Annotated in this window: 136 protein-coding genes, 2 tRNA genes, 9 pseudogenes and 1 riboswitch; of the genes and pseudogenes, 85 read left to right on the top strand and 62 right to left on the bottom strand. The window is 70.8% G+C overall.

The window, feature by feature from the left end; all coding sequences use genetic code 11:
* A pseudogene (locus C3488_RS02200) lies at positions 1-315 on the top strand (hypothetical protein); the annotation flags it as partial.
* On the opposite strand, the gene C3488_RS02205 reads toward C3488_RS02200, so the two are convergent.
* Positions 302-895: a dihydrofolate reductase family protein gene (locus C3488_RS02205; protein ID WP_103837577.1), complete on the bottom strand. Its 594-nt coding sequence runs from the start codon at positions 893-895 to the stop codon at positions 302-304. The pseudogene C3488_RS02200 and the gene C3488_RS02205 overlap by 14 nt on opposite strands.
* 69 nt (positions 896-964) lie before the next feature.
* Between C3488_RS02205 and C3488_RS02210 the strand changes: the two genes are divergently transcribed.
* The gene (locus C3488_RS02210) at positions 965-1,543 is read left to right on the top strand and encodes a TetR/AcrR family transcriptional regulator (protein ID WP_103837578.1); all 579 of its coding nucleotides are present in this window, start codon (positions 965-967) and stop codon (positions 1,541-1,543) included.
* 224 nt (positions 1,544-1,767) lie between these two features.
* Here C3488_RS02210 and C3488_RS02215 read toward each other — a convergent pair whose 3' ends face one another.
* Positions 1,768-3,507 carry a dolichyl-phosphate-mannose--protein mannosyltransferase gene (locus C3488_RS02215; RefSeq protein ID WP_103837579.1) on the bottom strand — a complete coding sequence of 580 codons (1,740 nt, stop codon included), beginning with the start codon at positions 3,505-3,507 and terminating at the stop codon, positions 1,768-1,770.
* Positions 3,508-3,753: 246 nt separating this feature from the next.
* Here C3488_RS02215 and rsmI point away from each other — a divergent pair, with 246 nt between their 5' ends.
* The 6 genes from rsmI to C3488_RS02245 all read left to right on the top strand — a co-directional run bounded on the left by rsmI (position 3,754) and on the right by C3488_RS02245 (position 9,673).
* A complete protein-coding gene (rsmI, locus tag C3488_RS02220) occupies positions 3,754-4,629 on the top strand; it encodes a 16S rRNA (cytidine(1402)-2'-O)-methyltransferase (protein ID WP_103837580.1) in 876 nt (291 codons plus the stop codon).
* Positions 4,630-5,012: 383 nt separating this feature from the next.
* Positions 5,013-5,468, top strand: coding sequence for a hypothetical protein (locus C3488_RS02225; protein ID WP_258053255.1), 456 nt, complete (start codon positions 5,013-5,015; stop codon positions 5,466-5,468).
* Positions 5,469-5,525: 57 nt separating this feature from the next.
* Positions 5,526-6,416 (top strand): TatD family hydrolase, encoded by an 891-nt coding sequence (locus C3488_RS02230; RefSeq protein ID WP_103837581.1) that lies wholly within the window; start codon positions 5,526-5,528, stop codon positions 6,414-6,416.
* 129 nt (positions 6,417-6,545) lie between these two features.
* Positions 6,546-7,865 (top strand): ubiquitin-like domain-containing protein, encoded by a 1,320-nt coding sequence (locus C3488_RS02235; RefSeq protein ID WP_308460651.1) that lies wholly within the window; start codon positions 6,546-6,548, stop codon positions 7,863-7,865.
* A gap of 47 nt (positions 7,866-7,912) precedes the next feature.
* A complete protein-coding gene (rsmA, locus tag C3488_RS02240; protein WP_103837583.1) occupies positions 7,913-8,779 on the top strand; it encodes a 16S rRNA (adenine(1518)-N(6)/adenine(1519)-N(6))-dimethyltransferase RsmA in 867 nt (288 codons plus the stop codon).
* A complete protein-coding gene (locus tag C3488_RS02245; protein ID WP_103837584.1) occupies positions 8,780-9,673 on the top strand; it encodes a 4-(cytidine 5'-diphospho)-2-C-methyl-D-erythritol kinase in 894 nt (297 codons plus the stop codon).
* A gap of 9 nt (positions 9,674-9,682) precedes the next feature.
* Here C3488_RS02245 and C3488_RS02250 read toward each other — a convergent pair whose 3' ends face one another.
* Entirely contained in the window at positions 9,683-10,276 is a 594-nt protein-coding gene (locus tag C3488_RS02250) for a Uma2 family endonuclease (protein WP_103837585.1), read from the bottom strand.
* A 157-nt stretch (positions 10,277-10,433) separates the two neighbouring features.
* Between C3488_RS02250 and C3488_RS02255 the strand changes: the two genes are divergently transcribed.
* The 4 genes from C3488_RS02255 to C3488_RS02270 all read left to right on the top strand — a co-directional run bounded on the left by C3488_RS02255 (position 10,434) and on the right by C3488_RS02270 (position 17,033).
* Complete coding sequence (locus C3488_RS02255) at positions 10,434-12,239, top strand: ABC-F family ATP-binding cassette domain-containing protein (RefSeq protein WP_103837586.1); 1,806 nt, start codon at positions 10,434-10,436, stop codon at positions 12,237-12,239.
* 224 nt (positions 12,240-12,463) lie between these two features.
* Positions 12,464-14,278, top strand: coding sequence for a PQQ-binding-like beta-propeller repeat protein (locus C3488_RS02260; protein WP_103837587.1), 1,815 nt, complete (start codon positions 12,464-12,466; stop codon positions 14,276-14,278).
* A gap of 61 nt (positions 14,279-14,339) precedes the next feature.
* Positions 14,340-16,097 carry a PQQ-binding-like beta-propeller repeat protein gene (locus C3488_RS02265; RefSeq protein ID WP_103837588.1) on the top strand — a complete coding sequence of 586 codons (1,758 nt, stop codon included), beginning with the start codon at positions 14,340-14,342 and terminating at the stop codon, positions 16,095-16,097.
* Positions 16,098-16,349: 252 nt separating this feature from the next.
* Positions 16,350-17,033 carry a response regulator transcription factor gene (locus C3488_RS02270; RefSeq protein WP_103837589.1) on the top strand — a complete coding sequence of 228 codons (684 nt, stop codon included), beginning with the start codon at positions 16,350-16,352 and terminating at the stop codon, positions 17,031-17,033.
* 110 nt (positions 17,034-17,143) lie between these two features.
* Here the strand turns inward: C3488_RS02270 and C3488_RS02275 are convergent, their stop codons facing one another.
* Positions 17,144-17,452 carry a hypothetical protein gene (locus C3488_RS02275; protein WP_103837590.1) on the bottom strand — a complete coding sequence of 103 codons (309 nt, stop codon included), beginning with the start codon at positions 17,450-17,452 and terminating at the stop codon, positions 17,144-17,146.
* A 20-nt stretch (positions 17,453-17,472) separates the two neighbouring features.
* Complete coding sequence (locus C3488_RS02280) at positions 17,473-19,152, bottom strand: sodium:solute symporter family protein (protein WP_103837694.1); 1,680 nt, start codon at positions 19,150-19,152, stop codon at positions 17,473-17,475.
* A 176-nt stretch (positions 19,153-19,328) separates the two neighbouring features.
* Here C3488_RS02280 and galT point away from each other — a divergent pair, with 176 nt between their 5' ends.
* Genes galT through galK form a run of 3 tightly spaced genes read left to right on the top strand, consistent with a single transcriptional unit; the run spans position 19,329 to position 22,498 of the window.
* Positions 19,329-20,390 carry a galactose-1-phosphate uridylyltransferase gene (gene galT, locus C3488_RS02285; RefSeq protein ID WP_103837591.1) on the top strand — a complete coding sequence of 354 codons (1,062 nt, stop codon included), beginning with the start codon at positions 19,329-19,331 and terminating at the stop codon, positions 20,388-20,390.
* Complete coding sequence (galE, locus tag C3488_RS02290) at positions 20,387-21,355, top strand: UDP-glucose 4-epimerase GalE (RefSeq protein WP_103837592.1); 969 nt, start codon at positions 20,387-20,389, stop codon at positions 21,353-21,355. Before galT ends, galE begins: the two co-directional genes overlap by 4 nt.
* Positions 21,356-22,498, top strand: coding sequence for a galactokinase (gene galK / locus C3488_RS02295; protein ID WP_103837593.1), 1,143 nt, complete (start codon positions 21,356-21,358; stop codon positions 22,496-22,498). It abuts the gene before it with no gap.
* On the opposite strand, the gene C3488_RS02300 is transcribed toward galK, so the two are convergent.
* Positions 22,499-22,966 (bottom strand): N-acetyltransferase, encoded by a 468-nt coding sequence (locus C3488_RS02300; RefSeq protein ID WP_181138857.1) that lies wholly within the window; start codon positions 22,964-22,966, stop codon positions 22,499-22,501.
* A 251-nt stretch (positions 22,967-23,217) separates the two neighbouring features.
* On the opposite strand from C3488_RS02300, the gene C3488_RS02305 reads away from it, so the two are divergent.
* Positions 23,218-23,985 carry a response regulator transcription factor gene (locus C3488_RS02305; protein ID WP_103837594.1) on the top strand — a complete coding sequence of 256 codons (768 nt, stop codon included), beginning with the start codon at positions 23,218-23,220 and terminating at the stop codon, positions 23,983-23,985.
* Here the strand turns inward: C3488_RS02305 and tamR are convergent.
* On the bottom strand, positions 23,944-24,441 hold the full coding sequence (tamR, locus tag C3488_RS02310) for a MarR family transcriptional regulator TamR (RefSeq protein ID WP_103837595.1): 498 nt from the start codon (positions 24,439-24,441) through the stop codon (positions 23,944-23,946). The genes C3488_RS02305 and tamR overlap by 42 nt on opposite strands.
* 209 nt (positions 24,442-24,650) lie before the next feature.
* On the opposite strand from tamR, the gene C3488_RS02315 reads away from it, so the two are divergent.
* On the top strand, positions 24,651-25,457 hold the full coding sequence (locus C3488_RS02315; protein WP_103837596.1) for a trans-aconitate 2-methyltransferase: 807 nt from the start codon (positions 24,651-24,653) through the stop codon (positions 25,455-25,457).
* Positions 25,458-25,460: 3 nt separating this feature from the next.
* Entirely contained in the window at positions 25,461-25,847 is a 387-nt protein-coding gene (locus tag C3488_RS02320; protein ID WP_103837597.1) for a VOC family protein, read from the top strand.
* Here C3488_RS02320 and C3488_RS02325 read toward each other — a convergent pair.
* The 3 genes from C3488_RS02325 to C3488_RS02335 form a co-directional block, all read right to left on the bottom strand.
* Entirely contained in the window at positions 25,819-26,436 is a 618-nt protein-coding gene (locus tag C3488_RS02325) for a Uma2 family endonuclease (protein ID WP_103837598.1), read from the bottom strand. The genes C3488_RS02320 and C3488_RS02325 overlap by 29 nt on opposite strands.
* A 111-nt stretch (positions 26,437-26,547) precedes the next feature.
* Positions 26,548-27,222 carry a TetR/AcrR family transcriptional regulator gene (locus C3488_RS02330; RefSeq protein WP_103837599.1) on the bottom strand — a complete coding sequence of 225 codons (675 nt, stop codon included), beginning with the start codon at positions 27,220-27,222 and terminating at the stop codon, positions 26,548-26,550.
* Positions 27,219-28,229, bottom strand: coding sequence for a fatty acid desaturase (locus C3488_RS02335; RefSeq protein ID WP_103837600.1), 1,011 nt, complete (start codon positions 28,227-28,229; stop codon positions 27,219-27,221). The genes C3488_RS02330 and C3488_RS02335 overlap by 4 nt, the downstream gene beginning before the upstream one ends.
* 308 nt (positions 28,230-28,537) lie before the next feature.
* Between C3488_RS02335 and ppc the strand changes: the two genes are divergently transcribed.
* The gene (gene ppc / locus C3488_RS02340; RefSeq protein ID WP_103837601.1) at positions 28,538-31,270 is read left to right on the top strand and encodes a phosphoenolpyruvate carboxylase; all 2,733 of its coding nucleotides are present in this window, start codon (positions 28,538-28,540) and stop codon (positions 31,268-31,270) included.
* Positions 31,271-31,340: 70 nt separating this feature from the next.
* On the opposite strand, the gene C3488_RS02345 is transcribed toward ppc, so the two are convergent.
* From C3488_RS02345 to C3488_RS02380, 8 genes and pseudogenes are all read right to left on the bottom strand, one after another.
* A complete protein-coding gene (locus C3488_RS02345; protein ID WP_103837602.1) occupies positions 31,341-32,054 on the bottom strand; it encodes an LPXTG cell wall anchor domain-containing protein in 714 nt (237 codons plus the stop codon).
* Between the two features lie 135 nt (positions 32,055-32,189).
* Positions 32,190-32,693, bottom strand: a complete 504-nt coding sequence (locus tag C3488_RS02350) for a hypothetical protein (RefSeq protein WP_103837603.1) — start codon at positions 32,691-32,693, stop codon at positions 32,190-32,192.
* 42 nt (positions 32,694-32,735) lie between these two features.
* Positions 32,736-33,338, bottom strand: coding sequence for an aminoacyl-tRNA hydrolase (pth, locus tag C3488_RS02355; RefSeq protein ID WP_103837604.1), 603 nt, complete (start codon positions 33,336-33,338; stop codon positions 32,736-32,738).
* A 69-nt stretch (positions 33,339-33,407) separates the two neighbouring features.
* Positions 33,408-34,004: a 50S ribosomal protein L25/general stress protein Ctc gene (locus tag C3488_RS02360; protein ID WP_103837605.1), complete on the bottom strand. Its 597-nt coding sequence runs from the start codon at positions 34,002-34,004 to the stop codon at positions 33,408-33,410.
* Between the two features lie 201 nt (positions 34,005-34,205).
* A complete protein-coding gene (locus tag C3488_RS02365; RefSeq protein WP_103837606.1) occupies positions 34,206-35,186 on the bottom strand; it encodes a ribose-phosphate diphosphokinase in 981 nt (326 codons plus the stop codon).
* Between the two features lie 146 nt (positions 35,187-35,332).
* Positions 35,333-36,778: a bifunctional UDP-N-acetylglucosamine diphosphorylase/glucosamine-1-phosphate N-acetyltransferase GlmU gene (glmU, locus tag C3488_RS02370; RefSeq protein ID WP_103837696.1), complete on the bottom strand. Its 1,446-nt coding sequence runs from the start codon at positions 36,776-36,778 to the stop codon at positions 35,333-35,335.
* A gap of 123 nt (positions 36,779-36,901) precedes the next feature.
* Positions 36,902-36,975: transfer RNA gene (locus C3488_RS02375), tRNA-Gln, on the bottom strand.
* Between the two features lie 11 nt (positions 36,976-36,986).
* Positions 36,987-37,858: pseudogene (locus tag C3488_RS02380) on the bottom strand (helix-turn-helix domain-containing protein).
* A gap of 167 nt (positions 37,859-38,025) precedes the next feature.
* On the opposite strand from C3488_RS02380, the gene C3488_RS02385 reads away from it, so the two are divergent.
* Positions 38,026-39,345 carry a sensor histidine kinase gene (locus tag C3488_RS02385; RefSeq protein WP_103837607.1) on the top strand — a complete coding sequence of 440 codons (1,320 nt, stop codon included), beginning with the start codon at positions 38,026-38,028 and terminating at the stop codon, positions 39,343-39,345.
* A gap of 18 nt (positions 39,346-39,363) precedes the next feature.
* Here the strand turns inward: C3488_RS02385 and C3488_RS02390 are convergent, their stop codons facing one another.
* Positions 39,364-39,858: an SUKH-3 domain-containing protein gene (locus tag C3488_RS02390; RefSeq protein WP_103837608.1), complete on the bottom strand. Its 495-nt coding sequence runs from the start codon at positions 39,856-39,858 to the stop codon at positions 39,364-39,366.
* A gap of 25 nt (positions 39,859-39,883) precedes the next feature.
* Positions 39,884-40,383 (bottom strand): annotated as a pseudogene (locus tag C3488_RS02395) (YwqJ-related putative deaminase).
* Between the two features lie 263 nt (positions 40,384-40,646).
* On the opposite strand from C3488_RS02395, the gene C3488_RS02400 reads away from it, so the two are divergent.
* The 3 genes from C3488_RS02400 (at position 40,647) to C3488_RS39905 (ending at position 45,449) form a co-directional block, all read left to right on the top strand.
* Positions 40,647-41,684 carry an SMI1/KNR4 family protein gene (locus C3488_RS02400; protein ID WP_181138849.1) on the top strand — a complete coding sequence of 346 codons (1,038 nt, stop codon included), beginning with the start codon at positions 40,647-40,649 and terminating at the stop codon, positions 41,682-41,684.
* A 9-nt stretch (positions 41,685-41,693) separates the two neighbouring features.
* On the top strand, positions 41,694-44,360 hold the full coding sequence (locus tag C3488_RS02405; RefSeq protein ID WP_103837609.1) for an SUKH-4 family immunity protein: 2,667 nt from the start codon (positions 41,694-41,696) through the stop codon (positions 44,358-44,360).
* Positions 44,361-44,564: 204 nt separating this feature from the next.
* Positions 44,565-45,449 carry a DivIVA domain-containing protein gene (locus C3488_RS39905; RefSeq protein ID WP_107528737.1) on the top strand — a complete coding sequence of 295 codons (885 nt, stop codon included), beginning with the start codon at positions 44,565-44,567 and terminating at the stop codon, positions 45,447-45,449.
* A 37-nt stretch (positions 45,450-45,486) separates the two neighbouring features.
* On the opposite strand, the gene C3488_RS02415 is transcribed toward C3488_RS39905, so the two are convergent.
* Positions 45,487-47,124 carry a cation acetate symporter gene (locus tag C3488_RS02415; protein WP_103837610.1) on the bottom strand — a complete coding sequence of 546 codons (1,638 nt, stop codon included), beginning with the start codon at positions 47,122-47,124 and terminating at the stop codon, positions 45,487-45,489.
* Complete coding sequence (locus tag C3488_RS02420; RefSeq protein WP_103837611.1) at positions 47,121-47,573, bottom strand: DUF485 domain-containing protein; 453 nt, start codon at positions 47,571-47,573, stop codon at positions 47,121-47,123. Before C3488_RS02420 ends, C3488_RS02415 begins: the two co-directional genes overlap by 4 nt.
* A gap of 214 nt (positions 47,574-47,787) precedes the next feature.
* Between C3488_RS02420 and C3488_RS02425 the strand changes: the two genes are divergently transcribed.
* A complete protein-coding gene (locus C3488_RS02425; protein ID WP_103837612.1) occupies positions 47,788-48,087 on the top strand; it encodes a YciI family protein in 300 nt (99 codons plus the stop codon).
* A 215-nt stretch (positions 48,088-48,302) separates the two neighbouring features.
* Here the strand turns inward: C3488_RS02425 and C3488_RS02430 are convergent, their stop codons facing one another.
* From C3488_RS02430 to C3488_RS02440, 3 genes and pseudogenes are all read right to left on the bottom strand, one after another.
* Positions 48,303-50,261, bottom strand: coding sequence for a ricin-type beta-trefoil lectin domain protein (locus C3488_RS02430; protein ID WP_103837613.1), 1,959 nt, complete (start codon positions 50,259-50,261; stop codon positions 48,303-48,305).
* A 96-nt stretch (positions 50,262-50,357) separates the two neighbouring features.
* A pseudogene (locus C3488_RS02435) lies at positions 50,358-50,922 on the bottom strand (GNAT family N-acetyltransferase).
* A 19-nt stretch (positions 50,923-50,941) separates the two neighbouring features.
* The gene (locus C3488_RS02440) at positions 50,942-52,444 is read right to left on the bottom strand and encodes an MFS transporter (RefSeq protein WP_374955392.1); all 1,503 of its coding nucleotides are present in this window, start codon (positions 52,442-52,444) and stop codon (positions 50,942-50,944) included.
* A 465-nt stretch (positions 52,445-52,909) separates the two neighbouring features.
* On the opposite strand from C3488_RS02440, the gene C3488_RS02445 reads away from it, so the two are divergent.
* The 12 genes from C3488_RS02445 to C3488_RS02490 all read left to right on the top strand — a co-directional run bounded on the left by C3488_RS02445 (position 52,910) and on the right by C3488_RS02490 (position 78,640).
* Entirely contained in the window at positions 52,910-53,698 is a 789-nt protein-coding gene (locus C3488_RS02445; protein ID WP_103837614.1) for an ABC transporter ATP-binding protein, read from the top strand.
* Complete coding sequence (locus tag C3488_RS02450) at positions 53,695-56,265, top strand: ABC transporter permease (protein WP_103837615.1); 2,571 nt, start codon at positions 53,695-53,697, stop codon at positions 56,263-56,265. The genes C3488_RS02445 and C3488_RS02450 overlap by 4 nt, the downstream gene beginning before the upstream one ends.
* A 534-nt stretch (positions 56,266-56,799) precedes the next feature.
* Positions 56,800-60,357: a transcription-repair coupling factor gene (gene mfd / locus C3488_RS02455; RefSeq protein ID WP_103837616.1), complete on the top strand. Its 3,558-nt coding sequence runs from the start codon at positions 56,800-56,802 to the stop codon at positions 60,355-60,357.
* Positions 60,358-60,595: 238 nt separating this feature from the next.
* Positions 60,596-61,396, top strand: coding sequence for an HNH endonuclease family protein (locus C3488_RS02460; protein WP_103837617.1), 801 nt, complete (start codon positions 60,596-60,598; stop codon positions 61,394-61,396).
* A 323-nt stretch (positions 61,397-61,719) separates the two neighbouring features.
* Positions 61,720-61,872, top strand: a complete 153-nt coding sequence (locus tag C3488_RS40350; RefSeq protein WP_181138850.1) for a hypothetical protein — start codon at positions 61,720-61,722, stop codon at positions 61,870-61,872.
* Positions 61,873-61,881: 9 nt separating this feature from the next.
* Positions 61,882-62,196 carry a hypothetical protein gene (locus C3488_RS02465; RefSeq protein ID WP_103837618.1) on the top strand — a complete coding sequence of 105 codons (315 nt, stop codon included), beginning with the start codon at positions 61,882-61,884 and terminating at the stop codon, positions 62,194-62,196.
* A 229-nt stretch (positions 62,197-62,425) separates the two neighbouring features.
* Positions 62,426-73,006, top strand: a complete 10,581-nt coding sequence (locus C3488_RS02470; RefSeq protein ID WP_258053256.1) for a LamG-like jellyroll fold domain-containing protein — start codon at positions 62,426-62,428, stop codon at positions 73,004-73,006.
* 9 nt (positions 73,007-73,015) lie between these two features.
* Positions 73,016-73,408 carry a hypothetical protein gene (locus C3488_RS40030; RefSeq protein WP_146067823.1) on the top strand — a complete coding sequence of 131 codons (393 nt, stop codon included), beginning with the start codon at positions 73,016-73,018 and terminating at the stop codon, positions 73,406-73,408.
* A 232-nt stretch (positions 73,409-73,640) separates the two neighbouring features.
* Complete coding sequence (locus C3488_RS02475; RefSeq protein WP_146067824.1) at positions 73,641-74,747, top strand: hypothetical protein; 1,107 nt, start codon at positions 73,641-73,643, stop codon at positions 74,745-74,747.
* 152 nt (positions 74,748-74,899) lie between these two features.
* Positions 74,900-75,286, top strand: coding sequence for a hypothetical protein (locus C3488_RS02480; RefSeq protein WP_103837621.1), 387 nt, complete (start codon positions 74,900-74,902; stop codon positions 75,284-75,286).
* Between the two features lie 617 nt (positions 75,287-75,903).
* Complete coding sequence (locus tag C3488_RS02485) at positions 75,904-76,860, top strand: hypothetical protein (protein ID WP_103837622.1); 957 nt, start codon at positions 75,904-75,906, stop codon at positions 76,858-76,860.
* A gap of 40 nt (positions 76,861-76,900) precedes the next feature.
* On the top strand, positions 76,901-78,640 hold the full coding sequence (locus C3488_RS02490; protein ID WP_103837623.1) for an insulinase family protein: 1,740 nt from the start codon (positions 76,901-76,903) through the stop codon (positions 78,638-78,640).
* 55 nt (positions 78,641-78,695) lie between these two features.
* Here C3488_RS02490 and C3488_RS41235 read toward each other — a convergent pair whose 3' ends face one another.
* Positions 78,696-78,893 carry a hypothetical protein gene (locus C3488_RS41235; protein WP_258053257.1) on the bottom strand — a complete coding sequence of 66 codons (198 nt, stop codon included), beginning with the start codon at positions 78,891-78,893 and terminating at the stop codon, positions 78,696-78,698.
* 278 nt (positions 78,894-79,171) lie between these two features.
* Positions 79,172-79,912: a hypothetical protein gene (locus tag C3488_RS02500; RefSeq protein WP_103837624.1), complete on the bottom strand. Its 741-nt coding sequence runs from the start codon at positions 79,910-79,912 to the stop codon at positions 79,172-79,174.
* 422 nt (positions 79,913-80,334) lie between these two features.
* Between C3488_RS02500 and C3488_RS02505 the strand changes: the two genes are divergently transcribed.
* The 14 genes from C3488_RS02505 to C3488_RS02570 all read left to right on the top strand — a co-directional run bounded on the left by C3488_RS02505 (position 80,335) and on the right by C3488_RS02570 (position 95,255).
* On the top strand, positions 80,335-81,162 hold the full coding sequence (locus C3488_RS02505) for a glycoside hydrolase domain-containing protein (RefSeq protein WP_103837625.1): 828 nt from the start codon (positions 80,335-80,337) through the stop codon (positions 81,160-81,162).
* Positions 81,163-81,196: 34 nt separating this feature from the next.
* Complete coding sequence (locus C3488_RS02510; RefSeq protein WP_181138851.1) at positions 81,197-81,514, top strand: hypothetical protein; 318 nt, start codon at positions 81,197-81,199, stop codon at positions 81,512-81,514.
* Positions 81,515-81,562: 48 nt separating this feature from the next.
* Positions 81,563-82,195 (top strand): hypothetical protein, encoded by a 633-nt coding sequence (locus C3488_RS02515; protein WP_103837626.1) that lies wholly within the window; start codon positions 81,563-81,565, stop codon positions 82,193-82,195.
* Positions 82,196-82,345: 150 nt separating this feature from the next.
* Positions 82,346-82,999 carry a SurA N-terminal domain-containing protein gene (locus C3488_RS02520; protein WP_103837627.1) on the top strand — a complete coding sequence of 218 codons (654 nt, stop codon included), beginning with the start codon at positions 82,346-82,348 and terminating at the stop codon, positions 82,997-82,999.
* A gap of 116 nt (positions 83,000-83,115) precedes the next feature.
* Entirely contained in the window at positions 83,116-84,123 is a 1,008-nt protein-coding gene (locus tag C3488_RS02525; RefSeq protein ID WP_103837628.1) for a nucleoside triphosphate pyrophosphohydrolase, read from the top strand.
* A complete protein-coding gene (locus C3488_RS02530) occupies positions 84,120-85,421 on the top strand; it encodes a cytochrome P450 (RefSeq protein WP_103837629.1) in 1,302 nt (433 codons plus the stop codon). Before C3488_RS02525 ends, C3488_RS02530 begins: the two co-directional genes overlap by 4 nt.
* 182 nt (positions 85,422-85,603) lie before the next feature.
* The gene (locus tag C3488_RS02535; protein ID WP_103837630.1) at positions 85,604-86,626 is read left to right on the top strand and encodes a transglycosylase family protein; all 1,023 of its coding nucleotides are present in this window, start codon (positions 85,604-85,606) and stop codon (positions 86,624-86,626) included.
* Between the two features lie 198 nt (positions 86,627-86,824).
* Positions 86,825-86,991, top strand: a riboswitch (cyclic di-AMP (ydaO/yuaA leader).
* 4 nt (positions 86,992-86,995) lie between these two features.
* Positions 86,996-87,691: a transglycosylase family protein gene (locus tag C3488_RS02540; RefSeq protein ID WP_103837631.1), complete on the top strand. Its 696-nt coding sequence runs from the start codon at positions 86,996-86,998 to the stop codon at positions 87,689-87,691.
* A gap of 415 nt (positions 87,692-88,106) precedes the next feature.
* Entirely contained in the window at positions 88,107-89,393 is a 1,287-nt protein-coding gene (gene eno, locus C3488_RS02545; protein ID WP_103837632.1) for a phosphopyruvate hydratase, read from the top strand.
* 119 nt (positions 89,394-89,512) lie between these two features.
* Positions 89,513-90,022 (top strand): septum formation initiator family protein, encoded by a 510-nt coding sequence (locus C3488_RS02550; RefSeq protein WP_181138852.1) that lies wholly within the window; start codon positions 89,513-89,515, stop codon positions 90,020-90,022.
* Between the two features lie 65 nt (positions 90,023-90,087).
* Positions 90,088-90,627: a DUF501 domain-containing protein gene (locus tag C3488_RS02555; RefSeq protein WP_103837634.1), complete on the top strand. Its 540-nt coding sequence runs from the start codon at positions 90,088-90,090 to the stop codon at positions 90,625-90,627.
* Positions 90,624-91,589, top strand: a complete 966-nt coding sequence (locus C3488_RS02560) for a Ppx/GppA phosphatase family protein (protein ID WP_103837635.1) — start codon at positions 90,624-90,626, stop codon at positions 91,587-91,589. The genes C3488_RS02555 and C3488_RS02560 overlap by 4 nt, the downstream gene beginning before the upstream one ends.
* A 783-nt stretch (positions 91,590-92,372) precedes the next feature.
* Positions 92,373-93,755, top strand: a complete 1,383-nt coding sequence (locus C3488_RS02565; RefSeq protein ID WP_103837636.1) for an NAD(P)/FAD-dependent oxidoreductase — start codon at positions 92,373-92,375, stop codon at positions 93,753-93,755.
* Between the two features lie 204 nt (positions 93,756-93,959).
* The gene (locus C3488_RS02570) at positions 93,960-95,255 is read left to right on the top strand and encodes a cyclopropane-fatty-acyl-phospholipid synthase family protein (RefSeq protein ID WP_103837637.1); all 1,296 of its coding nucleotides are present in this window, start codon (positions 93,960-93,962) and stop codon (positions 95,253-95,255) included.
* Between the two features lie 63 nt (positions 95,256-95,318).
* Here the strand turns inward: C3488_RS02570 and C3488_RS02575 are convergent, their stop codons facing one another.
* Positions 95,319-97,850 (bottom strand): ABC transporter permease, encoded by a 2,532-nt coding sequence (locus tag C3488_RS02575; RefSeq protein WP_103837638.1) that lies wholly within the window; start codon positions 97,848-97,850, stop codon positions 95,319-95,321.
* Between the two features lie 164 nt (positions 97,851-98,014).
* Positions 98,015-98,833, bottom strand: coding sequence for an ABC transporter ATP-binding protein (locus C3488_RS02580; protein WP_374955393.1), 819 nt, complete (start codon positions 98,831-98,833; stop codon positions 98,015-98,017).
* Between the two features lie 366 nt (positions 98,834-99,199).
* Between C3488_RS02580 and C3488_RS02585 the strand changes: the two genes are divergently transcribed.
* A tRNA-Leu gene (locus C3488_RS02585) sits at positions 99,200-99,283 on the top strand.
* Positions 99,284-99,383: 100 nt separating this feature from the next.
* On the opposite strand, the gene C3488_RS02590 is transcribed toward C3488_RS02585, so the two are convergent.
* The gene (locus C3488_RS02590) at positions 99,384-99,866 is read right to left on the bottom strand and encodes a hypothetical protein (protein WP_103837640.1); all 483 of its coding nucleotides are present in this window, start codon (positions 99,864-99,866) and stop codon (positions 99,384-99,386) included.
* Positions 99,867-100,216: 350 nt separating this feature from the next.
* Between C3488_RS02590 and C3488_RS02595 the strand changes: the two genes are divergently transcribed.
* The gene (locus tag C3488_RS02595) at positions 100,217-101,392 is read left to right on the top strand and encodes a 4-hydroxybenzoate 3-monooxygenase (protein ID WP_103837641.1); all 1,176 of its coding nucleotides are present in this window, start codon (positions 100,217-100,219) and stop codon (positions 101,390-101,392) included.
* 285 nt (positions 101,393-101,677) lie between these two features.
* A pseudogene (locus tag C3488_RS02600) lies at positions 101,678-102,581 on the top strand (Bax inhibitor-1/YccA family protein).
* 97 nt (positions 102,582-102,678) lie between these two features.
* Here C3488_RS02600 and C3488_RS02605 read toward each other — a convergent pair.
* Positions 102,679-102,906, bottom strand: a complete 228-nt coding sequence (locus C3488_RS02605) for a DUF4287 domain-containing protein (RefSeq protein ID WP_103837699.1) — start codon at positions 102,904-102,906, stop codon at positions 102,679-102,681.
* A gap of 101 nt (positions 102,907-103,007) precedes the next feature.
* On the opposite strand from C3488_RS02605, the gene C3488_RS02610 reads away from it, so the two are divergent.
* Positions 103,008-103,319: a hypothetical protein gene (locus C3488_RS02610; RefSeq protein ID WP_181138853.1), complete on the top strand. Its 312-nt coding sequence runs from the start codon at positions 103,008-103,010 to the stop codon at positions 103,317-103,319.
* 123 nt (positions 103,320-103,442) lie between these two features.
* On the opposite strand, the gene C3488_RS02615 is transcribed toward C3488_RS02610, so the two are convergent.
* The 3 genes from C3488_RS02615 to C3488_RS02625 all read right to left on the bottom strand — a co-directional run bounded on the left by C3488_RS02615 (position 103,443) and on the right by C3488_RS02625 (position 107,168).
* A complete protein-coding gene (locus C3488_RS02615) occupies positions 103,443-104,240 on the bottom strand; it encodes a hypothetical protein (protein ID WP_103837642.1) in 798 nt (265 codons plus the stop codon).
* 266 nt (positions 104,241-104,506) lie between these two features.
* Positions 104,507-105,727 carry an acetyl-CoA C-acetyltransferase gene (locus C3488_RS02620; RefSeq protein ID WP_103837643.1) on the bottom strand — a complete coding sequence of 407 codons (1,221 nt, stop codon included), beginning with the start codon at positions 105,725-105,727 and terminating at the stop codon, positions 104,507-104,509.
* Positions 105,728-106,133: 406 nt separating this feature from the next.
* Positions 106,134-107,168: an SGNH/GDSL hydrolase family protein gene (locus C3488_RS02625; protein WP_103837644.1), complete on the bottom strand. Its 1,035-nt coding sequence runs from the start codon at positions 107,166-107,168 to the stop codon at positions 106,134-106,136.
* A 198-nt stretch (positions 107,169-107,366) separates the two neighbouring features.
* Between C3488_RS02625 and C3488_RS02630 the strand changes: the two genes are divergently transcribed.
* Complete coding sequence (locus C3488_RS02630) at positions 107,367-108,755, top strand: cystathionine beta-synthase (RefSeq protein ID WP_103837645.1); 1,389 nt, start codon at positions 107,367-107,369, stop codon at positions 108,753-108,755.
* A gap of 525 nt (positions 108,756-109,280) precedes the next feature.
* On the opposite strand, the pseudogene C3488_RS02635 reads toward C3488_RS02630, so the two are convergent.
* From C3488_RS02635 to C3488_RS02650, 4 genes and pseudogenes are all read right to left on the bottom strand, one after another.
* Positions 109,281-109,653 (bottom strand): annotated as a pseudogene (locus C3488_RS02635) (hypothetical protein).
* Positions 109,654-109,831: 178 nt separating this feature from the next.
* Positions 109,832-110,650 carry an ABC transporter permease gene (locus C3488_RS02640; protein ID WP_103837646.1) on the bottom strand — a complete coding sequence of 273 codons (819 nt, stop codon included), beginning with the start codon at positions 110,648-110,650 and terminating at the stop codon, positions 109,832-109,834.
* Entirely contained in the window at positions 110,647-111,603 is a 957-nt protein-coding gene (locus C3488_RS02645; protein WP_103837647.1) for an ATP-binding cassette domain-containing protein, read from the bottom strand. The genes C3488_RS02640 and C3488_RS02645 overlap by 4 nt, the downstream gene beginning before the upstream one ends.
* Positions 111,604-111,633: 30 nt before the next feature.
* Positions 111,634-112,299, bottom strand: a complete 666-nt coding sequence (locus C3488_RS02650; RefSeq protein ID WP_103837648.1) for a DUF4097 family beta strand repeat-containing protein — start codon at positions 112,297-112,299, stop codon at positions 111,634-111,636.
* Positions 112,300-112,519: 220 nt separating this feature from the next.
* On the opposite strand from C3488_RS02650, the gene C3488_RS02655 reads away from it, so the two are divergent.
* The 3 genes from C3488_RS02655 (at position 112,520) to C3488_RS02665 (ending at position 115,014) form a co-directional block, all read left to right on the top strand.
* Positions 112,520-113,275, top strand: a complete 756-nt coding sequence (locus C3488_RS02655; RefSeq protein ID WP_103837649.1) for a helix-turn-helix domain-containing protein — start codon at positions 112,520-112,522, stop codon at positions 113,273-113,275.
* Positions 113,276-113,483: 208 nt separating this feature from the next.
* A complete protein-coding gene (locus tag C3488_RS02660; protein WP_103837701.1) occupies positions 113,484-114,326 on the top strand; it encodes a MurR/RpiR family transcriptional regulator in 843 nt (280 codons plus the stop codon).
* Between the two features lie 103 nt (positions 114,327-114,429).
* Complete coding sequence (locus tag C3488_RS02665; protein ID WP_103837650.1) at positions 114,430-115,014, top strand: hypothetical protein; 585 nt, start codon at positions 114,430-114,432, stop codon at positions 115,012-115,014.
* Between the two features lie 43 nt (positions 115,015-115,057).
* Here the strand turns inward: C3488_RS02665 and C3488_RS02670 are convergent, their stop codons facing one another.
* From C3488_RS02670 to C3488_RS02690, 5 genes are all read right to left on the bottom strand, one after another.
* Positions 115,058-115,432: a hypothetical protein gene (locus C3488_RS02670; protein ID WP_103837651.1), complete on the bottom strand. Its 375-nt coding sequence runs from the start codon at positions 115,430-115,432 to the stop codon at positions 115,058-115,060.
* Between the two features lie 16 nt (positions 115,433-115,448).
* Entirely contained in the window at positions 115,449-115,970 is a 522-nt protein-coding gene (locus tag C3488_RS02675) for a roadblock/LC7 domain-containing protein (protein ID WP_103837652.1), read from the bottom strand.
* A 43-nt stretch (positions 115,971-116,013) separates the two neighbouring features.
* Positions 116,014-116,862, bottom strand: coding sequence for a hypothetical protein (locus C3488_RS02680; RefSeq protein ID WP_103837653.1), 849 nt, complete (start codon positions 116,860-116,862; stop codon positions 116,014-116,016).
* A complete protein-coding gene (locus tag C3488_RS02685; RefSeq protein ID WP_103837654.1) occupies positions 116,859-117,257 on the bottom strand; it encodes a hypothetical protein in 399 nt (132 codons plus the stop codon). The genes C3488_RS02680 and C3488_RS02685 overlap by 4 nt, the downstream gene beginning before the upstream one ends.
* A 235-nt stretch (positions 117,258-117,492) precedes the next feature.
* The gene (locus C3488_RS02690) at positions 117,493-118,854 is read right to left on the bottom strand and encodes a diaminopimelate decarboxylase (protein WP_103837702.1); all 1,362 of its coding nucleotides are present in this window, start codon (positions 118,852-118,854) and stop codon (positions 117,493-117,495) included.
* A gap of 184 nt (positions 118,855-119,038) precedes the next feature.
* On the opposite strand from C3488_RS02690, the gene hutU reads away from it, so the two are divergent.
* From hutU to hutI, 4 genes are all read left to right on the top strand, one after another.
* A complete protein-coding gene (hutU, locus tag C3488_RS02695; protein WP_103837655.1) occupies positions 119,039-120,703 on the top strand; it encodes a urocanate hydratase in 1,665 nt (554 codons plus the stop codon).
* The gene (locus tag C3488_RS02700) at positions 120,700-121,917 is read left to right on the top strand and encodes an allantoate amidohydrolase (protein WP_103837656.1); all 1,218 of its coding nucleotides are present in this window, start codon (positions 120,700-120,702) and stop codon (positions 121,915-121,917) included. The genes hutU and C3488_RS02700 overlap by 4 nt, the downstream gene beginning before the upstream one ends.
* Positions 121,908-123,248 (top strand): formimidoylglutamate deiminase, encoded by a 1,341-nt coding sequence (locus C3488_RS02705; protein WP_103837657.1) that lies wholly within the window; start codon positions 121,908-121,910, stop codon positions 123,246-123,248. The genes C3488_RS02700 and C3488_RS02705 overlap by 10 nt, the downstream gene beginning before the upstream one ends.
* 62 nt (positions 123,249-123,310) lie before the next feature.
* The gene (gene hutI / locus C3488_RS02710; RefSeq protein WP_103837658.1) at positions 123,311-124,483 is read left to right on the top strand and encodes an imidazolonepropionase; all 1,173 of its coding nucleotides are present in this window, start codon (positions 123,311-123,313) and stop codon (positions 124,481-124,483) included.
* 24 nt (positions 124,484-124,507) lie between these two features.
* Here hutI and C3488_RS02715 read toward each other — a convergent pair whose 3' ends face one another.
* Both C3488_RS02715 and C3488_RS02720 read right to left on the bottom strand, forming a co-directional pair.
* The gene (locus tag C3488_RS02715; RefSeq protein WP_103837659.1) at positions 124,508-126,067 is read right to left on the bottom strand and encodes an RICIN domain-containing protein; all 1,560 of its coding nucleotides are present in this window, start codon (positions 126,065-126,067) and stop codon (positions 124,508-124,510) included.
* A gap of 327 nt (positions 126,068-126,394) precedes the next feature.
* Complete coding sequence (locus C3488_RS02720) at positions 126,395-127,315, bottom strand: RNA polymerase sigma factor SigF (RefSeq protein ID WP_103837660.1); 921 nt, start codon at positions 127,313-127,315, stop codon at positions 126,395-126,397.
* Positions 127,316-127,566: 251 nt separating this feature from the next.
* Between C3488_RS02720 and C3488_RS02725 the strand changes: the two genes are divergently transcribed.
* The 4 genes and pseudogenes from C3488_RS02725 to C3488_RS02740 all read left to right on the top strand — a co-directional run.
* Positions 127,567-127,935, top strand: a complete 369-nt coding sequence (locus tag C3488_RS02725; RefSeq protein WP_103837661.1) for an STAS domain-containing protein — start codon at positions 127,567-127,569, stop codon at positions 127,933-127,935.
* A 254-nt stretch (positions 127,936-128,189) separates the two neighbouring features.
* Positions 128,190-128,732, top strand: coding sequence for an ATP-binding protein (locus C3488_RS02730; RefSeq protein WP_103837662.1), 543 nt, complete (start codon positions 128,190-128,192; stop codon positions 128,730-128,732).
* Between the two features lie 204 nt (positions 128,733-128,936).
* A pseudogene (locus tag C3488_RS41240) lies at positions 128,937-129,095 on the top strand (peptidase); the annotation flags it as partial.
* Positions 129,022-129,882 (top strand): annotated as a pseudogene (locus C3488_RS02740) (hypothetical protein); the annotation flags it as partial. The pseudogenes C3488_RS41240 and C3488_RS02740, both read left to right, overlap by 74 nt.
* 70 nt (positions 129,883-129,952) lie before the next feature.
* Here the strand turns inward: C3488_RS02740 and C3488_RS02745 are convergent.
* Positions 129,953-131,449 carry an oligopeptide:H+ symporter gene (locus C3488_RS02745; protein ID WP_103837663.1) on the bottom strand — a complete coding sequence of 499 codons (1,497 nt, stop codon included), beginning with the start codon at positions 131,447-131,449 and terminating at the stop codon, positions 129,953-129,955.
* A 534-nt stretch (positions 131,450-131,983) separates the two neighbouring features.
* On the opposite strand from C3488_RS02745, the gene C3488_RS02750 reads away from it, so the two are divergent.
* Both C3488_RS02750 and C3488_RS02755 read left to right on the top strand, forming a co-directional pair.
* A complete protein-coding gene (locus tag C3488_RS02750; RefSeq protein WP_103837664.1) occupies positions 131,984-132,661 on the top strand; it encodes a response regulator transcription factor in 678 nt (225 codons plus the stop codon).
* A gap of 193 nt (positions 132,662-132,854) precedes the next feature.
* Positions 132,855-134,132, top strand: coding sequence for an ATP-binding protein (locus C3488_RS02755; protein WP_103837665.1), 1,278 nt, complete (start codon positions 132,855-132,857; stop codon positions 134,130-134,132).
* A gap of 102 nt (positions 134,133-134,234) precedes the next feature.
* On the opposite strand, the gene C3488_RS02760 is transcribed toward C3488_RS02755, so the two are convergent.
* Positions 134,235-134,774: a GtrA family protein gene (locus tag C3488_RS02760; RefSeq protein ID WP_103837666.1), complete on the bottom strand. Its 540-nt coding sequence runs from the start codon at positions 134,772-134,774 to the stop codon at positions 134,235-134,237.
* 312 nt (positions 134,775-135,086) lie between these two features.
* Between C3488_RS02760 and C3488_RS02765 the strand changes: the two genes are divergently transcribed.
* Positions 135,087-136,226: a 5-(carboxyamino)imidazole ribonucleotide synthase gene (locus C3488_RS02765; RefSeq protein ID WP_103837667.1), complete on the top strand. Its 1,140-nt coding sequence runs from the start codon at positions 135,087-135,089 to the stop codon at positions 136,224-136,226.
* A gap of 20 nt (positions 136,227-136,246) precedes the next feature.
* Positions 136,247-137,791: a 5-(carboxyamino)imidazole ribonucleotide mutase gene (gene purE / locus C3488_RS02770; protein WP_103837668.1), complete on the top strand. Its 1,545-nt coding sequence runs from the start codon at positions 136,247-136,249 to the stop codon at positions 137,789-137,791.
* A 94-nt stretch (positions 137,792-137,885) separates the two neighbouring features.
* Here the strand turns inward: purE and C3488_RS02775 are convergent, their stop codons facing one another.
* A complete protein-coding gene (locus C3488_RS02775) occupies positions 137,886-138,278 on the bottom strand; it encodes a VOC family protein (RefSeq protein WP_103837669.1) in 393 nt (130 codons plus the stop codon).
* A gap of 17 nt (positions 138,279-138,295) precedes the next feature.
* Positions 138,296-138,655: a VOC family protein gene (locus tag C3488_RS02780; RefSeq protein ID WP_103837670.1), complete on the bottom strand. Its 360-nt coding sequence runs from the start codon at positions 138,653-138,655 to the stop codon at positions 138,296-138,298.
* A gap of 166 nt (positions 138,656-138,821) precedes the next feature.
* Between C3488_RS02780 and C3488_RS02785 the strand changes: the two genes are divergently transcribed.
* On the top strand, positions 138,822-139,325 hold the full coding sequence (locus C3488_RS02785) for a CGNR zinc finger domain-containing protein (protein ID WP_103837671.1): 504 nt from the start codon (positions 138,822-138,824) through the stop codon (positions 139,323-139,325).
* Positions 139,326-139,428: 103 nt separating this feature from the next.
* On the opposite strand, the gene C3488_RS02790 is transcribed toward C3488_RS02785, so the two are convergent.
* Positions 139,429-140,772, bottom strand: a complete 1,344-nt coding sequence (locus tag C3488_RS02790) for a UDP-glucose/GDP-mannose dehydrogenase family protein (RefSeq protein ID WP_103837672.1) — start codon at positions 140,770-140,772, stop codon at positions 139,429-139,431.
* Between the two features lie 180 nt (positions 140,773-140,952).
* Between C3488_RS02790 and C3488_RS02795 the strand changes: the two genes are divergently transcribed.
* A complete protein-coding gene (locus C3488_RS02795; protein WP_103837673.1) occupies positions 140,953-142,110 on the top strand; it encodes an acyl-CoA dehydrogenase in 1,158 nt (385 codons plus the stop codon).
* A gap of 227 nt (positions 142,111-142,337) precedes the next feature.
* Positions 142,338-143,129: an Fpg/Nei family DNA glycosylase gene (locus C3488_RS02800; RefSeq protein ID WP_103837674.1), complete on the top strand. Its 792-nt coding sequence runs from the start codon at positions 142,338-142,340 to the stop codon at positions 143,127-143,129.
* A gap of 97 nt (positions 143,130-143,226) precedes the next feature.
* Here the strand turns inward: C3488_RS02800 and C3488_RS02805 are convergent, their stop codons facing one another.
* Positions 143,227-144,516 carry an LCP family protein gene (locus C3488_RS02805; protein ID WP_103837675.1) on the bottom strand — a complete coding sequence of 430 codons (1,290 nt, stop codon included), beginning with the start codon at positions 144,514-144,516 and terminating at the stop codon, positions 143,227-143,229.
* A gap of 119 nt (positions 144,517-144,635) precedes the next feature.
* Here C3488_RS02805 and C3488_RS02810 point away from each other — a divergent pair, with 119 nt between their 5' ends.
* A complete protein-coding gene (locus C3488_RS02810) occupies positions 144,636-145,208 on the top strand; it encodes an acyl-CoA thioesterase (RefSeq protein ID WP_181138855.1) in 573 nt (190 codons plus the stop codon).
* A gap of 34 nt (positions 145,209-145,242) precedes the next feature.
* Here C3488_RS02810 and C3488_RS02815 read toward each other — a convergent pair whose 3' ends face one another.
* A complete protein-coding gene (locus tag C3488_RS02815; RefSeq protein WP_103837676.1) occupies positions 145,243-146,784 on the bottom strand; it encodes an LCP family protein in 1,542 nt (513 codons plus the stop codon).
* 98 nt (positions 146,785-146,882) lie between these two features.
* Between C3488_RS02815 and C3488_RS02820 the strand changes: the two genes are divergently transcribed.
* Complete coding sequence (locus C3488_RS02820; RefSeq protein ID WP_103837677.1) at positions 146,883-147,911, top strand: glycosyltransferase family 2 protein; 1,029 nt, start codon at positions 146,883-146,885, stop codon at positions 147,909-147,911.
* Between the two features lie 85 nt (positions 147,912-147,996).
* On the opposite strand, the gene C3488_RS02825 is transcribed toward C3488_RS02820, so the two are convergent.
* Positions 147,997-148,425 (bottom strand): hypothetical protein, encoded by a 429-nt coding sequence (locus tag C3488_RS02825; RefSeq protein ID WP_146067825.1) that lies wholly within the window; start codon positions 148,423-148,425, stop codon positions 147,997-147,999.
* Positions 148,426-148,672: 247 nt separating this feature from the next.
* On the opposite strand from C3488_RS02825, the gene C3488_RS02830 reads away from it, so the two are divergent.
* Positions 148,673-149,143, top strand: a complete 471-nt coding sequence (locus tag C3488_RS02830; protein ID WP_103837679.1) for a DUF2690 domain-containing protein — start codon at positions 148,673-148,675, stop codon at positions 149,141-149,143.
* Positions 149,144-149,401: 258 nt separating this feature from the next.
* On the opposite strand, the gene C3488_RS02835 is transcribed toward C3488_RS02830, so the two are convergent.
* From C3488_RS02835 to C3488_RS02850, 4 genes are all read right to left on the bottom strand, one after another.
* Complete coding sequence (locus tag C3488_RS02835; protein ID WP_103837680.1) at positions 149,402-151,006, bottom strand: LCP family protein; 1,605 nt, start codon at positions 151,004-151,006, stop codon at positions 149,402-149,404.
* A gap of 138 nt (positions 151,007-151,144) precedes the next feature.
* Positions 151,145-152,878, bottom strand: a complete 1,734-nt coding sequence (locus C3488_RS02840) for an LCP family protein (protein WP_103837681.1) — start codon at positions 152,876-152,878, stop codon at positions 151,145-151,147.
* Positions 152,879-153,117: 239 nt separating this feature from the next.
* Positions 153,118-154,263, bottom strand: coding sequence for an LCP family protein (locus tag C3488_RS02845; RefSeq protein WP_258053259.1), 1,146 nt, complete (start codon positions 154,261-154,263; stop codon positions 153,118-153,120).
* 213 nt (positions 154,264-154,476) lie between these two features.
* Positions 154,477-155,235 carry a TIGR03089 family protein gene (locus C3488_RS02850; RefSeq protein ID WP_103837683.1) on the bottom strand — a complete coding sequence of 253 codons (759 nt, stop codon included), beginning with the start codon at positions 155,233-155,235 and terminating at the stop codon, positions 154,477-154,479.
* Between the two features lie 137 nt (positions 155,236-155,372).
* Between C3488_RS02850 and C3488_RS02855 the strand changes: the two genes are divergently transcribed.
* Positions 155,373-156,872 (top strand): N-acetylmuramoyl-L-alanine amidase, encoded by a 1,500-nt coding sequence (locus C3488_RS02855; RefSeq protein WP_103837704.1) that lies wholly within the window; start codon positions 155,373-155,375, stop codon positions 156,870-156,872.
* A 150-nt stretch (positions 156,873-157,022) separates the two neighbouring features.
* Positions 157,023-158,105 carry an NDP-sugar synthase gene (locus C3488_RS02860; protein WP_103837684.1) on the top strand — a complete coding sequence of 361 codons (1,083 nt, stop codon included), beginning with the start codon at positions 157,023-157,025 and terminating at the stop codon, positions 158,103-158,105.
* Between the two features lie 55 nt (positions 158,106-158,160).
* Here C3488_RS02860 and C3488_RS02865 read toward each other — a convergent pair whose 3' ends face one another.
* The 4 genes from C3488_RS02865 to C3488_RS02880 all read right to left on the bottom strand — a co-directional run bounded on the left by C3488_RS02865 (position 158,161) and on the right by C3488_RS02880 (position 162,231).
* Positions 158,161-159,162, bottom strand: a complete 1,002-nt coding sequence (locus tag C3488_RS02865) for a DNA-3-methyladenine glycosylase (protein WP_103837685.1) — start codon at positions 159,160-159,162, stop codon at positions 158,161-158,163.
* A 97-nt stretch (positions 159,163-159,259) separates the two neighbouring features.
* Positions 159,260-160,609: a coenzyme F420-0:L-glutamate ligase gene (locus C3488_RS02870; protein ID WP_103837686.1), complete on the bottom strand. Its 1,350-nt coding sequence runs from the start codon at positions 160,607-160,609 to the stop codon at positions 159,260-159,262.
* On the bottom strand, positions 160,606-161,589 hold the full coding sequence (gene cofD / locus C3488_RS02875; RefSeq protein ID WP_103837687.1) for a 2-phospho-L-lactate transferase: 984 nt from the start codon (positions 161,587-161,589) through the stop codon (positions 160,606-160,608). The genes C3488_RS02870 and cofD overlap by 4 nt, the downstream gene beginning before the upstream one ends.
* Positions 161,590-161,724: 135 nt before the next feature.
* On the bottom strand, positions 161,725-162,231 hold the full coding sequence (locus tag C3488_RS02880) for a cysteine dioxygenase family protein (RefSeq protein WP_103837688.1): 507 nt from the start codon (positions 162,229-162,231) through the stop codon (positions 161,725-161,727).
* A 703-nt stretch (positions 162,232-162,934) separates the two neighbouring features.
* Between C3488_RS02880 and C3488_RS02890 the strand changes: the two genes are divergently transcribed.
* The 3 genes from C3488_RS02890 (at position 162,935) to C3488_RS02900 (ending at position 168,592) form a co-directional block, all read left to right on the top strand.
* Positions 162,935-163,198, top strand: a complete 264-nt coding sequence (locus tag C3488_RS02890) for a WhiB family transcriptional regulator (RefSeq protein WP_003975777.1) — start codon at positions 162,935-162,937, stop codon at positions 163,196-163,198.
* 271 nt (positions 163,199-163,469) lie between these two features.
* Positions 163,470-167,078: a glycosyltransferase family 2 protein gene (locus C3488_RS02895; protein WP_103837689.1), complete on the top strand. Its 3,609-nt coding sequence runs from the start codon at positions 163,470-163,472 to the stop codon at positions 167,076-167,078.
* Entirely contained in the window at positions 167,075-168,592 is a 1,518-nt protein-coding gene (locus tag C3488_RS02900; protein WP_103837690.1) for a DUF5719 family protein, read from the top strand. Before C3488_RS02895 ends, C3488_RS02900 begins: the two co-directional genes overlap by 4 nt.
* 66 nt (positions 168,593-168,658) lie before the next feature.
* Here the strand turns inward: C3488_RS02900 and C3488_RS02905 are convergent, their stop codons facing one another.
* Positions 168,659-169,108: a metallopeptidase family protein gene (locus C3488_RS02905; RefSeq protein WP_103837691.1), complete on the bottom strand. Its 450-nt coding sequence runs from the start codon at positions 169,106-169,108 to the stop codon at positions 168,659-168,661.
* A gap of 404 nt (positions 169,109-169,512) precedes the next feature.
* Here C3488_RS02905 and C3488_RS02910 point away from each other — a divergent pair, with 404 nt between their 5' ends.
* The 4 genes and pseudogenes from C3488_RS02910 to C3488_RS41245 form a co-directional block, all read left to right on the top strand.
* On the top strand, positions 169,513-169,890 hold the full coding sequence (locus C3488_RS02910) for a DUF3499 domain-containing protein (protein ID WP_374955394.1): 378 nt from the start codon (positions 169,513-169,515) through the stop codon (positions 169,888-169,890).
* Positions 169,891-170,092: 202 nt separating this feature from the next.
* Positions 170,093-171,457, top strand: coding sequence for a phosphomannomutase/phosphoglucomutase (locus C3488_RS02915; RefSeq protein ID WP_103837692.1), 1,365 nt, complete (start codon positions 170,093-170,095; stop codon positions 171,455-171,457).
* 127 nt (positions 171,458-171,584) lie between these two features.
* Positions 171,585-171,755, top strand: coding sequence for a Trm112 family protein (locus tag C3488_RS02920; RefSeq protein ID WP_079050632.1), 171 nt, complete (start codon positions 171,585-171,587; stop codon positions 171,753-171,755).
* Between the two features lie 28 nt (positions 171,756-171,783).
* Positions 171,784-171,956 (top strand): annotated as a pseudogene (locus C3488_RS41245) (mannose-6-phosphate isomerase); the annotation flags it as partial.

Below are 171,956 nucleotides of genomic sequence, written 5' to 3' on the forward strand. Positions count from 1 at the left end.
AATGGCGACTGGCGGAATGGGGGCCGCCCTTTGCCTGCCGCCTGGAAATGGCAGAGGGAGGCTGTCAGTGGGGGTGATCAGGGTCGCGGCATGACGCCGAGCGTTGATCTTGTGCCGGGCCTGATCACGACGCGCGACGCGATCGCGGCGGCCTACGGCTGTGGGACGTTCCAGAGCGTCGAACCTGCCGACAAGGCGGGCAAAGGTGTTCGTGTCCGGCGGCAAAACACGGCGACCATCTACCTGGCCGGACTCCATATGCGGGCATCTTCCTCTGGTTCGCCCGCTGATTCGAAACCGCCTAGCGGCGGGTGAGGCGGGTGAGAGTGACCCCGTTGGGGAAGGCGGTGCGCTCGGCGACATTGAAGACGGTGGGGTCGAAGGTACCGTCGACTACCGGGATTCCGGTACCGGCAACGACCGGATAGGTCTTGATCAGCAGCTCGTCAATCTCGGGCAACAGGGTGCCCGCGAGCCGGCCGCCCCCGCAGAGCCAGATGTCCAGGCCGGAGTCCACCTCGCCCTTGAGCTCGCGGACGAGGGCGAGCGGGTCGCTCGGCACGACGGTGACGGCTGGGTCGATGTCCGGCTTGAGGGTGCTGGACACCACGTACTGGCGCAGGTGCGCATACGGGGTGGTGATCCCGGTGTCGAGGGCCGGGCGGTAGGTACCGAGGCCCATGACGACGGTGTCGAAACGTCGGTTGGGCGCGTCGGTGACGCCGACGGCCGCGCGGTAAGCGGTCGGGACGGTCTCCGGGTACAGCGCGTTCATCCAGGTCGAGTAGGCGGCGGCCTGTTGCTCCTCGCCCAGCGGAAAGAAGTCGAACTCGCCGCCGGGGCCGGCGATGCGGCCGTCGAGTGAGACGCCGACGTAGTACACGAGCTTTCGCAAAGTGATCCCCCACGCGTAGTACTCTAGCTGAAGTGGTTTGAGCGTAGTACTACATATGGAGTGGTGTCAATGGTGAGACGGAACGACCAGCGGCGCGCAGCCCTCGTTGACGCGGCGATCGAGGTGCTGGCCCGGGAAGGTGCACGTGGCCTGACTTTCCGGGCCGTGGATGCCGAGGCCGCCGTTCCCGCCGGCACGGCGTCCAACTACTTCGCCAGCCGTGACGATCTGCTCACACAGGCCGGCGCCCGGGTTTACGAGCGACTTCAGCCGGACGAGGCCACGATCGCCCGCCAGCGGGCGGCCGACCGCGACCGGGAAACCTACGTCGAACTGATGCGCGAACTCGTCGGCCGCATCGCTTCCTTCCGCACCGGTTACCTCGCGCTGCTTGAACTCCGCCTTGAGGCCACCCGCCGCCCCGAACTGCGCAAGGTTCTCACTGAGCGAGTCAGAGCAGACGTCGACGCCAATGTCGCCTATCACGAGGCTTCCGGCTTCCCGGGCGACGCCACGGCCGTCAAGCTGCTCATACTGACGCTGAACTGGCTGATCGTTGAGCAGCTCACCCTGCCGGACGTCTTCACGGCGGAAGAGCGTGAACAACTGGTGACGGCCGCAGTGGAACGCATCGTGGCGGCGGAGTAGAGGGCTCGGCCCCGGAGATCGCCGCCCGGTTGCAGAAGCAGACCGGACCGGCCTCGGCATGTGCCCGCCCTTGCTTCCCTCCGCTGATCCGAAAAAACGGCCTAGTCGTACGGCGACTGGGCCGTCTCTGGGCCGTCTTGGGGCAGCCGACGACAACCGCTAACGACCGGAAACGACCACGAGGGCGCGGCCGACCGCGGCGCCCTCGTGGTGTGTCCGCCCGGCTAGACCCAGGTGTCCAGCCACATCCGCGCCCGCCACGAGTCCATCGGGATCGCCGTGCCCGTGTACAGGGGCCAGAAGTAGATGAAGTTCCACGCGATCAGGAGGACCAGGACGCCCGCGCCCGCCGCTCCCGCGATCCGGCGGCGTTCGTCAGCGCCGGGTGGGCCGAGGAGGGCGCCGATCATCATCGCGACCGCAAGGCACAGGAACGGCACGAAGACGACCGCGTAGAAGTAGAAGATCGTGCGCTCCTGGTACAGGAACCAGGGCAGGTAGCCGGCCGCGACGCCGCACGCGATGGCACCCGCCCGCCAGTCGCGGCGGAACGCCCAGCGCCACAGCACGTACACGAGCGCGAAGCAGGCCGCCCACCACAGCAGCGGGGTGCCGAGTGCGAGGACCTCGCGGGCGCACTTGCCGCCCGCGTCCGTGGGGCAGCCCGCCTCACCCGGGTTCGGGGACTCGTAGAAGTACGAGACCGGGCGGCCCACCACGATCCAGCTCCACGGGTTCGACTGGTACGTGTGCGGCGAGGTGAGGCCGACGTGGAACAGATAGACCTCGTGCTCGTAGTGCCACAGGCTGCGCAGCCAGTCGGGCAGGAAGGTCCAGTGGCCGCCCTTGCCGTCGGTGGCCGCCCAGTTGCGGAAGTAGCCGCCGGAGCCGTTGGACGGGGACAGGATCCAGCCGGTCCAGGAGGCCAGGTACACCATGAGCGCGACCGGGACCGTCGCCAGGAAGGTCAGGCCCGTGTCCCGCTTGAGGACCGTGACGTACGGGCGGCGGGCGCCCGCGACCCGGCGTGCGCCCACGTCCCACAGCAGGGCCATCACACAGAAGGCGGCCAGGAAGTACAGGCCGTTCCACTTCGTGCCGATCGCGAGGCCGAGCATCAGGCCCGCCAGCCAGCGCCACGGGCGCCACCCGAGGCGGGTGGTCCCGGCGGTGTGCGGGTCCGGGCGCACCCGGCCGTCGGCGTCCACCGGGAGGGCCGCCGCCAGCTTGGCGCGCGCTCTGTCCCGGTCGACGAGCAGGCAGCCGAAGGCCGCGAGCACGAAGAACTCCAGCACGCCGTCGAGCAGCGAGGTGCGGCTCATCACGAACTGCAGCCCGTCCACCGCAAGCAGCCCTCCCGCCAGACAGCCCAGGAAGGTGGACCGGAACAGGCGGCGGCCGATACGGCACAGCAGCAGCACCGCCAGCGTGCCGAGCAGAGCGGTCATGAAGCGCCAGCCGAACGGGTTGAAGCCGAAGATCAGCTCGCCCAGGCCGATGACGTACTTGCCGACCGGCGGATGCACGACGTACGCGGCGTCCGTGGGAACCGGCACATGGCCGCCCCGCTGAAGGATGAGGTCGTTGGCGTCCTTGGCCCAGTTCGCCTCGTACCCGTTGTGGACGAGCGCCCACGCGTCCTTCGCGTAGTAGGTCTCGTCGAATATCACCGCCCTGGGACTGCCCAGGTTCCAGAACCGCATCAGCCCCGCGATCAGCGTCACGAGCAGCGGGCCGCCCCACGCCGACCAGCGCGCGATCCGGTCGGCGACGTCCTTACGCAGGCCGATCGATGCCCAGATGCGCGGGCTGGGCCGGTTGTACGGCGGCACAAGCCGGTCGCGGACGTCGCTTCTCGGGCGCGCCGCGTAACCGAAACGGCGCAGCCGCTGCTGCCACGACGGCCGCGGCTCTGCGGCGGCCTGGCCCTGCCGGGTGTCCGTGGAGGACGCGGTACTGGTCACCGCGCCATCGTAGGGAACACGTCTGTGTGAGTCGCGCGCTTGGGCCCTACCCGATCGGCCGTGCCGGGATTCCGACGCGTCACCGGCGCGGCGGCCGCGGGCGCCGGAGGTGCGGCGCCTCGCCGCGTCGTCGCCGGGCTCCTAGTGACGCACCGCACCAGACGCCGCCCGCCCCGCGGCGGAAGCCGCTGACGTCGGCGTCGTACCGGCCGATCGGGTGGGGCCCGCGCCTGCGAGGATGGAGACGTGACAGTTGCGCCTGGGACTACGACCGGAACCCTGGTCCTCGCCGGAACCCCCATCGGGGACATCGCCGACGCGCCGCCGCGGCTCGCCGAGGAGCTGGCCACCGCCGATGTGATCGCCGCCGAGGACACCCGTCGGCTGCGCCGGCTCACCCAGGCGCTGGACGTCCAGCCTGCCGGGCGTGTCGTGTCGTACTTCGAGGGCAACGAGTCTGCCCGGACACCCGAGCTGGTCGAGGCCCTGGCGGGCGGGGCGCGGGTGCTGCTCGTCACCGACGCGGGGATGCCGTCCGTGTCGGACCCCGGGTACCGGCTGGTGGCCGCCGCCGTGGAGAAGGACATCCGGGTGACCGCCGTGCCGGGGCCGTCCGCCGTGCTCACCGCGCTGGCGCTGTCCGGGCTGCCGGTGGACCGGTTCTGCTTCGAGGGGTTCCTGCCGCGCAAGGCGGGGGAGCGGCTGTCGCGGCTGCGGGAGGTCGCCGAGGAGCGGCGCACGCTGGTGTACTTCGAGGCCCCGCACCGGCTCGACGACACGCTCGCCGCGATGGCGGAGGTGTTCGGGGGCGAGCGGCGGGCCGCGGTGTGCCGCGAGCTGACCAAGACGTACGAGGAGGTCAGGCGCGGCTCGCTCGGGGAGCTGGCGGCATGGGCCGCCGACGGCGTACGGGGCGAGATCACGGTCGTGGTGGAGGGCGCCGGCGAGAAGGCCCCCGAGGAGCTGGACGCGGCCGAGCTGGTGCGCCGGGTGCGCGTCCGCGAGGAGGCCGGGGAGCGCCGCAAGGAGGCCATCGCGGCGGTCGCGGCGGAGGCGGGCCTGCCGAAGCGGGAGGTCTTCGACGCGGTGGTGGCGGCGAAGAACGCGGACGCGGCGGGCTGAACCCCGGCGCTTCCCGCACCGGGCCGGCGGCTGTGCCTGCCCCTCGGCGCGGCGCCCTGGCGATGCGCCGCCGTGATCGCCGACAGCCCTGTGAGGGGGCTCAAACCCTCTCTGAGCAGGGCGCATCTCTCCTGAGCGTGCGCCCCATAGGGGGGCAAAGGGCTGTCGTCGAAGGCAAAGCCGGAGCGGGGCGATCGGGTGATTTCGGCAAGCGATGTCCAAATCGCCCCCAACACTCGACAGGTCCGCTCCCGCTCCCCCTCGTGAAGGCGTCCACTGGGGGACAGGGACGCACCCGTCCCTCGCCACCGTGGGACCGCGCGGGGTTCCGGGGGGAAGCCCGCACCGCGGGGGCGCTTGTCCAGCGGACAAGAGGAGCTGGAATGAGTGAGATATCAGGGCGGACCGGCCAGGCCACGGCGGCCGGCCAGGTCACAGGGCGGCCCGACCGCAGCGCGGCGACCGCCGTCGTCCACGAGTCCTATTCCTTCGCGTGCATGCGTTGCGGGCACGGCTGGGAGCAGTCGTACGAGATAGAGCACCACCTCGACGCGGACGGCAACGAGTTCGTGATGTACGTGACGAACGGCCACGTCGTCCCCTCGCCGCTGAGCCGCCCGTCCTGCCACAACTGCGACAGCCACGTGGTGCGCATCATGCGTCCGGGCCAGGTGTCCTCCGTGCAGAACTCCCTGCACCGGCACCACGCCCCGGTCCCGCAGGCCGACGGCGAGGACCGTGAGGCGCCGCGCACGAAGCCGGAGCCCACCGACGGCCACCACCACTGGCACCTGTCGGACCTGCTCCACCCGTTCCAGAACCACCGCAAGGCGGGCTGACGGCCCCTGCCGCAAGGCAGGGCCAGGCGCGGCATGCCCCTTTCGTAGGATCGGGGCATGCCTTCCCGAGCGTCCGACCAGTCCGCCAAGAACGCGCCGCCGCCGCTTCCCGCGCCCCTCGGCGTGCCCGTCGCCGACTCGCACACCCACCTCGACATGCAGTCCGGCACGGTGGAGGAGGGCCTCGCCAAGGCCGCGTCGGTCGGCGTGACGACGGTCGTGCAGGTCGGTTGCGATGTGCGCGGCTCGCGCTGGGCCGCCGAGACCGCCGCGGCGCACGACTCCGTGCACGCGGCGGTGGCCCTGCACCCGAACGAGGCGCCGCGCATCGTCCACGGGGACCCCGACGGCTGGTCCCGGCAGGGCGCCCGGGAGCCGGGCGGGGACGCGGCGCTGGACGAGGCGCTCGCGGAGATCGACCGTCTCGCCGCCCTGCCGCAGGTCAAGGGCGTGGGCGAGACCGGGCTCGACTACTTCCGCACCGGGCCCGAGGGCAAGGCCGCCCAGGAGCGCTCCTTCCGCGCCCACATCGAGATCGCCAAGCGGCACGGCAAGGCCCTGGTGATCCACGACCGCGAGGCCCACGCCGACGTGCTGCGCATCCTCAAGGAGGAGGGCGCCCCGGAGCGGACCGTGTTCCACTGCTACTCGGGTGACGCCGAGATGGCCGAGGTCTGTGCGCGGAACGGGTACTTCATGTCGTTCGCCGGCAACGTGACCTTCAAGAACGCCCAGCCGCTGCGCGACGCCCTCGCCGTGGCGCCCCTCGACCTCGTCCTGGTGGAGACCGACGCGCCGTTCCTGACGCCCGCGCCGTACCGCGGACGGCCGAACGCGCCCTATCTCATTCCGGTCACGGTCCGCGCCATGGCCGCGGTGAAGGGCGTCGAGGAGGACGCGCTGGCCGCGGCCGTCGCGCGCAACACGGCCCGCGCTTTCGCGTACTGACCGGCCCGCCCGGCCGGGTCCTGACCGGGGGCCCGTGTCGCGACACCGAGTAACGGCGTTGCTTTGGAGAGTGACGACCAGCCGCTAGGTTCTGGTCGCCGTGTCGGAACCTCTCTGGAGCGTGTCGTCGTGAGCAACCGGCAGTACTCGCCGTACGGGGCGTACGAGGACCGTGAGGCCCCCTGTCGCGCCCACCCGGACACGTACCGTCCCGCGTACGAGGCGCGCGCCCGCGCGGCCGCGCGCGCCACGGCGATAGCGGCCCGCCCGCCCCGCCGTCAGCCGGAGGCCACCCCGCGCCCCTCAGGGCGCGCCCAGGCCCGGCACGCGGCGCGCGGCAGAAAGGGAGGCGCACGCCCCGACTCCATGCGCCGTCTGATCCCGCAGGCGCTCGTCGTCGCGTTCCTCGCCGGCGGTACCACCGCGTTCGTCGCCAACGACAAGGCCGTCGAGCTGACCGTGGACGGCCGCACCCGCACCCTGCACACCTTCGCCTCCGACGTCGGCGAGCTGCTCGCCCAGCAGGGCGTGAAGGTAGGCGATCACGACCTCGTCGCCCCCGCGCCCGGAACGCCGCTCGCGAGCGGCGACGAGGTAGCGGTCCGCTACGGCCGCCCCGTGCGGCTCACCATCGACGGCGTCCAGCGCGAGGTGTGGACGACGGCGCCCACGGTGGAGGCCGCGCTCCGGCAGCTCGGGGTGCGCGCGGAGGGCGCCTACGTATCGACCTCGCGCTCCCAGGGGATCGGCCGCGACGGGCTCGGGCTGGACGTCCGCACCGAGCGCACGGTGACGGTCCTCGCGGACGGGCAGGCCCGCACCATCCGGACCAACGCGGCGACCGTCCGCGAGGCCGTCGCCCAGGCCGGGGTCGTGCTCTACCGGCAGGACACGACGTCCGTGGCACCGGACAGCTTCCCCCGCGACGGGCAGACGGTGACCGTGCTGCGGGTGATGGGCTCCCAGGAGGTCCGCGAGGAGCCGATCCCGTTCGACGTGCGGCGCACCAAGGACCCGAACCTGCTCAAGGGCACGGAGGTGGTCGCGCGCCCCGGGCAGGCGGGCGCGCGCCGGGTCACGTACGCCCTGCGCACCGTCAACGGCGTGAAGGAGAGGCCCCGCCGGATCAGTGACGAGGTGGTGCGGCAGCCACAGGCCCAGCTCGTCCGGATCGGCACCAAGCCGCGCCCGGACCTGGTGGAGGGCGCGGAGCACCTGAACTGGAAGGGGCTCGCGGCCTGCGAGTCCGGTGGTCGCGCACGCGCGGTGGACCCGTCGGGCACGTACGGCGGCCTCTACCAGTTCGACCGGCGCACCTGGCGCAGCCTCGGCGGCTCGGGCCGTCCGCAGGACGCGCCCGCGGAGGAGCAGACGTACCGGGCGAAGAAGCTGTTCGTGCGGCAGGGGACCAGCCCGTGGCCGCACTGCGGGTCACGGCTGTACCGGTGACGGTGCCACCGGCCGGGGCTCCGGACGCCGCCCCGTAGGCTTGCCCCGTGAGCAGCCCCACCCCCGACGCCCTGCTGGGCCCCGCCGACGTCCGTGAGCTGGCGGCGGCCCTCGGCGTACGCCCCACCAAACAGCGCGGCCAGAACTTCGTCATCGACGCCAACACCGTGCGGCGCATCGTCCGCACCGCCGAAGTGCGGCCCGACGACGTCGTCGTGGAGGTGGGACCCGGGCTCGGCTCGCTGACGCTCGCGCTCCTCGAGGTCGCCGAGCGCGTCACCGCCGTCGAGATCGACGACGTGCTGGCGGCGGCGCTGCCGGCCACCATCGCGGCGCGCATGCCGCAGCGGGCCGAGCGGTTCGCGCTGGTGCACTCCGACGCGCTGCACGTCCGTGAGCTGCCGGGCCCCGCACCCACCGCGCTGGTCGCGAACCTGCCCTACAACGTCGCCGTCCCCGTCCTGCTCCACATGCTCGACACCTTTCCGAGCATCGAGCGGACGCTGGTGATGGTGCAGTCCGAGGTCGCCGACCGGCTCGCCGCCGCGCCCGGGTCCAAGGTCTACGGGGTGCCGTCCGTCAAGGCCAACTGGTACGCCGAGGTCAAGCGCGCCGGGGCCATCGGGCGCAACGTCTTCTGGCCCGCCCCCAACGTCGACAGCGGGCTGGTCTCGCTCGTGCGGCGCGCCGAGCCGCTGAAGACCGCCGCGTCGAAGGACGAGGTGTTCGCGGTCGTGGACGCGGCGTTCGCCCAGCGGCGCAAGACGCTGCGTGCCGCGCTCGCCGGATGGGCGGGGTCGGCCGCGGCGGCCGAGGCCGCGCTCGTGGCCGCCGGTATCTCACCGCAGGCGAGGGGCGAGTCGCTGACGGTGGAGGAGTTCGCGCGTATCGCGGAGCACAGGGAGTCCGAGTAAGTGAGTGTCAGGGTTCGCGTCCCGGCCAAGGTGAACGTGCAGCTCGGGGTGGGCGGCGCCCGCCCCGACGGCTTCCACGACCTGGCGAACGTCTTCCTCGCCGTCGGCCTGTACGACGAGATCACGGTGACCCCGGCCGACGAGCTGCGGGTGACCTGCTCGGGGCCGTACGCCGCGGAGGTGCCGCTCGACCGTACGAACCTGGCGGCACGGGCGGCGCTGACGCTCGCCGGGCGCCGCGGCCTTGATCCGGCCGTGCACATCCACATCGCCAAGGACATCCCGGTCGCCGGGGGCATGGCGGGCGGCAGCGCGGACGGGGCGGGCGCCCTGCTGGCGTGCGACGCGCTGTGGGGTACGGGAGCCTCGCGCGAGGAACTGCTGGAGATCTGCGCCGAGCTGGGCAGCGATGTGCCGTTCAGCCTGGTGGGCGGGGCGGCGCTGGGCACCGGGCGGGGCGAGAGGCTGGCGGCGCTGGAGGTCGGGGGCACGTTCCACTGGGTGTTCGCGATGGCCGAGGGGGGCCTGTCGACCCCGGCGGTCTTCCGGGAGTTCGACCGGATGGCGCAGGGGCGGGAGGTTCCGGAGCCGGTGGCTTCGGCGGAGCTGCTGGAGGCGCTGGCCAAGGGCGACGTGGACGCGCTGGCCGTTGCGGTCTCCAACGACCTTCAGCCGGCGGCGCTGTCCCTGTATCCGGAACTGGCTCAGACGCTGGAGGCGGGGCGGGAGGCCGGTGCGCTGGCCGAGCTGGTCTCCGGCTCCGGGCCTACCACGGCGTTCCTCGCGCGTGATGCCGAGGCGGCGGAGAAGGTGGCCCATGCGCTGCGGGCGTCCGGGACGTGCAGGGCGGTGCGGGTGGCGGCGGGGCCGGTGCCGGGGGCGACGGTCGTCTGAGGGCAGGACTCAGAGATTGTCGATGGCGGTCAGGTCAATGTCGATGTCGTAGGGCACGCTGACCTTGACGTGGTCGTGGTAGATGCCGGTCAGCGCATAGGTGCCGGTGGCCTCACCGCGTTCGTAGACCTGGACCACAGGGTGGTCGTCCTGGCCCGCCATCTCGACCAGCCAGAAGTGGGGAATGCCTGCGGCGGCGTACTTGTGCGGCTTGTAGTCGCGGTCGCGGGCCTCGGAGTCCGGTGACACCACCTCGATGGCGAGCAGGACGTCCGACGCGTTGAAGTGGGTCTGACGCCTGTCGGTGACCGCTTCGGCACGGACTACGGAGATGTCCGGTTCTGGGCCGTTGCGCCGATCCAATACCACCGTCATCTCCCGCTCAACACTGAACTCGGAGGTGAGGCAACTGCGCAACCCATTGACCAGCAGGTCGATCGCAAGGAAGTGGAAGCGGCGCTGCGGACTCACGAAAACCAGGCTCCCGTCGATCAGCTCGGTGTGCGGCGGGAGATCCGGCAGTGTGAACAGGTCGTCCACGGTGTAGCCGTCCGGGGGCGGCACCGGCCAGTGGTGGCGGTGCTCTGCGGACTCGGCAGTCATGGTTCCTCCCATGGACGGGATCCTGCGGCCTGCCTTCCCACCGTAGCCGTCGATCACCGACCACGTCACCACAAAGAGTGACGATCACCTCGCGCCCCGCCCCCTCCCCCGGAGGCCCTACGCTTGAAGGCTGATCCATCCCCGCGTCAGGAGTGAAATGGCCGTCAACCTGGTCAATGTCGAGAACGTCAGCAAGGTGTACGGCACCCGTGCCCTCCTCGACGGCGTCTCGCTCGGCGTGTCCGAAGGGGACCGGATCGGGGTCGTCGGGCGCAACGGCGACGGCAAGACCACCCTGATCCGGATGCTCGCCAAGCTGGAGGAGGCCGACACCGGCCGCGTCACCCACTCCGGCGGGCTGCGCCTCGGCGTGCTCACCCAGCACGACTCCCTCGACCCGGCCGCCACCGTCCGCCACGAGGTCATCCGGGACATGGCCGACCACGAGTGGGCGGGCAACGCCAAGATCCGCGACGTGCTCACCGGCCTGTTCGGCGGGCTCGACCTGCCCGGGTTCCCCCAGGGGCTCGACACCGTCATCGGTCCCCTCTCCGGCGGCGAGCGGCGCCGTATCGCGCTCGCCAAGCTGCTGATCGCCGAGCAGGACCTGATCGTCCTCGACGAGCCCACCAACCACCTCGACGTCGAGGGCATCGCCTGGCTCGCGGGCCACCTGCGCGAGCGCCGCTCCGCGCTCGTGTGCGTCACCCACGACCGCTGGTTCCTCGACCAGGTGTGCACCCGCATGTGGGACGTGCAGCGCGGCGAGGTCTTCGAGTACGAGGGCGGCTACTCCGACTACGTCTTCGCCCGCGCCGAGCGGGAGCGCATCGCCGCCTCCGAGGAGGCCAAGCGGCAGAACCTGGTCCGCAAGGAGCTGGCGTGGCTGCGGCGCGGTGCCCCCGCCCGTACCTCCAAGCCCCGCTTCCGTGTCGAGGCCGCCAACGAACTGATCAAGGACGTGCCGCCGCCCCGCGACAGCAGCGAGCTGATGAAGTTCGCCTCCTCACGGCTCGGCAAGACGGTCTTCGACCTGGAGGACGTCACCGTCCAGGCCGGCCCGAAGGTGCTGCTCAAGCACGTCACCTGGCAGCTCGGCCCCGGCGACCGCATCGGCCTCGTCGGGGTCAACGGCGCCGGCAAGACCTCCCTGCTGCGCGCCATGGCCGACGCCGCGCGCAGCGAGGGCGAGCAGCAGCCCGCGGGCGGCCGGATCGCCGTCGGCAGGACCGTCAAACTCGCCTATCTCTCCCAGGAGGTCGCCGAACTCGACCCCACCTGGCGGGTCCTCGAAGCCGTGCAGCGGGTCCGCGAACGCGTCGACCTCGGCAAGGGGCGCGAGATGACCGCCGGGCAGCTGTGCGAGACGTTCGGCTTCAACAAGGAGAAGCAGTGGACGCCGGTCGGCGACCTGTCCGGCGGTGAGCGGCGGCGGCTGCAGCTGCTGCGCCTCCTCATGGACGAGCCCAACGTCCTCTTCCTCGACGAGCCCACCAACGACCTCGACATCGAGACCCTCACCCAGCTCGAGGACGTCCTCGACGGCTGGCCCGGCTCGATGATCGTGATCTCCCACGACCGCTTCTTCGTCGAGCGCACCACCGACAAGGTCTACGCCCTCCTCGGCGACGCCACGCTGCGGATGCTGCCCCGCGGCATCGACGAGTACCTGGAGCGGCGCCACCGCATGGAGGAGGCCGCCGCGGCCGCCGCGGCACCGGCACCCGCCGCCGCCAAGCCCACCGCCTCCGCCGCCGACGCCCGCGCCGCGAAGAAGGAACTCCAGCGGATCGAGCGCCAGTTGGACAAGATCGCCGAGCGGGAGGGCAAGCTGCACCAGCAAATCGCCGATAACGCCACGGACTTCGAGAAGGTGGCCGGACTCGACGCCGAGCTGCGGGAGTTGGCGGGGCAGCGTGAGGAACTGGAGCTGCGCTGGCTCGAACTCGCCGAGGACGCATAAGCGTTGGGCGGGAGCCCGGCACATGCGGTGCACGGCACCTGAAGGCGCGTAACGAGGCCGTCACGGGCCGGTCCTCCCTTGGGAACAGGGGCAGGACCGGCCCGTGTTCGAGGACGCCCCGGTGATAGAAAGGTCCGTCTGAGAACAGCCTGAGTACCACCGGCGTGGCGGAAGACAAGCACCACGGGCGTGGGGACGCATCAGTACAGAGGGGGAACGCGCTGATGACTCAGCCGCCCGACCAGCCGCCGCAGGGCGGCGGTTTCGGCGCACCGTGGAATCCGCCGCCGCAGGGTGGTTTCGGCCCCCCACACGATCCCCGGCAGGCGACTCCGCCGCCACCCGCCCAGCCCCCGGCGGCCTCGTCCCAGCCGGGGTACGGCTACCCGCAGCCGCCGCCCTCCGGCCCGTACCCGCAGCCGGGCGCGTACCCGCAGCCGGGTCCGTACGGCGGGCCGGGTCCGTACGGAACTCAGCCCGGCCCCTACACCCAGCAGCCCGGCCCGTACGCCCAGCAGCCCGGCCCCTACGCCGCTCCCCACCCCGGCTACGGCTATCCGCAGCAGCCGCCCCAGTTCCCCGGCGCGCCCGTTCCGCCCCCCGGCGGCGGCTCCAGGAACCCTTTCAAGGGCAGGCCGGCGCTGGTCGTGGGCGCCGCCGTCGCCGCGCTGCTCCTCATAGGCGGCACCGTGTACGCGGTCAGCAGCGGCGGGGACAAGAATCCCACCGCCGACAAGAACCAGAGCCCCGCGGCGTCCTCCACCGCCTCCGCCCCGGCCGACGCGGGCGGTGGCACGGGCGGAGGCGGCGCGGACCCGGAGAACCTCGACCAGGACCGCAAGCCGGGCGAGGACAGGGTCCTCTGGTACCAGCAGGCGCCCGACGCGCCCGGTCACGGCGCCGACGCCCCCGGCATGTGGATCACCGGCAGGTCGGCGGTGAAGGCCGCGTACAAGCAGGTCTTCGCCTACGACGTCGCGAGCGGCAGGCCCACCTGGAACCCGATCTCCTTCCCGCAGAAGATCTGCGCGGTCACTCCGCGGCAGACGGCGGACGACAAGGTCGTGGTCGCCTACATGAGCGGCGTGAGCGACAGCGCCAAGTGCAACCACATCCAGGAGATAGACCTCGACACCGGCAAGAAGGGCTGGAGCGCGCAGATCGCCGACGGTGCCCTCTTCGACAGCGCGCTCGCCGTCGACCTGACCATCACGGGCAGGACCCTGCTGGTCGCCCGCGCACAGTCCGGCCTGGCGTACGACGTGGCCACCGGCAAGAAGCTGTGGGAGAAGCAGCGGTACGGCGCGGCCTGCTTCCCGACCGCGTTCGCGGGCGGCACCAAGCTCCTGTCGGTCGCCTCCTGCGGCGCGGGCGGCTCGGACGCGCACGACGAGGTGCAGGAGCTCGACCCCTCGACCGGGAGGGCCAGGTGGACCAAGCAGATCCCCAAGGGCTGGACGATCGCGCGCCTCTACTCGGTCGACCCGGTCGTCCTCTACCTCACCAACGAGGACAAGACGCGGTGGAACGTCTCCACCCTGAAGAGCGACGGCAGCCTGCGCTCCCAGCTCGACGTCAACGGGTCCTTCGCACCCCGGTGCGGCTGGGCCATCCTCAACCGTGACCTGCAGGGCTGCACGGGTGCCGTGGCCGACGCGAGCACCCTGTACCTGCCGACCGACGCGAAGAGCGGCCCGAACGAGATCGTCGCGATCAGCCTGGACACCGGCAAGGAGAAGTGGCGGGTGAAGTCCCCGGCGGACGAGTCGATGCTCCCGCTCAAGATGGACGGCACCCATCTGATCGCGTATGTCGAGGCGTCGTACGACACCGGCGGCCAGGTCGTCTCCATCGCGACGACCGGCGGGAGCCACACCGCGGCGAAGCTGCTGCAGAACCCGGCGGGCGCCGCGCAGGTCGAGAGCGGCTTCTTCTCCAAGGCGATCGCCTACGTGGACGGGCGCCTGTACCTCTCCACGACCCGGCTGACGGGCGGTACCCGGTCCAAGGAGAAGCTGATGCTGGCCTACGGCAGGTGAGCGGTCCGCCGACCCGTTCCTCCCCGCCCACTGTTCCTGTGTCCTTCGAGGTCCTCACGCCATGAGCCAGCCGCCGCCCCCTCCCCACCAGCCGCCCCCGCCGCCCCACCAGCCGCCGCCCGGCGGTGGTTTCGGCGCCCCGCAGCCCCCGCCGCCGGGCGGCTTCGGCGGCTTCGGCGCGCCCCAGCCGCCGCCCCAGGCGCCCCCACCGCCCGCCCAGGGACCGGCCTACGGCTACCCGCAGCCGCCGGCCCCGCCCCAGCCGGGATACGGGTATGTCCAGCAGCCCGGTCACGGCTTCCCGAACCAGCACCCCGGATACGGCTACCAGCAGCCGCCGATGGTGCCCGTACCGCCGCAAGGCACCCCGGGCGGCGGCCGCAAGGGGCCGGGCGCCACGGCGTGGATCGTCGTCGCGGCGGTCGCGGCCATCGCGCTGATCGTCGGCGCCGGGGCCTGGTACGCGAACAGTTCCTCCGGCAGCGACACAAGCGGAGGTTCCGCGTCCGGTGCGGACGGCGGACGGGGCGGCCAGGGGAGCGGCACCGGCGGCTCCGGTTCCGGCAAGGAGAAGGCGCCGGCCGACCCCAGCGCCAAGGTCCTCTTCCAGATCCCGGCGCCGCGGATCACGGACAGACAGGAGCTCGACAACGTCGCGGGCTCCTGGCTCACCGACTCCGTGTACGCCAAGGCCGGCATCAACAAGATCGTGGGCTACGACCCGGACACCGGCGCGACCAGGTGGACGCTGCCGCTGAACGGCCAGACCTGCGCGGGCTCACCCGAGATCAGCTCCTCGGGGATCGCCGCGGTGGTCTCCGAGTCGGGCAAGCGGGCGAACGCGCGGGACCGCAAACCGTGCAGCGACGTCACCGCGTTCGAGGTCGCCACCGGGAAGAAGCTGTGGACCACATCGGTCAGCACCGGTGGCGCAGCGGTCGCGTTCGGCGAGGTGTCGATCAGCGGTACGACGGTCGCCGCCGGCGCCGGCCTCTACGGCGGCGCCGCCTTCGACCTGACCACCGGCAAGGTGCTCTGGCAGCACGCGAGGGGCTCCTGCACGGACGTCGGCTACGCGGGTGGCGAGCAGCTCGTCGCGGTGCGCAAGTGCGGCCCCTTCGGGGGCGAGTTGTACGAGGTGCGGCTGCTCGACCCGAGGACGGGTGGCGCCGAATGGAGCTACAAGCTCCCCCAGGGCATCGACAACGCCAAGGTGATCTCCACCAAGCCGGTCGTGTTCGGCGTGGACTCGGGCGGCATCACCGCCTCCGGTGCCACGGACGTCTTCTCGCTGGACGACACCGGCAGGCTGCGGACGAAGATCGCGCTGGAGGACGGCAAGTACGAGCACCACTGCGGCGTCGGCAAGGTGCACGACTGCCAGGCGATCACGGTGGGCAACGACAAGCTGTACGTGCCGACCAACGACCACGACGGCTCGGCCCAGGGCTCCAGGACCAACGAGATCATCGCGTTCTCGCTGGCCACCGGGAAGACCACCGGCGACCGGATCGACGCCGGCGACGGCTACGACATCTTCCCGATCCGCATGGACGGCGGGAACGTGCTGGCGTACAAGAGCGGCCCGTACAACAAGGGCGCCCAGGTGGTCTCGGTCGACGGCGGGTCCCTGAAGCAGACGAGACTGCTGGAGACCCCTGCCTCCCGGGAGGTGCTGCGCGCGATCATGAGCATGGTGCCGAAGACGTCCGAGCTGCTGTACACCGACGGCCGGCTCTTCCTCGGCAAGGACCTGGTCAGCAAGCCGTTCACGGCCGACCAGCAGTCGTACACCGCGCTCGGCTTCGGCGCGAAGTAGCGCGGGCGCGGCGCACGGCGAGGGCCTCGCTCCTGTTCGGGGGCAGGGCCTTTCACGTACCCGTCATCACGCGCCATTGGGCGGGATTTCGGTAATCCGGGGCACTTCTGGCCGGTTGGGGAAGCGCGATGTCGAACAAGCGTGTAGCTTCCGGGGGCATGAAGGGCGGGGGGTGCGCCGGGGGGCTTCTGTCCATGCGGGCCAGTGGGCATCCATAGTGGGCATCCACGGGGGGGACTGGGGGGTTGCTCGATGGGAGTGCGGCTCATGGTGGTCGACGACCACCGATTGCTCGCCGAGGCGCTGGCCTCGGCTCTGAAGTTGAGGGGACACCGGGTGCTCGCCGCGGCGGCGCCCGCCGCGGGGGCGGCGGACCTGGTGATCAGCAGGGCGCCCGAGGTGTGCCTGCTGGGCACTGCGGCACCCGCGGAGCCGGGTGCCTTCGACCCGGTGGTGCGCATCAAGCAGGAGCGCCCGCAGGTGGCCGTGCTGGTGCTCGGCCCGGTGCCGAGCCCGCGCGGGATAGCGGCCGCGTTCGCCGCCGGCGCCTCGGGCTACGTACGGCACGACGAGCGCATCGAGGGCGTCGAGCGGGCCATCATGAAGGCACGGGCGGGCGAGGCGGCCGTGGCGCCGCAGCTGTTGCAGGGCGCGTTCAACGAACTGCTCAACCCGGCGGCGCAGCCGGACGACGAGGGCCAGCGCCTGTTGCAGATGCTGACCCCGAGGGAGGTCGAGGTCCTGGTCCGGGTGGCGGACGGTGAGGACACCCGCCTGATCGCGGCGGGCATGGGCATCGCGCCGTCCACCGCCCGCACCCACGTCCAGCGCGTCCTGATGAAACTGGGGGTGGGTTCCCGCCTGGAGGCTGCCGCCCTGGCAGCGCGGACGGGCCTCTTGGACCGGGCGGGTCCCGTCAACCCCGCAAGCGGGTAACCGAACGGGCTCCCCACAGGGGGGCGGGGAACTGCACGGGGCCGGCCACGGACCACCCGCGGCCGACGTACGACGCGCAGTTCCCCCGGCGCTCGACGAGGCGTGGCCGCCTACTCGGGCCTCTCCTTGGACCCCGCGTCGACGGACGGCGGAGCTATCGGCCTCAGCTTCAGCCACAGCAGGAACAGCAGGCCCAGGATCAGCATCCCCAGGCCGGTCCACAGGTTGATGTTGACGCCCTCCGCCTTGCGGATCGCCGCGTCGGAGGCCGTGAAGCCCGCGATCATCACGATGACGCCGTAGATCACGAACAGGCCGCCGATGATGCGGCGGAGGTCGAAGATGCGTGCGGCGGTGGCGGACTTGCCTTGCAGCTCGCTGACTTCACGCTGGACGTCGTGTTCGGAGTACTCGGACATGGTCGGTCAATCCTCCGCGGTCAGAACGAGAACGGGATGTAGCAGGCGGCGGCGAGGACGACCGCGCCCCAGCCGAGCAGGGCGGGCCTGCGGTACCAGGCGTCGTCGCCCGCGGAGGGCGGCTCGGCCATGCCGGGCGAGCGGGTGCCGTAGACGAGGCCCTGGAGCTGGTCCTCCGGCTTGGGCCTGGTGAACAGCGAGACCGCGACCATCACGACCGCGCCGGCCACGAAACCGGCGATCGCGGAGACGAAGTTGGCGCCCTGGTCGGAGGGGATGGAGATGATGCCGTGCTTGTAGACGACGAAGTAGTTCACCATCGCGGTCACCGTGCCCGCGAGCAGGCCCCAGAAGCCGGACTTCGCGGACGCGCGCTTCCAGAACATGCCGACGATGAACACCACGAACATCGGCACGTTGAAGAAGGAGAACAGCGTCTGCAGGTAGCTCATGATGTTGGAGAACGACGACGCCAGGAACGCCGTGCCGATCGACGCCAGCACGCCGATCGCGGTGATGAGGCGGCCGAAGCGGACGTAGTACGCGTCCTCGCGGCCCTTGACGATGTACCGCGCCCAGATGTCGTTGGTGAACACGGTGTTGAAGGACGAGACGTTGGCCGCCATGCCCGCCATGAAGGCCGCCAGCAGACCGGTCACCGCGATGCCGAGGACACCGTTGGGCAGCAGTTCCTGCATCAGGTACGGGATCGCGTCGTTGTACTGCAGGGACGAGCCCGGCGTGCCGATCTTCGGGACCAGGACGGCGGCCACCAGGCCCGGGATCATCACCAGGAACACGATGAAGATCTTCGGGAACGCGGCGATCAGCGGGGTGCGCTGGGCCGCGGAGAGGTTCTTCGCGGACAGGGCGCGCTGCACCTCGGCGAAGTTGGTGGTCCAGTAGCCGAAGGACAGCACGAAGCCGAGGCCGAGGACGATCGTCAGCCAGTTCGCACCGAGGGGGTTGGCGTGGCCGATCCCGGTGCCGCCCCAGGCGGTGACGAAGTCGTGGCCGTGGGTCTGGGTGAGCTTGTCGGTCAGGCCGCCCCAGCCGCCGACCTTCTTCAGGCCGAGCACGGTGATCGGGATGAGGGCCGCGAGGATCACGAAGAACTGCAGCACCTCGTTGTAGATCGCCGACGACAGGCCGCCGAGGGTGATGTACGCGAGCACGAAGAAGCCGGCGACCACGATCGCCACCCACTGCGGCCAGCCCAGCAACGCCTCCACCACGATCGCGAGGGCGTAGAGGTTCACGCCCGCGATGAGGATCGCGGCGAACGCGAACAGGATCGAGCTCAGCAGGTGCGCCCCCCTGTCGAAGCGCAGCAGCAGGAACTCGGGCACCGAGCGGACCTTGGAGCCGTAGTAGAACGGCATCATCACCAGGCCGAGGAAGACCATGGCGGGGATGGCGCCGATCCAGTACCAGTGCACGGTGTAGGCGCCGTACTGGGCGCTGTTGGCGGCCATGCCGAGGATCTCGGTGGCGGCCAGGTTGGCGGAGATGAACGCGAGGCCGGTGATCCAGGCGGGCAGGGAGCGCCCGGACAGGAAGAAGTCGAGGCTGGTCTTCACCGAGCGTCGGGCCGCGAACCCGATGCCCAGAACGACCGCGAAATAGATTCCGAGGATCGCGTAGTCGAGCCCGTTTGTGGGGAGTCGTAGCTCGGCTGCCAGATATGTGGGGGTTTGCATGACCACTCGCTTCGTTGCGTGAACCAATCAGTTCGGAACCTACGTCGCCGCGTTCGTTATTTGAACACTTCTGATGGTGGTCTTTGTTGGATTGTGACGTTGACGACGGTGGTGAGTTGTGTTTTGGTGTGTTGGGTTATGTTTGAAGGGTGAGTGGCTCGAATGGAGAGTCGAACGTGAAGAAGACCTCGACCCGGCTGGCCGACGGTCGTGAGCTCATCTACTACGACCTGCGCGACGACGTCGTGCGGGACGCGGTCGACCGTCGGCCGCTGGAGCGGACCGTCACGACCTCCGAGATCCGCCAGGACGTGCTGCTCGGCGACTCGGTCGCCGTCGCCTCGCACCGGCAGGGCCGCACCTACCACCCGCCCGCCGACGAGTGCCCGCTGTGCCCCTCCCGGGACGGCAGGCTGAGCGAGATCCCCGACTCGTCCTACGACGTCGTCGTCTTCGAGAACCGTTTCCCCTCGCTCGCCGGCGACTCCGGACGCTGCGAGGTCGTCTGCTTCACCTCCGACCACAACGCCTCCTTCGCCGACCTGACCGAGGAGCAGGCGGGCCTGGTCCTGGACGCCTGGACCGACCGCACCGCCGAGCTGTCCCACCTGCCGGCCGTCGAGCAGGTCTTCTGCTTCGAGAACCGCGGCGCGGAGATCGGCGTGACCCTCGGCCACCCGCACGGGCAGATCTACGCGTACCCCTTCACCACCCCCCGCACCGCCCTGATGCTCCGTTCGCTGGCCGCCCACAAGGAGGCGACCGGCGGGGAGAACCTGTTCGACGCCGTACTGGAGCGCGAACTCGCCGACGAGCGCATCGTCCTGCAGAGCGAGCACTGGGTGGCGTTCGTGCCGTACGCCGCGCACTGGCCCTACGAGGTCCACCTCTACCCCCGCCGCCGCGTCCCCGACCTGCTCGGGCTCGACGAGGCGGCACGCACAGAGTTTCCCAAGGTCTACCTGGAACTCTTGAAGCGCTTCGACCGGATCTTCGGCGAGGGTGAGCCTCCGACGCCGTACATCGCCGCCTGGCACCAGGCGCCGTTCGGCACACTGGACGAGTTCGACGGCGTGACCAGGGACGACTTCGCGCTCCACCTCGAGCTTTTCACCATTCGCCGCACTTCCGGCAAGCTGAAGTTCCTCGCGGGTTCCGAGTCCGGCATGAACGTGTTCATCAACGACGTGCCGCCGGAGGCCGCGGCCCGGCGACTGCGAGAGGTAGCGAGTTCATGAGTGGGAAGTACCTGGTCACCGGTGGCGCCGGCTATGTGGGCAGCGTGGTCGCGCAGCACCTGCTGGAGGCCGGCCACGAGGTCGTCGTCCTCGACAACCTCTCCACCGGCCTGCGCGAGGGCGTTCCGGCCGGCGCTTCCTTCATCGAGGGAGACATCCGCGACGCCGCCAAGTGGCTCGACGCCTCCTTCGACGCGGTCCTGCACTTCGCCGCGTTCTCGCAGGTCGGCGAGTCGGTGGTGAAGCCGGAGAAGTACTGGGACAACAACGTCGGCGGCACCATGGCCCTGCTCGGCGCCATGCGCGAGGCCGGCGTGCGCAAGCTCGTCTTCTCCTCCACGGCGGCCACCTACGGCGAGCCGGTGAACACCCCGATCACCGAGACCGACCCGACCGCGCCGACCTCCCCCTACGGCGCCTCCAAGCTCGCCGTCGACCACATGATCACCGGTGAGGCGGCCGCGCACGGCCTGGGAGCCGTCTCCCTGCGCTACTTCAACGTCGCCGGCGCCTACGGCCCCTACGGCGAGCGCCACGACCCCGAGTCCCACCTCATCCCGCTCGTCCTCCAGGTCGCGCAGGGCAGGCGCGAGGCCATCTCGATCTTCGGCGACGACTACCCGACGCCGGACGGCACCTGCATCCGCGACTACATCCACGTCGCCGACCTCGCCGAGGCCCACCTGCTCGCCCTGGACGCCGCCACCCCCGGCGAACACCTGATCTGCAACCTCGGCAACGGCAACGGCTTCTCGGTGCGCGAGGTCATCGAGACGGTGCGCCAGGTCACCGGCCACCCGATCCCCGAGGTCGTGGCACCGCGCCGGGGCGGCGACCCGGCGGTCCTGGTCGCCTCCGCGGCCACGGCCCGCGAGAAGCTCGGCTGGAACCCGTCCCGCGCGGACCTCGCGGGGATCGTCGCGGACGCGTGGCAGTTCGCACAGAACATCGCAAGGGAGCAGTAGGTGGGCGTACGCGAGGGCTTCGGGGAGATCTACGGGACGGCTCCCGAGGGCGTCTGGGCGGCACCGGGCCGGGTCAACCTGATCGGCGAGTACACGGACTTCAACGAGGGCTTCGTGATGCCGCTCGCGCTGCCGCACACGGCGGTCGCGGCGGTCTCGCGGCGCACCGACGGGGTGCTTCGGCTGCACTCGGCGGACATCGAGGGCCCGGTCGTCGAACTGCACGTCGACGAACTGCAGCCGCTGACCAACACCAGCTGGGCCGCCTACCCGGCGGGTGTGGTCTGGGTGCTGCGCGAGGCCGGCCACCCGATCAGCGGCGCGGACGTCCACCTGTCCTCGACGGTGCCGACCGGCGCGGGACTGTCGTCGTCGGCGGCGCTGGAGGTGGTCATCGCCCTCGCGCTCAACGATCTGTACGAGCTGGGCCTGACCGGCCCCGAGCTGGCCAGGCTCGCCCAGCGCGCGGAGAACGACTTCGTGGGCGTGCCCTGCGGGATCATGGACCAGATGGCGTCGGCGTGCGCCACGGACGGCTACGCGCTGCACCTGGACTGCCGTGACCTGTCCGTCCGGCAGATCCCCTTCGACCTGGCCTCCCAGGGCATGGCGCTGCTGGTCGTCGACACCCGCGTGAAGCACGCGCTGGGCGACGGGGCGTACGCCGAGCGGCGCGAGGGCTGCGAGGAAGGCGCACGGCAGCTCGGGGTCTCGCATCTGCGGGACGTGGCGTACGAGGAGCTCGACGCCGCGCTCGCGCGCCTGTCGGACGAGCGTGTGCGCCGCTATGTGCGCCATGTCGTCTCGGACGACCACCGGGTCGACCAGGTGGTCCGGCTGCTGGACGCGGGCGAGGTCCGGGCGATCGGCCCCGTGCTGACCGAGGGCCATGTCTCCCTCCGCGACGACCTGCGGATCTCCTGCCCGGAACTGGACCTGGTGGTGGACACGGCGAACGCCGCGGGCGCCCTGGGGGCCCGGATGACGGGCGGCGGCTTCGGCGGCTCGGCCATCGTCCTGGTGGAGGCGTCGGACACGGACACGATCACCAAGGCGATCGAGGAGGCGTTCGCCGCCGCCGGCTTCACGGCACCTCGGGTGTTCCCGGCGGTGCCGTCGGCCGGGGCGCGCCGCCTGAGCTGATCACGCCCCGCCTCGGCCCAGCCGTTTCGTCAACGTGTACTCCGTGATCCCCGGCGGATAGTCGGGGATCACGCACACCACCTCGTAGCCCTGCTGCCGGTAGAAATCCGGGGCCTGGAAGTCCCACGTCTCCAGGCGGCACGCCGTGCAGCCGCGGTCCTCGTGGGCGATCCGCTCCGCCTGCGCCAGCAGCCGCGTGCCGAGGCCCGCGCCGCGGTGCCGGTCGTCCACCCACAGGTACGCGACGTGCAGCCACGTCGTCCAGGTGTGCCCGACCAGCCCGCCCGCCAGTCCCCCCGCCGCGTCCAACGCCCACACATGGAGCGGAACATCGCGCTCCGCCGGTGTTCCGCGCAGGGCGCGCAGCACCGGGGACGCCGCCGTGTTCGTCTCGCGCAGCCGAGCCCGGAGCAAGTCCCGCCGCTCGTTGTCGACTTCTGTCTCGATACGAAACATGCGGCTCACCATAAACGCGTCGGCCGACCAGTTCTGCAAATCTCCTTCCGCTCCAGGCCGGCGGCCCTACCCTGTGAAACAGCACCGGTGGGGGCCGGTGCTGATCAGGGGGCGAGACAGTCGGGTACGGCGCCCGGAGCGGGGGTAGCAGTTCCGGCACGGCGGCGGCCGTGCCGCTGCGTTACCCGTCCCAGATGAAAATCCGGGGAGCGCTCCGGGCGCCGTGTCCGCGCCGGGCCGTCCCCCGAACAGTGGGGGTATCAGTGGTTCGCATCCGAGTTCTGGTCGTCGACGATCACCGCATCTTCGCCGAGTCCCTCGCCGCCGCCCTGGCGGCCGAACCGGACGTCGACGTGTCCGCGGCCGGCAGCGGACCGGCCGCGCTGCGCTGCCTGGAGCGGGCGGCCGCGGAGGGCCGCAGATTCGACGTGATGCTCGTCGACGCCGACCTCGGGGGAAACGTCCTGGGCTCACGCCCGGCGGTCCCCGTGCAGGACGGCGACGAGGACGGCCTCGTCGACGGCATCTCCCTCGTCGCCGGCGTCCGCTCCGGTCAGCCCAGCGTGCGGACCGTCGTCCTCGCCGAGAAGGACGACCCGCGCCGCGCCGCCCTCGCCCTGCAGGCCGGCGCCTCCGGCTGGGTCGCCAAGGACTGCTCGCTGCAGCGACTGCTCGCGGTCATCCGGGGCGTCCTGCGGGACGAGACGCACCTGCCGCCCGCCCTGCTCACCGGGGTGTTGCGCGAGCTGACCGCGGCCCGCAAGCACCGCACCGAGAGCGAGCGGCTGGTGGAGTCCCTCACGCCCAGGGAGCGGGAGGTGCTGCGGTGCATGGTCGCCGGACTCGGCCGCAAGGCCGTCGCCGAGCGGCTGTTCCTGTCCCCGCACACCGTCCGCACGCACATGCAGAACGTGCTGGGGAAGCTCGGCGTCCACTCCACGCTCGCCGCCGTCGCCCTCGCCCGCCGGGCCGGAGTCGGGCCGGCGGACCTAGCCGGGGATGTTGTCGAACGGGGCGGTCAGCTGGCGTAGCAGCGCGGCCAGCTCACCGCGCTGGGCCGAGCTCAGCTCGGAGAGGATCGCGCGCTCCTGGTCGAGGAGTCCGGCGAGAGCCTGGTCGGCCCGGTCCCGGCCCTCGTCCGTGAGCCGCACCAGCACGCCCCGGCGGTCGCTGGGGTCGGGCAGCCGTTCGACCAGGCCCTTCTTCGCCAGCCGGTCGATGCGGTTGGTCATCGTGCCGGAGGTGACCAGCGTCTGGGTGAGCAACTGGCCGGGGGAGAGCTGGTAGGGGCTGCCGGCCCGGCGGAGCGCGGTGAGGACGTCGAACTCCCAGGGCTCCAGGCCGTGCTCCGAGAACGCCAGCCGGCGTGCGCGGTCCAGATGCCGGGCCAGTCTGCTGACCCGGCTGAGCACCTCGAGCGGTTCCACGTCGAGGTCCGGGCGTTCCCTGCGCCACGCCGCGACCAGCCGATCGACCTCGTCCTCCATGCGATCAGTGTAGTGGTTGTGTCGATGTGAAGTCTCTTGATGCAAGACATCTTGATGTTGAGTCTCTTGACGTCGAGAGACCTGGGGGACGAGGATGGCGAGCCGTACGGAGGCGGCGTCGAACGGGGGCGACGCCTCCGTGCGACGGCGCGCGTCCGCGCCGCGGCGCCCGCCCGCCGTCCGCCCGCCCGCTCCGAGGAGGCCCCGCCATGCCCACCACCGGCCCCACCTGGGACCCCGCCCAGTACCTCCGCCACGCGGACCACCGCGCCCGTCCCTTCACCGACCTGCTCGCCCGCGTGCCCGAACTCCCCGGCGACCCGCCCCGCATTGCCGACCTGGGCTGCGGACCGGGCAACGTCACCGTCCTGCTCGCCCAGCGCTGGCCCACCGCGCACATCACCGGATACGACAACTCCCCGGAGATGCTCGCGAAGACCGGCGCCCACGCGGGCCCCACGGCCGGCGGCGGCCGACTGGACTTCGCACACGCCGACGCCCGCACCTGGACGCCGAAGGAGCCCTACGGCCTGATCATCAGCAACGCCACCTTCCAGTGGGTACCCGGACACGCCGGGCGTTTCGCCGAGTGGGTGACGGCACTCGAGCCGGGCGGCACCTTCGCCTTCCAGGTCCCCGGCAACTTCGCCTCCCCCAGCCACCGGCTGATGCGCGAACTCGCCCACTCCGCCCGCTGGAAGAACCGCCTCGCCGAAACCCTGCGCCACGACGACGCGGTCCTCACCCCCGAGGCGTACCTCCACCACCTCACCGCGCTCGGCTGCGCGGCGGACGTGTGGGAGACGACCTATCTGCATCTGCTGCAGGGCGAGGACCCGGTCCTCGACTGGGTCAAGGGCACCGGACTGCGGCCCATCCTCACCGCGCTGGGGGAGGAGGCGGAGGAGTTCGTCGCCGACTACCGGGTGGCGCTGCGCGAGGCGTACCCGGCCACCGAGCACGGCACGGTGTTCCCGTTCCGCCGCATCTTCGCCGTCGCGACGAAAGGGGCCTGACCGATGCTGACCGCCGTGGACCACGTCCAGCTCGCCGCCCCGCCCGGCTCCGAGGACCTGCTGCGCGCCTACTACGTCGACGTCCTCGGCATGACGGAGGTCCCCAAGCCGCCCGTGCTCGCCGCGCGCGGGGGCTGCTGGTTCCAGGCGGGGGCGGTACAGCTGCATCTGGGAGTCGAGGACGATTTCCGCCCCGCGAAGAAGGCCCACCCGGGGCTGCGGGTCACGGGGATCGAAGCGTACGCGGCGCGGCTCGCCGCGCGCGGGGCACCGGTCATCTGGGACGACAACCTGCCGGGGCACCGGCGCTTCTACTCGGAGGATCCGGTGGGGAACCGGCTGGAGTTCCTGGAACCGCTGGTCACAGCTCGTCGAGCGCGGCAGAGGTGATGTCGATGTCGATTTCGAACGGCTCCGCGAGTTCCAGCTTGTCGTGGTGGATGCCGGTGAGTGTGTAGCCGTTGCCGACGACCGGATCCAGCTCGTAGGTCCGGACCACCGGGTGCTGGTTTCCCTCTGCCATCTCGACCAGCCAGAAGTGCGGGATGCCGGCGGCTGCGTACTTCAAAGGCTTGGTGTCCCGATCGCGGGCCTCGGAGTCGGGGGAGACGACCTCAATGGCGAGTACGAGGTCCTCGGCGTGGTACCGGGTCTGCTCGCGTCCCGTGAACGCATCCGCACGGACGACGCTGACGTCGGGTTCAGGGGCGTTTCGCCGGTCGATGACGACTGTCATCTCTCGACGCGCCTTCAGCCGACTGGGCAGCGTACGGCGCAGGCCAGTCACCAGCAGGTCGATCACGACGCTGTGGAAATCACGCTGCGGACTCACGAAGACCAAACTCCCGTCGATCAACTCGGTGTGCGGCGGGAGGTCCGGCAGGGTGAACAGGTCGTCGACCGTGAAACCCTCGGGGGGCGGCACAGGCAGGTGGATGCCGGGCTCGGAGTCGTGGGCGGCGCTCGGCTCGGCAGTCATGGTGATTCCTCCCATGAGCGGGATTCAACGGCCTGGGTACCCACGCTAGCCGCCGGAACCGACAAAGGTCATCACATCGTGTGATCGACACCCGGGTCGGCCGATCCGTCGCTAGCTCTTGCGGTGACCTATCAGCCGCGGCTTCGGCTCGAGCCCGTCCAGCCCGTGCCACGCCAGGTTCACCAGATGTGCCGCCACCTCGGCCTTCTTCGGGCGGCGCACGTCCAGCCACCACTGGCCCGTCAGCGCGACCATCCCGACCAGCGCCTGCGCGTACAGCGGGGCCAGCTTCGGGTCGAAGCCGCGGCTCTTGAACTCTCGGCCGAGAATGTCCTCCACCTGCGTCGCGATGTCCGAGATCAACGACGCGAAGGAGCCCGTCGACTGCGGGATGGGGGAGTCCCGGACCAGGATCCGGAACCCGTCCGTGTACTCCTCGATGTAGTCCAGCAGCGCGAACGCGGCCTGCTCGCACAGTTCACGCGGGTGCCCGGCCGTCAGGGAGCTGGTCACCATGTCCAGCAGGCGCCGCATCTCGCGGTCCACCACCACCGCGTACAACCCCTCCTTGCCGCCGAAGTGCTCGTACACCACCGGCTTGGACACCCCGGCCTTCGCCGCGATCTCCTCCACCGACGTGCCCTCGAAGCCCTTCGCGGCGAACAGCGTGCGACCGATCTCCAGCAGTTGCTGGCGGCGCTCCGCACCGGTCATCCGGGTACGGCGCGGGCGCCGCGGCTTGTCGCTGCTGGGGGTGCTGGAGTCGGTCGCCACACCCGCCATCATGCCGTGCCGGCGGTCACCTTCCCGCGCCGGGAGTCACTCCCGTCACCGCTGCGCCGCGAATCGATACGCGAGCGTGACGGCCAGCGCACGTCGTACGCCCACCCCAGCTGCTCGAACCAGCGGATGATCCGCGCCGAGGAGTCCAGCTGGCCCCGCTCCACACCGTGCCGCGCCGACGTCGGATCCGCGTGGTGCAGGTTGTGCCACGACTCGCCGCACGACAGGATCGCCAGCCACCACACGTTGCCCGAACGGTCGCGCGACTTGAACGGCCGCTTGCCCACCGCGTGGCAGATCGAGTTGATCGACCACGTCACGTGGTGCAGCAGAGCCACCCGAACGAGCGACCCCCAGAAGAAAGCGGTGAACGCTCCCCACCAGGACATCGTGACCAGCCCGCCGATCAGCGCGGGCAGCGCCAGCGACACGGTCGTCCACAGCACGAACTGGCGGGAGATCGCCCGCATCGCCGGGTCCTTGATCAGGTCCGGGGCGTACTTGTCCTGCGGCGTCTGCTCCTCGTCGAACATCCAGCCGACATGGGCCCACCACAGGCCCTTCATCAGCGCGGGGACCGTCTCCCCGTACCGCCACGGGGAGTGCGGGTCGCCCTCCGCGTCGGAGAACTTGTGGTGCTTGCGGTGATCGGCCACCCAGCGCACCAGCGGCCCCTCCACGGCCATCGACCCCGCGATCGCCAGCGCGATCTTCAGGGGCCGCTTCGCCTTGAACGAACCGTGCGTGAAGTGACGGTGGAAACCGATCGTGATGCCGTGGCAGCCCAGGTAGTAGAAGAAGACCAGCAGGCCCATATCGAGCCAGCTCACGCCCCATCCCCACGCCAGCGGCACCGCCGCGACAAGCGCCAGGAACGGGACGGTGATGAACAGCAGCAGCGTGATCTGCTCGATCGAGCGCTTCTGCTCGCCACCCAGCGTCGCCGAGGGCAGCGAAGAGTCGTCGTTCGCCTCCGGGGCGTCTTCGATCACATCGGAGCTCGTGGTCATGGGGCGTCCCCTGTGGGGTCGAGGGTCGAGGCAAGTGCCCGGCTACGGCACCCGGCGTGATCCCGGCAACTGACGGGACACCTACGGTTCCGTAACCTACGGCGTCGTAAGTATGGCAGTGCGTCGCCCGGCGGCAAGAGCCCGAAAGCCTGCGCGTCCGCATCGCCACCTATCCTTGGAGTCGGTCGGACAGCGCGGTCCGCTCTGATTTCTTCCCGGATGCCCGGACCGTATGCGGCACCCGCCGCGCACGGCACCCATCCGGGTCCCCTCCCAGACGAGCTTCAACACTGCAAGGAGCCGCACCTGTGAGCAGTGCCGACGACCAGACGACGACGACCAGCAGCGAACTGCGCGCCGACATCCGCCGACTGGGCGACCTGCTCGGCGAGACCCTCGTCCGCCAGGAAGGCCCCGAGCTCCTCGAACTGGTCGAGAAGGTCCGCCGGCTGACCCGCGAGGACGGTGACGCCGCCGCCGAACTGCTGCGCGGAACCGAACTGGAGACCGCCGCCAAGCTGGTACGCGCCTTCTCCACCTACTTCCACCTGGCGAACGTCACCGAGCAGGTGCACCGCGGCCGCGAACTGCGCGCCAAGCGGGCCGCCGAGGGCGGCCTGCTCTCCCGCACCGCCGACCGCCTCAAGGACGCCGACCCCGACCACCTGCGCGACACCGTCCGCAACCTCAACGTGCGCCCCGTCTTCACGGCGCACCCCACCGAGGCCGCGCGCCGGTCCGTCCTCAACAAGCTCCGGCGCATCGCAGCACTCCTGGAAACCCCCGTCATCGAGACCGACCGCCGCCGCCTCGACACCCGGCTCGCGGAGAACATCGACCTCGTCTGGCAGACCGACGAGCTCCGCGTCGTGCGCCCCGAACCCGCCGACGAGGCCCGTAACGCCATCTACTACCTCGACGAACTCCACGCCGGCGCCGTCGGCGACGTCCTCGAGGACCTCACCGCGGAACTCGAACGCGTCGGCGTCAAGCTCCCCGACGAGACCCGCCCCGTCACCTTCGGCACCTGGATCGGCGGCGACCGCGACGGCAACCCCAACGTCACACCCCAGGTCACCTGGGACGTCCTCATCCTCCAGCACGAGCACGGCATCAACGACGCCCTGGAGATGATCGACGAGCTGCGCGGCTTCCTGTCCAACTCCATCCGCTACACCGGCGCCACTGAGGAACTCATGGAGTCCCTCAAGACCGACCTGGACCTCCTGCCCGAGATCAGCCCCCGCTACAAGCGCCTCAACGCCGAGGAGCCCTACCGGCTCAAGGCCACCTGCATCCGCCAGAAGCTCGTCAACACCAAGCAGCGCCTCGCCAAGGGCACCCAGCACCAGCCCGGCCGCGACTACCTCGGCACCAGCGAACTCCTGCACGACCTCAGAGTCATCCAGACCTCCCTGCGCGCCCACCGCGGCGGCCTCTTCGCCGACGGCCGCCTCGCCCGCACCATCCGCACCCTGGCCGCCTTCGGGCTCCAGCTCGCCACCATGGACGTCCGCGAACACGCCGACGCCCACCACCACGCCCTCGGCCAGCTCTTCGACCGGCTCGGCGAGGAATCCTGGCGCTACGAGGACATGCCCCGCGAGTACCGCCACAAGCTGCTCGCCAAGGAACTCCGCTCCCGCCGCCCCCTCGCCCCCACCCCGGCACCGCTCGACGCGGAAGGCGCCAAGACCCTTGGCACCTTCGAGACCATCAAGCGCGCCCTGAAGGTGTTCGGCCCCGAAGTCATCGAGTCCTACATCATCTCCATGTGCCAGGGCGCCGACGACGTCTTCGCCGCCGCCGTCCTCGCCCGCGAAGCGGGCCTCCTCGACCTCCACGCGGGCTGGGCCAAGATCGGCATCGTCCCCCTCCTGGAGACCACCGACGAGCTCAAGGCCGCCGACACCATCCTCGAGGACATGCTCGCCGACCCCTCCTACCGGCGCCTGGTCGCGCTGCGCGGAGACGTCCAGGAGGTCATGCTCGGCTACAGCGACTCCTCCAAGTTCGGCGGCATCACCACCTCCCAGTGGGAGATCCACCGCGCCCAGCGCCGCCTGCGCGACGTCGCCCACCGCTACGGCGTGCGCCTGCGCCTCTTCCACGGCCGCGGCGGCACCGTCGGCCGCGGCGGCGGCCCCACCCACGACGCGATCCTCGCCCAGCCCTGGGGCACCCTCGAAGGCGAGATCAAGGTCACCGAACAGGGCGAGGTCATCTCCGACAAGTACCTCATCCCGTCCCTCGCCCGCGAGAACCTCGAACTGACGGTCGCGGCCACCCTGCAGGCCTCCGCCCTGCACACCGCGCCCCGCCAGTCCGGCGAGGCCCTCGCCCGCTGGGACGCCGCCATGGACGTCGTCTCCGACGCCGCCCACGCCGCCTACCGCAGGCTCGTCGAGGACCCCGACCTGCCGACGTACTTCCTCGCCTCCACGCCGGTCGACCAGCTCGCCGACCTGCACCTGGGCTCGCGGCCCTCCCGCCGCCCCGGCTCGGGCGTCTCACTCGACGGCCTGCGCGCCATCCCCTGGGTGTTCGGCTGGACCCAGTCCCGGCAGATCGTCCCCGGATGGTTCGGCGTCGGCTCCGGCCTCAAGGCCCTGCGCGAGTCCGGCCTCGACACCGTGCTCGCCGAGATGCACGAACAGTGGCACTTCTTCCGCAACTTCATCTCCAACGTCGAGATGACCCTCGCCAAGACCGACCTGCGGATCGCCCAGCACTACGTCGACACACTCGTCCCCGACAACCTCAAGCACATCTTCGACACCATCCGCGCCGAACACGAACTCACCGTGCGCGAGGTACTCCGCGTCACCGGAGAACAGGAACTGCTCGACGCCCAGCCGGTACTGAAGCAGACCTTCGCCATCCGCGACGCCTACCTCGACCCCATCTCCTACCTCCAGGTCGCCCTCCTCAAGCGTCAGCGCGACGCGGCCGCCGCAGGCGAGGAACCCGACCCGCTGCTCTCCCGCGCCCTGCTCCTCACCGTCAACGGCGTCGCAGCCGGCCTGCGCAACACCGGCTGACACCGCCCCGGACACGACAGTGCCCCCGAGCCCGCACAAGGCTCGGGGGCACCGTCACATCCCGCGAACCTCAGCCCCGGGCGGCCCTGCGGCGCCACAGCACCAGACCACCACCGGCGGCCACCAGCACGGCCGCCGCACCGGACAGCAGCCCCACCGGAGCACCACTGCCCGTCTCGGCCAGGTCACCGCCGCCCTGCGCCGAGGGCGACGCGGACACGGAAGCCGACGGGGCCGCCCCCGCACCGGACGACGACGCACTCGGCGAGGCACTGGCCCCGGCCGAGCCCGACGGGGAGGCGGACGCGGAGGCCGACGGCGAGCCGGACGGGGAGCCCGACGGCGTGGAGCCGCCGCCCTGCTCCTTGGAACAGTCGGTCCAGAAGACCTTCGGCTTGACCTCGCCGTTCTCGCCGTCGAAGTTCCAGAACAGCTTGTAGTGCCCGTCCGGCAGCGTCATGTCCGCCGTACGGCCATGACCACGGGCGTCCAGGGTGACATGACCCGTCTTCACCGTCTTGCCCTTGGGCTTGCCGGTCGGGGCCCACACCTCGATGTGCCAGCTCACCTGCTGCAGGCCGTCGAAGTTGAAGGCGTCCAGGTAGAACGAGCACACGTGCGGCTCGTTGCGCTGGTCGTACTCGTCCGTGGCGGACTTGTGGATCTTCACGTCGCCGTTGTCGCCGCGAGCCGAGGCATGGGCGGACGCATGGGCGGACGGAGCGGTCAGCAACGCTGCTGAGGCGACGGCGACGAAAGCACCGGCGCGCATGAGGGTACGCATGGGCAGTCCATCTTCGAGAAAACGGAACGGAAGATGTGGAGGGGGCGGCTCAGCATCAGGCCCACACAGACCACAGGTCAATCACGAAGCAGCAACAGCCACTTCAACCACAAGCGCCAGGCGAGTCGACACCGGTCACAGCGCCACAAACGCAGCCGTCAGCAGCGCCACTCCCGACCCCGCCAGCACCCACCCCGTCCGCCTCAGCCGCAGCCCGCCCGCCACCACCACGGACGCCATCAACAACGCCCCGGCCAGCGGAAGCCACGCGTACAGGACCCCGGCAGGACCCGAACGGACCACGTCGTCCGTACCCGGCCTCACCACCACGTCGTACGTCCGCCCCCGCCGCACCGCCACCGTCTGCTCGATCGTCACACGGTCACGCGCCGCCGCCCCCGCCGACAACGGCCTGAACGGACCACTGCACACATCCGCCCCACACCGCGTCACCTCGATCGTGCCGCGCTCACGACCCTTGGTCAGCATCACGAACTGCGCCGTACCCCACGACCCCCACACCCCGCCCACCAGGATCAGCGCGGCGACCGCACCCGTCACCACCACCCGCAACGACCGGAGCGCGGCGTACGAGGCCCGGCGAGAACGGGCGGCGGTGGCAGACATGGCGGGGATCATGGGACATCCCCGCACACCCGGTCAACCCCGCAGGGCGACACATCACGAGTTGTACGTACTCTGCGCCCGCTCCAGCCCATCGATCACCAGGCACTCCACCGCATCCGCCGCCCGGTCCACGAAGTAGTCCAGCTCCTTGCGCTCCGCGGAGGAGAAATCCTTCAACACGAAGTCCGCCACCTGCATACGCCCCGGCGGACGCCCGATCCCGAACCGCGCCCGGTGATAGTCCGACCCCAGCGCCTTCGTGATCGACTTCAACCCGTTGTGACCGTTGTCGCCACCACCGAGCTTCAACCGCAGCGTCCCGTAATCGATGTCCAGCTCGTCGTGCACCGCCACGACATTCCCCACCGGCACCTTGTAGAAGTCCCGCAGCGCGTTCACCGGGCCACCCGACAGGTTCATGAACGACATTGGCTTCACCAGGACCACCCGACGGCTCCCCGGACCAGGCGGCCCGATCCGCCCCTCCACCACCTGCGCCTGAGCCTTCCCCGCCCGCTTGAACTTCCCCCCGACCCGCCCCGCCAGCAGATCCACCACCATGAACCCCACGTTGTGCCGGTTCATGGCGTACTCGGGCCCCGGATTACCGAGCCCCACGATGAGCCAGGGCGCGCCTGGATCGGTCGTCACGTCCACGTCTCCTCTATACGCGCCAGCCGCCACTCCCGAAGGAGCAGCGGCTGACGAAACGGTGTCGGTGAGGGATCAGGCCTCGGCAGCGGCCTCTTCGCCCTCGGCCTCGCCCTCAGCGGCCTCCTCGGCCTGCGCGGACAGCACCTGCAGGACCACCGCGTCCTCGTCCACAGCCAGCGTCACACCCTTCGGCAGCGCGATGTCCTTCGCGAGGACCGACGCACCGGCCTCCAGGCCCTCGATCGAGACGGTCAGCGCCTCGGGGATGTGCGTGGCCTCCGCCTCCACCGGCAGCGCGTTCAGCACGTGCTCCAGCAGGTTGCCACCCGGGGCCAGCTCGCCCTCGGCGTGCACCGGAATCTCGACCGTGACCTGCTCGCCGCGCTTCACCAACTGCAGGTCCACGTGCTCCAGGAAACCCTTCAGCGGGTCACGCTGCACGGCCTTCGGGATCGCCAGCTCGTTCGACTTGCCGTCGATGTCCAGCGAGATCAGAACGTTCGGCGTACGCAGCGCCAGCAGCAGGTCGTGACCCGGGAACGTCAGGTGCAGCGGCTCGGAACCGTGCCCGTACAGCACGCCCGGAACCTTGCTGTCACGGCGGATACGACGCGCGGCACCCTTGCCGAACTCGGTGCGCGTCTCAGCGGAGATCTTCACCTCGGACATCTCTCACTCCTCGTAGTAGTACGTAGGACAAACGGTCGGGGTCACCCGGCCACGAACGGCCTGCTACGAAGAGCGCGTCGATAACGGACCGCCGCAATCGAAAAACGAGTGCGGCCTCCCTCGCCGAGCAACTGCAGCAGTTTACTCGCACAAGGAGGCCGCACCCAAAACGATCACCACCAGCCCCAAGGCCGGCAGCTCCTACTGCTCGTCGAACAGGCTCGTCACCGAACCGTCCTCGAACACCTCACGCACCGCACTCGCGATCGTCGGAGCGATCGACAACACCGTGATCTTGTCCAGGTCCCGGCCCAGCTCACCCGGCGTCGGCAGCGTGTCCGTGAAAACGAACTCACTCACCCGCGAGTTCTTCAGACGGTCCGCCGCAGGACCCGACAGCACACCGTGCGTCGCCGTCACGATGACATCCTCCGCACCGTGCGCGAACAACGCGTCCGCCGCCGCACAGATCGTGCCACCCGTGTCGATCATGTCGTCGACCAGGACACACACCCGGCCCTCGACCTCACCCACGACCTCGTGCACCGTCACCTGGTTCGCGACATCCTTGTCCCGCCGCTTGTGCACGATCGCCAGCGGCGCACCCAGCCGGTCGCACCAGCGGTCCGCGACCCGCACCCGGCCGGCATCCGGCGACACCACGGTCAGCTTGTCCCGGTCCACCTTCCCGCCCACGTAGTCCGCCAGCAGCGGCAGCGCGAACAGGTGATCCACCGGACCGTCGAAGAAACCCTGGATCTGGTCCGTGTGCAGGTCCACCGTCAGGATCCGGTCCGCACCCGCCGTCTTCATCAGATCAGCGATCAGACGCGCCGAAATCGGTTCACGCCCCCGGTGCTTCTTGTCCTGCCGCGCGTAACCGTAGAAAGGCACGATCACGGTGATGGAACGCGCCGACGCACGCTTCAGCGCGTCGATCATGATCAACTGCTCCATGATCCACTTGTTGATCGGAGCCGTATGGCTCTGGATCAGGAAGCAGTCGGCACCCCGCGCCGACTCCTGATAACGCACATAGATCTCACCGTTCGCGAAGTCGAAGGCCTTCGTCGGGACAACCCCGACACCCAGCTGCTGGGCGACCTCCTCGGCAAGCTCGGGGTGGGCGCGGCCGGAGAAGAACATCAACTTCTTCAGGCCGGTCGTCTTGATCCCGGTCACGACACTGTCTCCTCAGAGGTCATAACTCAGCTGGGCATCCAGAAGCCGCCACAGCCACAACGGCTGGAAACGGACGACCGTCTCAGCTGGTGGGGTGCGGGTGTGCACTTATCACGGTACGCCGTCACAGACGCACCTGATTCCGGTCAGCCCTCACCATCCGACTCCCGGGAAGCCGCCTCAGCCGCCTTCGCAGCCGCACTCCCCGGACGCTTACGAGCCACCCAACCCTCGATATTCCGCTGCTGACCACGGGCCACAGCCAGCGAACCGGGCGGCACATCCTTCGTGATCACAGAACCGGCCGCGGTGTACGCGCCGTCCCCGACCGTGACAGGAGCCACAAACATGTTGTCCGAACCGGTACGGCAATGGGACCCCACCGTCGTGTGGTGTTTGTCCTGTCCGTCATAGTTCACGAAGACACTCGCGGCACCGATGTTCGTGTACTCACCGATCGTCGCATCACCGACATACGACAGATGCGGAACCTTCGTCCCCTCACCGATCGACGCGTTCTTCGTCTCCACGTACGTACCGACCTTCGACTTCAGCCCAAGACGCGTGCCCGGGCGAAGGTAGGCGTACGGACCGACGGAAGCCTGCGGCCCGACCACCGCGCCGTCGGACACCGTGTTGTCCACCCGCGCCCCCGCACCGACCTCCGTGTCCCGCAACCGCGCGTTCGGGCCGACCTCCGCACCCTCACCGACGTGCGTCGAACCCAGAAGCTGCGTACCCGGGTGCACGACGGCGTCCTGCCCGAAAGTCACGGTGACGTCGACCCAGGTCGTCGCCGGATCGACCACAGTCACCCCCGACAGCATCGCAGCCGTCAGCAGCCGGTCGTTGAGGATCCGGCGCGCCTCGGAGAGCTGCACCCGGTTGTTGATGCCGGCGATCTCACGATCATCGGCGGCAACACACGCCCCCACCCGATGCCCGGCCCCCCGCAGAATCCCCAGCACATCCGTCAGGTACTCCTCACCCTGACTGTTGTCCGTCCGGACCTGCTTCAGCGCCTCGGCCAGCAACCGGCCGTCGAAAGCGAACACACCCGAGTTGATCTCACGAATCGCCCGCTGCGTGTCACTCGCGTCCTTGTGCTCGACGATCGCGGTGACGGCACCCGAGTCGTCCCGCACGATCCGGCCGTAGCCCGTCGCATCCGGGACCTCGGCCGTCAGCACGGTGACGGCGTTGCCGTCCTCACCATGGGTCGCGGCCAGCCGCCGCAGCGTCTCACCGGTCAGCAGCGGCGTGTCACCGCACACGACCACCACGGTCCCCTCGACGGACCCGCCCAGCTCCTCAAGAGCCATCCGCACGGCGTGCCCCGTACCGTTCTGCTCGGCCTGCACGGCCGTACGGACATCCGGGTCGATCTCGGCCAGGTGCGCGGAGACCTGCTCCCGGGCATGGCCCACGACGACGACGAGATTCTCGGGCTTCAACTCGCGCGCGGAGGCGAGCACATGCCCGACGAGGGAACGACCGCAGATCTCGTGCAGGACCTTGGGTGTGGCCGACTTCATACGGGTGCCCTCACCCGCTGCAAGAACAACGACGGCGGCCGGGCGGTTGGCGCTCACGGGGATGCCCTTCGGCTTCAAGGGTGGGGTGGACATCCGCAGGATACCGGGGCGTTTCTCGGGGGACATGCGAGCGGGCCCTGACTGGGGCAGTCAGGGCCCGAACCGAGGTCTTGTGTGCTGTGGCTCCCGGAGAAGGATTCGAACCCTCATTCAACGGACCAAAACCGTTTGTCCTACCCTTAGACGATCCGGGATAGTTTGCACGCTATGTCCGATTTTGCTGATCGGCGTCGCGTGCGGACTCCACTATGCCGTACCAGGAGCCTTCGATGCGACGGTACAAGTCGGCGCCCTTCAGGACTTTGATCACTAGGCAACCTCGGTAGTTGTCGCCGGTGTTCTTGCGCATCGTCTTGGGGTTGTGCTTCTGAGGGTTGTCTTGTTAAAGGCGGAGCGGTCGGCACCCACGAGGTCGGCCCAGTAGGTCTCGGCGCCTGAGACGTCAGCGCTCTCGTGGATCATCACGGTGTACCGCAGGCGCTCGCGCTCGACTCCGAGCAGGTCGAGCCAGGCGAGGAAGACCTTGATCATGCCCGGATCGCTGTTCACGAAGGTGACTTGCTCGCGGCGGTCGTACGGCTTGTCCTTGCCGCCCTCGGCCCAATAGAGGCTCACGCCCACCAGGAACAGCTCCCGGGCCGACAGGCTGCCGATCGCCTGCTTGGCCGCATCCTTGGTTCGCTGCCGTTCCTCGTCGCGAATACGGAGCTTCGCCTCCCAGCCGCGCCGGGCGATTGCGGCGGCCTGTTCGGGGCTGCGCCTGCGCTCCGGCCTCGGCAGATCTCGCACCCAAAGCGACACCGAGCTCCGAGAGCACCCCAGCTCCGCCTCGATCTGGTCGTACGTCCAGCCCTGGAGCCGTAGCTCTCGCGCCCTCGCGCGCAGGTCGTCCTTGGCGCGGGGGCGCTTCGTCCATTCCGGTGGTGGCTCTCCCTTCACCAGCTGGTTGAGGATGTCGTTGTTGAAGATCTTCAGCTCGTCGCGGATCTGCCGGAGGCTGTAGCCGCCGCGCCGTAGCGCCACCGCCCGCTCCCGTAGCCCCTCGAAGTCCGCGTACTTGCCGTGTGTGTGTGCCATGGGCATAACCTCTGGGCGGAATCCGTCCTTCCGGGGTCGAACGGTGTGCGAATCAGCAGTTCGAGGGATTCCGGGGCGTTTCGCTTCTGTTCGGTTACGGAGTGTGGTGTGGCGCAGTCGTGGAAACTCGCCGGAAAAGGCGTGCGGGGCGCCCGTAGGCTGGGGCCATGACCACGTCGGGGGAAGTGCACAGCGCGGCCGGGGGGCCGTGGTGGTGGGTGCGGTGGCGTAGTGCCGTGCTCGATGTCGGGCTCGCGGTGGTGTCCGCCGTGGAGTGTGCGGTGGAGGGGCTTCAGTTCTCGCGCGATGCCGGGTTGCCGGCGCCGGTGGGGATGGTGTTCGGGCTGTTCGCGGGGCTGACGCTGTTGTTGCGGCGGCGGTGGCCCGTTGCCGTCGTGCTGGTGAGCATCGCCGTCACGCCGGCGCAGATGGGGTTCCTGATGGGGCTCGTCGGGTTGTACACCCTTGCGGCTTCGGAGTTGCCTCGGCGGATCATCGGTGCGTTGGCGGGGATGTCGTTCGTGGGGATGTTCGTCGTCACGTATGTGCGGGCGCATCAGGGGATGGTTCGGGGGGATCTGTCCATCGCTGGTGGGTTCATCCCGTTTCTGTCGGTCACGACCGCACTCGGTATGACCGCCCCTCCGGTGCTTCTCGGTCTGTATGTCGGTGCCCGGCGGCGGCTGATGGAGAGCTTGCGGGAGCGGGCGGATTCGCTGGAGCGGGAGCTGATGCTGCTCGCGGAGCGGGCGGAGGAGCGGGCGGAGTGGGCGCGGAGCGAGGAGCGGACGCGGATCGCGCGGGAGATGCATGACGTCGTCGCGCATCGGGTGAGTCTGATGGTGGTGCATGCGGCGGCGCTTCAGGCTGTGGCGCGCAAGGATCCGGAGAAGGCGGTGAGGAACGCCGCCCTGGTCGGGGACATGGGGCGGCAGGCGCTGACGGAGTTGCGGCAGATGCTGGGTGTGCTGCGGAGCGGGGACGGGGCTGTGGCGCGGCCTGCTCGGGCTGCTGTGTCTCTTGCGGCGGTGGGGGTGGCGGCTGCCGCCGCGGCGTCTCCGGTGGCTGAGCCGGAGTCCTCCGAGGGGCCGTGTCTCGCCGAGTTGGAGGAGTTGATCGGGCAGTCCGCCGCGGCCGGCATGGTGGTGGATCTGTCGGTGGAGGGGGAGGTGCGGTCGTATGCGCCGGAGGTGGAGCAGACGGCGTACCGGGTGGTGCAGGAGGCGTTGACGAACGTCCACAAGCATGCGGCGGGGGCGAAGACGCATGTGCGGTTGGCGCATCGCAGTGCGGAGATCGCGATGCAGGTGGAGAACGAGCCGCCGCCGGAGCCGGGTGCGGTGGGGGCGGCGCGGTTGCCGAGTGGGGGCAATGGTCTGCTGGGGATGAAGGAGCGGGTCGGTGCGCTGGGTGGGGTGTTCGTGTCGGGGCCGACGGATGCCGGTGGGTTCCGGGTGTCGGCGGTGATTCCGGCGGAGGTGGCGTGACCTGGTCGTTGCTCTCTGTCACCCGGCGGTGAGTCGTACGGGTTCGATTCCTGTCAGCAGGCTGGTGAGGCCGTGGTCGATGTCGGGGCCGAGGTACCAGTCGCCGGTGTGGTCGAGGGCGTAGACGCGGCCTTCGGTGTCGATGGCGATGAGGGTGTGGCTGTCGGTTTCCTCGCCGAGGGGGCTGACTTCGGTGTCGAGGGCGCGGCCGAGGTCGCCGAGGGTGCGGGCCATGTGGAGGCCGTGCAGGGGGTCGAGGTGGAGGGCGGCGGGGGCGAGTTGGCGGCCGGGGCCGTGGGGGGTGATGTGGAGGCCGCCGAATTCGGCCCAGGCTTCGACGGCGGCGGGGAAGACGGCGTGCCGGTGGCCTGCGGGTGAGGTGTGGCTGCGGAGGGTGTCGGCCCAGATTTCCGCTTGCTTTATGTCCCAGCGGCCTGGTTGCCAGCCTGCGGCGCGTAGTGCGGCGTCGACGGGGACGGAGAAGCGGGTGGTGGAGGTGCGGTCGGCGTGCATCTGTTCTTCGTTCGTCGGTGGGGTGTCAGTCCTGCGTGGTGGGGTCGATGATGCGGACGCCGAAGTGGGCGCTGAGTGCGGTGCAGGTGCGGCAGGGTGGGGCGAAGCTGCCGTGGAGGGGGTCGCCGTCCTCGCGGATGCGGCGGGCGGTGAGTTTGGCGTGTTTGAGGGCTTTGCGGGCTTCGCCGTTGGTCATGGGTTTGCGGGCGGCGCGTTTGCTGCGGGCGGCGTCGGCGGCGGTGATGTGGCGGGAGATGAGGATGGTTTCGGCGCAGCGTCCGGTGTAGCGGTCGCGTTGGCTGCTGGTGAGGGCGTCGAGGAAGTCCTGGACGAGGGGGTGCAGGGCGGGGGGTTGGTCGCCGCGGGCGGCGGTGCCGGTGAGGGTGGCGCCGCGGACGGAGAGGGCGGCGGCGACGGTGGGGAGGATGCCGTCGCGGCGGTGGCGGAGGGTGGGGCGGGGGGCGTGTCGGTGGTGCTCCAGCCGATGCGCGGGTCGCCGGACGTGTCTGTCGGTGCCGTGTTCATGATCGTCTTTCCCCTCCGTGCATCCCCCCGGTGGGGACACAGACTGCCAAATGCCGTGGCGGGTGCGGAAGCTGGGGCGCTGTGACACGCCCGGGTCGGGTCGTTCGGTGACGGTGGGGTGACGGCTGGTCATGTGGGGGGTGGCGGGCGGGCGGTGGGGGAGCGGTGGGCCGGTGACCGGTGTCGTCGTACCGCATAGGCTGTCGGGGTCCGCCGATCCGTATCGCCGTACAGGCCAGATGAGAAAGCCGCAGGGGGCAACCGTGACGACAGGTCGGCTCGGGCTGGGGGCACCGCCCAGCCGCCAGGCTGGGGGACAGGCCGCGCCGCCGAACGCGGCGTACGCCGGTCAGGTCGTGCACTTTCCGGACCCGGTGAGGGCGGCTCGGCATCCGAGGGGGGTGCGGGTCGACGAGTACGGTTATCCGGATTTCTCGCCGTATGCCCGTGCGGCCGCTGAGATCGCGGATCCGCCGGAGGGTTTCGGTGTCGATGAGTTGCGGCTGACGGACTATGTGTCGGCGAACGCGGCGTTGGCGGCGTCGGGGCACGAGTTGTGGGACACGGTCGCGTCGGTGGCGACGCCGCACGGTTGGACGTGGCATCACGTGCGCGGTTCGCGGCGGCTGGAGTTGGTTCCGGTCGAGGTGAAGGCGCTGCTGCGGCACCACGGGGGGATCGCGACGGCGAGGGTGGATCAGGGCAAGCGGGGGACGCGGCCGTTGCAGGAGACGCGGCCGGCGCATTTCGGGTTGCCGAAGTCGTCGGTGGCGGTGACGGAGTCGCAGGTGCAGGGGGTCGAGGAGGACCTGGGGTATCGGCTGCCGGGTGCGTATCGGTCGTTCCTGAAGGCGGCGGGTGGTTGTGCGCCGGTGGGTGCGGCGCTGGACGCGGGTCTGGGGCTGCTGGTGGACCAGCCGTTCTTCACGGTGCGGGACGAGGCGGCGGTCAATGACCTGGTGTATGTGAACAAGTGTCTGCGTGACCATCTGACGAAGGACTATCTGGGCGTCGCTTTCGTGCAGGGCGGGTTGCTGGCCGTGAAGGTGAAGGGTGACCGGATCGGTTCGGTGTGGTTCTGCGCGTACGACGACGCGCGGGATGTGGACTCGTCGTGGACGCCTGCGGAGCGGGTGGAGCGGTTGTTGCTGCCGTGCGGTGACGACTTCGACCAGTTCCTGGGGCGGCTCGCGGGTGATCCGCCGGAGTTGGAGACCGTGGCGAATCTGATGGTGGACGGTGGGTTCGCGCGTGCGGTGCCGGTGTCGTCGGCGCCGTCGGCGTCTTCGGTGGGGGAGTGAGTTCGGGCGATGGTGACGTTCGCGCAGGCGCAGGAGCGCGCGGAAGAGTGGATCAACGGGGATGTTCCGGCGTATCTGCATCGTGAGGTGCGGGTGCGGGAGTTCGAGCTCGGGTTCGTGGTGTGGGCGGAGGACCGGGAAGGGGGGCCGCGTTCGGACGGGGGCGCTCAGCGGCTGGTGATCGCCCGGGACAGCGGTGAGGCGACGTTGTGGCCGGGGCTGCCGGTGGGTGAGGTGATCCGCCGGTACGAGGAGGAGTACGGGACGCGGGACGCGGAGGTGCCCGCGGCCGCGGCGCCTGGGGCCCGGGTGGATCTGAACCAGACGTCGTTCCTGTTGACGCCGCCGGAGTGGCTCCAGGAGGCGGCGGACAGGAGGGCGGTTCCGGAGGGCCGGACGTCCGGTGACGGTGCGTCGGACGGGGCGGGTTCGCGTCCGGCCGCTGCGGCTTCTTCGGGTGCGTCGGGTACGGCGTGGCCTGCGGCCGGTGGTGGCGGGGAGGTGCGGGGTGCGTCCGCGGGGGATACGCCGTGGGCGGGGACCGACACGAACGCGGAGGCGGGCGAGGACCGTTCGGTGCCGCTGCCGGAGACGGTGTTCGCGCCGCCGTTGAGCGACTCGGACGAAGGGGCCGCGCCGCCGGACGTGAAGGCGGCGACGGTGTCGGGCGGTGCGCCGCAGGATGCTCCGCAGGTTCCGGGTGCGTCGGGTGCACCGGCGGGTGCTTCTGGGGCACCGGCGTACGGCTACCCGCAGCCTTCCGGTGGTGTGCCGGGTACTTCGCGGGCGCCGGGCGTTCCGTCGTACGGCTATCCGCAGGCTCCGGGCACGCCTGCGCCGGGCGCGCCTGAGGCTCCCGCGCCGAACGCCGCGGACATCGCGGACGCCGCGACCAGCAAGGCGGCGCCTCCTCGGACTGTGCGGGCCGGTGGTCCGCCCCATCCGCCGGGCGCGCCCGGGGTTCCGGGTGCGCGGCCGGGCGCCACGCCTGCGCCGCCTCCCCCGCCGCCGCCCGCACCGGGCGCTTCGGCGGGCGGGTATGTGCCGACGCAGCTCGTCTCGCAGCTCGGCCCGGACGGGCCCGGGGGCGCGGCGGGTCCCGGCATGCCTCCGCCGCCTCCGCCGGGAACCCCGCCGCAGGGCGGCCCCCAGGCGCCGGGTGTGCCGAACCCTCCGGGGGTGCCGAGTGCTCCTGGAACGCCGACTCCTGCGGGTCCGCCCCCGGGCGGTGTGCACCACGCGGCCACCATGCTCGCGGACCCGCACCGGCCCGGCCCCGGTGCTCCGGACGTCCCCAATCCCTCGGGCGTGCCGAGCCCTTCGGCTCTGCCCGCGGCTCCGGGGCAGCCCGGTGCTCCGGTACAGCCGGCGGCTGCCGGACGGCCCGGTGTCCCCGGCGCGCCGAACCCGCCGGGTGCTTCGCAGCCGCCGGGCGTCCCCGGTGCCGTTCATCACGCCGAGACCATGCTGGCCGGGCCGCCGGCCGCAGTCCCCGGTGCGCCCCCGCCGCCGCCCCCGGGTGTCCCCGGCATGCCTCCGGGTGCCCCGCAGCCTCCGGGACAGCCGGTGCCCGGACCGCCTGTGCCCGGACCGCCTGTGCCCGGACCGCCTGTGCCCGGACCGCCGGTGCCGGGGCAGCAGCCGCCGCCTGGGCAGCCCACCCCCGGTGCGCAGCCGTCGTACGGTTATCCGCCGCAGGGCCCGCCGACCGTCGGCCCCGGCTACCAGGCCGTGCTGCGCTACCGCGCGCAGGACGGTTCCGAGCAGCAGCTGATCCGGCGTTCGGCGCCGGGCATGCCGCACCCGGAGTGGCAGATCTTCCATGAGCTGCGTGCCATGAACGTGCCGCCGGACCAGGTGCTGGAGCTGCACACGGAGCTGGAGTCGTGCGAGCTGCCGGGTGCGTACTGTGCGCGGATGATCCGGGAGAACTGGCCGCAGGCGCGGATCACCAGCATCGCCCCGTACGGCACCGATCACGCCTCCCGCCAGCAGGGCATGCGGCAACTGCTGGCGCACCAGGGCGAGTTGCACCAGGTGGCGGACGGTCCGGCGCGTCCGGGGCCGGTGCGTGCGCCGCTGCCCGCGGTGCAGCCCGCGCCGCCTCTCCCGCCGGAGGGCGTCGCGCAGGAGCTGGCGGGTTCCTTCGGTCCGGGGATCTTCCGGTTCGAGCAGGCCGCGGTGTCCCGGCAGGGGGTGCCGCCGATCGTGGCGCACACCCTGGTGGTGGCGGGACTGCCGTTCGACATGGGCCCGTTCTTCTGGGCGCAGGCCCAGCCCGGCCGTCCGGTGCCGACGCTGGCGGAGCTGGCGCAGGAGCGCGGGGTGCAGCCGGCCCCGGACGCGGGCTCGTACCTGGTCATGGGCAGCGACTTCGGCAAGGCGATCTGTGTGCAGTACGGGACGGCGAACATCGTCGCGGTGCCCGTGGAGGCGGGGCCGGGCGGTGCTTCCGTGCCGCCGCAGTTCGTGAACACGGGCCTGCCCGAGTTCGTTCGGGCGCTGGCCCTGCTCGGCCGGATGTGGCGGCTGCGCTACGGCCTCAACCAGGAGCAGGCGGGCCGCTGGACGGTGGACTTCCAGGCGCAGCTGGCGTCGCTGGACCCGGCGGCGCTGGCTTCGCCGGAGAGCTGGTGGTCGGTGTTGCTGGAGCAGATGTGGGACGGGTTGCTGTGAGGTCGTCTCGAACAACCCTTTGCTGACGCTCCATCAGGTTTGGGCCCGCTCGTACGGACGACCGGGCCCGGCCGCTTTTTCGGGTGGTCTTCGGGGCGATCCGTTGCTTGTGCGTGGAGTGTCGCGTTATGAACACTTCTGACTGATCCATCAAGATGTGCGCAAAATCATCGATTCGTGGGTCAGCTGGAGAGGGGTTCCACGATGAGCAGCGCATCGAGGTCGCCGTACGGCTTCGTGTCCGTGCGGCGCGGCTACCGTCCCGACCAGGTCGACGCCTACACCTCGGCCCTCTCACGGGAACGGGACGCAGCCTGGGAGCGGGCCGCCAGGCTGACGGTGCTGGCCAAGGAGATGGAGGCCGGCCTGCTGCGGCTGCGGGAGAGGGTGGCGCAGCTTCCCGCGCAGACCTATGAGGGCCTGGGCGATCGGGCCGGCCGGCTGTTCGACCTGGCGCGGGAGGAGGCCGAGGTCCTGCGGGAGGAGGCACGGCAGGACGCCGGGCGTGTGCTCGCGCAGGCGGAGCAGGAGGCGCGGCGGGTGCGGGACGAGGCGCAGGCGTACGCGGACGAGGTGCGCGGTGAGGCCGAGGAGCGGGTCCGCATCCGGTTGCTGGCGGCGAGGGCCGAGGCCGACGACGTACGGATCACGGCGCGGCGTGAGGTGAAGCAGGGGCGCGGGGAGGCGTTGGCCGCGCTGCGTGAGGTGCGGCAGCGCACGGCGGCGCTGCTCGCCGAGCAGGAGCGGGAGCACGCCGAGCGCTGCGCGGACGAGGAGCGGGTGGCGGCCGAGCGGGTCGCGGAGGCCGAGGCGTGGGAGGCGGAGCGGGTGGCGCGCGCGGAGGCCGCGCTGGCGGAGGCGCAGCGGGCGCTGGCGGAGGCCGAGGAGTCGGCCCGGCAGGTGCAGCGGGACGCCCAGGCGCGCGCGGCCGAGCTGGTCGCGGAGGCGCGGCTGCGGGAGGACCGTATCGCCCGGGAGACGGAACGGGTGCTGCGGGAGCACGGCGAGGTCTGGGACTGTGTGCAGGCCCAGATGGACCATGTGCGCAACAGCCTGGCCATGCTGACGGGCCGGGCTCCCGCGGAGTAGACGGCCCCTGCGGCCTCCGTGCGCGCCCGGCCGTTCGTCAGCCGCTCCTGCGGGTGGCCCCCGCCAGGATCCAGCCTTCGACCGCCTCGTACTGCCGGCGCTGCTCGGCGGCCTGACCGCGGCCGGAGGCGAGCGTGCCCAGCCAGCCGTAGGCGAAGCCGAGCGGGATGGAGAGGAGGCCGGTAGTGGTGAACGGGAACCAGTTGAAGTCGGCCTCGGGGAAGGCCGCGGCGGGGGAGCCGGAGACGAGGCTGGTGCCGGTCATGAGCACGAGCGTGGTCAGGGTGCCGCCGATCAGCGTCCACAGCAGGCCGGTTCGGGTGTAGCGGCGCCAAAAGAGGCTGTACACCAGGGCCGGTGCGATCGAGGACGCGCCGATGCAGAAAGAGAGCGTGGCCAGCGGCTGCAGGCTGCGGTGCTGTACGAGGGTGGCGAGCAGGATCGCCACCGCGCCCACCGCCATCGCCGACAGGCGTGCCGTGGTCATCTCGCGTCGCGGGGGCGTCTCGTGCCTCAAGGCGGCGAAGACGTCGTGGGCGAGGGAGTTGGCGCAGGCGAGGATCATTCCGGCCACGGAGGCGAGGAGGGTCAGGAAGATCGCCGCGGTGACCGCGGTGAACAGCAGTGTCGCTACGGTCGACACGTCCGTCCCGAACGCGGCCCGGGAGCCCAGCAGATAGGCCGTACGGCCCTGGGGGTCGGCCGCCGCGATGGTGGCGCGTCCGATCAGGGCGGTCGCGCCGAACCCGACGACCGTGATGACGGGCACGAACAGGGCCACCGACGGCACCGCCCAGGACATCGAGCGACGTACCTGCCGGGCACTGTTCGCCGTGTACATCCGCATGGTGATGTGCGGCAGGCAGGCGCCGCCGAGCACCACTGTGAGCTCAGAGCTGATCATGTCGAGGCGGGGTGCCGGGCCGCCCGCGAACTCCAGGCCCGAGTGGAGGAAGGCGGGGCCGACGCCGCTGTTCTTCGCGGCTGCTGCGAACAGCGCGCCCGGGTCCCAGTCGAAGCGGTGCAGGATGAGCCCGGCGACGACCAGTCCGGAGCCGAGCAGCATCACGATCTTCAGTATCTGGATAAGGGCCGTGCCCTTCATCCCGCCGATCGCCGCATAACTGATCATCAGCGCGCCGATTCCGATGATGCAGCCCGTCTTCAGGGCGTCGCTGGAGAAGCCGAGGATGAAGGCCAGCAGGTCGCCGGTCCCGGCGAGTTGTACGAGCATCAGCGGCAGCAGCGCGGCGATGGTCACGGCGCAGGCCGTGATGCGCACCGCCCGCCCGGGCATCCGCCGTGCCAGCACGTCACCCATGGTGAACCGGCCCGCGTTGCGCAGGGGCTCGGCCAGCAGGAACATCAGCAGCATCAGCGACAGTGCCGTGCTCAGTGCGAGGACGACACCGTCGTATCCGGTGAGGGCGATGATCCCGCCTGTGCTGAGTACGGTGGCGGCGGAGATGTAGTCGCCCGCGATGGCGAGGCCGTTGCGCATCGGGGACAGGGAGTTGTAGCCGGTGTAGAACTCGACGAGGTCGTCTCGGTCGGGTCCGGTCATCACGCACAGCAGGAGCGTGATCGTGGCGACCGTGGTGAACGCCACGAGTGACATGGCCTGTGCGGAGCTGCTGAATCCGGTGATGCCTCCCGGCAGGCTCGCCGCGGTCATCGTGCCGCCCCCCGCCCGGTGTCCGGTTCGGCCTGTCTGCGGATGCGGTCGGCGATCGGGTCGACGCCGTGGCGTGCCGTGTACTCGTACACGGCGATCGCGACGCAGGTGACGGGGAGTTGGAGCAGTCCGAGCAGCAGGCCCATGGTGAGGCCGCCGGAGACCGTGGCTGTCATGAAGGAGGGCGCGAACGCGGACAGCAGCAGGAACAGCACGAAGTAGCCGAGGGCGGTCAGGGTGGCCACGCGCCGCTGCCACCGGTAGGCGGTGCGCAGCAGACGCAGGTCGCTGTGGTGTCCGAGCGGCGGATGGGACGGCGTCCGTGGCCGGGCCGGTGGGGCGGGAGGCTGCTGCCAGGGGTACGTCGGATAGGTCGGGTACGAGGGTGGCGAGTGGTGCGGTGCTGAGTATTCGGGGGACGAGTGCCGCGGTATGAACGCGTCGGACATCCCGGTTCTCCTTGCGTGGCTCGGGTCCGGTGCGGCGGACCGCAGGGAGCGGGGGGTGAGCGACGCACGCTACTCGTGGGTTCCGGGCGGCGTGGGCTTTTCGGCAAACTGGCCGGTCGGTATGCGCTTACTACACCGACCTGTGACGTTACCCACGGTTACTTCAAGAGAGGTCGCCGCGGCAGGCCGGTGGGTGGCGGATAGGCTGGCGGGCGTGTTCGTACTGGAACTGACCTACACCGCCCCGCTCGAAGCGGTCGACGCCGTCATTCCGGCGCATGTGACCTGGCTGGACGAGCAGTACGCCGCAGGTGTCTTCCTCGCCTCCGGCCGCAAGGTCCCGCGTGACGGCGGGGTCATCCTCGCCGCCGGCGAGGACCGCGAGGAGATCGAGCGCCTGACGGCGACCGACCCGTTCGTGGCGGCGGGCGTGTGCGCGTACCGGATCACCGAGTTCCTGGCGACCAAGACGGCGCCCGCGCTGGCCGCGTACCGGCAGCGGCTGCCCTCCTGAGGCGCGATGCGCGGCGCCTGACGCACGTGGGCTACACTTGATCATGTACTGGCCGCCGGAACTCCCGGTGCCCGGTGGTGCGTTGGTGGTCCAAGGAAAGACGCCCCGCTTCCTGCGGGGAGATGCAGGTGCAAGGCCTGCCCGGCGCTCTGATGCGAACCCCCACTCCGCGGACTGCGGGGTGGGGGTTCGTCCTTCCTGTGCGTGGGCCCTCGTTACGCCGGGGTCCACTTCTGGTTGTCGCCGCCGTTGCAGGACCACAGGACGAGGTTCGTGCCGTTGGACGTGGCCGCGTTGTAGGCGTCCAGGCACAGGCCCGCGTTGACGTTCGTGATCGTGCCGTCCGAGTTGACGTTCCACTTCTGGTTGGTCTGGCCGTTGCAGTCCCAGATGACGGCCTTGGTGCCGTTGGAGGTGCCGGAGTTGTAGGCGTCCAGGCACTTGTTGCCGTACACGACCAGCTCCTTGCGGGAGGTGTACGTCCAGGACTGGTTCTGGCCGCCGTTGCAGTCCCACAGCTGGGCCTGGGTGCCGTTGGTGATGGTGTTGTTGTCGATGTCCAGGCAGCGGCCGGACTGCTTGCCGATGTACAGGGCGCCGTTCGCGCCGGGCAGCGGCCGGACCGTGATCGAGTCGAGGGTCGGAGCGCCGGAGAAGGCGAGGGTGTTGGCGGAGCCCTTCGACAAGGAGACGGCGACCGAGATCGTGCCGGGGCCGGCGCCGGTCGGCGGGAAGGAGACCGTCGTGGCGTTCTGGCCGTTGACCTGGAGCGTGGCCTTGCGGGCGGTCGAGGTGCTGTTGGTGTAGGAGACGTCGACGGTCTGCAGGCCGGTGCTCGCTGCGGCCACGCCGCTGAAGCCCGACGTGCCGGTGTAGGTGCTGCTCGCGGCCTCCGTGCCGCCGGTGACCGTGAGCATCACCGAGCCGCCGGCCGGAACGCTGGTGGTGTAACTCGTGCCGTACGAGCCGACGTTCTGCCGCGCCCACAGGTCACGGACGGTAGCGCTCGCGTTGGTCAGGCCGAGGTCGGACCAGCGGACGGTCATGTTCTGCGCGGTGGACGTGCGGTTGAGGAGGACGACGGCGCGGTTGCCGGTGCCGGACAGGACCTTGCCGTACACCTGGAGCCCGGTGGTGTCCTCGGCGACCTTGACGCCCTGGAGGCCGCGCGTGTCCTGGTCGACGGCGATGACCTCTGGGTTCTTGAGGATGTCGGCCGTCTCGGTGGTCATGGTCGCGAGGTTGTTGCCGGCGAGCAGCGGGGCGCCGGAGATGGCCCACAGGTTCATGTGGGTGCGGTTCTGGGCGGCGTTGAAGCCGTTCATGCCGACGATCAGCATGTCGGCGTCGTTGTAGTAGCCGGTGTGCTGGGCGGTGGGGTGCAGGTTCCTGTCGTAGTTGGTCAGGAGTCTGCTCATGGACGCCTGCTCGCCGTAGAAGATGATGTCGTCGTTGGTCCGCCACATCGCGCCCTGGCCCGGGGCCCAGTTCCACGTGTTCTGCCGGCCCCAGTTGCACAGCGACAGGGTCATCGGGCGGCCGGTGGTGGCCGTGGCCCTGCCGATCGCGTCGCTGATGGCCTGGTACGTCGACTTCGCGTCGAGTCCCTCCCTCTCACCGCCGCACCAGTCGACCTTGACGAAGTCGAAGCCCCACTTGGAGAACTGGAGGAAGTCCTGGTCGTAGTGGCCCTCGCTGCCGGAGCCGGGCGCGGCGGGGCGGCCGGTCGGGTAGTAATAGCCGCAGCCGTCCTTGCCGGCGTCGGTGTAGATGCCCGCCTTCAGGCCCTTGCTGTGAATGTAGTCGGCGATGGCCTTCATGCCGCCCGGCCACTCCGTCTCGTCGACGGTGATGGTGCCGGCGCTGTCGCGGGTGCCCTGCCACCAGCCCTCGTCGATGTTGATGTACTGGTAACCGGCCGCCGGCAGGCCCGCGGCGACGAACGCGTCGACCTGCTGCTTGATGACGTTGTAGTCGATCTTCGCGGCGAAGCTGTTCCAGGAGGCCCAGCCCATGGGGGCGGTGGGCACGGGGATCTGGCGGGGTGCGGTGGCCGCCGCGGCGGACGTGGGCTCGGCGAAGAGGAGGGCGGCCGTCGCGGTGAGGGCGAGGGCGAGGAGGCGTGCGGCGCGGGTTCTGGAGCGGTGGAGGAGGTGCCGTGGTGGGGGGAACATGCGGCTCCTAGCGTGATCGATGCGTCGAAATATCGAACGAGGATCGACAAACCGAACGTGATGGCGCGCCGAACGTAGAGCCGGGGGAGGAGGAAGTCAACGGGTGCGGCAGGAGCGGGACTTGTCGGTGGCTCCGGTTTCCTCCGTTCCGGTGCCGCCGGTGCCGCCGGTGCCGTGAGGAGCAGTAAGCGGGCGTCGGTAGCGGATGCCGGGGCGGCCGGCCACAACGGTGTCCCCGACCGCGGTGAAGCCGTTGCGTTCGAGGACGGTTCGGGACGCCGCGTTGTCGCAGGTGGTGACCGCGGCGAGGGCGGTGAGTCCGTACGCCGAGGCGGCCAGCCGGCACACTCCGCGACCGCGGCGCCGGCCGCACCCCGGCCGGCGGCGCGTTCGCCGATGCGGTAGGCGAGTTCGGCGCATCCGTCCTCGACGTCGACGAGGTTGACCCGGCCGATCAGGGACCCCTGCTCGTCCGTCACGACGTGGAAGTGGCACATACCGGCGTCCTGTTCGGCGAGGAGCGACCGGTGGCGGACGGCGAACTCGGCGAAGTACGCATCCCACGGTCCGACACGGTGCGGGTGAAGTACGCCCGGTTCTCCCGCTCGAAGGCCAGCAGGGCATCGGCGTGGTCGGCCCGCAGCCGCTCCGGCTTCACCATGGCCACACGGTGGGGCCGCTCAGTCCTTGAGCACGGGGAATTTCCGCGGGGCCACGAACAGCAGCACCAGGAACGCCGCCGCGGCCGCGCACGAAGCGCCCAGGTACACGGCGTGCACCGCGTCCGCGATCGCCCGGCGGGTCGCCTCCGGTGTGGTGCCCGCGTTCAGGCCACGCGTCACCGCGTCCAGATGGCCCGACCCGCCCAGGCGGGAGGCCAGGACCCCGTTGGCGACCGCGCCGAACACCGACGCCCCGATCGTCTGGCCGGTCTGACGGCAGAACAGGACGGACGCCGTCGTCGTCCCCCGCTCCGCCCAGCCGACCGTCGACTGCACACCCACGATCAGCGGCAGCTGGAACAGGCCCAGCGCGCCGCCCAGCAGGAGCATCAGGAGGGCCGGCTGCCAGGGCGAGCCGGGGTACGGCAGGAACGGGAACGCCAGCAGGAGCAGCGCGGCCAGGCCGATGCCCAGGATCGCCGTGTCGCGGAAGCCGATGCGCCGGTACACGTGCTGGCTGAGCGCTGCCGACACCGGCCAGCTGAGCGTCCACACGGAGAGGACGAACCCGGCCGCCACCGGGGCGAGACCGAGCACCGCCTGCGCGTACGTCGGCAGGAAGACCGACGGGGCCACCATCAGCAGCCCCAGCGCGCCGAGCGCCAGATTGACCGCGGCGATCGTACGGCGCCGCCACACCCACCCCGAGATGATCGGCTCGGCCGCCCGGCGCTCCACCGCCACCACCAGCGCGACCAGCGCGAGCCCCGTCCCGAACAGCGCCAGCGACGGCGCCGACAGCCACGGCCAGGCCACCCCGCCCTGCACCAGCGCCGTCAGCAGCACGCCCCCGCACGCGAACACCGCGAGGGCGCCCGCCCAGTCGATGCGGGGGCGCGGGCGCGACTCCCTGTTCGGCTCGTGCAGACGGCGGACGATCAGCCACAGCGCGACCATCCCGATCGGCAGGTTGAGCAGGAAGATCCACCGCCAGTCCGCGTAGGCGGCGAGCACCCCGCCGAGCCCCGGGCCCGCCACCGCGGACACGGCCCACACCGTGGACAGCTTCGCCTGGATCTTCGGGCGCTCCTTCAGCGGATACAGGTCGGCTGCGAGCGTCTGCACCGTGCCCTGCAGGGCGCCGCCGCCCAGGCCCTGCACGATGCGGAACGCGATCAGCGCGCCCATGCTCCAGGCGAGCGCGCACAACAGCGAGCCCAGCAGGAAGACGGAGGCGCCCGCGATCAGCACCGGCTTGCGGCCGAAGGTGTCGGACAGCTTGCCGTAGACGGGCAGCGTCACCGTCACGGCCAGCAGATAGCCGGAGAACAGCCACGAGAAGACGGAGAATCCGCCGAGGTCGCCCACGATCTGCGGTACGGCCGTCGAGACGATGGTCGCGTCCAGCGCGGCCAGCGCCATCGTCAGCATCAGCGCGGCGACGACGGCCCCGCGGTGCCGTGTCGCGTCCTGGGTGCGGCCGCCCGCGGCGGCCCGTATGTCCGTCTCCCCCTGGTCCACAGGAATCCTCTCCCGGTCGTTTCCCTGTGCACGTATCTGCCGTACGACACCCTCTCACTCGTGGCGCCCGCCTGGGGAGAGTTGACCCTCACGCGACGTCAGGGTGGACAGTGGGTGGGCCGACGGGTGGAGGCAAGCCCCGAGGCCGGTCCACCTCGAGGTGGAGGACCCCTAGGGGTTCCTCCGTATCGGGGCCCGGGGAGGGCTCGTCCCACCGGAGGACGAGAGGGACCGGGCCCGTTCCTTAGCCTGGCTTTACGCCGCTGGGGAGCGGTCGGGGCGCACGGGGGTCGCGCCGGCCGCACCAGAGGGGGTGGGGTTTTCCCCAGCGGAAGACGGGGCCGGGCACCAGCGCGCCGGCCCCTGGGCCGGCACCAGACTGACCGGCGTACTCATCACACCGATCGACACCGATCAGCGCACTCACGCGCATGTCATTCACTGATGGACAAAAGGGGATCAACCATGACATCGGCCGTGACCATTCCCAGGCACGGGGGCACTGGAGGGCGTACGGCCGTTGCCGCGCGGGCTCGGCAGGTCGTGAAGGCGTACGGGGCGGGGGAGACCCGGGTGGTCGCCCTCGACCACGTCGACGTGGACATCGCCCGCGGCCAGTTCACCGCCATCATGGGCCCCTCGGGGTCCGGCAAGTCCACGCTGATGCACTGCCTCGCCGGGCTCGACACCGTGACGAGCGGCCAGATCCACCTCGACGAGACCGAGATCACCGGCCTGAAGGACAAGAAGCTCACCCAGCTGCGCCGGGACCGCATCGGGTTCATCTTCCAGGCGTTCAACCTGCTGCCCACCCTGAACGCGATCGAGAACATCACGCTGCCCATGGACATCGCCGGCCGCAAGCCGGACAAGGCGTGGCTGGACCGGGTCGTGGAGACCGTCGGGCTCGCCGGGCGGCTCAAGCACCGGCCCGGCCAGCTCTCCGGCGGACAGCAGCAGCGCGTGGCCGTCGCCCGCGCCCTGGCCGCCCGCCCCGAGATCATCTTCGGTGACGAGCCGACCGGAAACCTCGACTCCCGCGCGGGTGCCGAGGTGCTGGGCTTCCTGCGCCGGTCCGTGGACGAGCTCGGCCAGACCATCGTCATGGTCACGCACGACCCGGTCGCCGCCTCCTACGCCGACCGCGTGCTGTACCTGGCGGACGGCCGGATCGTCGACGAGATGCTCAAGCCGACCGCGGACACCGTCCTGGACCGCATGAAGGACTTCGACGCCCGGGGGCGCACGTCATGACCGTCCTGAAGACCTCGCTGCGCAACTTCTTCGCGCACAAGGGGCGCATGGCGCTGTCGGCCGTCGCGGTCCTGCTGTCGGTGGCGTTCGTGTGCGGCACGCTCGTGTTCACCGACACGATGAACACGACGTTCGACAAGCTGTTCGCGGTGACGGCGTCCGACGTGACCGTCTCGCCGAAGGTCGCCAAGAGCGACGAGACCCCGCAGAGCGGCGTGCCCGAGTCGCTGCCGGCCTCGGTGCTGGACAAGGCCCGGCAGGCCGAGGGCGTCAAGTCGGTCGAGGGCGGCGTCAGTTCGATGAACGTGACCGTCGTCGACAGCGACAACGAGAACATGGGCTCCTCCACCGGCGCCCCGACGATCGCCGGCAACTGGACGAGCAACGACCTGCGGTCGATGGACATCACGTCCGGTCACGCCCCGCGCGGGCCGACCGAGATGATGGTCGACGCCGACACCGCCGACAAGCACCACCTCAAGCTGGGCGACGAGCTGCGCACCATCGCGCAGACAGGTGACTTCCGGGCGCGGATCGTCGGCATCGCCACCTTCAAGGTGACCAACCCCGGTGCCGCGGTGGTCTACTTCGACACCGCCACCGCGCAGCGCGAACTGCTCGGGACGACCGGCCGGTTCACGAACATCAACGTCACCGCGGCGTCCGGTGTGTCGGACGAGCAGCTGAAGCAGAACGTCACGCGGACACTTTCCGGGGCCGGGTCCTTCAAGGTCCAGACCGCCAAGGAGAACGCCGACGAGAACCGCCAGGACGTCGGTCAGTTCATGAACGTCATCAAGTACGCCATGCTCGGCTTCGCCGGGATCGCGTTCCTGGTCGGCATCTTCCTGATCATCAACACCTTCTCGATGCTGGTCGCCCAGCGGACGCGGGAGATCGGCCTGATGCGGGCGATCGGCTCCTCCCGCCGGCAGGTCAACCGGTCCGTCCTGGTCGAGGCGCTGCTGCTGGGCGTCCTCGGGTCGGTCCTCGGCGTGGGCGCGGGTGTCGGTATCGCGATCGGCCTGATGAAGGTCATGGGCTCGATGGGCATGGACCTGTCGACGCGGGACCTGACGGTCAAGGCGACCACACCGGTGGCCGGCCTGGTCCTGGGCGTCGTCGTCACCGTCCTGGCCGCCTACCTGCCGGCCCGCCGCGCCGGCAAGGTCTCCCCGATGGCCGCCCTGCGGGACGCCGGCACGCCGGCCGACGGCAAGGCGGGCCGGGTGCGCGCCCTGATCGGCCTCGTCCTCACCGGCGCCGGTGGCGCCGCCCTGTACGCGGCGGCCAGTGCCGACAAGGCGAGCGACGGCTCGCTCGTCCTCGGCGTCGGCGTGGTCCTGACCCTGATCGGTTTCGTGGTCATCGGCCCACTGCTGGCGGGCGGAGTGGTCCGGGTGATCAGCGCGGTGCTGCTGCGGGCCTTCGGCCCGGTGGGCCGCATGGCCGAGCGCAACGCCCTGCGCAACCCGCGCCGCACCGGCGCCACCGGCGCGGCCCTGATGATCGGCCTCGCACTGGTCGCCTGCCTCTCGGTGGTCGGCTCCTCGATGGTGGCCTCGGCCACCGGCGAGCTGGACAAGTCGGTCGGCGCGGACTTCATCGTCCAGGGCAACCAGCGCATCGTGCCGCAGGCGGAGAAGGCCATGCAGCACAGTCCGCATCTGGCGCACGTCACCCGCTATAAGATGCTCGACGCCACCCTCACCTCGCCGGACGGCAAGGCCGACGACACCGGGATCACGGCCGCGGACCCCTCGTACGCGGACGACCTGCGCCGCACGACCACCCAGGGCACCCTGTCCGCCGCCTACGGCGACGACGCGATGTCGGTCGGCTCCGACTACGCCAAGAAGCACGGCGTGCACGTCGGCGACACCATCACCGTCGCGTTCAAGGGCGGCCGGACGGCGAAGCTCAAGGTCGCGGCGATCACCAGCGACGACACCGCCCTCGACCAGGGCGCCCGCTACATGAGCATCGCCACCATGGAGAAGTACGTACCGAAGGACAGGATCCCGCCGAACCAGATCATGTTCGCCAAGGCCGAGAAGGGCCAGGAGAAGCAGGCGTACGCGGCGCTGAAGCAGTCGATGAAGCCGTACCCGCAGTACCAGGTGCGCGACCAGACCGACTACAAGAAGGAGCTGAAGGACCAGGTCGGCCAGCTGCTCAACATGGTCTACGGCCTGCTCGCCCTCGCGATCATCGTCGCGGTCCTGGGCGTGGTGAACACGCTGGCCCTGTCGGTGGTGGAGCGGACGAGGGAGATCGGCCTGCTCAGGGCGATCGGTCTCTCCCGCCGCCAGCTGCGCCGCATGATCCGCCTGGAGTCGGTGGTGATCGCCCTCTTCGGCGCCCTGCTGGGACTCGGCCTGGGCATGGGCTGGGGCGCCACGGCCCAGAAGCTGCTCGCCCTGGAGGGCCTGAACGTCCTCCAGATCCCGTGGGGCACGATCACCGGCGTCTTCATCGCCTCGGCCTTCGTGGGCCTGTTCGCAGCCCTGATCCCGGCGTTCCGGGCGGGCCGGATGAACGTACTGAACGCCATCGCCACGGAGTAGCCCCCGAGACGGGGAGCACGCTGACTCCCGAAACGGGGAGCACGGGCGAACCGGGCGGAGCCCGGCGCCGGGGAGCACACGCTCTTCGACGCCGGGCTTCTCCTGCGCCGCCCGGTCCGGCCTGAGAGTTTTCTCGCCCGCCGCCCCTGCCCTTCCCGTCCCTGGGGGCTGCGCTGCCAGGGCCCCGCGACGGCCTTGTCCTCAAACTCCCCCAAGCTCTTCGAGCAGGGAGGACCCCCGGAGGGGCTGGAATTCAGCCCCTCCGGCGTTTGAGGAGCGGGGGTCCGGGGGCCGGCCCCCGGATGGGGTCTGGGGCGGAGCCCCTGGTGGGGTTGAAGGGGCGGAGCCCCTGAGGACGGGAAGGGTAGCGGCGGCGGGGGCGAATACCATCCGACGCCCGCACCCAGCGACCGGCCGGACGTTGTCCACAGCCCCGACGGTCACCCGCCCGGCGTCGTAGGCTGGACAACCCCGGCCCCAGAAAATCTCGCGGCCGGGTGTTCGTGTTGCCCACCCCGGGACGGATGCCCCTCCATGAGCCTGCACGGTCTGCTCGACGCCGTCGTCAAGGACGCCGCACTCGCGGAAGCGGTCAAGGCCGCGACCGACGGCAACCGTATGCACGTCGACCTCGTCGGCCCCCCGGCGGCACGCCCCTTCACCGTGGCCGCACTCGCCCGGGAGGCGGGCAGGCCCGTCCTCGCCGTGACCGCGACCGGCCGTGAGGCCGAGGACCTCGCCGCCGCGCTGCGCTCCCTGCTGCCACCCGACGGCGTCGTGGAGTACCCGTCCTGGGAGACCCTCCCGCACGAGCGCCTCAGCCCTCGCAGCGACACCGTCGGCCGCCGCCTCGCCGTCCTGAGGCGGCTCGCCCACCCGAGCTCCGACGACCCCGAGACCGGCCCGGTCTCCGTCGTCGTCGCCCCCGTGCGTTCCGTGCTCCAGCCCCAGGTCAAGGGTCTCGGCGACCTGGAACCGGTGTCGCTGAGAACCGGCCGGAGCGCCGACCTGAACGACGTCGTGGACGCCCTCGCCGCCGCCGCGTACTCCCGCGTGGAGCTGGTGGAGAAGCGCGGTGAGTTCGCCGTGCGAGGCGGCATCCTGGACGTCTTCCCGCCCACCGAGGAACACCCCCTGCGCATCGAGTTCTGGGGCGACGACGTCGAGGAGATCCGCTACTTCAAGGTCGCCGACCAGCGCTCCCTGGAGGTCGCCGAGCACGGCCTGTGGGCACCGCCCTGTCGCGAGCTGCTGCTCACCGACGACGTGCGGCAGCGCGCCGCCGCCCTCGCCGAGGACCACCCGGAGCTGGGTGAACTGCTCGGCAAGATCGCCGAGGGGATCGCCGTGGAGGGCATGGAGTCCCTCGCGCCCGTCCTCGTCGACGACATGGAGCTGCTGCTCGACGTCCTGCCCGCGGGCGCCATGGCCGTCGTGTGCGACCCGGAGCGGGTGCGCACGCGCGCCGCGGACCTGGTGGCCACCAGCCAGGAGTTCCTGCAGGCCTCCTGGGCGGCGACGGCCGGCGGCGGCGAGGCTCCCATCGACGTCGGCGCCGCCTCCCTGTGGTCCCTCGCGGACGTCCGGGACCGGGCCGGAGAGCTGGGCATGATGTGGTGGTCGGTGTCCCCGTTCGCCGCGGACGCCGACCTCACGGTGACATATGCCGCTGACGCGGCGGGCGACACCCTCACACTCGGCATGCACGCGCCCGAGACCTACCGGGGCGACACCGCGAAGGCGCTCGCCGACACCAAGGGCTGGCTCGCCGACGGCTGGCGCACCGTGTTCGTCACCGAGGGCCACGGCCCGGCGTCCCGCACGGTCGAGGTGCTGGGCAACGAGGGCATCGCGGCCCGCCTCGACGCCGACCTCCAGGCGCTGTCCCCGTCGGTCGTGCACGTGGCGTGCGGCTCGATCGAGTACGGCTTCGTCGACCCGGCCCTCAAGCTGGCCGTCCTCACGGAGATGGACCTGTCCGGCCAACGGGCGGCAGGCCGCGACGGCGCCCGTATGCCGGCCCGCCGCCGCAAGACGATCGACCCGCTGACCCTGGAGTCCGGCGACTACATCGTCCACGAGCAGCACGGCGTCGGCCGCTACATCGAGATGGTGCAGCGCACGGTCCAGGGCGCCACCCGCGAGTACCTGGTGGTGGAGTACGCCCCGGCCAAGCGCGGCCAGCCCGGCGACCGCCTCTACATCCCCACCGACCAGCTGGAGCAGATCACCAAGTACGTCGGCGGCGAGGCCCCGACCCTGCACCGCCTGGGCGGCGCCGACTGGACCAAGACGAAGGCGCGCGCGAAGAAGGCCGTCAAGGAGATCGCCGCCGATCTCATCAAGCTGTACTCCGCGCGCATGGCGGCCCCCGGCCACGCCTTCGGCGGGGACACCCCCTGGCAGCGGGAGCTGGAGGACGCGTTCCCGTACGCGGAGACCCCGGACCAGCTGACCACGATCGCCGAGGTCAAGGAGGACATGGAGAAGTCGGTCCCGATGGACCGCCTGATCTGCGGCGACGTCGGCTACGGCAAGACGGAGATCGCGGTGCGGGCCGCGTTCAAGGCGGTCCAGGACGGCAAGCAGGTCGCCGTCCTCGTACCGACGACGCTGCTGGTGCAGCAGCACTTCGGCACGTTCTCCGACCGCTACTCCCAGTTCCCGGTGAACGTCAGGGCGCTGTCCCGTTTCCAGACGGACACGGAGGCCAAGGCGGTCCTGGAAGGGCTTCGCGAGGGCGCGGTGGACGTCGTCATCGGCACGCACCGCCTGTTCTCGTCGGAAACCAGGTTCAAGGACCTCGGTCTGGTCATCGTCGACGAGGAGCAGCGCTTCGGCGTCGAGCACAAGGAGCAGCTGAAGAAGCTGCGCGCCAACGTCGACGTGCTGACGATGTCCGCGACCCCGATCCCCAGGACCCTCGAGATGGCGGTGACGGGCATCCGCGAGATGTCCACGATCACCACCCCGCCGGAGGAGCGGCACCCGGTGCTGACCTTCGTCGGGCCGTACGAGGAGAAGCAGATCGGTGCCGCGATCCGTCGTGAGCTGCTGCGCGAGGGCCAGGTCTTCTACATCCACAACCGGGTGGAGTCGATCGACCGGGCGGCGGCTCGGCTGCGCGAGATCGTCCCCGAGGCGCGGATCGCCACGGCCCACGGCCAGATGTCGGAGCAGGCGCTGGAGCAGGTCGTCGTCGACTTCTGGGAGAAGAAGTTCGACGTGCTGGTCTCCACGACGATCGTCGAGTCGGGCATCGACATCTCCAACGCGAACACGCTGATCGTGGAACGTGGCGACACCTTCGGCCTGTCCCAGCTGCACCAGCTGCGCGGCCGCGTCGGCCGTGGCCGGGAGCGCGGCTACGCGTACTTCCTCTACCCGCCGGAGAAGCCGCTGACGGAGACCGCCCACGAGCGGCTTGCGACCATCGCCCAGCACACGGAGATGGGCGCGGGCATGTACGTGGCGATGAAGGACCTGGAGATCCGCGGCGCGGGCAACCTGCTCGGCGGCGAGCAGTCCGGTCACATCGCGGGCGTCGGCTTCGACCTGTACGTGCGGATGGTCGGCGAGGCGGTCGCGGACTACCGGCGCCAGCTGGAGACCGGCGAGATCGAAGAAGAGGCGCCGCTCGAGGTCAAGATCGAGCTGCCCGTCGACGCCCACGTCCCGCACGACTACGCGCCCGGCGAGCGGCTGCGCCTGCAGGCCTACCGCGCGATCGCCTCCGTGAACTCGGAGGAGGACATCAAGGCCGTCCGCGAGGAACTCGTCGACCGCTACGGCAAGCTGCCCGAGCCGGTGGAGAACCTCCTGCTGGTGGCGGGCCTGCGGATGCTCGCCCGCGCCTGCGGTGTCGGCGAGATCGTCCTGCAGGGCACCAACATCCGCTTCGCCCCGGTGGAGTTGAGGGAGTCGCAGGAGCTGCGGCTCAAGCGCCTCTACCCCGGCAGCATCGTCAAGCCGGCCGTCCACCAGGTCCTGGTGCCCCGTCCCAAGACGGCGAAAGTCGGCGGAAAACCGCTGGTCGGGCGGGAGTTGCTGGGCTGGGTCGGGGAGTTCCTGACGTCGATCCTGGGATCGTAGCGGCCCGGATCGGGTCCTGGCGGGCCGGCTGGCCGGATCGGGTCCGGCGGGTCCTGGCGGTCCGGCGGCCCGGATCGACCGGTCGTAAGCGGTCGTATCGGGTCCGCAGCGCGTGAGCGGGACGGTTCTCGTAGGCATGACGAAGGCGATGTGAGGGACACAACCCTTTGACGGCTACCGTGAGACCGGGAGAACGCGCCCGGCGTGGGCGGTACAGGCAAGGGGAGGGCGTCGCGCGATGCGTACTGAGCGGCACGTCGGGCACCGTGGCGGGAGGCGGCGTGTCCTGCTGGCAGCCGCCGCGCTGCTGGCCACCGGATTGACGGTCACCGGGTGCGAGGGCCTCGCCCCGCCCGTGGACGGCGGACCCTCCGGTTCCGCCGTCCCGACGGCCGCCGACGGCCATGCGGTGAACCCCCTGGACAACCCCGACGGGACGAAGCCGGGGCTGGCAGCCATCACTTCGAGCGCGGACAGGGCGAAGGCCCGGTCGCTGATCGAGAAGGTGGTGACGAAGGGCCGCGGACCCAAGACGGGGTACGAGCGGGACAAGTTCGGCTATGCCTGGACCGACTCGGCCCCGGGCGGCATCCCCTTCTCCCACAACGGGTGCGACTCGCGAAACGATCTCCTGAAACGCGATGGTGAGAAGGTCCGCTTCCGGACGGGCTCGGACTGCGTCGTCACCTCCATGACGCTGCACGACCCGTACACCGGGAAGACGATCGAGTGGACCAAGTCCCATGCGGCGACGGTGCAGATAGACCACGTCATGCCGCTGTCGTACGACTGGCAGATGGGTGCCTCGCGCTGGACGAAGGGCAAGCGGGAGGACATCGCCAACGACCCTCTCAACCTGATCCCGGTGGACGGCCCGGCCAATGGTGCGAAGGGCGACTCCGGCCCGGCGACCTGGCTGCCCCCGAACACACAGATCCGCTGCGCCTACTCGGTGCGCTTCGCCCAGGTGTCACTCAAGTACGACCTTCCCGTGACGACGGCCGACAAGCAGATGATGCTGCGGCAGTGCGGCGGCTGAGGCGGCGGCCTCGCGGACGACTTCCGCTGTGGGCGTCGTCCGGCCGGGAGGTACCGTACGGCGTTCCGTCCGTATTCGTATACATGTACGGACCTCTGCGTAGACGCTCCTGAAAGGCGGAGGTGAACGGCCGTGAAGCACGACGTGGTGGCCGCGCGGGCGACTGGAGCGGTGACAGGCACCGTGCCCGGGCTGCCGCCCCGGGTGGCACTGGCGGTCGTACCCCTGTTGAGTCTGGGAATGCTGGGTGCCGTGCCGTCGCTCGTCCCGGCCTTCCGGCGGAGTACCACGCCGACTGGCCGGCGGCGGTGGTCCTCGGCGCGGTGAACGTGGCGTGGCTGCTCGAGGCCATGCTCACGCCGGAGGACACCCACGGCCTGCAGTACGCCGCCGACGTCCTGCTGCTCTTCGCCTCCACCCTCGCAGCGTCGCTGCACTGTCTGTTCGTCAAGCCGTCGGGAACAGAGGCCAGATGAAGACCCGGCGTGGCCGGCGTGTCGGCAACAGGCCGCGATCCACGCGCGGGGCGCCGGTCGTCCGCGCCATCGCAGTGGTGGCCGTTCTTCGACAGCTTGATGCAGCGTCAGTGCGATGTCGCGGTGGCGGTCGGCGCGCCGCAGGTCCAGGTCACGCGGGCTGCCGCCGGGAGGAACGCCGGGGTGCGGTTCGTACTAGCCGCCGACGCGCCGGCGGCGAACGCGGAAGCGGCCGGGAATGTGACCGGCGCCAAGCCTGACGAAGGCCTCAAGGCGGCGGTGGTGCAGGCGATCAGACAGGCCGTGAGGACCTGTAACGCGTGAACTGCGGCCAGGGTTCCGGGTCTTTGGTAAAGATCGGCTAACGTTGTCGATCTCGTGTGGAGTCTTTGCACGTTCTTGGGGCAAACTTGCGAAGCTTTTGTCGGCTCGTGAGTAAAGGCTGCCCATGCGTGTGCGCTGGGTCCGCAGCCCTCGCATGTTCCCGCCGGGTGGCACCGGTCGGCGCAGAGCGAGGGTTACGGCACTTTCTGTTCTCGTCTCCCTCTCGTTCATGCTCACCACCGAGACGGCGGAAGCCACCGGTGCCACGCTGTCTCCGCTGAGCATGCCCGAGTGGTCCCTGTCCGGACTGTGGAAGTGGGCCACCGAGTCTCCGCTGGACACCCCGGACCAGGAAGGTGGCACCGCCCGCGGCAAGAGCCACCGCGCCTCGACCGCGGCGACCAGCGCCGACCGAGGTGTCGGCCACAAGCCCGGCAAGGGCAAGGGGGAGCTCGATCCGTACAAGCGGCCCGCCGACCCGGCCGAGACGGCCACGACCGGCCCGGCCGCGGGCACGGCGAAGAGCTTCGACCTCCGCACCAGCAAGCGCAACGCCAAGAAGTCCACGGCCACCTCGGACTACTACGTCAACGCCGACGGCTCCGTCACGATCCGCCACTACAGCGGCCGTTCCAACTACAAGGCGGACGACGGCAGCTGGAAGCCGATCGACACCGACCTGGTCAAGGGCGAGGACGGCCGGTTCGAGCAGAAGGCCAACTCCCTCGACGTCGCGTTCGCCCCGAACGCCGCCGACGAGCAGCTGGCCTCCGTCGACTTCGGCGCCGGCCGGTCCCTGGCGTACGCGCTGCGCGGCGCCCACAAGGCGGCGGCGACCGAGGACGAGGGCGGCAGGGTCGTCTACAACGACGTGCTGCCCGAGACGGACGTCCAGCTCGTCCCGATCGCCGACGGCTTCAAGGAGAACCTGGTCCTGCGCTCCCGCGACGCGGCCGGCTCCTGGGTCTTCCCGCTGGACGCCAAGGGCCTCACCCCGCGTCTCGCCGAGGACGGCGACGTGGAGTTCACCGACGCCGACGGCAAGGTGACCGCCACCATCCCGCACGCCTACATGGAGGACTCCCGGATCGACCGGCACTCCGGCGAGGGCACCCGCTCCGGGAAGGTCTCCTACGAGCTGACCACCGTGGACGGCGAACCGGCGCTGCGGATGACCGCCGACCGGGCCTGGCTGGACGATCCGAAGCGGGTCTACCCGGTCACCGTCGACCCGACGACGGTCCTCGCGAGCGAGACGACGTACGTCCAGAACGACTACAGCGCCAACCGCTCCGCCGAGAACCAGATCAAGGTCGGTTCGTACGACGCGGGCACCACGAAGGCCAACTCCTTCCTGCAGTTCTCGTCGCTGGGCTCCACGCTCGCCGGCCAGAAGGTCTCCGCGGCGACCCTCAACGTCTGGGCGCTGTGGTCCTCGACGTGCCAGCCCGAGTCCTTCTCCGTGTACCCGGTGACCCAGTCGTGGTCGCCGACGACGACCACCACGTACCCCGGTCCGTCGTACGGCTCCGCCATCGGCACCGCCACCCCCGACCCGGGTGCCTCCTGCACCAACAACACCGGCAGCGCCGGCGTCGGCGTGAAGATGCCGGTGACGCTGTCGACCTCGTGGTTCACCCAGGTCGCCACCGGCGGCGCCAACTACGGCCTGGCCATGGCCGCTCCGACCGGCGACAACCTGCACTGGAAGAAGTTCCACTCCGACGAGTCGGCCACGGCGAGCTGGCGCCCGTCGCTGGACCTGACCTACGCGCCGAACACCAAGCCGCAGGTCAACGCCCAGTACCCGCCGGAGAACTTCCAGGCCAACACCCTCCAGCCGGAGCTGCTGGTCTACGCGAGCGACGCGGACAAGTGGCCGAACGCGGCCCTGACGTACACCTTCGAGGTCTACGACGCCGACTCCACCAGCACCACCCCGGTGGCCACCTCCGGCGCCGTCTCCAAGAGCAGCTGGAAGATTCCCGCCGGCAAGCTCACCTGGTCCAAGAACTACGTCTGGTACGTGGGGGTGAGCGACGGTTACGACGAGGTGACGTACTCCAGCCGCTTCGCCACCGCCGTGCCGCAGCCGCCGGTGACCTCGGGCCTGGCCCAGAACACCGACGGACACGACTTCGACCCGTCCGAGGCGAACTACACCACCGACGACAGTGACGCGGACGTGGAGGTGGTCGGCCCCTCGCTGGAGATCGACCGCTCGTACAACAGCATCGACCCGCGGATCGACAGCGCCTTCGGCGCCGGCTGGTCGACGGTCGTCGACATGAAGGCGGCCGAGGTCAAGGACCCGTCGGGCACGGTCACCAGCGTCGTCGTCACCTACCCGGGCGGTGAGCAGGTCGCCTTCGGCCGCAACAGCGACGGAACGTTTCAGCCCCCGCTGGGCCGTTACGCCCGCCTGCAGTCGGTGACCGGCGGCTACACGCTGACGGACAAGGACTTCACCGAGTACGCCTTCAAGCAGCCCACCGCCAAGGCCGGCACCTACGCGATATCCGGCATCAAGGACTACGCCGGCCGCACGGAGACGTTCCAGTACAACGCGTCCAAGCAGCTGACGAAGATCACCAACGAGACGTCCAAGCGGTCACTGGGCCTGACCTGGTCGACGCCGGCCGGAGCCACCGCCGCGCATGTCGAGACGGTCTTCACCGACCCGTCCACGGCCGGTGACTCGAACACCGTGCAGACCTGGCAGTACGGCTACTCGGGCGATCAGCTGACCAAGGTCTGCCCCCCGGCCGACTCGGCGCACTGCACCACCTACACCTACGCCACCGGCAACCACTACCGCACCACGGTCCTGGACGCCGACCCGTACGCGTACTGGCGGCTCGGTGAGGCGGCCGGTGCGACCGTCGCCAACGACACGGTCGACACCAACCAGGGCCGGTACAACGGCCTCTACCACAACGTGACCCTGGGCAGCTCGTCGCTGCTCGCGGGCTCCACCCAGAAGACCGCCACCTTCAACGGCACCACGTCGTACGTGGAGATGCCGGCCGCGCCCGGCGCCACGCCCTCGTACATGACGGTCTCACTGTGGTTCAAGACCACCACGGCCGGCGGCGTGCTGTTCTACTACGGCGACAAGCCGCTGAGCGACACCGACCCGGTGAACAACACGACGAAGAACACCCCCGCGGTATACGTCGGCACCGACGGCAAGCTGCGCGGCTGCCTGGCCATGTCGCCCAGCTGCAGCCCCAACATCGTCTCCGGCGCCACCGTCACCGACGGACAGTGGCACAACGCGGTCCTCACCGGTCAGGCCACCAGCCAGACCCTCTACCTCGACGGCGTGGCCCAGGGCTCCCTCTCCGGCACCATCAACGACTGGAACCAGCCCTACATCTCGCTCGGGGCGGGCGTGAACACCCAGGGCTGGCCGGCGATGAACCCGAACGACCGGCTCGGGCACTACACCGGTCAGATGGCGGAGGTCGCCATCTACTCCGAGCCCCTCGACCCGTCGGTGATCACCGCGCAGTACCAGGCCGCCAAACGGTCCGCGGGTCTGCTCAGCAAGATCACCACGCCCGGTCTGAAGACCCAGTCCCAGGTGGTCTACAGCACCACCGACGACCTGGTCACGCAGGCCACGGACGGCGACGGCGGCACCTGGAAGCTCAACCCGCCGACCGTCACCGGTTCCTCGCAGGTCTACCGCTCCGCCGTGATGGGCTCCGCGCCCAGCGGCTACTGGCGGCTGGCCGACACGCAGGGCGCGCCGCAGGCCGCCAACGAGATCCACACCGGTTTCGGCACGTACAACACCGTCACCCAGGGGGTGACGGGCCCGTTCGGCACGGGTGACGTCACCGCCGCGTCCTTCAACGGCACCTCGTCGTACGCCGAGATCCCGTTCACGCCGTGGCACGGTTCCGCCAGCCGCGCGGTCGAGCTGTGGTTCAAGACCGCGAAGCCCGGTGTGATCCTGTCCGACCAGTCGCAGGCGCCGACCGGCACGACCCCGAGCGGCACCTGGAACCCGCTGCTGTACGTGGGCGCCGACAACAAGCTGCACGGCCACTGGTGGAGCACCGCGGGCACCGGCGGCACGGCCTTCGGGACAACGGGCACCGTCACCGACAACCAGTGGCACCACGCGGTCCTGTCCGCCTCGGGCACGACCCAGACCATGTACCTCGACGGCGCCAAGGTGGCCGACTTCAGCGGCCAGACCGCCGACCAGTCGAACACCCGCACGTTCGTCGGTGCGGGTTACGCCAAGAGCTGGTACCAGTCGCCCGGTGACGCCAGCTTCTTCACCGGCTCCATCGCGGAGGTCGCGGCCTACGACCACGCCGTGGGCGAGGACGAGGTGGAGCGGCACTGGTCGGCCTACAAGGCGTCCTCCGGCGTCGCACCGGTGCGCACGGTGACGCTCACCGACCCGACCGACAAGACGCTGACGTACGTGTACGACGCGGAGATGGGCAACCGTCAGCTGGCCGTGATCGACACGGAGGGCAAGCGGACGACGTACGGCTACGACACGGGCGGCTTCCTGCGCACCGTGACGGACGCCAACGGAAACCGCAGCATCACCGGTCACGACGTCCGCGGCAACACGGTCTCCCAGACCGACTGCCAGGACACCACCGCGAACAAGTGCGCCACGGAGTACTACACGTACTACCCGGACGCGACCACCGCGTTCCCGCCGATGGACCCCCGCAACGACCTGCTCCTGACCGAGCGGGACGCGCGTTCCGCGTCCGCGACGGACAACACGTACCTGACCAGCTACACCTATGACACCGGCGGCAACCTGCTGTCGGTGACCGGTCCGCCGGTGGCCGGGCATCCGAACGGGCGCACCGCCACCACCACCTACACCACCTCCTCGACCCCGGCGGCCGAGGGCGGTACGGCGGTGGCGCCCGCGGGCCTGGTCGACACGGTGACGACGCCGGGCGGCAAGACGACCAAGCACGTCTACTACGCCGACGGCGACCTGGCCTCGGTCACCGACGCCAACGGCGCCAAGGTCACGTACACGTACGACAACCTGGGCCGGAAGATCTCGCAGAAGGAGATATCCGACGCCAACCCCGGCGGCCTGACCACCTCCTGGACGTACGACAAGAACGACCAGGTGGTCACCGAGACCGCCCCCGCGGTCACCAACCGCGTCACCGGCGCGGTGCACCAGGCGAAGACCACCACGGTCTACGACTACGACGGCAACGTCACCTCGCAGACCGTCGCCGACGTCTCCGGCGGCGACGCCTCGCGGACGACGTCGATGACGTACGACGCCTACAACCGTCTCGCCACACGCACGGACCCGGGCGGCGACGTGACGTCGTTCGAGTACGACGTCTACGGCAACAAGGTGAAGGAGACCGACCCCGACGGGAACGTCAACACCTACACCTACGACGGTGAGGGCAGGCCGCTGACGACCAGTCTGCTCGACTACACCGGCGACCCGAACAACCCCTCGGCTCCGACCACCCTGGTCCAGGAGTCGCGGGCGTACGACCCGGCGGGCCGGCTCGCGTCGATCACCGACGCCATGGGCTGGGTGACCGAGTACACCTACACCGACGACGGCCTGGCGGCCACGGTCACCCGCAAGGACCCGGCGAACGGCAAGCAGTTCGTCGAGGAGTCCAACACCTACGACATGGCCGGGAACCTGATCAAGCAGGTGACCAACGACGGCCGGACCACGACCACCTTCACGGTGGACGCGGACGACCGCGTCACGTCGTCGGTGCTCGACCCGACCGGGGTCAACCGCTCCACGAAGGTCTCCTACGACCCGGACGACAATGTCGTCAGCGAGACGGAGACCGACCCGGCGACCGGCGACGTCAACACCACGGACACGCTCTACGACAACCTGGGCAACGTCACCCGGACCGTCGAGCACGACGGGAGCACCGCGCCCGTGGCGCGCTGGAAGCTGTCGGAGACCAGCGGCCTCGCGGCCGACGACTCCTCCGGCGGCAACCGCAAGGTGACGCTGGGCAGCGCCGTGACCCGCTCCACCGAGAAGGGCGGCTCGGCGGTCTTCAACGGCACCGCCAACGCCTACGGCCAGGCGGACGGCCCGGCGGTGAACACCAGCGGCAGCTTCACCGTCTCGGCCTGGGTCAAGCTCGGCTCGACGGGCGCGAACAGCACCTTCCTCGCGCAGGACGGCAAGGTGGCCAGCGGCTTCCAGCTGTACTACTCCACGGCGTACGGCTGGACCTTCAACCGCCACGGCTCGGACACCAGCGGCGCGTCGACCATCCGGACCTACTCCGGCACCTCGGCGGTGACGAGCGGTACCTGGACCCACCTCACCGGTGTCTACGACCAGGCCACCGCGTCGCTGAAGCTGTACGTCAACGGTTCCCAGTCCGGGACCACGACCGCCTTCACCTCTCCCTGGGAGGCCACCGGCCCGCTGCAGATCGGACGACGGCTCTACAACGGGACGTACGCCGAGAACGCCAACGGCTCGATCGCCGACGTCCAGGTCTACGGTGAGGCACTGACCGCCTCCCAGGTGTCGTCGCTCTACAACGGCACCCTGCCCGCGGCCGGCAGCTCGATCCGTTCCACCACCTGGAAGCTGGACCAGCGCGGTCTGCCCACGTCGATGACCGACCCCAACGGCAACACCACCGACTACGGGTACGACGAGGCCGCGCAGCAGACCACCGTCACCGAGCCGGTCGTCAACGCCGAGACGAACGGGGGCGCGGCCACGGCCGTCCGCCCGATCTCGATGACGGGGTACAACACGTTCGGTGAGGTGACCGAGACCTCCGACCCGAACGGCAACGTCACGGTCACCGCCTACGACGCCGAGGGCCAGGAGACCTCGACCAGGCTGCCCGACTACACACCGCCGGGGTCCACGACTCCGATCACGGCTACGTCCTGGAACGAGTACAACGACCTCGGCCAGGTCACGGCGGAGGTCGACGCGCTGGGCAACCGGACGACGTACACCTACACGCAGCTCGGCGACCTGGCCTCCGTCACGGAGCCGGGCGGCGACAAGACGACGTTCGTGTACGACACCAACGGCGACCTGCTGTCCACCACCCGCCCGAACGGCGCCCGTGAGGAGTCCACCTGGGACTACCTCGGCAACGAGCTGACCAGCACGGAGATCGTGCGCCAGCCGACGCAGCGGGCCTACACGGCGATCAACGAGTACGACGCGCCCGGCGGCGACCTGTCCCGGCGGGTCAGCCCGACAGGGGTGTCGGAGTCGTACAAGTACAACGCTCTCGGCGAGGTCACCGAGGTGACCGACCCCGCGGGCAACGTGTCGACGTTCACCTACGACATGGACGGCCAGGTTCTCACCGCGAAGGACCCCGACGGCACGAGCACCAAGAACACGTACGACGGTTTCGGCCGGCTGGTCACCACCCAGGACCTGGACGCACTCGGCGGGGTGCTGCGCACCAGCCGCTCCACGTACGACCGGGCGGGCAACCCGCTGTCGGTGACCGACTATCGGGGCCACACCACCACGTTCACCGTGGACCCCACCGGCCTGGTCACCAAGGCGGTGGAGCCGGTCTCCGCGACCGAGTCCATCACCACGACCTACGGCTACGACGCGGCGGGCAACCGCACGCGCTTCACCGACGGCCGTGGCAACCCGTTCATCACCACCTACAACACCTGGGGACTGCCCGAGTCGCTGATCGAGCCGTCCACCCCGGCCCACCCGGACCTCGCGGACCGCACCTTCGCCACGGTGTACGACGCGAACGGCCGGGTGAAGGAGCAGCGCTCCCCGGGCGGCGTGGTCGTCACCAACGAGTACGACGCCAAGAGCCGGCTGACGAAGACCACCGGCACGGGTGCGGAGGCCGCCACGGTCGACCACACCTACGCGTACGACTCCGACGACCGTGTCACGGCCGTCGCCGGTGCGGGTACGGATCTGAACACCTTCACCTACGACGACCGCGGTCTGCTGCTGTCGGCGTCCGGCCCGTCGGGCAGCTCGTCCTTCGCCTACAACGGCGACGGGGCGATGACCTCCCGCACGGACGCGTCCGGTACGACGACCTACGGGTACGACACGGCCGGCCGGCTGAAGACGGTCGACGACGGGGCCACCGGCTCCAAGCTGACCTACACCTACGACGTCAACAACAACGTCAAGCAGGTCGACTACGGCACCGCCAAGTCCAAGCGGGAGTTCTCCTACGACGCGCTGGAGCGGATCACCAACGACAAGCTGACCTCGCCCACCGGCAAGGTGCTCGCCTCCATCTCCTACGGATGGGACGAGAACGACAACCTGACGTCGAAGACGACGACGGGTGTGACGGGTGCTTCGTCGAACACGTACACGTACGACTGGGCGAACCGGCTGACGTCCTGGAACAACGGGACGACGACGGAGGTCTACGGCTACGACGCCTCGGGCAACCGCACCCGCGTCGGCGGCGACACGTACACGTACGACGCCCGCAACCGGCTCACCTCGGACGGGCACAACACGTACGCGTACACCGCACGCGGCACGCTGAAGACGATCACGGACGAGAGCGGGGTGCAGACCTCCCTCAAGGCCGACGCCTTCAACCGCGTGATCAACGAGGGCGACCGGACGTACACCTACGACGGTCTGGACCGCGTCCTGAACGCCAAGGACGCGACGGGGGCCGACGTCTTCTCGTTCAAGTACAGCGGCGCGGGCAACGACGTGGCCTCGGACGGTGTGACGTCCTACAGCCGCGACGCCGACGGCTCGCTGCTGGGCGTGAAGACGGCCGTGTCGTCGGTGCTGGCGCTGACGGACATCCACGACGACGTGGTGGCCCAGTTCACCGACTCCGCGGAGGCGCTCACCGGCTCGGCGACGTACACGCCGTTCGGCAAGACGTCCTCGTCGGCGGGCATGCTGGGCAACCTGGGCTACCAGTCCGGGTGGACCGATCCGCAGACCGCCAAGGTCAACATGGCCGCGCGCTGGTACTCGCCGCAGACCGGCCAGTTCAACAGCCGGGACACGGTGGGCAACGACCCGCTGCCGGATTCGGTGAACGCCAACCAGTACGCCTACGCCAACGACAACCCGATGACGGGTACGGACCCGACCGGCCACTGGTTCTCGTTCATCAAGAAGGCCGTCAAGAAGGTCACCAAGAAGGTCAAGAAGGCCGCGAAGTCGGCCTGGAAGAAGACCAAGAGCGCGGTCAAGCACGCCGCCAAGGCCGTCCGCAAGGCCGCCAAGAAGATCAAGAAGGCGGCCAAGAAGGTGGTCCACAAGGCCCGCCGGGCGGTCCGCAAGGCCGTGCACTATGTGCACGACAGCGTCAAAAAGATCAAGAGATACGTCAAACGCACCTATAAACGCGTCAAGAAGTACGCCCACAAGGTCGTCCAGCACGTCAAGAAGACGGTGCGGAAGGTCGCCAAGGCGGTCAAACACGGAGTGGCCAAGGCGGTCAAGGCGGCGAAGAAGGCCGTCAAGAAGATCGGCAGAGGCGTCAAGAAGGCGGCCAAGGCCACGGCCAACTATGTGAAGAAGCACGCCGCGACCATCGTCTCGGTGGGCGTGGGAGTCGCGGTCTTCGCGGGCTGCACCGCCGCCAGCTGGGGCGTCGGAGCGGTCGGCTGTGCGGCCCTGGCCGGCGCCGCCGCCAACGCGGTCGGCTACATGATGAGCGACGGTCCGAAGTCCGTCGGGGGCTTCCTCGGCGCGACCGCCATCGGCGGCCTCACGGGCGCCCTGGGCGGTGCGGCCGGCGGCGCGGCCTCCGGCGCGGTGGGCCGCCTGCTCGCCGGCGTCGGCGGCAAGGTGCTCCAGGGCGCGGCGATGGGCGCCGCGGGCGGCGCGGCGGAAGGCGCGGTCGGCTACGGCATCTCCTGCGCGGCGAGCGAGGAGGGCTGCAGCGCGAGCGGCGCGGCCAAGGCGACGGCCCTGGGCGCCGCCAGCGGCGGCGTCTTCGGCGCGGCGGCCAGCAAGTACGGGCCGAAGACGAAGCAGCAGCCGGAGTCCGAAGGCCAGTCACGCCCGGGCGGCTGCCCGACCAAGCACAGCTTCACCGGCCTGACCGGTGTGCTGATGGCGGCCGGCACGGTCAAGCCGATCTCCCAGGTCAAGGCCGGGGATTACGTCCTCACGGCCGAGCCCGGCAAGAAGAAGAAGGAGAAGCACCGGGTCAAGGACGTGATCGTCACCAAGACCGACCGCGACTACGTCGATGTCGTCGTGGCCACGAAGGCCGGTCCGAAGACGATCCAGACCACCAAGCACCACCAGTTCTACGAGGTGAGCCGCAACGCCTGGACCCAGGCCGGCAACCTCAAGGCGGGCCAGAAGCTCCAGAACGGGGACGGTGCTCTGACCGAGATCGTCGAGGTCAAGGCGTACAGGGCGCAACGCGTCACGTATGACCTGAGCATCGAGGACCTGCACACGTACCATGTGGTGGCCGGATCGGTTGCGGTTCTCGTCCATAACGTGGACGAGAATGACCTCTGCAAGTTGACTCTCGGGCCGGCCCTGAGAGGGCAGAGGGCAGAGGGAGTCACTGCCGAGCGCGGAGACACCGTGCTTGCCCACGAGCAGAGAATGGTCAACGAATCCGGCGACCGAAATGGCTGCGCCGCTTGCGGTGCCAAGAAATCGGGTTACGCCGATGGACACTGGACCGGTGACCATAATCCGCCGAACAAGCTCGCCCCCGATGGTCCGTGGACTCTGTATCCCCACTGCAAGGCATGTTCCAAACAACAAGGCGGAATTGTGCGCAGTCTTCTCAAGGAGTATTATGATTTCCCCGTGTGGAAACCAAAACAGTAGGTGACCTCTATGATGCTCTTCGCCTCGTGTACGACGAGATTTTCGCACGGTCTTGTCATTGCTGCCGCCCCCGGGAGCGTCGATACGCATGAAAGCTGGGACCCTGCGACCGACATAGTGCACGGTGGTGCGGACTCCTTGTACATCTCGGTCCGGCAGGCTGCCAGCGGTCCGGCATCAGTGCAGTGTGTACAAGGGCCGTACCAGCCGAGTGGCAAAGTTCTCGTGTACTCCGGGGAGATAACCCTCCCTCGGGCGTCGATCGAAATTTCGGATCCGAATGAAGCAGTGAAGATGCTGATTCCGGTTCCAAATGTGGAAAATCACGTCGACGTCTATGGAGACGGTACCGATGAGCCTGACGAGGTAGTGATCGTTCTGACCGGCGACGAATCGTGGTGATCTGCGACCGCTGACGACGATACGTCGGTTCGGTAGGGCAGTGGGCGTCATGCTGATGTGGTGTCAGCATGACGCCCTTCGCTTTTCGATACGGCTGCCCTTTTGGGGCCAAGACGGGCTGGGTCACTGAAATGCGTCTCCGGCCACCGACCACCGGGGGAACGGGCCGGGGAAACGGTGGATGATCAGACACGTCATCCGTTCGCACGCCGATCCGAAAGCACGCAGACCCATGCCCCTCATGCTCCAGTACATCCTCACCGCCCTGGGCGTCCCCGTGCTGATCTGGGCCGCCTGGAGCACAGCCCGGCTGGCCCGCGCCAACCGCAAGGGCACGGCCGGGATCCACATCGCCGCCTACGTGCTGCTGTCGCGTGAGGAGTTGGACCCTACGCGGGGCGGGCCGCCCGAGCCGGAGGTGGCCGACGCCGTGCGGGCGGTTCGAGCGGGGGACTGGCGACCGGGTGCCGCCCTCCTTGCCGCGGCGGGCCAGGACTGGGACCTGCGCTGGCACCGGCTCTCGGCGCTCGCCTCCGCCGCCGCCCAGGACGAGCGGTGGCTGAGCGACTGGCGGGCGGAGCGACCCGACGACCCCGACGCGGCGGCCGTGTACGCGGAGGCGTTGCTCTACCGTGCCTGGGACGCCCGCGGCGAGGGCTGGGCCAAGGACACCCCCGCCGAGCGGATGACCCGGTTCCAGCAGATGCTGCCGGCCTCCCTGCACGCCGCCCAGGCCGCTGCCACGCTCGCGCCGGACGACCCGTCGCCCTGGGTCACGATGGTCACCGCGGCCCGGGGACTCGCCCTGCCGCACGAGGAGTTCCGCCGCCTGTGGGGCGAGCTGACGGCCCGCGCCCCCCACCACTTCTACGGCCACCTCAGCGCCCTCCAGTACTGGTGCGCCAAGTGGTGCGGCTCGGACCGTCTGGCGAACCGCTTCGCGCAGGAGGCCGCAGCTTCGGCCCCACCGCAGTCACTCCTGTCGGTGCTGCCGCTGGAGGCCGCCTTCGAGCGCGCCCTGCAGGGCCCGGGCCCGGTGCCGCTCGCCGGCCGCCACACCAGGTCCGAGCTGGACGCCGTCCGTGCCGCGCTGGCCGCCGCCCCCGCCGGCGACCCGCGCGCACCCCTGGTCCGCCACCGCCTCGCCGCGGCCCTGACCTTGGCCGGGAAGGGCAGCGAGGCCCTGGACCACTTCCGGCTCCTGGAACCGTTCGTGGGCGCCGAGCCCTGGACGTACCACCCGAACCCCGTGGCCGCGTACGACCGCGCCCGCGCCCTGGCCATCCTGCGCTCCGGCAAGCGGGCGGTGGCGGCAGGGCAGCCTGTTGGCCGACGGTGAAGATCAACCTGTAAAGCAGTTCTCAAAACGCAAAGGGGCGATCAAGGCCGACCCGGACAGGTTCATCGAGGACCGGTCAAGACCAGGGCAAGATACGCCTGAGAGGCATGATCATGCGTGCTGCTGGTGTTAGGTGACCTTAGGGAGCGTAGGTGCAGGATTCCGAATTCAGCGCACCCAGGACCCTGCTGCTCGAGGTGTTCGCCGAGAAAGTAAAGAGCACACTCGCGCAAGCCGGCATCGGGATCTCCGCCACTGCTGACCCTTCTCTCAGTGTCGGCGCTTACGTCGAAGTGGATGATGCGGGAGAAGGTCCGTTGGAGGTTTTCGTTGGTTGGCGGGTGCACGCGGACCTTTATCGTCACTTCACCAGCCTGGAGCCCGCCAAGCTTCGGGACGATGAGCGTGTAAAGGTGAAGCGGCACGCTGAAACCGTAATGCGGCAAGCAGTGGCGTCAATCCTGGAGTTCTCTGGATTCTCTGTTCTGGAAGCGAAGGGCGAACACGCAGGGCAACTACGGGTGATCGAGCGGCCGTAGTCCTCGCGGCACTCGAGAAAAGCCGCACCGATGCTCCTGCCCGAAGTGTTGTCGTGGCGCTTGACGGCAACGCTGACTGCAGCGGACGCCAGGAGCCCCCACCCGCGGTTCGTGGTGGGGGCTCCTGGCGTCTCCAGGTGGTGTGGTCAGTTGGGTGGGACTGTGGCCGGCGGCAAATTTGGCTGCGGTACCGGATGTTCCCGCGGCGGTCGCCTCGAGAGGTGGTGTACCGGCTGAACTGCGACACATCTGGGATATGTGTCGCAGTTGTGGAGTCGACTCTCCACCCGCACAGCCGCTGTGCACCACGGCCGGGCATGGCCTCGCCTGGTACTGAGGGCGAGTGGTGGGGCGTGGTCAGCGCCTGCTTGCGGACCGACCGGCACCGGGCCGGCGCCCGCCAGGGTCGTCGTCTCCACCTGTTCGCACCCAAAGAGCGAGGGCGCGGTAAGAGGACGCGCGGACAGATTCTCAGGACGGGCGGATGGTATGGAGGCTCGGTTGACAGGAGATGACCGATGAGCAGCGGATTGATCAAAACGCGGTCATGTTCCTGCCTGCTCGGACGGACATCCCCGGCGAGTCCCGTTGTCACAGGTCTCGCTTAGTATCCGGCCATGTCGCATCCCTCCGCCCCATCCCTCCCACCCCCCGACTTCGAGGTCGCCTCCGCCTTCCCGGAGGCCGCCTGGCTGCGGCAGGCCGCCGGCGCGTGGGACTGGGCAGCCGTACGGCAGTACCTGTACGGGCTGCCGCAGGGCACGGACCGCAGCTTCGCCGTCGGTGTCCTGGCGGACGTGAAGGGCGTCGAGGAGTGGATGCGCGACATCCTCGCCGCCGCGCCCGACGACGTGCTCGCGCTCACCGTCCTCGGCAGCCGTGAGGTGAAGATCGGCTGGGAGATCCGGACGGCCGCGCCCGCCAAGCGGGTCAGCCGCGAGCAGTTCGCCGGACTGCACGCGCATCTGCGGCAGGCCGAGCAGCATCTGATCCGGGCCACCGCGCTCGACCCGTTCTTCGACGCGGCCTGGGCCTCACGCCTCACCACGGCCATGGGGCTGCAACTCGGGCAGAACGAGGCGCGGCGCCGGTACGACCGGCTGGCCGCCCACCACCCGCACCACCTCACCGCGCAGGGCCGACTGCTCCAGCAGCTGTGCCCCAAGTGGAGTGGGAGCTGGGAGGCGGTCCACGGCTTCGCACGGGAATGCCTCGTCAGCGCGCCCGACGGGGCCATGAACGGCGGCATGGTGGCCGAGGCGCACATGGAGCACTGGCTCGCCCTGAAGGGCAACGAGCGCGAGGAGTACCTGCGGCAGGACGTTGTACGCACCGAACTCGTCGAAGCCGCCGAGCGGTCCGTGCTCCACCCGCACTTCCACCGCGGCTACGGCTGGGTCACCGTCGCCGGCTGCTTCGCCGCCCTCTTCTCCCTCACGGGGGACCTGCCCCGGGCCGCCGCCTGCTTCCGCGTACTCGGCAACCTCGCCTCCGAGTACCCCTGGGCCGACCTGGGCCGCGACGCCACCGCGGCCTACATCAAGCACCGCGACGCCGCGCTCGCCAGAGGATGACCCGGATGACCCCGACGAACACGCCGAACAGAGGCACCAGATGAACCCCCAGGCCGCCATCCACGCCACCGAGGTGGACGGCATACCCACTCTCTTCGCGTACGCCACCGGGCCGATGCGCGCCGGACTCGTCTTCCGGGTCGGTGTCGCCGACGAGACGCTGGCCCGGACCGGTGTCACCCACCTGGTGGAGCACCTCGCCCTGCACCGCCAGGGCCTGGCCGACTACCACTTCAACGGTGCGACCAAGGCCGCCTTCACCCACTTCCACGTGGAGGGCGCCGAGCACGAGGTCGTCGCCTACCTCCAGGGCGTGTGCGCGTCGCTCACCGACCTGCCCATGGAGCGCCTGGAGACCGAGAAGGAGATCCTGCGCACCGAGGAGTCCCGGCGCGATGTCGGCCAGCTGCCGCTGTGGCGGTACGGTGCCCAGGGGTACGGCCTGGTCAGCTACCCGGAGTGGGGGGTGCGCAGCCTGCGCCCGGACGACGTACGGGAGTGGGTGCACGCCTGGTTCACCCAGGGCAACGCCGCGCTGTGGATCGCCGGTGAGCGGCTGCCGGCGGGGCTGACCCTCAAGCTGCCCGCCGGTCCGCGGCGCCCCCTGCCCGCCGTCACCTCCGCACTGCCCGCCGGCCCCGCCTACTTCTCCGACGGCAAGGGCGGCGTCCTGCTGGACGCCGTCGTCACCGACACCACCGCTGCCCGGGTGTACGCGGGTGTCCTCGAACGTGAACTGTCCCGCGCCCTGCGGCAGGAGGGCGGCTACTCCTACACGGCGGCCACCGACTACGCCTCGCGCCGCGACGGTTTCGCCCTCGTGACCGCCTTCGCGGACGCCCTGCCCGCCAAGCAGGACGCGGTGCTCGGCGGCTTCGTCGACGTCCTCGCCGGGCTGCAGGTGGGCAGGATCGGGCAGGGCGACCTGGAGGCGGTGCGCTCCCGGGCCGACGGGGCGCTGACCGTGCCCGAGGCGGCCGCACGGAGGCTGCCGGGGGCCGCGGAGGACCTGCTCGTCGGGCGGTCGGTGCGCGGCCTCGACGAACTGCGCTCCGAACTGTGGGCGGTGACGCCGGAGCACCTGCACGCGGTCGCCCTGGAGGCGTCCGGGACGGCCCTGATGCAGGTGCCCGCCGGGCACAGCGCGGACTGGGCCGGGTACACGGCGGCCCCCACGCGTTCGACGTACGCGGTGACCGGACGGCGGTTCGCCTCGGTGGGCGGTGACGGGTCGGCGCTGGTGTTCGGGGACGAGGGCGTCAGCATGACCGTGCGCGCCAAGGACGGGACGGAGAACGCGGTCACCGTGGCCTATCGCGCCTGCGCCGCGATGCTGAGCTGGCCCGACGGCGGCCGTCAGCTCATCGGGACCGACGGTCTGGTCCTGGAGGTGGAGCCGGGCCTGTACGGCGTCGACGCGCACACCATGGCCGCCCTCGACGCCGCCGTACCGCAGTCCGCGGTGGTGTGGCTGCCGCCCCGGCAGCAGCAGCCGAAGCCGCGACCGGCCGCGGCGGCCCAAGGGAACGGGACAGTGCCGGGCGACGGCGAGCAGCGGCCCGCCCCCGCCCGGCGCACCGGGCGGCAGACGGCGGCGGTGGTCGTGTTCGCCCTCCTCGCCGGCCTGTTCGGCTTCCTGGCCCTCGCGGTCACGGTCTTCGGCCACGACCCGCAGACCAGCACCGGAGCCTGGCTCGGGCTCGCGGGGTTCATGTGGGGCCTCACCGCCCTGCTGGCCTGGCCCGCCGTACGGATCCTGCGGCGGACGCGGAGGGCGTGAGGGGCACTGCGGGGCGCCGCCGGTACGGTGCCCGTTCGGGCCGTACGACGCCGGACTACCGCATGTACGGGTTCGGCTGCGGCGGTGGAGGCACAGGCATCGCCCCGTGCACCGTCGCCCGCTGCGGTGTCCGCTTGTCGAACAGGGCGAACAGCAGGAGGCCCGTAGCCGTCAGCAGGCTCAGCATCACGACCGCGCCGAGGACGGGGTCACCGGCCCCTTCCCCCCGCGCCGCCCCCCACGGCAGGGTCACGCACTCGTAGAGCACGAACGACCCGAACGCGCCCCAGTCCGACGGAGCCTACGGCGGATCGCCGCGTACAGGAACGGTACCCACACCAGCAGACCCAGCGATCCCCACACCAGGACCGCCCAGGCGATCCGCTGGAACCAGCCGGCCTCCAGCCGTCCTTCCATCTGCCCCCCAACCCTCGACCCCCGGCTCTCCGCCGCAGAAAGGGGGAGAGCGCAGGGGGCAAGGGTAGAGCAGCGGGTCCCGCGCGGATCCGGGCCCGAAGGATGAACCGCGTCTCAGGCGGGGTTCTTCGCAGTCTTCTTCAAGGACTCCACGATCCGCCGCGCGATCTTCTCCGCGGTGGCGGCGCCGTTGTCGCTGCCCGCCGTGGACATCACGGTGGCCACGGCGGTGCCCTCCCGGGCCGCGACCAGCGTGGTGCCGTTGTCCCAGGCGCCGCTGGTCAGCGTGATGGTGTACGCCTCGTCGCCGAGCCCGGGCGTGGACCGGCCCGAGACCTTCACCGTGGCGTGCGCGTCCGTGTCGGTGAACGTCGGGCACGTGGCCGTGACGGCCCGCACGTCCTTCATCGCGGCCGCCGCCGTCGCCCCAGGGAACTCGTCGACCTCCTGGGCTATCTCCGCGGTCTTGCCCTTGTCCACGTAGTCGTCGTTCGCGAACGACGCCCCTCCGGTGCCGCCGGTGACGGTCATCCAGGCCGTGGTCTCCAGCTTGGTGCAATCGGGCTTGGCCGTGCTCGCGTCGCTCGGGGTGACGAACCGGCCGCCGCTGTCCGAGGCGCCCTGCGGGACGGGTGCGAACCCCGCCGGGAACAGCGAAGCCGGAGCCAGGACCTTCTTCAGCTGTGTACCCGTCAGAAGACCGGCGTTCGGGTCCTTGGACGCCGGTGCCGAGGCGTGGGGCTTCGCTGCGGCATCGGCGGAGCCGGACGAGCCGGAACCGCAGGCCGTGAGGGCCAGGGCCAGGGGAAGAGCGGTGAGAGTGAGTGCCTTGACGGCACGCGACCGGGTACGCATGAGGTCCTCTCGGGAGGAATGAAGCGTTCGGGAAACGGCAAAGGGCCCCTCTGCGGGGCGCCACGCCGACCGGACCCTACGCGCGGCAGGTCATGGACAGGTCACGCAGGGTTCTGCGCCTGCCCAAGTGATCACCAAATCGGCCGGGGTGACGCGGACGGCCGCGGCCCCGTTCCCCGCAGCCGGAGGTTTTGCCGTTCCCTGAGATAATCTTGTGGCGATCGAGGGCGTCCGTTTTCCAAGCGGAAGGATGCCGTCGGTTACGGTGCGATCCGCTTCGGACGCTCAAGTCCCATGTGCCTGCGGACGTTTGCCTGCGAATCCGTACAGACGTCGTCGTGCCGGACCCGCGTCGCTTCAGGGGCTCAGCAGACTTTCCGGCGGACGCCGCACGCGTCCGCCTGTCGTGAATTGGGGTGGGGATGGCCGGCCATCGGCAGTCGAAGAAGTTCAGGTACGTCACGTGGTCGGTGGCCGGTGCCGCCGTCGTCGCGGGTGCCGGGATCGCGGCGCAGACGTCGATGGCGGCCACGACCTGGCCCGCCCAGAAGACGTACACCGGACACGCCTTCGACACCTGCACCGCGCCCTCGGCGGCCGCGATGAAGGCATGGAACACCGGTTTCTACGGGGCCGCCGCCGTCTACGTCGGCGGCAAGAACCGCGGTTGCAGCCAGCCCAACCTCACCGCGTCCTGGGTGAAGTCCGTCAGCTCGATGGGCTGGAAGCTCATCCCGATCTACGTGGGCGCCCAGCCGCCCTGCCAGAGCGGCTCCAACCCGGAGAAGCTCACCGCCACCACCGCCGCCACCCTCGGGACGAGCGACGCGAACGATGCGGTGGCCAAGGCGTCCGCGCTGGGCATGAAGGCCGGCAGCCCCATCTACCTCGACATGGAGCCGTACGACATCACCAACACGTCGTGCAACAACGCCGTGCTGACGTACGTCCGCGCCTTCGACAAGCAGCTGCGCGCCAAGATCTACCGCGCGGGGTACTACGGTTTCAGCAGCTCCAGCGCCAAGGCCATCGCCACCGCGAGCAACAAGACCGACCTGCCGGGCAACCTCTGGTACGCGCTGTGGGACAAGCAGTACACGACCACCACGGACTGGCCGTGGGGCTCCACCCAGTACACCAACCACAGCCGCGCTCACCAGTACATGGTGAACAGCAAGGAGACGCGCAACGGCTACACGATCACCGTGGACCGTGACGCCTGGGACGCGCCCGTCGCCATCACCGGCTGACCCGGCTGCCGAGCCACGACACGAGGAGCGATACATGAAGGTCGTCGCCATACCGGCGGTCCGGCTGTTCGCCGTGCGGGCGGGCTTCGCCGCGCTGCCCGTCGTCAGCCTGGGGCTGCTGTGCCCCCTGCCGTCCCTCGTGCTCGCCCTGCGCCGGCGCAGGGCGACGGACTGGTGGGCCTTCGTGGCGTTCAGCGCGGTCCTCGCGGCGTGGGTCGCCGAACTGGAGCTGACGCCGGACACGACGCACGGGCCGCTGTTCGCGCTGGACGTGCTGCTGATCCTGCTGTCGATGGCAGGCGCCTCGATCCACGCCTGGAAGGTCTGGCCGGGGCGGGCCGCCGGCCGCTGAGGCGGACGTACGGCGGGAGAACAGAGACGAGTACGGCAGGGGAAAGCGGTGGCCAAGCAGGTCAGGCAGGTGACCCAGGCGCGCCCGGCGAAGGCGGGGCAGGGACCCGGAGGGCGGCCCGCCGCGGTGGGGCGCGCCGTCGTCACCTGGCTGCGCTCGCTCCGCGGACGCACCATCGCGCTGGCGGCGGGCTCGCTCGCCGTCGTCGCCGCCGTGGTCGTGGCCGGCACGCTGATCCTCGGGCACGACGACCGGCCGCCGATCCCGGACACCCGGGCGAGGCACTACGACGACGTCGACGCCTGCCTGCTCACCGACGACAAGGGGATCACGGCGGGCACCACCGCCGCCGAGGTCTGGCAGGGCATGCAGGACGCCTCCCTCAAGACGCACGCGCGCGTGAGCTACGCGCCGGTGACCGGGGAGCAGAGCGCCGCCAACGCCCGTCCGTTCCTCAACAGTCTGCTGCAGCGTTCCTGCGACGTCGTGCTCGCCGTCGGCCGGCCGGAGGTCTCCGCCGCCGCGCAGACGGCACCGCAGTACCGGAAGGTCCGCTTCGTGCTCGTCGGTGCCGGGGGCGGCGAGAGCGCCGGTGCCAATGTGACCAGGCTCGACACCGGCGACACGCTGCGTGCCGACGTGGCCGGGGCGGTCGAGCGAGCGGTGGACGGGCGGGCCTGAGCGGCCGGACGGGGGCTCAGCAGGGGCGTGCGGTGCCCGAAGTGCGGGTGAATCGTTGGTCGAATGGGTTGGCCGGAGCCGGTCCGCTCCTTACCATCGATCACCGCAGGACCTTGTGCACCGTCGCACAATCCCCATCGGGAGGTCATTTTGCACCGCCGTCGCCCCGCGATCGCCCTCAGCGCCGCCCTGGTCGCTGCCCCTCTCCTCACCGCGTGCGGCGGCACCGCGCACCCGGGTGCCGCGGCCGTCGTCGGAGGTGAGCGGATCACGGTCGCGCAGCTGCAGAGCCGGGTGGACGAGGTGCGCGCGGCCCAGCGAGCCGCCGCCACGGACGACGCCCAGTACCAGCAGGCGGTCGCCCAGACCAGCAGCCTCACCCGCGACACCCTGCACAGTCTGGTCCTGGACCGGGTTCTGGACCGTGCCGCGAAGAACGCGGGCGTGAGCGTCACCGCCAGGGACGTCGAACAGATGCGGGCGGACCTTCAGGCGCAGGCGGGCGGCGCGAAGGCGCTGCAGACCGTGTGGCTGCAGCAGTACGGGGTGGCCCCCCAGCGCCTCGACGACAGCCTCCGCACGGAGGTCGAGGCGCAGAAGCTGGCCGCCGCGCTCGGCGCCGACATGAGCACGACCGAGGGCAAGGCCGGGTTCTGGAAGGCCATGTCGCAGGCGTCGCGGGAGCTGCACGTCGACCTGAACCCCCGCTACGGCACCTGGGACGTGCAGAAGAGCAGCCGGGCCGACGCGAACACCCCGTGGGTCAAGGAGGTCACGGCGGCGGCTGCGCAGCAGACGGCGTAGCCGGGCCGTTCGGGGCCGGGGCCGTGGGCTCCGGGCCTGTGGACGACTCCGGGGACGATGGTCCATGCCTGTGGACGACTCCGGGGGCCGTCCGTGGCGTGCGTTACGTTCGGAGGGTGAACGCAACCAGCTTCGAAGCGGCCCCGGGACCGGAGGCGACCGCCGAGCCCGGCCGGATCGTCCTGCTCACCACCAGCCACCGGGTCGCGCCCGGTCTCCTGTCCTGGCCCGCCTGGCAGGCGCTGCACGCCGCCGACCGGGTCCTGTGCGCGGACGGCGCGCACCCGCAGCTGCCCTATCTGCGCGAGGCGGGCATAGCGGTCGAGGAGGCCGCCCCGAGCGCACAGGAGCTGGTCGACGCCTGCGCCGGCGGCCGCACGGTGGTCGTCGTCGCCACGGGCGAGGGCGAGCCCGCGCTGACGGACGGCCTGGCGCGCCTCGCCGGATCGGGCCGCGTCCACATGCCGGAGCTGGAGCTGCTGCCCGCGTCGTACGACCTCCCGGGCGCCCGTCTCCTGGACCTGGTGCAGGTCATGGACCGCATTCGCGCCGAGTGTCCCTGGTCGTCCCGGCAGACGCACCTGGGCCTGGCCAAGTACGGCATCGAGGAGGCGTACGAACTGGTCGAGGCCATCGAGGCGGGCGACCGCGAGGAGCTGCGCGAGGAGCTGGGCGACGTCCTGCTCCAGGTCGTCTTCCACGCCCGGATCGCCGAGGAGCACCCGGACGCGCCTTTCTCCATCGACGACGTGGCGGGCGGCATCGTCGCCAAGCTCATCCACCGCCACCCGCACGTGTTCGGGGACGAGACCGCGACGACGCCGGAGGAGGTGAAGGAGCACTGGCTGCGTACCAAAGCGGTCGAGAAGCGGCGCACGTCGGTGACGGAGGGCATCCCGCTCGGCCAGCCGGGCCTCGCCCTCGCCGCGAAGCTGCACTCCCGCGTCCGCACGGCTGGCCTCGATGTCCCGCTGCCGCAGGGCGACGGCATCGGATACGAGCTGCTGGCGCTGGCCGCACGCGCGGAGGCGGAGGGCGTGGACCCGGAGGCGGCCCTGCGCGCGGCGGCACGCGCGTACCGGGACGCGATCCGGGAGGTGGAGAGCGGGGGCTCGGAGCAGTGAACGGCCAGACCGCCTCTCCCGCTCCCGAACTGTTCTCCTGGGAGTTCGCCGCCGACCCGTACCCCGCCTACGCCTGGCTCCGCGAGCACGCCCCCGTCCACCGGACGAGGCTGCCGAGCGGTGTCGAGGCCTGGCTGGTCACCCGGTACGCGGATGCCAAGCAGGCCCTCGCCGACCAGCGGCTGAGCAAGAACCCGGCGCATCACGACGAGCCCGCGCACGCCAAGGGCAAGACCGGCATCCCCGGCGAGCGCAAGGCCGAGCTGATGACGCATCTGCTCAACATCGACCCGCCGGACCACACCCGGCTGCGCCGGCTCGTCTCCAAGGCCTTCACGCCCCGGCGCGTAGCGGAGTTCGCGCCGCGGGTCCAGGAACTCACCGACCATCTCATCGACCGGTTCGCGGGCGCAGGAGAGGCCGACCTCATCCACGAGTTCGCCTTCCCGCTCCCCATCTACGCCATCTGCGACATGCTCGGCGTCCCGCGGGAGGACCAGGACGACTTCCGGGACTGGGCCGGGATGATGATCCGGCACGGGGGAGGACCACGAGGCGGTGTCGCGCGGTCGGTGAAGAAGATGCGCGGCTACCTCGCCGACCTCATCCACCGCAAGCGCCTGGCGCTCCCCGCCGAGCCCGGCCCCGGTGAGGACCTCATCTCCGGGCTCATCCGCGCCTCCGACCACGGCGAGCACCTCACCGAGAACGAGGCCGCCGCGATGGCCTTCATCCTGCTCTTCGCCGGGTTCGAGACCACCGTCAACCTCATCGGGAACGGCACGTTCGCGCTCCTCCAGCACCCCGGGCAGCGGGCCCGTCTGCAGCGGTCGCTCGCCGCGGGGGAACGCGACCTGCTCGAGACCGGCGTCGAGGAGCTGCTGCGCTACGACGGGCCGGTGGAGCTGGCCACCTGGCGGTTCGCCACGCGGCCGCTGACCATCGGCGGGCAGGACATCGCCCCCGGCGACCCCGTCCTGGTGGTCCTGGCCGCCGCGGACCGGGACCCGGCGCGGTTCGCCGACCCGGACGTCCTGGACCTCTCCCGCCGCGACAACCAGCACCTCGGGTACGGGCACGGCATCCACTACTGCCTGGGCGCGCCCCTGGCACGCCTGGAGGGACAGACGGCGCTCGCCACGCTCCTGACCCGCCTGCCGGACCTGCGGCTCGCGGTCGACCCGTCCGACCTGCGCCGGCGCGGCGGACTCATCATGCGGGGCCTGCGCACGCTGCCCGTGGCGTTCACACCGGTACCGGAGAAAGGGCACGAAGCTCCCGTCGGCATCCGGACATGACAGGGCGAACACGACGATGGTCACAAGAAGGTGACAGGATCTCACCTCTGTGATCTTCACGTGATCTGCGCTGCATTAACTTGTGACAAGCGATCTAGTGCCGATACGTTCACGCAGCAACGCGGCGGTTCGCACGCCACGGCCGTCGCGTCGGTCGATGCTGTCGTGTGAAAGGCAACCGCATGCTCTCCGGGAACGGTCGTCACCGTCGCCCCCGTCAGGCTCCGGCCCTCCTCGTCGCGGCAGGGGTGACCGGATCAGCGATCGCGATCCCGCTGCTCGGCGCCACCGGCGCGAGCGCGGCCACCGGCACCACCTGGGACCAGGTCGCGGAGTGCGTCAGCGGCGGCTCATGGAGCGCGGACACCGGCAACGGCCGCTACGGCGGGTTGCAGTTGACGCAGGACGACTGGGACAAGTACGGCGGTCTCGACTACGCGCCGAGCCCTGACCAGGCGAGCCGCTCGCAGCAGATCGCCGTCGCCGAGAAGGTCCTGGCGGCCCGGGGTGTCGGGGTCTGGGGGGCCTGCGGCCTGTTGAACGGTCTGAGCAAGGACTCCGGCTCCGCCGACGTCGACACCGGTGTGGCCGGGGACTCGCGGTCAGGCGGCGGATCTTCCTCCGATTCCGGCCTCGACTCCGGTCTCGACTCCGGTCTCGGGTCCGGCCTTGACTCCGGTCTGTCCGACTCGTCCGGATCATCCGCGTCGACCGCTCCGTCGCCTTCTTCATCCTCTTCGTCCGCTTCACCCTCCTCGTCCTCGCCCTCGTCCCGGGCGTCGACCGCCGGCACCGCCAAGCCCGCACAGGGGTCCGGTGGTGCGCCGACAGCCACGACGAAGAGCTCTGAGTCGGACAATTCCGCACAGAACAATGCCTCGACCGGGGCGGGTTCGGCCGCGGCCTCGAGTGCCGGCCGTCATCGCGGCGACAGTGCCGACGAGAGTGCCGCGGACGGCCGTACGTCGGACGCGTCCGGTCGGCACGCCTCGCGTGGCGCCACGGGTGCGCGCGACGCCGTCGACGGCTCGTACACCGTCCGCCCCGGGGACAATCTGTCGTCCATCGCCGACTCCCTTGACCTCAGCGGCGGATGGACGGCGCTGTACGAGGCGAACAAGCAGACGGTCGGTGCCGACCCGAACCTCATCCTTCCCGGTCAGAGCCTTGCGCTCGACGCCGCCCCGGCCCGCGACTCGTCCTGAACTGCCCGTTCCGTGGCGGAAGTTCACGACCCGCTTCGCGCCCAATGTCCCGTTTGGTGAAAGTGAGATATGGGTCTCATAAGCCCTGATCGTCTTTGAAATTCCGGCGATCGACTGCTTACGGTCGTGATCGCTCGCCACAGCGAGCCCCTGCGGTCGCAACGCCGAATCCTGCCAGCGGCCGTACGGGAACAGTCGTCGCGTCAAGCGCCGTAGGCAGGAGCGGGGGACCCAAGGTAGGCGCCGCGTCCGGGAGTTGACCGGAAGCGGCTCGGGGTGAAGCCGTGTCCCGCAAGGGGCACGGCCGGGCAACTCAACCGGCCCGAACCCGACAGCTCACCTCGCAGGCGTCGGTGAGGGGAACGAACCATGCTGTGTTCCGGCAACGGCAAGCACCGCCGCCCGTCCAAGGCCACCCGTGCCGTCGCGCTCGCCGGTGTCGCCGGCGCTGCCATCGCCGGCCCGCTCCTCGCGGCCGGGAACGCCTCCGCGGCCACCGCCGCCCAGTGGGACGCCGTCGCCCAGTGCGAGTCCGGCGGCAACTGGCACATCAACACCGGCAACGGCTTCTACGGCGGTCTGCAGTTCACGAACTCCACCTGGGCCGCGTACGGCGGCACCGCCTACGCCTCCCGGGCCGACCTGGCCACCAAGGGCCAGCAGATAGCCGTCGCCGAGAAGGTCCTCGCGGGCCAGGGCAAGGGCGCCTGGCCGGTGTGCGGCAAGGGCCTGACCAACGCCGCGTACAACGGTTCCGCGGCCGCCGGCTCCTCGAGCGGCGCGAAGAGCACCACCAAGAAGAGCGCCACCACCCGCTCGACCGGGCAGTCGGCGGCCAACCGCTCCGCGCAGCGCCCGGCGCCGCAGAAGACCGTCACCACCCCGACCGGCCAGAAGGTCAAGAAGGGCGACGGCGAGTACAAGGTGGTCAAGGGCGACACCCTCAGCTCGATCGCCGCGAGCCACCACGTCCGGGGCGGCTGGGAGAAGCTCTTCGAGCTGAACAAGAACATCATCCAGGACGCCGACCTGATCTACCCGGGCCAGCAGCTGCACCTGAAGTGACGGCCACCCGGTAGCCCGGTCACAGGCCCCTCCCGGCCATGACTCCCGATGCGGGGGTCATGCCCGGGAGGGCCCGCCCCCGTCCCCACGGACTCCCCGCTCCGGTGCGTTTTCCCCCGTACGCACCGGAGCGGGGCTTTTGCTGTCCAGCCCCTTGGCTGCCCGGCGCCTCTTCGCTGCTCGGTCTGTTCCCTGTCCGGCCTCTTCGCTGCCCGGACCGTTCCCTGCCCGGCCACGCGAATTTCACCGGACCCTTCCCCGGGTCTTTGTTCCGAGCGGGAACAATGTGTACCGTCACCCTGTCCACGGGACGGTCGGTAGGCCGGCCGACAGCCCGGGGCGGTTAGGCTCTAGTCGCAAGGCACAGCCGCAAGGCAGACAGCCCCGCACTTCCAGCGTCACATCCAAGAAGGAGATGCTCGTGCCGTCCATCGACGTCGTCGTAGCCCGGGAAATCCTGGACTCCCGAGGCAACCCCACGGTCGAGGTCGAGGTCGGCCTCGACGACGGCAGCACGGGTCGTGCCGCCGTCCCGTCTGGCGCCTCCACCGGCGCCTTCGAGGCCATCGAGCTCCGCGACGGTGACCCCAACCGCTACCAGGGCAAGGGCGTCGAGAAGGCCGTCCTCGCCGTCATCGAGCAGATCGGCCCGGAGCTGGTCGGCTACGACGCCACCGAACAGCGCCTGATCGACCAGGCGATGATGGACCTGGACGCCACCGACAACAAGGGCTCCCTCGGCGCCAACGCGATCCTCGGCGTCTCCCTCGCCGTCGCCCACGCCGCCTCCGAGGCCAGCGACCTGCCCCTGTTCCGCTACCTGGGCGGCCCGAACGCGCACCTGCTGCCGGTGCCGATGATGAACATCCTCAACGGCGGCTCGCACGCCGACTCCAACGTGGACATCCAGGAGTTCATGATCGCTCCGATCGGCGCGGAGTCCTTCTCCGAGGCGCTGCGCTGGGGCACCGAGGTCTACCACACGCTGAAGAAGGTCCTGAAGAGCAAGGGCCTGGCCACCGGCCTCGGCGACGAGGGCGGCTTCGCCCCGAACCTCGGCTCCAACCGTGAGGCCCTCGACCTGATCCTCGAGGCCGTCAAGGAGGCCGGCTACGCCCCCGGTCAGCAGATCGCGCTCGCGCTCGACGTGGCCGCCTCCGAGTTCTACAAGGACGGCAAGTACCTCTTCGAGGGCAAGGAGCGCTCCGCCGCCGAGATGACGGAGTACTACGAGGAGCTCGTCGCGGCCTACCCGCTCGTCTCCATCGAGGACCCGCTGTTCGAGGACGACTGGGCCGGCTGGAAGGTCATCACCGACAAGCTCGGCGACAAGGTCCAGCTGGTCGGCGACGACCTGTTCGTCACCAACCCCGAGCGCCTGGCCCGCGGCATCGAGGAGGGCGCCGCCAACGCCCTGCTGGTCAAGGTCAACCAGATCGGCTCGCTGACCGAGACCCTGGACGCCGTCGAGCTGGCCCAGCGCAACGGCTTCAAGTGCATGATGTCCCACCGCTCCGGCGAGACCGAGGACGTCACCATCGCCGACCTGGCCGTCGCCACCAACTGCGGCCAGATCAAGACCGGCGCCCCGGCCCGCTCCGAGCGCGTCGCCAAGTACAACCAGCTGCTGCGCATCGAGGAGATCCTCGACGACGCCGCGGTGTACGCCGGCCGCTCGGCCTTCCCGCGCTTCAAGGGCTGAGACGAGGCAAGCCGCAGGTACAAGCCCGAGCAAGGCTTGGCCGGTCGTACATACGTCCCCGTACTCGGTCCCGTACCGTGTGCGGGGACGTACGCGCGTGTGAAGGGGAGGCGGGAGACATGGCCGGGAAGGACCGCGACCGGTTCTCCACCGCGACCAGGCTCAGGCTGCTCGGCGAGCAGACGGCCGCGCGGGTCTACCGCTCCCAGACCCGGCGCCAGGCCCGCCGCTCCCGGCTCACCGGCCGGGCCGCGCTCCTCGCCCTCGTCCTGTGCTCGCTGATCGTGGCACTGGCCTACCCGATGCGGCAGTACGTCTCCCAGCGCGGCGAGATCGCCGACCTGGAGCGGCAGCAGGGGGAGGCCCGCAAGCGCGTCGAACAACTGCGCGACCTGAAGGCGCGCTGGCAGGACGACGCCTACGCGGAGCAGCAGATCCGGCAGCGGCTGCACTATGTGATGCCGGGGGAGACCGGCTACATCGTGATCGACCCGGACGCGGCGAAGCCTTCGCGCGCGGACCGGGCGACGGCCGTTCGCCCCTGGTACGCCGGCCTCTGGGACGGGGTGGACAGGGCCGACGCGGCGGACAGGGCCGATGGTCCGGCCGGTGAGCGCACCACGCCCTGACGCGCCCGTCACGCACCCGGACGCACCCCGACGCACCCATGAGAAAGACAGCCCGAAAGAGAGCCATGGAAACCCCTCCGCCGCCCACCCCGCGCACCGAGCCGACGGACGCGGACGTCGAGGCCGTCAAGCAGCAACTCGGGCGCCCGCCGCGCGGGCTGCGCGCGATCGCGCACCGGTGCCCCTGCGGGCAGCCGGACGTCGTGGAGACGGCGCCGCGGCTCCCCGACGGCACTCCGTTCCCGACGACGTACTACCTGACGTGCCCGAAGGCGGCCTCCGCGATCGGCACGCTGGAGGCCGACGGCGTCATGAAGGAGATGACCGAGCGCCTGGCCACGGACCCGGAACTGGCCGCCGCCTACCGTGCCGCGCACGAGGACTACATCGCCCGCCGCGACGCCATCGAGGTCCTGGAGGGCTTCCCCAGCGCGGGCGGCATGCCGGACCGGGTGAAGTGCCTGCACGTCCTCGTGGGGCACTCCCTGGCCGCGGGACCGGGCGTCAACCCGCTCGGCGACGAGGCGATCGCGATGCTGCCGGAGTGGTGGCGCAAGGGTTCGTGTGTGGAGGTCGAGGCCGTTTCCGAGGAGGACGCCAAGTGACGCGGGTCGCCGCCATCGACTGCGGTACGAACTCCATCCGGCTCCTGGTCGCGGACGCGACCGTGTCCGACAGCGCCTCGGGCGCGGGCGCGACCGGTGAGCTGGTCGACCTGGACCGGCGGATGACCATCGTCCGGCTGGGGCAGGGCGTGGACCGCACCGGACGTCTGGCGCCCGAGGCGCTGGAGCGCACGTTCGCCGCCTGCCGGGAGTACGCCGAGGTCATCAAGGAGCACGGCGCCGAGCGGATCCGGTTCGTCGCCACGTCCGCCTCCCGGGACGCGGAGAACCGGGACGAGTTCGTCCGTGGGGTGGTGGACATCCTCGGCGTCGAGCCGGAGGTCATCACCGGCGACCAGGAGGCGGAGTTCTCCTTCACGGGGGCGACCCGGGAGCTGATGGGCCGTACGGATCTGGCCACGCCGTTCCTGGTGGTCGACATCGGCGGCGGCTCCACGGAGTTCGTCGTCGGCGACGGCCATGTGCGCGCCGCGCGGTCCGTGGACATCGGCTGCGTCCGTATGACCGAGCGGCACCTCGTTCGGGGCGGGGTGGTCACCGACCCGCCGACCGAGGAGCAGATCGCGGCCATACGGTCCGACATCGAGGCGGCGCTGGACCTGGCGGAGCAGACGGTTCCGCTGCGGGAGGCACACACGCTGGTGGGTCTCGCGGGGTCGGTCACCACGGTCTCGGCGATCGCCCAGGACCTCCCGGAGTACGACTCGACGCGGATCCACCACTCCCGGATCTCCCGCGACCGGGTGCGGGAGATCACAAGTGCGCTGCTCCACTCCACGCACGCCGAGCGCGCGGCGATCCCGTCGATGCACCCGGGCCGCGTGGACGTCATCGGCGCGGGCGCCCTCGTACTGCTGGCGATCATGGAACGGATCGACGCGACCGAGGTCGTGGTCAGCGAACACGACATCCTCGACGGCATCGCCTGGTCGATCGCGTAACCACCGCCGCCCCCTGAACTCGACCCCAGGGGGCGGCTCCCGGACGGCGCCGCGGAGCGGGTAGGGCGGTCGTCGACCGGCGCGGTGGCCGACGCCGGCGCCGTGTCCCCTCCCGGATCTTCCGCGTGGTCCTACGGCGAGGGCTCGCCGCCGACGGGCCCTGTGCCCGCGAAGTCGGCTGTGCCCGGTGGCGCGCACATGAGCCCGCGCTCAGCGAGTCGTCCTCAGGGTCGCCCCCAGGCCCCCGAGCGGCCGCGACCCCGCTCCGCGCCCCGCGGCCCCACGGAGCCCGACTCCTCCCTCCCGCCGCCACCCTGACGGGCCCTCACGTGTCCTCATGGCGAGATTTTCCTACCCGTCGGTAGCCTCTGTTGAGCAGGTTGGGTAACGTATGAGCGAGGTCCCGGGGGCCTTCCCGGCTCCCGGCCGACGCGCCGCCAGAAAACTTCGTGAAGTTCTTCACAAGAGAAACGCCCCTGCTGGGCGACGATTCGCGGCCGTTGGGCCGTCCGTGTGGCTCATGGGGTCTTGGAGGCTGCTCGCACGAGCGCGTCGAAGGGTGTCCTCAGGGGCTCGGAGGGACCCTGCGCGGAGCACCGGTGGGGCGCTTCCGAACCCGGAAGGGCAGCTCACGCGGCCTTGACAACGGACAGTTCCCCCCGGGCCGCACTACCGGGGACCATGACGTGGGTCACGTGGGCGGCGGAGTGTAGCAGATACCCCACCCAAGCTTGTGAAGGGGCGCACGAGCCACCCCCCTGAGGCGGGTGGATACTCGATGGCATGAGCACCACGGAGCGTCCCAGGATCCTCGTAGTAGGCGGTGGGTACGTAGGCCTGTACGCAGCTCGTCGCATTCTGAAGAAGATGCGCTACGGCGAGGCGACCGTCACGGTCGTCGACCCGCGCTCGTACATGACCTACCAGCCCTTCCTCCCCGAAGCCGCCGCCGGCAGCATCTCCCCCCGGCACGTCGTCGTCCCGCTGCGACGCGTGCTGCCGAAGGCGGAGGTCCTCACCGGTCGGGTCACCACCATCGACCAGGACCGCAAGGTCGCCACGATCGCCCCGCTCGTCGGCGAGGCGTACGAGCTGCCCTTCGACTACCTGGTCATCGCGCTCGGCGCGGTCTCCCGCACCTTCCCGATCCCCGGCCTCGCCGAGCAGGGCATCGGCATGAAGGGCATCGAGGAGTCCATCGGCCTGCGCAACCACGTTCTCGAGCAGCTCGACAAGGCCGACTCCACGACCGACGAGGAGATCCGCCGCAAGGCGCTCACCTTCGTCTTCATCGGCGGCGGCTTCGCCGGTGCCGAGACCATCGGCGAGGTCGAGGACATGGCCCGGGACGCGGCCAAGTACTACAAGAACGTGTCCCGCGAGGACATGCGCTTCATCCTCGTCGACGCCGCCGACAAGATCCTCCCCGAGGTCGGCCCCAAGCTCGGCAAGTACGGCAAGGAGCACCTCGAGGGCCGCGGCGTCGAGGTCTACCTGTCCACCTCCATGGAGTCCTGCGTCGACGGCCACGTGGTGCTCAAGAACGGCCTCGAGGTCGACTCCAACACCATCGTGTGGACCGCGGGCGTCAAGCCCAACCCGGCGCTGGCCCGCTTCGGCCTGCCGCTCGGCCCGCGCGGTCACGTCGACTGCGAGCCCACGCTCCAGGTCAAGGGCACGGACTACATCTGGGCCGCCGGTGACAACGCCCAGGTGCCCGACCTCGCCGCCCGCAAGGCCGGTGTGGAGAACGCCTGGTGCCCGCCCAACGCCCAGCACGCGCTGCGCCAGGCCAAGGTGCTCGGCGACAACGTGGTCTCCGGTATGCGGGGCTTCCCGCAGAAGGACTACAGCCACGCCAACAAGGGCGCGGTCGCGGGCCTCGGCCTGCACAAGGGCGTCGCGATGATCGTCATGGGCAAGATGAAGATCAAGCTCAAGGGCCGCCTCGCCTGGTACATGCACCGCGGCTACCACGGTCTGGCCATGCCGACCTGGAACCGGAAGATCCGCATCTTCGCCGACTGGACGCTGGGCATGTTCCTCAAACGCGAGGTCGTCTCGCTCGGCGCGATCGAGTCTCCGCGCGAGGAGTTCTACGAGGCCGCCAAGCCGGCCCCGGTCGCCGCCGCGCCCAAGTCGGAGCAGAAGGCCAAGGCCTCCTGACCCCCGGTCACCGACAGCGCCCGAAGGGGCCGCCCGCCATCCGTGGTGCGGGCGGCCCCTTCGGCGTAGCCGGGCCCGCGCCCCTTCGCGGAGTGCACAGGCATTTTGCACAGCCGTAACGCCAACGGGGGACTGCGGCCGAGCCCCGCAGATGTTTACGTGGTGTCGGACATTCCGGGATCCCCCGTCACGGAGGTGTGCACCATGGCAGACGCCGCGCTGCGGCTGAAGAGCCTCGTCGAACAGATCCTGGGAGCCCCGCTCCCCGTGCGCCTCCGCGCCTGGGACGGCTCCGAGGCGGGGCCTCCGGGCGCTCCCGCCCTCGTCGTGCGCAACCGCCGCGCCCTGCGCCGCCTGCTGTGGAAGCCGGGCGAACTGGGCCTCGCCCGCGCCTGGGTCGCCGGGGACCTGGGCATCGACGGCGACCTGTACACCACCCTCGACCTCATGGCCGGCCTGATCTGGGAACGCGGAGAGGACGCCCGTACCCTCACCCAGGCGCTCCGGGACCCCGACGTCCGCGCCGCCGTCCGCGGCCTCGTGAAGCTGGCCGGGCCCTTCCCACCACCCGCGCCGCCCCGCGAGGAGGTCCGCAGGGTCCGCGGCCACCTGCACACCCGGCGCACCGACAAGCGCGCCATCAGCCACCACTACGACGTCGGCAACGACTTCTACGAGATCGTCCTCGGCCCGTCCATGGTGTACTCCTGCGCCTACTGGGAGTCGCCGGACGGCACCCTGGAGGACGCCCAGCGCGACAAGCTGGAACTCGTCTGCCGCAAGCTCGACCTGAAGCCCGGTCAGCGCCTCCTCGACGTCGGCTGCGGCTGGGGCTCCATGGCCGTCCACGCCGCCCGCGAGCACGGCGTGAGCGTCGTCGGCGTCACCCTCTCCCAGGAGCAGGCCGCCTACGCCCGCAAGCGGGTCGCCGACGAGGGCCTCACCGACCGCGTCGAGATCCGGGTGCAGGACTACCGCGACGTCGCCGACGGCCCCTACGACGCCATCTCCTCCATCGGCATGGCGGAACACGTCGGCGCGGAGAGATACCTGGAGTACGCCCGCGTTCTGCACGCCCTGCTCAAGCCCGGCGGGCGGCTGCTCAACCACCAGATCGCCCGGCGCCCCGAGCAGGACGAGTCCGCGTACTCGGTCGACGCGTTCATCGACGCCTACGTCTTCCCCGACGGCGAACTGGCACCCATCGGCACCACGGTCACCCAGCTGGAGCGCGCCGGGTTCGAGGTCCGGGACGTGGAGGCGCTGCGCGAGCACTACGGCCTCACCCTGCGTCGCTGGGTCGCCAACCTGGAGGCCGAGTGGGTGCGGGCGCAAGCGCTCACCAGCCCCGGCCGGGCCCGCGTCTGGCGCCTGTACATGGCGGCCTCGGCCCTGGCCTTCGAGCGCAACCGCATCGGCGTCAACCAGGTCCTCGCGGTGCGGACACCGGACTCGGGCGGGTCCGGGATGCCACTGCGGGCACGCACCTGGGGCGCGTGAGTCCCGCCCGTACGACGAAGGGGCCCCGTTCCGACGCGGAACGGGGCCCCGGCGCACGTGCCGCTACTCCGACTTGATCGCCGTCAGCATGTTCAGGCGCGCCGCGCGCCGGGCCGGCCACAGGGCGGCCAGGACGCCGACGACCGCGGCCAGCAGGAGGAACAGGGCCATCCGCGACCAGGGCAGGACCAGTTCGTACGTCGCCATCCTGGTGCCGAGCAGCTCACCGGCCGCCCAGCCGAAGAACACTCCGAGCCCGATGCCGAGCACCCCGCCGAACAGCGAGATGACGAGGGACTCAAGACGGACCATCCGCTTGATGCCCTTGCGGTCCAGGCCGATCGCGCGGAGCATCCCGATCTCCTGCGCACGCTCGAAGACGGACATGGCGAGGGTGTTGATGACACCGAGGACCGCGACGATCACTGCCATGGCGAGCAGGCCGTAGAGGATGTTCAGCATCAGCGTGAAGACCTGCGCGACGCTGTTGGAGATGTCCTTCTTGTCCTGCACCTCGATGGCCGGGTTGTCGCCGAGGGCCTTCACCAGCCGGTCCTTGGCCGAGGAGGAGGCGCCGCCGGACGTCTTCACCATCACCTGCATGTCGGACGGGTCGCTCTGGTGCGGGGAGAGCGTCGCGTTGTCCAGCATGATGCCGCGCATCATCTCGGTGCCCTGGTAGACGCCCGCGATCGTCAGCTGCTGCTTCCTGCCGTCCTCGTACGACACCGTGAACCGGGATCCGGCCGTCCAGTGGTGGGACGTGGCGGTGTCGGCGTCGACGACCACCTGGGTGCCGCCGACCGTGAAGGTGCCCTCGTCGAGCTTCAGGTCCGTCAGCTCGCCGATCGTGGCGCCGTTCACGCCGGTCAGGTACTCGGTCTGTCCGTCGATGCGGGAGGGCGCGTTGCGCAGCGGGCTGGTCGCGGTGACGCCTTCGGTCGACTTCAGGGTCCTCTCGACGTCGGGAGAGAGCGGGTAGCGGTTCGCCATGGACACCACGTAGTCCGCTTTGATCGCGGAGGACGCCATCTTGTCGATCGCGCTCTGCAGACTGCCCGCCATCACGGTCAGACCGGTGATCAGGGTCAGGCCGACCATCAGGGCGGAGGCGGTGGCCGCGGTGCGGCGCGGGTTGCGCACCGAGTTCTGCCTGGCCAGCTTGCCGGCGACACCGAAGACGCGCAGGACGGGCGCGGCGGCCGCGATCAGCGGGCGGGACAGCAGCGGCGTGAGGACGAAGACGCCGACGACCAGGAGGGCCGCGCCGAGGCCCATCGGGGCCTGGGCGTCCGAGGTGTCGTCCAACGTGGTGGCGTACACAACGGTGACGACGCCGGCGGCGGCCAGCAGGGCACCGAGCGTGTTCCGCAGGACCAGGGACTTGGTGGTGGCCTTCGCGTGGACGCTGCTCATCGCGGCGACCGGGGGGATCTTCGCGGCGCGGCGGCCGGGCAGCCAGGCGGCCAGCATCGTGATCAGGATGCCGACGGCGAGGGCGGTGGCGACCGTGCCGGGGGAGATGACGAGCGGCCCGTCCGGAACGCTGCCACCGAGCCTGCCCATCAGGGACCGCAGGCCCGCGCCGATGCCGATGCCGGCGACGAGCCCGGTGACGGCCGCGACCGCGCCGACCACGAACGCCTCGATGAGCACGGACCGGGTGACCTGGCGTCGGGAGGCGCCGACCGCCCGCAGCAGCGCCAGCTCCTTGGTGCGCTGGGCGACCAGCATCGTGAAGGTGTTGGCGATGATGAACGTGCCGACGAACAGCGCGATGCCCGCGAAGACCAGCAGCGAGCTGCGCAGACTGCTCGTCTGATCGGCGATCCGCGTGGCCTGGTCGTCGGCGAGCTGCTTGCCGGTGGTGGTGGAGGCGACGTCCTTGGGCAGGATGGCGTCGACCGCGTCCTGCAGCGCGGTCTGGCTGGTCCCCGGGGCGGCCTTCACATCGATCTCGTCGTACGAGCCGGCCTTGTGGAACAGCCGCTGGGCGGTCGCCGTGTCGAAGAGGGCGAGGCTGCCTCCGGCGGCGACGTTGCCGTCGTCGGTGGTGAAGATGCCGGCGATCCTGGGTGTCAGCACGGGCCCGTCGATGGAGAGCCGCACGGTGTCCCCGACCTCGAAGCCGGCGTGCTGCGCGGTGTGGGAGTCGATGAGGACCTCGTCCTGCCCCTTCGGCGCGTGCCCGCTGACGAGCGGGTACCGCGGGTCCTTGTCGCCCCAGTAGTTCCCGCCCTGGGACTGGAAGCCGCTGCCGATGAGCTTGCCGTCCTTGCCGGCGACGGCGGTGAAGCCGCTGACGACCCCGACGGCACTGTCGGCGCCGCGCACCTCGGCGGCCTTGTCGAGCAGCGCCTGTGTCAGCTTCGGCTCCTTGCCGACGGTGTCGCCGGTGTCGTTGCGGCTCTCGGGCTGGATGGCCACGTCCACGTGGTCGAAGCCCTTGGCGGAACTCTTCTGGTAGGCGTTCGAGATGGTGTTGGTGAACACCAGGGTGCCCGACACGAACGCCACGCCGAGCATCACGGCGAGCACGGTCATGAGCAGCCTGGCCTTGTGCGCGAGCACGTTGCGCAGGGCGGTACGGAACATGTGTCTGTCCAGGGCTTGGTTTGCTGGTGGTCCAGCCCGTCCCGGGGGCCCCTGCTCACAGAGCTCGGGGGAGTTCGAGGACGAGGCCGCAGGCCGATCGGGGTCTGGGGAGATCACAGGCCGATCGTGGGTCGGGGGCGCCACCGGAGCGGGGCGCAGCAGGGTCAGCTGGTGCGGCCCTTCCCGTCGAACCGCTTCATGCGGTCCAGCACCCCCTCCGCGCTCGGCCCGTGCAGTTCGTCCACGATCCGTCCGTCCGCCAGGAAGATCACCCGGTCCGCGTACGCCGCCGCCACCGGGTCATGGGTGACCATCACCACCGTCTGTCCCAGCTCCCGTACGGAGTTGCGCAGAAAGCCCAGCACCTCGGCGCCCGAACGGGAGTCCAGGTTCCCGGTGGGCTCGTCGCCGAAGATGATGTCCGGCTTGGACGCGAGCGCCCGTGCCACCGCCACGCGCTGCTGCTGACCACCGGACAGCTGTGCGGGCCGGTGGCTCAGCCGGTCCGACAGGCCGACCATCTGGATGACGATGTCCAGCCACTGCTTGTCCGGTTTGCGGCCCGCGATGTCCATCGGAAGGGTGATGTTCTCCAGCGCGGTCAGCGTCGGCAGCAGGTTGAACGCCTGGAAGATGAACCCGATCTTGTCCCGCCGCAACTTGGTGAGCTGCTTGTCCTTCAGCGCGCCCAGCTCGACGTCACCGATGCGCACGGAACCGGAGGAGAAGGAGTCGAGCCCGGCGACGCAGTGCATCAGCGTCGACTTGCCGGAGCCCGAGGGCCCCATGATCGCCGTGAACTGGGCCTGCTGGAAGTCGACGGTGACCCGGTCCAGGGCCACCACCTGGGTCTCGCCCTGACCGTAGACCTTCGACAGGTCCGTGGCGCGGGCGGCCACCGCGGTGGTCCGGTCGGCGAGGGAGGTGCTGGTCACGGGAGCTGCTCCTGTCGGGAAGGCGACGGCGAAGAGGACATGTCCCATCGTCGCGGCGCGCCGCCGCCGTGGAGTCAGCCGCTGTTCCGGTTCCCGGGGCAGCCTTCGGTCGGACCGCCGGGGCCCGCGTCATACCTGGGGATGACACGGGCCCCTGAGCCGCCGAGTGGGGAAAGCGGTTGTTCACCCGAAGTGGAATCGCTTCATCGCCCCTCCTTCAGGGCGGTGAAATTCCGTCATTTCGCATACAAGGGCCGCGCTTCCCCGAAAGGCTATTGGCAAGTGCGGATGGACCGTACCGGGTGCTGATGCACCCTCAGACGTCAATAAAATAAGACAACATCGCGTCCCGGGTCCGCTGTTCGAGGGATGCGTCCCGATAGGCTCGGACCGCTCGATGCGGAGCCCAGGCCTGCCCGGATGGTGGAATGCAGACACGGCGAGCTTAAACCTCGCTGCCCCTTCGCGGGCGTGCCGGTTCGAGTCCGGCTCCGGGCACTTCCCTGGCGTCACCGGCGGCCGGCCGCGAGGACGTCATCGCCATTCGTTGCCGGGCCGGGCGCCGGCTGTGCGGGCAGGTGGCACTCGGGGCGCGGGGTCAGAGGTACGTCTCGTCGAGGTGGGTCGCGGGCTTCGTGGTCACCGCTCCCGGCAACCGCAGTGAGAACCAGCCGACCTTGTGACCGAACAGCCAGACGAGTCCCAGATACAGGTTCGGGGCCACCTGGCGCACCTCGTCCCGTACACCCATGGCCAGCAGGGACGTCCGCGAGTAGTCGACGACGATGCAGTCCTTGCCGTCCAGCCGGCTCGGCCCCACTGAGACCTTCGCGATGAAGGCGAGCACGTCCAGGGGCGTGAACCGGTTGCTCAGATGGCCGTCCGGACTGAAGACCTTGCCCCGCCACAGGCCGAGGCTCACGAACACGGCGAGGAACCGGGCTCCCACCGATCCCGCCCAGGGCAGGATCGCCGTGCCCTCCAGCGGACCCCTCGGGATCCCGCCGGGCGGACTCGTGCAGAAGATGTCCTCGAGCCGCTGCTCCCCAGCCTTGAGCAGCTGGACCTCATCGAGTACCACCGCGTCCTCCCGACCGTCGCTCCCTGCCCAGGCCCCTGTCAGCTCCACCTTGGGCACGGCCGGCGCGGCCCACCACCGCTGATGAGCCGAACGGCTTTCGGGGCGGCCCCCGGTCGCGACAGTTCCGCTCGGCCGGAGGGCCTTTTCGCCGGCCGGCGTACCGAGTACCCCGGTCATGGACGAGCTGTGCCTCGGAAGGAAGGCGGGCAGCAGTCGTTGACAGGTGGGCCGTGCGGCCCGAGACTCTTGCGAGAGTGGTGAAATACTTTTCACTACGCGAACAATGCGGGGACGATACTGGGACCGGACTCGGCGGCGACCGGGGATCCGCGAGCGCGAAGGGGCGTCGGATGCGTACCACCGTCGGCATCATCGGAGCGGGACCCGCCGGGCTGCTGCTCGCGCGGCTGCTGCACAACGCCGGCATCGACTCCGTCGTGCTGGAGGCCCGCGACCGGGCCTATGTCGAGCGGCGCCAGCGGGCGGGGATCCTGGAGCAGGGGTCCGTGGACGTGCTGCGGGCGGCCGGGGCGGGCGAGCGCATGGACCGTGAGGGACTGCGGCACGACGGGATCGAGCTGCGTTTCGCGCGCCGCCGCCATCGCGTCGACTTCCCCGCGCTCACCGGCGGCCGCTCCGTGATGGTGTACGCGCAGACCGAGGTCTGCAAGGACCTCATCGCGCTCCAGCTCAAGGAGGGCGGCCCGCTGCTGTTCGAGGCCGAGGCGCTCGCCGTCGAGGGCGCCGAGGGCGACGACCCGCGGGTGCGCTTCCGGTACGAAGGGAGCGAGGACGTCCTGGAGTGCGAGTACGTCGTCGGGTGTGACGGCTTCTGGGGCGTGTCCCGCAAGGCGGTTCCCGCCGGACTGTCCCGCGTCTTCGAACGTACGTACCCATTTGGCTGGCTCGGCGTCCTCGCCGATGTCGCACCCTCGCACGACGAACTCGTCTACGCCCGCCACGACCGCGGCTTCGCCCTGCTGAGCATGCGCTCCCCGTCCGTTTCCAGGCTCTACCTCCAGGTGCCGGAGGGCACGGACGCCGAGGAGTGGGCCGACGAGGAGATCTGGGACGAGCTGGAGCGCCGCTTCGAGACCGCCGACGGCTGGACACTCGCCCGGGGTCCCATCGCCTCCAAGTCGGTGACCCCGATGCGCAGTTACGTCCACGAACCGATGCGCCACGGCAGGCTGTTCCTCGCCGGGGACGCCGCCCACATCGTGCCGCCCACCGGCGCCAAGGGACTCAATCTCGCCGTCGGCGACGTCGTCACCTTCGCGCGGGCGCTGACGCACCGGCATCAGACCGGCTCCGCCGAGCTGCTCGACGCCTACTCCGAGACCTGTCTGCGCCGTGTGTGGCAGGCCGAGCGGTTCTCGTACGAGATGACCACGCTGCTGCACCGCGCCCCGGATGCCACGCCGTTCGACGACCGCGTCCAACTGGCCCGGCTGGAACGGCTCACCACCTCGCGCGCGGCCGAGGCCGACCTCGCGGACGGGTACACGGGCTTTCCGCTGGGGTGACGTCCGGGGGGGACGACGCCCGCGGGCCGGCGTACGGGTGACGCGGGTGGCGTCACCTGTCCGGGCGAAGAAGGCTCTGGTCGCTCGCCCGGATGATCAGCGGCCGGTCTCGACTCTGTACCGGCTTCGTCATGGGTGAGGCGCATCCTCGCCGGGAATCACACCAACGCGTAGCGTGTTGCGTGCGATGAGGAGGGGAAGATCCTCCTCAAGCAGTACGGCCAATTCTTTGCCTGTCTATTACTCTTGAGCCAAGGCCACGCAGGGTGGTCATGGAGGAGTGAAATGAGGAGCAGCAACCCGGTCTTCTCGCGACGGGGGGTTCAGCCGCGACAACGGCTACGCGGGCTTCAACACCGCGCCGCAGGCCGGGGGAGCCGCCGTCGGCACGCAGGGCAACCCGTACGCGCAGAACCCTTACGCGGGCGGCAACCCCTACGCGCAGAACCCCTACGCGCAGGACCCGTACGGACAGCAGACGCAGTACGGCGCCCCGCCGCAGGCCCCGGCCGCCCCCGGCCGGATGACGATGGACGACGTCGTCATGCGCTCGGCGATGACGCTCGGCACGGTCGCCGTCGGCGCGATTCTCGCCTGGGCGCTGCTGCCGGTCTCGTCCACCAGCTTCGGCCTCGCGTTCGGTTCCGCGCTGGTCGCGTTCGTCCTGGCGATGGTGCAGTCCTTCAAGCGCACGCCGTCGCCCGCGCTGATCCTGGGGTACGCCGCCTTCGAGGGCGTCTTCCTCGGCGTCATCAGCGAGATGTACAACGCGCAGTGGAACGGCGCACCGTTCCAGGCCGTGCTCGGCACGATCGCGGTCTCGGGTGCCACCCTGCTCGTCTACAAGGCGGGCTGGATCCGCGTCACCGCGCGGTACGCCCGGATCGGCATGGCCATCGCCATCGCCTTCGTGCTGACCATGGCGGTCAACCTGCTGCTGGTCGCGTTCGGCGTCGCGCCGGACGGCGGGCTGCGCAGCATGGGCCCGCTGGGCGCGCTGGTCGGTGTCATCGCGATCCTGCTCGGCGCGTTCTTCCTGACGCTCGACTTCAAGCAGATCGAGGACGGGATCGCGTACGGGGCGCCGCGCCAGGAGGCGTGGCTGGCGGCGTTCGGCCTGACCATGACCCTGGTGTGGATCTACGTGGAGATGCTGCGGCTCGTCGCGATCTTCAGTAGCAACGACTAGTCGCCGCGGCGCGCTCCGGGATCCTTTCCGGCGGCGCTCCCGGCACCTTTGAAGGGCCCGTGAACCGTGGTTCACGGGCCCTTTCACTGTGCGCGGCTCAGATGAGTTTGCGCGCGGCCCTCCTCAGGTCGTACTCGTGGATGATCGCTTTGGCGTGGCCGTACGCGAGATTGTGCTCGTGCCGGAGCCAGCTGACCTTCTCCTCGAAGCAGAGAGCGGGGCCTTCGTCGACGGTTCGCAGCCAGTCGGAGACTTCACGACCGGTGCAGTGGGGGATGCGGGCGAGCAGATTGCGATGGGTCTCCTCGGAGAAGACTTGGGACATCGGCGCCTCCGGACGCACTCGATGAAGCCGGTCCTTCAGGTCACCGTGCCTGAGTGTTCGCCCGTTGGCAACAGTGCTGCCGCGACGCGTACGCTCGCCGCGTGCTTGATACGACGCCTTTGACCCGGGCCGTGGATCACTTCGCCGACCGGTTGCGGGCCGCTCCGCAGAGCCGGCTGCAACGGGGCGCGGCGGCCGAAGCGCTCGCTCTCGCCAGGGAGTTGGCCCGTCGCGCCCAGCTTCTGGAGGACCCCTCGGCCCAGCCGCGGGAGATGCCGGACGCGGGCATGTTCGCTGCCGCCGACCAGATCACGGTCGCCGGGCATGATCTGGCCATCGTCCTGCGGGACGAGAGGGAGCTCGCGCAGGCCGTGGCGCTGGTGGAGGAGGCGCAGAAGCGCGCAGGGGTGTGAGGAGGCACCACAACGCGCCGGGGTCGAGCGGACACCGGAACGCGCCTGGGCGGTACGGCCGATTCCCGCACCCCGGCGCGGCCCTTGCTGCGACGTGAGGGCGTGGTGGCGTGGTCGCGTTGACTACAGGGACGCGATGACGCGGTCCGCGAGGACGTAGACGGTCTCCTCGCCGCACGCGAACGTGAGGGCGTAGGCGCCCGAGAGGCCCGAGCCCCCGAGCAGGAACGGGCTGTGGCCGGCGGTCAGGGCCGCAGCCAGGCGCTCGGCGGTCTCGCGGTGGCCGGGGGTCATGCACAGCGTCGTACCGTCCGCGAAGACGTACACGTCCAGGGTGCCCAGCGGGCCCGGGCGGACGTCGGCGAGTTCGGTGCCGGCGTCGGCCAGCCTCTCCAGGCAGGCGACCGTGCGCTCGTGGTCGCCCGTGACGGGGGACGGGGTCGGGACGAAGTCGGGGTGCGAGGGGTGACGGCGGCGGGCGGCGGCCAGTTCGGGGGAGTCCCCGGGGAACTCCGTCTCGTCGGCGCCGGCCTCGGTCACCGGTTCCAGGCTGTCGTGCTCCAGGCCGGCGAAGTCCGCGGGACGGGGCAGGAAGAGCTCGTTGTCGGGCAGGCCGAACAGGGTGGGGGCGTCGGCGATGTCCCGGGCCTCCTGAGCGGCCCAGAAGGCGCGGGCCTCGGCCAGCTCGCGCTCCCGCTCCTCCGCGAGCGCCTCGGCCACGGCGGCGCGTATCTCCTCCGCGTCGGCGGCGGTGCGGGCGGCGGGCACCAGCCCGCGCACCTGCACGGCACGGCTCTCGGCGAGTTCTGCGTGCAGGGCCGCGACCTGCCGGCGCAGTGCCCGCACGCTGCGCAGGACGGCGACGCCCACGCCCGCGGTCGCGGCGGTGGTGAGCAGCAGAGCTATCGGCATGGCGCTCACTGACGTACTCCTGGTTCAAGGTCGGCCCCCGACTTCCTACATCAGCTTGAAGGGCGGACTAACCAGCTGTCAGTGCGTAACGTCACGAAACGGACATGAGGTGGCCCTCGATGTTTACCAGGAGGGCCCCTGCGACCTGCGGAAATACCCTTCGGAGGGAGATAGGTCACATCCTGGGGGAGATTGGGTTACAAAAAGGCCCGAAGCTCTGCCGGATCCTGGGAGCGGCGAGCTCCGGGCCGTCGCGCGGGCGGCGCGGGCGGAGGTCAGCTGAGGCGCTCGATGACCATGGCCATGCCCTGGCCGCCGCCGACGCACATCGTCTCCAGGCCGAACTGCTTGTCGTGCCACTGGAGAGAGTTGATCAGGGTGGCGGTGATGCGGGCGCCGGTCATGCCGAAGGGGTGGCCGACGGCGATGGCGCCGCCGTTGACGTTCAGCTTCTCCAGCGGGATGCCCAGGTCGCGGTAGGACGGGATCACCTGGGCGGCGAAGGCCTCGTTGATCTCGACGAGGTCGATGTCGTCGATGGTGAGGCCGGCGCGCTTGAGGGCCTGCTTGCTGGCCTCGACGGGACCGTAGCCCATGATCTCGGGGGACAGGCCGGACACACCCGTCGAGACGATCCGCGCGAGCGGCGTGAGCCCCAGCTCCCGGGCCTTGGTGTCGCTCATGATGACCAGGGCGGCGGCACCGTCGTTGAGGGGGCAGCAGTTGCCGGCGGTGACACGGCCGTCGGGCCGGAAGACGGGCTTGAGGCCGGCCACGGCCTCCAGGGTCACCCCGGGCCGCGGCCCGTCGTCCTTGCTGACGACCGTGCCGTCCGGGAGGGTCACCGGGGTGATCTCGCGCTCCCAGAAGCCCTTGGCGATGGCCTGCTCGGCGAGGTTCTGCGAGCGGACGCCGAACTCGTCCATCTCCTCGCGGGTGACGCCCTTGAGCCGGGCCAGGTTCTCCGCGGTCTGGCCCATCGCGATGTACGGGTCGGGCAGCAGGCCGTCCTCGCGCGGGTCGTGCCACTCGGCGCCCTCGGACTCGGCCACGGCGGCGGTACGGGCCTCGGCGTCGGCGAAGAGGGGGTTGTGGGTGTCGGGAAGGCCGTCGGAGGTGCCCTTGACGCTGCGGCTGACCATCTCGACGCCGGCGGAGATGAAGACGTCGCCCTCGCCGGCCTTGATGGCGTGCAGGGCCATGCGGGAGGTCTGGAGGGAGGAGGAACAGTACCGGGTGACGGTGCAGCCGGGGAGGTGATCCATCCCCATCTGCACGGCGACGATACGGCCGAGGTTGTGGCCCTGCTCGCCGCCGGGGAGGCCGCAGCCGAGCATCAGGTCGTCGATGTCCTTCGGGTCCAGAGCGGGGACCTTGTCGAGGGCGGCCTGGATGATCGTGGCGGTGAGGTCGTCCGGGCGGAGATCCTTCAGGGAGCCCTTGAAGGCACGGCCGATCGGGGAACGGGCGGTCGAGACGATGACGGCTTCGGGCATCACGGCTCCATTGCGCGAGGATGAGCAGGGCTGTGGGGGAAGTTACCCGTACGTACGGTGGAGGTCACGGGCATGGGCGTGTGACTCGGGCCGCAATTTTCTAAGCGCTTGCTTGGTCGTCCGGGCGGTTCGGCTGGAAACGGTGCGGGTGGGGTGGGCGTGCCGTCGCTGCGGGCAGCGCCCCAGGGCCCCGCTTGCGGCCTGCGGCCCAGTCCGTCGAACGCCGGAAGAGCCGACGGTGCGCGGCGGCACCGCTCGCGCGTCAGGAGGGTGGCGTGGGCAGGCAGGGCGGCTGCGCGCGGTGTGGGCGGTCGCGCAGTTCCCCGCGCCCCTTCCGGGACGGGAGCCCCGGCTGGGAGCACCCTGCTCTGACCCGGAGGCCGGGGGCGAGGGAACGCCCCCGGCGTCACACGGACGGTTCCGGGGCCGTCGTAGGGGCCGCCTCCGGTGTCGGCAGCCGGCGGCGACGGCGGCGCTTGAGCAGGGCCCACGGCCCCCGCGGTCCCGTCGGCACCGCGGCCGTGACCTCCGTGCCCGCCTCGTCCGCGGCCTCCGCCGCCGCCCGGGCCACCGGCAGGAAGCCCTCGCGCCGGGACGCGTCCGGGCGCTCCTCCTCAGCCGGCCACAGGCCGAGCGCCGCGCACACCGTGGGCAGGACCGCCATCGCCGCCGTGGCGTACCCCTCCGCCGAGGGGTGGTAGTTGTCGGGGCCGAACAGCTCCCGGGGGTTCGCCGCGAACTCCGGACCCAGCAGATCGCCCAGCGACACGGTCCGGCCGCCCTGCTCCACGACCCCGATCGTCTGGGCCGCGGCCAGTTGCCGGGAGGCCCGGCGGGCCAGCCACCGCAGCGGCTGCTGCACCGGCTCGATCGTGCCCAGGTCGGGACACGTGCCGACGACGACCTCCGCGCCCGCGGTCCGCAGGCGCCGTACCGCCGCCGACAGATACCGCACCGACCGCGTCGGTGGCATACGGTGCGTCACGTCGTTCGCGCCGATCATGATGACGCAGATGTCGGGGATCCGGTCGTGGACCGCGAGCGTCAGTGCCACCTGACGGTCCAGGTCGTCCGACTGCGCCCCGGGAAGGGCGACGACGCGCAGCTCCACCGGCCGTTCGGCCACCGCCGCCAGTCCCGATGCCAGCAGCGCCCCCGGCGTCTGCCGGGAGCGGTGCACGCCCTGCCCCGCGGCGGTGGAGTCGCCGAGCATCACCAGCCTCAGCGGTGGTTCGCCGAGGGCGCTGTAGCCACGTCCGTACAGGCCGTCCGCGCTCGGTGGGTGCGGGCTGTGTCCGTTGCCCACATGGCGCTTGGCCAACTGCACCTCGGCGACCAGCAACCCGACGGCGGCCGCCCCGACCAGGCCGATACCGCCGCCGCCGTACGCCGCGCCCGCCGCGATGCGCCGGGCCACTCTCGCCCTCGACATGCTCGACATGCGTCGCCGCCACCTCCTCGTAGCCGTACATCCAGTGCTTGCCCCGTACGCCCCGTCGCCCAATCTCAACGGTGCGTGAACGCCCGGGACGGCCCCTGCCCGAGGGCTCGTTCGCTCAGCGCACCCGTCCGGGCGGTACGAACGCTTACGCTGGCGGAACCATCACGACCACTACCTGTGCAGCAACCGGAGACAACGGTGCAATTCCACGACTCGATGATCAGCCTGGTCGGCAACACCCCGCTGGTCAGGCTCAACCGCGTGACCGCCGGCATCAAGGCGACCGTTCTCGCGAAGGTCGAGTACTTCAACCCCGGCGGTTCCGTCAAGGACCGCATCGCCCTGCGCATGATCGAGGCGGCCGAGCAGAGCGGCGAGCTGAAGCCGGGCGGCACGATCGTGGAGCCGACCAGCGGCAACACGGGCGTCGGCCTTGCGATCGTGGCCCAGCAGAAGGGCTACAAGTGCATCTTCGTCTGCCCGGACAAGGTCTCCACCGACAAGATCAACGTGCTGCGTGCGTACGGCGCCGAGGTGGTCGTGTGCCCGACGGCGGTGGCCCCGGAACACCCGGACTCCTACTACAACGTCTCCGACCGGCTCGTCCGTGAGACCCCCGGCGCCTGGAAGCCCGACCAGTACTCCAACCCCAACAACCCCCTGTCGCACTACCACTCCACCGGCCCCGAGCTGTGGGAGCAGACGGAGGGGAGGATCACCCACTTCGTCGCCGGCGTCGGCACCGGCGGCACCATCTCCGGCACCGGCCGCTACCTGAAGGACGTCAGCGACGGCCGGGTCAAGGTCGTCGGCGCCGACCCCGAGGGCTCGGTGTACTCCGGCGGCTCCGGGCGCCCGTACCTGGTCGAGGGCGTCGGTGAGGACTTCTGGCCGACCGCGTACGACCCCACCGTCGCCGACGAGATCATCCCCGTCTCCGACAAGGACTCCTTCCAGATGACCCGGCGGCTGGCCCGGGAGGAGGGCCTGCTGGTGGGCGGCTCCTGCGGCATGGCCGTCGTCGCCGCCCTGCGGGTCGCCGAGCGGCTCGGCCCGGACGACGTCGTGGTGGTGCTCCTGCCCGACAGCGGACGCGGGTACCTCAGCAAGATCTTCAACGACGAGTGGATGGCCGACTACGGCTTCCTCGAGGACACGGGCCCGAGCGCACGCGTCGGCGACGTGCTCAAGGACAAGGAGGGCGCCATCCCCTCCCTCGTCCACATGCACCCCGACGAAACCGTCGGTCAGGCCATCGAGGTGCTGCGCGAGTACGGCGTCTCGCAGATGCCGATCGTCAAGCCGGGCGCGGGTCACCCCGACGTGATGGCCGCCGAGGTCGTGGGCTCCGTCGTCGAGCGCGAGCTGCTGGCCGCGCTGTTCACCAAGCACGCCTCCCTCGACGACCCGCTGGAGAAGCACATGTCCCCGCCGCTGCCGCAGGTCGGCTCCGGTGAGCCGGTCGCGGACCTGATGTCGGTGCTCGGTGCGGCCGACGCGGCGATCGTCCTGGTCGAGGGCAAGCCGACCGGGGTGGTCAGCCGGCAGGACCTGCTGGCGTTCCTGGCCAAGGGCGGAAAGCAGTAGCGAACGTCCGGTGAACCGGGCGTGTCACCGGGGAACTTCCGGTGACGGGCGGGAACAACCGCTTCTCGGAAGTGGTACGAGCGCGTCACGTCCACGCAGCACCCGCTTAACACGGGTCCGGCACATTAGTCGGTGTCGGCAGGCGGCGGGAGCGGCTCCCCGCCCCGGCCGGCAACGAACGGCGCCAAGGACCTCCGGAGCGGCTCCCGGACCTCCACGGACGCCACGGACGCGCAAGCCCGGCCCTGACCCGGCCCGCGTCCCCCGCGGGGACCGCCGTCGTCCCGCCCCCCGGCGACGGGGGTGCGGCGGTCCCCGCGCATACCCCTCTGCGCCCTGATCCGGCGCCGCTCTCGCGGGCCCCTCTTTGCGCCTAAGCCGGCGCCGCTCTCGCGGGCCCCTCTTTGCGCCTGAGCCGGCGCCGCTCTCGCGGACCTGGTTGTTCGCCGTCGTGGTTGCTCAATTGATGGTTGCGGTGGTCGGCGCTCAATTCGTTCGGCTCGCGGGACCACCGGGCTGGGAGGCTCAGTCTTCCCACTCGCTGTCCTGGGGAGACTTGCGGCGGCGGGCGAAGAGGCCCGGGTTGGTGCGGGCGGCCTGGACCGCGTTGACGCCGACGATGCCGAGCCAGGCGGCCACGACGCCGGACACGCCGCCGAAGGCGCCGCCGATCGCCGAGAGCGGGACCGCCACGACCAGCGACACGATGCCGAAGCCGAAGCGCTCGCCCCAGGAGTCCGTCGCCCGGGGCGAGCGTGCGCCGCGCGCCACGACCATGCGCTGCTCGGCCAGCTGCCGCCGCACCCGGCGGTCGATCGCGCCGTCGATGCGCTGGTCGACCTTCTCCAGGAAGGATGGCGTCGAGTTCCTTCTTCAGGTCGGCGTCGCGCGCGTCCATTCCGGTCATGCGCACAACGGTAGGGAAGCGGGGATCTCCCCGCACTGGGGACAACCCCCCGTTGCGGCGGGGGTCCACCGGCAGAACGCCGACGGGGCGGCGTACACCGACACCGCGTCGGTGAACGCCGCCCTCGGGCGTGATCGGGTTGCGGGAGGCGGCCCGCGTGCTCGTGTCGCTACTTCGGGTCGCGGTCGAACACCGACTTCGACCACAGGTAGCCGAGGACGGTCAGCGCCAGGCACCAGGCGATCGCGAGCCATCCGTTGTGGCCGATCTCGGTGCCGAGCAGCAGGCCGCGCAGGGTCTCGACGGCCGGTGTGAACGGCTGGTACTCGGCGATCGGCTGGAACCAGCCCGGCATCCTGTCGACCGGGACGAAGGTGCTGGAGATGAGCGGCAGGAAGATCAGCGGCATCGCGTTGTTGCCGGCGGCCTCGGCGTTCGGGCTGACCATGCCCATCCCGACCGCGATCCAGGTGAGCGCCAGGGCGAACAGGGTGAGCAGCCCGAACGCCGCGACCCACTCCAGGGCCGTGGCGTTCGTGGACCGGAAGCCGATGGCCACGGCGACGGCCCCCACGAGGACCACACTCATGATCGACTGCAGCACGCTGCCGACGACGTGCCCGACGAGCACGGACCCGCGGTGGATCGCCATCGTGCGGAAGCGGGCGATGATGCCCTCGGTCATGTCGTTGGACACGGACACCGCGGTACCGATCGTGGTGCTGCCGATGGTCATCAGCAACAGGCCCGGCACGAGGTAGGCGAGGTAGGCGGAGCGGTTGGCGCCGCCGCCACCGATGCCCGCGCTCATGGTGTCGCCGAAGATGTAGACGAACAACAGCAGCAGCATGACCGGGGTGAGCAGCAGGTTCAGGGTGAGGGACGGGTAGCGCCGGGTGTGCAGGAGGTTGCGGCGCAGCATCGTGGACGAGTCGCGCACGGCGAGGGAGATCCGGGTCGGGCGGGCGGGAGCCAGGCGGGAGCTCATCGGACGGTCTCCTTGGGCTGGTCGGGGACGTCGCCGCCGCCCGTCAGGGCGAAGAACACGTCGTCGAGGTCGGGGGTGTGCACGGTCAGCTCGTCCGCCTCGATGCCGGCCGAGTCCAGCCAGTCGAGGATGGAGCGCAGCTCGCGCTGGCTGCCGTCGCTGGGGAGTTGCAACGCCAGTGCCTCGTCGTCCCGGGTGACCTCGCGCAGGGTGAGGACGGCGCTCTCGTACGCGGCCGGGTCGGCGAAGCGCAGTCGCACGTGCCCGCCGGGGATGAGCCGCTTCAGCTCCTCGGCGGTACCCTCGGCGGCGATCTTCCCGTCGTCGAGCACGGCGATACGGTCGGCGAGCTCGTCCGCCTCCTCCAAGTACTGGGTGGTGAGGAAGACGGTGACGCCGTCGGAGACCAGCTCCCGGATGATCCGCCACATGTTGTGGCGGGAGCGCGGGTCGAGGCCGGTGGTCGGCTCGTCGAGGAAGATGATCCGCGGGTTGCCGACCAGGGTCATGGCGATGTCCAGGCGCCGTTTCATGCCGCCGGAGTAGGTGGATGCGGGCTTCTTCGCGGCCTCGGTGAGGTCGAAGCGCTCCAGCAGCTCGGCGGCGGTGCGCCGGCCCTCGCGGCGGGAGAGGTGGTGCAGGTCCGCCATGAGGAGCATGTTCTCCTCGCCGGTGATCAGGCCGTCGACGGCGGAGAACTGCCCGGTGACCCCGATCGTGGCGCGGACCGCCTGGGGGTCGGTGGCCAGGTCATGGCCACCGACGTGGAGCACGCCGGCATCAGCGCTGATCAGCGTCGAGAGGATCTTCACGGCGGTGGTCTTGCCGGCGCCGTTCGGGCCGAGCAGGGAGAAGATCGTCCCTTCGGGAACGGCCAGGTCGACGCCGTCGAGCACGACCTTGTCTCCGTAGGACTTGCGCAGTCCGTTCGCCGCGATGGCCAGGTCGGTCATGAGAGGTGCCCCCTGTTTCTGACTGCGGAACTACAGGCTGCGGGCGGTGATGTCGCCGTGGGAGGTGGTGGCGCGGATGTCGAGTTCGGCGGCGCCGTCGTTCTTGAGGGCGTTGCTGATGCGGCCGTGGCCGGTGGCGGCGTCCAGGACGGCCGAGACGCCGTCGGCGGCGGTGACCGAGATGTCGCCGGACTCGGTGCGCAGCACCAGCGTGCCGCGCCCGGCCTCGGCGATCCGGATGTCGCCCCGGGGGGTGCTGATCTGAGCGGAGCCGCCGAGCCGGCCGACCTCGACATCGCCGTCGACCGCGGTGAGGCGGACGCCGGCGGCCTCGTCGATCTTGATCTGGCGGTACGCGCCTTCGAAGGTGAGGTCGCCGAGGCGGCCGACGACCCGGAGTTCGGCGCCGGCCGCCTTGGCCTCGACGTGGGAGCCGGCGGGCAGTTGGACGGTCACCTCGACGGATCCGAAGGGTCCGAAGATCTGGTTCTTCGCCTCCGGGGCCGCGATCCGCAGGACGCCGTCGTCATAGGCGACCTCGATCTGCTCCGCCGCCTTCACATCGCGGCTCTTGGCGGCGTTTGCGGGCAGGACCTCGACCGTCGTGTCGGCCCGGTCGGAGGCGATGAACTGGATGCGTCCCGCGGGGATGCCGAGAACAGCGGAGACCGGGGTGGGGGTGGCGAACCTCTGCATGATGCGCTCCTGTCGATGTCGTTTCTGACTTTTGAAACGCTACGTTGCGTTCGAGATTCAGGCAAGAGATTCGTTGCGTAGAAGTAGCATCAACGCAGGTAGATGCAGCTAAATCATTGCAATGACTCTACACCTTAACGCAACGGCTCAGGCGGATCGTTGCAATGGCTTGAAGGTGAAAGCTAAGGTGGGCCCATCCCGCACCACGAAGGAGGCCGCGATGCCGGGAGGCAGGCTCACTCAGCAGGAACGCCAGCAGATCGCGCTGGGGCTGGCCGACGGGCTCGCCTACGCGGAGATCGCCAGACGTCTCGACCGTCCGACCTCGACCGTCACCCGCGAGGTCATGCGCAACGGCGGCCCCACCGCCTACCGCGCCGACCTCGCCCATCGCGCCACCGAACGCCGCGCCCACCGCCGCAGGCAGGCCGCGCCCCGCGGTCCGGAGGCGCCCCCGCAGGCTTACGGACGCGATCCCGAGGCCGTGCGCGCGTACGAGGAGACGCTCACCACCGTCTTCATGCAGTCCGGCACGCCCCAGATGATGGCGCGGGTGATGGCCTGCCTCACCATCAGCGACGCGGGCAGCCTCACCGCGTCCGAACTCGTCCAGCGCCTCCAGGTCAGCCCGGCGTCCGTCTCCAAGGCCATCGCGTTCCTCGAGAGCCAGGAACTCGTCCGCCGGGAACGCGACGAACGCCGCCGTGAGCGCTATGTCGTCGACGACGAGGTCATGTACCAGGCGATGATGTCCAGCGCCCGGGCCACCGCCCAGGTCGCCGAGACCGCACGGCAGGGCGTCGGTGTCCTCGGCCCCGGCACCCCTGCCGGCGCCCGCCTAGAGAACACCGCCCGCTTCCTCGACTACGTCTCCGAGAGCCTCGTCCGCGCAGCTGACCAGGCCCGCGAGATCCTCCACACGAAAGCCGAAACGGCCTCGGACGGGACGGCCACGCCACGGTCGGACCGCGGATAGGCAGCTGTCCTTGCGGCCACAGGCAGTGGCGCCCGCGCCGTATCCGTCAACCCGGGCCGACGCCGACACGGGCCCGTCAGTTCGCGGCTGGGGAGTTCAAGCCGCATCGCGTGCGGGGCGGACGACCGGCTTGCATATCGCCATGCAGGGTTCTCGGTGCTTGAATAGTCGGGCGGTGATCACGGGACCCTGGGAGGGGGAGCACGTCATGAGCGTGGCCGACAGCCCTGCCGCACGGCTGCAGGCGCTCTTCGAGGGGCACCGGCTCACGCCGACCCAGCGGCGCATCGCGCACAGCATGGTGCGACGGGCCGCCGACGTGCCGTTCCTGTCGAGCGTGGAACTCGCCGAACTCGCCGGGGTCAGCCAGCCGTCCGTGACCCGCTTCGCGGTCGCTCTCGGCTTCGACGGCTACCCGGCGCTGCGCCGGCACCTGCGCGAGGTCGCGCCCCCGGAACAGACGGCCGGGGCCGGCGCGTACAACGAGTACCAGCAGGCCGTGGAGGCCGAGATAGAGAACCTGAGGCATCTGGCGGAGGCGCTGGCCGACCCGCAGCCGGTGCACAAGGCCGGCCGGATCCTCGCCGCCTCGCGCCCCCTGCCGGTGCTCGGCCTGCGGGCCGCGGCCTCCCAGGCGTACGGCTTCGCGTACTTCGCGGCCAAGGTGCACCCGGACGTCAGGTTGCTCGACGAGGGCGGCACGATGCTCCAGGACCGTATCGACGCGGCCGTACGGGCGGGCGCGAGCGCGTTGCTCTGCTTCGCGCTGCCCCGGCATCCGCGCGAGGTCGTGGACACGCTGGCGTACGCCCGGGAAGCGGGCCTGACGGTGGTGACGGTCGCCGACTCGGCGTTCGCGCCCGTGGCCAAGGTGTCCGACCTGCTGTTGCCGGCCGCCGTCGGTACGGGACTCGCCTTCGACACGGCCTGTGCGCCGATGCTCCTCGGGCGGGTCCTCCTCGAAGCGATGTGCGACGACCTGCCGGACGCCCAGGCACGCCTGGAGGAGTTCGACACGCGGGCCGCGGCCCGGGGGCTGTTCGTCGAGTAGCCCGGTCCGCACGCCTCGCCGCGGGGTTTTCAGACTCGTCTCAGGTTCTCTCGCTAGCCTCCGTGCACTGAGGCGCTTCACAGGAGGAGACGGGAGGCCGGACGTGGTGCGCGGAGGACAGGGACTGGCTCGGGTGGCAGTCGTCGTGCGGGCGGGGGCAGCGCCGCTGTGGTGGCTCGGGGTGTTCGCGGCCGGCATCGGGATGCTCGTGCCGGGTGTGACCGGACGCCGGATCGGCGTCCTGGCCGGGGCCGCGCTGTTCGTCGTCGCGACCGCCGTCGTCGCCTTCTCCCGCCGCAAGCGGTACGCCGCCCTCGTCGGCGCTGCCGCCCGCGCCGGGAAGTACGACGTCCTCCAGGACCGGGCGGTCACCGTCCGCACCTGGCGGCGCGGCCACCGCTGGTGGCTGCTCGCCGCCTTCGCCGCCGCGCTCGGCAGCGCGTTCGCGGCGCCCGCCGTCGGGGGCATGCTGCTCGCCGGAACCGGCGCGGGGCTGCGCCTGAAGGCCGCCTGGCTCGGGCGGCGCGAGAAGGCCGACGACGTGCTGCTGTGGGTGCGCGTCGACTGGCTCGGCCGCCGGGGCGGCGGCCCCGCGGGCAAGGCGGTCAAGGGCTACCGCAGCACCGGCATCGCGGCCGGCGACGCGGCCCCGGGTGGGGCGCGCCGCCGTACCGCCGAGCTCGTCTAGCGGCCTTGTAGGGCACTGGTGCGGGGAGCGGCCGGGCGGAGGGTCAGACCTCCAGTTCCTCCTCGATCTTCCTCAGCTGGTGGCGGGCCATCGCCAGGTTGGCCCGCTTGGCGTCAAGGACGAGGTACAGGAACAGGCCGTTGCCGCCGCGGCCGGTGAGCAACCGGATCAGGTGGTACTGGTCGGACAGCGTGATCAGGATGTCCTCGATCTGGGCCTTGAGGCCGAGGTGTTCCATGGTGCGCAGCTTGGCCCGTACGACGTCGGTGTTGCCGGCGGCCGCGACGGTGAGGTCGAAGCTCTTGCTGCCGCCCATCGTGCCCAGGGCCATGCCGCTGGTGTAGTCGACGAGCGCGGCTCCGGTCGCACCCTCGATGGAGGCGAGCGCCTCTTTCAGCGCGGTTTCGGTGTTGGCCATTTCGGGATGAGTCCTTTCAACTTTCGGTGGTGGTTCGCGCGTTCGCGGCCGGACGTGGGCTCGCGGGGGTGCGCGCGGTGCGGGTCCGCGTGGGTGCGGGCCTGGTGGGTGGGGGCTGGGTGGGGGTCCATGGGGCGGGGGGCTGTGGTGGCGGCTCGGCGCGGGCGGCGGCCTCGTCGACCAGCTCGCCGATCCGGGCGCTCGCACGACGGCCCTCCAGGTGTAGCCGGCCGACGTTGACGCGGTCCTGGGCCAGTACCGTCAGGACGGCGTTGCGGCCCGCGGCGTACGTGGCCACGTAGCCGTGGACGCCGCGGACGAGCACCTCGCGGAAGTCGCCCTGTCCCGTCGCTTGCGCCAGCCGTACGGCGACGCCCAGCGCGGCCGCGGTGAGCGCGGCGACGCCTTCCGGTTCGACGCCGGGCGCGTCCTGGGCGAGGACGAGTCCGTCGACGCTGGCGGCGAGGGAGCCGGTCAGCTGGGGGATGCGGGATCTCAGTCGGCGGAGTTCGTCCAGGACGTCCGCCTCGGCTGTCATCAGCTGTCTCCTCTCGGCGCGAGGTCGCTGCCGCGCGGGGCGGTCAAAGGGCCTCCAGCGCATCTCTCAGCCTTTTCAGCAAGGTGATGTGGGGGTCTTGGCAGGGCAGCAGCTCTTCGGTGGGCGTAGGTGGTTCGCCGCCCGGTGCCGGCGCCGGGTCCGGTGCGGGGTCCGGTGTCGGCGCGGCGACACGAGGCGATACGAACCCCGCCGCCGCCAGGCGCCTTATGTCCACGAGCGTGTGGAACGCCGGGCGGCCCAGTGTCCGTGAGATGTCCGCCGCCGTTCGCGTTCCGTCGACGCGGCCCAGTACGGCTTCCTGGCGGGGTGTGACCGTCGGGACCGTCGGGCGGCCGGCGCGGACCAGAGGGGCCTCGTCGATCGCCGGGTCGGGCCAGATGGCGTGGAGCAGGTCCCGGCGGCGCAGTGTCTCCCGCTCCACCGCGGTCACCGGAACCGGGTGCACCGGCCCCAGCCAGTGGGCCTCGCCGTAGCGGAAGCGGGCGGGGGCGCTGCTCGGGCCCAGCACGAAGTACGCCGCGTCGAACAGCGCTCCCAGATGGCACAGCTCCAGGGCTCCCTGGACGATCCGGCCGCTGTCGACCAGGAACCGGCCCACCAGCCCCTGCGGCCCCGCCTGCGCGAGCGCCTCCCGCCAGTCCTCCTCGTCGAGCACGCCGTGCGCGATGAGCAGGCTGTCGAGGCCCGGGGTGGCGGGGCTCTCCGCGTACACCACCTGGCCCTCGGACAGGTGGAGCATCCCGCCCTCGCGCATCAGCACACCGGTGGCCCGCTCGGCGGCGAGCCGGCTGAGCATGGGGGACAGGCCGCCGCCCGGGATCCGCGTCCCCTGCCGTACCGGCAGCGCAGGCGGTAGTCCGACCATCGTCATCCCAGCACCAGCCGTCCGGCCATCTCGCCGAGCCGGATGCGGGCGAGGGCGAGGTTGCCGTCCTCGCGTGCCAGCCACAGGTGGAGGAAGACACTGCTGTCAAAGGTCGTCGGGACGAACCGGAGCAGGTGGTAGCTGTCCCGGTTGGCGACGATCAGATCCTCGACCGGACAGGCGTCCGCGGACCAGTCGGCGTCCCCCTCCGGTGCGAAGGCACGGTGTTCGGCGGCCAGCCGGGCCAGTTCCGCCGCCTCCGCCGCCGTCGTCTCGTGGTCACCGCCGGGGGCGTCGCCGACCGTGCCCAGCGCGAGCCCGCTGGTCCAGTCGACCACCGCGGCACCCCGGGCACCGGGCAGGCGCATGGCTTCCAGCAGACACTCGTCGATTCCGGGCACAGCGGTGCTCCCCTCCCGCCTCGGGTACGGCTGAGTGACACAGACGCTACGCAACGTGTGCGCGAAGGGTGAGGGATCCGGCATTTTCCAGTGGAACATGCGCGGGACCACTAAGGTGGGTCAACTGACCCTGTTCGCCGGGGTGTTGGTGCGAGTAGCGGTCCTTCTCGCTGACGTGCGGGTATGCGGTCCGCGTGCATACCGCAGGGGCGGCCGGGCAGGGCGCGCGGTTTCCTCAGAGCTCCGACAGCGCTCCCGCGCGCCCCCCGCCAGACTCCGCCACGATCTCCTCGACCGACTGCGGCTCCCGCACGACGGCGAACCGTATCCCGCCGTCCCCGTCCGGCGCGTAGCCGTACACCGCGGGCCGGGCAAGGGAGTTGTAGGCGTAGTGGTGCGCGAAGTAGTACGCGCCGGTGTCCAGCACCGCCACGTGGTCGCCCTGCTCCAGAAGCGGCAGCGCCCGTGCCTCGGCCAGCAGGTCGCCCGCGAAGCACGCCGGTCCCGCCACGTCCTGCACCACCTCGGGTCCCTCCTTGGGGCGCCCCTTCGCGTCGTAGGCGGCGATCCGCAGCGGCCAGGACGCCGGCGCGTACACCGTCCGCACCGCGACCTGCACCCCCGCGTGCGTGACCGCGACGGCCCGGCCGCCCGCGCTCTTGGTGTACTCCACGCGCGCCACCAGTGTCCCGTGCTTGGCCAGCAGCGACCGCCCGAACTCCGTGACCAGTCCGTACCGCCCGTCGAACAGCCCCGGCACCGCCTGAGCCAGCAGCCGCGCGTACTGCGCGTACGTCGGCGTCGTGACGTCGGAGCCGAAGTTGACGTGCAGTCCGCCGCCGATGTCGATCGTGTCGATCTGCCGGCGCCCGACGTGCCGGTTGATCTCCTCGGCGAGCGTGTACGTCTCCGCGACACCCCGCGCCATCAGCGACAGCGGCACCCCCTGAGAGCCGGAGTGCGCGTGCAGCCGCGTCAGCCAGGGCCGCTCCGCATAAGCGCGCACCACCCACTCGCGCGCCCCCTCGTCCCGCAACGCCACCCCGAACTTGGAGGTGGCCGTCGCCGTCGACAGCGCCTGGATGGAACCGGCCCCGGTCTGCGGATTCACCCGGATCCCCAGCGGGGAGTCCGTCCTCACCGTGTGGACGAGCTCGTCGAGCCGTGCCAGCTCCTGCGGGCTGTCCGCGTTCACGGCGGCGCCCAGCTCCAGCGCCTGGCGCAGCTCGGCCGCCGTCTTGGCGGGCGAGTCCAGCACGATGCGCTCCGGCGCCACCCCGGCCGCCCGGGCCAGCGCCATCTCTCCGGGGCTCGCCACCTCGGCGCCGATGCCCGCCTCGCGCAGCAGCCGCAGCACCGGCACCAGCGGGGTCGCCTTGACCGCGAACGCGTGCAGCACCGGCGTCCCCGGCGCCACCACCGCGTCGAAGGCCGCCCGCAGCGCCGCCGCCGAGTCCCGGATGCCCGCGACGTCCAGCAGGCCGGCCAGCGGGGCGTCCGGCCCCAGCAGCCCGTGTTCGACGGCGGCCCGCACGGCGTCGTGGCGCCGTGCCGCCCGCTCGGCGTCGCCGCCTCCCCCTGTCCCGATGTTCGCCATCTCCACCGCGTCCCCCGTCCCGTGTCACCGTCTGCGGTCATGCCTCCAGCCAAACATCCCGGCCCCGGCCCTGCTGGCGCAAGGACGTATTGACTAGTTCTATTCAGATGGTCAGGATGTGAATAACCACTGCAACAGTCCCGCGCGCCCCCGCCGCGTGACGCCGTCCATCAGGAGGCAGACCATGTCAGGACCCCGGCCCGTCCGAGCGCCCCGCGGCACGGAACGCAGCGCCCTGGGATGGCAGCAGGAGGCCGCCCTGCGGATGCTGCAGAACAACCTCGACCCCGAGGTCGCCGAGCACCCCGACAAGCTCGTCGTCTACGGCGGCACCGGCAAGGCCGCGCGCGACTGGCGCTCCTTCGACGCGATGGTCCGTACCCTGAAGACCCTCAAGCAGGACGAGACGATGCTCGTCCAGTCCGGCCGCCCCGTCGGCGTCATGCAGACCCACGAGTGGGCGCCGCGCGTCCTCATCGCCAACTCCAACCTCGTCGGCGACTGGGCCAACTGGGAGGAGTTCCGCCGTCTGGAGGCCCTCGGCCTGACCATGTACGGGCAGATGACCGCCGGCTCCTGGATCTACATCGGCACCCAGGGCATCCTGCAGGGCACCTACGAGACGTTCTCCGCCGTCGCCGCCAAGAAGTTCGGCGGTTCGCTCGCCGGAACCATCACCCTGACCGCCGGCCTCGGCGGCATGGGCGGCGCCCAGCCGCTCGCCGTCACCATGAACGACGGCGTCGCGATCTGCATCGACTGCGACCCGCGGGCCATCGAGCGCCGCATCGAGCACCGGTACCTGGACGTGAAGGCCGACTCGCTCGAGCACGCACTCCAGCTGGCCGTCGAGGCGCGCGACGCCCGCCGTCCGCTGTCCATCGGCGTCCTCGGCAACGCCGCCGAGCTGGTGCCGCAGCTCCTCGCCATGGGCGCCCCCATCGACGTCGTCACCGACCAGACCTCCGCCCACGACCCGCTCTCGTACCTCCCGGTCGGCGTCGCCTTCGAGGACATGGCCGCCTACGCCGCCAAGGACCCGGCCGGCTTCACCACCCGTGCGCGTGAGTCGATGGCCCGGCACGTCGAGGCCATGGTCGGCTTCATGGACGCCGGTGCGGAGGTCTTCGACTACGGCAACTCGATCCGTGGCGAGGCGCAGCTCGCGGGTTACGAGCGGGCGTTCGCCTTCCCCGGGTTCGTCCCCGCCTACATCCGGCCGCTGTTCTGCGAGGGGAAGGGCCCGTTCCGGTGGGCGGCCCTGTCGGGCGACCCGGCGGACATCGCGAAGACCGACAAGGCGATCCTCGAGCTCTTCCCCGAGAACGAGTCCCTCGCGCGCTGGATCAAGATGGCCGGCGAGCGGGTCCACTTCCAGGGACTTCCGGCGCGTATCTGCTGGCTCGGGTACGGGGAGCGGGACAAGGCCGGAGAGCGGTTCAACGACATGGTGGCGAGCGGGGAGCTGAGCGCGCCGATCGTCATCGGCCGCGACCACCTCGACTGCGGGTCCGTCGCCTCGCCGTACCGCGAGACGGAGGCGATGCTCGACGGGTCGGACGCGATCGCGGACTGGCCGCTGCTGAACGCCATGGTCAACGTGGCGTCCGGCGCGTCCTGGGTGTCCATCCACCACGGTGGTGGCGTGGGGATGGGCCGCTCCATCCACGCCGGGCAGGTGACGGTGGCCGACGGCACCGCGCTGGCCGGCGAGAAGGTCCGCCGGGTCCTCACCAACGACCCCGGGATGGGTGTCATCCGGCACGTCGACGCCGGGTACGACATCGCGGAGTCCGTCGCCGAGGAGCGGGGCGTGCGGGTGCCGATGCGCGAGGGTGACGACGCGTGACGTTCCACAGCATGTGGGCGGAGTTGCTGCCGGTCGGCCGCGACTCCGCCTCCGGTGGCTACCGGCGCTTCGCCTGGAGCGGTGCCGACGCCGAGTGCCGGGCCTGGTTCCAGGAGCAGGCCGAAGTCCGGGGGCTGGTTCACGAAGTCGACCGGAACGGGAACCAGTGGGCCTGGCTCGGGGACCCCGCCCAGGGGGACGCCGTGGTCACCGGCTCCCACCTCGACTCCGTGCCCGACGGCGGGGCCTTCGACGGGCCTCTCGGGGTCGTGTCCGCCTTCGCCGCGCTCGACGAGCTACGGAGCAGGAACGTCCGGTTCGCCAAGCCCCTGGGCATCGTCAACTTCGGCGACGAGGAAGGCGCCCGGTTCGGGCTGGCCTGCGTCGGGTCGCGGCTCGCCGCCGGGCAGCTCACCCGCGAGCAGGCCCACCGGCTGACCGACGGTGACGGGATCACCTTGCCGCGGGCCATGGAGGCCGCCGGGTACGACCCCGACGCCATCGGGCCCGATCCCGAGCGGCTCGGCCGAATCGGCGCGTTCGTCGAGCTGCACGTCGAGCAGGGGCGGGCGCTCGACATCGGCGGGGACGCCGTCGGAGTCGCCAGCGCCATCTGGCCGCACGGCCGGTGGCGGTTCGACTTCCGGGGCGAGGCCAACCACGCGGGGACCACGCGGCTCGCCGACCGGCGCGACCCCATGCTGCCGTACGCCGAGACCGTGCTCGCCGCCCGCCGTGAGGCCGAACTCGCCGGTGCCGTGGCCACCTTCGGGAAGATCGCCGTCGAGCCCAACGGGGTCAACGCGATCCCCTCCCTCGTCCGCGGCTGGCTCGACTCCCGTGCCGCCGACCAGGCGAGCCTCGACACCGTGGTGGGAGGCATCCAGAAGGCGGCCCGGGAGTGCGCCGATGCACACGGTGTCGATCTCGACGTGGTGCGCGAGTCGTTCACGCCGGTCGTCGAGTTCGACCACGCCCTGCGGGACGAAGTGGCCCGCATCCTCGGCCGGGACACCGACCTGACCGTGCCCGTCCTCGGCACCGGGGCGGGACACGACGCCGGGATCCTCTCCGGGAGCATCCCGACCGCCATGCTGTTCGTGCGCAACCCCACGGGCGTGTCGCACTCCCCGGCCGAGTACGCCGCCGAGGACGACTGCCTGGCCGGGGTGGCCGCGCTCGCCGACGTACTGGAAGGGCTGGTGTGCAGGTGACACGGACGTACTGGCTGGAGCACGCCTGGCTCGACCCGGCCGTCGAGCCGGGCGTCGCCCTGGAGGTGGCCGACGGGCGCATCACCGCGGTCCGCACCGGCGTCGACGCCCCACCGCCCGGCGCCGAGGTCCTGCGCGGGCTGACCCTCCCCGGGCTCGCCAACGCCCACAGCCACGCCTTCCACCGCGCCCTGCGCGGCACCGTCCAGATCGGCTCGGGGACCTTCTGGACCTGGCGCGAGGTCATGTACTCGTTCGCGGACAGACTGGCCCCGGACACGTACCACGCGCTCGCCCGCGCCGTGTACGCGGAGATGGCGCTGGCCGGGGTCACCGCCGTCGGCGAGTTCCACTACGTGCACCACGCCCCCGGCGGCACCCCCTACGCCGACCCCAACGCCATGGGGGAGGCGCTGATCGCGGCCGCCGCCGAGGCCGGCATCCGGATCACCCTCCTCGACACCGCCTACCTGTCCTCCGGCTTCGGACAGCCGCCCAACACCCACCAGCTCCGCTTCTCCGACGGCACGGCCGAGGCCTGGGCGGAACGCTGTTCAGTTCTCAAGGAACGCGATCACGCACGGATCGGTGCGGCGATCCACTCCGTACGGGCGGTGCCCGCCGAGCAGTTGGAGACGGTGGCGCGCTGGGCGCAGGAGCGGCGGGCCCCGCTGCATGTGCACCTGTCCGAGCAGACGGCCGAGAACGACGCCTGCCGGCAGGCACACGGCCGTACCCCGACCCGGCTCCTCGCCGACCACGGCGTCCTCGGGCCGCGCACCACCGGGGTGCACAACACGCACCTCACGGACGAGGACATCCAGCTGATCGGCTCCACCGGCACCGGCACCTGCATGTGCCCCACCACCGAGCGGGACCTCGCCGACGGCATCGGTCCGGCCCCGGCCCTGCAGGCGGCCGGCTCGCCGCTCAGTCTCGGCTCCGACAGCCACGCCGTCATCGACCTGTTCGAGGAGGCCCGCGCGATGGAGCTGAACGAGCGGCTGCGCACCCGCACCCGCGGTCACTGGACGGCGGCGGCCCTGCTGCGGGCCGCCTCCGCCGACGGGCACGCCGCGCTCGGCTGGGACGGCGCGGGCGCCCTGGAGCCGGGCGCGCTCGCCGACTTCACGACGATCGCGCTCGACTCGGTCAGGACCGCAGGGCCCCTGCCACGGCTGGGCGCCGAGACGGCGGTATTCGCCGCGACGGCAGCGGATGTGCGCCATACGGTCGTGGGCGGCCGGCACGTCGTCCGCGACGGAGCCCACCTGCTCGTACCGGACGTGCCACGCGCGCTGGCGGACGCCGTCGAAGCCCTGCGCGCCTGACGACCCGAAGCCACACGTCCGCGACGCCGCCCGCCGACGGCCCGGCCACCCACGAGGAACTCATGAGCAGCACCGTCATCACCAACATCGCCAGCCTGGTCACCAACGACCCCTCCCTCGGTGACAGGTCCCCCCTTGGACTGATCCGGGACGCGGCCCTCGTCCTCGACGGCGTCCGCGTCTCGTGGACCGGTGAGTCGAGCAAAGCACCCGCCACTGACAATCGGGTCGACGCAGGCGGCCGCGCGGTGATCCCGGGCTTCGTGGACTCCCACTCGCACCTGGTCTTCGCGGGCGACCGCACCGAGGAGTTCAACGCCCGCATGTCGGGCCGCGGTTACTCGGCGGGGGGCATCCGCACCACGGTGGCCGCGACCCGGGCCGCGACGGACGCGGAACTGGAGACCAACCTCGTCCGCCACCTCACCGAGGCCCTCCGCCAGGGCACCACCACCCTGGAGACCAAGTCCGGCTACGGCCTCACGGTCCACGACGAGGAGCGCGCCCTGCGGATCGCCTCCGCGCACACCGACGAGGTCACCTACCTCGGCGCCCACATCGTCTCCCCCGACTACGCCGACGACCCGGCCGCCTACGTGGCCCTGGTCACCGGCGAGATGCTCGACGCCTGCGCACCGCACGCCCGCTGGATCGACGTCTTCTGCGAGAAGGGCGCCTTCGACGGCGACCAGGCCCGCGCGATCCTCACCGCGGGCCGGGACAAGGGCCTGCACCCGCGGGTCCACGCCAACCAGCTGTCGTACGGCCCCGGTGTGCAGCTCGCCGTCGAACTCGGCGCGGCCAGCGCCGACCACTGCACGCACCTGACGGACGCCGACGTCGACGCCCTCGCGAACAGCGACACGGTCGCCACCCTGCTGCCGGGCGCCGAGTTCTCCACCCGCGCCCAGTGGCCCGACGCCCGCCGCCTCCTCGACGCGGGCGTCACGGTCGCCCTGTCCACCGACTGCAACCCCGGCTCGTCCTACACGTCCTCCGTGCCGTTCTGCATCGCGCTCGCCGTGCGGGACATGCGGATGACTCCGGACGAGGCGCTCTGGTCGGCCACGGCGGGCGGCGCCCGCGCCCTGCGCCGCACGGACGTCGGCCGCCTCTCCCCGGGCGCCTACGCGGACCTGGCGTTCCTCGACGCCCCGAGCCACGTCCACCTCGCCTACCGCCCGGGCGTGCCCCTGGTCGACGAGGTGTGGCGGCGGGGACGGAGGGTCGCCTAGCCGTCAGGCAGCCGCCATCGGTCGTCAGGCGGCGCCCGCCTTCCAGCGCTGATCGTCGCCGCCCTGGTCCCACATCAGGAAGACCGTGTCGCCGCCGTAGGGCGTGACCGCGTGGTCGGGAGCGATCGCCGGGCGGATCACTCCGCGGGAGTCGACCGTGAAGCGCAGGTTCTGCCCGTTCCGGCCGTAGACCGAGGAGCACTCCCAGATGCCGACGCCCCGGTAGGTGGAGCCGCGGCTGTCCAGGCAGAAGGCGGGGTCGGCCTCCGACTGCAGGACTGCGCGCGAGGCGTCGACGCGCCAGCGCTGCGTCGGCGACGAGGAGCACGGGGCCGTGACGACGTCCGTGCCCAGGTCCATCACCCCGTCGCGGATGTCCAGGCACAGCCCCGAGGCGACGTTTACCACCTGGGCGTACGTGCCGTTCGGCGGGTGCGCGACGGGAGGCTTCGGCTTGGGGGACGCCGGGTGCGTGGTCGCCGTGCGCGAGGGCGTCGGCGTCGGGCTCGGTGACGTCCTCGCCGGAGTGGGGGAGGGGGACGGGGAGGGCGAGGACGACGGCGTCACCGAGACCGTCGCCGTCACCGTCACCGCGGGCGGTGGCGTCGGCCTGCGGATCTCGCTCGCGGCCCGCGCCGGCTGCGAACCGCCCGAGGCCATCAGGTAGACCAGCAGCGGAGCCAGTGCCACGCCCACGGCCGTCGCCGCCAGCGCGAACCGCCGCGACGGCCACCAGTCGGCGAGCCCGGCCCCGGCGGCCGGGCTCTGCTCCTCCCCGTCGCCCCTCACGTACGCGGCGCCGCCCCACGGCAGCAGCCCCTCCGCCAGTGCCGTACGCGGGGCGTCCCGCAGGTGCGACAGCTCCTCGTACGCGGTGGCACAGTGCACGCAGTACGCCATGTGGGCGTGCAGATCGGCGCTGTAGCGCGGCTTGTCGGGGCGCACCGACTCCTCGATGAGCCGCCGGAAGTCCTGGCAGCGGGGGTTGCCCGAGCCGGCGAGCCGGGTCTTCAGGACCGACTCGCGCAGCGCCTTGAACGCCGGTTCGATGTCGTACGCCACGTCCTGCGGGGACAGGCCGAGCAGAACCGCAGTGCGCTCCAGCGGCTCCTGGTCGACGACGCCGTACCAGACCAGGCCCTGCACCCGGACCGGGAGCGCCTGGAACGCCGCCAGCATCGCCGGAGCCACGCCCTCGGGTCCGACCGCGCGCAGATGTGCGAGCAGCCCCGGATCGAGCCGGGCGGCGCGCTCGTCCGTCGCCCATGCACGGGTCACCCGGCCCGTGAGCAGCAGGAGTTGGTGGCGCCACGGGCCGCGCGGGTCGGTGCCGCGGGCGGCGTCGCGGGACGCGAGCGCGAACGCCTGCGCGGTCAGCTGCCGGGCCGCCGTCTCCTCGACCGTGCACAGCCGTGCGTAGGCGAGGACAGCGGTGCGGTGACGCATGCGTAGTTCGCGCAGAGCTGGATACGCGGTCGGGGTGTCAGTCCTCAGCAGATCGGTGAGGCGGGCGTCGGGCACCGTGTCGTGCATGCCGCCGCCGGCCTCGACGTCATCGTCGTCGTCCCGCTCCGCCCGGGTCATCCCGCTGCCTCCTCGCAGCCCGCGTGTGCCGGCGGGCATGCCTGGGACCCAGACGTACCGGCCGGTATGGGGTGACCATAGTGAGGGAAGTCACCTTGCGGGAAAAGGGGTTCCCGCCGGTAACCGGGGAACTCGTTGTGAGCAGGTGATGAACGGCCGGGGAACGATCTGCGAAGCGGCGCTCGAACGCAAGTCGCCCGGTGCCCGGCCGAGTTCTGGGATTCGGCCGGACACCGGGCGGCTGGTACCACTCGGCAGGTGGCACGTGGCGGGCGTCACTCACCGCGCATCGCGGCGGGCCTCACCCGCTGCCCGCCGCGGCGGGTCTCACTCCTCGACGGTGAGTCCCTTCCGCAGGCGTCCCAGAGTGCGGGACAGCAGCCGTGACACGTGCATCTGCGAGATGCCCAGCTCCTCGCCTATCTCCGACTGCGTCATGTTGGCCACGAAGCGCAGCGAGAGGATCTTCCGGTCACGCTGCGGAAGTTCGGCGATCAGCGGCTTCAGGGACTCGACGTACTCGATGCCTTCGAGCCCGTGGTCCTCGTAGCCGATGCGGTCCGCGAGCGCGCCCTCGGAGTCGTCCTCCTCGGGCTGGGCGTCGAGGGAGCTGGCCGTGTACGCGTTCGACGCGGCCATGCCCTCGACGACCTCCTCGTTGGAGATGCCGAGGCGCTCTGCCAGTTCGGCCACGGTGGGTGCGCGGTCGAGCTTCTGGGCCAGTTCGTCGCCGGCCTTGGCCAGGTCGAGGCGGAGCTCCTGCAGCCGGCGCGGGACACGGACCGACCAGGACGTGTCGCGGAAGAAGCGCTTGATCTCACCGACGATCGTCGGCATCGCGAAGGTGGGGAACTCGACGCCTCTGCTGAGTTCGAACCGGTCGATGGCCTTGATCAGGCCGATCGTGCCCACCTGGATGATGTCCTCCATCGGCTCGCTGCGCGAGCGGAAGCGGGAGGCGGCGAACTTCACCAGGGCAAGGTTCAGTTCCACGAGCGTGTTGCGCACGTACGAGTATTCGTGCGTGCCCTCTTCGAGTGACTCGAGCCTCTCGAAGAGCGTCTTGGAAAGGGCCCGGGCGTCGACCGGTCCCACTTCGTCGTACGGGGGAATCTCCGGTAGGTCGGCGAGGCCGTCGGGCCCGGTGGGGCCTTCGTGGTCGGCCAGGCCGTAGCCGTGGTCCGGTCGTTCCAGGGGGGGTGTCGACGTCGCCCTCTGGGTCTGCGATGCGTCGAGCCGGGGTGACATGATGTCCTCCATCGTTGTCGGCATATGGCCGCCGATGCCCATATGTGCACTGCGGTGTGCGGCGCCCTCCAAAGCCGGCCGTGTTGAATGGGTGTCTCTACTAGCCCTACCCGCTTTCGTTGACCGTTCGCAAGTGCGTACTGTGGTGAAATGTCCGAATTGGTGGGGTTGTTCAGGTGTCGAGAGGCGCACAGAGGGCGTAATGTTCGAGGGCGTCCAGCATCAACCACGACGGTCGGGAGAGAGACGGCATGGACCGCGGGACGGTCGGCAGCGCACAGTCGGGCCGGCTTCTGGTCGAGGTGCGACAAGAGGGCACGAGTGCCGTTGTGACCCCGGCGGGTGAGTTGGATCACCACACCGCCGATCTACTGCGCGAACCTCTCGAGGACTGCCTCGAGAAGGGGTTCTCACGCCTGGTCGTCGACTGCTCGAGGCTGGAGTTCTGCGACTCCACCGGGCTGAACGTCCTGCTCTCCGCCCGGCTGAAGGCCGAGTCCGCGGGCGGTGGGGTCCATCTCGTGGGGATGCAGCCGGTGGTGGCCCGGGTCTTCGAGATCACCGGGGCGGACGCCGTCTTCACCGTCCACGACACGCTGGACGCCGCGCTGGCCGAGTGACGCCGCCGATGGTTCGCATCCCGGATCCCTCCGCGTTATCGGCACGTTACGCGCGTCACAGGTCCCCGGCCGAATCCATGGGTGTTCCAGCGGTCCGGTCGGGCAGGAGACATGCTGACCATGTCGGCGGTGAGGGTGAAAGCCGCAAGGAAAAGGGCCTCGAACGCACGGCACGAGCAACAACCGACGGATACACGTCGACCCCGTACCGAGTCTTGAATCGTGAACTGGTGAATCGGTGAGGTGAAGCGCTGATGAGCACCACCCGGCCCTACTCGCCGGGCGACCGCGGCCCCGAGCCCAGCGGCGCTTCCGGAACGTCCGCGCAGGGCCCGTCGGGCGAGGCTGCCTCGTCCGGTGCGCCAGGGGAGGCGGCGCCCTCCTCCGGCCGGCAGGTCCGCAGGATGAGCTTCGCGGGCGAGAGCGGTGTCGTTCCGCTCGCCCGCGACTTCACCCGCCAGGCGCTGTACGCATGGGGCTGGCTGCCCGCCGCCACCGCCGACCAGCGGGCCGCTGCCGAGGACGTGCTGCTCGTCGTCTCCGAACTGGTCACCAACGCGTGCCTGCACGCCGAGGGGCCCGAAGAGCTGCGGATCGCGTGCGACAACAAGGTGCTGCGCATCGAGGTCTCGGACCGTGGCTCCGGCCAGCCCGCCCCGCGCACCCCGCACCGCGCCGGACGCCCTGGCGGCCACGGGATGTTCATCGTTCAGCGGCTCTGTCTGGACTGGGGCGTCGTCAGGACCCCCGGCGTCGCCGGCAAGACGGTGTGGGCGGAGCTCGGCGCGCCCGCGTGATGCGGCTCGGCACGCCCGCATGACCCGGCTCGGTCATCTCGTGGGTGGCTGACCTCTGGTTACCCGCGGTTCGAACCCTTCTTCCCGCGACACGCCTCGCGCGCCCTGTCGCCGCGGATCCCGCGCGCACTGCGTCTTCCCTCCCCACGGCCCCAGGCGTACCTTGACGGCCGAATCTGATGTGCCGTCAGGGGTGAGGGGACCGTGTCGTACCACAAGCGAAGCGCGGCGCTCGCGTCCGCCGCTGTCCTGGCCGGCTCCGCGGTCCTGACGGCCGCTCCCACGGCCCGGGCCGACGTCGTCGACGTCAACTACCAGTGCAGGACGCCGATCGGCGACAAGAGCGCCGTCTCGCCCATCGACAGGGAGCGGGGGAGCGGACGGTACGACGGGCGGGCTGCCGACGGTGGTGCCGACGACGCCTCTGCCGACCGCGTCGTCCACCGCGACGTCCCCGACGGCCACCTCCTCCGCGTCGACGGCCCCGACGGCGAGCGCGAGCGCGACCGGCGGCGAGGGCGGCGGGCAGCGGGACTTCACGGGCAAGGAGGTCCCGTACGCCTGCAGGACGCCCATCGGCGACAAGAGCGCCACCTCGCCGGTGCAGATCAACGCGAAGAAGGAGGGCGGGAACTTCGGTCTCACCGTGCGGTTCAAGAAGTCGGTGATGAACAGCCCGGCGGACATCCCCAAAGGCTCGGTGAAGCCGTCGATGGAGATGGTGGTGGGCGGCGCGGACAAGGGAACGGTCCATGTCGAGGGACCGGCGAACGCGCAGGACGTCAAGTCGGGTGATCCGATCGGGATCCCGGACCTGACCGGCACGTACAAGCCGGGCGCCGACGGGGAGTCGACGCTGTCGCCGGGCGTGCTGACCATCAAGGCCCTCGGCACGACCACGACGTGCACACCGACGAAGACGGAGGTGTCGCTGACGCTGAACACCGCTCAGCAGCCGGGCGGGACGTCCGGAGGCACGTCGTCGGGGGGTACGGGCGGCGGTACCGCGGCCGGGGGTACGGCAGGCGGCGGCCTGGCCCGGACGGGCTCGGACGACCACGGCACCCTCGAGGCCCTCGGCCTGGTGGCGGGAACGGCGATCCTGCTGGGCGGCGCGGTCTTCACGTTCCTGCCCCGCCGCGTCCGCTGACCCCGGAGAACGGCGGAGGGCCGCCGCATCCACGTGGGTGCGGCGGCCCTCCGAGAGTCCGGGACCGACGTCAGTGCACGTCGCCCATGAGCTCCTTGACCTTGCTGCGGTACATCCACACCGCCAGACCTGCGACCGCGGCGAGCGCGGCCTGCAGGGCCACGATGCCCGTCTTGTTCAGGTCGACGCCCGCGATGGACAGCAGACCGGTCGTGGCGTCACCGGCGGTGACGGCCAGGAACCAGACACCCATCATCTGGGAGGCGTACTTCGCCGGCGCCATCTTCGTGGTGACCGACAGACCCACCGGGGACAGCGTCAGCTCACCGATGGTCTGCACGAAGTAGATCGCCACCAGCCACATCGCGGCCGCCTTGTGACCGCCGTCGGCGATCGCCAGCGGGGCGAGGAAGAGGAAGAAGGACGCGCCGATCAGGACCAGGCCCATCGCGAACTTCACCGCGGTGCTCGGCTCCTTGCCGCGCCGGGCCAGCGCCAGCCACGCCCAGGCGAAGACCGGGGCCAGCGCCATGATCATGACCGGGTTGACCGACTGGTACCAGGAGACCGGGAAGTTCCAGCCGAAGATCGTGTTCTTCGCCGAGGAGTCGGCGAACAGCGAGACCGTCGAGCCGCCCTGGTCGTAGATCATCCAGAACACGGCAGCGGCGACGAAGAACCAGATGTACGCCGTCATCTTCGACTGGTCGGCGCGGTCGAGTTCCTTGTCCCGCTTGATGCGGGCGATGACCAGGACCGGGATGATCAGGCCGGCGAGGGTGATCGGGACCAGCAGCCAGTTCAGGGTGTAGACGCCGGTGAAGCCGATGGTCGCGTAGAAGACGACCGCGAGGCCCGCCCACAGGGCGGCCTTGGTCAGCGTGGACTTCCTCTCCTCGGCCGACAGCGGGGTCGGGACGACCTGCGACTGGGAGCTCAGGTGGCGGCCGCCGAGCAGGTACTGGCCGAGGCCGAGCGCCATACCGAGCGCGGCGAGCGCGAAGCCCAGGTGCCAGTTGACGCTCTCACCGACGGTGCCGATGACCAGCGGTGCGGCGAAGGCGCCCAGGTTGATGCCGATGTAGAAGAGGGTGAAGCCACCGTCGCGGCGCGGGTCGTCCGGGCCGTCGTAGAGGTGGCCGACCATCGTGGAGATGTTCGCCTTCAGCAGGCCCGAGCCGATCGCGACGAGGCCGAGACCGGCGAAGAAGGTGCCCGAGGAGGGCAGGGCCAGCGTGAGGTGGCCCAGCATGATGACGAAGCCCGCCACGGCGACCGTCTTGCGGGGGCCGAGGACGCGGTCGGCGAACCAGCCGCCCGGCAGGGCGAGCAGGTACACGAGCGAGACGTACACCGAGTAGATGGCGGTCGCTGTGGCCGCGCTCAGGTGCAGGCCGCCCGGTGCCACGAGGTACAGCGGGAGGAGGGCCTTCATGCCGTAGTAGGAGAACCGCTCCCACATCTCGGTCATGAAGAGTGTGGCCAGTCCGCGGGGGTGGCCGAAGAAGGTCTTCTCGGAACCGGGGGTGCCCGGGCGGACCGAGTCCTTCGTCAGGCTGGACGCCATGGTCGTTCCTTGCTGGTCGGGACGCGCTGCACGAGCGTCGCGCGCCCGTGGGGGGACGGCCGGCACCGGCGGGATCGGACGTCCGCCCCACGCCCACGGGGTGTCCGCCCCGGATCACGGAGCGGTGGACGACGACCACCGGGATCCACGCCTCTACGCGCGTTGAGCGCTCAAGGCCCGGCCACAGGTCATTCCTTCAAGGCTGGAGAGGGGGCCAGCCCGCACACAAAAGAGACCTTCAGCGTCGAGCTACCGCCAAAGGTCCCTGCTGGTGCTACAGGCGTTCTCCTCACCATACGGCACGGCACGGCCGGATATGGAAGGACTTGAGATATGGATCACAGGTAGTTACGGAACCATGGTCGCCCATTCGAAGGTGTACACCCAAATGGCCCCCAAGAGGTGCAGGCGTGACCACGGAGCGTCACGGTCGGCACCGCCGCGGTATCGCCCCAGGTCCAGGTAAGAATTCGTCGCCGCATCGCACTCGCGCTCACACCTTTGCTCCTGTGCTCGGCGGACTACCATCACCCCATGACCCGTGTACTGCTCGCCGAGGACGACGCGTCCATCTCGGAGCCGCTGGCCCGTGCCCTGCGCCGGGAGGGTTACGAGGTCGAGGTGCGCGAGGACGGACCCACCGCGCTCGACGCCGGAATGCAGGGCGGCGTCGACCTGGTCGTGCTGGACCTCGGGCTGCCCGGCATGGACGGTCTTGAGGTGGCCCGCCGGCTGCGCGCCGAGGGCCACACCGTCCCGATCCTGATCCTGACCGCACGGGCCGACGAGGTGGACACCGTCGTCGGTCTCGACGCGGGCGCCGACGACTACGTCACCAAGCCGTTCCGGCTCGCCGAACTGCTCGCACGGGTCCGCGCCCTGCTGCGGCGCGGCGCCACCGAGCCGTCGCAGCCGCCCGCCACGCACGGCGTGCGCATCGACGTGGAGTCGCACCGGGCGTGGATGGGCGACGAGGAGCTGCAGCTCACCGCGAAGGAGTTCGACCTGCTCCGGGTCCTGGTGCGGGACGCGGGCCGGGTCGTCACGCGCGACCAGCTGATGCGCGAGGTCTGGGACACGACGTGGTGGTCGTCCACGAAGACCCTGGACATGCACATCTCCTGGCTCCGCAAGAAGCTGGGCGACGACGCGGCGAACCCGCGGTACATCGCGACGGTACGGGGCGTGGGCTTCCGGTTCGAGAAGAACTAGGCGCTGCCGCCGGATCCGGTGTGGTTCGGGGCGGCCACGGGGCGTCACGCCGTTGTGCGCCGGTGCGCGTCCGCGGGTCTCCTGTGGCTGGTCGCTCAGTTCCCCGCGCCCCTTCAGGGCGCGGCCCCGCCCCATGGCCCGGACGTGCTCGGGGGCACACTGGTCGTCGTAAAGCCACCGCCCGGAGGGCCCCGTGCGTCGTCGTCTCATCCAGTCCACCCTCGCCGTCGTCCTCGTGGTGATCGCGGTCTTCGGCGTCTCCCTCGTGATCGTCGAGACCCGGACGATCAGCAACAGCGCCCAGGAGCGCGTCGACTCCGAGGCGCTGCGGCTGGCCAGCATCGTGGACAGCCGCATCCTCGGCGACGAGAAGGTCAGCGCCGCGGTCTTCAAGGACCAGGTCACCGGCGACAGGTACGCGGTGATCGACATCCCCGGCCAGCCCACCATCCGGGTCGGCAACCAGCCCGCCGGTGACGTCATCCACTCCACGACCAAGGGCGAGGAGGGGGAGACCGTCCGCGTCGAGGAGCCCCGCTCCGCCGTCACGCGTGAGGTCGGCCGTACGCTGCTGATCATCGCCCTGGTGGCACTGCTCGCGATCATCGCGGCGGTGCTGCTGGCGGTGCGCCAGGCCAACCGTCTGGCCTCCCCGCTCACCGACCTCGCCGAGACCGCCGAGCGCCTCGGCTCCGGCGACCCGCGCCCGCGCCACAAGCGGTACGGCGTCCCGGAGCTGGACCGGGTCGCCGACGTCCTCGACGCCTCCGCCGAGCGGATCGCCCGCATGCTGACCGCTGAGCGGCGGCTTGCGGCCGACGCCTCGCACCAGCTGCGCACGCCCCTGACGGCGCTGTCCATGCGGCTGGAGGAGATCACGCTCACGGACGACCCGGACACGGTGAAGGAGGAGGCGACGATCGCGCTGACGCAGGTGGAACGGCTCACGGACGTCGTGGAGCGGCTGCTGACGAACGCCCGTGACCCGCGCACCGGCTCCGCCGTCTCCTTCGACCTCGACGAGGTCATCCAGCAGCAGCTCGCCGAGTGGCGACCCGCCTACCGCAGCGCGGGACGTGCGATCGTCAGCTCCGGCAAACGGCATCTGCGGGCGGTGGGGACGCCGGGGGCGGTCGCCCAGGTGCTGGCGGCACTGATCGAGAACTCGCTCATGCACGGGGGCGGCACGGTCGCCCTGCGCACCCGGGTCACCGGCAACCAGGCGGTCGTGGAGGTCACGGACGAGGGGCCGGGGGTGCCGCCGGAGCTGGGTTCCCGCATCTTCGAGCGCACCATCAGCGGCCGTAACTCCACCGGCATCGGTCTGGCGGTGGCGCGTGACCTCGCGGAGGCCGACGGCGGCCGTCTGGAGATGCTCCAGGCCAAGCCCCCGGTCTTCGGCCTGTTCCTGTCCCGGACCCCGCTGAAGGTGGCCGCCGAACCGGAGGAACCGGAACGCACGGTGAGGTGAACCGGGAAGCGGGAGTCCCGGTGGAGCGGACGGTCAGGACCTGCTTCTCCGCGTCACGCCGGGCGGGGTGCGGATCAGGCCGCGGCAGGGAGGTGCCGCAGGTCAGCGGTTCGCGTGCTCGTCGTGGCGACGCTGCTCCGCCTCCTGGAGTATCGACTCGGCACCCGCCACCGCCGACCCCGCCGGCATGGTGCGGAACACCCAGGTGCGGTACGACCAGAAGCGGAAGAGCGTCCCGAGGCCGATGCCGAGGAACTTGAAGATGTTGCTCTGCAGCGGGCTGTCCCAGCCGAACCCGTACGTGGCCAGGTACAGCACGCCGTTCTCGATCACCAGTCCCGCCGCGCTGAACACCAGGAACAGGGTCATCTCGCGGGTGCGCCCGCTCTTGTCCCGGTCCCGGTAGGTGAAGTAGCGGAAGCCGATGTAGTTGAAGATGATGGCGACGACCGTGGCGATGATGCTCGCCCGGACCACCTGGAGCCCCGTGACGTTCCGCACGAGGTTGAACACCAGGAGGTTGACCAGCAGTCCCGCCCCGCCGACCGCGCCGAACTTGGCGATCTCGCGCAGCATCCGGTCGAACTTCCGGCGCACCGCGCCCTGGGGCCTGTCCGTCAGACTTGTGGAACCACTGCCCATGGTGTCGCCAGCCCCCGTCGGGTCGGTCGTACTCGGTCGCATCATCGGTGTCGTTCGTGCCGCTCGGTGACAGCAGGGCCCTCGGCGGAGAGCGCCGAACGGCTCAGTCGACCCGGCCATGCTAACGAGCGCCGGTGAACGATGTCCGGGGACCATACATGAGGACGGAAAGAAAGCCACTTCGACCTCGTTCCGGTATCGCCCCATGTCTTTCTTCGCATACCCCTTCGAAAGTGCCTCGGAAACGGCCCTCCAAACGCCCTCCGCGGGGACGGAAACCGCCCTCCCTGGCCAGGCCGATACCCTAGGGGCGTGACGTTCCCGGTAGTCGGCATGGTCGGCGGTGGCCAGCTCGCTCGTATGACCCACGAGGCAGGCATCCCGCTGGGCATCAAATTCAAGCTCCTCAGTGACACACCCCAGGACTCCGCGGCACAGGTCGTCGGCGACGTCGTCGTCGGCGACTACCGCGACCTGGAGACGCTGCGTGCCTTCGCGCAGGGCTGTGACGTGATCACCTTCGATCACGAGCACGTGCCCACCGAGCATCTGCGGGCCCTGGAGGCGGACGGCATCGCCGTGCGTCCCGGCCCGGACGCGCTCGTGCACGCACAGGACAAGGGCGTGATGCGCGCCAAACTCGACGCGATCGGTGTGCCGTGCCCGCGGCACCGGATCGTCAGCGACCCGGAGGACGTCGCCGCGTTCGCCGCCGAGGGCGACGGCTTCCCCGTCGTCCTGAAGACCGTCCGCGGCGGCTACGACGGCAAGGGCGTGTGGGTGGTGGACTCCGTCGAGGAGGCCGCAGACCCCTTCCGCGCCGGCGTCCCCGTCCTCGCCGAGGAGAAGGTCGACTTCGTCCGGGAGCTGGCCGCCAACGTCGTGCGCTCGCCGCACGGACAGGCCGTCGCCTACCCGGTCGTGGAGTCCCGGCAGGTGGACGGCGTCTGCGACACCGTGATCGCCCCGGCCCCCGACCTGGACGACGAGCTGGCCCTCGAGGCCGAGCAGCTCGCGCTCACCATCGCCAAGGAACTGGGCGTCGTCGGTCACCTCGCCGTGGAACTGTTCCAGACCCGTGACGGCCGCATCCTGGTCAACGAGCTGGCGATGCGCCCGCACAACTCGGGCCACTGGTCGATGGACGGCGCGATCACCTCGCAGTTCGCCAACCACGTGCGGGCCGTCCTCGACCTCCCGCTCGGCGACCCGCGCCCGCGCGCCAGGTGGACGGTCATGGTCAACGTCCTCGGCGGCGACTACCCCGACATGTACTCGGCGTACCTGCACTGCATGGCGCGCGACCCGCAGCTCAAGATCCACATGTATGGCAAGGACGTGAAGCCCGGCCGCAAGGTGGGCCACGTCAACACCTACGGCGACGACCTCGACGACGTGCTGGAGCGCGCCCGTCACGCAGCCGGCTACCTGAGAGGCACGATCACCGAATGAGCCCTGTTGTTGGCATCGTCATGGGGTCGGACTCCGACTGGCCCGTCATGGAGGCCGCGGCCAAGGCCCTCGACGAGTTCGAGATCGCGTACGAGGTCGACGTCGTCTCCGCGCACCGTATGCCGCGCGAGATGATCGCGTACGGCGAGCAGGCGGCGGACCGCGGTCTGAAGGTGATCATCGCGGGTGCCGGCGGCGCCGCCCATCTGCCCGGCATGCTCGCCTCCGTCACCCCGCTGCCCGTCATCGGCGTCCCGGTCCCGCTGAAGTACCTCGACGGCATGGACTCGCTGCTGTCGATCGTGCAGATGCCGGCGGGTGTCCCCGTGGCCACCGTGTCCGTCGCAGGCGCCCGCAACGCCGGGCTGCTCGCGGCGCGCATCCTCGCCGCGCACGACGAGGAACTCCTGCAGCGGATGCGGGAGTTCCCGGTCGTCGACGGGCACAACGACCTTCCCTGGGCGCTGCGCAAACAGGCCCGCTACGACCTCGACGCCCTGGACATCGCCCGGCACCAGAACGCCCGCCTGCACACCGACCTGCCCCGGCTGCGCGAGGGCGGGGTCGGCGCCCAGTACTGGTCGGTGTACGTGCCGTGCGACCTGACCGACCCGGTGCCCGCGACGCTGGAACAGATCGACTGCGTACGGCAGCTGCTCGCCCGCTACCCGGCGGACCTGGCCCCGGCCCTGACCGCCGCCGACATGGAGACGGCGCGCAAGGACGGCCGGATCGCCTCCCTCATGGGCGCGGAGGGCGGCCACTCCATCGCGAACTCCCTCGGCACGCTGCGCGGCCTGTACGCGCTCGGTGTGCGCTACATGACCCTCACCCACAACGACAACGTGGCGTGGGCGGACTCCGCGACGGACGAGCCGGGCGTCGGCGGCCTGTCGGACTTCGGCCGCGAGGTGGTCCGGGAGATGAACCGCCTCGGCATGCTCGTCGACCTCTCGCACGTGGCGGCGACCACGATGCGCGACGCGCTGGACACCACCGAAGCCCCGGTGATCTTCTCCCACTCCTCCGCCCGCGCGGTGTGCGACCACCCGCGCAACATCCCCGACGACGTCCTCGAACGTCTGCCCGCCAACGGTGGAGTGGCGATGGTGACCTTCGTGCCCAAGTTCGTCCTCCAGGCGGCCGTCGACTGGACGGCCGCGGCGGACGACAACATGCGCGCGCACGGCCTGCACCCCCTCGACACCACCCCCGAGGCGATGAAGGTCCACCGCGCCTTCGAGGAGCGCACCCCGCGCCCGGTCGCCACGGTCGCGACGGTCGCCGACCACCTCGACCACATGCGCGAGGCGGCGGGCATCGACCACGTCGGCATCGGCGGCGACTACGACGGCACGGCCTTCACCCCGGACGGCCTGGGCGACGTCTCGGGCTACCCGAACCTGATCGCGGAGCTGCTGGACCGCGGCTGGTCGAAGGCCGACCTGGCGAAGCTGACCTGGCAGAACGCGGTGCGGGTGCTGGGCGCGGCCGAGGACGTGGCGCGCGAGGCGCAGACCACGCGCGCGCCGTCCCACGCGACCATCGAGGACCTCGACGGCTGACCGTCCGGGGCGGGACGGTACGCCCCACCGCGCCCGATCCGCCGCCCTGCCGGCCCGGCTCTCGGCAGCCGGGCCGGCAGCGGAACGGGCGGGTTCAGGTGTGCTCGATCCGGCACAGGCAGAAGGGGTGTCCCGCCGGGTCGGCGTACACCATGAAGTCCTTCTTCTCCCGGTCCTCCACGTCCAGCGGTCGCGCGCCCAGCGCCAGCACCTTCTCGTGCGCAGCGTCCACCTCGTCCCAGGTGGAACCCGCGTCGAAGTCGAGGTGGAACTGCTGCGGGTTGCGGTCCGCGCGCGGCCATTCCGGCGGGGTGTAGCCCTCCACCCGCTGGAAGCCGATCCGCGGCCCGTCGGGGATCCGCAGGACGACCCACTCCTCGTCCTCGGCCTTGGGCGTGCCACCGCCCACGCGCGCGTAGAACTCGGCGAGCGCGCGGGGGTCCGGGCAGTCGATCACCACGTTGCGGAAACGTGCCACAGCGGGCATGGGGGCCTCCTTGGGCGTCAGCCGGCGCAGAGACAGAACGGGTGCCCGGCCGGGTCCGCGTAAACGCGGAAGCTGCGCGAGCGGTCCTCCGCGTCGAGCGGCTTCGCGCCCAGCTCCAGCACCCCCTTCTCCGCCGCGTCCAGGTCCTCCACCACCAGGTCAAGGTGGAACTGCTGCGAGTGGTCGGGCGCGGGCCACTTCGGCGGTACGAATCCGGGCGCCGCCTGGAAGGCCAGCGCCTGCCCGCCGGGCACGCGCAGGTCCACCCAGTCCCCGTCCCCCTCGACGCTGCCGCCGAGCACCTCGGCGTAGAAGGCGGCGAGCGCGCCCGGGTCCGGGCAGTCCAGGACGACGGGGCCGAGCTTGGCGAGAGCCATGACTTCCTCCTCCAGATCGCGGTTACCGATGGAGCAGAGTTACTCATAGAGGCGAGTAACCAGTAACGGTTACTGCATGCTCCCGTCCATGGGGTAACAATGCAAGAGCTACACGCCGCGGCCCTCGGTTACCGCATCACTGGATGCTGGGGGTAACGTCGCAGGCATGAGTGAGAGATCGCCCGCGCCCGGAGGCCTGGAGCTCGTGCAGGCCCTGGTGAACACGCTGGACATCGAGTCGGGCAGCGACTCGCTGGACACCGTGGAGGGCCGGGCCCGTTTCGCTCTCACCGAGGCCGAGCTGGAGCGCGCCCGCGAACTGCGCGAGTCGTTGCGGGCCGCGCTGCTCGCCCACGCGGGCCACCCCCCGCACCGCGAGGTGACCCCGCTGACCCGGCTGCTGGCGCGGGCCCCGCTGTACGTGGCCGTCGACGAACACGACGGCTCGGCCCGCCTGACGCCCACCGACGACTCTCTGCACGCCCGCGTGGCGGTCGCCGTCGCCGAGGCGCTGACAGCGGGCACCTGGGGCCGACTGAAGGCCTGTGAGGCCGTGACCTGCCACTGGGCGTACTACGACCGCAGCCCGGCCGGACGCGGCCGCTGGTGCTCGATGGCGGTGTGCGGGGCGCGCGCGAAGATGCGGCGGTACCGGGCGAAAGAGGCGTGATCCACCAGAGTTCGGCGGCCGGACGCCGTTTCGGTGGTGCAGAATGCAACAGGACGCCGGTCCGGCCGACTGAGCCTCGGCCGGACCGGCGTCACCCGTACGTCTATGCGGTGGGGCGGCCCATCGCCCGGTACGTCCACCCGGCCCGGCGCCAGACCTCCGGGTCGAGCGCGTTGCGGCCGTCGAGGAGGATGCGGGAGGTCACCGCCTCGCCCAGCTCCGCCGCGTCCAGCTCGCGGAACTCACGCCACTCGGTGAGGTGCAGGACGACATCGGCGCCCCGGACCGCCTCCCGCGCCGAGTCGGCGTAGCCGAGCGTCGGGAAGAGCCGCCGGGCGTTGTCCATGCCCTTGGGGTCGTAGACCGTGACCTGGCCGCCCTGCAGGTGGATCTGCCCGGCGACGTTCAGCGCGGGCGAGTCACGGACGTCGTCGGAGTCCGGCTTGAAGGTGGCGCCGAGCACGGCGACCCGCTTGCCGAGGAACGGACCGCCGCCCAGCGCCTCCCGCGCCATCTCCACCATCTGGCCGCGCCGGCGCATGTTGATGGAGTCGATCTCGCGAAGGAAGGTCAGCGCCTGGTCGGCGCCCAGCTCGCCGGCGCGCGCCATGAACGCCCGGATGTCCTTCGGCAGGCAACCGCCGCCGAAGCCGATCCCCGCCCGCAGGAACTTCTTGCCGATCCGGTCGTCGTAGCCGATGGCCTCCGCCAGCTTGGCCACGTCGGCGTCCGCGGCCTCGCACACCTCCGCCATCGCGTTGATGAAGGAGATCTTGGTGGCGAGGAAAGAGTTCGCGGCGGTCTTCACCAGCTCTGCGGTCGGGAAGTCGGTCACCACGAACGGCGTGCCCTCGGAAAGAGGCGTCGCGTACACCTCGCGCAGCAGCTTCTCGGCGCGCTCGCTGCGCACGCCGACCACGATCCGGTCCGGGTGCAGCGTGTCCTTCACGGCGAAGCCCTCGCGCAGGAACTCCGGGTTCCAGGCCAGTTCGGCGTCCCCGCCGGCGGGCGCGTGCTCGGCGAGGTACGCGGCGAGACGGTCCGCGGAGCCGACGGGCACGGTCGACTTGCCGACGACCAGCGCGGGGCCCCTCAGATGCGGGGCGAGGGAGGCGATCGCGGCCTCGACGTACGACATGTCGCAGGCGTACTCGCCGTGCTTCTGCGGGGTGTTCACGCACAGGAAGTGGACGTCACCGAACTCGGCCAGCTCGGCCCAGTCCATCGTGAAGCGCAGCCGACCGCTGGAGCCCTCGACGCCCGCGACGTGCTTGAGCAGCAACTCCTCGAGCCCGGGCTCGTACATCGGGACCTCGCCCCGCTGCAGCATCTCGATCTTCTCGGGCACGACGTCCAGACCCAGCACCTCGAACCCCAGCTCGGCCATGGCCGCGGCGTGCGTCGCGCCGAGATAGCCGGTGCCGATCACGGTGATCTTGAGGCTCATGGGTGCTCCAGAACGGGTAGGGCGGCGAATCGGTGCCCGAGCATAGCCGGGCGCTTCGCGGGGCAATTTCCCAGCTGTCGCCAAGCTCACGTACCCGTCGCGTGGGAGGCCCCCTAAAATTCCAGTTACTTAACGGTAATTAGCGTCACCGACACTGCGTCTTCTGGAGCGTGAGACACCTTGGCCGGATCGGCTGACTTCGACCTGTACCGCCCGTCCGAAGAGCACGACATGCTCCGTGACGCCATCCGCTCGCTGGCCGAGGCGAAGATCGCGCCGTACGCCGCGGCGGTGGACGAGGAGGCCCGCTTCCCCCAGGAGGCGCTCGAGGCCCTGGTCGCGAACGACCTGCACGCGGTGCACGTACCGGAGGAGTACGGCGGCGCGGGCGCGGACGCGCTCGCCACCGTCATCGTGATCGAGGAGGTCGCACGCGTCTGCGTGTCCTCCTCCCTCATCCCGGCCGTGAACAAGCTGGGCTCGCTGCCGGTGATCCTCTCCGGGTCCGAGGAGCTGAAGAAGAAGTACCTCGCGCCGCTGGCCAAGGGTGACGCGATGTTCTCGTACTGCCTCTCCGAGCCGGAGGCGGGCTCGGACGCGGCCGGCATGAAGACGCGCGCCGTGCGCGACGGCGACCACTGGGTGCTCAACGGCGTCAAGCGCTGGATCACCAACGCGGGCGTCTCCGAGTACTACACGGTCATGGCGGTGACCGACCCCGAGAAGCGCTCCAAGGGGATATCCGCCTTCGTCGTCGAGAAGTCGGACCCCGGCGTGTCCTTCGGCGCCCCGGAGAAGAAGCTCGGCATCAAGGGCTCGCCCACCCGCGAGGTCTACTTCGACAACGTCCGCATTCCCGCCGACCGCATGATCGGCGAGGAGGGCACCGGCTTCGCCACGGCCATGCGCACTCTCGACCACACCCGCATCACCATCGCCGCCCAGGCCCTCGGTGTCGCGCAGGGGGCCTTCGACTACGCCAAGAACTACGTCAAGGAGCGCAAGCAGTTCGGCAAGCCGATCGCCGACTTCCAGGGCATCCAGTTCATGCTCGCCGACATGGCGATGAAGATCGAGGCCGCCCGCCAGCTGACCTACGCGGCCGCCGCCAAGTCCGAGCGCGGCGACTCGGACCTCACCTTCCAGGGCGCCGCCGCCAAGTGCTTCGCCTCGGACGTGGCCATGGAGGTCACCACGGACGCCGTCCAGCTGCTCGGCGGCTACGGCTACACCCGGGACTACCCGGTCGAGCGCATGATGCGCGACGCGAAGATCACCCAGATTTATGAGGGCACGAACCAAGTCCAGCGGATCGTGATGGCAAGGAACCTTCCCTGACGGGAAACCGCCTTCACCCGCTCCGACACCTCGGCCCCCGGCATCGCCGGGGGCCGTTCGCATGGGGGTGATCGGGCCGGGAGGCGCGCAGATGGCAGGTGGGGACCGGACGGCGCCGACGGGGAATGAAGCCGACGGGGAATGAAGGAGATGTCAGGGAAGGGGGCGGCGCTTCGCGGCGGCCGCCCCCAGGGCGCCGGGCAACGGCCGGCTGAAGGGCGTTCCTCATGCCTGAGCTGCCAGACGTCGAGGGATTCCGGAAGGTGCTCGAGTCCTGTGCGAAGGGCAGGGTCGTTCAACGCGTCGACGTGCGCGACGCAGGCGTCCTGCGCGGGGTGGGCGTGCGGCGGCTGCGGGACGCGCTGGAGGGCCGGCGGTTCACCGCGCCGCAGCGGCACGGGAAGTGGCTGCTCGCCCGCACCGGCGACGGTCCCACGCTCCTGCTGCACTTCGGCATGACGGGCCGGCTCGTCTGCGGGCGTCCCGACGATGCGGTGGAGGCCCACGACCGCGTCCTGTTCACCGTGAGCGGTCACCGCCAGCTCCGCTACCGCGACCAGCGCAAGCTTCAGGGACTCTGGCTGGCCGACGACGACTGCGACGTCGCCCGGCTGCTGGGCCGCCAGGGCCCCGACGCCATGGCGGTGGACGGCAAGGAGTTCGAGGCCGCGCTCTCCTCACGCCGCGGCCGTGTCAAGAGCGTCCTCATGGACCAATCCGTCCTGGCCGGACTGGGCAATCTGCTCGCCGACGAGATCCTGTGGCGTGCCGGGCTTCCTCCCACCCGCCGGGCCGGCGACCTCACCGAGGCCGAACTTGGGCGCCTGCACACCCACATGCGCCGTACCCTGCGCTCCGCGGTCACCGCCGGCTGCGTGCCCCCGCGCGACTCCTGGCTCACCGGCCACCGCGACGACCCGTACCCGGCCTGCCCGCGCTGCGGCGAGACCTTGCGTCGCTCGCGTGTCGCGGGTCGCGGGACGGTGTGGTGCCCGCGGTGCCAGCCGGACGGGTCCTGACCCGCCCCGCTCGGTCGGTGAGGCGGGAAGGGCGCCAGTCCCTTCCCCGCGCGATGCTGCCCGCCGTCGCGACAGGGCGAACGTGTCCCTCGGCGCACTAGTTGCCGGAGACCGTCACCCTCTGGTCGTTCTTCAGCTCGTCGACCAGCGTCTTGACCTTGGCCTTGTCCCACAGCAGGTTGCCGCCGGCCGAGCCGGAGATCGGCATGTTCATGGACTTGCCGTCGCCGCCGTTGACGCCCTTCATCGCCCAGAACATGGAGGCCAGGTCCCACAGGGACATGTCCTTGTCCACGGTCAGCGCGTCCAGGCCGGCGCCCGTCGTCGGGTAGAGCTTGAACGGGTTGAGAACCGTCGAGGGGGTCGCGACCTGGTGGGCGAGCGCCGCCAGGAACTTCTGCTGGTTCTTGGTGCGCTGCAGGTCGCTCTGCGCGAAGGCGTGCCGGGTGCGGACGAAGGCGAGGGCCTGCTCGCCGTTCAGTTTCTGCGTGCCCGCCTTGAAGTCGGCGCCCGAGTACTTGTCCTTGAAGCCCTTGTCGATCGTGATCGTGACACCGCCGACCGCGTCCACGATGTTCGCGAAGCCGTCGAAGCCGATCTCCGCGTAGTGGTCGATGCGCAGCCCGGTGTTGTACTCGATCGTGCGGACCAGCAGCTCCGGGCCGTCCTCCGCGTAGGCCGCGTTCAGCTTCACATGGCGTCCGGTGCCCTGGTAGACCTTGCCGGACGTGGACCCCTTGTACGTGGGTATCTCGACGTCCGAGTCGCGCGGCAGCGAGATCAGCGTGTCGCCGTTGTCGCCGACGTGCAGGATCATCATGGTGTCCGTGCGCTTGCCCTCGGCGGACCCGGTGTGCAGCTTCTCCTTGTCCGCGTCCGACATGCCGGCGCGGCTGTCGGAGCCGACGATCAGGTAGTTGGTGCCCTCGCCCGCAGCGGGCCGGTCGATGACCTTGGAGAGGTCGACCTCGCGGTGGAGCTTGGAGTCGGCCCAGAAGTAGGTGGCCACCGAGGTCACCGCCAACGCGGTGACCAGCGTGATCGCGGTCCACTTGATCCGGCGGCGCCAGTTGGGCGCGGGACGCGCCCCGCCGCCGGGGCCGCCGCCGCCCGGTCCGTGGGGTCTGCCGGGCGGGGTGCCGTAGACCTGGCCGGTGTTGTAACCGCTGTCATAGCCGTTGTCGTAGCCGCCGTACCCCTGGTCGTCGTACGTCGGCTGCTGCGGCACCCCTCCGTACGGCGGCGCGGCCTGCGGGCCGCCCGGTGCGCCGGGCGTACGCCGGACCTGCCGCATCACGCGCGCGCCCTCGGGCTGAGCGCTGGTGCTGCCGCGTCCGTAGCGGTTGCCGCGGCTGTCGTCGGACCATCCCTCGGGCCAATCGTTCATGCGCCCCAGTGTGCAGGGTCGGGCTGTGGGCCGTACAAGAGCCGAGGAAAAACAGGGTCAGGGCTGTTGCGAAGCCGACACAAAGTCTCCGGATCGTGGCGCGGCATAAGGTGGAGGCCATGACAGACCAGGCCCCCGCCCCGGAACCAGAAATTCTGGGCGAAACAGAGGCTGCACTCCCCGGGAAGCCCACCTCCGCGTCCCGGACCACGCTCAGCCACATCATGACCCACAACGACACCAACCTGCTGGGTACGGTGCACGGCGGCGTGATCATGAAACTCGTCGACGACGCGGCGGGCGCGGTGGCCGGCCGGCACAGCGGCGGACCCGCGGTGACGGCGTCGATGGACGAGATGGCGTTCCTGGAGCCCGTCCGGGTCGGCGACCTGGTCCATGTGAAGGCGCAGGTCAACTGGACGGGCCGGACGTCGATGGAGGTCGGCGTACGGGTCCTGGCCGAACGCTGGAACGAGTCCACCCCGCCCACCCAGGTCGGCTCCGCCTACCTGGTCTTCGCCGCGGTCGACGCGGACGGCAAGCCCCGCACGGTGCCGCCCGTGATCCCGGAGACGGACCGGGACAGGCGCCGCTACCAGGAGGCCCAGATCCGCCGCACCCACCGCCTGGCCCGTCGCCGAGCGATCAAGGAGCTACGGGAGAAGAGGGCGGCGGAGGGGTTCGAGGACTGACGCACGGTAGTTCCGTCTCCGCGCCCGGCGCCCTCTACGTCGGGCACACCACCTGATCCCCGGTCACCACCGCCTGTTGCGGCGTCGGCGAAGCCTTCGGTTCCGGCGTCCGCACCCGCACCGGCCGCACCTCCTTGAAGTCCGCCCCCACGATCACCCGCAGCGTCGCCCCCTGCCCCGGCACCGCCCGCAGCTCGCTCCCCGGCAACGCCGCCTCCAGGACCTTCGCCGAGCGGTCCCAGCGCGGGTCGTACATCACGACCGTGCGTCGCACTCCGCGCTCCGCCGCGTTCACCGGCTGCCGCGTGGTGCGGAACCCGGCGGCGGCGAGCCCGTCGTCCGCCCGCCTGCCGAGCCCCTCCGTCAGCGTGCCGTTCTCCACCCGCACCTGGATCTGCTGCGGAGGCACCTCCACCTCCGCCGCCGCGGGTTTCCGGCCGGGAGCCTCCGGTTTCGCCTGCCCCTTCGGCCGCGACTCGTGAGGAGCGAGCGGCCGGTCCTCCCGCAGTGAGTCGAACAACGCCTTCGCCTTCACGTCGTCCCACTTCACCGTCGACCCCAGCCCCTTGACCTCGTACTCCATCCGCCCGATCGGCACGGTCGTGAACTCCGACGACCGCGGCGAGAAGTTCCGCATGGCCCGCCCCAGGTCCAGCAACTGGTCCGTCCCGAACCCCTGATCCGCCCGCACCGCCCCGAGCGCCGCCTGCGCCACGTCCCGGAGCCTCATCGGGTTCAGCAGCACACCCGACGACGTCGCCCGGTCGATCAGCGCCGCCAGGAACCTCTGCTGCCGCTGCATCCGCCCCAGGTCGGACGCGCCGTCCACGTGCCGGGACCGCACGTACTGCAACGCCTGCCCGCCGCCGAGCAGATGCGTGCCCACGCCCAGATCGAGCCCGGTGTAGGTGTCCTTCAGCGGCTGTGTGGTGCACACCCGTACCCCGCCGAGGACGTCCACCGTCCTCATGAAGCTGATGAAGTCGACCTCCAGGTAGTGGTCGATCTTCAGATGGGTCATGTCCTCGACCGTCCGCACGGTCAGGTTCGGCCCGCCCTCCGCGTACGCCGCGTTCAGCCGGACCGGGTGGGTGGCGCGCCGCTGCCCTGTCGCCTCGTCGGTGTGCTCGGGCACCTCCGCGTAGGAGTCGCGGGGCAGGCTGACCACGGTCGCCCGCTCCCGGTCCGCCGAGATGTGCACGATCATGATCGTGTCGGTGCAGTGGCAGGGCTCGCCGCCCAGGTGGAACGCCCGCCGCTCCCTCTCCGTGATCCTGTCGCGCCCGTCGGTGCCGACCAGCAGGACGTTCATGCCGTTCCCCGCCGCGGGACGGTTCTTCATGTCCCTGAAGGGGTCGATGCGGGAGATCCCGCTGTCGAGGCTGGTGATCACCGCATGACCGATGCCCGCCGCGACCAGGACCACCACCGACAGTGTCGTGGTCATCCGCACGGGCCAGCCGCGCTTCCGCGGCCGGACGGGCGGCCGCTTGGCGGGGGAGCGGCGGACCGGCTCGCGGCGCGCGGGCGGGCGGGCGGGCGTGGGCACGGGGGAGACCTCCGCGGGGATGGGCATGGGTCCGCGAGCACCGTAGGCCCCCGTGATCTTCGGCCCTCGGTGGCGCCCGGGCGGCGCGCACCGGTGTCCCCCGTTCGCGGTAACGTGAGGCTCCTATGAACGCCAAGCCCGACGTGCAGCTGCCTGCCGTGTCCGTGATCATGCCCGTGCTCAACGAGGAGCGGCATCTGCGCGGAGCCGTCCGAGCGATCCTCGCGCAGGAGTACGGCGGCGAGATGGAAGTCGTGATCGCGCTCGGCCCGTCCACGGACCGCACGGACGAGATCGCGGCCGAGCTGGTCCGGGAGGACCCCCGCGTGCACACGGTCCCGAACCCGACCGGCCGCACGCCCGCCGCGCTCAACGCCGCGATCAAGGCCTCCCGGCACCCGATCGTGGTCCGCGTCGACGGCCACGGCATGCTCTCGCCGAACTACATCGCGACCGCCGTACGCCTCCTGGAGGAGACCGGCGCGCAGAACGTCGGCGGCATCATGCACGCCGAGGGCGAGAACGACTGGGAGCACGCGGTCGCCGCCGCCATGACCTCGAAGATCGGTGTCGGGAACGCCGCCTTCCACACCGGCGGAGAGGCCGGCCCCGCGGAGACGGTCTACCTCGGCGTCTTCCGCCGGGAGGCCCTCGAGCAGCAGGGCGGCTACAACGAGGAGTTCATCAGGGCCCAGGACTGGGAGCTGAACTTCCGCATCCGCGAGGCGGGCGGCCTGATCTGGTTCTCTCCGGAGCTGAAGGTGTCGTACCGGCCCAGGCCCTCGGTGCGCGCGCTCGCCAAGCAGTACAAGGACTACGGCCGCTGGCGCCATGTCGTCGCCCGCTACCACGAGGGCTCCATCAACCTGCGCTACCTCGCCCCGCCGACCGCCGTGTGCGCGATCGCTGCGGGCATCGTGGTGGGCGCCGCGATCACCCCGTGGGGTTTCGTGATCCCCGGCGGCTATCTCGCGGCGATCGTGCTGGGCTCCGTCCCGGCGGGCAGGGGCCTGCCGCTGAAGGCCCGTCTGCAGATCCCCGTCGCCCTCGCCACGATGCACATGTCGTGGGGCTGGGGCTTCCTGACGAGCCCCAGGTCCCTGGCGAGGAAGGTCATCGCGTCCCGGCGGCCGGCTGTGGTCAGCCAGGCCTGACCGGCCCGATTGCCGGAGCCGTCGGCAGACGCGCATCAGCCCCGGACACCCTGCGTGGGTCCGGGGCTGGTGCAGGGGAGGGACGTCAGCACACGGAGCTGGTCGATCCCCCGGTCGAGTTCAGGTAGCCCGTGGCGTGCGTGCAGTACGCGGCCGTGTTGGCCGCAGGACCCCACAACTCGGACCGCGTGGTGTTGTTCAGGGTGGCCTGTCCGTAGTCGGTGCCGGAGTCCGCCTCGTTGACGATCTTCACGTACAGGTCCCAGGAAGAGTGCGTGTCGCGGTACTGCTGCCAGACGTAGATGTAGGCGTAGTTGTAGCCGCAGCCGTAGTACTGCTTCACCGACGCGGCCTGGATGCCGCCCACCGTCAGGACGCGCGTGGTCCCGACCTGGGAGACGCTCGAGCACGAGGAGGGCGTGGAGGCGGAGGCGCTGGGGGCCACGACGACGCCGATGCCGATGAGCGCGGCGAGGGAGGTGAGAACTGTTCCGATCTTCTTAGTGACGTTCATGGGCCGGATGCTTGCATAAGAGATCAATAAGTAAAAATCCTTACCCGATCGAGGAGTTGGCGCCCATCGCTCCGCGACACGAGCGCCGTACCGGCTCCTGCCCGGCACCCCGTGCCCGGCAACTTCGCCGGGAGCAAAGTCAGTTGACGGTATGTCGTGGCCATGATCGGATTGGCGCGCTTTCCACTCTCACACGCCTGCCGGTCACCGGCCGCAGGCTCAGCACGCATGCCCAGGAGGGGACCAAGTGCGTTCCAAGATGAGGAACTTCGCTCGTGCGGGTGTGGTGGCCGGGGGACTCGGACTCGCGATGATCGCGGCCACGGGGGGCGCCCAGGCCTACACGTACGACGGCTCCGACCCGTCGTCCACCGGTTGCTCCTCCGGTGCCAGCACGGTGGCGTCCGCGACCGTCAAGAACAGCAACGCCACGTTCGGCACGATCGAGCTGAGATACAGCCTGGCCTGCCACACCGCTTGGGCGAGACTGACCCTGAACTACACCCAGGGAGCGTGCGGCAACGCCTCCGCGGGCTACGACTGCGCCCACGCCTACGTCATCCGCAACAACGACGGCCGCACCTACAGCTGCACCATTTCCCAGGGGCAGTCGCAGTGCTACACGCCGATGGTCTACGACAAGGGCATGACCTCCTTCGCCCAGGCGGCCATCGACTCCGCGGCGGGCTCCGCCAACACCCGGACCGCCGCCTACTGACCGTACGCAACTGAGAGGGGCTCGGACCCGGCGTGCCGAACCCCTCTCCGCCGTGTCGGAGGCCAGATCAGTTGCAGCCCATCGCGTTGCTCCACCACTCGTCCTCGGGGGCGATGGTGTGAAGGTACGCGCAGGCGTTGGGCGCGTAGACGTACACGGGACCGGCGTACTTGGTGAAGTTGCCGTCGTTCTCGTGCGGAGGGGCCTGCCACCCAAGTGGCAGGCCCCTCCGTCCTGCGGAACACGGCCGTTGGCCGACTACCAGCGGTAGGGCTTGTAGACGTCCATGCACTGGCCGGTGTCCGAGCCGTTGATGGCGTCGGAGTTGCTGGGAAGGTCCCCGGGCTTCGGAGCGGACTGCTTCGGGTAGCTGGTGCCGGTACGCCAGTCCGAGCCCACGACCACCGTGACGCCCGACACGTCGGTCGACTTCTTCACGGCACTCATGGGAATGCCCAGTGCCGTGGCGACGCTCCGGGCGTCACCCTCCAGGTCCGCGCTCGGGTAGCGCACGACCGTCTGGTCCTCGGACAGCGCCGCGGTCGTGTCGGCCACCGCCTTGGCGAAGCCCTTCCCCACGAGCACCTGGCTGATGTCGCGCGCCCGGCGGGGCACCGGGGCCTGCGTGGACGTCCTGGTGGCGTTCTGCACCACCACGCCCAACCGGTCGGCCGCGACCGTGGCCGAGGGAGCCTTGGCCGCCTGGCTCGCGCTCGCCGTCTTCTTCGGCGCCGGCGCCGTGCCCTTGTCGTCGAACGGCACGTCGTCGCGGATCATCTCCCAGATCTTGTCCGCGTTGGCGCCGTCGGGGACCACGTGGTCGTCGTTCTGCGGGTCGGCGACGTTGGGCATCGTGGTCATCGTGATGCGGTTCGTCGGGACCGTCTTGAGCTGCATCGCCAGGTCGTAGAGCTTCCTGACCGAGCCGATCTCCTCGGAGACCTGCAGGGACTTCGTGGCCGCCTCGGCCAGATTCATCAGCCGGCCGGTGTCGGTGAAGACGTTCTCGCTCTTCAGCGTGCGGATCATCGAGTTCATGTACATGTGCTGCGCTCTGGCCCGCAGCAGGTCACTGCCCCAGGCGTGCCGGGTGCGCAGCCACTGCAGGGCCTGCTTGCCCGTGACCTTCTTGGTGCCGGCCGTCATCTTCAGGCCGGAACCACCGGGTACCTTGGGCAGTGGGCGGTCCCAGACGTTCTGGTTCACGCAGACGTCGACGCCGCCGATGGCGTCCGCCATCTTCACCACGCCGGCGAAGTCGATCATCATCCAGTGGTCGATGTAGACCTTGGTCAGGTTCTGCCAGGTGGCCAGCGTGCAGCCGGGGCCGCCGCGGGCCAGCGACTCGTTGATGATGGCGTTGGTCGGCGGGTACTCGTGGCCGGTCGCCGGGTCCTTGCACTTGGGGATGTCGACGCGGGTGTCGCGCGGGATGCTCACCACGGCGGCGCTCTTGCGGTCGGCGGACAGGTGGATGAGCATCTCGACGTCCGCCAGCGGCGGGTTGCCACGGTTGTCCCTGCTGCCGCCCAGCGCCACGTTCGCGTCGGAGTTACGGCTGTCCGAGCCGATCAGCAGGATGTTCACCGGCGTCTGGCCGGCCGCGTTCGGCTGGGTCTTCTGTGCCTTGGAGTCGCCACTGCTGCGCTCGCCCTTACGGATGTTCCCGTTCAGGTGCTGGTAGTAGAGGTATCCGGCGCCGGCCGTGCCGAGTATGACGACCGACAGAACCGTCGCCGACCACCGCAGCGTGCGCCTCCTGCGGCGTCTGTTGCCGCCGCCGCGTCCGCCGTTGCCGGGCCCTCGCCCCCCGCTCGAGCCATGGCCGTCCGGCGTGTGCCGTCCCTGGGGTGAGAGGGACATGGCCTCTTCGACCGCAGATGCTTCCCCGCGCAGACCGTACTGCGTCAACTACCCATCCTCCCCACCCTTGCGGCACCTGACGGGCCTGTCAGGCGTCCTGTTAGACGCACGACCGGCCCATAAGGTGGCGCTGTGCGCTCAACTGGCGCACTGAACCTTGTCCGCTGTGGACCTGTTGGGGACGTCCGGCGCCTTGGTCGGAGCGGTGAGCGGCGTGCCCGGGCCCTGGAAGTCCTGTCCGAGGGTCAGCACGATCGCGGGCAGCCCCTGGTCGTTCTTCTCGCTCTTGCCCGGCTTCAGCGCCGAAGCGGGCAATCCCATGATGTCCGCCAGCTTCCGCGCCTGGTCGGCCTGGTCGGGAGAGTACTCGAGCGTCGTCTTGCCGAGTGTCCTGCCCGCGTTGCCGAGCTGGCTGGACTTGGTCACGCCCTCGTTGTTCTGCAGCCAGCTCAAAGTCGCCTGTGCGCTGCCGCCGGGGGCGCCGCCGTTGTAGATGTCGACGCGGATGTCCCCGGCAGCCGAGCGTGAGCCCTTGAGCAGGTCGTTCCCGGCGGTCTTCGCCGCCTGCTGCTTCTTCTTCACCGTGGTGAAGGACACGTCGTTCTTGATCGCGTTGAAGACCTGGGGAGCCGAGTTCGGGTCGACGATGACTGTCTTGTGCACCGGGCCGTCCGCAGGATTGTCGGCCACCGGCACGGTCAGGAAGGTGATGTTCTTCGGCGGCACCTTCTTGAGCTCCAGGGCCACGTCCTTGAGCGTGCTCACCTTGTGCAGGCCCGTGTCGACGGTCAGTGCCTTGGTGGCGGCCTCGGCGAGGTCGAGCAGCTTCGACGGGTTGGTCAGCGTGTCGCTCGAGGCCATCTTGCGCATCAGCGACGCCATGAACTGCTGCTGCACCTTGATCCGGTCCAGGTCGCCATGGTTGCCCCAGGCGTGCCGCGTGCGCACGAACGCGAGGGCCTTCTCACCCTCGATCGTGGACGGGCCGGCGGGCAACTGGAGGTGCGACTTCTCGTCGTTGACCGCGTGCTTCAGACACACCTGGACGCCGCCCACCGCCGTCGTCAGCGTCTTGACCGCGTTGAAGTCGAGCATCATGAAGTGGTCGGGCTCTATGCCCCCGGTGATCTCCTTCACCGTGCGCATCGTGCAGCCGGGGTCGCGGCCGTCCTGCCCGAGGCTCGTGTTGAAGCGGACGTTCTGCGTGCCGGGGATGACCTTGACGGTGCCGTCGGGCTGCTTGGTCGGGCAGTCCGGGACGTTGACGATCAGGTCGCGGGGGATGCTGAGCGCGGTCGCGTTCGTCCGGTCCTTGGAGACGTGCAGCAGGATGTTGGTGTCGGCATGGCCGACGCTGCCCTTGTCGCCGTAGCCCTCGTTGCCCTTACCGGTGCGCTTGTCGGTACCGATGATCAGGATGTTGAAGGCCTCGTCCTTGCTGAAGCCGTTCTTCGCGGCGTCACCCACGTCCGTCGTAGAGACGTTGCCCTCGAGGTGCTGCAGGTAGAAGTAACCGGCCGCCGTGACCGCGACGAGCACGAACGCCATGCTGCCGCCGGTCCACAGCAGTATCTTCTTCGCCTTGCCCTTCTTGGGCTTGGTACGGCCCCGGCGGCGCCCCTGCGGCTCCGGGGGCGCCCCCCGGCGGCGGCGCTGACCGGGGAGGACGTCCGGGGCCGGTTCCCCGTGGCCGGGTGCCGTGCGGGTGCCCCCCTGCGCGCTGCCGGCGGGGGTCTCCCTGCGCGGTCTCGGCACGGACGACTGCGCTCCGGGAGCGGCCAGTCGCAGTTCGTATTCGCCGGTGTTCGGGTTGAGCACCCACTGGTCTGCGGGGTCGATGTTGTCCGCCCGCCCACGGCCTTGCGCGTCCACGGTTGTCCGAATCCTCCGTCGGGGCCACGCGGCGCCTTCCCCCTCGAGGCGCTCGGGTCTCTTCAGCCAGTGCGTGTGCCCAGGACGGACCTCGGGGCGTGGCACCGGATCGCTCACACTATCCGCCCAGTTCAGCGTTGAGCGACGGCGGTGACAAATTCCACTTCCCCACAACCGGGCAATCCGCCCTATATCTCAGACACTTCTTAGCTCACGCGTTCCCCGTCATGGGGTGCGCTTTACCCGCAGGCGTCCTGGGCGGCCGTGTTGCCGGTGAAAGTGGGAGTGGGCCCGGATGGTGCCTTCTCCCGCGAACCGGGTCCGGAACCGGGCGGCGTATTGCTCGTTTTTGCGACTGAATTACCCGGAACTTCCTTGGTGACCTCGACCGGCTGGTCCGCGCGCAGACGCCGGAAGAGTCTGTCCGCCGCCGGCTGCACGAGTTGGTCACGATTGATGTCGCCCGGGTACGGGGTGCGCGGGGCCGTCAGGAACCGCACATGTTCCGCGGAGAGGTTCCCGAGCCCGCGCACGAGTGCATAGAGTCCGCGCAGACTCGCCAGACCCGGGTCCGTGGTGAGGGCCGAGGTGGCCGCGTCCAGCACGGGATACAGCTTCACCGGGTTGAGCAGGACGCCGTTGCTGCGCACCTTGGTCACCAGCGCGCCGAGGAAACGCTGCTGGCGCTCCATCCGCTCGGTGTCGCTGCCGTCGCCGAGGCTCTTGCGGGCCCGTACGTAGCCGAGAGCCTGCTCGCCGTCGAGCGTCACCTTGCCCGCGGGCAGTCTGAGCCTGGCGGCCGTGTCGTCGATCGGATGCCGCAGGCACACCTGGACGCCACCGAGCGCGTCGATCATCTTCTTGAAGCCGTTGAAGTCGACGACCATGTGGTGGTCGACGCGGATGTTCGTCAGCTTCTCGACGGTACGGACCGTGCAGGCGGAACCCCCGGTCGCGAAGGCGTGGTTGAACATGGTGAACTGCGCCTCGCTGCGGCTGCCGTCCGGCCGGCCGCAGCTCGGCACGTTCACCATGAGGTCACGGGGCAGGGACACGGCGGTGGCACTGCGCCGGTCGGCCGCGAGGTGCAGCAGGATCGTGGTGTCGGACCGCTCCGTCCCGGCATCCCGCCCGTACCGGCCGTTGCCGGCACCCGCACGCGAGTCGGACCCGATGAGCAGGATGTTCCGCGCACCGCGCACGAGCGAAGCCGGCCGCTCCTTCTCGTACCGGGCGAGCTCGGCGGCGGCGGCCTCGTCCGCGGTGATGTTCGAGTCCAGCTTCTCGTACGCGACCCAGCCGGCCCCGGCGGCACCCAGCAGGAGCGCGGCCAGTCCGACCGCACACCACCGCACCCAGCGCCACCGCCGATGACGTGCTCTCACTGCCGGGTCCACCGCCTTGCGTCGTATGAGCGGAAGCTGCTGTTACGACCATGGCCCGGGGCCGGGTTGCGGGGCTTCCGATACTGGTCCGGATGGACGCCGACCGCTCCTCTATAGGGGCGCGGGACCGTGAGATCGTGCGGCTCCGCGGCGTGGCGTGATCAGCCGCGGGGGGCGCGCGGTCGAACAACCGCGGGGACCGCCCGGCGCTGATCAGCTGACAGCCGTCGCCGTCACCTTTTCGCTCTCGATCCGCTTGGCCAGCCCTTCCTCTCCCAACCGCTCGAGATGCCGGCACAACACGACCGAGCCTCCCGCGGCCAAGGGCGCGTACAACCCGGCGCTCAACCCGGCCCAGGTGTCGTACGGCAACCCCGACAGCAACCGCGCCCCGGGGCCCGTCAGCCCGAGGGGCGGTGCGTCCGCCCGGGCCCGTTCCACGACCTCCGCCGCCGTGTACTCGGCCCCGGCGACGATCAGCGCCGGCTCGTCCGGGTCGACGGGAGCGTACGGCTGGAAGCGGTCGCCCTGGCTCGGCACTTCGACGGCGTAGTCGACGAAGCCGTCCGGGGCCTGCGGGAAGCGGCCGCCCAGGGGGCGCAGGGCGAGGGCCACGCGCTCCCCGGAGCAAGCGCGCGCCGCGTCCAGCGTGTCAGGGCCGCTGACCACGAGGTCGGCGGCGCCCGGATCGCCGTCGACGTCCGCGAGGACGCCCACGGACGAGCAGGCGAGCAGCCACACCGCCGTCTGCCAGTGCGCGGGCAGCAGCAGTGCGACCCGGTCGCCGGGCTCGGCGGCGAGGTCACCCTGAAGGAGGTTGGCGGTCTTGGCCACCCAATTGGCGAAGGTGGCCACGGAGAGTTCGACGCGTTCGCCCGTGGCGTCGTCGTAGAAGGTCACCAGGGGGCGCGCGGGGTCCGCGGCGAGCGCGGATCGCAGCAGGTCGGCGGGGGTGCGGTCGGTGGCGTTCACGGCGCAAGAGTACGCGGGGGCGGGCGTGCGCGCGTCGGTGGCGGGATGTCGGGCGCCACCGGTTCGGCCGAGTGCAGTCGACGGGTCGTCAGATTCTAAATGGACATATATGTCTGACTATGTCCAAGATCTCATGCATGCGTGGATATCTTGCTTCCTCGATCGGTGCCACCTGTGCGGCGGTACTGACCCTTCCGCTCGCGATCCCGGCCGCGGTGGCCGGAACAGGTGTGCGGCATCCGTCGGCTTCGGCGGCCGTCCCCGGCAGTACCCAGTCCTTCCCCCTCGTGCCCTTCACCCGCACCGCCGGGGCGGTGGTCGAAGCGGGTCTGACCCCGCAGGCGGTGCGCTCCTTCTCGCTCGTCGGCGTCGTCTGGGACGACCCGGGCACCGAACTCCACGGCCATGTCGAGGTCCGTACCCGCGCGAGCGGGACGCACCAGTGGTCCGAGTGGCAGGAACTCGAGACGCACCACCACGGCCACGGCCCCGACCCCGGCACTGCGGAGGGCCGGTCCAGCAGGGCGCGCGGGGCGACTGCGCCGCTGTGGGTCGGTGACTCGGACGGAGTGGCGGTACGGGTGAGCGCCGAGGGGGACGACACCGGAACGACGCGATCGCCCGTGCTCCCCAACGGACTCCGCGTCGAACTGGTCGACCCCGGCGTCGATTCGAAGCCGGGCGCCCCCGGCCCCACCGCACACGCGGCGGCGCCGGAACCGTCCGACCGGAGCGCGCCCGGCACCGCGGCCGCTGCGGGCTCCAACGCGCTCGGCCGGGACGCCGGTCGCATGTCCCCGGGTGACGGCGCGGCCCCGTCACCCTCGCACGAGGCGCTGGAGCCGCAGGGGGCGAAGGATTCGGGGGGACCGCAGGGGACGGTGAAGGAACCGCCGGACACGGCGGAGGAGACCGCCGCCCCCGCGCAGGGGACGGCGAACCCCGCGGACACCACCGGCCCCGCAAAGGAAACTCCGGGCAAGGAGCCGGAAGCAGTCCCTCAGCAGCTCCCGGAGCACTCGGGGACCCACACCGCCCCGCGCCCGAAAATCGTCACCCGCAGCGGCTGGGGCGCGGACGAAACCCTGCGCGAGGCGGGCTTCGTCTACACGGACAGCGTGAAGGTGGCGTTCGTGCACCACACGGCGTCGGGCAACAACTACACCTGCGCGGAGGCGCCTTCCGTCATCCGCAGTATCTACCGCTACCACGTGGTGAGTAACGGCTGGCGGGACATCGGCTACAACTTCCTCGTCGACAAGTGCGGAACCATCTACGAGGGCCGCGCCGGAGGCATCGACAAGCCTGTGCTGGGCGCCCACACCCTCGGGTTCAACAGCGACAGCACGGGCATCGCCGTCATCGGCACCTACTCCGGAAACACCAAACCGTCGGCCCAGACGCTGGACGGCGTGGGCGCACTGAGCGCGTGGAAACTCGGTCTGTACGGCATGGATCCGCGCGCCACGACATACCTGGTGTCCGGAGGTGGCAATCTCTACCCAAAGGGTGTGAAGGCACAACTCAACGTGCTCTCGGGCCATCGCGACGGGTACGCCACGGACTGTCCTGGAGCGCAGCTCTACGGCAAACTCTCCACGATCCGCTCCACCGCGGCCCGCCTGCAGGGCCGCTGAGGACAAAAGCCCGCCGCATGACGAAGGTGCCTGAGAGAGACCACTCTCACGGTCCTCATAACGCCCCTTGCGGTCCTCGCAACACGGTCTGCATACACTGGTCGGCCGATTCACAGTCTGGCCGGTCCCGGCAGGAAGCAGAGACGACAGGTGACAGAAGCGATCCTCCTGGTCGGCGGTAGAGGCACCCGACTTCGCCCGCTCACGGTGCACACCCCCAAGCCGATGGTTCCGGCGGCCGGGGTCCCGTTCCTCACACACCAGCTGGCGCGGGCGAAGGCGGCGGGCGTGGAGCACATCGTGCTCGCCACCTCCTATCTGGCTGAGGTCTTCGAGCCGTACTTCGGTGACGGCTCGTCCCTCGGCCTCCGCCTCGAGTACGTCACGGAGGAGGAGCCCCTCGGCACGGGCGGCGCCATCCGAAACGTGGTGAGCCGCCTCCACTCCGGTCCCGAGGACCCGGTGCTGGTCTTCAACGGGGACATCCTCACGGGCCTCGACATCCGCGCCCTGGTCCACACCCACCAGTCGACGGGCGCGGACGTGTCGCTGCACCTGACGAAGGTGACGGACCCGAGGGCGTACGGCCTGGTCCCCACGGACGAGGCGGGCCGGGTGACGGCGTTCCTGGAGAAGCCGCAGACCCCCGAGGAGATCGTCACCGACCAGATCAACGCCGGCGCGTACGTCTTCCGCCGCTCGGTGATCGACACGATTCCCGTGGGCCGCCCGGTGTCGGTGGAACGCGAGACGTTCCCGGACCTGCTCGCGGCGGGAGCCCATCTGCAGGGCATGGTCGACTCCACGTACTGGCTGGACCTGGGCACCCCGGCCGCCTTCGTGCGCGGCTCGGCGGACCTCGTCCTCGGGCGGGCCCCGTCCCCGGCGGTACCCGGCCGCTGCGGCGACCGTCTGATCCTGCCGACGGCCACGGTCGCGTCGGACGCGAAGCTGACGGGCGGCACGGTGGTGGGCGAGGGCGCGTTCGTCGGAGAGGGCGCCCGGATCTCCGGCAGCACGGTGCTCTCCGGCGCCGTCGTGGAGCCCGGCGCGGTCATCACGGACTCCCTGATCGGCGCCCGCTCCCGCATCGGCGAGCGCTCGATCGTCACGGGCGCGGTCATCGGTGACGGCGCGGTGGTCGGCGCGGACAACGAACTCCGTGAAGGAGTGCGGGTCTGGTGCGACGCGCGGATCCCGGCGGGCGCGGTGCGCTTCTCCTCGGACCAGTAGCAGCGCCTTTCGACGACGCCGGGTGCCCTGTGTCACATGGGCACCCGGCGTCGCGTTACAACCGGCCGATGTCCCCCCGCCGCATCCGTGGGGCGCGCCGCGGCGGCGCAGACCCGCTCAACAGGATCAGCCGGGCCGCCCGGTGCCGCTGGCCGGCGTACGGCTGAAGCAGCGACAGCATCACGGAGTCGTCCGCGTCCCGGTTCCCGGCCAGCGCGTATCCCACGATCCCGGGCAGGTGCAGGTCCCCCACGGTCACCGAGTCCGCCGCCCCGTGACTGCGCTGAACGGTCTCCGCCGAGGTCCACGGCCCGATCCCGGGCACCACCTCGAGCCGCGCCTGAGCCTCGGCCGGTTCCATCCCCACCGCCTGCTCCAGGCGGGCGGCGACCCGCACGGCCCGCAGGATCGTCGACGCCCGCTTGTTGTCGACTCCGGCACGGTGCCACTCCCAGGACGGAATGAGCGCCCACGTCCGCGGCGCCGGCATCACATGCATCCGCCCCGGCGCGGGTCCCGGAGCCGGTTCGCCGAACTTCCGTACGAGCAGCCGCCAGGCCCGGTAGGCCTCGTCCGTCGTGACCTTCTGCTCCAGGATCGACGGAATCAACGACTCCAGTACCAGGCCGGTCCGGGTGAGCCGCAGCCCCGGCCGGCGGTGCCGTGCCAGCGCGACCAGTCGGTGCCGTGGCTCGAAGGCGTCGGGATCGTCCAACGCGCCGAGCAGTTCAGGCAGTTGGTCCAGCAGCCACTCCGCCCCGGGCCCCCAGGCCTCCGCCTCGGCGACCCCGCCGCGCAGCGCCACCCGCAGCGTGCCCGGACCCAGCGGCGTACGGCTGGCCCGCCACACCGAGCCGTCGGGCGTCGTCCGGAAGGTGGGATCGGCGGGCCCGCGCCGCAGCGGCCCGAGCACCAGGCCCAGGTCCAGTGGCCCGGGCGGACTCCAGGTCCGCCGCCGTCCGGGTGCCGCGGCCGGCCGCGGCACCCCTGCGGGCACGACGACATGCCCACCGCGCGCGGTCGTGGGGGTGGGGCGGGGAGCGAAGCGTCCGGCCACGGATGAGGTCCTGGTGGTAGGTGTCCTGGTGCTCTGGGTGTCGTCCTACGAGGGTAGGGGGCGCGTGCCCCGCTCCGGCGGCCTTGCGGCCCCCGGCTCACCGCACCTCGATGAACGCCCCCGCATCCCGCTCCGGCCGCGGCTTCGGTTCCCCAGCCGGATGCCCCACCGCCACGGCGCCCATCGGCTCCCAGTTCGCCGGCAGTTTCAGCACCTCGCGCACGACGTCCCGGCAGAACATCGTCGAGGACACCCACGCCGACCCCAGCCGCTCCCCGGCGAGGGCGACGAGGAGGTTCTGTACCCCCGCGCCCGTCGCGACCACGAACATCTCCCGCTCGGCCGCGTCCCGCCGCGCGTCGCCGTAGGTGTGGGAGCCGTCCATGACCATGCACGGCACGACGAGGTACGGCGCGTTGCGCAGCACGTCCCCGCGCCGGACGCGCTTGGCGATGGACTCCTCGCTCTTCCCGTCCCGGCGCAGGTCCGCGATCCACGCGTCCCGCATCGCGTCGAGCAGCCGCGTCCGCGACTCCTCGGACTCCAGCAGCACGAACCGCCACGGCGTGGTGTGGTGCGGCGCGGGGGCCGTCACGGCGGCGGCCACCGCACGGCGTACGGCACCGGGGTCGACGGGCTCGTCGGTGAACGCGCGCACCGTGCGCCGTTGGGTCACCGCCTCCCGTACCGCCTCCGACGTGCCAAGCCGGAACATGTCGTCGCGCGCGCCGCGCACCATGGCCCGCGCGCCGTCGCCGTGGTCGCCGGTCACCACGTGCGGCAGCCCGCGGACCACCGCGACGGGCAGCCCGGCCGCCTTGCCCTTGACCAGATCGCCCGCGGCCGCCAGCTCGTCGGCGGTGGCGACGACGGTCGCGCTCAGCGGGTTGCCGTGCGCGTCCGTGCCGCCGCGCAGGTCGTCGAGGACCCGTACGCCCGCAGCCCCGATGGCGACGTCGGTGAGCCCGGTGCGCCAGGGCCGCCCGAAGGTGTCCGTGACGATCACGCCGACCTCCACGCCGAGCGTGTCCCGCAGTCCCTCGCGGACGGTGCGCGCGGACGCGTCGGGGTCCTCGGGCAGCAACAGCACGGTGCCCGCAGGGGTGTTGGAGGCGTCGACACCGGCGGCGGCCATCACCAGGCCCTGCCGGTTCTCCACGATCCTGAGCGGACCGCGCCGGGCCACGACCCGCACGGTCTCGGCGTCGATGGCGGCCTCCCGGTCGTCCGCCCGGACGACGCGTCCCTCCGCCTTCGAGACGATCTTGGAGGTGACGAGGAGGACGTCGCCGTCGACGAGCCCCGGCTCGGCCGCGGCGATCACCTTGGCGAGGTCGTCGCCCTCACGGATCTCCGGCAGCCCCGCAAGCGCCCACACCCGGTAGGCGGGCGCCGCGACGGGAGCACCGCCGCCGGCCCCGGCATCCGTGGAAAGCCCGCTGCTCAAGCCCCCCGCACCTCCTCCGCCAGCGCGAGGGCCTCCCAGGCCATCCGCGCGGTCGCATCCAGGTCCGTCATCATCAGCGGTACCGCGCGGCAGCGGATGCCCGCGGCCTCCACGCGCTCCACGGCGGCCGTGTCGACCGTGTCGACGAGCCAGCCGTCCAGCAGCCCCGAGCCGTAGTGCTCGGCCACCGCCGCGGCCGTGGACTCCACGCCGACCGCCGCGAGCACCTTGTCGGCCATCCCGCGCACGGGAGCGTCACCGATGATGGGGGACAGGCCCACCACCGGGACCCCGGCGTCCGCGATGGCCTCCCGGATGCCGGGGACCGCGAGGATCGTGCCGATGGAGACGACGGGGTTGGACGGCGGGAAGAGGATCACGTCCGCCTCGGCGATCGCCTCCAGGACACCCGGCGCGGGCTTCGCCTGTTCGGCGCCGACCGGAACGACAGCCTCGGCCGGGACGGAGGCACGCAGCCGCACCCAGTACTCCTGGAAGTGGATGACCTTGCGCTCGCCGGAGCCGGCGGCTGAGCCGCTGTCCGGCAGGGTGACGGCGACATGCGTCTCGACGCGGTCGTCCGACATGGGGATGAGCCGGACGCCGGGCTTCCATCGGTCGCACAGGGCCTCGGTCACCGCGCTCAGCGGGTAGCCCGCGCCCAGCATCTGGGTCCGCACGATGTGCGTGGCGAAGTCACGGTCGCCGAGCCCGAACCACTCCGGCCCGACGCCGTACGCCGCGAGCTCCTCCTTGAGGTGGAAGGTCTCGTCGGCCCGGCCCCAGCCCTGTTCCTCGTTGATGCCGCCGCCGAGCGTGTACATCACCGTGTCGAGGTCCGGGCAGACCTTCAGCCCGAAGAGGTGGATGTCGTCGCCGGTGTTGCCGATGACGGTGATCTCCGCGTCGGGCACGGCCCGCTTCAGACCCCGCAGAAACCGGGCACCGCCGATGCCGCCTGCCAGAACCACAATGCGCATGGGTGCAGTCTTGCAGGCGCCTACGACAACGCGTGACCCGGCGGTGACACCCGCGACGCCGCCCGGCACCCGGCGGGTCCCGGCCCGCCGCCCGGCTCCCCCTCTGCCCGGGGCTCCCTCTTCCTTCCGGGGCTCTCAGGCCGTGACCGTGTCCGCCGTGCCGCGCTCCGCCGCGCACGCCCTGGTGTGCATCGGCATCTCCGTCAGCCCGGGGAAGTAGACGTGCAGGCTGACCGCCGGTTCCAGCGCGTCGTTCACCACTTCGTGTACGTAGCCGGGTGCGAACACACGCTGCGCCCCCGTGCGCAGTGCGCGCGTGCCGCGCTCCGTGCGCTCCGTGAGCGCGCCGTGCAGGACGGTCAGTACGCCCGACGAGCGCCCGTGGTCGTGCAGCCCGCTGCCCTGCCCGGGCACCCAGGACAGCAGCCACACCTCGTAGCCGGGTCCGGTCTGCAGCCGGTGGTACCAGCGGGAGGTCGCGTCGTACCGGACCAGGTGCTCCCACCGGGAGCGGTCGGCGGCGATGGTGCGGGCGAGCCCGGCGAACTCGGCCACGGTGACCGGGTGCTCGCGCGGCGGCTGGAGGAGGTGCGGTACTTCCAGGATGTCGCCGGCGATCTGCAGGTCGCTGTCGCTGTTCATGGGTGCGTGTTTCCTCGGCGGGAGAGTGCGGGGGGTGGGGTGTCGCGTGTCGTCCGCCCGGGTCAGGGGCATGGCGCGAGCCCTGGTGCGGGCGGAGGGAACTGCAGCCGGGCCGTGTGGACCCGGGAGCGGCCGGAGCGCGGGGGAAGGCTCAACAGCCGGAACAGCAACAGCTACAGCGAGCGCGGGCAGCACCGTGGGACCCGGCGGTGCGGGTCTGGGTGAGTGCCGAGTTCGCGAGCATGCCCACTAGGACATCGGTTCACACCTTTCCCTGTCAACTTGACGTCCGCCATGTGGGAGCTGTTTCACCTCATCCGGTTCATCCTGCAGAGGAAAGGTTTGTTCAGTGCCGTCGGGGGGACACATGGCGCACCGCCGGGCGCGTGGACGTCGTTGCGATCTCGTGATCCGAATGTGATCCGGTTCGCTTCGGCGTACGTGTCGGAACGAGATCGAACTGCTGGGCGTCCTTCTCGGTGAGGGGTCCCAGGGCCACCTGGACCCCCAACAGGCTGTCAGGGTTTATGCCGATTTGAACACTTTCCGCATAGCCTTGGTTCCGCAGAGTGAATAAGGGGCTCAATAGCAGATCTCGGCTTGACTGGCCCGGATCGGCACACTTGTAATTTCACTCGTGTCGTTCAGCCGGATTCGGTAACGGCTACATCACGGGGACGCGAAAGACAGACGAGGGGCGCACATGACCGAGCTGGTGCAGCAACTGCTGGTCGACGACGCGGACGAGGAACTCGGCTGGCAGGAGCGCGCGCTGTGCGCCCAGACCGACCCCGAGTCCTTCTTTCCCGAGAAGGGCGGCTCCACCCGCGAGGCCAAGAAGGTCTGCCTCGCCTGCGAGGTCCGCTCCGAGTGCCTCGAGTACGCGCTCGCCAACGACGAGCGGTTCGGCATCTGGGGCGGCCTGTCCGAGCGTGAGCGCCGCCGTCTGAAGAAGGCCGCCGTCTGACGCCGCTGTGGCCACTGTCGACACCGTCCGAAAAGAGTCGTTCAGGACGTCGTAAAGCAGGCGCGTGCGGGTGTGGCGGCCGGTCCGGCCGGCGAGCGGCGAAAAGCCGCACATCCTTTCGTAACGAATGGCCCGTCGCAGGTGGCTTGTCCACAGGCGACGGGCCGTGATCTTGTCCAGCCGTTAGTGTGGGCCTCCGTCCGAGACGTCCCGCTGTCCCATCGGGGCACAGGCGTCCACCGCAGTCCAACGAACCGGGGCCCGTACCTCGATGTCCGTGCACAGCCATATGGCGGTCCAACACGACCCGTCTCCACCAGAGTTCCCGCGCCACGTGGTCACCGCGGTGCTCGTCGCCCACGACGGCGCCCGCTGGCTGCCCGACGCGCTCGCAGGGCTGCTCGGCCAGGAGCGCCCCGTGCAGAACGCCGTGGCGGCCGACACCGGCAGCGCGGACGAATCCGCCCAGCTGCTCACCGATGCCCTCGGCCCCGACCGCGTCCTCCACCTGGCCCGGCGCACCGGTTTCGGCCAGGCCGTCGAGGAGGCGAGCCGCTCCGCGCCCGTGCCGACCCCGGACGACCTGCCCTACCTCAAGCGCCCGAGCGGCTGGGACCCCGTGACCCGCACCTGGCGGGACGAGGCCTACGACATGCCGGAGCTGCCGTACGGCGAGCCGGTGCAGTGGCTGTGGCTCCTGCACGACGACTGCGCCCCCGAACCGGGCGCACTGGCAGAGCTGTTGCGCGTCGTGGAGCACGAGGCCGAGATGGGACGCGAGGTCGCCGTCGTCGGGCCCAAGCTCCGCGGCTGGTACGACCGCCGGCAGCTGCTCGAGGTCGGCGTCACCATCGCCAACTCCGGCCGTCGCTGGACCAGCCTGGACCGCCGTGAACAGGACCAGGGCCAGCACGACCACGTCCGCCCGGTGCTGTCCGTGTCCACCGCCGGCATGCTGATCCGGCGTGATGTCTTTGAGCAGCTCGGCGGATTCGACCGGAACCTGCCGCTGATGCGTGACGACGTCGACCTGTGCTGGCGCGCCCAGGCCGCAGGCCACCGCGTCCTCGTAGCCCCCGACGCGGTCGTACGACACGCCGAGGCGGCCTCCCGCGAGCGCCGCACCGTCGACTGCGTGGGCCGCACCGCGGCCTCCCCGCACAAGGTCGACAAGGCGGGCGCCGTCTACACCCTCCTCGTCAACGCCCGTTCCGCACAGCTGCCCTGGGTCCTGCTCCGTCTGGTGCTCGGCACCCTGCTGCGCACGGTGGCGTACCTCGTCGGCAAGGTGCCCGGGCAGGCCGTCGACGAGATCCGCGGCCTGCTGGGGACGCTGCTGCGGCCCGAGCGGATCATCGCCGGACGCCGCAGGCGCGGCCGTCCACAGGTCGACAAGGGGGAGCTGCGCGCGCTGTTCCCGCCGCCCGGAGCGACCGTCCGGGCCACCGTCGAACAGGTCGCGAGCAACCTGGTGGGCCGCTCCGACCCCGAGGTGTCCTCGGCCGGCCGGCACGGCGGCGGCCTGGAGTCCGGACCCGGAGGTGACGACGCCGACTTCCTGGAGGTCGAACAGTTCGCCCGCCTCAAGCGCATCGCCCGCAAGCCCGGACCGGTGCTCTTCGGCGTCCTCCTGCTGGTCTCGCTCGTCGCCTGCCGCGCGCTGCTCGGCGGTGGCGCGCTCGCGGGCGGCGCGCTGCTGCCCGCGCCCGCCGACTCCTCCGAGCTGTGGTCGCGCTATCTCGACGCCTGGCATCCGGTGGGCGCCGGCGGCACGCACTCGGCGCCGCCCTATCTGGCGCTCGTCGCCCTGCTCGCCTCGATGCTGCTCGGCTCCACCGGTCTCGCGGTCACGGTGCTGCTCGTCTGCTCGGTGCCGCTCGCCGGGTTCACCGCGTACTTCGCCTCGCGTCCCCTGGTCGAGTCGCGGCTGCTGCGCGCGTGGGCGTCCGTCGCCTACGCCTTCCTGCCCGCCGCCACCGGCGCCCTCGCCGGCGGCCGCCTCGGCACCGCGGTCCTCGCCGTCCTGCTGCCGCTCATCGCGCGCGCGGGCATCGCGGCCAGTGGGCTCGCCCACACCTCCGGCGCGCGCGGCAGCTGGCGCGCCACGTGGGCCTACGCACTCCTGCTGACGATCACCACCGCGTTCACGCCGATCGTGTGGCCGATCGCCCTGGTCCTGGGCGTCGCGCTGCTCGTCGTGCGCCGCGACGACATCGTCGCCCACGCTCTGCGCTTCCTCGCCCAGATCGGCACCCCACTGCTGGTGCTCGCTCCCTGGTCGCTGTCGCTGCTGCCGTTCGGCTTCTTCAAGGAGGCCGGTCTGGCGTACGGCGCGAGCGCGGCCTCCGCCTTGGACCTGCTCGGCGCCGGCCCGGGCGGACCGGGCACGGTCAGCGGGCTGATGCTCATCGGCGTCGTCCTCGCCGCGCTGGCCGCCCTGATGCGCGGCGAGCGCCAGGCCGCCGTCTGGACGGCGTGGGCGGCCGCCCTGGTGGCGCTCGTCTTCGCGGTCCTGTCCAACCGCTCCGCCTGGGCCGGACCCGCGACCCTCGTCTACGGCCTCGCGTTGCTGGCCGCCGCGGCGGTCGGTGCGGACGGCGCACGCGCACGCGTGGCCGAGCAGAGCTTCGGCTGGCGCCAGCCGGTCGCCGCGCTCATCGCGTTCGCGTCCGCGGCCGGGCCCCTGCTCATCGCCGCCGGGTGGATGATCCGCGGCGCGGACGGGCCCCTGGAGCGGCGCGACCCCGTGCAGGTGCCCGCGTTCGTGGCCGAGGAGAGCGGCACCAGTGACCAGGCCCGCACTCTCGTCCTCGACGGCGAGTCCACCGCGCGCGTGCGCTACACCCTGGTGCGCGGCTCCGGCGCCCGCCTCGGCGACGGTGAACTGGCCGCAGAGGACGGCGAGAACAAGCAGCTCGACCGGGTCGTCGCCAACCTCGTGGCGGGTTCCGGCGCCGACCAGGCCGACGAACTCGGCGGCTTCGCCGTGCGCTACGTCCTCGTCCGCAAGGGCGCACCCCGCGACATCAGCCGCCTGCTGGACGCCACGCCCGGCCTGACCCGGCTCAGCCAGCAGGACGGCAGCGCCCTGTGGCGCGTCGACCACGAGGTGTCCCGCGCCGCGATCGTCGGCGGCACGGGCGCGCCGCAGCCCGTCGCGGCCGGACCGGTGGACATCCACACCGCGATCCCCTCGGGCGGCGAGGGCCGCATCCTGAGGATCGCCGACACCGCCGACCCCGACTGGACCGCCACCCTGGACGGCAAGCCGCTCACCCCCACCACGGTGGACGGCTGGGCCCAGGGCTTCCGACTGCCCGCCTCCGGCGGCAGGTTGGACGTCACCTATGACACTCCGTTCGGCCACAGCGCCTGGCTGTGGGCGCAGGGCGCGCTCGCCGTCGTCCTGGTGGTGCTCGCCCTGCCCGGGCGCCGCCGTGACGTCGACGACGACCTCCCCGAGGAGCGGCTGGTGCCCGCGCAGGACACCACCGGCGAGGGCCGCCGCGCCCGCCGCCTGCGGGCGCAGGCCGAGGCGGAAGAGCCCGCCCAGGAAGCCGACACCCCGCCCGCCCCTCCGCAGGAGGCCCCCGCCGCCGTCCCGCACCAGGCGGCATACGGGGAGTGGGACACGACGGGCTACGCGGAGACCGAGTACGGCTACGGCGGGGAGCACTACCAGGGCGTCCCCCAGCAGTACGCGCCGGGCGCCTACGAACAGCAGCAGTACCAGGCCGACCCCTATCAGGGCGCCCAGTACGACCCGTACGCGTACGGCAACACGGCGCCGTACGACCCGACGTACACCCAGGGCTACGCCACGCCGTACGACCCGGCGCACGGCACCGACAGTGAGCGCCCCGACGGGAGCCAGCAGTGAACCGCACGACCCTGTCCCTGATCGTCGGCGCGACCGCGCTCGCCGCCGTCACCGGATTCGCGGCGCTCGACGCGCCGGCCGCCTCCGGCAGCGACACCCCGAAGACGGCCGTACGGCTGCCGGTGGAGCAGACCCGGCTGCTGTGCCCCCAGCCGAGCAACTCGGACATCGCCGACACCTCGTACACGTCCTTCACACCGGTCGCGCAGGGCACCGGCGACAGCGGCAAGGCCCAACTGGCCCCGGCCGCCGAGCAGTCGACGGACAGCACGGACACCGGCAAGAGCGGCAAGGCGGGCAAGGGCAAGAAGCGGTCCGACGCCCCGACCCTGACCCCCAAGCAGCCCGGCACCCCGGCCACCGGCGACGGCTCGGGCGCCGACACGCCCGCGCTGATCGGCACCGCCACGGGCAGGTTCGCGCCCGGCTGGACGGTCCAGGAGACCACCGCGGTCGCCGCCGGCTCCGGGCGCGGCTTGCTCGGTGTCAACTGCACCGCCCCCGACACCGAGTTCTGGTTCCCGGGCGCCAGCACCGCCGCCTCGCGCACCGACTACGTGCACCTGACGAACCCCGACGACTCAGCCGCGGTCGTGGACATCGAGCTGTACGGCAAGGACGGCAACCTGAAGTCGACGGTCGGCGAGGGCATCACCGTCCAGCCGCACTCCAGCGAACCGGTCCTGCTGTCCACGCTCACCGCAGCCAAGGAGAGCGACCTCACGGTCCACGTCAGCGTCCGCAGTGGCCGGGTCGCCGCCGCCGTGCAGGCCCTGGACGACAAGCTGGGCGGCGACTGGCTGGCCGCCTCCACCGACCCGGCGGCCTCCCTGGTGCTGCCCGGCATCCCCAAGGACGCCACCGACGTGCGTCTGGTCGCCTTCGCGCCCGGCGACTCCGACGCCGACCTCAAGGTGCGCCTCGCCTCGCCCTCCGGGGAGATCACCCCGGCCGGGAACGAGACGGTGCACGTGAAGGCCGGCATGACCACCGCCGTCGACCTCGGCGACATCACGCGCGGCGAGGCCGGCTCCCTGGTGCTGACGCCCACCGGCACCCCGGTCCCGGTGGTCGCCGCGCTGCGCGTGGTGCGGGGCAAGGGCAGCGGGCAGGAGTCGGCGTTCATCCCGGCCACCGCGCCGGTCGGCGCGCGCGCGTCGGTCGCCGACAACAGCGCCAAGGGCACCACGCTCGCGCTGACCGCACCGGGCGCCACGGCCACCGTCAAGGTCACCGCGTCGGCGGGCAGCGAGGGCGGCACGGCCGTGACGAAGCAGTACACGATCAAGGGCGGCACGACACAGGACGTGGACGCGCCCGTGCCGAGCGGCCTGAAGGGCACCTACGCGCTCACCGTGGAGACGCTCTCCGGCGGCCCCGTCTACGCGTCCCGCACCCTCCGGACGACCATCGAGGGGCTGTCGGCGTTCACCGTGCAGACCCTCCCGGACGACCGCGGCACGGTGGCAGTGCCGGAGGCGCGACAGGACCTGTCGGTGCTGCTGGAGAAGTGACGGAAGGATCCGTGAGCGTGCGGAAGGATCCGTGAGCGTGCGGAAGGATCCGTGAGCGTGCGGGGTTCAGTCCTCGCCGTAGCGCGGATCCACCGTCTCCGGTGTGAGCCCCAGCAGCTCCGCCACCTGCTCCACGACCACCTCGTGGACCAGGGCGGCGCGCTCGTCGCGGCCCTTGGTGCGGATCTCGACCGGCCGCCGGTAGACCACCACCCGCGCGTGGCGGCCGTCGGCGGCCGGGATGGTGCCTCCCAGGGGTACGGCTTCGTCGCTCCATCCCGCGCCCGGGCCGTCCAGGCGCGGCACCTCGAGAACCAGGAAGTCGATGTCGGCGAGCTGCGGCCAGCGCCGCTCCAGGCGCTCCACGGAGTCCTGCACCAGATCCGCGAACACCTCGGCGCGGCTCGCGGAGAGCGGCACCTGGGGCGGTGCGACGGGGCCGCGCATGCCTCGGCCGTGGCGGTCGCGGCGGCGGGGCCCGGGTGCGGCGGCGCGGGGCGGTACGGGGGTGTCCATCACTGAAAGAAGCGTAGTCCCCGCCGGGGCGCCACGCCCGGCCCCACGCGAACCAACGCCGCTTCACCGCGCCGCCGCTTTCCACCGCGCCCCTCCGCCGCTCGCCCCGGACGGTCAGGCCCCGGCAGGGAGAGGCCGCACTGCATGTCGCCGGATGACCATTCCAGCCAAGCTTGGGCTCGATCCCGTATGCCTTCGAGACCGTCGAGCTCATGAACTTTGACGGGGTTTGTACCAAGTGGTGACCGGTTTCAGAGTCGCCCGGTAACTCCTCACGGGCTGTCCACGCAGGTCAGCCAGGTGGCCCCGAAAGGGGGTGTGGGGTGTTTCACAGCACGACACGGTGGAGTGACCTGGGGGAGAGTCGTCGCGGCCCGCTCAAGAGTGCGGTACCGTCCAACATCGTGAGCCCTGTACGTCGCTGTTCGCGCACCGCTTGCGGCCGACCCGCCGTCGCGACGCTGACGTACGTCTACGCCGACTCGACCGCGGTCCTCGGCCCGCTCGCCACCTACGCCGAACCCCACTGCTACGACCTGTGCGCCGAGCACTCCGAGCGGCTGACCGCCCCGCGCGGCTGGGAGGTCGTCCGGTTGCTGGACGGCTCGGCCCCCACACGCCCGAGCGGCGACGACCTGGAAGCGCTGGCCAACGCGGTCCGCGAGGCGGCCCGCCCGCATCAGCGCGCGGCCGAGGCGGGCGGCGGCAGCGCCCGTACGGCCGACCCGATGGAGGTCGCACGCCGCGGCCATCTGCGGGTCCTGCGCTCACCCGACAACTGAGCGTCCACCGCTCCTCGTCGCTCCTCTCTGCACCCCCTGATCGCACGTCCTGCCCCATCGGGTGCCCTCCCGCGGACCCGTGTGCCGGTGATATCCGGCATGAACTCCGTTCGAACGTTCGTCGGATCCCGGGGCCCGAGGCTGGGCATCGGCCCCAGGCAGGTAATTTGGGGGCATCGTTGAGAACTCAGGAGGGTTGGCCGTGGCTGCTGATCTGTCGCAGATCGTGAAGGCGTACGACGTACGCGGGGTGGTCCCGGACCAGTGGGACGAGACGCTGGCCGAGCTGTTCGGCGCGGCTTTCGCCCAGGTGACCGGTGCGGACGCGATCGTGATCGGCCACGACATGCGGCCCTCGTCCCCGGGTCTGGCGGACGCCTTCGCGCGTGGAGCCGCCGGACGCGGTGCCGACGTCACGGAGATCGGCCTGTGCTCGACGGACCAGCTGTACTACGCGTCGGGCGCGCTGAACCTGCCGGGCGCCATGTTCACCGCCTCGCACAACCCGGCCAAGTACAACGGCATCAAGATGTGCCGCGCGGGCGCCGCGCCCGTCGGCCAGGACACGGGCCTCGCCGAGATCCGCGCCCTGGTCGAGGAGTGGCTGGACGGGGAGGCGCCGCAGCCCGTGGAGACGCCGGGCACGATCACCCAGCGCGACACGCTGAACGACTACGCCGCCTACCTGCGCTCGCTCGCCGACCTGACGTCCATCCGCCGGCTGAAGGTCGTCGTCGACGCCGGCAACGGCATGGGCGGCCACACCGTGCCCACCGTCCTCGCCGGACTGCCCGTCGACCTGGTCCCGATGTACTTCGAACTGGACGGCACCTTCCCGAACCACGAGGCCAACCCGCTCGACCCGAAGAACATCGTCGACCTGCAGAAGCGGGTGCGCGAAGAGGGCGCCGACATCGGCATCGCCTTCGACGGCGACGCGGACCGCTGCTTCGTCGTCGACGAGCACGGCGACCCGGTCACCCCGTCCGCGATCACCGCTCTGGTCGCCGCCCGGGAACTGGCCAAGCACGGCGGCGAGGGCGCGGTCATCCACAACCTGATCACGTCCTGGTCGGTGCCCGAGGTCGTCCGGGAGAACGGCGGCACGCCGGTCCGCACCCGCGTGGGCCACTCCTTCATCAAGGCCGAGATGGCCCGCACCGGCGCGATCTTCGGCGGCGAGCACTCCGCGCACTACTACTTCAAGGACTTCTGGAACGCCGACACGGGCATGCTGGCCGCGCTCCACGTCCTGGCGGCCCTCGGCGGCCAGGAGGGCCCGCTCTCCCAGCTCGTGGCCGAGTACGACCGCTATGTGGGCTCCGGCGAGATCAACTCCACGGTCGACGACCAGAAGGGCCGCCTCGCCGCCATCAAGGCCGCCTACGAGGGCCGCGAGGGCATCGAACTGGACGAGCTGGACGGCCTGACCGTCTCCTCCGCCGACTGGTGGTTCAACGTCCGCCCCTCCAACACCGAACCGCTCCTGCGCCTGAACGCCGAGGCGCGGGACGAGGCGAGCATGGCGAAGATCCGGGACGCGGCGCTGGAGATCATCCGGGCCTGACGCCCCACCAGCCACCGCGCGGGGCGGGGCGGGCGCACGGCAGCGCCCGCCCCGCCCAACCCCCGCATGCCGCCGCCCACAGCGGTAGTCTGACCAGGCCAAGCGCACCAGCCCGAAGGGACCCGTCATGCCGCTCGAAGCCGGCCTCCTCGAGATCCTCGCCTGCCCGGCGTGCCACGCACCGCTCAAGGAGGAGGAGAGCGAGCTGGTCTGCACCAGCCAGGACTGCGGCCTCGCCTACCCCGTTCGGGACGGCATCCCGGTCCTGCTCGTCGACGAAGCCCGCCGCCCCGCCTGACGCACCCGGCGATCGGAGGCTGCCGCCCATGCTCGACGAATCGCTGCTCGACGACCCCGAGGCGCTGGCGCACGCCGACCGGCGCGAACTGCTCCGGGGCGCCGCCGAGGCAGGCGCCCGGGTCCGCATGGCCGTGCGGTTCGCCGCCGAGGCGGGGGTCAACGACCTGCGGCCCGACGGCCGGCCCCGGGCCGTGCTCAT

The sequence above is a fragment of the Streptomyces sp. Ru72 genome (genome assembly GCF_002920635.1).
Lineage (GTDB): Bacteria > Actinomycetota > Actinomycetes > Streptomycetales > Streptomycetaceae > Streptomyces.

Coding starts and splice junctions, on each gene's coding strand:
- C3488_RS02210 (WP_103837578.1), top strand. CDS start 965: ATGGTGAGACGGAACGACCAGCGGCGCGCAGCCCTCGTTGACGCGGCG.
- C3488_RS02225 (WP_258053255.1), top strand. CDS start 5,013: ATGAGTGAGATATCAGGGCGGACCGGCCAGGCCACGGCGGCCGGCCAG.
- C3488_RS02230 (WP_103837581.1), top strand. CDS start 5,526: ATGCCTTCCCGAGCGTCCGACCAGTCCGCCAAGAACGCGCCGCCGCCG.
- C3488_RS02250 (WP_103837585.1), bottom strand. CDS start 10,276: ATGACTGCCGAGTCCGCAGAGCACCGCCACCACTGGCCGGTGCCGCCC.
- C3488_RS02255 (WP_103837586.1), top strand. CDS start 10,434: ATGGCCGTCAACCTGGTCAATGTCGAGAACGTCAGCAAGGTGTACGGC.
- C3488_RS02260 (WP_103837587.1), top strand. CDS start 12,464: ATGACTCAGCCGCCCGACCAGCCGCCGCAGGGCGGCGGTTTCGGCGCA.
- C3488_RS02265 (WP_103837588.1), top strand. CDS start 14,340: ATGAGCCAGCCGCCGCCCCCTCCCCACCAGCCGCCCCCGCCGCCCCAC.
- C3488_RS02270 (WP_103837589.1), top strand. CDS start 16,350: ATGGGAGTGCGGCTCATGGTGGTCGACGACCACCGATTGCTCGCCGAG.
- C3488_RS02275 (WP_103837590.1), bottom strand. CDS start 17,452: ATGTCCGAGTACTCCGAACACGACGTCCAGCGTGAAGTCAGCGAGCTG.
- C3488_RS02280 (WP_103837694.1), bottom strand. CDS start 19,152: ATGCAAACCCCCACATATCTGGCAGCCGAGCTACGACTCCCCACAAAC.
- galE (WP_103837592.1), top strand. CDS start 20,387: ATGAGTGGGAAGTACCTGGTCACCGGTGGCGCCGGCTATGTGGGCAGC.
- C3488_RS02300 (WP_181138857.1), bottom strand. CDS start 22,966: ATGGTGAGCCGCATGTTTCGTATCGAGACAGAAGTCGACAACGAGCGG.
- tamR (WP_103837595.1), bottom strand. CDS start 24,441: ATGGAGGACGAGGTCGATCGGCTGGTCGCGGCGTGGCGCAGGGAACGC.
- C3488_RS02315 (WP_103837596.1), top strand. CDS start 24,651: ATGCCCACCACCGGCCCCACCTGGGACCCCGCCCAGTACCTCCGCCAC.
- C3488_RS02320 (WP_103837597.1), top strand. CDS start 25,461: ATGCTGACCGCCGTGGACCACGTCCAGCTCGCCGCCCCGCCCGGCTCC.
- C3488_RS02325 (WP_103837598.1), bottom strand. CDS start 26,436: ATGACTGCCGAGCCGAGCGCCGCCCACGACTCCGAGCCCGGCATCCAC.
- C3488_RS02330 (WP_103837599.1), bottom strand. CDS start 27,222: ATGATGGCGGGTGTGGCGACCGACTCCAGCACCCCCAGCAGCGACAAG.
- C3488_RS02335 (WP_103837600.1), bottom strand. CDS start 28,229: ATGACCACGAGCTCCGATGTGATCGAAGACGCCCCGGAGGCGAACGAC.
- C3488_RS02345 (WP_103837602.1), bottom strand. CDS start 32,054: ATGCGTACCCTCATGCGCGCCGGTGCTTTCGTCGCCGTCGCCTCAGCA.
- C3488_RS02350 (WP_103837603.1), bottom strand. CDS start 32,693: ATGATCCCCGCCATGTCTGCCACCGCCGCCCGTTCTCGCCGGGCCTCG.
- C3488_RS02360 (WP_103837605.1), bottom strand. CDS start 34,004: ATGTCCGAGGTGAAGATCTCCGCTGAGACGCGCACCGAGTTCGGCAAG.
- C3488_RS02385 (WP_103837607.1), top strand. CDS start 38,026: ATGACCACGTCGGGGGAAGTGCACAGCGCGGCCGGGGGGCCGTGGTGG.
- C3488_RS02390 (WP_103837608.1), bottom strand. CDS start 39,858: ATGCACGCCGACCGCACCTCCACCACCCGCTTCTCCGTCCCCGTCGAC.
- C3488_RS02405 (WP_103837609.1), top strand. CDS start 41,694: ATGGTGACGTTCGCGCAGGCGCAGGAGCGCGCGGAAGAGTGGATCAAC.
- C3488_RS39905 (WP_107528737.1), top strand. CDS start 44,565: ATGAGCAGCGCATCGAGGTCGCCGTACGGCTTCGTGTCCGTGCGGCGC.
- C3488_RS02415 (WP_103837610.1), bottom strand. CDS start 47,124: ATGACCGCGGCGAGCCTGCCGGGAGGCATCACCGGATTCAGCAGCTCC.
- C3488_RS02420 (WP_103837611.1), bottom strand. CDS start 47,573: ATGTCCGACGCGTTCATACCGCGGCACTCGTCCCCCGAATACTCAGCA.
- C3488_RS02430 (WP_103837613.1), bottom strand. CDS start 50,261: ATGTTCCCCCCACCACGGCACCTCCTCCACCGCTCCAGAACCCGCGCC.
- C3488_RS02445 (WP_103837614.1), top strand. CDS start 52,910: ATGACATCGGCCGTGACCATTCCCAGGCACGGGGGCACTGGAGGGCGT.
- C3488_RS02450 (WP_103837615.1), top strand. CDS start 53,695: ATGACCGTCCTGAAGACCTCGCTGCGCAACTTCTTCGCGCACAAGGGG.
- mfd (WP_103837616.1), top strand. CDS start 56,800: ATGAGCCTGCACGGTCTGCTCGACGCCGTCGTCAAGGACGCCGCACTC.
- C3488_RS02460 (WP_103837617.1), top strand. CDS start 60,596: ATGCGTACTGAGCGGCACGTCGGGCACCGTGGCGGGAGGCGGCGTGTC.
- C3488_RS02470 (WP_258053256.1), top strand. CDS start 62,426: ATGCTCACCACCGAGACGGCGGAAGCCACCGGTGCCACGCTGTCTCCG.
- C3488_RS40030 (WP_146067823.1), top strand. CDS start 73,016: ATGATGCTCTTCGCCTCGTGTACGACGAGATTTTCGCACGGTCTTGTC.
- C3488_RS02475 (WP_146067824.1), top strand. CDS start 73,641: ATGCCCCTCATGCTCCAGTACATCCTCACCGCCCTGGGCGTCCCCGTG.
- C3488_RS02485 (WP_103837622.1), top strand. CDS start 75,904: ATGTCGCATCCCTCCGCCCCATCCCTCCCACCCCCCGACTTCGAGGTC.
- C3488_RS02490 (WP_103837623.1), top strand. CDS start 76,901: ATGAACCCCCAGGCCGCCATCCACGCCACCGAGGTGGACGGCATACCC.
- C3488_RS02500 (WP_103837624.1), bottom strand. CDS start 79,912: ATGCGTACCCGGTCGCGTGCCGTCAAGGCACTCACTCTCACCGCTCTT.
- C3488_RS02505 (WP_103837625.1), top strand. CDS start 80,335: ATGGCCGGCCATCGGCAGTCGAAGAAGTTCAGGTACGTCACGTGGTCG.
- C3488_RS02510 (WP_181138851.1), top strand. CDS start 81,197: ATGAAGGTCGTCGCCATACCGGCGGTCCGGCTGTTCGCCGTGCGGGCG.
- C3488_RS02535 (WP_103837630.1), top strand. CDS start 85,604: ATGCTCTCCGGGAACGGTCGTCACCGTCGCCCCCGTCAGGCTCCGGCC.
- C3488_RS02540 (WP_103837631.1), top strand. CDS start 86,996: ATGCTGTGTTCCGGCAACGGCAAGCACCGCCGCCCGTCCAAGGCCACC.
- eno (WP_103837632.1), top strand. CDS start 88,107: ATGCTCGTGCCGTCCATCGACGTCGTCGTAGCCCGGGAAATCCTGGAC.
- C3488_RS02550 (WP_181138852.1), top strand. CDS start 89,513: ATGGCCGGGAAGGACCGCGACCGGTTCTCCACCGCGACCAGGCTCAGG.
- C3488_RS02555 (WP_103837634.1), top strand. CDS start 90,088: ATGGAAACCCCTCCGCCGCCCACCCCGCGCACCGAGCCGACGGACGCG.
- C3488_RS02565 (WP_103837636.1), top strand. CDS start 92,373: ATGAGCACCACGGAGCGTCCCAGGATCCTCGTAGTAGGCGGTGGGTAC.
- C3488_RS02570 (WP_103837637.1), top strand. CDS start 93,960: ATGGCAGACGCCGCGCTGCGGCTGAAGAGCCTCGTCGAACAGATCCTG.
- C3488_RS02575 (WP_103837638.1), bottom strand. CDS start 97,850: ATGTTCCGTACCGCCCTGCGCAACGTGCTCGCGCACAAGGCCAGGCTG.
- C3488_RS02580 (WP_374955393.1), bottom strand. CDS start 98,833: ATGGGACATGTCCTCTTCGCCGTCGCCTTCCCGACAGGAGCAGCTCCC.
- C3488_RS02595 (WP_103837641.1), top strand. CDS start 100,217: ATGCGTACCACCGTCGGCATCATCGGAGCGGGACCCGCCGGGCTGCTG.
- C3488_RS02605 (WP_103837699.1), bottom strand. CDS start 102,906: ATGTCCCAAGTCTTCTCCGAGGAGACCCATCGCAATCTGCTCGCCCGC.
- C3488_RS02620 (WP_103837643.1), bottom strand. CDS start 105,727: ATGCCCGAAGCCGTCATCGTCTCGACCGCCCGTTCCCCGATCGGCCGT.
- C3488_RS02625 (WP_103837644.1), bottom strand. CDS start 107,168: ATGTCGAGCATGTCGAGGGCGAGAGTGGCCCGGCGCATCGCGGCGGGC.
- C3488_RS02640 (WP_103837646.1), bottom strand. CDS start 110,650: ATGAGCTCCCGCCTGGCTCCCGCCCGCCCGACCCGGATCTCCCTCGCC.
- C3488_RS02645 (WP_103837647.1), bottom strand. CDS start 111,603: ATGACCGACCTGGCCATCGCGGCGAACGGACTGCGCAAGTCCTACGGA.
- C3488_RS02650 (WP_103837648.1), bottom strand. CDS start 112,299: ATGCAGAGGTTCGCCACCCCCACCCCGGTCTCCGCTGTTCTCGGCATC.
- C3488_RS02655 (WP_103837649.1), top strand. CDS start 112,520: ATGCCGGGAGGCAGGCTCACTCAGCAGGAACGCCAGCAGATCGCGCTG.
- C3488_RS02660 (WP_103837701.1), top strand. CDS start 113,484: ATGAGCGTGGCCGACAGCCCTGCCGCACGGCTGCAGGCGCTCTTCGAG.
- C3488_RS02670 (WP_103837651.1), bottom strand. CDS start 115,432: ATGGCCAACACCGAAACCGCGCTGAAAGAGGCGCTCGCCTCCATCGAG.
- C3488_RS02675 (WP_103837652.1), bottom strand. CDS start 115,970: ATGACAGCCGAGGCGGACGTCCTGGACGAACTCCGCCGACTGAGATCC.
- C3488_RS02680 (WP_103837653.1), bottom strand. CDS start 116,862: ATGACGATGGTCGGACTACCGCCTGCGCTGCCGGTACGGCAGGGGACG.
- C3488_RS02690 (WP_103837702.1), bottom strand. CDS start 118,854: ATGGCGAACATCGGGACAGGGGGAGGCGGCGACGCCGAGCGGGCGGCA.
- hutU (WP_103837655.1), top strand. CDS start 119,039: ATGTCAGGACCCCGGCCCGTCCGAGCGCCCCGCGGCACGGAACGCAGC.
- hutI (WP_103837658.1), top strand. CDS start 123,311: ATGAGCAGCACCGTCATCACCAACATCGCCAGCCTGGTCACCAACGAC.
- C3488_RS02715 (WP_103837659.1), bottom strand. CDS start 126,067: ATGACCCGGGCGGAGCGGGACGACGACGATGACGTCGAGGCCGGCGGC.
- C3488_RS02720 (WP_103837660.1), bottom strand. CDS start 127,315: ATGTCACCCCGGCTCGACGCATCGCAGACCCAGAGGGCGACGTCGACA.
- C3488_RS02725 (WP_103837661.1), top strand. CDS start 127,567: ATGGACCGCGGGACGGTCGGCAGCGCACAGTCGGGCCGGCTTCTGGTC.
- C3488_RS02730 (WP_103837662.1), top strand. CDS start 128,190: ATGAGCACCACCCGGCCCTACTCGCCGGGCGACCGCGGCCCCGAGCCC.
- C3488_RS02745 (WP_103837663.1), bottom strand. CDS start 131,449: ATGGCGTCCAGCCTGACGAAGGACTCGGTCCGCCCGGGCACCCCCGGT.
- C3488_RS02750 (WP_103837664.1), top strand. CDS start 131,984: ATGACCCGTGTACTGCTCGCCGAGGACGACGCGTCCATCTCGGAGCCG.
- C3488_RS02760 (WP_103837666.1), bottom strand. CDS start 134,774: ATGGGCAGTGGTTCCACAAGTCTGACGGACAGGCCCCAGGGCGCGGTG.
- purE (WP_103837668.1), top strand. CDS start 136,247: ATGGGGTCGGACTCCGACTGGCCCGTCATGGAGGCCGCGGCCAAGGCC.
- C3488_RS02775 (WP_103837669.1), bottom strand. CDS start 138,278: ATGCCCGCTGTGGCACGTTTCCGCAACGTGGTGATCGACTGCCCGGAC.
- C3488_RS02780 (WP_103837670.1), bottom strand. CDS start 138,655: ATGGCTCTCGCCAAGCTCGGCCCCGTCGTCCTGGACTGCCCGGACCCG.
- C3488_RS02785 (WP_103837671.1), top strand. CDS start 138,822: ATGAGTGAGAGATCGCCCGCGCCCGGAGGCCTGGAGCTCGTGCAGGCC.
- C3488_RS02790 (WP_103837672.1), bottom strand. CDS start 140,772: ATGAGCCTCAAGATCACCGTGATCGGCACCGGCTATCTCGGCGCGACG.
- C3488_RS02800 (WP_103837674.1), top strand. CDS start 142,338: ATGCCTGAGCTGCCAGACGTCGAGGGATTCCGGAAGGTGCTCGAGTCC.
- C3488_RS02805 (WP_103837675.1), bottom strand. CDS start 144,516: ATGAACGATTGGCCCGAGGGATGGTCCGACGACAGCCGCGGCAACCGC.
- C3488_RS02810 (WP_181138855.1), top strand. CDS start 144,636: ATGACAGACCAGGCCCCCGCCCCGGAACCAGAAATTCTGGGCGAAACA.
- C3488_RS02815 (WP_103837676.1), bottom strand. CDS start 146,784: ATGCCCATCCCCGCGGAGGTCTCCCCCGTGCCCACGCCCGCCCGCCCG.
- C3488_RS02820 (WP_103837677.1), top strand. CDS start 146,883: ATGAACGCCAAGCCCGACGTGCAGCTGCCTGCCGTGTCCGTGATCATG.
- C3488_RS02825 (WP_146067825.1), bottom strand. CDS start 148,425: ATGAACGTCACTAAGAAGATCGGAACAGTTCTCACCTCCCTCGCCGCG.
- C3488_RS02835 (WP_103837680.1), bottom strand. CDS start 151,006: ATGTCCCTCTCACCCCAGGGACGGCACACGCCGGACGGCCATGGCTCG.
- C3488_RS02855 (WP_103837704.1), top strand. CDS start 155,373: ATGCGTGGATATCTTGCTTCCTCGATCGGTGCCACCTGTGCGGCGGTA.
- cofD (WP_103837687.1), bottom strand. CDS start 161,589: ATGCGCATTGTGGTTCTGGCAGGCGGCATCGGCGGTGCCCGGTTTCTG.
- C3488_RS02880 (WP_103837688.1), bottom strand. CDS start 162,231: ATGAACAGCGACAGCGACCTGCAGATCGCCGGCGACATCCTGGAAGTA.
- C3488_RS02890 (WP_003975777.1), top strand. CDS start 162,935: ATGACCGAGCTGGTGCAGCAACTGCTGGTCGACGACGCGGACGAGGAA.
- C3488_RS02895 (WP_103837689.1), top strand. CDS start 163,470: ATGTCCGTGCACAGCCATATGGCGGTCCAACACGACCCGTCTCCACCA.
- C3488_RS02905 (WP_103837691.1), bottom strand. CDS start 169,108: ATGGACACCCCCGTACCGCCCCGCGCCGCCGCACCCGGGCCCCGCCGC.
- C3488_RS02920 (WP_079050632.1), top strand. CDS start 171,585: ATGCCGCTCGAAGCCGGCCTCCTCGAGATCCTCGCCTGCCCGGCGTGC.